Genomic DNA, 230,686 nt, shown 5'->3' with positions numbered 1-230,686 from the left:
GGCATCAACATAAGTTTCAAATATAAACCATTAATAATCAGACTAACTATCAATAATATTTATTATGGATAATAGCTGATAATTCAAATTTTAAACAGATTTCAATATTAATTTAGGCAATTTTTGAGTTAGCAAACTCCAATTATAACGATATCAACGGGGCGGCATATCATCTACAGAATCGAATTATTGCTGTCAATAAGCTACCGAACGAAAAGTATTGAATATTGAACCGTCCATCTCAAAATCGATTAAGTTCCGTCAGAGCTCAATTAAGGTTAAATTATAGATGGATTGCCCATGATTGGCCAGAATATCCACGCTATTCAGAGACTTTTACAGCGAACTGTTTTCAAAACGCCCGGTACAATTGCTCAGAACTATCTTATAAACAATTAGCTCAATATTTACGCCTGCATCAAATTCATTTGCTGTAATACCATGTGATGGATGGCCTGCCGGAGTGTCCACTAAAGGCATAATACGGTGTATAAGCAATTGCATCGTCTGTTCCTGTTCAGATACATCTTTAATTTCTTCAAATTTACCCCAGCCAACTACACATTTCCATCTAAATATTGTGTCTATCTCGTCCACTTCAAAGCAAACCTCAGGATTTTCGCGCATCATTTGGATCTTCTTTCCCGGTGCCGAATGCGCGTAGATAACACCGTTTTTGTACGCATAGTTGATTGGGACAACGTAAGTAAGGCCTCCGGCATGACAGCCTAACCGGCCAACCACCTGCCGGTTCAGTAAAAGATCGATCTCTTTTTGGTTAAGATTCCCTAACATAACGACAGATATTTATCAACTAATATAAGCAATAAAATACTCATAATCAAATGATAACAAACAAGCAAAGTCCTGATTTTTATCACTCCAACCATTAACATCACTCATGCCGCGTATCACCAGCCCGGATGATGACAGTCATTTCCCATCGGCCCCTAATTCCCGATATTACAAGTGTTAAGCCCTTTATTGGGCGCCAATATTTATAACTAAATCATCAGGTACAACATGAAAAAGGTATTGATATTAACAGATTTTAAGCAACACTCCTTGAGCGCTGCCAAAGCAGGCATCAGCCTATGCGGCAAATTACCAGCTAATGCCATATTATTCAACAATCATTTTTACCAGCCCGTGTCGGCACCTTACGCTGGAGGTGCATGGGTGGCTGAAGACTTTGTATTGCTGGAAGAAGACCGCAAGAAAGAAGCTTTCCTGCTCGAACATGAACTTCAATCATACACAATCTCCTGGCCATCAACTTTACGCCGACCGCATATTGAACGTAAATTTGGCGAAGGCGATCTAAGTACGAACATGGAAGACATCCTGCATGGAAAAGATATCGAACTCATGGTGATGGGTGCCCGGTCTGGCAACTCGTTTGAACACTTGTTAACAGGTAGCGAAACCAATGCAGTAATTAACCACGCTTTGCGCCCTGTATTAATTATGCCCGAAAAAGCGACGAGCGAATTTAAAAAAGTAGTATTAGCAACAGACCTGAATACTGAAGATTTGATAGCGGTACGTTACCTTGCCGCCCTGGGCAAATTGCTTGATTTTGAGTTGGACATTGTACATGTAGCCCTATATGGTGAGCACGACGCTGGTGAAGCCAAGATCAAAAAGGAATTTGAGGCTGCAGTAGCCAGGTTTAAACATCCGCAGATCAGCTTCAGTGAGATTAGGGGTAAGGATACGCTCGATCGCCTGACAAGGTATTGCGAAGAAAACAAGAGCGATTTATTGGCACTTGTGCATCAACAACATGGTTTCTTTTCTCGTTTGCTTGCAGAAGGTGTTACTTCCAAAGTTCTGAACCATCAAATTCTCCCTGTACTGGTTATCCCGGCTAACATCGAAGAATAAGTTTTAGTAAAAAGCCGACGGAGACCATCTCTGTCGGCTTTTCAATTCTTCCCGCCACCGGGCAGCAATACGCCTGCTCCATGCAACTTTCCCTGCCTTAAATGTTCTAAACCGTCGTTGGCGTGGTTGAGCCTGAAATATTGCCGATAAGCCAGGCACACAATAAGGGCGGGGCCTGCGGCCCCGGAAAGCGACACCATACTGTAAACAATACGGCACACAATAAAGCCGTCGCAGGCAATGCCTGCTGTCATGTAAGCTGTTGATTATAATCATCGCTAATAGCATGTAGTATATTGTCATTTTGTTCCGTGCCCAGCGTAGTTTGCGCCTTATCGGCTATCACGTACACCAATAAAAATTCTTTTTTTTAACCCCGGAACCACAATTTTTCCGCCAAATTCAGACACCTGTTTGTTAGCAGCATTGATTAATAAAATGACCAAAATCAGTGTAGTTATTGGTGATCATCATTTTAAAGTGTTTACATTCTTCGCAACTTTAATTTCCAATAAAGTATCACGAAGATTCATCAAATACAGATATCATGAAAAAGATCAGCGTCGCGTTTGACGGATTAAAATTCTGCGAGGAATCAATGAATTACGGGATAGAACTGGCATCCAGAAGTAAGGCGTTGCTGACAGGCATATTTTTGGATGACTTTTTATATCATACTTATAACGTATTTGAGAATTCTGGCGGCGAGGGCATTGACGGGAATGAACTTAAAAGGTTAAAAGCCGAAGATGAAAACACGCGAATTAAGTCGATTTCGATATTCTATTCAGCCTGTCGCAAAGCAAAAATCAATTACGCTATTCATCGCGATAAATCTTTTGCTATAAATGAATTGCTTCGTGAAACTATTTACAGCGATCTTTTAGTCATTGGCTTAAACGAAACGTTAAGCCACCTACAGGAAGTGCCCCCCACTCCGTTTGTGCGTAATTTACTGGCGGGTATGCAGTGCCCGGTGTTGGTGGTTCCGCGCGAAAGCAAGCTTCCTGAAAAAATATTCCTGTTGTACGATGGCAAACCCTCATCTGTATTTGCCATTAAAATGTTCAGTTATTTATTACCCGAAGTAAAGGATATTCCCACGGAGGTAATCTCGGTTGCTGATGCAGAAGCCAGTGCCGAACTCCCCAACGACACCTTGATCAGGGAATTTGTGAATTGCTACTATCCGCAGGCAAGCTACACCGTGTTAAGCGGAACTGCCAAAACAGCAATTCCATCATACCTGAAAAAAGCTTCGGCTGCGGATATGGTTGTTTTAGGCGCCTACAACAGAACAGCTGTTTCGCGGTGGTTTAAACCCAGCATGGCCGACATTTTAATGGAAAAATTTGGCTTCCCTTTATTCATTGCGCACAATAAATCCTAAAACCTAAGTGTACCGTACAATTAATAAATTATTGATAAACCTAAATGTGAGAAAAAATTCAAAAATGCTGGGCGAATTGACTGAGCAGCAGATAGAAAGGCTGCTTAAGCAACAAATAACCGGTCGCATTGCCTGTACTGACGGGCATACTCCGTACATCGTGCCTATTAATTATGTTTACGACGGAAAAAACATTCGCTGCCATAGCGTTCCAGGGAAAAAAATCGACATGATGCGTAACAATCCAGTGGTGTGTTTCCAGGTCGACGATATAGCTAACATATTTCACTGGCAAAGTGTGGTTGCCTGGGGACGGTTTGAAGAAATTACGATGATGACTGAGAAAGAACACACCATGCAGGCACTCACCAAACGCATTATGTCATTTTGTGATACCGAAACCGATCATACATCGCACGCCTTAACCGATAACGAAGAAGATATCGGCACCAAAATCGAATTGATTTTCTTTAAGATTGTGCTGATCAAAAAAACAGGCCGGTTTGAGATATGATGTCTTTAACCGGATAGGCCTGTGCTTTCTATACTGAATAAATGGTCACTGTTGTAGGTCGACTTTATCCCCTACTCTTTCCTTGGATTTTGCGATGCGATGTTCTGGGCAGCCTCAAATATTTATTTTTGTGCGAACGAAACCGCTGTTACGCTTTATCATTCAGTTGCGACCGATGTGTCAATTCCTGACTGACATGGACTGTTCATAATTCGCCTACACGTTTGAAATTCACTAATTATGTCTCAACAATTATTAACGACTATCTATATCTCGTCCTAAAAGTCTTTACATGCGTTAACCTGTAGCCAGATGGCTTTCCTGTTCCGTTAACAGCAGTAAACGGTTAGAATCCTTCAATTCCTCCAGCAATGTCCTGTCGTCAGGCTTTTGCTTTTCCGGTTTATAGTAGTTTTCTTGCTTTTCCATGGCTCATCTGGTGTGTAGTTGCTTGTGCATCATCCGTCGATAAAAATATTGCTTAGTACCCTCTGCGCCCAGCATATAGCATAATACCACCGGAGTTATCCAGGCGTAATATGAAAGCGGCAACACCGAAAAGCCAAACCAAACAGCTATCGGTGAAAGTGGGATGATTAACACAGCTACCAAAACCACCACCGTAGCGGCAAGCAGATATCTGCCGGGCAGGCTCTTAAAAAATGGCAGCCGCGTGCGCACCACCAGCACGATAAGCGTTGCCGAAAAAACGGATTCGATGAACCAGCCGGTTTGAAAAGTTTCTTCGCTGGCATGGAGCGCCCATAGCAATACGGCAAAGGTGAGGTAATCAAACAGAGAACTGAGTAAACCAAATATAATCATGAAACGTTGAATAAAGCGGAGATCCCAACGCTGGGGCGATTGCAGGTTTACCTGGTCTACCCGGTCGGTAGCTATCGCCATTTCGGGCAAGTCAGTCAAGATATTGGTAAGCAGGATCTGCTTGGGCAGCAGCGGTAAAAAAGGCAGAAAAAGCGATGCACCAGCCATACTGAACATATTGCCAAAATTGGCGCTGGTAGCCATAAAAATATATTTCATGGTATTGGTGAATGTTTTACGTCCCTCCAGGATACCGTCTGCCAATACTTCCAAATCCTGGCTCAACAAAACAATATCAGCGGCCTCGCGGGCCACATCTACGGCGGTATCTACCGAGATGCCTACTTCAGCTACATGTAACGCAGGTGCATCGTTAATACCATCGCCCATGAAGCCTACTACGTTGCCGCTACGTTTCAGCATCATGATGATACGTTCTTTCTGGTTAGGTTCAAGTTCGGCGAAGATGTCTGTTCTGGATGCTCGCTGCAATAAGGCTGTATTGCTCATTTTACTGATCTGCCCACCTGTTAACGCTTCCGGGTATGCGAAACCGATCCGCGCGGCCAGCGTTTTTGTAACCAGTACATTATCGCCTGTCAGAATTTTAAGGCCTACCCCCAGCCGGTTTAGTTTACCGATGGTTTCTGTGATGTTTGCCTTCGGCGGATCAAGCAACACGATGAAGCCTAAAAATACCATATCTTTTTCATCAGCCCGGGTAAAGTTGCTTTGAGAAGCGAGCTTTTTATAAGCCAGCCCGATGGTGCGTAAACCTTGTTGACTCAGGTTTTTAAAATGCCTATCAATCTCTGCCCTGCACTCATCAAGGGCTACTACCGTGCCATCTTTCCTCTCTGCCCTGCTGCAAATGGCTAAAACTTGTTTTAAGGCTCCTTTAGTAATGGCAAGGCACTCGCTCTCGTTTTCTATCTGTACCGACAGGCATTTCCGAACGAAATCATAAGGAACTTCTGACCGTATCCGGTAATTATCTTTAGGGCCTTGATAGTGCGTACAGATAGCCTCGTCAACCGGGTTATGATAACTACTCTGCAAGGATGCATTGAGCCAGGCATAGCGCAGTACCCTGTCGCTTGGGTTTCCGCTTATGCCCAGCGTATCCTGAATTTGAATTTTGCCCTCGGTGATGGTACCTGTTTTATCAGAACACAGGATATTCATGCTCCCGAGGTTCTCGATGGATGACAATCGCTTCACGATTACCTTTAGGCCAGCCATCCGTTTGGCACTGGTGGCCAGGTTAACGCTGATGATGGCAGGCAGCAACTGTGGTGTAAGCCCAACGGCTAAGGCCAGGGAAAACAGTAAAGAATTGAGTACCGGCTTATGCAATAAAACATTGATGGCAAAGATGATGATAACCAGCAGTAACGTGATCTCCATCAGCATATAGCCAAATTTGCGTATTCCTTTTTCAAAGTCAGTTTCTGGCACCGCCTTTTTCAGGTCTGCAGAAATATGGCCGAACTCAGTATCTGCACCGGTGCGCACAACTACGGCAGTAGCTTTACCGCTGATAACGTGCGACCCCATCCAAAGCGTGTTGGTCCTTTGCGCTAAAGGCGATTCGGCGGAAACAATACCCTGGCGCTTTTCTACCGGGAAGGTCTCGCCGGTAAAGGCAGCTTCGTCTACAAATAAGGCCTCATCCTCCAGTATTAAACAGTCTGCGGGGATAATGTCTCCGGCAGATAAGTTAATCACATCCCCCGGCACCACCTCCTCTGCGTTCGTTTCTTTGATAACCCCGTTACGCCACACCGGCGACCGCAGCTTAACCAACTTCAATAAACCGGCAACGGCTTTGGCGGCATGATACTCTTGCCAAAAGCCCAGCAAACTACTCATCAAAACAATCAGTAAAATGATCAGCGTGTCAGCAAGGTCGCCAAGCGCCGCCGAAAGCAGGCTTGCCACGATCAACAACAGGGTAACAGGGCTCCTGAACTGCAAAAGGAATAAAAAAAATGCAGTGTACTCCGTTTTTGTGCCTGATGATAAGGGTGGGTTGGCAGCCAGCCTGGTTTCTGCTTCCGCGGAATTTAGGCCTGCCGGGCGAGACGACAAGAGGTGTAACGTATCTTCTGCTCCCAGGTTCCAAAAATACCGTAGCGATCCAGGGTCTTTTAACATAGTCAGAGATATTATGGGAAGACAAGCAAGGGAACGGTTAAGTGTGCAGGCAACTCATCTATTGTGGCCCCGTTAAGCGCATCGTCAAAATGTAAGCACCCGTTGGACAGAACGAGCAGATCTGCACTCATCGCCTCAATGAACACTTCCAGGGCACGGCGCACGTTATTCCCGGCAACGGGTGTGAAGTGTAAACGCGGATAGCTCACATGGCGACGAAACCGTTGTTCAAAAAAGCGTTGTGCGTAATGCTCTTCCATTTCGGCTAATCCATTAGCGCACAAATTTGCAACGAATACGTCAGCCAACCAGGGTGCAGCAAGCCGGGCAAGATAATTCACCACCTCCAAACGGCAATTCCGCAGGTCGGCGAGATAGTATATACGCCAGATATTTCTGAGTCGCCACCCGTAGGGCACCAGTAATATCGGGCAATTAACCTTTCTTAATAAACTACCGCTGCTGATATGGCTTTCCCGGCTGCCCGTACCGGGCCCTACGCCACAGATAATCATTTCCACTTCGTGCCCCATTACAAAGCCAGCCAGCGCCGCCTCACTGGATCCGGACAGGTCAATAGGGCTGATCTCTGGCTTAAAGCCTGTTGAGGTATGGCTAAGGCGATACAGTTCGTCTCGAAGGTCATTTTCGTAATGGTGGTAACCCGTATCCTTATTAAAGCTGCCCGCTACAGCTTTTTCAAGCATTTGCCATTCATATGCATGGCAGTTAGCCAACAGCAAATCGGCGTGCAGGCGTTGCGCCATCAGCAGCGCCATTCTGGCTGCATGTTCTGCTTGTGGCGAATGATCGTTAATCACGAGGATAGGTTTCATGGGAGCGCTTGATGTGTCTCCTAAATATACTCACAAACAGCGAGTTAAAAAAATGACAAAGATCACCAGACTGATTGTTTGGCATCAAAAACATAAACATTTATTGGTAAGGCGGCAACACAGTGGCGCCCTTGAACATCACACTGGCTAAATGGTCGTCTTTGTGGTAAACGTCTTCATAAGTTTCCAGCAAACCATCTTTCACTGCGCAGGTAAGGTAGGTAATATAAACCGGCATTGGTTTTTTAAACCGGTAATTGCTGCGTTCCTTTCGGGCAATTACCCGATGAAGTTGCTCAGCGCTGTGAAGGCTATTATCACCCTTCAGCAAAGCATCAGCCAAATTTTCTGCCTGCACTAATTGTATGGTGCCGTTGCTTGTAGCCGGTTGCCTGGGCTTATACAACAAACCACCCGTGCATCCCAACAGGTGAACACCTGCAATGCCATTCATTTTGAAAAGTATCCCGCTGCCCTTGCCTGGCCCAACAGCCGGGGCGCTGATTAATTTATACTTGGCAGGATTTTGCCGCGCCATTTTAATGTTAGCTACTGTCGGGTCGATCCATTTACCGTTGCGGTCATAAACCTGAAAACCATGCTCTTCGACAGAGGATATATTGCTGATTGAGGGTGGCAGCCAGCGCCTGTTATCTGGTACGGGTGGACCTACCACAATACTGGTTAATGCTCCGGATGCCATCAATGCAGGCGTTTCGCGCTTCCCTACCGCTACCCGGTAAGAAATATCCGTATCCCCGCGATGTAGCTTTAGCGTAAGTGAGGGAATATTGATCTGAATATAGGTGCGCCCGTTAACCGGCATCCATCTCAGCCTTTCCATATTAACAGCTACCCGCCTTAACGATGCTTCAGGTATCCCGTAGCAATCGCCCACATATACACCGGCCATTAAATGCATTTGGAGCTGAAGGTCATGATACTGGTCAGACCGGGGTTGTACGGCCTCCATACTTACCGTAAAATTGTCGCCATGAACCGCACGCAGCAGTATATCATCCGCACATAGCCCATCATTCACCCGGCTATCGAGCAGCCTGGATTTATATTTCGGGTTGAGCCTTCCATAATGGAGATTATTAACTAACCGGATCATGGCATCGGTTAAAAAAATATCGAAAGTGGCTTTTTCATCCTCGCTTGCCCGGTTGTAATTGGTAGTGATAAAGTTCAGCTTATCGTACAGCAACTGGTCCGGATGATAATCGGCATGATTGAGACCATATTGCCTTACACAATCCAGCATCAGCATGGCATCATAGGCGTGCGTTTTAACCGTATCCGGAGCCAACCACGCCAACCTGAAATTTGCAGCTGCGTAAAATCTTTTTACCGACAAGGGGTAATACAGTTTGCTTGTTTGCCTGCTTAACTGATAGCGAATAGCAGCGGCCTGATCATGTAACGCAAAAACACAATTGCTGTTAAATAACAGGATAGCAAGCGTTATCCTAATAGTTATACCTGGGTGTGTTAGTTTTTTCATAGCCTCTTTTTTATACATGCTGCTGGCAGCATGTGTGTAAACTCTCACTTTCGCCAGTTAAACCACCTTCCGGTGTTGTTGATCTACCTGAGCTTTTTGGCCAATGTCCATCGATGAGCAATTATGGTCCGTCATCTCATAGGCCGACAGTACTATCGGGAATACAGGGATGAACTTGACCGCGGATGAACTGCTTTTCATAATCAATGTACATTTGAGTTGTTCAACAACCTTATTCAGCTGAATGAAGTACAAGTAAAGGCACCATTGTATTTTTAGCAGTTTTTTTGGTATAGGTGCCTTTAAACAACTCCTGAAAAAAACCGTGCTGGCGGTGCACCATAACCAGCAGGTCGGTATCAGGTCCTGAACAAAGTTGCTCCAGGGCCATCGCCCGATTATCGTTTGTAATCAACCGGGAAAAGACCTTAGGATAATTCGACCTGTGCCCTACATCTTTTAAAAATTGGGTTAGCCAGATCTGGTTTTCATCTTGTCTGTCCGTAGGCTCGATGTGAGTGATAAACAGTTCAGCATCTAACTTTCTGATGAATGGCATCAGCAAAAGAATGAAATGCAGGTCCTGATCGGGATGTTTAAAATCAGATGCGAAAGCGATTTTATGCGGCAACTGAAGTTTAGCTTTAGGGGGCACCAGCAACAAGGGTTTATACAGGTGGTCAATAAGTATTTTACTGTGGTTACCCATAAACATGGCACTAAAGGTATCCTGATGAGTGCCAACAACGATCATATCCGCTTTTTCGGACACGGATGTTTCCTTCACTACCTCAGCTACCAGACCAATTTCGTTGATTAACTTAATGGCAGGTTTAAAATCACCATCCTTCGTCTGCAGGCTATCCCGTAAGCGTTGAAGTTGCTCTTCATTGTCTTTCAGCACATCGCTGTAACTATCCATCGGCCAAACGATGACACCGCCTTGCGGAACCTCTGCAGGAAACATAAAAACGTGACATAAAACAACGTTGACCCTGATATTTTGCGCAAGTTGATAACCATATTTAACAGCATGATTGGCTGCGTTTGAAAAATCTGTAGATAAGAGTAAAGTTTTCATGGATTCTTGGCTTAACGTATTAAATCTCCTGATTATCAGGCTAAAAAAGAATGATATTAGTCACTCAATCAATTGATAGAACACACGCTTAGTGGCGTTTGCTCATCATAGTTCAGGGTGCTCGGTCAAGCCGATTTTATTTGATAACAACATCCAGCGGTTTGGGCAACTGCAACATATTAAGGGCGATTTGGTGAGTTTGTGTTTCAGTTCTTCATTTTTGCCCGGCGTTTGGCATCTAATATAAATATCATACTACCCTGTTTTTCAATCAGTTTTTCATCTCTAAAATCAGACAAGGTACGGCTGACTGTTTCGGTGGCTACGGCGGCCATGGCAGCCAGGTCTTCCCTTGTCATTTCAAAACCCATGTTTTCTGACGCCTGTTGTTTAAACAACTTTAATAAACTTTCAGCCTTCCTTTTCCGTACCGAATGATAGGCGAGATGCATGAGCTGATCTTCTTTTTCCTCTATGTCGTTAGTCAACAATTTGATCATACTCCTGAACAAATCAGGCTGTTTGTTGAAAAGAGGCTCAAGTACATCCTTAGAGATAAAGCATAAAGTAGAATCCTCAAGCGTGGTAGCTGTATCTGCGTAACGACCGTTGGCCAGAAAGGCTTTAACACCGAGATAATCATCGGGCACATACATCCCGGTCATTAATTCCCGGCCGCCTTCGTCAAGTTTGATCGTCTTAATCCTGCCGCTGGTTACCAAGTATAAACCTTGTGCTGTGTCCCCTTCATTAAAAATGATATGTCCTTTTTTAAACTTACGGCTGCTGTGCAGCCGCATCATCCGTTTAAGTTCAGCCAGGCAGTCGCCCTGGTTAGCCAACGCGTGTAAGTCATCCAACAATTTGCCTCGCCCGTTTACTATACACGCCCGTTTTTTAACCTGCTTTCTACCGCGTTCAATAGTTCAAGATTATCAAAAGGCTTTGTTAAATAATCGTCGGCACCCATTTCCATAGCCTTACGCATATCAAAATGTTCGGTTTTACCCGTTAAAAACATAAAGGGTATATTTTGGGTCTTGGGATTTTTGTTCAACAGGTACAAAACGCCGTAGCCATCCAACTCGGGCATTACAATATCACAGATTACCAGGTCCGGCAATGTTCTGAAGGCAAGGTCGCAGCCAATTTTACCATTTTTAGCGCCATCCCCCTCGCAACCCCATAGCCGTCAACTTTAGAAAAAAAAGGGATAAAATTTTTTTAGAGCAAGAATCGGAACTGCAAAATTGCAGTCATTATTCGAGCGAATGAGTTCGGAACTATTTGAACCAACGGTGTTAGATGGCCTGGCCCGTAAAACAGAGGCTATACAACGCAAACGAAAAGTGGGAGGCAAGGAACTATTGGATATGGCGTTATTTGATGGAGATCAATCGTTTAACGGCATGAGTATGCAGTTAATGCGGAGGGATGGGCTTGATATTTCGAAGCAGGCATTGCATCAAAGACATCACAGCAATATGACAAAGTTTGTACAAGCCGTTTTTGAGCAATTAATAGCAGTTGAGTTACCGCAAGAGCAAACACAGGGCTTGGAGATCCGTATCAAAGATTCTACCCGTTTCGCGTTGCCGGAAGTTATTGCAGAGACATTCCCCGGAACAAAAGGAAGTGGGATGAAAGCGGGAGCATCTGTACAATTTGAATTTGAAATCAAAAGTGGTAAAAGCGATATCAAAGTAACTCCGGCCAACGCAAATGACCAGGGTGAGAGTCATCTGGACAAGGCATCAATTCAGCCGGGGGTATTATATATGAGAGATCTGGGTTACACTCACTTGAGTTATATGAACAATATTAACAAAGTCAAAGCTTTCTTTATTAATAAATTATGTCCGAAAACAACGATTTATCTATTAAAGGACGACCAATACCAAAAGTTAGAGTTGTCGAAACTACAAGGCATAACCGGCGTATTTGATCAACAGGTATATATCGGAGCTGATAAGATGCCGGTAAGGATAATAATAGAACCGGTAAGTGAAGAGCTCAAGGCAAGGCGGATAGCCAATACTGAAAAGTACAATAAAAAGAAAGGCAGTACCACCAGTAAGGGATTCAAAGAGCGGGCAGGGTTTAACTTTATTGTTACCAACCTGGTGAGCGAAAAATATAGCGCTGAATTGATCCAAAAGTTATATCACCTGCGATGGCAGATAGAATTGGTTTTTAAAGCATGGAAGTCGTTTTTAAAGATACACACGTTCCCCAAAGGAAGTTCGGATCGTATAACCAGTATATTATACAGTAAGTTGATCTGGGCAGTTTTGAGTTGGAAAATATGCATGGCTATCGGTAAGATAGGTCAAATTAGTGTTTTAAAGGTGCATCGACTAATCGCTTCTACGAAAGAAGAATTGCGAGCGCAGCTTTTAGGGATATGCTCAAAGTGGTTAGCTCTGTTGGAGAAATTAAACTTAAAGCACCTTTCAAAAGAGCACAGAAAACATAGGTTAAAAATAGAAGAAATTGTAATAAGTATTTGATTATTAGATATTTAAATACTATATTTAGATAGTTAAACAAAAATAAGAAAGGCGGGGTCATCTAAACCTCCCCGCCTTAAAAAACGAAAAATATGAGAGTAAAAATACATAGGTTTGCCCATGCGGGCAAACCGCGCCTAAAAATTAAATAACTGAAAATCAATTATGTATGAGTACAGTCGCTTAAATTGACGGCTATGCTCGCAACCCGCCAATGTTAAAATTTCTATCATGTTCTCGAGTATATCGTTGTTGTCCTCAATCACCAATACCTTTTTGTTCATGACTGCCCAATTAAATATTAATTAAAAAAGTTAGGATACAACTTTAAACAAAAGCGGTTAGCGGCAAAAACAGAGAAATCATATTTAGGATATGAGATAGGCTGTAAACAAATATCCTGTATGTCATTAAGCCAAAAAATAAGCAAGATCACGTTAATTGATGATGCATATCATTGTACAGAAAAAGTTTTCTTTTAAAAGCCAGGGAAAGACAAATTTACCATTTGCATGTTTGCTCAAGGCAAGAGCATCCGTATTGCCCGCACGGGCCTCAAACTTGGGATCCCTCCCGGGAAAGTCAAGTTCTGCTAAAAATTTAGCTTAATTATTTTAACAGTATTGCTGCCCCATGTTTGTAACAAGAAGAGGGATCAGTAAACCAATAAAAAGGTATGCCCGATTTTACCGCCGGGTAAGCCTGCGATCAGCTTCCATCTTGTGATTGCCCTGCCTGGTGGATCCCCGCAATATCAGCTCCGGCTGTATAATCACCTTCGTCAGATCTTTTAAACGCACCTTGTTTTCCAGTTTATCTAACAGCAACTTGAAAAGCTGTTTTGCCATTTCGTCTAAAGGTTGAGAAACAGCACTTATGGATGGGTTATAGATATTAAACACGTCATGATCATCAAATGCAATAATCGACATTTGATCGGGAATAGAAAGCCCTAATTCATTAACGGCCTTTATACCACTTAATGCTAAGTAGTTAGTTGCAAATATAACAGAGTCGATATCGGGATTTTCTTTCAGAAACTGGACACAGTAGCCTGTAATAGTTTCGGAATCGCTCTCAAAAGGTATTTTCAGTATAGCCGGCTTATAATGATACTCTTTTAAAGCCGCTAAATAGCCAGCACGCCGTTCGGCCATCTGGGTCTGCTCAGAATTCAGCGTGATCAGTGCAATTTTTTTGGCGTCGTTTTTTGCTAAAAAGGTAACGGCATCGTATGTTCCTTTGAAATTATCAAGTCCAACATAATCGGTAAAAATATCAGGCAGATAACGGTCAAATAAAACGACAGGTAAATTGTCGTTCATCATTGCGATTATCTCCGATTCGATTCCGACAGACGGGGTAATGATATAGCCGTCTACATACCTTGCACGTAATAACGTAATCATCTGCTTGGTTTTTTCCGCATCGTTTTCAGTACTGCAATAAATAATTTTATAGCCATTTTTATATGCCAGCGCCTCCAAATGAAACGCAATGTGCGAAAAGAAATAATCAGATATTTTTTCCACCATCAGGCATATCATTTTTGTTTTACCCGTGCTTAAGCTTTGAGCCAGCTGGTTTGGTTGATATCCTTTTTCTTTTACAAATTCTAAAACCCTGGCAGTCAGCTCATCACTTATTCTTTTTTCTTTGGCTTTACCATTCAAAATAAATGAGACGGTGGATTTTGCAACCTGGAGCTCATTGGCAATATCGTTAATAGAAAGTTTTTTCTTACTCATTTTATATCAAGTGCATAATGATTAATATAATCATTATCAAACAGTTTTTGGACGATAAATTTAACCTAATTCGATAATATCCGCTGCCCGTTAATGGCTTTGTTAATATACATTGACGCATATGCGATTTTCAACACAAGCAGATATCACCAAATTAGTAGTCAACAAAATTAACATTTTATATTTGCAAAACCGATTTTATTAAATTATCATTGCAGGGCAAAGGACAAAAAATATAACCGGCTGATGCCTGCTTTATATTTTTTCATCCCGCAACCAATTAATACAGTAAAAAACCTTTGATCATTATTTACAGGCAATCAATTTGGATGTGTTTATTTATATCCAACTGATGATACTGGCCCGGCATATCAATTACAAAATTGTGATTGATCGTTAAGGCCACGGCTAACGCTGAAAGCTTTGTAAATAAGTGCTCAAAAAAACAGATAAAACAAATAGATGCAAATTAACAACATTCAGTCGCGGTACGTGCTGACCGCCGACATAGGTGGTTCGCATATCACGGCGGGCCTTTATGATCAGAATAGTTCAACCTTGCTCAAACAAAGCATTTGCAGGGTGGAAGTTTACAGCAAAGGTTCGGCTGACGAAATTTTAACCGCGTGGAAAACTGCTTTTGAGCAGGTAGTTGAAAATAACCCAGGATTGCCCATATCTGGTTTAACCATTGCCATGCCCGGTCCGTTTGATTACGAGAATGGCATTTCATACATTAAAAACTTAGATAAATACGAATCTCTTTACGGCAGGAACGTCAAGGAGTATCTTGCTGAGATACTCAAACTCAAGCCCAACCAGGTTAAGTTCAGGAATGATGCCGAAGCAACCATAGCCGGAGAGGTTTACTGCGGTGCGGGCCAATTACATCAGCGTGTGTTAGGCATTACACTGGGAACCGGTTTTGGATCTGCGTACAGCAATAACAAGGTTACCCACGACATCAATCTGGGAGGCACACCTTACAAAAAAACCATAGCCGACGATTATTTTTCAACGCGCTGGTTCTTGAGACGCTATCATCAGGTTACAGGGCTATCCTTAACCAACGGTGTTGAGGAGCTTTTTGAAATGGCGTCCCAAAGTAGTAACGCCCGCGAAATATTTAAGGAGTTTGCCACTAATCTGAATCAATTTCTTGAAAGCCCGATTAAAGAACTCAAGCCGGAACTTTTGATTCTCTGCGGCAACATTTCCAAAGCATCCTCTTTTTTTCTGCCCTATCTCAAGTTAGGTGTGGCTATCAAAATTGCCCAACTTTATGAAGACGCACCGCTCATAGGTGCTGCCTCCATATTTCATGAACCATTGCCTGCAGGGCAAAACACTCTTTAAACCAATTATAGCCATATATGAAACAGCAAGCACCCTTTATAGAAAAGAAGTATCTGGTCAATTTTATTTTTGTAACCTCGTTATTTTTAATGTGGGGACTGTTACACTCCATGAGCGATGTGCTCAATAAATATTTTCAGGGCGCCCTGAATGTCTCAAAAGCTCAATCAGGACTTATCCAGCTTTCTGTTTTTGGTGCCTATTTTGTTATGAGCATACCGGCAGGCTATTTTTTAAAGAAATTTGGCTATAAACCAGGTGTACTACTGGGTTTGATATTGTTCGCCGCAGGCACTTTTTTGTTTGTACCGGCCGCAAACGCCAATTCTTTCGGTTTTTTCAGGATAGCGTTGTTTATTATGGGTTGTGGTATGGCTACACTCGAAACGGTAGCACATCCCTTTGCCGCAGCCCTGGGCGACCAGCGAAGCAGCGACCGCCGTATTAATTTTTCGCAGTCTTTCAATGCCTTAGGTGCTACAGCGGGGCCTTTTATTGCATCGTGGTTTCTATTCAGGATCACGGCCAGCAACTCTGCCGACCTCTCCTCTCTTAAATACCTCTACGTGAGCATCGGCTTAGTACTTACCCTGCTTATAGTGGCTTTTTTATTTTTAAAGGTGCCTGTTTTAAATGATCCGCATGTAGCGGCGGCCGAGGTTGACCCTGAGGTAGTTAATGTGGATATTGCTCCGGCAAAAAAATTATTCTGGCATAAGCACTTTGTCTGGGCCGTTGTAGCCCAATTTTTTAACGTAGCCGCGCAAGCTGGCACATGGGCCTTTTTTATTAATTACGGGCACGAGGTTATGGGTTTCAGTAACCTGTCGTCAGGCCGGTATATGAGTATATTTATGGCGATGATGATGTTGGGCCGCTTTACAGGCACTTACTTAATGAATTTTATAGCGCCCAATAAATTATTAGCTTGCTTTGCCGCCTGCAGTATTTTGATGTGCATCATAGTGGCGCAAAAGCTTGGGTGGACCTCTTACATCGCGCTGATGATGATCAATTTCTTTTTCAGTATTATGTTCCCTACCATTTTTAGTTTAGGGTTAAAAAACCTCGGAAGCCATACCCAACAAGCATCTTCATTTATATCTATGGGGGTTGTAGGCGGCGCTTTCTTTCCGTTGATTATGGGCCAGGTAGCTAATCATGATGTTGCTCAGGCCTATTATTTGCCTATCATCTGCTATGTTGTTATTCTGCTGTTCGGCCTTAAATTCTACAAGGTCCAACATTAGTTGATTTGTTTGGTTGTTATCAAAATAAAATAAACAAAAATAGATTTGCAAAACCGGTTTTATTAAATTATCATTGTGTATAATTACAAAACCGGTTTTGCTTTAAACTGGTTACCAATTGCCTAAATATTACTTTATGAAAAACCGACTACTTAAACTTACAGGAGTTTTAGCCTGTTTATTGATTTTTAATTTTTCAGTTGCACAACCCAGGCATCAAAAATTGCTTCCTGCATGGGCTTTCGGCGGTTTTATACGCCCCCAGAATGTAAATCCTATCATTTCGCCTGATTCCACCAAGAAATTCATGGATCCTATGTCGTCAAAAGCGGTGGGTTGGGAAGCGTACTATACCTTTAATCCGGCAGCTACAATCAAAAACGGTAAGATCGTTGTGCTTTACCGGTCTGAAGATAAAACGGGTGTTGAGATTGGTACGCGCACTTCGCGCATAGGTTATGCAGAAAGTAAGGATGGCCTTCACTTTGCCAGGAACGATAAACCCGTACTCTACCCTGCAAACGACAGCCAGAAAGAATTTGAATGGCCGGGAGGATGCGAAGACCCGCGGGTGGCTGTTACCGCCAATGGGGTTTACGTGATGTTTTATACACAATGGAATCGTAAAGTGCCACGCTTAGGGGTTGCCACTTCAAAAAATTTAACAACATGGGTTAAGCATGGCCCGATATTCAGAAAAGCTTACAACGGCAAATTCTTCAACATGGCGAGTAAATCGGCATCTATTTTAACTAAAATAGCGAACGATCACCAGGTGATAACCAAAATTAACGGGAAATACTGGATGTATTGGGGAGAGGAACATGTATATGCTGCAACTTCGCTTAACCTGGTTGACTGGACGCCCGTTGTAGACAATAAAGGTGAACTGAAGCAATTAATATCACCCCGAAAAAATTACTTTGACAGCGATCTTACCGAATGTGGCCCGCCTGCTATCATGACCAGCAAGGGCATTATTTTGTTTTATAACGGAAAAAATCATCCTAGTGAGGGCGGTGATAAACGATTTAACGGAAACTCCTACTGCGCGGGGCAAGTGTTATTTTCAAATACAAACCCAGCTAAAGCCATTGGCAGGCTAAATGTGCCTTTTTTGCGCCCTATGGAACCTTTTGAAAAAAGTGGACAATACGTTAACGGTACCGTGTTTATTGAAGGCTTAGTTTATTTTAAGAAAAAATGGTTTTTATATTATGGTTGTGCCGATTCAAAGGTGGGTGTAGCGGTATTTGACCCATCTAAGCCTGCCGACCCGGACCCTGTCCCAACACTTTAACCTAACACAATTGACATTGCGCATTTACAGAATCCCTTTCTATCATTGAGGATACAGGGATCTTTTTTGCCTAAATATCAAAAAAATAAACTATTTACTTAGAAAAACATTCAATAAGACACCGGATAAGTAAAATAGAAAGGGAATTATATGGACTAATCTACCTTAAAATAGAGCAGAGATAAACGCAAATCTCTTTAGTGCATCAAAAACTCAGGTGGCTGCCTCGCTGCAAAGCAGGCAAACCTAAGATATCATTAACCTTAATTAACAAAGCATGAAAAAAAGTAACAGTTACTCAAAAATATGTAGATATAAAAGCGGGGTACTTGCAAGCAGTAAACTTTCTGTCGGGATGATGCTGGCATTTACAGCCCTGCTTACAGCCGGTGCAGCAAACGCTAACGCCAATTTCCCGCCTAAAGCGAAAAACAGCTTTACCAGGAATGCCGGGCGATCGCCATCCGCACACATTGCCGCTGTATCAGATATCAGGGTAAAAGGAAAAATCTCAGACCTAAAGGGCGAGAGCCTGATTGGAGCCACCATCGGCATAAAGGGAGGTAAAAACCTTACCGTATCTGACGTTAACGGAAACTTTAGTGTATCGGTACCAGAGAACGCGATTTTGGTAATTTCTTACGTCGGCTTTGAAACTCAAGAAATTGCAATAGCTGGAAAAACTGAAATTAACGTTGTACTGAAAGAACAAGGAGGTAATTTAAATGAAGTAGTAGTAGTTGGATATACTACACAACGGAAGAAAGATTTAACGGGCGCCGTATCGTTAGTGAGCAGCAAAGATATCAACGGCTTACCAGTTGGCGGCGTTGATCAAATATTACAGGGTAAAGCGGCTGGCGTGGCTGTTACTCAAAACACCGGTGCCCCCGGCGATGGCATTAATATCAGGATACGTGGTGTAGGCACCATCAACAATAACGATCCGCTCTATATCGTGGATGGAGTACCAACAAAAGATGGTATCAATGAAATATCGCCAAACGATATAGAAAGTATTAATATTCTTAAAGACGCATCCTCTGCCGCTATTTACGGGGCAAGAGCATCTAATGGCGTTGTTATCGTTACTACAAAAAGAGGAGTATCCGGTAAGGCCAAGCTCAGTGTAAATGCTTATACGGGTGTACAAACGGCTACAAATCTGATCAAAATGGCTAACACGGCCCAGTATGTAAGTGCTTTTAACACCGCTGCCATCAACGATGGCAGGAATACCATATCCGATAGCCTTGCCCGAACATTATCTGACGTGAACTGGCTGAACGAAGTGTTAAGACCTGCACCGGTGAGCAATGCATCGTTATCTGTGAGCGGTGGTAATGAAAACTCGCAATACATTGTATCCGGCAACTATTTTAGCCAGGATGGATTGATCAAAAATTCGTCGTATAACAGATTTAACCTGCGCACCGCCGTAAGCAGCACGCTATCCAAATACCTTAAGATAGGTACCAACGTTAACCTGGCTTATTCCAAAACAAGAAAAGTGGGTACCTCTGGCGATGGTTACACCGGTGCTGCAGCCAGTATTGTACGATATGCATTATTCCGTACGCCTGGTACTCCGGTATACAATGCTAACGGGCAATTTGTCGACCTGCCGAAGCAGGACCCAAGTGTAAATGGCAATTTCCTGGGAGATGGCGTTAATCCGGTTGCAGCGGCAGATGCTTCAAATAACAATACCTATGGCTATACCGTATTAGGTGATGCCTACGTAGAAGTTAGCCCGGTAAAAGGTTTAAAAATTAAGTCGGACATTGGGCTGAACCTGATTTTAACAGATTACAAGCAATTTTTTGAAACATTTGGTATCGACCGCTTTTTTAATTCGCCAAGTTCGCTGGCGCAGTCACACTCCAACGAATTAAATTATAACTGGACCAACACAGCTACTTATGATCTAACTCTCGGAAAGAGCGTGTTTAACTTTTTAGCGGGTTCAGAATTGATTAAGCAGGATATACAGGCTTTATCAGCATCGCGTAATGGCTTTGTTAACCAGACACCAAATTTCCAATACCTTGATAACGGCGCTTCAGCCAGCCAGCAAAATGGAGGCAACGAGTCGCACTTTGCATTATCCTCATTGTTCGGAAGCATACATTACCAATTTAACAACAAGTATCTGGCAAGCGTGAGCTACCGTTATGACGGTTCTTCGCAGTTATCTCCATCATCACGCTACCAGGGTTTCGCATCAGGCTCCCTGGGGTGGCGCATTGACCAGGAAGATTTCATGAAGAATATCAAACCCATTTCTACGCTTAAACTGCGCGCAGGCCTGGGCCAGTTAGGTAACGAGCAAAGCATAGGTAACTACCCGTATGTATCGCTGTTAAGCGGAGGGTTTTACTATCCCTTTGGCGGCACATCTACCCAGGGTTACAGCATTACATCAAAAGGTAACCCCAATGTACGCTGGGAATCAAGCACACAGCAGGATGCGGGGTTAGATATAGGATTATTTGAAAATGCGATATTACTAAGTGCCGATTATTATGTTAAAAAAACATCAAATATGCTGCTGTTTTTACCATTGCCAACCAGCGGTGGTAACGGCGGAAACCCTGCAGTAAACGCAGGTAATGTAACAAACAAGGGTATTGAGCTCGAATTGAGCTATAAAAAAACCATCAATAACAATCTTACCTATAGCTTAACCGGCAATTTGGCTACGGTTAACAACAAGGTAACCGCCCTGGCAAATGGTACACCGATAGCCAATGGGCGTATAGATAATAATTACTATGCCACTTTAACAGCTGTTGGCCACCCTATCGGTTCGTTTTATTTATTGCAGCAAGAGGGTATTTTTCAAAACACGCAGCAAATATTTACACATGCTTACCAGGGGCCAGGTATCAGGCCCGGCGACGTGATGTATAAAGATGTAAACGGCGATGGTGTTATTGATGATAAAGACCGCAGCTTTGTGGGCAGCCCTATCCCCAAGTTTACTTATGGCTTAACAGGTAATGTACAATACAAAAATTTTGACCTGAGCATCTTCTTCCAGGGTGTTTCTGGCAACCAGATCTACAACCAGGTGCTTACAGATATTGAGGGCTTTTACCGCCCTTTCAATATTACAGAGCGCGTAGCAACCCAAAGCTGGAACGGCCCCGGCTCAAGCAATACCTTCCCGCTTTTATCGTGGACGGATGGCAATAACAACAAAATGCCCTCAACCCGTTTTTTAGAGAGCGGTTCGTATTTAAAGCTTAAAAACGTACAATTAGGTTATAAACTGAGCTCTAAAACCTTACAGCAACTTAAAATATCGTCGTTAAGAGTATTTGTGAGCGGGCAAAACCTGGCCACCTTTACCAAGTACACCGGGCTTGATCCTGAACAGTATAACAACAGCAATAACGGCAACAGCGTTACGGCTGTGGGTATAGACTGGGGGACATATCCGTCTGCCCGTACAATAACAGTGGGTGTTAACGCTAATTTTTAACCGAAAATTACAGAAAGATGAAAGCAAAAAATATTTATATCTGCATAACTGCATCGCTGTTGATCATGACTACCGGATGCAAGAAATTTTTAGATCAGCAGGTTTTGGGCCAATATCAGAACGATAATTTCTTCACGAATGATGCCAATGCCATACTTGCTGTAAATGCGGCCTATTCGCCTTTAACTTTTACAGATCCTTCTTCAAACGCCATCTGGGTGCTGGGCGATCTGGCATCTGATGATGCGATAAAGGGCAGTAGTGATGGCGACCAGTCGGATTTTTTGAGCATACAACAGTTTGTGATTAACCCTAACAACGCGGCAGTTGAGGCCGTATGGAAACGGTATTACGATGGAGTTTTTAAATGCAATGTAGTAACCGATGGTTTAACAGCCGGCAATACAGCGGTATCTGCTACCGTAAAAAGCGATGTAATAGGCCAGGCACAGTTTCTGCGGGCTTACTACTACTTTAACTTAACAGTGGCCTATGGCGATATTCCGCTGCATTTAAAGGTAGAAACACCCGAAGAACTGCAAAGCCCCGCCCTGCCACAAGCGCAAATTTACGCGCAGATAGAAAAGGATTGCACAGCAGCGGCAGCCGTTTTACCAACCACCCGGACCGGCGTGGATATTGGCCGCGCCACCAAGGGCGCAGCCCTGGCCTTATTAGCTAAAACATATCTGTTTGAGCAAAAGTGGGCGCTTGCAGCATCAACAGCGCAGGCGGTGGAAGCATTAGGCGTATACAGCCTGTTACCCACCTATGCCGATAATTTTAAAGCAGCAACCAAAAACAATGCAGAGGCAGTTTTTTCCATTTTGCATACATCTGGTTTGGTGCCATTCCAGGGTAATAACCTGAATGCCTGGTTTGCGCCAAGATCGTTAAACGGTTACGGCTTCTTTTTACCTACTCAAAATTTAGTGGCTAATTTTGAAACAGCACCCGGCGGCACCGTTGACCCGCGTTTAGACTATACAGTGGCACGCGCGGGCACCAATTATTTTGAAACCCCGTTTGACCCCAACTGGAGCAGCACGGGTTATGTTAGTAAAAAGCACGCCCAGCCCCTGTCCGAAATACCACTGACGACAAGGGGCGATGGCAATTTAAACTACCAGGCCATCAGGTTTGCCGAGGTGCTATTGATTGAGGCTGAAGCGCTAAACGAATCCGGTAATAGTTCAGCCGCCCTGGTTCCGCTTAACAAAGTAAGAAAAAGGGCCAGAGAAAGCTATTTACATGATAACAGTTTACCTGGCTTCGGCACCATTCCGGCAGGATTGTTACCCGATATAACCGTTACCGATGCAGCCACTTTGCGTGATATCATCCGCAGGGAAAGGCGTTCTGAACTGGCTCTTGAGTTTCACCGATTTTTTGATATTATCCGCTATGGATCGGCCTATGCCTCTAACGCGCTAAAAAACAAGCCGAACTTTAGCTATGCCGCTAACCAGTTTTTCCCGATACCGGCAAGTGAAAGGCAAACTAACTTTAAATTAGGTAAGTAATTAGTCCGTCTTAAAATTCGACAATGAAAAAGATAAAAAATCCGATCGTAGCAATGCTGGTGCTTGCCACCGTGTTGATGTTAACGCAAGCATGCAAAAAAAACAACAACAGCGCTGATTACAATTCAAATAAAACAACACTGAGTAAAGTGATTGATTCGTTAACCACTGTTTACGGCACGGCAACCGAGGGTAAACAGGCGGGCAACTATACTATAGGTTCAAAAGCGGCACTACAGGCAGCCCTGTCATTAGCAGCCAGCGTTAAATCCGGCTCGTTCACCCAACAGGAAGTTAACAATGCCGTTGCAAATTTAAGACGTGCAGGCGTGCAGTTTAGCGTCAACTTAATTCAAGAGATATCGGCCGCTAACCTGATTGCCTCCTGGAAATTCAATGGAGATGCAAAAGACGCATCTGGCAATGCACACGATGGCACATTAAAAACGGGCTGGGTTGGCGTGTACGGAGCACCTGCGGTTGACGGCGGCACCTTACCAGTTTTAGTAGCCGATCGTTTTGGCGTAGCCAACCAAGCCTACGATTTCAATAACGGAGCCTATATTGAGGTACCCTACCAGGCATCGTTACGCCCAAGCAGTTTTACCATTTGTGCATGGATAAAACCGCATGTTGCAAGTAATGGAAATTACATCTTCTCGTTAAACAGATGGCTCGGCTATAAATTTCAGCTACAAAGCGGCAACCTGCCTTTTTTAACCGTAATGACTACCACTGGTGATCATGACCAAGATTCTGGCGGGGCATCGGTACAACTTGATAAATGGAGCCAGGTGGTAGTTAGTTTCACCAATGGTACAGCAAAGTTTTACATTAACGGCAGCCTGGTTAAAACCGCCGCCATTACCGGAGACCCTACCTCGTTGACTTCGCCACCACCGGTTGCCATAGGTAATGAGCTGCCTAAATCAGCCTATAACTTTACAGATCCAAATAGCCCTAATGCTTATTACGGGGGTAACTACTTTATTGGATCAATGGACGACATTCACCTGTACAACAAAGTTTTAAGCGATAGCGAAGTTAAATCATTGTATACAATGGAACAACCTTAATATATTGCTGCCGTAAGTTGACATATAAACCCCTTATTTTGGCACCATGCCGAATTAAATAAAATAAGCCTTCGCGGCCCGTCCTTTAATCTTGATACAGCTGATTAATTGACGGGCCGTTGAAAAAGGCAATCTTTAAAGTGATTGTTTAACTAAGGTTAACCTTACATACAATACTGTTAAGCTCTCCCCCCTTCAGCAAGTCTTTTTCGATCAAGACTAATACAAACCGGCTTGGGTTTGAGATTGTCAGAAGACATTTGATCCTGGAAACCTATGGCTCTCGTTATCTTTGCTCTATGAAATAGCGGGATTTAGTTTAGATGGACAGCTTTTTGTGGAATCAATGGCCCAACCAACTGAAATCATAATTACCGGTTAACTAATTAGTCAATAAATTCAAGTCCTCCCGTCATGGTTTTGAGCCAATTGATCAGTGAATATTTTGATAACTTCCTCATAAGGATCAGGATAGCCCATAGCAATGGAGTCGATGGATATAGTTTGCAGATCCAGGGGATCATAACGCAAAGGTACCTCTGCACCAACATGCGCAATTTTGGCAGCTTTCTCGGCGCTGGATAAAGATATAGTTAGATTGGCCTGATAGGGCGCTGTAACATTTTGGGGCGTAACATTCAATAATAAATTCCACTTACTATATCCTCTATCAGCCAGTATCGGGTTAGCCAATGGTACACTACTGGCAGATAGTACGGTACCCATAGCTTTAGCCCCCACCTGTAACAGTTGCGGCCCAAGCACCAGCGGATCAACACGGTTGGCACCAGCAGCCAACGACTGCCCGCCTGTAAGTGCCGAAGGTGCCAGCGCCCTTATTTCTGGGTTCTGCGGATCATATAAAAAATATAACCTCGTGCCGATAGCCGGCGGATTGCCGTCAACAGGCTGCGTAATGGTTACCCGTTTAAGCGCTTCGCCAATATTGTCAATATCCATCGTGATCTGGCTATTTCGCCCGCCAGCAGGCATTACACTTACAATAGTGGCTACGCCTGGCTTGCCCCGCTCGCGCAATTCTGGAGATAAGGCCATGTACCCTTGCATTATATCGCTGCCCAGATCAACCGTTCCGGCAGTATTTCCAGCATCGTCAACCAATTTAGTTTGCATATTACCGCCAAATGGAGTTGAAGACAGTACAACATTGTCAGGATCTTTTTGATCGATCAGTACATAAACCTTGTCGCCCACACGCGGTATCGAACCAAGATCAATCAGTTGTTTAATTTCAACCTGGCGAGGCTGGCCGCCTATATTTTCTATTTGAAGCAGTAAACGCATTTCGGGCATTTGGTTTACTGTTACACCCGTTTGCGCTATGCTTTTTACATAAGCCACTGCCAGGTCGCCTTCCTTGGCCAAACGTTTTCGGTTTTCATTTTGCTTATATATCCCGCCAAAAATTTTATAAAAAACAAATCCTACTGCCAGGATGATGACAACAGGAATTAAGATTGATGCTTCCATATTTGTTTTAAATTGATAGTAGATGAACAAGTTACGCCCTCTACTGTTTAGTTTATTTGATTTAATCTATTTCATCTGTCATGAATTTCAAACTGCTCTTCCGGTTTTTCATTATTCCTGTAGCTGTGATGGGCGGCATCTATTATATTGCGCATCATTTTTTCCAGGGTTACAGCTACACCAAAGCACAGGCCGACGCCGTATTTTATAAGCACAATGGCCATACAGTAATGGCTACAATTATTAACCATTTTGGGGCTTATTCGGTGGTTAAATCCACAGTTTATGGTACAGACAGCTACTATGCCGAGGCTATGGATATGCACACCGCCAAGAAGCTTTGGAAGATAAAGCTTGACGCTAAGGGCAAAGACGGGAAAACATTTGGTTCGGCGTTGATGCTTGGCCAATCTGATAAATACCTTTTTATGTATTGCAACCAAGTGTATGTGGTTGATAAACTAACAGGAGACATTGTTGCGCAAAACGATTATTTTAAGGACATTGAGGCTATTTTACCCAACGAAGCAATTTTAGACTACACCGATCACTCAAAATACAAGTGGCATGACTCGACTAAAAGCTTGATGATCAACGGACTGGATGGCCAGGTATACAACATCAACAGCTCAACCTTGAAAACCGGCGTATATACAGCCAAACTACCCGATGATTTTTTTAAGTTGACCGACAAAATTGGTAAAGATTATAATGAACAGATCAGCAGTGTTTATGATGATGGCACAAGCTGCATTACATTGCTGGATAATAAGGATACCGCTAATCTGGCCCATAATCCTGACGCTTTTTTATGGCGGCCGACAAATCAATCGGTAAGGAGAGTATTATACACCTGTCCTTCTAATAATCCTTCTGCCCAATGGACGAAACTAAATCCAGGCGTTTTTATCAGTGGTGGCTTTTTAACAGATCCGGCTAAACTATTTGTACAACCCGATGACTCGCTAAAAAACAATAAAGCTTATCGTGACTTGCTTGCCCGTAACAACCAGATCAATAGCCCAATGCTATTGGGTAATAACGGCTACATCATTATGCATAAGCAAACAACTGAACTTTCTGCACCCGTAATACTTACTGCCGTATCCCCAAAGGGAAAAACCTTATGGAAAGTAAATACAACTTACTCGGACCTGTCCATTATGTTTAACGATAAACAGTCGAACGAACTTTACTTATGCGGACCAAAACCAACCGACGGTGATGAGGGCTTACGGGAAATACTCATCATCAATCTGAGTTCTGGTGCCAATAACAGAATAGTGATCGACTGATGATGCTAAACGGGGTGACCAAAAGATTTTTCCAAAAAAATTCTTTTGAAAACCTGAATTCGACAATAAACAAGCATAGTTTAGGCTTGAAAGAGGGCATTGGATGCTGTAAACCTACTACTTTCGTTATCTTTGCCCACAATTCAATATTTCCATACCGTGATCAATGTAAATAACATTTCCGTTTCATTTGGCGGAACCACTTTGTTTAGTGATGTAACTTTCTCGATAAACGAGAACGATAAGATAGCCCTGATGGGCAAAAATGGTGCAGGCAAATCCACCATCCTCAAAATCATTGCTGGCGAAGCCAAGCCAACAACCGGTAACGTGACCGGCCCTAAAGAAGCAGTAATCGCCTATCTGCCACAACATTTACTTACCCAGGATAAGGTTACCGTTTTTGAAGAAACCATGAAAGCTTTTGCAGAAGCGAACAAAATGCAAAAGGAACTTGATGAGGTAAATGAGCAACTGAATATTCGTACCGACTATGAAAGTGACGAGTATATGAAGCTCATCGAAAGGGTATCAGAACTCAGCGAGAAAGTTTACACGGTAGAAGAAACCAATTATGATGCTGAGGTGGAGAAGGTACTCAAAGGCCTTGGGTTTGAGCGTAAGGACTTCGGCCGCCAAACTTCTGAGTTTTCCGGTGGCTGGCGCATGCGTATCGAGCTTGCCAAAATTTTATTAAAGAAGCCAGACCTCATTTTATTGGATGAGCCCACCAACCACATGGATATTGAAAGTATACAGTGGCTGGAAGATTTCCTGATCAATTCGGCAAAGGCGGTAATGGTGATCTCGCACGATCGTGCTTTTGTAGATAACATTACCAACCGCACCATCGAAGTTACCATGGGCCGGATCTATGATTATAAAGCAAAATACAGTCATTATTTGCAATTACGTGCCGACCGCCGTGTGCACCAACTGAAAGCTTATGAAGAGCAACAGCGTTTCATTGCAGATAACCAGGAATTTATAGACCGTTTCAGGGGAACTTACTCCAAAACATTGCAGGTGCAATCTCGTGTAAAAATGCTGGAAAAGCTTGAAGTTATTGAAATTGACGAAGTAGATACTTCGGCATTACGGTTGAAATTCCCGCCTTCACCACGTTCCGGTCAATATCCGGTTATCGTTGAAGACCTGACCAAAACCTACGGCGATCACGTTGTTTTCAAGAATGCGTCTATGGTAATCGAGCGGGGAGAAAAGATAGCTTTTGTGGGTAAGAACGGTGAAGGTAAGTCTACCATGATTAAAGCCATCATGAACGAGATCGATTTTGAAGGAAGCCTAAAGGTAGGCCATAATGCTAAGATTGGCTACTTTGCCCAAAATCAGGCCGCATTACTTGACGAAAACTTAACGGTATTTGAAACCATTGATCAGATTCCATTAAGCGATGGCACAATTAAAATTAAAGATCTTTTAGGCGCATTCATGTTCAGCGGTGATGATACTACCAAAAAAGTAAAGGTACTTTCCGGAGGAGAAAAAACCCGCTTAGCCATGATCAAGTTGCTGTTAGAACCCGTAAATTTATTAATATTGGATGAGCCTACCAACCATTTGGATATGAAAACCAAAGACATTATCAAAGATGCTCTCCGGAATTTTGATGGCACTTTGATTCTCGTATCCCACGATCGTGATTTTTTGGATGGCCTGGCACAAAAAGTATTCGAGTTTGGTAATAAACGTGTACGCGAGCATTTTGAGGATATCAAAGGATTTTTAGCCTACAAAAAAATGGATAGCTTAAAAGAGATCGAACAAAGCTAAAAGCTGTTTTCGGATGCCACGTGCATAATAAAATCATCAAAAATTTCACGAAAAGGCCAGGCTGGTTTATAAAACGATACTTGATCAATCCAAATAATGGTTTCTATGTGCAGCTGCATAGAGGCTGGGACGCCGTATGCATTATAAAAACATGTAAGGTAACTTACGCTTGTACGACTAACCAGTGAAGTACAGTTATGACAACTTAGCTGGTTTGTAGTAGCCTGCTGATAATTGCACAACTAACATGATAAAAAAACAGTATTATCCTGTAAACTTACTACCTTGTATATTCTGATGAACAAATACAGGGTGTTATCATTTTCAAAAAAGCTTGGCTGATTTACCGTCTGTTCATTTTCCAGCCTTGCCGCAGGTTTAGCAAACACAATGATGTGATTGATAACCAAGCTCTTGAAATAAGTCAGAAATGTGAAGCAAAGCTCATTTAATGCCACTAATGTATAAACCATTGTCAGTGCCTTTAAAATAAGGCTCTTCAATAATTCCTGCTTTAGCCCATACAGATTAGTTTTTAAGACATTTACAAAATGGATAAATTGCTCGCCGAAATAAGGAGTTGCACCGTTTGCAGATCGTTCCTGCCCAATGTACCCAGACCCATCGTGCAGGCAAGCAGGACATCAAAAATAGTAATTGTTGGTCAGGCACCGGGGCAAAAAGTACAAAACAGCGGTATACCGTGGGACGATCTGAGCGGTAACGAACTCAGGCGCTGGTTAGGGGTAAGTAAAGAACAGTTTTACGATCCGGAATTATTCGCACTCTTGCCAATGGGATTTTGCTATCCCGGAAAGGGCACAACAGGTGATTTGCCGCCCCGGCCGGAGTGCGCCCCGCTTTGGCATAAACTTGTTTTTGACCAAACGACTGAGATAAGGTTAGTGATCTTAATAGGTCAGTATGCACATAATTATTATCTAAAAGATTCTCGAAAGGCCACGTTAACAGATACCGTAAAAAGTTTTAAAGACTATTTGCCACATTATTTGCCACTGGTACATCCTTCTCCCAGAAACAAAATATGGCAAATAAAAAACCCTTGGTTTGAAAGTGAGGTAGTGAAGGTTATCAGAGAAACAGTCCAAAAAAACCAGGTTTAACATCGCATGCAACAAGTTACGCCCGTTGTAAATTAAAGAGGTGGAGGTATTCAGATACCGTATTGTCCGCATAATATCCGGTTATTAATTATCGGTAATAAACCATCTGATCAATCCAATGATGTGCAATTCACACTAATCCCAAAAGCGATATTTGACGGAGGCTAACGGTTCTTCGGCTGGCGGTAATGATTCGCTCTAATGTTTTGCGCGGCAAGTTTTGCTGTTTCCTGTACCCTCTTCTGCCGGGTGTCAGGCTGCTTGGCATTATGGAGCCACTCTAATATATTTTTTTTCGACGAACGCGGGAATGCTGTAAAATGTTTCATGGCTTCTGGTACCGATGAAAGTGCATGCTTTAGGTCATCCGGTATCATCATTTCCTCAACGTCATTCAGTGCATCCCAGCTTCCGCTGGCTTTAGCCACCGATACAGTTTGTAACCCGGCTGCTTCCATCCTACCGTCGGCCAATAGCCGTTCTACACGCTGCTTGTTGATCTTACTCCAATTGCTTTTAGGGTTACGTGGAGCAAAAAACTGGATCGAACGATTCTCATCGAGGCTATTGGGCTTGCTGTCTATCCAGCCGAAACATATTGCCTCGTCTACTGCGTCGTCGTAGCTCACCCTGGTTTTACCAGAGCCCGGTTTATAATAGACCAGCCATACAGATTTAGCTTTATGGTGATTTTCTTTCAGCCATTGATGCCACTGTTCCCTGTTTTCAACCGGACAAAGAGCTACGCCATCTTTATAGGTTTCCATCGTTATTCATCTTAAATAACATAAAGTTAGTATAGCATAAATGAAATTGAAAACTACCGGATAGAAAATTCTCTTTCCGGTGAGTTGAATAAAAAAGCCTGTCAAAACAATACGTTATTATTAAAATACCGATCGCTAAAAAAAGCAAACAAATAATTGTCACTTGTACCATACTATAAAAAAGGGGGGCTTTCGCCCCCCTTTATATCATCAAATATTAATTCTGCTATGAAAATTTGCTTTATTATCCGATTTAAGGTTTATACTGCCAGATCACATTGGCGTTCCCTCTGTAAAAATAATTCAGGCCATCGGTTGATCCAAATCCACCGCCACCGCCTCCGGGAGACGCAAATGTCGCAGATTCATTGGTGGCATCATACATGAGCACTGGTATACTAAGTCCTGTAGACCAGGTACTGGCATTAAGATCGTAGATATAGGGGATATACTCACCAATGATACCGTTATTAGTTCCGGTTAAATAGTAGTTACCACTGCCAATATAAGTCTTATTGCCATAAACAAAAGCAATTGCACCAGCGCGGTATAGCGGCGTAGGCGCTGGCGTACTCACAGTCCAGGTTGCCGAAATAGGATTAAAGGTATAAAAGTCCGGAAGGCCCACATTGATTAACGGGGTTGTTGCCGTCGGCCAAGGCCTACATAAGCTATATTTTTATAAACATAAGTAGCGGTTAACCGCCTTGCCGTACCCGGGTAATTGGCAAGCTTGAGCCAGGTATTGGCAACTGGGTCGAAACTATAAAAGTCCTGGTAGCAGGTAAATAATGTACCAAAGATAGTTTGACTTGAGGCGCCTAAACCTACGTATCCCTTGTTGTTTATAGAAAAAGCTGTAGCATCAATTCTGCCCGTTCCCGGAAAATCTGCTACCTTTCGCCAGGAATTCGTTCCCGGCGTGTATTCGTAAAAGTCCTTATACTCTGTTCTGGAGGTGATAGAACCAGTAGCTCCGTAACCTATAGTTACGCCTGTACCAACATAGGCTTTACCATTTAAAGTAAAAGATGCCATATGGCTGCGCGCCGTGCCCAAAAAATCTGCCATTTGCGACCATGACCGGGCAACGGTATCATAGGCGTACATACTTTTATAATAGATGGCGCTCGACCCGGAAAACGGCGGAACGCTTTCTCCACCACCGAAATATACTTTAGTACCTAACGTAAAAGAAAAACCATAAGCTGTTACATCGCCCGGCTGCCTTGTTACTTGTTTCCATTGACTGTAGGCATAATTGGCGCTTACCGCCGACTGCTGATTAACAGTGACAGTGATTCGGCCTCCCTTGGTAATGGCAGGAACAACAACCTGTAGCTGTAAATTATTACCGGCAATAACAGTTCCCGGTGTTTTTGAAGTGGAATCACCAAAGGTAACCGCGTTGTCGCTCAGTGTTTTGCTAAAGTTGACGCCCTGGATGTTCACGGTGTCACCGGCTTGAAATGCAGCGGGGAAGAAGTTATTGATAACCGGCCCCACCGGGGAGTTATCGGTACTTGAATTGTCCATTTGATCCTTTTTGCAAGCGGCAAATAAAACAGTGATCGCCAACAATAAATGGAAACAAAAGATATTTTTTTTCATGTCTTAATGTTTAAATGATTTTAGAAACTATACCTTAAACCGAGTTGCCCCTGTACCCTGGAAGAAAAGTAATCTATGGAATACGGTGTTCCTGGATTGGTAAAAGTGTAAACCGGGTAACCGTTCTGGGTTTGGATCTTGTTCTGCCCGTTCAGGCTCGGCAACAGGCCGATACTGGCTGTGGAGTTGAACGTGTTAGGCGAAAAGTACTGTACTCCCCAGTTTTTGTTCAGCGCGTTGGTAAAGTTCAGGATGTCGGCCGTAAGGGTGACTACCTGTGTTTTGCCATGTACTTTGATGTTAAAGTTCTGGATAAAGCGCAAGTCGGCCTGGTAGTTCCAGGGCGTGCGGCCTCCGTTACGCTCGGTAAAGTTACCCCTCCTGCTACTCAGGTAGCTATCTCCGTCAATGTACTGATTAAATGCCTGCGCCTGCTGGGTTGCGGTGTGCACCGCTCCGCCGTTATCGGTGTAGTCCTTAAAAAAGTAAACCGCTTCGTTTACATTAGGGATATAGGCTAAACTCACCTGCTGCCCGGTGTTCTGTATAGAAGTGTTCACAAAACCGTAAGTAAACGGCGAGCCGCTTTGTATCGATACAAATACCGACACTGCCGTTGATCCTGATTTATAGCTTTTGGCATAACCCAGGTTACTGATGATGCGGTGCCGGATATCAAAGTTGCTGTAGGCCAGATCGGGATTGTTTGGGTTAAGCGCCTGGTTCAACTGCCAGTTACTTTCCAAACTGTTACGGATTCCGTTGCTCACATCCTTGGCTTGCCCGTAAGTATAGGCTGCACTCCAGTTAAAGCCTATATCATAAGTCTTGCTGGCCTGGAAGGTGAGGTTATATTTATAACCCTTACTGGTATTACTCAATAAATAAATGTTGGTAAACCTTGGGTCAGTAGCCGCACCGCTAAAAATTGGTTGCTTGCGCGACACCGTATCGTAAGTGTAATAGCCTACCGCGTCCTTTTGGTTGATCTGCTGGAAAAGCACGTCTTTGATCACCTTGGTATACATTCCTTCAACCGTAAACTTATAACCGTTTTGGGTTTTGTAATCTACGGCCAGGCTTGTCCTGAGTGATTTAGGCATTTTAAAATGATTATCGATCAGGTCGACCTGGGTCTGGCCCGACTGTGGGTTGTTCACCAGTTGCCCGTTACCTGCCGCAAAACTGGCTATACCCTGGTTACCCGCAGTAAGCGGACTGTAATTTGGGTTGAAGGCGGTGTTCTGCGCTTTGGCATCATAAGCACCGAAGGTATCGCCGTTGTTATAGAAAGCGTATCCCAGCCATGCGAATGGGATACGGGACACAAACATACCAATGCCGCCGCGCATCACCAGGCTGCGGTCGCCTTTAACGTCCCAGTTAATACCTAAGCGTGGCGATAGCTGAGGGGTACCGAAGTAATTGTTGGTAATTTTTGCTGCCGGGGTATAGCCGTAATCTGAGTATTGACTATATAGCGCGTTATCCGTAACGGCGTTTTGCGTTTTTAACGACAGGTTTTGCTTTTGCGGTACATCGGCCATATCGGCACGCAGGCCGGGGGTCAGTTTCAGCCGGTCGTTGATCTGGATCTCGTCCTGGATATACAAAGAATACAAGTTAATGCGGAACTGCGCCGAGGGGTTATTGAGCAGGTAATCCCGCGAGTTATCGTTATAATTATAATTGCCCCTCACACGTGTGGGCTGCGAGTTTAAAAAAGCATCGATGCCGCTGAAGGTAGTTCCGTTTACGCCCGACTGGTAATCTACCCGGCCATTGGGCGAATTGACAAAGTTATAGTCGATATTGTACAACTCATTATGGGTACCGATGGTTACCGTATGCTTCCCTTTGTACCAGGTGAGGTTATCGGTAAACTCCCAGGTTTTTTGGGTGAGGTTGAACAGGCTGGCCTCACGGTCTGTTCCCAGAAAAATGGTGGTACCCGGGGTCAGGCCCTGGATCTGTACCTGCGGGAACTCTGGGTTACTGGAGGGCGTACGGTAATCATGGTTATACGTAAAACCCGCTATCAGGCTGTTGTTCCATTTGCTACTGAAATGGCTCTTCAATTCCGCTACGGTAGATGACTGGTTATTATTCTCCCGGTAGCTGATGCCGCCAAACTTAAAGTCAAACTGATCACGTTCCAGGTTGGTTGCTTCCGAGGTGATCGTATTGTTACGTAACGACAACTGGTGCTTATCGCTGATATTCCAATCGGCACGGGAAAACACTTTGGTGCTTTTGGCATAAATGCTGGTATTGTCATAAGTACCAGGGTCAAAAGCAGCCCGGCTGGGGTTATCACCCGGCTGGCTACCCGGATGTTGCAGAAAGTAGGTGATCTTTTGAGCGTCCTGCAGGCTAAGTATCCCATTCGAGGCTGCTGTTCCGGCTGCATTCTGGATTGGATCAACCCGGTTGGCGTATTCGCCATTAAGAAAAAAGAACAGTTTATCTTTAACGATCGGGAAACCCAAACGTCCGCCGATCTGGTAATCATGGAAGCTGTTGGGTAGTTTGCCGTTGCCGCCCAGTTTATCATTACCGGTAATGGTGCTGTTGCGGCCAAAGGTATAAACCGAGCCTTCTACCTGATTGGTACCCGAACGGGTTACTGCGTTAACAGAACCGCCGGAAAAGTTACCCAGCTTCACATCATATGGTGCCACATAAACCTGCACATCCTGGATCGCGTCAAGCGAGATGACGTTGGCACGGGTGGATGAGCCGGGTGTACCCGAGGTACCGGTGATACCACCAGCAGATGGAGAAAAGCCGATCGCGTCGTTATTCACTGCCCCGTCTATGGTGATGTTGTTATAACGAAAGTTGGTTCCCGCAAAGGAATTGTCTTTTGTAGAAAGCGGAGAAAGCTTGGTCAGGTCCTGTAAAGAACGGCTGATACTGGGCTGCACCCTGATCTGCTCACGCGAGATATTGGTGCCCGCGCCATAATTGTTTGCCCTGGCGGCACCCGGCGCGGCTTTAATAACCACTTCGCTCAATTGCTTACTGTTGGAGTTTAACACCACATCCAGCGGGTCGCCTGCACCTAACCGTACGTTCAGGTCGTCGATGATGCGAGTGGTATAGCCTATGCTGCTAATTGTTAAACGATATGGTCCACCAGCCCGTAAACCCGGCAGTACAAACCTGCCATTCACATCGCTGGCCGTAGAATATTTGGTACCCGATGGCACATGCACCGCCTGTAAAGTAGCGCCTATCACCGTCTCCTTTTTTTCATCTCTTATTGTACCCCGCAACTCTCCCGAGGTCTCCTGCGCCTTAACGCTTCCCGTGGTAGCTATCAGCATCAGGGCAAGCATTAGTTTATATAAATGTTTTTTATATCGTTTCATGTGAATTTTCGGCTTTATTGGATTTGTTCCTGGATGAGGCTTATTTTAATATTACTTCCAGACTTTCCTAAAATAGACTGAAAGGTGTTCCAGGTTAAATAATTAGTGTTAAGGTCTATGGTGTTGAGCACCGGCTTACTGTAATATTTATTATTTCCATTAAAAATGGGCATCTGCAGTTGTAAACCTAAAAGGTTAGCGTTTCCTGCAGGTAAGACGTTGGTACCCGGAACATCGTTATTGGGGTTTCCGGTCAGCACCGGGCCCTGTCCTACCGGGTAAAAATAAAGTTCATGCCTTGAGTACCCGGATATCGGAGCCGGTATTTCTGAGCTAACAAGTCGCGTTGGCCCCATAAACGTACCGTCAGGATACAAAAGCGAATCTGTTGGAATAGCAGTTATTGCCGCATAAGGCGCCAGTGCCGCGTCGTTCAGGAAACGTCCGGACACCGTGGCCACCTTTTCAAACTGCGAAAAACGTTTGGGTGTATAATTGGTTTTAGCAACCCATGCCCCCGTTAACGGATTATACACAACATCGTTTTTGGTAAACCACGCTACCCGGTGATACACATCGAACTGGTCGGGTAATATCTGTGCATCGTTAGTATTGTTAAAGAAACGCACATATAATTTCCCGGACGAAAGATTTTGCTGTTCGAAGTTTTCTTTCCTGACCAGAAGGTTATAATTTGACGGAGCTGTAGAACCTGTTGCTGATCCCAAACCCGTACCGAACTGAACCAGATTGAATTTGTTTTTGTTTACAATTTTCACGGTGTAGACGGCGTGGGCATCCAGGTTAACCGTGGTATCCATTGCTACAGTAGTTTTTAAATAGGTACCCTTAATGGATGCGGCCTTTTGAGCCTGCGTTAAATTATAATAGGTTACCCGGGCAGTAGGGTCAAGCTGGCCGGTATTGGTATATACCAAATTATCGGTGTTATACAAAGTTCTGTAAATAATAAGAAAACGATGTTTTCCTGATTTTATCCTTGCCCAACGGGAGAGATCAACTCCCCCGACAACCGGGGCGCGTTCAACACCTTGCACACCCGGAAAATCTCCTTGTATGGTACTCACTGGGTCGCCTACGGCATCCGGTTGCGGTGTATAGTACGTTTTTTGCGTCCCTATAAAATCGGCAGTTACATCAGCAGAAACCGGCAGCCCCTGATCGTCCAGTTGAGGATCCACAAAGAACGACACCAACGGTGCTGGTTGACGGTACTGTATTGGTGCAGGGTTGTTACCCGATATGGGGCCATCATTATAAAAATTAGCAACAGTGTTAATGCTGGTTACATTCGGCGGTAAATAACGGGCAGCGGCGTCGTCATTATCCGCTGAATTGTAACGGTAGTATGTGATACCATTAAAAAAGCGCACATAGGCGGCATCCTGTAGCAATACAGCAGCATCTTTTTTGCAGGAAGTTAACACTCCTCCAAAAAAGCCTATTAATAATAGCGCTTTAAGAAGATAATTTGCTTTATATATATTTTTCATTTCGATCTCTATTTAATGTGTTTGATCACTAAAAACCTGAGTTGTTGTGTGGATGGTGCAGCTGGGTTACTGCGGCCAATCAACGCTACCGTGTATACGCCATGTTCAATATAACTTTGCCCTACAGGTAGGTAATTCATAGCGGCTGGATAGGATGCAAAATATTTGTTATCGGCAGTACTTGCCAAAAAAGGCGTAGATATTGCCGATCCCGTAGTGGCAGGCAGGTTTCCCTTATAATTTAATGGCACCGCAAATGCGTTAATAAAATAATAGTTTGATGCAGCGCTGCTGGCAACCGGGGTGTAGGTGATATTGCTCCCCAGATATTGACCCTGCGCAAAATAGTGATTGTTGTTATTTACATCCGGGGTTACCGTATTAAGCCATATTGAATTGGTATTTGTAGTTGTGGCAGAACGGTTGAAACTAACGGTTGGCACATCGGCTGTGAGGTTTAAGAACACCACATGAGTAGCATAAAAATCCTGGAAGCTACCTGATTGGCGCAGTTGTGTAGCTGCGGCAGTGCTTGCATTGATATACACACTAAACGCGAGGTCGTTGTTAACGAACAAAGTTGAGGGAACGCCGGAAGCATTCTCATAGAGGTATATCGTATAATTATTTTCGCCTTGCAACGCAAAATCTTGGTTAATGACCGTGTTGCTTCCGTCGCGAACGGTTAGCGTATGGCTGCCTTGCTGGAATACCATATAACTATCAGCGCCTGGGTCGGCCCCATAGTTTAACGAAGGAAAGTTTACGCCATCTATAGAAGCCTGCACGGTAGCACGACCGGGCAAAGCGTTAACAATCTGAACTTTGCCGTAACCGTAATTAGCAGGGGGAGTTACATCCTGAACCAGCTCGAAACCATTATAATAATATGGGTTTACTACCGGGAAGGTACCTGTGCCAGGCGTAAATTGCCTTGGCGATATCACAATACTATATATGCCACCAGGCTGGTATGTTTTGATGCGAGAAAAAGGCATATTGGTTGTCAATAACCCTTTTACAGTGGTGCTCATCTGTAAAAAATTAGTGCCTCCATAGGTATATGTAAAGTAATTGGAAATAGGCTGTACACCTAATTCGCCGGTAACTGCTCCGGCCGCAGTGGTTGGAGCGATATAATATTTCTCAGGCAGTAATAACCCCTGTGCATTTTTTAGCCTGAAGTAATACGTGCCGTAAGGAACTTCGACATAGCCACCGGTTGTTCCGGGTATCACACCAGTCGTATTACCGCCCACTGGTGTTCCGTCGCCATAACATAAAGTTACACCGCCATTCCCGGTAAGGTTTGTACCGGCCGCGGTTGAACCCAGGTTAATTACCCTGATTTTGAAATTTTGAGGGTTGGATGGCGGTACAATGTCGCGCGGAAAGGTGGCCACCTGTACTCCAAAAGGCTTAACATCCGTACTTGCACTGTAAGTTGCAGTAAAGCCTTTGCTGAAGCCCGAATAATAGCTTGCATCGGTTTTCCCCAGGTAGTAATATACATCCTGGGGTACCGTAGATGGTGTGTTGATGACAGTGGTTAAACTATCCAGGGTATTCTTACCTGAAAGGATGTATCTTACATATCTTATTTTTACCGTGGCCGTTCCATTGCTAATTACAGAATCCGGCAATGCTATTGGGTTACCGCCAGGAAGCTGGCCGAAAGTACCCGGACTGTGCCTCCAAAGGCCACCGGAAGGGAAAGCAACTGTTGAAGGTAAGCCCAGTGCCGAATTAACATCCAGATAAGTACTTGCAATGTTATTTGTAAGCAGCCGGTTATTGATAATTAAATCGGCATCATAACCAAAATTTAAAATCCTGGTAAGCGATCCGGAGGTAGCTGCCAGCGGCGCCGGTTGGATGGGTGGTGGCAAAATACCGTCTTTTTTACAAGCTCCTAACACCAGGAACATGATGGACAGGTAAGCCGAATACCTGTTTATCTTATAATTTCTCAATTTCATGTGAATACTTTTTAGTGATTAAAATATGCTGTAACTCACGCCAAGCATAAAATCAGCGCCACGATAGTAGCTGCGCCTGATGTATTCCTGGCCAAAGTATTTGCCGCCGTTACCGTAATTGGTGTATACTTCTTTGTATGCCGGATTTAGAACATTTTTAGCGTAACCCTTAATAACCCAGCGTTTAAATAATTTTTGCGCTAACACAAAATCAAGCACAGGTGCGGGACGGTCGTAAATATCGGGCTCGCCGGTGAGTACCACCTGAACCAGCCGTTCTCCGATTATGTTAAAATTGGAAGTTATGCTTGTACCTGTTTTAGGGTTATCATAATCCAGACTGACATTCAGTGAATAAGGCGGCTGCCCTTCCAGCGGACTTTTGCCGGGAGACGAATTGTCAATGGTTCTGGAGGCAGCTAACCTCTCCGCGTTTTTCTGGATATAGCTGTTTGCCAGCAAAATATTGGCGCCGATAAAGAAATTTTTCAAATAAGGAGTCAGCGTTCCCAAATCTTTCCTGGCCTCCAGTTCAATACCCATTACATGCCCGGTTTCGGTGTCGTTATAGTATTTTACCTGGGGGAAGTTATAACCTGTGGTTTGTGTTCCTGTGGAGTCATTGCTGAATGCTTTGGTTAGTTGGTTATGAATCGTTTTATCATAAACCGAGATAGAAATCACTTCGCCTTTACCGCTAAACCATTCGGTACGCAAGTCGAAACTATTGGTTCGCTGGTTCTGCAGGTTCGGGTTACCTGTAACAATGGCAAATTGAAATGGGTCATACTGTGTAACAGGTATAAGCTCCCGTAATTCTGGCCTGGCCAGCGTACTGGAATACGCAAAGCGTATATTGATATTCTCCTTAGGAGAATAGATCATGTTTGCGGAATAATACGGAACCCAGCTGGTTTTGTAGTTGATGTTTGGGTTAAAGTCAGGGCGATATGGGGTCGGGGTCAGTGTCGAACTGTATATCCCCGAGGTTGTAACAACAGTACCTGCCGTATCGATCAAAGCATGGATGTCCGTTTTTTCGAAGCGGACACCACCTACCAACCTCAGCTTTGGTGTGATATGCAGATCAAGCATGCCGTAAGCAGCCTTGGCCACAGAACTTCCTGAATAATTGTTGGTTGATTTAGCCAGTTGATAGACAAAGCCGGCTGGATTTCCGCCCCCTTCATAATTGGTACTGGTGCCATTTTCCAAGCCAATCTGATCTGCCGAAATCATCTTGTTCAAATCGCCGCCTGCATTAAAAAGCGCTGCCGACGATGGTAGCGTTTGTATATTTTCGTGGTAATCCCTTTGTTTATTCAAATAGTAAAAACCTGTTTTAAACAATTGTTTTTGCTTTAATGCTTTAAAAGGTTGTGACAGGTCTACCTGGTAATTCTGATTCCTTTCGTTCAAAGTACGATAGGCGCGGTTATTCGGATCATAAACCTGGCCGCCAGCCACAATCGCAGCCCTGGTACCGGTAAGAAATGCGTAAAAATTTTGCTTAGGCGCCCGTTTTACGTAATCATAGTAGTTGCTATCAATTACCACACTCGTAAAACGGTAGTCCGGGTCGTTCTGTAATCCTTTACTTATACTCGCGTTCCAGTCAATTTGTGTAGCATAAGGCCCACTTCCCAGTTTATGCGCACCTCTTGCCTGGTAGGTGTTGAGTGTTCTTTCCTCTTGCCTTAAACTGTTAACCTGGTTAAGTACGGGTCGTATTGTTCCCGAACTTGGAAATTCACCAAATAAATTGGAACCCTGTGCTTCGGCGGCTTTATTACCTATGTAGTTCAAGGTAATTTCCTGCCCCTCCATCGGCCTGTAACCGATGCTGAACAGGCCACCGTAATTAAGTGTCTCCAGTCCCGTGTTTTCGGTTTGCGTTAGTTGTGGCTCCAATTCCACATGATTTGCTGTGTTTGTTGCCGGAATAGAGAACGGATACCTAAAACCTACTCCCTGGTAGATGCTGTAATTATTAAGCTGCGTATTACGCTTTTCTTCTGTACGGTAAAAATAGTTTAGCCCCGCTACTATACCTATGGTTTGTTTACCAAACTTATAGCTGTTGCCAAACGCTAAATTGTAGGTTTGATTAGGCTGTGCTGTTTTATAGGATGTTGTTAATACCGGATCGAAGCTTTTTTGAATTTTATCGATATGTAAAGCTTCCTGATAGGAGGATACGTTTGCACCACTGGTATAGAGAAACCTGCGGATTGCTTCGCCAGAGCTGTAACCGTTAGCGCCTGCAAGGCCGGGAAATTCGTTAGCGAGGTTAATAAAGTCTTGAGAAAGATTTTTTTTCTGAACGTTTTGACCAAGAAAGCCCAGATCGGAATTGTAAAAAGAATTGATCTGTCCGCCGTAACCTACCGTTGAATTAGACCCATTTTGAGCCGATACAACTAACGTTAAAGTATCCGGGAACGATTTTGTTCTCAACTCCACAATACCGGCTGCTGCATCAGCCGGCTTATCAGGCGTAAGTGTTTTAAAAACGGCTATATTATCGAGCAAGCCAGCAGGAATTAGATCCAGAGGCACGCTGTTATTATCCGCGTTGGCGTTTGTAATTCTGGCACCGTTGATTGTACCAATAACATTCCGGTCTCCCAAACCGCGAATGGAAACGTATTTATCATTGGTAACCGTTACACCAGATACCCGTTGCAACGCCTGCGTAGTAGTTATTGAGGCGGTTTTTTCGATGTTCCTGGTTGAGATCAAATCTTCGACCGTAGCCGACTTCTTGCGCTCGTTTAACACAGCGGCTTCCGAGATCAGCCGCCTTCTGGCTTGTATGACCACCTCAGACAGCGCGTTTGATGAGGCCTCTAAAGTAAGATTTAGCAATGTTACCTGCTTACCTTTAATTTGAATACCTTTAATATGTTTGGTTACATAGCCGATATATTTAACGTCCAGGTCATAATTCCCTTCATTAACGGATAATTTAAAATGCCCGTTAATATCGGTTTGTGTACCGTTAGTGGTGCCTGAAACAGAAATCGTTGCGCCTATTAATGTTTCTTTGGTTTTGGCGTCAATAACTACCCCTTCGATAAAACCTATTACCGGTGGCGGTATTTTATTAACGGTTAACGTCCAATTGACCTGTGTAAATTGAAGCTTTTGATTCTGAGAAAGCAATTTCAAAACTTCTCTCATGGATGCTTCTTTTACATCGATTGTTACGGGAACAGTAAGTAATTTAGGGGCATAGGTAAAGGTAAAGCCCGATTGCTGCTCAATGCTGCTCAATACTTTATCAAGGCCAGCTTCATTAAAATGAAGCGAAACTTTAACGTTATCCAAATTTTGCGACTTTACAGTTGATGCTAAAAGCATCCCGGTAAGAGTCAGGCTGACGACGAGTACCAGAAATGTGAATCTGGCCATAATAAATAATAGTTTAATTACACTTCTTTTTGTAGAATTGTGCATAGCTTTTTTTAATGATTATTGGGTGAACTCCGATGGATCATGAAGCTTACTGAAGCGGAGGAGGTGAGATTCTTCCGCTTCTTACTTATGACCCTTTATAAAAAGGTTAGTACTTGATTAATTCATATATCTCCTGTTTGATTAATTGTTGATTATTTAAAATATCAGCATGGATTCTACCACACAATTACTTCCTTATTTTCAACCCGATAGTGAAATTCGCCCGCTATAGAAAGTGTTTTCATGATGTTTTGAAGCGTGTCGTATTTTTGCTTAAGGCTCAACCGGATCTTCCTGGCTTCAGGATTCTTAAAAATCACCTTTACACCGTACCACCTTTCAATTTGTGGCATTATAGTCTCAAGCGTTTCATTTTTTGCGATAATCATACCCGTTTGCCAGGCGAATATATTTGCTATGGGAATGACCGAGTTAGTCATTTTTTGCGTTACACTATTGAACGTAAGCTGTTCGCCAGGTGTAAGAAAATGCGTTGGATAACCATGAGTTAATACGCCAACTTTTCCGGTAGCGACCGCCACGGATACGTATTTATCACTAAAATACGACCTGATGTTAAAAGAGGTTCCTAATACCTGTACATTAAAATGCGTAGCGTGAACTATAAACGGATGTTTTGCATCATGTACAACTTCAAAAAATCCTTCCCCATCTAAAAATACTTCTCTTGCCTTAGCATTAAATGCAGTGGGGTATTTAAGCCGGCTGGAAGCGTTTAAGATGATTACGCTGCCATCAGTTAATGTTATTTTTGTAATCTGACCGTTTTTTGTGCTTACTACCTCGTACGCCGGGCTGATGGTTGGTTTTTTAGCCTTAATTTTACTAATCAAGATAGCGCCCGCGCTGAGCACCATCACGGCCCACACTGCGGCGTATTTTAGAAAATTGTATTTCCTGATCGGACGGACCTGAACCGGTTCGTCGGTTTCCTGTAAGCGGATGTTGAATTTAGCCTTCCATTCCGACATTTGTTCAGGGGTTGACTCCTCTCCTCTTAAACTGTCTTCATTAAAAACCTCATCAAATAACTTCCGGGAATCGGGATCCTTCAAAAAGTCTTGTACAAACTCCCCTTCGGCCGGTGTACATTGTCCCTTAAGATATCTTGAAATTAATTCCTTATCGACTTCCTGATCGTTCATGATGTGCGTATTCAATATACAAAGCACATATTTGAGGCGATACCCTTAATGCAAATTGAAACAAACTTACAATTTACTGAAAATCAGTTGATTATTTTATCAATTTAATAACAAGGAGTACTACACCCAAATCTGCATAGTGGGCCAGGTTCTTACGTATTGAACGCAGGGATGAACTAATATGGTTTTCTACCGTTTTAACGGAGAGATTTAATTGTTTGGCTATTTGAGGATAGGTCAGGTTCTCTTCCCTGCTTAAATTAAAAACGAGCCTTCGCTGAGGTGAAAGACGCTCTATTTGAAGATGATATTGTTCCCTTAATTCTTTAACTGCTAACGTTTGATCGGCCGCAGTATCAACAAAACGACGATCATTATCATGGAGTTCAATAGAAACTGATTTAATTGCTTTTTTCCTCACATGATTAAATAGGGCATTTTTGATGGCTTTAAAAAGATAGGATGACATATCTCCGGTTACATCGATGGTTTCCCGTTTAGTCCATAACCACAACATCAGATCCATAACTAATTCTTCAGAGAGTTCTGAATTTTGAGTTTGTCGGAAAGCATACTGATAAAGCTGATTAAAGTAGCGTTCAAAGAGTACATTAAAGGCGGTTATGTTACCATTTCGGTATTCATAAACCAATTTATCATCGTCTAACGCCTTAAAGTTCTCTGCCATTTTAATATGCGACAAAATTAACTTTATCCAATACGATGTATATTAATCAAAGGTTAAGAAATTATAAATTAACTCTTAGTTGAATTATAATCGAGAAATACGCCTATTTGCCGATACAGAAATCTTCAGAAGATTTACTATTATCCATTAAAAAAAGAGGCTGTCTCAAAATACTGAGATGGCCTTTTTTATGTTTTTTTGGATTTTATATTATCCTTTGACTGTACCGTCTTAATTTGCTGTTCTAAACCGATTATTTTCAAAAGAGGCACAAAAACAGCTTTTTTAAGCTGCTTTTTTCCTGATGTTTTGTGCAATTGCCAATAACCCCCATTCGATTGCCACTTTTTCCTTGCCGCGGAGCATAAAGCGGCGGAACCCGTGGTTCTGTTTGATATTTCCGAAAACTGGTTCAACATCATAACATCGCTGCTTTCGTTTTTCGATGCCCTTTTCACTATTGAGCAGTCCGTACGCTATTGCTTTATGTCGCTTTAGATTTTCGTTAACCTCTATAATTCTATTCCCCTGAGATTTATGGCAGGCCCCATTTAATGGACAGCCAGAACAATTCTTTGCCTGATACCTTTTGCTGGTCTGCTCAAAGCCGGTACTTGTTTTTCGCTTTCCATCACCGATATAGTGCATTCTTTGTCCCATCGGGCAGATGTAGCAATCCTGGGCCGGATCATAGAACAGTTTGTCGGCACTAAATGGCTGCTTGGTATTGTAATGTTCGCTCTGCTGTTTATCGAACATCCCATATTTAACATAGGCTTCAATATTCCGGGCTTCTAACAGGTCATAATTTTCTTCACTTCCGTAACCGGCATCTGCAGTAATAGTTTCCAGGGTTTTACCATAACTGGCCTTGTGTTGCTCTAAATGCGCTTGTAATGTCGTGGTGTCGGTGGGGTTCGGGTGGATGGTGTAATTGACGATGAACTGGTTGGATGTGGAGATCTGAACGTTGTAGCCTGCTTTAAGCTGTCCGTTCTGCATGTGGTCTTCCTTCATCCGCATGAAGGTTGCATCGGTATCGGTCTTGCTGAAGCTGTTTCGATTGCCCAGAATGGCCTCTTTGCGTTCATATTCGGCTATTTTCTTGGGGTATTCCCTGCTTACATATTTCAGCTTTGCCTTCATCTTTTTACTGGTATGGGGCTTCTCGGCCAGTACCGCGTTGAGCGTATCCACCGTATCCTGTACCCTTTTTGGGCTGATATCCGTAAAATCCGGTGGTTCAGGGAGGTTATCTTCGGCTTTGGCTATACTTTGAGCATATTCCCAGATTTCACCCAGCGCTTTTTTCATCTTTTCCTTATTGGTCTGGATCGCCTTTTTCCATACAAAAGTGTATCTGTTGGCATTGGCCTCTATCTTGGTGCCATCGGTATAGACTTCTTCAATGCTTAACAGGCCTTCTTCGGCTAACAGTTTTACTACTTCCTCGAAAACGCTGCGCAGGGCGTCCTTAAGGCGAACACCACGAAAACGGTTAATGGTATTGTGGTCTGGATAGCTCATTCCGCTCAGCCACATCAAGTTGATGTTCTCTTTACAGGCCGTTTCCAGCTTTCTGCTGCTGTAAACGTTGCTGACATAGCCATAAACCAAAACTTTTAGCAACATCTGTGGGTGGTAGCTTGAGGTGCCCTTAATATGATAAGCGTCCAAAAGACCCTGTATATTGATCCTGTTAACAATATCATTTACAATACGAACAGGATGACCTTTTGCTACAAGTTCATCTAAGGTAGGCGGAATGGCCATGACCTGGGATTGGTAGTAGGGCTTGAAAGTTGGTTTTCCGGATGCCATAAATCATAACTATTTATACTTAAATATCTGAAATTCAAATGAATATACAAAATTTTTAATTGAAAACATCCGTTTTTTTTTAACAAGAGGCTGCCTTTTTGTGAAGTGAACCCCAAAAGTTAGACAAAAACTTTTGGGGTTTATTATTTATGTCAAAGCACACATTTGAAGAGAAACTTGATGTAGTTTCTCAAGTAAGAAAGGGAAAGCCGATTCTACGGATATCCCGCGAACGCCATATCCGTGAAGGCATGATATTGGAATGGGTTCGGAAATATGATCTTTATGGCGAAAGTGGGCTGCTCAAACAACCTAACGTCAAGCCCACGCCTGATTTCAAAGAAGAAGTTGTAAGGCTTGTCATAGAAAAAAAAGTACCTTTAAATCAGGTTGTTCTGGAATATAGATTAAGCAAGACTGCTTTAGAGCGCTGGGTAAGATCAGTACGGGTTGAGGGATATGCAGTACTATACCAGCAAAAGAATCCTGGACGACCACCTAAATGCATGGGAAGATCAAAGAAGCTTGAACCTGAAACAGAAGTAGAGAAGCTCCAGGCGGAAAATAGCCGTTTGCGGGCGGAGAACGCACTATTAAAAAAAGTCACGGCCTTAGTCAAGGAAAAAGAAGCCCGCGAACGCATGAGTGGGCAAAAGCCATCGAAGAACTAAGGCCCGAACATGATGTTTCAATTCTATTGGATTGCAAACAGATGGCTCGTTCTGTATTTTATTATCATCGCAAGCGCCTAAATGATGATAAATACAAGCATGAAAAAGAAGAGATCGCAAGTATATACCACTTGCATAAAGGCAGATATGGTTATCGGCGGGTCACCGCCGAAATGAAGAACCGGGGTTATAGCATAAATCACAAGACTGTCCAAAAATTGATGGGAACATTAGGCCTAAAATGCAATATCAGGAAAGTAAGTTATCGCTCATACAAAGGTGAGGTTGGTAAAATTGCCCCTAATGTACTTGAAAGGGATTTTGAGGCAAATCTGCCTAATCAGAAATGGGCTACGGATGTCACTCAGATGAACATTAAAGGGGAGAAGATCTATTTATCTCCTATAATTGACATGTTCAACGGGGAAGTCATTTCTTATAGTATTTCAAAATCTCCAAATATGCAGATGATAGATGAAATGTTATATGAGGCTTTTGATAAAGTGAAAGATATAAGGGGACTTATTTTTCACTCTGACCAAGGGTGGCAATATCAACATTATGGATATAGAAAGGCTTTGGAAAAACATGGAATTATTCAAAGCATGTCCAGAAAGGGAAACTGCTTGGATAATGCCTTGGCCGAAAGCTTCTTTGGGATCTTAAAGACAGAATTACTGTACAAACAGAGCTTTGAAACTGCGGAAGAATTTATAACTTCGTTAAAAGAATACATTCATTACTATAACAATGAAAGAATAAAAAACAGGTTAAATGGAAAGAGCCCGGTGGAATACCGAGCTCTCGTACAAAAAACTTAATTTTGTAAACTGTCCAACTTTTTGGGGTCACACCATTGAGACAGCCTCTTTTTTTTGACCTTAAATTTCAACTATGTCCTTCAACAGAAGAACACGCCAACTACCGATACTACTTAAAGCTTCCCGGTCTGCTACTTTTTCTCCCACCATCAGTAGCTGTTGAATATTCTAACGAGTACTGACCATTATTCAAGCCGTTATAATATAAGGCTACATTTCCGTCATTTTGAACCCACATATATGCCCGGCGCGCGTTCTCAGTCCCGCCAGTTCCAACAGGGGCTTCTGTGTAAGATGCCCAAATGTCGGCTTCAGCACCTGTACTTGATACTTTTCTTAGTATAATGTTGCCATCAAGTGCGTAATATAATCTATATGTCCAACCGGATGAGCTTCTATTGGTTCTGCTGTCCCACAAGCCTACGTTAGCGGAATTGTACAAAACCAAGTTTCCGTCACCTTGTAAAACGAATCTATAAGCACGGTTTTGTGAATATATTGTGTTTATTCCGTCTGATGATAGTATGGGCTGATCGCTCGTGTGTATAGCATCAGCGGGCATTACGCCAGACAAAAATATAGACCTTGAAGCCCAATATGTGGGAATGCCGCTACCTTGCGCAATTTGTGTAATTATTGTTGGCTGCTTACTTTGAATATATTGTTCAACCGCAGCCTTAACTTGGGCCTTTTTATTCGGGTCAGCAATAAAATCGTAAATATACACAGCTTTTACTACACCAATTAATGCAGCATTGTAAGGAGTAATGCTTTGTTGCCAGGCACCAAGGTTTATAGCTTGACTAGGATTGCCATCCTTATCAATTGATATAGTTGTGCCTGCGTTTGAGCCTCCATAAAAGTTTACCTTGTATTCTCTATCAGCAGTTGAATTTGTTATTTGAGTTATCTCACTTGAATTCCTGTTATAGTTAAGATTAACACCGATGATGTTAAGTACACTAACCCCTAATCCTACCTTTATATCTGATGTTTTTTTAGAGTAATCAGTTGTATTGTAATCAGAACCGCTGTAATCAAACTTAAGAATCCCACCTATATCAATGCCTAACAATACATGTGTCCTGTATTTGGCAATTAGGTCATCAGCCCCCATGTTAGCTATATCAGTTTGAAATTGCGGCGTTAGATATGACATTAGCAAAGATTGAGAAATATCACTGGTAAACTGCAACCTTCTAATTCTTTGTATAGATTCGTATGTTGCATACGAATATCTGCTTGAGTAGCCATTTTTATTTTCGTCGGATGTGTTTTTACTTACGCTTCCGGTAAAGGATACTGGATTTTTATTATCCGAGGTGGCTGTAGTAGCCCCAAAGCTACCGCTAATGCCATATCCCTGATTAGTAGAAATATCTTGCAAATATTCCAGTACTGTAGCACCGGCAAAGCTAACGTCTGTACCTGCAGTAGTGTTGTTTTTGTCAATTCCGTTGGGATAATCATTGACGAATCGAGCCATGTCAATGATGGGAACATTAGATTGACTGTTAATATCTTGTAAGTTGCCAGTGACATCCAATCCGTAACCCAGGACATCATTTACACCATCTGCACCAGGAAAGGATTTAGTCAGGTCGTTATTGGTTTTAAAAGTGTCAGAAGGTACAACGTCTGTTGAACGTTTACATGACCAAAGCATAGTCGTTACGACCATTAAGAATAGTAATTTTTTCATATTGAAGTTTGGTAAATATTACTATCAAATATAAAATATAATTATATAATTACATTTTTAATATAAAATATTTTTTTCAAGATATCATAATTCTTAAACTCGTGTTCGTATGTTCACCATCTTGTATAAGTGCTAATATCGTTCAGGGGAGATAACCGGAGATTTTACTACTGATATTTTTTCTTCGAACATCAGTCGTAATTCTCCCACATTTAAGGTGATTTAAGCTTATATAAGGAGCAATAAGGGTTTATAAGCAACTTAATTTCTCCTCAAATTTCCGATCTCAAAAAGAGATATTTTTGAGTAACAACTTAGGTAACCAAAACAAGAAAGCATTGCTAATTATCCAAGAATTTGGACAAGATAATAATACAACTTATTAATAATCATATATTTATATACATGAATTATCGATATTTTGTGTTGTTTGGTCGGCGTATTTGCCGATACAGTACTTAGAATATGATTATCAGAAAGTTACAGGCTTTGAGGTACGAATTTTAAGATAAGCATAAATAATTGAAAATCAAAATTTTATTTATACTCTTTTTTATAAAATTTTTCTTTCTGATTACAGCATATTACACCTAACACAGGTACAGTTTTTGATAAAAAACTGTCATTTTTAAAAGAAAAACTAAAGAAGTGATAATTAGCGTTTGAGGACGTGTAAGGCTTGATATTCCGCGAGGCTTGACCAGGCCATTCGTGCGCTTTGGACCACCGGGTATCGTAGGCAATAAGGGAAACCGCAATCAGCAATAAATAAATTAATATGATCAAAGTTTTACGGAATCAACTGTTTGCTATTCCGTAACGGGGTGGTCAATTGCCTCCGGAATGTCCAGTAGGGATTGAAATTGGTTTTTAGGAGCTATAAATTTCAATTATTGTATTGAAAAATACCCGCTTCTAACAAAAAAAGGCACAGCCTTTTTGAGAAAACCTCTTTTTTATCCGGGATTTCAAGTTTACGGCTTTCGTAAGCCATTGCTTTTCATCTTGCTTAAGAATTCAGGTGTAACGCCTATATAACCGGCGATGTACTTTTGTGGCAACTTCATCATCAGGTCAGGATATTTGTTATAGAAATTCCAATAGCGCTCTTCTGCACTAAGGCTGAGGATTTCCATCGTGCGGGCCTGAAAACGAATTAATGAACGTTCGGTCAAAATCCGGAAGTATTTTTCGAAAACTGCACCTGACAACAACAACTTTTCTTTGGTCTCCTTTGTAAAGAATAAGATCTCCGTGTCAACGATGGCCTGGATGTTCAGTTCGCTTGGTTTGTCATCATAGAAGTTCTGCAAACTTCCTGTCCACCAGCCAGGTGTTGCAAATCCAAGAATGTGCTCTATCCCTTTATTGTCTAATAAGTAAGTCCTAAGGCACCCGCTCAATACATAGCAACTGATGGCTGCTATTCCACCCTCATGAATGAGGTATTGATTCTTTTTTACCTTTTTGTACTGAGCCAGGGAATTTAGCGCCAAGACTTCATCCTCGCTTAAACTCACATAGGTTTTAACATGGTTTTCGAGCGAGGCGGTGTCAAATTTTGGATCAGTCATTAGGGTAAGTCTAGTTATTTCTTAATCTATGTTAAGCCAATTCAATAAGGTACATTATTTCAGTGACGCATGCGAAGGTCTAATTTTGTGCCAGTAAATAACTATAACTTTTAAAAATAAATTTATGAAAAAATTATTCAAATCATCAGTTCTAAAAGCGCTATCGATCCTATTCGTTTTAAGCGCGAGTTTTACAGTAACTAACGCACAGCAGAAAAAAACTACGCTGATCAATCCGGATGACGCTGTTTTCTTATTTGTAGACCATCAAAGTGGTTTAGTTCAAACCGTCCACAGCATGCCGGTTGGAGAATTAAGGCAAAATCTTGTTGCTCTTGCAAAAGCATCCGAACTCTTGCACATCCCCGCCATTTATACTGCATCAGTTCCGACAGGACCAAACGGTCCTACACTTCCTGAGATAAAAGACAATGCACCGAATGCAAAGTATGTTATCCGACAGGGAGAAATCAATGCCTGGGATAGCAAAGAATTCGTTAATGCAGTTAAAGCTACAGGTAAGAAGACTATCATCATCTCCGGTATGTGGACCAGTGTATGTGTAGTGTATCCTGCCTTGTCTGCACTTGGAGAAGGCTATACTGTTTATGCAGTTGCTGATGCCAGTGGAGATATCACGCCTGAAGCCCATAACCTGGCTATGCTCCGCTTAACCCAGGCAGGCGCTATCCCGGTAACCTGTGGTGCCGTGCTTCCAGAATTGATGAAAGACTGGAGAAGGAAAGAAGCCGGAGATTTTGCTAAAATACTGGCACAAATGGTACCTAATTTCCAGGCTGTTATCGAACAATACTATAAAGCACAGGAAGTTGCAAAATCAGAAAAATAATACGTGGCCCTGTATCCTAATGATACATTAAATACTAAGCCAATAAGAAATGGTTGCTCCTGAAAAAGCAACCATTTTTTTAAACGGCTTTTGTCATTATATAATACGGCTTAAGTCCATTACCAATTTCTGTAGGTTACAACATTAAAAAAGGAGAGAAAAATGTTACAATTATTAAAAAAAGAAGACCAGTTTAATAGAACAATATTCAATGGTAATTTTATTGCAAACAAACCAGTAGCTACCGGAGCACAAGCTCAAGTTAAACCTTATTCCTGTTTATTTTATTGGAGTCATGCACGGGCAATTGACCAATGTGAGTTTGGATTGCATCCGCACGAAGGGTTTGAAATAATGACTTTTATTTTAGAAGGAAGTGTAGCACATTACGACACGGCGACAAAAGTTTGGACACCATTAGAAGCAGGAGATTTCCAGGTTATTCAATCGAATAGTGGACTTCAGCACCAGGAGAGAATTACTAAGGGAACAAGAAACTTCCAAATTTGGTTTGATCCTAATTTTTATGAGACCGTAAAAAAAGCGCCGTCATATACTGATTATCAGAGCAAAGATTTTAAACCGATAATTGAAAATGGAGTTAAAACAATCATTTATGTCGGAAAAGGAAGTATTGCCGATGTGCTTACGCCAGGGTTATCGATCAAACGCCTTTTTTTCGATCAGAAAAGTAAGTATAATTTACAACTAAATAAAAGCAGTAGTTATACGTTTTATGTCTTAAAAGGCGATACCCTCATCAATGGTAACGCTTTAACAACAGATGATGCGGTTCGAATTTCAAATCTTGAAAACCTGGAAGTGGAGTTCGAGATAGATGGTGAACTGTTTTACATTGAAACGCCGTCAGTTCCAAATTATAAAACGGTTTGGAGCTAACTGAGAATTTTATGTCTTTATTGATCAGGAGTCTTTTAGTTAGGTACTCGCCAATAAGAAATGGTTGCTCCTAAAACAGCAGCCAATTTTTTAAAACCGCTATTGTAATATATAATTTTACCATCATGGAAATAGGAATAGACAGTTTTGCTTCGGCAATGTATGGTACCCATAACACCTTAAGCAGTGTGGATGCTATGGAGCAATTGCTCGATAGGATCGAACTGGCCGATCAGGTCGGGCTTGATGTTTTTGGTATCGGTGAACACCACAAAAAAGAGTTTTTAGATTCTGCCACGGCTATTATCCTGAGTGCAGCCTCTGCAAGAACCAAACGCATCCACTTAACAAGTGCGGTAACCGTTTTAAGCGCTGCTGTCCGGGTTTATCAAAATTTCGCAACGCTTGATTTAATATCTAAAGGAAGGGCAGAGATTGTCGTTGGCCGTGGTTCGTCCATTGAAGCTTATCCGCTATTCAGATTTGAACTTAAGGATTATGACCAATTGTTCAAGGAAAAATTGGGCTTATTGCTGAAAATACGGGATAATGAATTTGTCACCTGGTCCGGCAGGTACAGGCCTGCTTTGAATAACCTCCCGGTTTATCCGAGGACCGTCGTCACCAATAATGTAGGTCCTTAGCGCACCTTTCACTACGTAATTGCGGTACCTGGAAACAAAACCGGGCTGGTCAAGAAACTGCTTCCGCCTAACTTTCTTCGCTCTTAACAGCGAAGCCAAAAAATCTTCTTCCGCTTTGGTGAGCGGCATTTGTTTGGTCACATAATTCACTAAAGGCGAAACATCGTCCATCAGGACAAAAGTAAAAAATTCTGCGCTGGATTTAAGGATGCGGCGTTTGTAGTAAATATTTGTAGTGTCAGTATAGATTTCGAGGATTTTTGCTTTATCAATTAAAAAAAGCAACTATTACATTAGCCAAAAGCAACACAGTACCTGGATACAGCATATTAGTTTTAGAGCTGTATCAAGTATACCGACCATCTCTGTAATTGTGTTAGATACCTTTATTGGATTAAAATTGAACGTTTAGCGGATACTTTTTGAACGTTGGCCTATCGGCTCACTTGGATCAAGGGTTTACCTTTGACCTATAATCAAATATGAAAACAATGACAACAACATTCAGTAAAAACGAGCGAAGAATTGCAGGGGCTTTATTTCTCGGCTATCTCCTGAATAACTTTAACCCTGTGCTGGCTTCCCCAGGAAGCCATTTCATCAATAATAGGTTTAAGTGTACTTCCATAGGCAGTAAGCTCATACTTAACGGTAACAGGTTTGGTGTCCATAACAGTCCTCTTGATTAATCCGTTTATTTCGAGTTCTTGTAATTCTTTTGACAGCATTTTAGTTCCTATACCATCAATGATCCGCTGTAGTTCGGTATAGCGCTTTTCTCCAAATACGGACAGGCTTGCGATGATCATGATTTTCCATTTTCCGCTCAAGATATCTTTCACATCATTTATCGCCTTAAACCGTTGTAAACAGGCATTTGAGATCATTTCCATTATTATTCTTATTAGTAAGTTCCTTTTGGGAAGCGACTTCCCTTTGGGACAGCCATTCCTTTTGTAAAGTTACATGGATTAACTTTGCGATACAAGAAATTAATAAAAGAATTAAAATGAATACAAAAAAATCAAGCGCGGTAGTGCTTATTGAACAGGCCGGATCACCGGATGTTTTGAGCTATCAAACCGTAACGCTGCCGGAGCCGGGTGAAGCAGAAGTTTTAATTGCCCAAAAAAGCATTGGGGTAAATTTCGTAGATGTTTTTTTCAGAAACGGAACGTTTCCGATGGATGCCTACCCCGCACCCGTAGGTTCGGAGGCGGCTGGTATTATTGAAGCTGTAGGACCTGGCGTAAAGGATTTTGCCATTGGCGACCGTGTGGCTTATCCTTTTGCTATTGGGGCTTATGCAGAAAGCAGGATTATTCCTGCAACTGGTCTATTTAAACTTCCTGATGACATCACTTTTGATCAGGCTGCTGCCGTTTTAGTTAAGGGGCTCACTGCCCACATGCTCCTCAAACAAGCTTACATTTTAGGGGCGGGCGATATGGTCTTGATACATGCAATGACAGGTGGGGTCGGGACTTTATTGAGCAATTGGGCAAGGGCCTTGGGTGCGATAGTTATCGGGACAGTAGGAAGTGCCGCTAAAAAAGAGCTTGCCTTAAAGCGTGGTTTTGAGCATGTCGTCGACTTGCAATCCGAAGATTTTGCTGATGTAGTCAATAACATCACTCAAGGCAAAGGCCTGGATGCGGTATATGATGGTACCGGTGAGGCCACTTTTCAAAAATCTGTTGACTTGATCAAAGCCGGGGGCAGTGCGGTATTGTACGGCTGGCCTTCTGGCATGCCTGCTATAAACGCAGAAGCAATGGAGCAAAGGAACATTCAATATGCAAATCCGGCCCTTTATCAATACCTGGAAGATCGGGAAAGGATAACTTTAGCGGTCACTGAAATATTTAATTTGTTGAGAGCAGGCATATTGAATGTTCAAAACACAAGCATATACGCGTTAGCCGATGCAGGGAAAGCACATGCCGATCTTGAATCACGCAAAACCACAGGCAGTATCATCCTCCGTCCGTAATTATTATTCATTCAAAAACAAAAATCATGAAAATTCAAAAAATCGTGTATTGGATCTCTACCGGCCTTCTTGTGCTGGGGATGTGCGCCACATTTATCAATTATTTTTTTAACCCGGCCTTCAAAGCCATTTTTGCCCACCTCGGGTTTCATGACTGGTTCCGTGTAGAACTTGGAGTGGCCAAGTTGCTGGGCGCATTCGCTGTAGCTATTCCTTCAATACCCGCGCGGATGAAAGAATGGGCCTACTTTGGGTTTTTCATAAGTTTTACATCTGCGGTAATTGCCCATTATAACGCTGGCGACCCGGTTTTTAATATGGTAGCACCCTTAATTATGCTGGTGATCTTGTTGGTATCTTATGTTACCTACCATAGGATTGCACTGGCAAAAACTAATTAAAGTGTAATTAAAAAAAACGGCTGTTCACATCGAACAGCCGTTTTTCACCGCTTCGTCAAGTTCACTCTGCCTGCGGCATGAATACATAGCAACTTGCTCAATGAAGATTCTCTAAAAAGCGGGTCGAATTCTATCCGGTATTCAGCGGACGGAGTTGCAAACATTTTTCCCGAAAATGTTAATGTATCTTTGATCATGGTTTATTCTCCCTTCGATAGCCCTGAGCAATGGCTTGCAGTTCTCGCTGTTCGAATTGGCGCTACCATCGAAAACGGCAGCTTGTTGTTAGATGGTTCAGCCGACCAGGGGACGATCAGGCTATTTCCGTTGGAAAATGGCCTGATCATGATTTTGACCGAGGTGAAATCAAATGTTAGTATCCCGAAATTACAGGATCATCTACCGCCGGATTACCTGTTTATGAAATTATACCTGCCCGAATATAGTTTGGATACGGCTGTTAAATCTGGCTTTGAATATTACCAAATAACAACTCCTGGAGTTTTGCTATGTAATTCACGCCTGCAATTACGATCAATATTTAAGATCCAGCAACAATTTAAGATTCTATCTTTTGCTATGCATGCCGACTGGCTCAGGCAGACATTTCCTTCCAACTCCATATTTTCAGAAAAACGATTATTCGATTCGCCTTTTTTCAGATTTGAAAATGTCACGCCTGCGATATTACAGTCCGCATTAAATCTGTTTACTTTTAAAATAGCTTCCGGCGCATTTCATTTGCGTATGAAAGCCATTGCTTATGATATGCTTAGCGATCTTTTTTTAGCTTTTGATTTAGAGGCGGGGGCAAATTTTTCTACTTTTAAATATCAAAGTGATATTGAAGCCATTTTCAGGATCAGGGAACAATTGCTGAGCTATAAAGAAATCAACTATCCAACCATTGAAGTTCTGGCAAAACAAGCTGCGATGAGTCCTTCCAAGCTAAAAAAGCTGTTCAGTTCAGTTTTCGGTATGCCGGTTTTTGAATTTTATCAACATCACCGGTTAGCTTATGCGAGGAAGTTGATTGAAGGACGAAAGCATACCATTGGTGAAGTGGGTTTGAAAATAGGCTATAATAACCTGAGTAAGTTTTCGCAGGCTTATAAAAAGCAGTTTGGCTATCTGCCGAATCAAACATTGCTACCCGATCGGGCTATTAGTTAACCTGTACGGGCTATTCATAGCCACAAATGCCGCTTACCTTTGGCTCCATGAGGAAAATAATTGTAATTACCGGGGGAACCGGGGGCATTGGCTATGCTGTTGCCTCAGCACTTGCTCAACAAGGCAATAATATCATCTTCCAGGGCCGCGACTCCGCTAAAGGTAAGAAAATTGCGATGGAGCTTTCGAGCACAAATGGTTCCACTGCAAGATTTATCGCCGCTGATGTTTCCTCTGTAGACGGAATTAAAGACCTCGCTACGGCAATAAAAAAATTAACCAATAAAATAGATATCTTCATCCAGGCTACCGGGGTACTAAATTCTGAAAGATGCGAAACGAAAGAAGGGTTGTATGGGAGCTTTGCTGTAAACTATCTATGTAAATTCATGTTGGATCATCTTTTATTAGATGAATTAAAACACGGACAAGGCAAAATAATTATTGTAGGGGGGCCACTTAGGAAAGGTGCCACTATAAACTTTAATGACTTACATCTGAAAACCAATTATTCCCTGTTTAAAAGTATAGGGCAAAATCAGCTTGCCATTCACATGCATGCCCAGGAATTCAGTAAACGATATGGCAGCACGATACCGATTAATGTCGTCAATGCCGGAATGGTGAAAACCGGTATTGATAGAAATGTTAAAGGCTTTATGAAACTTGTGTTTCTGGTTCTGGGACCAATATTGGCTAATAGTATTGAAAAGGCCATTATAAACGTTATTGCACTGGCTGAGACAGGTGGCAAAGATTCAGGCTATTTTTATCCAAAGGTTGCAAAGCCGGCAATTAAAGAAAAAATAAATTTAGATGTAGCTGTTGCAGTTAAGCTATGGGATGAAAGCCTGAAGATTGGCAAATTAAACGCATAGAAAAGATCATGTCGAAAAGAATTTTAATATTGGGCGCTACCGGGAGAACCGGCAAACATGCCATACCGTTCGCATTGGCAAAAGGTTACCAAGTAGTTGCATTAGTTAGAGATCCGGCTAAGATCGGTGTTACATCAGATGACTTAACCATTGTTACAGGCCTTCCGACAAACGCTGATGATATCCGCGGGGCCATGAAAGGCTGCGATGCCGTTCTCAGTTTGTTAAGCCCTTTAACCAGGGGAGAAGCCATTTCTTTCAGAAAAATAAATGCTCCGCGTGTTCTGGAAAGAAGCATGATCAATGTATTACAGGTAATGAACGAATATGGAGTTAAACGTATTTTAATCTTATCATCTGTCGGGGTCGGAGATTCCTGGAAATATGCGCCATGGTATGTGAAGCTATTGGTGAAGCTGACCAATTTCAAAGTTATATTTGCTGACCATAACGCGCAGGAACGTTTAGTTCAGGCGTCCGGGACAGACTGGACAATTGCCAGGCCGGTCGGGTTGAATGAAAACGTAACTGCAGGAAAAATAGCAGTTACCTATGACCATACGCCGAAGCCGTTCCAGATGAGCCGGAAACTGCTGGCTAAATTCTTTATTGATAATTTATACAGTGAAACTTATATTCACAAAGCTCCTATGTTGTCAGAAATATAGCTGTCAAAAACATCCCACTTTCTGGTTGTACAAACATTCTCGCCATTTGATCTGCAGAAACCGAACAAATTGAAGAATTTGCAAAAAAAGATTTAATTGCCAAATTTACTTTAGTTTTCCGTAAAGCCATTTTGGAAACTCTGCCTGAAGGCCACGGGTGATTGCCTTGTTTTTTGCTTAAATAATTTACTAAAGGACGGCACATGTTCGAAACCGAGGCTATAGGCAATCTCGCTCACCGTCAGATCGGTATTTGAAAGTTTCAGTTTCGCAGCTGCGATGAGTTTTTCATGGATATGCTGCTGGGTATTTAAGCCGGTCAGCGCTTTCAGCAGGCCGCTGAGGTAATTAGGTGATGTATGGAGCGTTTCGGCTACAAACCGAACCGTGGGGATACTATGGAGCAGCTGCTCTTCGCTGCCGAAATATTGGTCCAGCAAGGTTTCCAGGCGGCCCAGCACCTGGTGGCTACCGCTTTGCCGGGTGATAAACTGGCGATGATAGAAACGGTCCGCGTAGCCCAACAGCGCTTCGAGTTCCGCTACGATGATCTGCTGGGAAAACCGGTCGGTATAAGCCTCACATTCCTGCCGGATGTGATTGATCAATCCATTCAGGATCTGTTCTTCCCGCTCGGACAAGAAAAGCGCCTCATTGGCCGAATAGCCGAAATAACCGTAATACCCGATGTTTTTCGATAGGGCCGTATTAGCCAGAAAATCAGGATGCAGCAACAGCAACCAACCCGAGGGTTCATTGTTGGCATATTCATTGAGCTCAACCCGCAGCACCTGTCCGGGCGCCAGAAAAAACAGGATGCCCTCGTCAAAGTCATAGGATTGCTGCCCGTAGATCATTTTATAGTTCAGCCCCCGCTTGACCGAGATCGAATAAAAATCGAATACTACGCTTAACCCGCTTCGTTCCTGCGGATGGCGGATCATGGCATAGTCCACCAGGCTGATGAGCGGATGCAGCGGCCCGGGCAGGCTGTTCAGCCGGTGAAATTCGGTAATGGTTTTTACCCTGTATGGTGCAACACTGCTCATATTACGAATGTAAGTTTTTCGACCGTGCTTTTTGTAAGGTCTTATCCAGAAAATTAAGGAAGAATTCCGGCATCAGCCTGCTCATGAGTTTGAGCACTTTGGAAAGTCCTGGTTTGATCTCCAACTGATCGTTTAGTATTCCTTTGATAGCGATAACAATCATTTTGTTTGCAGCCATATTCTGGTTGCTATCCACTAAGCCAGTAAACTCTTTTTGCAATGGGGTTTCCGTACTTGGCGGGGCGAGTTCGAAAACCTTGATCTTAGTGGCTTTTAGTTGCAGGCGTAGCACACGGGTATAGGCGCGCAGTCCCGCCTTTGCGGCGCTGTAAACCGGCGAGATTGGGAAAGGAACAAATGCCAGCCCCGATGAGACGTTGATAATCGCAGCCGCTGGCTGGGTGAGCAGGTGCGGCAGGAATTGCTGCACCATCAAAATGGGGCCGGAAAGGTCGATGGCTATTTCGGCTGTGATGTCCCGCTGACCCGTATCCAACAGGTTGATGTTACGCATGATCCCTGCATTATTGATGATGATGTTCAATGCCGGGAATTGCGCCGTAACCGTTTCCGCTAATTGCTTAATGGCTTCGGGGTCGCTGACATCGCTCTGGAAAATATGTATCTGCGGGTATTGCTGCCTGACTTGCTCCAGGCGGGACATGTCCCTGCCGGTGATCAGGATAGCTGCGGGCCCCTGTGCTATCAATTGCTTTACGAATTCGAGCCCGATGCCGCTGCTGCCGCCGGTGATTAGTATGGTGCTGTTTTTTAATTCCATTGTTGTATAATTTAATGATACAAAATTGCCTGATTGGTAGGAATGATGTTTAACCGATTCCACTATTGCGTTAGCCAAAAGCAACGAAAAGTGCAGGCAAGTAAAGCATCGGTTTTAATTTTAATTTTATTTTTAAAATAGTCAATAATGGCGCTGGCGACCAATTAGGGGCTGCCGCCTTTATCTTTATTCCAGGGGCCTGAATGGTCAATCCCTTTAAATGTTTTCCGGGTAGCACGATGGTAATTAATACCAATTTTCAAAATAGTAGTCTGTAAAGCTACCAGTTATGTTACCGCAGATGATCTGAACATTCTGTAAAATAAGGCATTCAGCTCATTATAACCATAGATGATATTTCCGGCTGAAGACAGATCGGTTACAGCATTTGAGAATAAGAGCATGTTTGATTATTCGGTTACTAACTCAAGCTTGCCATTAAATGAAATAAATAAACTGGCGCAATTAATTTAAACGCCTGTAAATACTTACCTTATATTATTTTTATCACACTGAAAATCAATGCGAAAAAATAATTGTGTATATTCGTTTTGCAAATACAGCGATGAGGGACTATTTGACATTATCGGACAACGAATTATCAGCATTGTTAATAAGCGGTGATCACCGGGCTTATGAGCAATTGTACCATCGCTACTCTCGTCTGCTTTTCAGCTACGCGATGAAAAAGTTGCGCGACGAAGAACAAGCCAAAGACATCACCCAGGAATTCTTTACCGAGCTTTGGGATAAGCGTGAAACCACGGTTTTCAGCACCAATATTTCAGGATATTTTTTTTCTGCCATCAATAACCGGATCGTCAATTATTTCTTGCGTGAGAACGTGAAATCGAAATTTGTCAGCTATGTAGCCGACAATTTGCCGGGCATAGTAGCGAATACCGATCATTTGATCCGTGAAAATCAATTAATGGCCTTAATTGAAAAAGAAATTCAGCCCTTACCACCCAAAATGCGGGTCGTATTTGAAATGAGTCGCAAACAACATTTGAGCTATAGAGAAATCGCCGAAAAACTGGACATCTCCGAACGTACTGTAGAAAACCAGGTTTCTAATGCTTTATTCCGATTGCGCACCAAGCTCGGTTTGGTATTTTTCCTGCTCTATCTGGCCAATAAATAAATTTTACTTTTTTTTATTTTCTTTCTATGGGTATACCCATCGTTCCTTGTCATAGCTTTTAATTAATGTTAACATTCACTTAACAGCTATGTCATACGAAAAAGCGAAAGAACTCCTTACGAGGTATAAAGATGGCACCGCGACCGACGAAGAAAAAGCAACCGTCGAGAAATTGCTGTTTAGCTACAATGACGATCCGCTTGATCTTTCAGAAGAACGCTACGATAAGATCATCGAAGAAGTTTGGGATGAACTTCCCAAGCCGGCAACAACCTTCCACCGTTTTCCAGCCTGGACAAAAGTAGCCGCTGCGGCAAGCGTCATTATAGGCTTATCAGCGGCATTGTATTTCATTAAATTAAAGCCAACTCAACAGATGGCACAAAACCAAGTACATGATATTGGTCCGGGCAGTAATAAATTAATCCTGACCCTCGGAAACGGCAAAAAGATCGACTTAACGGCCGCCAAAAACGGACAAATTGCAAAACAGGGACAAGCCGCTATTCGTAAAGTTTCAAACGGTAAAGTTATTTATGCTGCTTTAGCCACAGGCAACGAAGAAATACAGTTTAATACGGTTTCGGCCCCGACGGGGGGCACGGGCGCAATCACGCTCTCCGACGGAACAGAAGTATGGCTCAATGCGGCATCTTCCATTACCTTCCCAACTGTTTTCAAAGGCAACTGCCGTTCAGTTTCAACCACGGGTGATGTTATTATAAAACCGCGCCGAAACGCCAAAATGCCATTCTATACAACTTCCCGCGGTCAGACAACAGAAGACTTTGGGACTGAATTTGAAATCAACGCTTATGATAATGAGCCTGTTGTGAAAACCACCTTAATTGAAGGAAGTGTAAGTATTGCTGCCAATGGCAAAAAAGTAATGTTAAAGCCCGGTCAGCAATCTATTTTGAGTGGTAACCAATTAAAAGTGGAGCCGGGTAATATCCGGAATGCCACAGCCTGGCGCGATGGTGAATTGCGTTGCGATGGTGAAAACATCCAAACCATCATGAGGATGATTGAGCGTTGGTATGATGTTGACGTTGTTTACGAAGGCAAAATTTCGACCGATGGCTATTACGGCACAATTTCAAGATACAAAAATATAAGCCAGGCATTACGCATGCTGAGCTATTCCAATCAGGTACATTTTAAAGTGGAAGGAAGGAGGATAACGGTAACGAAGTAAAAAGCCTACTTTATTTGGAATGCTCCAAAGATAAGCCACCCCGGCGGTAACCGGAATGGCTATAAGATTTGGATTTCTTAATTAAAACTATTCATTAACCGCGTTTTACCTGCCCCATCTTCGACAATGAAAAGGTGCCACGCTAAACCCAATCAAACAAATGTACAAATTTTACCCTAAAATTTTTGTGCAGCCGCATGGCTGCATCTCTAAATTACTGTTAGTGATGAAGTTAACAACTTTACTAATTGCAATCGCCATTTTACAGGTAAGCGCTGCTACTTACGGACAAAAAGTTACCATCTCTGTTAAAAACGCTTCGCTGTTAACTGTGTTTGATGACATCAAGGCGCAGACGGGTTATGATTTTATGATTTCTACGACGATTTTAAAATCTGCAAATAAGGTTTCTATAACGGTTAAAAATGCAGAGCTTGAAGATGTATTAAAACAGTTATTTCATGATCAGCCATTGACATACGAGGTGGATAATAAAAGTATATTAGTAAAACAAAAAGAAACCTCGTTATTAACAAATCTTAAAGACAAGGCAAGCAAAGTTTTTAATCTTCCTGCAGATATTCTTGTTAAAGTCACCGATAGCCTTGGCCAGCCATTAGTTGGCGCATCAGTAAGCTTAAAAGGAACCAGGTACAATGCCTTAACGGATAATAAAGGCGATTTTTATTTGCCTGCTGTACCACAAGGTAAATATACCCTGATAGTGAGCTATATTGGCTATGCCAAATCGGAAAGTAATATAGTTATAGATGGTAAAACATTAAATTTAACTGTTGTTTTGCATACGAGTACATCTGCGCTCGATCAAGTCCAAATAATAGCTTATGGTTCGGAATCTAAACGCTTTAGTGTTGGCGCTGTTACTACGGTTAGTGCCGATGTAATAGAAAAGCAGCCGGTAACCAATCCTTTAACGGCGTTGCAAGGGCAGGTTCCGGGGCTGGCTATTAACTCAACCACTGGAACGCCCGGGTCACAGGTATTAGTGCAGATAAGGGGACAGAATACGCTGAATCCTAACACCTCTCTTAACAAAGGTTATGATCAACCCTTATTTATCATTGACGGCGTACCATTTGCTCCGCAAAACAATGTCGTAAGTCAGCTGTACAGCGTTGCCAATGTGCTACCTTCCAGTGGCGGTATTAGCCAAACTGGCGGCATAAGCCCTTTTAACAATATCAACCCTAATGATATAGAAAGTATCAGTATCCTCAGGGACGCAGATGCTACTTCCATTTACGGCACGCAAGGTTCCAATGGCGTTATCATTATCACCACAAAAAAAGGAAAATCCGGTAAAACAACCTTTGACCTTAACGTTAATTCCAGCTTCAATTCGGCTGCCCGTCCCGTACAATTATTGAACACCCAACAATACCTTCAATACAGGAAGGACCAGTACACTGCCGACGGTGCTACACCCTCCAGCGATCCTAATAATTTCCTGGCTTACGCACCTGATCTGACCATTTATGATCAAAACAAGTACACGAACTGGCAAAAACTCATTTATGGTAAAACGACTAATAATACGGACATTCACGCCAGCCTCTCCGGGGGGAATGCAAATACCACGTTCATAATTTCTCCCGGCTATACCCGGTCTGATTATAATTTCCCCGGTAATTTTGCCGACCAAAGGATGACTTTGCATAGTGCTTTACATAGTAACTCGGTTGATAAACGCTTTACAATTGACCTCGTTACCGACTACGGCTACGATCAGAATAATGCTCCGGCTTCTTTCGGGGGGCAGGATATTTTATTAGCCCCCAATTTACCTAACTTGCTGGATCCGGCAGGCAACTTAGTCTGGAACTATAAAGGGGTTGACTTAAGCAGCTACCAATTCTACAGTGCATTAAAGCAGCCCACCGAGCTTCAAAATTACAATTTAAATCTGTCGTTAAACCTGTCTTATAAAATACTGGAAGGTTTAACTATTGGCGCTAATTTGGGTTATAGCCGAAACACCTCATCAGAAAACTCCCAGGATCCTGCCTCAGCGCAAAACCCAGCGTATGCTGATGCTAATGCGAGCTTTGCCACCAACAACTACCAGACCATCAATATTGAGCCGCAACTGAATTATACAAAAGCAATTGGGAGGGGAGTGCTAACCGCTTTGTTGGGCTCAACTTATAAAAAGAACACCAATAATTCAACTAACAATTCCGGTTATGGTTATACTAACGACAATTTACTGGGATCAATTCTTGGAGCGGCTACGGTATATGATTCGGACAATTCATCCATTTACAGGTACAGTGCTGCATTTGCTCGACTTAGATACATTTATGATCAAAAATATATCATTCAAGCAACAGGTAACAGGGATGGTTCAAGTAATTTTGGCCCAGGGCTTCAATTCGGTAATTTCGGTTCTATAGGAGCAGGCTGGATATTTTCCGGAGAAAAGGCAGTCAAAGATGCCCTTCCTTTTTTAAGTTATGGCAAACTGTCCGGCAGCTATGGCACAACCGGCTCCGACGGTATTCAGGCTTATCAATACCAGGCATTGTATCAGCCTTTTTCCTCTTCTCCTGCATTCCAGGGCACAAAACAAAGCTACCCTTATAATCTTTATAATCCGGATTATAGCTGGGCAACAAAAAAATCATTGAACGTTGCATTAGATTTTGGTTTTTTTAATAATCGCTTGTTATTAAACGCAACTTATTACAGAGACCGCGAAGGGAACCAGTTAGTAGGCTATCAATTGCCTGTACAAACCGGGTTTACCACCGTATTGGGAAACCTGAATGCAACTGTCCAAAACAAGGGATTTGAATTTTCGGCGACTTCATCCAATATAAAAGCCAGGGACTTTACCTGGACAACCAATTTCAATTTAACTTTTAACCGGAATAAGCTGCTTGCATTCCCGAACCTGGCATCCTCTTCTTATGCCCAGCAATACGTAATAGGCCAACCTACCTCTATTATATTCGGTTACCGGTATAAAGACGTAAATCCTACCACCGGGCTGTTTGAGTTTTATGATAAAAATGGGAATGTTACTTCTAATCCCACCTCCGGAACCGCCGCGCAGGGTGGCGATGAAGTGCCAATTGCAAACAGGGAGGTTGATTTTATGGGAGGATTTGGCAATAACTTCAGCTATAAACGTTTCAGCCTCTATATCTTCTGCCAGTTCTCGAGGCAAAATGCCCCAAATTATCTCTCCGAAGCGTATACTTTCAATTCTTTAGCGTTGACGGCGAATAAACCTACAGCAGTGCTGAATAACTACTGGAAAAACCCTGGCGATAACGTGCCGCTTCAGCGATTGGCGAGCAGCTTCTTCTCACCGGCATTCACATCTGGCTTGGATTTCGATCAATCCAGCGGAGTGTATAGCACTGATACTTATCTGCGGATGAAAACAGTAGCGTTATCTTATGCTTTGCCCGATGCTTTATTGACGAAAGTTCATATTCGTGGTGCCAGTGTTTATTTAAATGCACAGAACTTGCTCACGCTCACTAACTATAAGGTAGGTGATCCTGAAGAACCCGGTAATTATACCTTAGTCCCTATACAGCGCATTATCGCCTTTGGTTTAAACCTCCATTTTTAAGTAATCATCATCATGAAAATATTATCTTTTAATACAAATATAAAACTGGCAGGTAGTTTGTTAATTGCAGCCCTCACTTTGGTTTCCTGCAAAAAGTTAATTGAAATACCAGCAAATCCGCCTTCTGCAATTACGCAGGCCGAGCAGTTTGCAGACAGCGCCACCACCATGTCTGCCGTAGCGGGAGTTTATACTTATAACAGTCAGGGACCAGGTTTTGGTTATAGTGATGCAAACCTCACGTTAACTACAGGACTATCTTCCGACGAGCTGTCTTATACCGGTAACACAGATCAGCAGCAATTTTACAGTTATACCTTGGCCCCGGTAAACGTTGAGGTCGCCTCGTTATGGGCATCACCTTATAAAGGATTATACCAGGCCAATGATGTACTGAACGGGATAAGCGGCAATAAGAATTTATCTGCTTCATTCATTAAACAAATTTCCGCGGAAATGAAGGTTGTTCGGGCACTTTATTATTTCAACATGGTCAATTTATTTGGTGGTGTGCCTTTGGTTACCTCAACTGATTATAATACAACAGCATATTTACCCAGGGCTGCCGCTTCCGCAATCTATAGCCAGGTCATCGCCGACCTAAACTATGCCACTAAGAATTTACCGGCAAGTTACCCTTCGGCAGGCAGGGCACGTCCTAACTTATATACCGCTCAAACGCTTTTAGCCAAGGTTAATCTATACCAGGGTAACTGGCAGGCGGCCTATAATGAAGCCGATTCCGTAATTAACTCCGGTATCTACGTGTTAACGAATAATTTAAATAACGTATTTTTAGACGGCAGTACCGAGGCAATTTGGCAAATTCCGGCTGTGCAATCCTTCTTTGCTACAACGGAAGGGCACCTTTTTGTGCCGGGTAGCGGCGTTACACCAACTTATTTGGTAACCCCATTGATGTTAAATGCTTTCGACCCGGGAGATCAACGGCTTCAGGACTGGGTAGGAACAACAGTAATCAACAAACAAAACTTATATTATCCTTTCAAATATAAAAATGTACTGGCAAGCAGCACAACAGTAGAGGGTTATATGGTATTCAGGTTAGCCGAAGTATACCTGATCCATGCCGAAGCAGCTGCACACCTCGGTAATTTGAGTGTGGCTTTAGCGGATATTAATAGGATACGAAAAAGGGCCGGATTACCGAACAGCACAACTGGCGCAACATCGCAAACTGCTGTAATGGCCGCCGTTATGCATGAAAGGCAAACCGAAATGTGTTTTGAATGGGGAAGCCGATGGTTTGATTTAAAAAGAACCGGAAACGCGGGAACTGTACTTACTGCCGAAAAAAGTGGCTGGCAGCCTAATGCAGCCCTATATCCAATACCTCAAGGACAACGTCAATTAAATAGCCTGCTTACACAAAACCCGGGTTATAATTAATAATCATGGTTAGGAATCAAGGAAGGATGTTTGTGATATCCTTCCTTGATCTTTTAATATTCTCCTCTATAATTTCCTTAAAATAAAACAACCTACAAATGAAAAGAATAATATTATGGGCTTTAGCGTTTATCCCGGTAACGGTGTTGGCTCAAAACAACGGTTTTTCCTTAAATATAAATGTTACTAAATATAATACACCTGCCAGGGCTTATTTTTCTTATCCTTTGGATGGCAAACTCATAGTCGATTCAGCAATAATTAACAACGGGATTGTGAAATTTCAAGGGACAGTCGCGGAGCCTACAATGGCGTCATTGGTTATAGATCCTCATGGCGTTGGGCACCATAAATTAAACCCGGCCAATACAGATAATTTTAACTTTTTTATTGAAAGAGGAAACATCAGTGTTATCGCAAAAGATTCTGTCAAATACGCAACTGTAACCGGATCAAAAGTTACGGATGAATATTCCGATTATAAAAAGCTTGTGGCGACCGAATGGAAAATACAGAATGATATAGTGTTAACTTTCAGCAATGCATCACCTGAAAAAAGAAGGGATACTACATTCATGAATGATTTGAAATCTAAATATGAAAGAGTAACTATAAGCGTTGAAGCCGCCGATGAAAAATTCATCAAAGCTAACCCTAACTCCTATGTAAGTGTATACCTAATGAACGCCGTAATTGGTGGCATAGTGGATTTAAATAAAGTGGAACCATTATTTAAAGGGTTATCGCCTGCTATGCAAAATACATTGGCAGGGAAGAAAATTGCTAATATGATTGAATCTTCACACATAACAGCCATAGGTGCCATGGCACCCGTATTTACTCAAAATGATACAGCCGGCAAACCTGTTAGTTTAACTGATTTTAGAGGAAAATATGTATTGGTTGACTTTTGGGCCAGTTGGTGCGCTCCATGCCGTGCGGAAAATCCTAATTATGTAAAAGCATATCAGCACTTCAAGGATAAGGGTTTCACGATGTTAGGCATTTCATTAGATCGCGCGGGTGCAAAGGATGCCTGGCTGGCGGCCATAAAAAAGGATGGATTAGAATGGACACAGCTATCAGACCTGCAATTTTGGAATAATGATGTAGCTAAATTATATGGCGTAAAAGCTATCCCTCAAAATTTCCTGATTGACCCTCGTGGTAAAATAATAGCCACAAACCTAAGGGGAGATGACCTGGACAAAAAATTAGAAGAAATATTTTCTAAATAACTGCCAATCATTTGTTTTCTGTTGTTGAGTAAATACTCACATAGGCAAAGTATCGATATCAAAAGCGCCTTACCGATTTCGGTAAGACGCTTCACTTTAACTTACTTAAATGAATGTTTAAATTCGAGTATTATACCTCCCTGCGGCGTTCCTTCCTCTGTCGGAAATAGTTCATTTTTGAAGATGAACCCACATTGCAGCCACTTTTTCAGCATGGTTTTATCCATTGGGATATTCTCCAATAGCCATTCGTGGCTGATGTGATCAAAACAACCTTTAATATCTCCTTCCATAACCCATTTTGGAGAGCGAATGCCCTTGCCAAGGAGTGTGGCATTGTGTAATAGCATCCATTTTGCAGCGTTCTCTTCTGAAATCATAAGAGTGCTTATCTGCCTTTTGTTTCCGCTATTCTTTGGCACCGTTTTCGCAATAACACTCTTTGAGGTAGGTAATATCTTTCTGGCTTTGGCTGATATTGACCAGGAAAAACTTGGCGTCCACCTTACTTAGTTTGGCGACGTTATTGTCAATGGCGGGTCTTACTTCATCGGAAAGAATATATTAGTACGTTCGTGGTAAACCAGTATTCCGGTTGTTTATTGAGGTCAGTACGGTTCTCGTTGTCCAGAAAATGCACCAGGCCGCTGCTGCCGCCCTTATTATTCAAACTCGCACACGCAATGCTGGCAAATCCCGTTTATCCTTGATATTGGAACTCATAATCTCTCCATTATATTCGATATAAGTTTACCTAAGTGCATTTAAGTGTAAATAAGCGCAATAATTTCGCCCCACTTTTTAGCATAAGGTACAAACCCCTCTTTGAGGTACAATTCAGGTACAAAAATAGGCAAAATGGCACAAAAAAACCAAATATATTAGCAAATATAAATTTGCTTAATTTGTTGATTTTTAGCATTTTAAGTGAAAAAAGTTTGTGAAAATTTGGCTAATTATTTACCGATACAGAACTTCGAAAATATATTATCCAACAAATCGTCCGTCGTCACGCTGCCGGTAATCTCACCCAGGTAATGCAGGGCCTGCTTAATATCCATCGCCAAAAAATCGGAGGTGATGGGGTTATCTATTCCGTTGAGCACTCTTACCAAAGCTTGTTCGGTTTTTTGCAGGGCCTCCAGGTGGCGTATGTTGGTTACCAGGGTTTCGTTGCCGGTCAGTTTACCTTGTACGGCACTGTTATAGATCACTTGCTTCAGTTGGTCGATGTGTTGTTTTTCGCGGGCCGATACCGTAATGAGTTCCACTTCGGCAGGTAAATTAAAACCGGCAGCAAGTTTGCCATCGCTTAGCAGATCTATTTTGTTGGCTACGGCTACTACCGGGACACCGGGATGAAGCAGGTTTTCCAAATCCAGCGCTACATCGGCGCCGGTCATGGCTTCGGCATCAAAAACGTACAGCAACAGGGCCGACTGGCTTATCTTTTCAAGTGTTTTTTGTACGCCTATGGCTTCAATGGTATCGGTGGCTTCGCGCAGGCCTGCCGTATCAACCAGCCGGAAATTAATGCCATTAATGTTGAGTATTTCTTCTATGGTATCGCGCGTGGTACCGGCAATATGGCTTACAATGGCTCGGTCTTCATTAAGCAAGGCATTGAGCAGGGTTGATTTACCGGCATTTGGCCTGCCCGCTATAACCGTGTTTACGCCGTGTTTAATGGCATTACCCAGCTCGAACGACTGGATAAGCTGGTTTATCATTTTACTGATATCAACTACCAGTTGTTTTAACTGACCGCGATTGGCAAACTCAACATCTTCTTCCGAAAAATCGAGTTCGAGTTCTATCAGCGATGCGAAGGTAACCAATTGATCACGCAGCTGCTTCAACTGATTGCTGTAACCGCCACGTAATTGCTGCATAGCCACCTGCTGCGATGCTTTGGAGTTGGAAGCGATCAGGTCGGCTACGGCTTCGGCCTGGCTCAGGTCAAGCTGTCCGTTTATAAAAGCCCTCAGTGTAAATTCGCCGGGTTTAGCACCGCGCGCGCCTTGCCTTATAAACAACTTGATAATAGACTCGATGATATATGCCGAACCGTGGCACGAGATCTCGACCACGTTTTCGCGGGTGTACGATTTTGGGGCGATAAAAACAGACGCCAGCACTTCGTCCAACACCACTTCGCCATCCACTATGTTACCAAAGTGTATGGTGTGTGATGCCTGTTGGGTTAAATCCTTACCTTTAAAAACACTGTTGGCTATCGCGATAGCGTCGGGCCCCGACAGGCGAATAATGCCGATTGCCCCCGTTCCGTTTGGAGTAGCAAGGGCTACAATGGTTTCTTCTTTTGTTGAGGCAGGTTTATTAAGATCTGGAATTTGTGACATTGGCACAAATCTCGCAATTTTGAAGGGATGTTCCTATAGTAAGCGCGGGGCCTTCGGTCAGCAGTCTGTAGAATTACACTCATGTACGAAGCTTTGTTCGATAGTCCCGCAAGGTTTGAGGTGTAGCTGCAATTACAATACGTAGTAGAGTTTACCCCATATCCATCATTAATTTATCGACATTTACCGGAGAATCAGTTAATTCAGACTGGTGATCGTAATTGATCAGCGGCCTTAGTTTGGCTTCGCCAGTAAGTGGGTACGCATATTCTGTTGGTGCGGCGGCCCGCGCTTTGGGCATATCACCCGTTTGGGCAAAACTGTAACCCAATCTTTTGTTTTCTTCCTCTATAAAGGCAAACAGATCGCCCAGTGATGAATAGACAGACTGTAGAAACTTGTAATTGGTAGAGGTAAGGCATTTACCCACATCGGCCGGACCTTTGTCGGGCTCACTAAAATTCAGTTTGGTAATTACCCCGTTAACAAGCTCAACCTCAAACTTCCCTTCGCCATGCCAGCTCAGGTTATTTTTTATCTCTCTAAAATGATCCATATTTTTACTATTAAATTTCAGCACATCTGTAAAACACACATTACTAACACAATAACTACTTTTACTTACGCTACTTATACTTTGCAAGACGTATGCCAAAGCGCCCGGTTGTTGATAAACTTAGTAGGTTTTATTAAAAAGCTATAATAAAGTATTCAAAATTCATTAAACGCATTTTGGAGGTATAAGCAATTGCCAAATATGCATGATACAGTGTAGTTTAACTGAGTAAAAAAGCAGTCACTCGTTTTTAAAAAGGTCCAGCTGTCCACCGTTACCCTGGCCAATATCCCATTGCGCCTGGCTATCCTGCTAATGCCTCTCCCCCAAAAAAAGAATATTACTTGTATTATTTAAAAATATGACAGTTGTCATTTGCAGGCTTATGAATAGTTGCATTATTTGCTTTATTAAAAGCAAGCATGGTGCTTGTTTCAAATTTGATTTGATGATAATGAAAAACGATATTTTACTACCTCAACTGATGCATCCACGCAACCAGATAGCCTTGGTAATGGGGCGCATTTACCGCAGGGGTTTAACCACTACTTCTGGTGGTAATATTTCCATAATGGATGATAATGGAGATATCTGGATCTCCCCTTCGGCAGTTGATAAGGGAAAGCTGCAACCATCAGATATCGTTTGCATTAAAAAAGACGGTACCATTATAGGATGCCACAAACCATCATCCGAATTCCCGTTCCATAAAGCCATTTACGAGATCCGCCCGGATATACGCGCCATCATACACGCCCATCCCCCTGCATTGGTATCGTTCAGCATTGTAAGGGCCACGCCTAACACCAAAATTATTACCCAGGCCAGCCGGGTTTGCGGACCTGTAGGCTATGCCGAATATGAGTTGCCGGGCAGCGAGGCTTTGGGCGCTAAAATAGCGCAGGAGTTTACCAAAGGCTATAAAGCCGTAATTATGGAAAACCATGGCACAGTGGTTGGCGGCTGTAACCTGGCTGATACTTTTGAACGTTTTGAAACACTGGAATTTTGTGCGCGCACCCTGCTTTACGGCAAAACCATAGGTACACCGCAATACCTAACCGATAAACAAATTAACGCTTTTGAAGCACAAATACCTGCGCCGCTGCCAGAAATGAAAACAGTTAGCCATCCATCCGACGAAAGGGAGAAACGATTGGAAATTTGCGACATTGTTCAGCGTGCTTGTACACAAGGTTTAATGATCAGTTCGTACGGTACAGTATCTACCCGCTGGAGAGGCAATGATTTTTTAATTACCCCTACTGATGTACCGCGCTGGGATTTAACCGTTGATGATATCGTACAGATTAAAGATAACCAACGCGAGCCGGGTAAATTCCCCAGCCGTACTACTTACCTGCACCAGCAGATTTATAACAAACACCCCGAAATCAATTCCATCATCCTTACCCAATCGCCTTATCTGATGGCTTATGCAGTTACCGGCGAAACTTTTAATGTACGTACCATACCCGAAAGCTGGATTTTTTTACAAGATGTTAGCACACTCGACTTTGGTTTGCACTTTAAAGACCAGGATAAGATCGCTGGCATCATTCATAAACATAATCCCGCAGTTATTATTAAAAACTCGTGTGTGTTGGTTGCCGGTGATAAGCTGCTACAAACATTTGATTACCTCGAAGTTGCAGAGTTTAGCGCAAAATCATTAGTGCTGTGCGCTTCTATAGGTACCCTGGTTCCAATCAATAACGAACAGGTGGAAGAGCTACGCCACGCATTTGTGAAGGAGTAATTAATATATTGGTTTATGTTGGATTGAGGTTGGATCGGGCACGGTTCAGCCTCTTTTTTTGGCTCTATAACGTTTTGTATGGGTAAATAAAAAATGGCACCATGACGAATAGTGCGGGTAAAAATAGTTTTGGTTTGTCCGCTGGAATTCCGAGCCGTAATTTGTAATAAAAGCCCATTTGCTTTGTTGCTTTTCTGATTAAAAACAAACCAGCAAACTACAGGTTATAATGTCGTCTTGGTAAATTGGCAATTATCAAGGCGTCTATTATTGCATTAATAATCAGTATTCTTAATTTATAGCATCGGCACGCTCAATCGCCGCGTGAAGGGCTCCGTTCTTTTTGTCTTGACACAAAAAGAACCAAAAACCGACCGGAGGGAGCTCATGAACACCTTAAAAAAACAAACAAAAGGTGAATAACGTCAAGACTGCCCGATCCTTCCACCCGCAAGGCCAGCTCCCGGCCCGGCGTACAGTCGGGCTTTTGCGCACTTTGCCCGTACTCCGGAAAGATCACGGTGGTTCAAAACGTCGTTGTTATTTTTTTCGGCTGGCCGAACCTGTTACTCATAAAGACATAAAACAATGACAATCAATAGGATCTTTTTAATAAAATCTTAACAGTAGTGAAATTTCACGAAAAATATCATTAGCAAAATCTTGGTTTAGCATATCGCTTACAAAGCGAATTTTTAGTACCCATACAAAACGTCGTAGAGCCCAATTATTCGATTTTTGTTATTTTCCGGCAACGCGGTATCTAAAACTTTTCTTCTATGCCCAAGCCAAACAGCGCGAAATCGTACTTTACCGGGTCAACAGGGTCAAATTCACGAAGTTTCTGAGTCAATTCAACAGCGGTTTGCCAGTCGGTTTGCTTGCGGGTAATTAATTGGAGTTTTCGGGCTACCCTATCCACATGTAAATCGCAGGGCATAATCAGGTCGGCAGGTTTGATGTGGTTCCAGATGCCGAAATCAACGCCGCAATCGTCTTTACGAACCATCCAACGCAAAAACATGTTCAAGCGCTTGCAGGTTGACTTTTGCTCGGGCGAGGAAACGTGTTTTTTTGTACGATGCGGATAATCTGGAAGCGAAAAAAAGTAACGGCGAAAATGATTGAGCGAAGAGGCCCCCCGGCCCCCTAAAGGGGGAGTAAGTATACCAGGCAATACGTCCTTCGTCCCCTTCCTTATTTGCTCTCCCTTCAGGGGGCTGGGGGGCATAAATGCCGTTTCCAATGAAGCAGACCGCTCATAATGATACCGGAAGAAACTAATAAAATATAATGTATCGATATCATTAAAGGTGCGATGCTTAAAATGAAGGAGCTTTTTAAGGTCGGGCTCCCGGTGGTTCATGATGAAATCATAAGGAGCGCCGTCCATCAGGCTGATGAGTTCTTTACATTTATTGATGATGGTTACCCGCTGCCCCCAAGCCAGTGTAGCCGCCCAAAAACCCATGATTTCGATATCCTGCTTTTTGGTAAACAAATGCGGGATGGACACCGGATCGTTAGCGATAAACTCCGGGCGGTTATATTGGGCAACTTTACTGTCAAGAAAAACTTTAATACCTTCAATCATAATTATGGCCTTACAGTTAATAAAGCAGTTCTGAATCAGAATTGATCAGGCCTATGGCTTCCTTAAACGTGGTTGTCACAAAATCGTTTTCCCCATTCTGAAATGATAAATAGCTTCTATAAACTCCTGACTTGTCTTTTTTAAAACCCAGACAGAATACACAAATGCTATAATCGCAAAAACTTATAAATCCATCGCCATTTAAACCATCAAACTCTTTAACGATCCTATCTAAAGACCATATAGAAAAAAGGTTGCTACGCCACTCATAGTCAACAAATCCATTTATAGTTAAATATAACTGTTTAAAATCATCGGGGAATTTATACTTAATATGATTCTCTGCTTTTTCAATATCAATTATAGAGGCACCTGGATTCAAATCAAGGTGTTCCTCTTTCCATTGTACAACCGCATTCTGAATCCAGGCTTCCACCCTATCCCAATGCTTGTTTCAAATCATCCAAAAGGTCTTCAACATCCTCCACACCTACACTTAAGCGCAACAAGCTATCTACCACACCCGCTTTTTCGCGCAATTCCTTTGGGATTGAGCCGTGCGTCATGCTTACAGGGTGGTTGATCAGCGATTCTACACCGCCCAATGATTCGGCCAGTGTGAATACCTTGAACGATCCGGCCAGTTTATAGGTATCTTCCAGCGTGGCTCCTTTAATGGTGAAAGAGATCATCCCGCCAAAATCGCGCATTTGTTTTTTGGCGATATCATGATTGGGGTGATCTTCAAAACCGGGCCAGTAAATTTTATCCACTTTGGGGTGCGATTTAAGGTAAGCCGCTATCTGCCTGCCATTTTCGCAATGCGCTTTCATGCGCAAATGCAGGGTTTTAATACCGCGCAATACCAAAAAACTATCCTGCGGGCCGGGAGTTGCGCCGGTAGCGTTATAGATAAACCAGAGCCTTTTATAAAGCTCATCGTCGTTCATCATCAAAGCGCCCATCACCACATCCGAGTGCCCGCCCAAATATTTGGTTGCCGAGTGCATCACAATATCCGCGCCCAGGTCAATCGGATTTTGCAGGTAGGGCGAAGCAAAAGTATTATCAACACAAAGCAATACATTTTTTGCTTTCGCGATTTTGGCTACCTCGGCAATATCAATGATCTTCATCGTGGGGTTGGTAGGCGTCTCGATCCAGATCAGTTTGGTTTTATCGTTTAGATAAGGCAGAATATTTTCTGGTTTGGACAGATCCAGAAAATGGAACTTGATACCGAAGTTGGCAAATATTTTGGTGAACATGCGGTATGATCCGCCGTACAAATCATCGCCAGTTATCACTTCGTCGCCCGGTAAAAGCAATTTCATCACCGCATCGGTAGCGCCTAAACCACTCGAAAATGCCAGCCCGTGCTTGGCGTTTTCCAATGCTGCCAGGCAATCTTCCAAAGCTTTACGGGTGGGGTTTGTACCACGCGAATACTCATAACCCTTATTATCGCCCGGCGATTTTTGCCAGTAGGTTGATGTTTGATATATCGGCGTCATAACGGCACCGGTTGTTGGATCGGGCTCCTGCCCTGCATGTATAGCTTTTGTTCCGAATTTCATAGCATTTCATTAAAATGAAGTCCATGGTCGATAGTCCATAGACCATGGTACAATACGTAATTAACAATATCAAAACTTGTCAATAGTGATAGACTATTGACAAGACAGGTTAACATTCCATGGGCTATCGACTCATCAATGACCATGACCTATCAACTATGGACTATGGACCATCGACCATGGACTAAACCTAATACGCCCTTGCAAACAACACCCTTTGTATGGATGGCTTGCCTGTTAATATACACGTACCATCTTCCAGTTTATTGTCTAAAGGTATACAGCGGATGGTAGCCTTTGTTTCTTCTTTGATGCGTTGCTCTGTTTCGGGCGTACCGTCCCAATGGGCGGATATAAAGCCGGGGGTTTCATCAAGCATCTGTTTAAACTCGTCGTAGGTGTTGGCCTCGCGGGTATTTTCAGCGCGAAACTTTAGTGCCTTTTGGAAAATATTGTCTTGTATTTCAACCAGCAATTGCTCTATCTGCTCGGCTAAACCTTGCTGCTGTACGGTTTCTTTGGTTTTGGTATCACGGCGGGCCAGTTCAACGGTGCCATTAGCCAGGTCGCGTCCGCCGATAGCCACACGCAAAGGGATGCCTTTCAGCTCGTACTCGGCAAATTTAAAGCCGGGGCGCTGGGTATCACGATTATCATATTTAACACGGATGTTTTTGGCTTTCAACGCTTTGGATAAAGCATCCGCTACTTCGCTTATCTGCGCAAGCTCCTCCTCACTCCTGAAGATAGGTACGATAACTACCTGTATAGGTGCCAGCTTAGGCGGCAAAACCAAACCCGAATCGTCAGAATGCGCCATTACGAGCGCCCCCATCAAACGGGTGGATACGCCCCATGATGTTGCCCAAACAAACTCTTGCTTACCCTCTTTACTGGTAAACTTCACATCAAAAGCCTTAGCAAAATTCTGACCTAAAAAGTGCGATGTACCTGCCTGTAGTGCCTTACCGTCCTGCATTAAAGCTTCGATACAATAGGTATCTAAAGCGCCGGCAAAACGTTCGTTGGCAGTTTTACGGCCACGTACCACGGGCAGCGCCAACCAATTTTCGGCAAAATCGGCATATACGTGCAGCATCTGCTCGGTTTCGGCAATAGCTTCCTCTGCGGTAGCGTGGGCAGTGTGACCTTCCTGCCATAAAAATTCGGTGGTACGTAAAAATAAACGGGTACGCATTTCCCAGCGTACAACGTTAGCCCATTGATTAATTAACAGCGGCAAATCGCGATAGGATTGGATCCATCCCCTGTAGGTGTTCCAGATAATGGTTTCGGAAGTTGGCCTTACAATTAATTCTTCTTCTAACTTGGCGGTTTCATCTACAATAATATTGCCCTCACCATCGTTCTTTAAACGGTAATGTGTTACTACCGCGCACTCCTTGGCAAAGCCTTCAACGTGGCTCGCCTCCTTTGAAAAGAATGATTTGGGGATGAATAGCGGAAAATACGCGTTACTGTGCCCTGTATCTTTAAACATTTGATCGAGTACGGACTGCATTTTTTCCCAGATGGAGTATCCATACGGTTTAATGACCATACAACCTTTAACTGCCGAATGCTCGGCCAGATCAGCCTTTACAACTAAATCATTAAACCATTGCGAATAATCTTCGTCTTTACTAATGATTCCCTTGCTCATATTTTGGTATAAAATTTGACTATTGAATTATGTTATTATTAGCGCCAAATTTATAAATTTATACTTTATTTAAACTTTTACTTTTAACCAATTATAAAAATGAAAAGGAACATACTAAAAGGAATGATATTAATTGGCGCGATAGCGCTGGGTTCCTGTTCTACTCAAAATAAAATAGCGTCCACCCAAGCCGATGCAAACGACGATGTTTACGGCACCAAAGCTGTGGCAGGCGAGCAGCCGGTATACGCTGTTAGACAGAATACCTATCAGCAAGATAACGGGAATAATGATTATTACAACGATAACGATTATTACTACTACGATAGTTACTCGGCGCGCTTAAATCGTTTTTACAACTACTCGCCGTTTTTATCATCTTATTATAACGACTTGTATTACGGTTCATATAGCCCTTATTACTCAGGCTTTGGGCTGGGTATTGGTTTAGGCTACGGCTATTATGGCGGCGGCTATTTTGGATACAACCCTTTTAGCTACTATGGCTATGATCCTTATTGGGGCTACAGCAACTACGGATATTACGGTTCAACCATAGGCTACGGCTATTCACCTTACTGGGGCGCGGTATCCTATTATAATGTAGGGCGCACCTATAATGCGCGCCCTTATCGTGGTACGGGTTTTCCGGGCAACAGTACCAGGACTACCAACGTAGGTTATGCAAATAATAATGGCAGAACGCAAAGTTACAACCCGGCCGGTCGTCCTGTCAATCTTTCAACAGGTAATAACGGCAGAGGCAATACATCTTATTCAGGCAGGCCAGCAAGGCCAGGCTATAACAACGCGCAGCCTCAGCAACAGCAGGTTCAACAATCAAGGCCGCAGCCACAATCACAACCAACATACAGTCCGCCGCCTTCAAATTCGGGTTCGTCGGGTGGTAGCAGCGGCGGTGGTGGAGAAAGAAGCAATGGTAGTTCAAGACCAGTAAGACCGTAATAATACATAACACCTATGAGAACTAAATATATACTAACGGTGGCAGCTATAGTAGCTGTCACAAAAAGCGGTTTTGCCCAATATTCTGCCGATGCACTCAAATTTTCGCAGTTTCAAACAGGTTCAACTTCACGGATAAAAGCAATTGGAAATGCAGGAACAGCTATAGGAGGAGATTTAAGCAATATTAGCGGTAATCCCGCAGGCTTAGGTTTTTTTACAAAATCTGAACTGAGCATCACACCAGAGTTTAATAATTTGCAGGCAAAATCAAACTATTTTGCAGGTACAACCACCGCCAACCAGGCAACATCTAACAATGTAAACTTTAATAATGCCTCCGTTGTATTTTATAACAGGCTGAACAAGCCGCGTGGCGCCAGTAAAACCGAGGGCTGGTTAAGTTTAAACTTTGGCATATCGTACAACCGCACCAATAATTTTTACGCGAATACTGCTTTTGGCGGTAATAACACCAACAACTCGATAGCCGATTATTTTAAAGAACTGGCAGATGCTGACCCTTCAACCACGTATGACAACAGTATCCAAAACTGGGGTTATAACCAATACCTTATTGATAGTGTAGGTTATAATAAACGCCCGGTTTACAGGTCAAACGTAGCCGCTTCGGCCAGCTCTCCAACCAACCAACTTACCAATACAACTACAGTTGGCGGCCAAACGTCGTTCAACTTTTCCATGGGTGCCAATTATAGTAATCAATTGTACCTCGGTATTGGTATAGCTGTAACTAATTTACGCTATAACACCAGCAATACATTTACCGAAACCGGTTACCAGTTTGCAGATGGTTTAAACTACACTACCCAGTACCAGGTAGATCAAATTACTAAAGGAAATGGTGCCAGTATTACATTAGGCGCCATTTATAAACCAGTGGACGCTTTAAGGCTCGGTTTTAGCTTTACCACCCCAACCTGGTATACCATTGATGACGATTACAGCGAAAGCCTGACAACCCAATACAAAGGCAGTAACAAATATTCTGACGGCCCTGCAGATTATCCATTATCATACAGTTTACGCACGCCACTAAAAGTAAGCGGCGGTGCGGCAGTGTTTTTTCAAAAATTTGGTTTTTTAAGTGCCGATATTGAATACCTGGATTACTCGTCTATTCATGTAAGCAACAGCAGTACCACATCTGACGGTTACGACAATAGCAATTCGGGTTATAATCCGAGCCAGGACAATAGCGACATTAAAAAGCTGTACCGCTCAACCGTTAATGCACATCTTGGTGGCGAAGCACGGCTTAGCAGCGCATTCGCACTGAGAGCCGGTTATAGCATTCAAGGTAGCCCTTATGTAAATACAGCCCTACAAAGCAATATAACAACCGTTAGCGGCGGTATTGGCTTCCGTACCGGAAGTTATTATGTAGATGCCACCTACGCCAATGTAACCGGTTCACAAAATATTTATCCTTATGTGGTTAGTGCAACAGATAGTCCTTATGCCCATGTTGACAAAACCTATAACAACGTATTTTTAACGCTGGGAATGAGATTTTAATTTAAAAAGTATTAAACAAAAAAGCTTACTCTTTTCGGAGTAAGCTTTTTTGTTTAAGCTAAAATTTAATCTTCGTTAACAAACGAGCGCAGCATCCAGGTATTTTTTTCCTTATACTGCATAAACCTGTTAATCATATCGTTGGTTCCGTCATCGCCTGCATTGCTGGTGATCTCTAAAATTTCGCGTTCCATTTCAATCAGGGTAGCCATATCTTCAATTAAAGCTTTCACCATATCGGTATCTTTCATGCCGATGGTATTTACCTCTTTAATTTTTGATGTTGCTATATAATCGGCAAAAGTACTGTAAGGTGCCTTGCCTAAGGTTAATATACGCTCAGCAAGCTCATCAATAGTGGTTAATGCTTCGGTATATAACTCTTCGAATTTAACGTGCAAAGTAAAAAAACTGCTGCCTTTTACATTCCAGTGGCATCCCCTGGTTTTTTGGTAATGCAGGTGATAATTGGCTAACAGATCGTTCAGGTGATCTACTACAGGCTTTACACTTTTTTCTTCAAGACTGATTTCTTTTGCGTCCATGGGTTGGTTTTTATATATTGTGTTTTAACAGTTGACTAATTATAATGTTCTCCCAAATCTCTGAATTTAGCGGCATATTTGCGGTGCAAATTTAAAACATGACATTTTTGAAACCCCATATACATATTGATTTTGCGGCCCAGATTTGGAAAATGCTTATTGATCCGCTGCAAGGCCTGTTATTTATAGAAACCAGGGATACGGAAAAACGGCAAACCCTTTTCTCGGCCTTTTATCTGAGTAACGGCCACACCAACTTCATCAATTTGCTCTGCGATGAACGCTGGCTTACCGGGATAGAGGCTTGTTATAATGGTGTGCTGTTTTTGCATGGATACGAATCGGCATTGAGCCCGGCTCATAAAGGTTTAATCGCTATTGATGGCGTAACCGGTATTACGCTCTGGAGCAATTACGTAGATGCCTTGCACCACGTCAGCATCACTGGCCCGGTAACCTATCACACACAGATACAACCGCAAAAATTATTTTTAACCGACGCCTTAACGGGTGCAACGCTCTGGGCCTATAACCCGTCAATTGATCTGGATCTGGATCCGCAGATCAGGGTGCCGCACGTTAGCGAAACTATAGATTCCGGTTTTAAACCTTATATCAAAGGGCCGCTTACCGGTAATATTCATTATTTGGAGTACAATGATTTTAGAATTGTATCTTTGCACACTTTAATTGAAGCTCAGTTAAGCCAGGTATTGCTGATTATACAAGGCAACAATTTGGTTTATGAGGATTTATTAATTGATAAGATACAAAAACTGCAACCTGAAGCGTTTATTATGCATCAAAACCGGTTGATCTATATCAAAAATAAAGTTGAACTAAAGGTTTTAAATTTATAACTGCTGTTTAAAAACAATGATGAAATTTAAATTTTTATTACTAACCGTTTTATTATCATCGCTTTCCATATCACTTTTTGCTACCAATTTAATTGACTCTACAGGGGTAGAAAATCAAAATGGGAAAAAAGTAATTCTCCATAAGGTAGAACCAAAAGAAACCTTTTACTCCATTGGCAGGCGATACAACATTTCACCCAAAATAATTATAGCTTACAATAATAACAGTACTGTATTAAGCATAGGCCAAATTATTAAAGTGCCAACCGAGCAGGCATTTGCAGAAACAGTTGCCGTAAGCAAACCCGCAACTCAAAAATCGGTTGCTGCCAATAACAATTTCAGTGTAAGAAGTTCGCCGGCTTCAGAACCGCAGACATCCGCAACGCAGTATAAGGTATCTGCAGGCGAAACGCTATATGCTATAGCAAAACGTTTTGATACATCGGTTGCCGATATCATCAGCCTGAATAATTTAAAATCAAACAATCTGGTTCCGGGACAAGTTTTGCTTGTTAAGTCGGCACCTCAGGCACCTCAACAACAAGTAGTTAAGCAATCAACTACAACGCCGCCGCCAACTTCGCCACCACCATCACAACAACAGCCCCCTGTGCCTGTCGCCAAACGCGATACTACCCTGGTTGTATCGCAGGATAGTATGGATGCCAATCACCATGCAGCATCAAGCCGGTATGGTTTGTATGAAAAAAACGAAAAAGGTGTTGCTATCTGGATGGATAACGATAGCCTGGATCCTAATAAAAAACTGGTACTGCACCGTACAGCGCCAGTGGGTACAGTTATTAAAATAACCAACCCCATGACAAACCGTACCACCTTTGCCAAAGTGGTTGGCCGGTTTACCGAAACCGAAGGTACTAAAGATGCCCTGATGGTAATGACCAAGAGCGTAGCTGAATCTCTTGGTGCGATAGATAAACGTTTTCACGTGATTATTAGCTACGGAACGCCAAATGAATAAACCTTTTATTATTGGTATTGCCGGGGGTAGCGGATCTGGCAAAACCTTTTTTTTAAAATGCTTTTTACAACATTTTAAAGAGGAAGAAGTGTGCCTGGTATCGCAGGACGATTACTACATACCTGTGGCCCACAACATGACGCCCGAAGAAAACAAGCACTACAATTTTGATTTACCCCGTACAATTGATCACGAACACTTTCAAAAAGATATTAGTGATTTGCTGAACGGCAAAACGATTTATAAAAAGGAATATACTTTTAATAACCCTAATGCGGTACCCAAGATATTGGAAATTAAACCCGCACCCATTATCATCGTTGAAGGTTTGTTTATTCTGCATTTCAGGGACATTGCCGAATTGCTGAACCTTAAAATATTTATTAACGCTGATGAAGAAATAGCGCTGAAACGCCGCCTTAACCGCGACTTGGTTGAACGCGGATACTCTAACGATGATGTAATGTATAAGTGGCTGCACCACGTGGTGCCTGCTTATAAAGAGTACTTATTGCCTTTTAAAGACGAGTGCCAAAAAGTGATTACCAACAACACCCACGTTATTGACGACATAGTTGCTATAACCGAAGAAATAAGTAAAGAATTAAAGGATTTGCTGAAGGGGAATTAGTTGTTAGTTACTTGTTAATGGGTTATTAGGTTAGCGGATAGTTATTGATTGCTGGTTGTTCGGTCACTATTTTACTAATTGGCTACCGGCCATTGTTATTAGCATACTAAGCTATTTTAACATGTAAAGATATCGCTTCAATCAATTGTCTTGCGATCAATAATTCGTAACTTTAACACACTCAATAACTCAATAACCAAACATCAAATCACCATCTCCGGCACATCGCCCTCAATAATCAACTTACCTGCGGTGGCATCTTTAATTTGCTGAATGCTTACCCCCGGGGCTCGTTCTATGAGTTTAAAACCACCTCCGGGCAAAATATCAAGCACGGCTAATTCGGTTACAATTTTTTTGACGCAACCCACACCTGTTAAGGGCAAGGTACATTGGGGTAACAATTTAGATTCGCCCGCTTTGTTTACGTGTTGCATAGCCACAATGATATTTTCGGCAGAAGCCACCAAATCCATGGCGCCGCCCATTCCTTTCACCATTTTTCCGGGTATCTTCCAATTAGCAATATCGCCGTTCTCGGATACTTCCATCGCACCCAGGATAGTGAGGTTCACTTTTTTAGCCCTGATCATGCCGAAGCTCATGGCCGAATCAAAAATAACAGATCCCGGCAGCATAGTAATGGTTTGCTTGCCTGCATTAATGGTATCGGCATCCTCCTCCCCCGCTATCGGGAAAGGCCCCATGCCCAACAAACCGTTTTCCGACTGTAATACCACATCAATATCCCGCGGAATATAATTGGCAACCAAAGTGGGGATACCGATACCCAGGTTTACATAAAAACCATCTTTAATTTCGCGGGCAATACGTTTGGCAATACTCTCTTTATCAAGCATAATAATAATCAATTAAGCATCAGCTGGTAATCAAATAACAGGTTAACACCCGGATCAAATGTAAGTACATCTTGCGCTAATGCAAACGGTAATTCTATATCCGTTATTCTTTGTTTAATGGCATAAGTATGTACAGCGGGCTTAGCCCGGGTAGCTATTTCGAGCGAAAATTCAAACAGTCGCTCTTGAGTTTGCTCGATATGCAACACTGTACTTTTGCGATCAACATCATATCTGCTGGTAATTTTTAAATGCGGATGCCCGGCCGTATAAAGCCACTGTTTAAAATAAGCTTTCAGGCTTATACCTGATGCATCTTCAAACTCCCGGCGCAAATCGTCGGTATTGGCGTTAGCACCCTTGTAGTGTTTATAATAATTGCTAATCGCTTTCATAAAAACAGCATCACCCAATTGGTGGCGCAGCATATGTAATATCCAGCTACCCTTTTCGTAACTATTGGCGTTAAGCAGTTGCATATAATTATCATTTACTGCCGTATCCACAACGGGTGTAAAACGTTTTGCCTCAAAAGCTATCACTTTTCGCCGGGCATCATCCAGCCGTTTTTTCAACGTATCCGCACCGTACTTATTTTCCAGGTATAAATCTGTCATGTAAGTAGCAAAGCCCTCACTTAGCCAAATGTGTTGCCATTTTTTTTCGGTTACGGCATCGCCAAACCATTGGTGGGCAATCTCGTGTGCCATTAGGGCTTCAATATCCGGACTGCCAACCGATTTTTCAAAATAAAAAATGGCGCTGGCATTCTCCATGCCGCCAAACCTTGTTTTTGATTGTACGTTGGCCAATTTTTGATAGGCATAAGGGCCAATCTTTTTGATATAGAATGGCAATATTGCTTTTGCTGCGGCATAATCCCTAAAACCAGGAGTTTTATTTTCTGGATATACATAGCTCTCAACAGGTATTCCGGCCACAAGGCCAACATGATCGATAGCAAAATCGGCAACGCCAATCACCATTACTTTAGTGGGCAGGCTATTTACTTCCTTCCAATGCGTTAGTTTTAAAGCACCTGGTAAGATTATATCACTGACTTTCAGTCCATTGGCAATCACCTGGTAATGGCTGGGAGCAGTAACATAAAAATCAACAGAAGCCTTATCCGCGGGAAGATCCACACAAGGCAACCAATTATGCGCGCGATTGGGCCAGTTATCACCAAAAAAGGTACGGTGCCCAAAAATATTGGTGCTTATAACCAAGCCATCCGCTGGTATGCCAGAATATTTAATAACATAGCAATGCCTCTGATTTGCTTTTGCGGCGCGATAGATGGTAACCTTATCGCCATCTTGAAAAAAATGAAGTTTTTTTCCATTTTCTTTAATCCACTCTACCAGCATCCCCTTGCCGGTTTTGTCCTGCTTTATAAGGTCCAGCTGAGTTGATGAAGTATTTTGAAGGTATTTTAAGCTGATAGCCGCTTCGCCCTTCATAACATCATTTAAATCATTCAGCTGAATATCAAAGCGATAGTGTTCTACATCTATTGGGGCGCCGGGCAGCTGGCCTTTGGCCTCAGGGCGATAAATAGCGGCCCCCAAAATAAGGCAGATTAAAAAACGTTTGAGGTTAAACATCTGTTAAAGATATTAAAACCAATAATTTAATGAGCAATAATTTTGACAATAGACTTATGTTACATACCTTTGTAATATTGCAATCGCAATAAAATCATATCAGGTTTACGCCGAAGTATCTCAGCCTTCCCATTCAGGGAATTAAATACTAAGTAAACCCAAACAATCTTTAAATATTTACATGATACAACAAACTTTTGATTATAATTCAACAAGAAGCAAACTGCTTTTGAGTGAATATGGCCGTAATGTGCAAAACATGGTCAAATATATTGTGGAGCTCCCTACCAAGGAAGAGCGGAACAGGTATGCCGCAGTGGTAATAGACCTGATGGGTTTTTTAAACCCACACCTGCGCGACGTTGCCGATTTTAAGCATAAGCTCTGGGATCACCTGCACATTATTTCGAACTTCAAGATCGATGTGGATTCTCCTTATCCGCTTCCCGATCCGGAAAAGATCCATCTGAAACCCGAACCTTTAAAATACCCGCACCAGCGCATCAAATACAAGCACTATGGCAAAACCATTGAGCTCATGATCAGCAAAGCCAAAAGCATTGAAGAGCCTGATCGCCGTAACCATATGGTACAGGCCATTGCTAACTTTATGAAAATGGCCTATGTGCAATGGAACAAAGATTCGGTTGCTGATGAAACTATCCTGGCGCATTTATACGAACTATCCGGCGGAGAATTGAAGCTTGACGAAAATATTAATCTTGCTAAAGTTGAGTACCGCGCAGTGCCGCAGGTTAAAGAGAACCGCGGCACAGGCGGCCGTACCAACAATGGCCAAAACCGTGGTAGCGGCGGTGGAGGTGCCCGTACCAACAACACACAAAACAGAAATAACCAAAATAACCGTGGCCGCAGCAATAACGGCGGCAGCAGTAGCAGCAGGAAATATTAGAAGAAGTTTTGGGTCGATGGTCAATAGTCAATGGTTGGAGCATTAGTGCATCATACTGAAAACATGGCTCTGAACCATCATCCAAAAACCACAAACCATAATCGATATTCCATGAACTATCGGCCATTGACCATGGACTAAAAACCAAAACATACTAACCAAAATAAAAAACATGGGTGCATTTGAAATACGGGGTGGTAAGCCATTAAAGGGCGAAATCATTCCGCAAGGCGCAAAAAACGAGGCATTACAGGTGATATCTGCCGTTTTGCTTACTGCCGAAAAAATAACCATCAGCAATATTCCAGACATTGTTGATGTAAATAAACTAATAGAGCTATTACGCGATATGGGGGTTACCATTGACAAGATAGCGGCTGATACTTATACTTTTGAAGCTAAAAATATCGACCTGGAATTTTTCCATTCGGCGGCTTTCAAATCCAAAGGCGGTAGCTTACGCGGATCGATCATGATTGTGGGGCCTTTGCTTGCCCGCTTCGGCAAGGCCGCCATACCTAAACCCGGGGGGGATAAAATTGGCCGCCGCAGGTTAGATACACACTTTTTAGGTTTCGAAAAATTAGGCGCCCGCTTTGATTATAACCCCGAGAACGGCTTTTTTAATGTAGATGCATCAAACCTGCAAGGTACTTACATTTTACTGGATGAAGCATCCGTTACCGGGACAGCCAACGTTGTAATGGCGGCGGTACTGGCTAAAGGCACTACCACGATTTACAATGCCGCCTGCGAACCTTATTTACAGCAGCTTTGCAAAATGCTGATCCGCATGGGCGCCAAAATTACCGGCGTTGGCAGCAACCTGCTTACCATAGAAGGCGTAACCGAACTGGGTGGCACTACTCACCGTTTGTTGCCCGACATGATCGAGATCGGCTCGTTTATCGGCCTGGCTGCCATGACAGCATCTGAGATTACAATCAAAGATGTGCATTATGACGAGCTTGGCATGATACCCGACGTTTTTAAACGCCTGGGAATTAAACTGGAGCGCCGCGGCGACGATATTTTTGTACCTGCGCAAAAGCATTACGAGATTGAGACTTTTATTGATGGCTCTATCATGACCATTGCAGATGCACCATGGCCAGGTTTTACACCCGATTTACTGAGCATTGTACTGGTAGTTGCCACACAAGCCAAAGGCTCGGTACTGATCCATCAAAAAATGTTTGAGAGCCGCTTATTTTTTGTGGATAAACTGATTGATATGGGCGCGCAGATCATCCTGTGCGACCCTCACCGCGCCACGGTGATAGGCCTGGACAAACAGATGTCGTTAAGGGGCATCCAGATGACTTCTCCTGACATTCGTGCCGGGGTATCCTTACTCATCGCTGCTTTATCGGCACAAGGCACATCTACCATTTACAACATTGAACAAATAGAGCGCGGCTACCAGCATATTGATCAACGCTTGATAGCGCTCGGAGCTGATATCAAAAGGCTCTGATCCATATAAAACAAAAGAGCGGCCTTGGCCGCTCTTTTGTTTTATATTATTTGTTTTCTTCTATACGGTTTGATCAAAACTATCAGGAAAGTTAGCCTCTTTCTCAATATCGTTGATAGATTTTTCTTTCTTAAAAATTGCGGCTCCTACAAGGCTAATTACTGCACCACCAATACCGTACCATATCGCTATTCCAAATCCAAAAAACAAAGGGCCATATTTCCTCGTCATTCCCATGGCTTTATCAATTTCTGCACTTGTCATCCCTTTTGCTTCCAGGGCACTTTCCGAAACGGCCAAGGTCTTACTCAAAATTTCCGGGCTTAGAATGGAATAATACAGGTAAATAAAAACTGCCAAAAGCAGTCCTGAAAATATAGCATATCTAAAACCGGCTGAAAAAGCTTGGCTAAAGGTCATAAAACCACCGAGTTGCTCATCACGAAATTCCTTTTGCGCCAAAAACAAACATCCAATCATCGGAACATAAGATATGTATTTTAGCGGGCTATTAATATCCATGTTTAAAAGCTGGAAAGCATAAGTTATAATAATTTGGGCAACCAAATTAATAAAAGCCCACTTGGTAGCAATTTTAGTTGGATTTAATGATTGTGATTCCATTGGTAATTTAATTTTGATTGAAGTTTTCAAGAATGCTAAACACAGCCATATCAAAATCTTTTGCTACCGAATTTCTTTCCACTTCGGCTCTGATCTCTTCGGATGGCTCTACATCATAAAAAAAGCACATGATGGGATAAAATAGATCTTTCAATTCTGATTCATCGTCCACATTTGCAGCGGCACTTGCTATTTCGCCAATGGAAGTTTCCATCAGGATCTGGTTAGCAATAATATCCTCGTAGATGCGGTGTTCATCCTGAAACTCATCTTCATCAACCAGCAAAAATTCCTTTAAAAAATCTTCCAGTTCAGGTTCGATATCTTCGTCTTTACACTCGTTTAAATACAGCAACACATTTAAAAGCTCTGTACCACGATCAAGGGTATCCTCTTCAATCTGCTCCCATTCGGGCGAATCCAGGTAATCGTCTTCCAACTTGATCACATCCGCGCTGAAAAAATTCATCAGCAACAAATCAAAAAACACTTCGCGCAGGGCTTCCATTTGCGGATAGTCATCAAACACGGCATCTAAAAGATCTACTTTTGATAAAAAATCCTCATCGCTCGAGAATACTTTGATCAGATCATCCTGAATAGCTTTAGTGTTAAGCTCATTCTTTTCTGCGAAAATTTCTATTGAGCTTTTTATAGCTTCCTGAATTTTTGGGTCAATCATAATATTAGGATTTAAATGCCTGATTATTGTTACAAGTTAATAAAACTTTCCCAGTCAATTGCTTGCCAATAAAAGGGGAATTATAGGATTTGGATTGGTTATTCTGCTTAGTATATGCCCACTCCTGCTGGCTGTCAAAAACAACAAGATTGGCTTGCTGGCCCTCGCCTATGGCTGGCACTTCTAAATTAAGAATTTTACGCGGGTTAATCGCTAATTTTTCCACCAGTAATTCTACCGGCAGTCCCGCTTGCAAAGCCAATGATAAAGTGGTTTGTAAGCCAATAATCCCAAATTCGGCCACTTCAAATTCAACATCCTTAAACTCAATCTCGTGTGGGGTATGTTGCGAAACAATGGCGTCAATAGTTCCGTCTTTTAACCCTTCAATTAAGGCATCAACATCTTCCGAAGTACGCAGCGGGGGTTTAACCTTATACAAAGAGTCAAAGCCCAGCAGATCGCGATGCGTTAAAACCAAATGGTGTACGGCAACATCGCAGGTAACTTTTAATCCCTTCGACTTAGCCTGCCTGATCAAATCGACAGACCGCGCCGTTGATACCGTGGTAAAATGAATATTTGACCCGGTGTATTCGGCCAGGTACAGGTCCCGGGCTATCATCAGCTCTTCGGCCAGGGAAGGAATCCCTTTCATCCCCAATAAAGTACTGATCTCCCCTTCGTGCACTTTGGCTTTTCCGGCGATAGCCTTATCCTCCGGATACGAAAAAACAAGCCCGTTGAAACCTTGCGCATACAATAAAGCGCGTTCCATTAAACCGGCATCCTGTACGGGGTATTTGCCATCGGTAAAAGCTTTGGCGCCGCTTTGGTACATATCATACATCTCGGCCATATCCTTACCTTCGCATTTGTGCGATATGGTGCCTAAGGGAAAAATATCAACCAGATTACCCTTTGCTTTATTAACGATAAACTCCACTTCCGACTTTGAATGTACGGGCGGCAGTGTATTGGGCATCAGCGCCAAGCCAGTAAACCCACCTGCGGCAGCGGCCTTACTACCGCTTTGCAAATCCTCTTTGGTTTCTAAACCGAGCTCGCCTATATTACAATTTAAATCAAAAAAACCGGGTGAAACACTTTTGCCCAAGGCATCAAATACTTCGGCGTCCGACTGGATATCCTTGGCAATTTTTACAATAATGCCATCTTCAATTAAAATATCGGCAGTTTGTTGGTTAAAAGGTGAATTTGGATCGGTAATAGTTCCAGATTTGATAAGCAAATTCATTGAGCGGTGCTTTATGCTTGAGTAAATTAGATTAAGCCTGCGCTTTAACTACTTGCTTTTCAGGTTTATAAAACCTAATTAGCAGTATTTCGCCAGCCAGACAGATCAGCGATAAAATTATACAAAGTTTCCATAATTCTAAGCCAATATTTGCTTTAGCCACGGTATCTTTTAATGAGGCGCCCCCAGCTTGTATAATAGCGGTTTGTTTTTGAGAAAATTGCGCCTTTAAACCCTCATCGTCAAGGTAACTCATGTCCGACTCACTCCGGCTGTTATTGAAAGCCAGTATAGCCATCACACTATCCTGCCTGGTTAAGCTGTAATTGCCGGGCTCACTCACCTGGTCCGAAAGATAGAGCATCGTACTTCCCTCCTGCTGCCTTACATCCGGAATAATGGTTCGTTGGCCATTGGTCAGTTTCAAAACTTGCTTATCCGATGATTGAACCGGCAAAGTTTCTACCAACTCATCCTCACCTATGGTATAGAACAAAGCCGGGTCATGCCCGCTTAATAAGGTAATTCTGATCATCAGAGGTACAAACAGCGCATGGCGGGTTAAATTACTGTAACTATCATCAAGCGCTACGGCAGATACATATACTTTCCCTTTTTGATAAGGATAAGCACCAAAAAAAGTTTGTTTGCCTGGTAACTCCAGCAGGCTTTCTCGTCCGGAGCGAGATAAGTTACTTAACTGATAATATTTATTGACAAGCGGCAGATCCGGATTTTGCGGTGCCTGTTCAAAAATATTTTTGAATACGGTGCTTTGTAAATTAATCCCGGAAACTTTGTTCTTCCCGGTCAGTAATTTTTCAGGATAATCGGCTTGCAAGGGCTGAAGTAACAATCTGTAACTTTCCAGGTCGGCTCCATCAGCCGGAAAAACCACTAAGTTTCCGCCCTTGCCGATATATGTTTTAAGCTGCTGCGCCAATCCGGTCGATAAAGTTTTAACATCGCTTAATACCACTAAAGGATAAGTGCCCAAAGCGGCGTAATCCACATTGCCATCATGTACCTGTTTTACATTAAAAAAAGCATCGGTATTAAAAACAGCCTGCAAATATCGATTAGGTGTACCGCCGTCTACCAGTAAAACCGGCATTTGCCGCTGCACCTTAAAAGTGAAATAAAACTGGTTATCAAAATTTACCGGGTTATCCTGCAATTGTATTTCGGCTTGCTGCCATCCGGCCTGCAAACCCGAAAAGGCGAGGGTATCATTTTGTATTTCACGGGCCTTCAGCGTAAAACTGCCTAATGCTTTCTGCGCGCCATTAATCAATAATTTAAGCGGAACTTTTTCAGCTTTTTCATCGGCATAGTTATGTAATTGCACAACAAGCTTTTCACCCTCGCCCACCCGGTGCACCGCGCTGAGCAGCCAAACGGAGTCAACCGTTATATTTGGCAACGCCATAGCTTTTAGCCTGATTAAACTAATTTGAACCGAACTATCGGTTTTGATTACCCTGCTCGAAAATAGATTCTTTTGAAAATCGGACAAAATATAGATCGATTTATCGCTGCTAACAGAAGTATTGAGCAAACTTTGCTGCCGGCTGATAATTTGCTGCAGCATGCGGCTTTGTGGGCTGATCTTGATTTTGTCTACCTCATCATCAAATTCATCGCGGTTAAGCAAACGCTGATGTTGACCCTCAAAATCCTGCGTAAGCAACTGAAACCTATCGTTGATACCGTATCCGGAAGCGATCTCTTTGGCTCGGCGGCGGGCCTCATCCAGTAATGAACCTTCGCGGTTAACCGTTTGCATGGAGTAAGAGTTATCGATAAATATACTCAGTACATGCAGCTTACCTGTTACAGATGCAGCACGCCTTGCCGGTATAAATGGTTTTGCAAATGCCAATACTAAAAAGGCCAGGGCAAGCATCCGCACAACGAGGATGATACGTTTTTTTAAATTACGACGCGATGATTGCTGCTGCTGGATATTTTTAAGAAACTGTACATTAGAAAAATATACCTTTTTGTACTGCCTGAAATGAAACAGGTGTATGATGATGGGAATAGCCAGTGACAGCAGCCCCAATAAAAATGCAGGATATACAAATAGCATAGGCTATCCAAATATACAAGTTTATATTGATGTGGGAAATGTGAGAATGTGCCGATGTGAGAATGTGCGGATGTGACGTGGGAAATGTGCCGATGTGAGAATTTGCGGATGTGCAAATTTGCGGATGTGCAAATGTGGGGATGTGAGAATGTGCGGATATGCAAATTTGAGAATGTGCAAATGTGGGGATGTGGAAATGTACGGATATGCAAATGTGAATCTCAAGAAGATATTAAACCCTTACATACCGAGCGGCTTCATCTTCATTCCAAAAACATCCTTCAACACCCTTTTGGCGGAATAATAACCACACATGCCATGCACCCCACCGCCGGGTGGCGTTGATGATGAGCAAATGTAGATACCCTTGGCCGAAGTTTTATAGGGCGACCAGCGTAACGCGGGCCGGGTAAACAGCTGGCTTAGATCAATAACCCCGCCGTTAATATCCCCGCCTATATAATTGGGGTTATACTCTTCCATCTCTTGCGTATTCATAGTATGCCGCGCCAGTATGGTATCCCTAAAACCCGGAGCAAAACGTTGAACTTGCTTTTCGATGGCGTTTGTCATATCTACTTTCGAGCCGTTGGGTACATGGCAATAAGCCCAGCCGGTGTGCTTTCCGTTTGGAGCACGTGATGGATCAAATTTACTTTGCTGGGCCAGCAACACAAATGGTTTATCGGGCTGAAATCCTCTATTGGTTTGTTGTTCTGCAGATGCTATTTCATCTATCGTACCACCAATATGGATTGTTCCGGCCTGCAAACACTCCGGTGCGGTAAATGGTATAGCACCATCTAAAGCCCAATCTATTTTAAAAACACCCATACCGTAACGATAGCGCTCCAACTGCCATTTATAAATGGCCGAAAATTTATGCCCGGCTATTTGCAATAGCTGTTGTGGTGTAACATCAAATAACACCGCATGCGATGATGGCAGTTGAGTTAACGACTTGACGTAAAAACCTGTCTCGATTTTTCCACCTATGGCTAAAAAGTAGTCAGCTAACGCGTCGGCGATAGTTTGCGAGCCTCCTTTGGGGATGGGCCAGCCCTGCAAGTGCCCCGTTGCCATTAAAACCAGGCCAATTGCCGATGTAGCCAGGTTAGATAATGGCTGTATGGAATGAGCAGCCATACCTGCAAATAAGCTTTTAGCCTGAACCGTATTAAACCTTTTTGTTAAACTTAAAGCCGAAGTTAGGGCGGGCAAACCAAACCGAGCTAAGGCAAGCGGGTGCCGGGGATAGTGCAGCGGCCCTAAAACATCGGCAGCTATCAGGGGCCAGGCCTTTACTACGGGCTCCATCATATCCAGGTAAGCATGCTGATCAGCACCCAATGAAGCAGCCGTTTGAGTAACCGAATGATATAACACTGCGGCTCGGCCATCATCAAGCGGATGCGCTGCAGGATGGGCGGGCACAATGTATTGAAGCCCATACCGGTCGAGTGGTAAGGTTTTAAAAAATGGAGAGCCAGCAGCCAGGGGATGAACGGCAGAGCAAATATCATGGATAAATCCAGGCAAAGTTAACTCGGCAGAGCGCAAGCCACCGCCAATGCTATGTTTACCCTCCAACAGTAAAACCGATAAACCCGACTGCTGCATAGCTATTGCTGCCGAGAGGCCATTGGGCCCTGAGCCAACCACTATTGCATCATATTCCCGCTTATCCATTTTCATACCGGCCGCAAGTTGAGGATTTATCCTTAATATAAGAACACAAAAAAAGCCATTGCGAAGTGCAATAGCTTTTTTTGTGTTTAAGAAATGAAAATTACATTTTCTTGGTAGTGTCTTTTTTAGTAGTGTCAACAGCAGTTTTTACTGTAGTGTCTTTCTTAGTAGTGTCGGCAGTCATTTTGGTTGAATCAGTTTTTGTTGAATCAGTAGTTGTGGTAGTTTTTTTACCTGAACAAGCTGCAAATGATACAGATACCGCTAAGGCTAATACGCCTAATTTGAATGCATTTTTCATCGTTTAATTTTTTTAAGTGATTAATAGTTTAGCCTTAATACTTAAAATAAAAAAAGGTAACCCAATTATTTAAAATAATTGGATTACCTTTTTTAGATATAATTTTCTAAACAAAAATTACATTTTTTTAGTAGTATCTGTTTTAACTGTAGTTGTAGTAGTTGAAGCAGCAGTAGTATCTTTCTTTGTTGTATCAACCTTTACAGTTGTATCAACTTTAGTAGTAGTAGATGAAGAATCAGAAGTGCTGGTTGATTTGTTTCCACCGCAAGCAACAACTGACAAAGATAATACTAATGCTAAAGCGCCTAATTTGAATGAATTTTTCATATTGATTTATATAATAATTTTAAAGTTAATACAGCGAAATAAAAAAGGTAACCCTGTTAATTCTAAAAAAATTAAATAGGGTTACCTTTCAATGAATTACATTTTTTTAGTTTCGGTTTTTTCAGTTTTAGTAGTAACTACTGTATCTTTCTTAACCGGCTCAGTAACTGAAGTATCTTTCTTAGTTGTATCAACTACAGTAGTAGTAGTACCAGTTGAAGTTGTATCAGAACCTGTTGAAGTTTTTTTGCTACCGCAAGCTGCAACTGACAAAGATAATACTAATGCTAAAGCGCCTAATTTGAATGAATTTTTCATTATAGATTTTTTTTAATGGTGAATTTGTATTGATTAATACCCGATAGTTAAAAAGGTAACCCTTAAATTTTAATTAATTTTTTTAATAAATAAAAAACAGCCCGACGTTAATTTTACTAATGATTAAAAAAATCGACTCACAACATCTTGTTGTGCTTGATCAATTCACCCGGATAATCATTTGAGCAAGCTGTTTTATTTATTTTCGCATACTTTTGGCTTTTTAAACAGGATGAATTATTCGATAAAAATAATTTGCCTGTTTGGTGGGTTACAATTTGGAAATAAACGTATTAAATAGTGAATAAGAATTTAAACAGTACGGTACCCACAGATAATGAAGCTATATTAGGCATTCTGAATAATTCGGAAGTGATGTTAAAAAAAATTTACATAGCCTATTTTCCGATGGTGCTACAATTGGTTATAAATAATAGTGGCAACGAGGATGATGCAAAAGATATTTACCAGGAAGCCATTATCGTTCTTTATAATAAGGTAAGGGCCGGTAATTTTGAATTAAGCAGTAAGCTTAAAACGTTTATTTACTCGGTATCGCGCAGGTTGTGGCTTAAAAGATTAACCCAACTGAGCAGATACGGAGGGGATATTCAGGATTTTCAAGAGTATTTGCCCGTTGAAGAAGAACTGGTTACTCACCAGGAAAAGGATATACAGTTTGATAAAATGGCAGGCGCCCTCGGTTTACTGGGCGAACCTTGCAAAACCATTATTGAAGACTTTTACATAAAAAACAGGTCGATGCAGGAGATTTGCGAGAAGTTTGGCTATACCAACGCTGATAACGCCAAAACACAAAAATACAAGTGCCTGCAACGGTTAAAAAAATTATTTTTCGAACAAAAATAGAGGAGATAAGCGATGAGTGATATTGAATTGATAGCGATAGTGGAACGATACCTCAACGGCGAGATGAGTGCAGATGAGCGCTTACGCTTTGAGGTACTGCGCCGCGAGAATACTGAAGTTGATAGTACGGTTAAAGAACACCAGGAATTTACCAACCGCCTGAAACAATACGGTGAGCGTTTAGAGTTTGAAAGCCTGCTTAATGCTATCCATGATGAAATTGATGTACAAACTTTAAAAGACGAATTTGTTCATCACCCATCAATTATCGTACGCCTGTGGCGCAACCATCACTCCAAAATTTCGATGGCCGCATCCATCGCTATTTTCGCGGTATTGGGTACGTTGTTTTTTACAGGGTATTTAAAAACACAGGATCAGCAATCAGAACTGGTTGCCATGCGTCGCAGAGTAGATAGAGAAGTACGCTCGAACGAGAATTTCCGTAGAACAACTACGGCTATGATAAAAGATATCCGGGATGCTAAAAAAAGCATTGATCATAATAAATATGCAGGTAGTGGTTTTGCCGTATCAGCAGATGGATATATTGTAACCAATAATCACGTAATTAGTGGTGCTGACTCAGTTTATATTCAAAACTCAGCCGGGGACGAATATCGGGTAAAAACAGTTTATACTGATCCAAAATATGATATTGCTATTTTAAAAATAGTAGATCGATCATTTACCAGACTATCCTCATTACCTTACGGTTTTAAAAGAACTAAATCGGATTTGGGAGAAGACGTTTATACTGTGGGCTATCCCGGTGACGACTTTACCTATGTACCTGGGAATTTAAGTGCGGCCACCGGTTTTAATGGAGACACAATTAACTACCGTATCTCTATACCCGTTAATCCTGGAAATAGTGGGGGGCCGGTATTAGATAGTAAAGGAAATGTGATTGGCATCATCAGCGCAAGGGCATCACAAGCTGAAGGAGCGGCGTTTGCAATCAAATCCAAATATTTGCAAAAAGCAATTAATGCAATACCTTCCGACTCTTTGAAAAGCAAGATCAATTTAAACACCCGCAATAGTATAGCCAGCATGACTCGCGTACAGCAAATTAAAAAGATCCAGAATTATATTTTCATGGTTAAGGTATACAACTAAGCGGTAGGTTGTAAAAAACGCTAAATAAAAAAGGGATGATGCTGTTGTATCGTCCCTTTTTTATTAGTACTGTAATTCTAAAAATCCAATCAATCCAATCAATCAATCAATCAATCAATCAATCAATCAATCAATCAATCAATCAATCAATCAATCAATCCTAATTCTTCCAGCTTCCAAACTTACCTGCGCGGTAATCAGCATAAGCCTGATGTATCTCTTCTTCGGTATTCATCACAAAGGGCCCTTGCGAAACCACCGGCTCATTTAAGGGCTGAGCATGGCCAAATAACAAAACGCTGTCTTCATCGGCAAAAATTTCAAGCCCTTCCCCATCCTGGTTAAACTCAGCTAAAGTCAGCTTAGGTACATCCGTGCCGTTAACATTCAGCCTGCCGCTGATCACGTAAAAAAAGATGTGATGGCTCTGCGGAACAGGGATCTCAAGTTTACCGCCTTGCGTAAATTCAATAGTATTTAGTTGCACGCCAATACCTGATTGGAACGCTGCCTGATGACCATCCCAATCGCCTGATATCAGGTTTACAGTTACCTTTCCCTCATCAAATTTCAAACTGGGAATTTCTTCTTTTTGCAATCCTTTATAAAAAGGTTCGGTCATTTTGGCCCGGGCCGGTAAATTGATCCATAACTGCAATATTTCGAGCGGGCCGCCAGTCCTCATAAATTCGTCTGATGATACTTCAGCATGAATCAGTCCGCGACCTGCTGTCATCCATTGCACGCCTCCGGCAACCATAACGCTATTGTGTCCGCCGCTATCCTTATGGGCAATATCCCCGCTTAAAACAAATGTTACGGTCTCCATCCCCCGGTGCGGGTGCGGGCCAAATGGCAAACCGCCATTATGAGGAGGATACACCTGCGGGCCATGGTGATTAAGAAATAAAAAGGGATCGAGGTATTCGATAGATCGTGTCGGCAACACCCTGTAGGTAATTAAGTCGGCTATGGGTGCGTATTCTGGGATGTGTAGTTTTTTGATAGTGCGCATGCTGGTAGAATAATTTAGCAGGTGTTTTTGTTTGCTTAAACCGCTGATGCAAATTTAGTTATTTATGTATTTCTCAGATCTTTTTTATAGCCAACAGCTTAATAAGCATTTCAAATCAACTCATTTATAATATGTTAAAGAATGTTAAGACAATTAATCTTCATCCTAATTTCATTTAATGCGGGTAGTTTCGTATCAACAAAAAAGCAGAAATCATGAAAAAATTATCCAGACTAAACTACCTCATTATCAGAATCGGATGTCCGTTGTTAGGCCTGTCAAATAAGGCATCCTGATACTAAGTCAAGAGTACTTGGCTCGGAGACTGGAGTCAAATTCGGTATTCCCGACCGATTATTAATGGATTCCAAGCCTGGCCTAACCTACACCTTATCATTGATATGACACTAAATCACAATAAATTAAGTACAGGCTGAATCTATCAGGAGAAAGTGATCGTCAAAGCCTATAGTTAGTTTCATCAAAAACATCAACAACAACATCTATGAAAAACACATTGCTAACCTGTCTGTCGTTATTTTTACTGATCATACTATGGGTTTGGATATTTATCGGCACCACCATTATCCATACTATCCCCAACAATAAAGAGGTTTAATAGTAAGCGGTTAATATAAATCACGTTCTTTAAACCATACCTCATCGGGCGTGGCTGTAAAGCGGCTCATCAGGTCAACCAATTCAACCGGGTTGGCAGATGTAAGCACCAGTTGGCGGTTGGCTGGTTTTAAAAAGCGCTGTTCAACCATTACATCCATTTGCTTGAGCAAAAAATCGTAAAAGCCGTTTACATTTAACACGCCGATTGGCTTTGTATGCAGACCGAGCTGCAGCCAGGTTAATACTTCAAAAAACTCTTCCAGTGTGCCAAAACCGCCTGGAAGGGTAATTATGCCATCGCAAAGATCATTCATTAACTGCTTGCGCTGGTGCATATTTTCAACCACATGCATTTGAGTTAATCCCGGGTGCCCAACTTCCTTATCCATTAAAAAACCTGGGATTACGCCAATCGCACTTCCGCCGCGCTGTAGTATAGCATCGGCCATTAAGCCCATCACTCCTACCTTACCACCGCCAAAAATAAGGCCTATATTCTGGCTTACCATTACCTCGGCCAATAAATCAATGGCTTGTTTCAGGTTAGGGTCGCCATTAAAATTAGCACCGCAAAATATGCAGATATTTTTCATTGTTGGTTAGTAGTTATTGGTTATTGGGTTATTTGTTATTGAGTTATTGGTTATTGGGCTACTGGGTTATTTAGTTATTTGGTTATGCAAAGCTTAGTGCTTTAGCTTATTTAAAACTTTCGCGGGTCAACATCATTGACAGCGCTATCAAACTGACAAGGCCAATGAACTAATGCCCGATGAACTAATGAACAATCAATTCAAAGCCGGATTTTCCGGAAAATTAGCAATATGGGCATAACGGTGGCCCAGGCTAATTACAACTTCCTTCCATAACGATTCCTCATTATGGTTGAAAAAGATATCCGGGTTAAACTTGTTGGCTACTATCCAGGTATCATCCATTAATTCGGCATCCAGTTGGCCTTCGCTCCAGCCGGAGTAACCAATAAAAAAACGAATTTCGGTATCATTTAACTGGTAGGTATTAGCCAGTTCCTTCACCATTTCAAAATCACCTCCCCAATATACGCCGTCCCAAATTTCAATACCGCCTTCAATTTTTTCCGGGCACCGGTGTATAAAGTGCAGGGTATTGGCGCCAACAGGTCCGCCTTTAAATAAGGGTAGTTCAGAATAAGCTATTTCAGGAATAATATCGCCCAACAGCATATCGCTCGCATGGTTTAACACAAAACCCATGGCGCCGGCGTCGGAATATTCAGTAATCAGTATAACAGACCTTTTAAAATTTGGATCCATCATAAAGGGTTCCGATATCAACAATCGCCCAGTCGCCGGTGAAATTGAACTTAGCATATGATTATATTTTTAATTAACAGACCGTGTACAAATTAATGGGTTTAATGTATATAAGTAAAATTACAATATACGGTTTTTACTTTTTTGTAAATATAAAATAAGACGCCAGCTATTTGTAAGTTTGCAGCAAATGAAACGCGAAATAATACAAAACCTTAGGGAAGACTACACAGCAGCCTCGCTGTCTGAGCATGATGTAGTTAAAAACCCGATAAACCAATTTGAACGTTGGTTTAAAGAAGCGCTTGACGCTAAAGTAACCGAGCCTAACGCCATGACGCTTGCTACGGCGACGACGGCAGGCAGGCCATCGGCGCGCATTGTTTTGCTGAAAGATTTTAATTCGGATGGCTTTGTTTTTTATACCAATTATTTAAGCCGCAAGGGTAAGGAGCTGGCTAAAAACCCTTTTGCCAGTTTATTATTTTTTTGGCCCGAACTACAGCGCCAGGTAAATATTGAAGGTACGGTTGAAAAAGTGAGCCGCGAAGAATCGGAAAAATATTTTCATAGCAGGCCGAAAGGCAGCCAGGTTGGGGCCATTGTATCGCCACAAAGCCAGGAAATTGCCAGCCGCGATGTGCTCGAAAAAAAATGGATAGAACTTGAGGCTGCATATGCCGATAAAACAGTACCCAAACCAGCGCATTGGGGTGGTTATATTTTAAAACCCAATGTAGTGGAATTTTGGCAGGGCGGCCCAAGCCGCTTACACGACCGTATTGTGTTTAAAAGAGCCGACAAAAACAGCTGGAAGATTGTCCGTTTGGCGCCATGATTTTTGATGATATAAAAAATATACTAACGGCTAAGTTTGGCGATGGGGTAATTGTGGGCGAAGAAACTACCGGGTTGCAGCCAGCCTTGCTGATTGCACCCGAGATGATTGCCCAGGTTTGCCTTGAGCTGAGGGATAACCCGGAAACTTATTTCGATTTTCTGTCGTGCCTGTCGGGTGTGGACTACGGCACTGCCGAAAATCGATTTGGTGTGGTGTATCACTTATCATCCATCCCTTACAACTTCCGGCTTACGCTGAAAATCAGTAAGCTTAGCAGCAGGTTGCTTAATGAGTTGCCGTCTTTCCCGAGTATATCATCGGTTTATAAAGCTGCCGATTGGCACGAGCGCGAAGCTTATGACATGACAGGTATTTTTTTTGAAAATCACCCAGACCTAAGGCGCATATTACTGCCCGATGATTGGGAAGGTTTCCCACTGAGGAAAGATTATGTGGAAGCGGAAGAGTATAAGGGGATTAAGATAAAGTAGTTTTTGGTGAGGATTTTCGAACTCACACCACGGTGTTGGGGGAGTACAATGAGGCAAAGGCACTTCTGCCATCGCTATACCAGCGGCGGTTGGTGAACGGTAAAATGGCAAGGGAATGCCGCTTGCAGAGGCCAGCACACCGTGCTTCGACAGGCTCAGCATGACACCCTTTTTTGTGCACGAAAGCTGTCATCCTACGCCTGTCGAAGGGCATCCTGAGTAGGGATATAGTCGGCCGAAAAAAATAGGGATGAAGTTTGAACCTGGTAGATATATTCGGTGCAGAAGCAAGGCGGACAAGCCCCCTCTAAATCTCCCCCGGTAGGGGAGACTTTTTAAGCGCTCCCTACCGGGGAGGGTTGGGTGGGGCTTCTTCACGCGGCTATTGAGCGTGCCGACGTTATAAATTAAGAATGCTGATTATCGAAGCAAAAACAGATGCACTGATAATCAGCAACTTAAGTAGACATCATTATAAGGAGTGAAGCAATCCCTATCGGCCTTGCAAAGTGGCTCTGCTAATGTAGAGATTGCTTCGTTCCTCGCAATGACGATGGGGTGAGAATGGCGTAGGGATAAGATGAGCCCTGTATAGTTTGCGATTGCCTTGTACCACAATGACACTTTGTAGCCCACCGCTGTCATTATAAGAAACGGACCCGGCCAACCGGGAAAAAATAGGGATGACGTTTGAACCTCGTGAATCTATTCGGTGCAAGGGGTAAAAGCGCGCAAAGGCCTGACTGCACGCCGGGCCGGGAGTTGGCCTCGCGGGCGGAAGGTTCGGGCAGTCTTGATTTTTTTGGTTACTTTTTGTATCAAGACAAAAAGTAACAAGCCCCTTCCCGCGGCGATTGAGCGGGACGATGCCGTCAGTTAAGAATACTGGTTATTAATGCACAAAAAAAACGCATTAATAATCAATAACTTACATAAACGTCATTATAAGAAACTAACCAATCTCCATGCTATACAGGGCTACCTTGCAAAGTGGCTCTGCTAATTTAGAGATTGCTTCGTTCCTCGCAATGACGAAGGGGGAGAATGGCGTGGGATAAGACGAGCCCTGCATAGTTTGCGATTGCTTGTGCATGGCTTGCGATTGCTTCAACCTTCGCAATGATACTTTGATATCGAACAACAAAACAGTAACATTAACAAAAATGAATTACGCAGAAGGATTAGAAAACTACCGCAAAAAAATAGCCAGTGTTAACGCGGATGAAATGGTGCTCAATATGGGGCCTCAGCATCCGTCGACACATGGGGTTTTACGGCTGGAATTAATTACCGACGGCGAAATTGTTCGCGAGGTAATACCACACATGGGTTACCTGCATCGTTGCTTTGAGAAACATGCCGAAAGGTTAACCTACCAGCAAACCATCCCCTTTACCGACAGGATGGATTATCTGGCATCCATGAATAACAGCCACGCCTTTGTAATGGGCGTTGAGCGGATGATGGGCATTGATACCGAGATTCCGAAAAGGGTTGAATACATCCGCGTACTGGTTTGCGAGATGAACCGCATCGCATCGCACCTCATCGCCATCGGCACCTATGGCATAGATATAGGCGCCTTTACGCCGTTCCTGTGGTGTTTCCGCGACAGGGAGCATATCATGGGCATGCTGGAATGGGCATCGGGCTCGCGCATGTTATATAATTACATTTGGGTGGGCGGCTTATTTTACGATTTACCGGTTGGCTTTGAAGAGCGCTGCCTGGAGTTTATCAGGTACTTTAAACCCAAAATGGTTGAGCTGAACCAACTGCTTACCGATAACCAGATTTTTATTAAGCGTACGGCCAATGTAGGTATTTTACCGCTTGATGTTGCCATTAATTACGGCTGCTCAGGCCCAATGCTGAGAGGCTCGGGCCTGAAGTATGATCTGCGGCGTATTGATGGTTATTCTGCTTATCCCGAACTGGACTTTGATGTGCCCGTTGGAACCGGGTTGATGGGTGCCGTTGGCGATTGCTGGGACAGGTACAAGGTTAGGGTTGATGAGATTGAAGAGTCGCTCAAAATAATGGAGCAATGTGTGGCCCGCCTGCAAAAAGAACTTAAACGCACGCCCGATTTTGACCCACGCGCCAAGTTACCGCGCAAAATAACGCCTAAGCCACAGGATTTTTATATGCGTGCTGAAAATCCGAGAGGAGAATTAGGGTTTTATTTCATAGCCGATGGCAAAACCGAAATCCCCTTCAGGGTAAAATCGCGTGCGCCCAGCTTCTGTAACTTATCCGTTCTATCAGAAATTTCAAAAGGCGTATTGATAGCCGACCTTGTGGCCATCGTTGGTTCTATCGATTTTATGCTCGGCGAGGTTGACCGCTAAGCCCAGCCTTTTATATATTACAACAACAAGCCGGCCTGGGTAAACACAATTCCACCGGCATGTTCCACCTGTACCGATTCAGCATAGCTGTTATCGTCAATAAATAACTTTTCGTTATCAATGCTGATGTGTAAATCACCTATCCTAAAGTGCCCGTTCAAACGGATCACCACAACATAGTCTTCTTTTTCCAGTTCGGCAGTAATATGATGAGAGAGGCCAGCAGCGGCTTCGTCGCTGAGTTCGTGAATATCGATGATCAGTGAATCGTCAGACTTCAAAATGCGTACCCTGTCGTTAGTTTGCTCTACATGAAAGCCCGGCGTTCCTATCACGTTATCGCTCAGCTTTACCGCGGTTCCGCGGGCATCGCAAACATCAACATTCACACCCAGTGGAGTTGCAGTAGCACCTGGCTTGTGCTTTACAGTGTGGTTGATCCTTAAAAACTCCCTGGTATCTCCGTTAGCGGCGTAGCTTATCACATTGTGGGAAGTAAAAAAGGCATTCGATCCCATGATAAATGCGTATTTCATGATGCTGTTATTTAGTTTGTATACTTAATAGCATCAGGGGCCAAAATGTTTTAGCTGCTTACGTTATTTTCATTCAGCAGGCGACAAATCTTCTGCAAGCGCATCTGCGTTCTCTTCATAAGTAATATTGTAATCCGGATAGGGCACTATAAACGTTTCCTTAACCCGTGTTGACATCCTGAAATACGGAACCCAAATGGCAGCAGCCAATACCGCTTTCAAAATATCACTCATTACCAAATTGTCCTCACCATAAAAACTGTAAGCAAAAACAGCATCAATAACAATGAACGCCAGGTTAAAAATATACAAGCCAGTAATGTAGCGCGGCAAAATATCACGCTTTTTTAAAATTAAAATAAGGCAAAAAATGGCATAGCAAATAGTTAAAACATTGCCGCCGGTTTCAAAAAAAAGCAAAGCTTTAAACAAGATACTTTTAGTGCCAGTTTGATAGGTGTTCCATAAGCTAAGTTTTAAATAATAGCCGCTAACCAGGCTCACAGATATCTTGATGGCTGCCACACTTAAACCCAATACAATTAAATATAGCCATCCCCCTATTGGCCTGCCATAACTGTAGCCGGAAACACGAATAGATGTTGTTTGCCTTTGATAGAGTTTAACACCCAAAAACACGCATACAAAAAGAACAACGATGGCGAAAATTACCATCCAGTAGTTAATACCCGCTACTTCACGGCTTTGCGTGGGGGAAGTATAATTGAAGCCGAACGAAAGATGGCTATCCGAAATATCCTTAACATCTTGCCTGAACTGGGATATCTTATCGGCCGGCACAAAATCTTTAACATAAGCAAAGCGGTAATGCAATACCAGGGTATCACCGTTAACAAATCGGTTAAAATTAAAACGGTAACTATCCCGCTGCACAGACCATTCCTTAGTTTCCATATCCCATGGCGAGGGGAAGATGAGGTTAACCCGGTAATCCATATCAAACGGATAATTAACCGATACCGGCGTTTTGGTTTGGCCGTTAATTTTAGGCAACTGCTCATCAATAGCGTTAGCATAAAAACTACCGTGGTATTTGCCATCGGCGCTATCCAGCTTCATGTATTTGCCTATGCTATATCTTTCAATGGTGATTAGCTCGTTCTTCTGCTCATCATCAATTACGGTTAAGGTATCCTTTGCTTCTACAGAAGGATAAATTTTAGAATAGTAATCCAGGTAAGATTTTTCGGTTTCGCTGGTACTTGATGACGCCAGCCTGCCGCGAATTACATCCGCCTGGTTTAACGTATATTTTGTTTTAACAAGTAAACTCACCGAATCCTTTTCGTTATTTACGGTATAGCTTTCGGTACAAGTAATTTTCCCGGTGGGGCATAATGGTATAGCCGACAGCGCATTATTGCCCGCTTTGAGAACGAGCGCCCTGCTGTACGCCGGGAAATAAATTTGCGTACCCGTACCTCCCTGGCGTGCCATAGTAGCATCAACCCAAACCTGTTGATGGTTTACCGTGGCTACCACTACGGCATGGTTAAATAGCGCCGATGATGGTAAAAAATTATCGATTTTATCAGCCAAACCGGTGTTAACCAGTGCCATGGCGGCATCAATACCACCCGCCTTAAGTATAGATGCCAGTAGTAGCGCCTTATCCTTACAATCGCCGTAGCGTTGCTTAAATACCTTTGCCGGATCATTGGCGCGGTGCGAATATTCGCCCGTTTCAATCCCCATATACCTTACTTCGTTTTGCACCAGTTTAACGGCTTCCCTAAAATATTTTTCTTTATCAGGGCCAGCCTGTGCCTTTAACTTGGCTACCGCTACAGCCAGGTCGCCTTTAAAAATGCTAACAAGCGGATTGATCTGCATAGCCCAGTTAACAACCTCGGCCCAACTGGCATAGTCGCTCACCTGAACCCGCTGGAATGCGTTGTACCAATCGGGTTGATTATTGTTTGAAGATCTGACGGGTGGTACTTGGAAACTTTCCCATTCGTATCGTTTTAAGCCCCCGCTTACATTTGTTTGCGTCATTTTGGGGATTCCGTTAAACGCCTTGATATTAAGTTTGCGATTAGCCGAAAATAAAATCGACGAGTATTGATGCGCTATGACGCTATATCCCTGAAAATAAATGCTCCGGCAAAACTTGCCGCTAAAAATGGGATTGCTGCCCGTAATGGTGTACGAATATTCTATCCTGTCGCCTTTGCGGATATCTGCCAAAATATATTTAGCCGCATAAGTACCGTTATAAATAAAACGATCGAACTCGCTCTCGTCAGCCAAAACTTTAAAAGCGCTGATGTTTAACCTATTTTGGGGTTTATTATCGCGCCAAACTACAATCTCATGAAAATCGAGCCGCTCGTATGCCGGGTTAAAACTTACCGAAATTTCGGAATTGCTCTGCACGCCAGATTCTGAAATAATCTGTGTAATAAAATGATTGTAAATGGAGTGCTGCTCAACATTGATCTGCTCTTCAACCAGCTCATTATAAGCACCGTTTTCAATATTCCGAGCAGATGGTTTCTGATTATAAGGCTTATAACCACCTATCCATGTCGGCTTTGCCGAGACATGCACAGCGGGCACCGCAGCACAGACGGCTGTGTGACTCCAAATAAAAATGCTGATTAACAGAAGTAGATGTTTTTGCATACGGCTATGAAAATAAAAAAAAGACAATGAATTTTTTATTAAAAGATTGGATATTTGGCTGGGATGGCAAATTTTATATTGATAGCAGTTTGTATCATAGCCGGAATGCTGTTCAGGCATTCCAAAACCTTACCTGCCGATACGCACCGCGGTATTAATGCCTGGATAATTTACATAGCGCTACCGGCGGTATCATTTAAGTATTTACCTCACATTGTTTGGAGCACCAATTTGCTGGCACCGGTTTTAGCGCCGGTAATAGTTTGGCTTGGCGGCTGGTGTTTTGTTAAGCTATACAAAAAAAACAGGCCCATTGATGGTTATACCGAAGGTGGTTTAAGGCTGAGCAGCGGATTGGGCAATACATCGTTTGTGGGTTTCCCGCTCATAGCAGCCTACTTTGGCGAGCAGTATTTAAGTACGGCCATCATTTGCGACCAGGTTACCTTCTTACTGCTCTCAACCATCGGGGTTATAACAGCCATCAACGCATCGAAAAAACAAGCCCTATCAGCCGGCCTTATCCTTAAAAAGGTTTTACGCTTTCCGCCATTTCTGGGCTGCGTGGCGGCGCTAAGCATTCCGCATTTTGTGAGCCTGGCGCCGCTCGATTCTTTTTTTGATAAGCTGGCGGGCACTGTTGCACCGCTGGCCCTGTTTTCCATCGGGCTGCAATTAAGGTTTAACGGCTGGCGCAATGAGGTTAAGCCGATTTCCCTCGCCCTGCTTTATAAATTAATTGTAGCGCCTGTGCTGGTCATGCTGGTATTTTTTGCGCTGTCGTTTAAAGGTATCGTATCCCAGATCAGCATCTTCGAGGCCGCTATGCCTACCCTGCTTACATCCAGCGTTGTGGCCGATGAGTATGGGCTTAACCCTAAGCTATCCTACTTAATTATCGGCATCGGTATTATCCTGTCCTTATTAACAACCGGAATTTGGTATTTGGTGTTAAGGGGGATGGCTTGAATGAATGATTGATTGATTGATTGATGGATGGATGGGAGGAACCTTCTGCTCGCGCCTGGTGTACGCCTGTTTTTGAGTGTGCGGCAAAATACTACACGGCGCAGAAACCCCTACCTGCACCTTCCCGTGGGGAAGGAATCGCAAAGGCCGCCGCTTTGGGGAGTGAGTGAATTTTTAAGCCTCTTCTCCTCCGCACCGACCATAAAAAACGACCTTTCCGGTTTCCCGGAAAGGTCGTTTTTTTGCTATTTAATTTCCGTTGCCAGTCTAATCCGGCTACGGCGATTAAAATTTAATGAGCCGGTTCCACGTCAAAACCTTCATCAATTGTTTTAACATCCTTACCGCCTATTTTACGGGCCAACCAGTTTTTCATGTGTACACGGATGATGTACATACATGGCACCAGTATTAAGGTAATGATGGTAGCAAAGCCTAAACCGAAAATCATTGTCCATGCTAATGGGCCCCAGAAAGCCACGTTATCGCCACCTAAATAAATATGTGGTTTAAAGTGGGTAAATAGCCCGGCAAAGTCGATGTTGAAACCGATAGCCAGCGGTATTAAACCGCAGATAGCGGCAAATGCAGTTAACAATACAGGCGTCATCCGCGTGCGGGCAGCCTCAACTACGGCATCGTGCAGGTTAGCACCCTGCTCTATTAACATATCGGTAAACTCAACAAGCAGGATACCGTTACGTACAACCACACCGGCAAGAGCAATAATACCCACACCCGACATAACGATAGAGAACGTCATGTGGAAGATGCTTAACCCTAAGAAAACTCCGATGATGCTGAAGAAGATCTCGCTCAAAATAATAAGCGTTTTACCTATCGAGTTAAACAGCGCTACCAGGATGATCAATATCAACCCGAACGATATCATCAGGGCGTTACCCAGGAAGGTTGCCGTTTCTATCTGATCGTCTTGCGCTCCACCCATACGTACGGTTACATTGGGCGGAAGCTTGAATGTTTTTAGCGCTTGCAAAATACGTGCGTTAATTTCCGTGCCATTATAAGGTTTAATAACGTTTGAACCCAATGTTAATACACGGCGTTGTTGCTTGTGTTTGATATTGGCGTAAGTATTGGTATAACGGATATCTGTAAAGGCCGAAATTGGCACCTGGCGTATCGCACCACCCATGGCCAGGTCGCGATAAGTGATCCTGTAATTGCGCAATACGTCAATATCATAACGCTGATCTTCGTTGGCACGCACATTAATCTCATAGTTATCTTCGGTAGTGTTCCTGAAATCTGCTGCTTTCGAGCCGTAAACCGATGTAAACAGAGCTTTGGTAACAGTAGCTGTATTTATACCCTCGCGGTTTGCCCTTTCACGATTGACATCGAACACAATCTCCGGCTTGTCAGCCTTTACATCGGGCACCAGGCCTTCAATACCATTAATACCTTGGGTGCCAATAAACTTTTTAAGCCTGTCGGCGGTTTTAACCAGTGTATCGATATTATCGCCAGCCATTTCAAGACTGATCTCTTTTTGAGTTGGCGGGCCGCTGGCCTCCTGAGCAACTGCTATAGTTGCGCCGGGTACACCCTGAACCTGCTTACGAATGTTGGCTAAGATGGCTTTAGTATCTTTACCCTTACGCTTACCATATTCAACAAAGGCAACTGTTATTTTTCCCTTATTATAGTACGTACCCTGATCTTCGTCGGATGGGTCGGTAACACTAACAGATACGTTAGATATAATAGAAGATACAATATCTTTATCGGGCTCAACAACTTTAGCTACGCGTTTTTCTAACTGTTGCACAATACCATTGGTATAACCCTGATCGGTACCGGTAGGCATGGTAACATATACGTAAACAAAGTTAGGGTCGCCGGACGGGAATTGCTCAACCGGCAAATTACTCACCACTGAAAAACCAATGGTAAAGAAAAACAGTACAACTGTACCGCCCAATACCCACCATGGGCTACGAACAGCCTTTTCAAGCACCCTTGCGTACCACGACTGAAAACGCGGCCACACATTTTTTTGGAACCTATCAATAATATTGATTAAAAGGAAGTGGTTAAACAGGTACAGGATAATAATTAATACGACGAAATTACCTACGCCAAAGTTCATCAAATAGCCCAGCAAGGCCAATACACCTAAAATTATAGTTGCGCGCTGCACTTTTTTATCAAATTTAGGATGATCATGTTCGCCCTCAATATGCGGTTTCATGAAATCAACTGCAAATACAGGGTTCATGATATAGGCAACCACTAAAGATGCCAACAAAGTGATAATTAAAGTGATAGGCAAAAAGAACATAAAGTGGCCGATCAAGCTATTCCAGAAAGCCAAAGGTACAAATGGAGCAAGGGTTGTCATGGTGCCCGAAAATACTGGCATAAATACTTCGCCCGCCGCTATTTTAGCCGCTTTGACTATCGGCACTTTACCGTTTTCAAAAATACGGTGCGTATTCTCTATAACCACAATAGCATCATCCACAACAATACCTAAGGCCAGCAAAAACGAGAACAACACGATCATGTTGAGCGTAAAGCCGATGGCCGGCATCAATATAAACGCGATAAGGCACGATAACGGAACCGAAAGCGCCACAAATATGGCGTTAGTGGTACCCATAAAAAACATCAGGATAACGGTAACCAATATAAATCCGATGATGATGGTATTGATCAGATCGTTCAAGGTTGAACGGGTTTTATCCGATTGATCGCCGGTAACGGTTATATCTAAACCCTTAGGGAAAATAGTTGCGTTTTTTTGTTTAATCAGGGCGTAAATTTCATCGGATGCTTCGATCAGGTTTTCGCCTGAACGTTTACTAACGTTAAGCGTAATTACATTTTTAAAGTTAGGATTTTCAGGAGTTTTTAAACGCGCGTAGCTTTCCTGATCCTGGAAGCCATCTTTTATCGCAGCAATATCGCGCAGATAAACACCTTTACCTTGTGGGTTACGGATAAGCATGGCACCCACCTCGTCTGCACTCTTAAAATCCTGTTTAATATCAATAGCACGTTGTACACCATCAACTACTAAATTACCCGCAGATGAGATGATATTCTCGTAGCCAATGGCATTGGTAATATCATCATATCCAATTTGTGCGGCGGCCATTTTGTTTATATCCACATTGATCTGGATATTAGGCTTCAAAGCACCAACCTCTTTAACCTGCGATATCTGCTTCATTCCCTCGATATCATCTTTCAGGTTATCGGCATATTCCTTAAGCTTTTTAAGATCGTAGTTCCCCGATAAATTCACATTCAATATGGGCTGATCTGCCACGTTGATATCGGATACATCAGATTGCTTTAAGTTGACATCGCCCTGAGGCAAATCAGGCCGGGCCTTATCAACAGCATCCTTAACATCCTGCTTAGCCTGTTTAATATCGACATTCGCCTGAAACTCCGCCGTTATTACCGATACATTTTGCAATGTATTTGATGTTACCTTCTTTAAACCTTTCAACGATTTAAGTTGCTTTTCGAGCTGCCTGGTCACCAATGTTTCAATATTTTGTGGCGATTGGCCCAGGTATTGAGTTGTTATAAAAATTTTGGATATGGTAATATCAGGGAAGTTTTCTTTCGGCAGTTTAGAGTAACTCATGTACCCTATCAGCGTAATCAAAAATATCAATACATAAACAGCCTGCTTATTATCTATGGCCCAACTTGAGGGGCCGAATTCTTTTTCCTGGTCTTTCATTTCAAATTAGTTTATGCAATTAATTACCAGCTAAAACTTTCACTTTATCGCCATCTTCAACATCGGATGCGCCCATTACGATGAGTTGATCGCCTTGTTTTAAGCCCGATAATATTTCAACCTGGTTATTATATAAAATACCTTGTTTTACAACACTGCGTTTAGCTACGCCATTTTCGTTCACAAAAACATAGTCACCATCTTCCGACTTCTGGATAGCTTTTAAAGGCACAGTAATTACACTTGCTTTGTTATAGTCGGCAATCTTTAAAGTCGCTGTCATGTTAGGGCGAAGATTACGGTTGGTAGGCAATTTAATTTCGATACCGAAACTGCGTGATCCTGGGTCGATAACTTTAGAAGCAAACGTAACCTTGGCTATTAACGAGTCCTTAGCATCAGGGAATAGCACTTTTACAGTTTGCCCCTGGCTTACCCTTGTAGCGTATGATTCAGGAACATCGGCCTTCACTTTTAATATATCGGCGTTAACTATGCGAATACCTGTAGTGCCCGGGGACGCAACCTGACCAAGTTTCAGATCCATTTGGTCAACCGTGCCATTAATAGGTGATATGATACGGGCCAGATCGGCCTGCTGGCGCAATGAAGCCACTTGTTTTTGAGTAGCCTCCATATTGGTTTTGGCCTGTAAAAATTGAACCTCTGTTCCAATTTTTTGGTCCCAAAGGTTTTTTTGGCGCTGATAAACGGTGCTGGCCAACTCGGCCTGTGCCTGGGCTTGTAAAATATTTTGTTTTAATACGCTGTTATCCAATTGCACAAGCACTTCGCCTTTGTGTACATGATCGCCAACTTTAACGTTGATGGCAATTATAGTACCTGCCGTTTGAGGATAAGCTGTTACGTTATCCTGCGCATCAATGTGACCCTGTATTTGTACATAATTGGTAAAGCTACCGGCTTTAACGGTAACGACACTAACATCAGTTGATTTGGTTGAATCCTGCATGCCTGGCTTGGCTTCAAGAGCCGCAATTTTTGAGCTGATATCAGCTTGTTGCTTTTTAAGGTCGGCTAACTCAGCCTTCGGATCCTTAGGTTTATTGTTGCAAGCGGCAAGTATCACTATAACGCTTAATAAGTATATTCTTTTCATTTGTTATGTTGTTGATAGTTTGATTTATAATTAGTTAATGCGTCCGTAAGCCTGATCAAGGTTAACCTTGTTTACCAGAGCATCATACAAGGCCTGTATATATTGGTTGTCGGCGGTTTCTAAAGCAGTTTGGGCTTGTGTAACCTCAATGCTCGAACCTACACCCTGCTGATATTTAATTTTTGATACGCGTAAAACTTCCTGGGCCAGCTCGCGGCTGCGTTTTTGGTTGTTTAACGATTGGATACCGTTCATGTAATTGATACGCGAAGCCTCGGCCTGTAAGCTCAAGCCGTTTTTTAAATTGGCTAAATCATTCTGAGATTTAAGCACGCTGATCTCAGATTGTTTAACCTGATATTTACGTTGAAAGCCATTGAATATTGGCACGCTTAGCTTAAGGCCTACATAAGTTGATGGGTAATTTATATTATAAAGATTACCAAAAGAATTATCCTGAAATTGTAAACCTGTATTGCCGAAAGCAACCAGTGATGGTAAATACTGCGATTTTTTTCGTTTCAGGTCTAATTCGTTTAATTGTTTTGAAGTTTCAAGTAAACTAAATTCAATTCGTTTATGGTAAAAAGCGGTATCAACAACACTTTCAGCAACACTCTGGTCAAGTTGTACATTTTCCAGTTGATCTGTCAAAGTAAGCTGATTTTGTATTGGCATACCCATCTGAAATTTCAACATCTCGTAATTCAAAACCAACGAACGAACTATATTTTCGCGGTTAGTTACCAAGTTATTGTATTGAACCTCTAAACGTTGAACGTCAATTTTCTCAACAAAACCTTGTTTGTTTTGCGCTGTGGTCTCGTCAAGCTGTTGTTTTAGCTGATTGATGTTGGCAGCTAACAATTTGATTTGCTCATTACTTACCAACACCTGGTAATAAGCCTTAGTAACGGAAACATTAGTTTGAATTTTACTACGTACGACAGCTTTTTGCGAAAGTTCCTTATAAGTTTTGGATGCTTTCAAACCTACAAGGTAGCTGCCATCAAATATGATCTGATTCACATCTAATCCTAACGTGTTAGAATATTTTTGGGTGAAACTAACGGATTGTGTAGCACCACTTGCCTTTGGTACAACAATCGTTTGGTTACTCCCATTCTTTACCCCCTCATTAGCTAAAACTCCATAAACTGCTGGCGATATAAAATCAGGAAATAATATCTGAGGCGTTTTCAAATAATCTTGAAAAGAAACTGTACCGCTAATCTGCGGCAATCCAATCCCAATAGTTTCTTTTACTTTATACTCCGCGCTCTTGGCATCCAATATGGCATTTTGTACCGAATCCTGATGCTCATAAGCATACTTGATACAATCAGCCAAACTAAAGTTATAAGGCTGTGCCGGTGCCTGCTGCGCCCTGCCAGTTGCGGCAAAAAAGGTGAGGCCTACGGCTATTAAAAACAAATTTTTCATATCTATTAAATTCTAAGGTTTGTTTTAGTTGTGTTCCAATATGTTTTTATACTGATTTAAAATTTCGTGTCCTTTAGCGGTGCATATCCCATAAATAAAATGTTCTAAAAACTGCAACTGTACCTTCCAACTGTTAAACTCGTTATGCGGGAACACGCTGTTATCAAAACCCAGCTCAATTTGCCATACCCGCATACGTGCCATCGCTTTGGTATCTATATCCTCGCGTACATAACCCTGTACAATACCACGGTCTAAAATATCCTGCATACTGTCAATTACCACATCTGCCTTAAACCGTTGAAAAAACTGCCAGGCTTCGGGATAGTATTTTTGCAGATCGTGGATCACGATCGGGTTAACGCGCGAAAAAAAATCCTCGGAGTGTTTCATCATCGTAATCATCTCTTCCATCACATTCGACGATTTAATACCTATCCCGCACATCTCCTCCTTGTCTTCTTCAAGCTTTTTCTGCACCAGCGCACTTACAATATCATCTTTATCGCGATAATACTGGTAAATGGTTTTTTTCGACATGCCCAGGTGCCGCGCTATCTCGTCCATGGTTACACTACGGATACCGGCTTTAAAAAAAAGCTCTTCCGCTCCCTCTAATATTCTATCTTTTTGAACATTTGACATAATCAGTCAAAACTATGGAAACATTTTTTGATTTCAAAGTTTCCATAGGCTTTTTTTAAGCGAAGATTTATTTTGATTTTTGATGCCAGGTTCCATTTCTGATTTACGGCCTCAACCATCAAATCAGTCCTCATTAGCCAACCCAATAACTAAATAACCCGGTAACTCAATAACCAATAACAACCACCATAAACTGATTTTCCTATCTTTGCGCAAAATCATAATTATCATGCTTTCGCCTCTTTCAGCAGTATCACCGGTAGATGGCCGGTACCATAACACTACGCAACAACTATCGGCCTATTTCTCAGAAGCAGCGCTAATCAAATACCGCGTTTTTGTTGAGATAGAATATTTTATAGCCTTATGCGAAATGCCGTTGCCGCAACTGCAACATTTTGACGCTACCTTGTTTGAAAAGTTACGCGATATTTATCGTTTATTTAACGAAAACGATGCCGAGGCTATCAAATCCATTGAGAAGATAACCAACCACGATGTTAAGGCGGTTGAGTACTTTATCAAACAAAAGTTTGATGCTCTCGGCCTGCAGGAGCAAAAAGAATTTATCCATTTTGGCCTAACATCCCAGGATATTAATAATACCGCCATCCCCTACTCGTTTAAGCTGGCCATGAACGAGGTTTACCTACCCGCAGTTAATGAGGTAATTGATCAGCTAAAAGCTTATGCCGAAGAATGGAAAACCATACCGATGCTGGCCCATACGCACGGGCAGCCTGCTTCGCCCACCCGTTTGGGCAAAGAGCTGATGGTATACGTAGAACGGCTGGAAGCCCAGTTAGAACTATTTGCCACTATACCTTACTCGGCCAAATTTGGTGGCGCAACAGGTAACTTTAACGCCCATTTTGTGGGTTACCCGGCTACCGATTGGAAAGCCTTTGGCAACAACTTTGTAAATAATGTGCTGGGGCTAAAACGCTCGCAATACACTACGCAGATTGAGCATTACGATAATTTTGCCGCGCATTGTGATAATTTAAAACGGATCAACAATATACTGATTGATTTGGACAGGGATATGTGGACCTACATATCTATGAATTATTTTAAACAAAAAATCAAGGCGGGCGAGATAGGCTCATCGGCCATGCCGCATAAAGTTAACCCCATTGATTTTGAAAACTCGGAGGGTAACCTGGGCATTGCCAACGCTTTATTTGAGCACTTAGCCGGTAAACTGCCTATATCACGCCTGCAGCGCGATCTGACGGATTCAACTGTATTACGCAATATTGGCGTACCTGTAGCACATACTTTAATAGCGCTAAAATCGACCATGAAAGGCTTAGGTAAATTATTGCTGAATCAGCCTGCATTAAGCGCGCACCTGGAGGCTAACTGGGCTGTTGTTGCCGAAGCTATACAAACTATTTTACGCCGCGAGGGTTATCCTAATCCGTACGAAGCTTTGAAGGACCTTACGCGTACTAATGCCGAAATTAATGCCGCCACCATTGCACAATTTGTTGAAACCTTACAAATCGGCGATGATATCAAGCAGGAAATCAGACTGATAAGCCCTTCAACGTATACCGGGACATAAACATTTTATTAATGGCCGTGTTATCGTATAAAGACACTGATGATAAGTGATACTCGATACTAAATTGGCATAAGTCATTTACAGGTCATACTATCGGGCGGGTACTTGAAAAGGCAAAAAGCTCATTAATTTTGTAATCATTATAAATAAGAAAAGAAGGTCATGAATATTAACGTATATACCGAATCGACACCCAACCCGGCTACCATGAAGTTCATTGTGAACAAGTTGCTGATTAATGGCAGTGTGGATTATGCTACGCGCGAAAGTGCCGAAAAATCGCCTTTTGCTAAGGAGCTTTTTAAGTTTTCATTTGTGAATGGCGTTTTCTTTGCCAGCAATTTTGTAACGGTTACCAAAACTGAAGGCAGCGACTGGAACGACCTTGAACCGATATTAAAAGAGTTTGTTAAAGGCGCGGTTGAATCGGAACTGCTGGTGCAGATAAAAGAGCAGGAAGAAGTTGCTTTTGAAGGTACTGATGCGGAGATAAAAATTCAACAAATATTACAAGACTACGTTCGCCCGGCCGTTGAGCAGGATGGCGGCGCTATAACCTACAAATCGTTTAACGAAGGTGTGGTTACGGTTGAGCTTCGAGGTTCGTGCAGTGGTTGCCCATCATCAACAATTACGCTAAAATCGGGTATCGAAAACCTTTTGAAACGTATGGTTCCTGAAGTTACCGAAGTTGTATCGGAAGCACTGTAATTTTTTTGGATTTCACTGATTGGTATCGGTAAAATCATCAAACATCTGTGAAATCAATACAATAAAGTTTAATTGTTTTACTATAATTTGAATGAACACCGGTTTGCTATTTGCAGGCTGGTGTTTTTTTTGACCACTGATTTTAAATGATTTATTTGATTACGCTGATTCTTTGCCCCCTGATTTGAAGGATGATTGATTGAATTGATTGCACTGATTTCTTGTTTGATTGCTGTTGATAATAGTGTTTTATCGGGAGGCGACAAATGAATGCCTTACTTTCAATGAGTCAAATCATAATCCCCCGGCGAAATCAAAAAACAAAATCAAAAATCAGTGTAATCAAATAAATCATTTAAAATCAGTGGTCAAAATCAGCGGTCAAATAACGTTTAACTATCCTGAGCTTATGCGTATACTTTTTCTGTTCAGCCGAATAAATTCCCTGATCATCAATCTGGTCAATTTTTACCCTGCCTGAGGCGTGTATGATGCTGTGGTTATCCAGCATAATACCTACGTGGGTTATCCTGCCCTCGGCGTTATCAAAAAAAGCAAGGTCGCCCAGGCGGGCTTCCAGTAAAAAGTCTACCGCTGTTCCCTGCCCTGCCTGCAGGTAGGCATCGCGTTGTAAGGTGGTACCCCGGGTACGCAATACGGCTTGTGTATAGCCAGAGCAATCGATACCGAAGTGGGTACGCCCTCCCCAAAGGTATGGAGTGTTTAAAAAAGAATAAGCTGTTTCTAAAAACGCGGTTAAATCGTCGGCGGAGCGCACATTGTAATTAATACCTGCAAGTCGGCAGTCGGCGCCATCATAAAAAGGGAGTGAGCATCCAAAAGGTAATGATAATACCGAATTATCACTCTCTTTAAGCACAGGAGTTACCACAGAACGGGTTGTAACGATGTTTTCCAATGACAGGCTCAATATTTCACCGGCAGTAACGGGTTGATACTGCAAATTAGTTATCCATCCCTCATAGCCATCAAATGTAGTTACTATACGTGACCAATCATCCGTGCGTTCTACAATTTCAAACGTTTCGCCAAACAACAACTGCGATGTCATTTCGCTCCGGTGAGTGGCCTCAGCCCTGAGCGGGGCAATCGCTAAGTTACAGATACCGTATTCCATAGGGCAAATTTATTATTCGGCAGGCATTGTTTTCATTAAATAATTATATATTTTTGGTAAGTACTTACGTAAATACTTTTAAAATGAAAAGAAACATCATCGATAAACTTGAAGAGTTGGCGATAGGTGCCCGTATGCGCCGCTTATATGATATTTTCGCCAAGGATGTAGCTTTGATTTACAAAGATCAACAGCTTGATTTTGAGCCCAAGTATTTTACGCTTTACTATTTAATCAGCGAACGCCAGGAAGTATCGGTTACAGAAATTGCCGAGGAGTTAAATCTCACACATCCCGGTGTTATTCATTTAGCTGGCGAGTTAGAGCAGCTTGGATTTATTGAATCATTTAAACTTTCGGGCGATAGCAGAAAAAGAATGCTCCGGTTATCAGCCCAAGGCCGCCAGTCGTTACCTAAATTTACAGACGTATGGAATAAAATAGCGGGCCTAAACCAATCGTTGTTTAACAGCCAGCAGTATAATTTATTATCGGCTGTAAAAGAAACCGAAGCCATGCTTGAGGAAAAAACTTACTATCAGCGTTTCCAAGCTATGTTTTCGCCGGTAGCAGACGACCAGATCAGGATATTGGATTACGAACCATCGTTGGCAAAATATTTCAAGGGCTTAAACATCGAATGGATCAACACCCATTTTACCGTTGAGGAACACGACCTGGAACAATTAAACCACCCTGAAGAACATATTATTAATGATGGCGGTAAAATACTTTTTATAAGCCTTGCAGATGAAATTGTTGGCACATGCGCCCTGATTAAAACAGGCGAAGCCGAATACGAATTGGCCAAAATGGCTGTAAGCCCACGCTTCCAGGGGCGGCAATTGGGCAAAAAACTGATGGACGCAGCCATCAAAAAAGCGGTTGAACTAAAAGCAAAAAGAGTTTGGCTGGGTTCAAACACTAAACTAACGGCGGCTATTAACCTGTACAAAAAAACAGGCTTTAAAGAAATCCCCATCGGCTCAACACCTTATGCGCGGGCCAACATCAAAATGGAGCTATACCTCTAACAAATTAAAAGGGAACACATCAAAATGTATTCCCTTTTAATTTTGTTTAAATATTTTTAATTATTCGCCCATGTGCAGCCATTCTTTCTTGGCTAACAGTTCTTCTTTGGTTTCGCGTACATCTTCATCGTCCACGCAGCAATCAACCGGGCAAACGGCGGCACACTGCGGCTCATCATGAAAACCAACACATTCAGTACACTTATCGGGCACTATATAATAAACTTCGTCGTTTAATGCAGCCTGTGTTTCTTCGGCATTCAAAGTATTACCGTCACCAAAATCAATAATTCCCTTTAAACCAGTACCATCCGAAAAGCGCCATGCGGCACCCGCATCATAAATAGCATTGTTTGGGCATTCCGGCTCACAAGCTCCGCAATTGATGCATTCGTCAGTGATTTTAATCGCCATTGTTTTATAAAAAAATATATATGCTAAAAAATTAACTTTGCCTCGCGGCTTTAGTCTGCAAATATAACAAAAAATCCGTTTTGGAGTTTTACCCAATGCCATTAATATGTCACAAGCAAATACTTTATATTTAATAGATACTTTTTCGGAGTTAGGCCGCCAGCTTGCAAACCCCGACGAAAGCCTGCAACAAGTGATAACCAACGAGCATCATTATAATGCCTGGTTTACCCCGCCCAATACGTTGAACGCCGTAAAAGCCATCGGCAGGATGCTCAACAGGGAAGATTTAGAGAAGTGGCTGGAGGGAGGCGTAAAAGTCCATAGTCGATGGACCATAGACCATGGTAAAGATGTAAAAGTCCATAGTCCATGGACCATAGACCATGGTAAAGATGTAGAAGTTGATAGTTCATTGACCGCAGATCGTGGTAAAGACAGGGAAACTAATTTGTTGGATACAACTGAAAAAGCTACGGAACATCGACCACCGACCATCAACTCTTCCCCAACCATGGACCATGGACTATCGACTATCGACCCTTCCACAACCGTGGACCATCGACCACCGGCCATAGACGCTTCCCAAACCATGGACCATGGACCATCGACTATCGACCCTTCCACAACTATCGACTACTCCGCTAAAGTCGGTTTAATCCTGGCGGGCAATATCCCTTTGGTTGGCTTTCATGATGTTTTATGCGTATTGGCTTCGGGCAACAGGGCGCTTATTAAGGCATCATCAAACGACGCGCGGCTTATTAAGTATATTTTAAATTTACTGGTTGAGATAGCCCCCGAGTTTGAAACCCGGTTTAGCTTTGTGGAACGCCTGGCTAATTTTGATGCCGTAATAGCTACTGGCAGCAACAATACATCGCGCTATTTTGAATATTATTTTGGCAAGGTGCCTAACATTATCCGCAAAAACCGCAATAGTGTGGCCCTGTTAACCGGCAACGAAACTAAGGAGCAGTTATTTATGCTGGGGCATGATATCTTTGACTTTTTTGGCCTGGGTTGCCGCAATGTTTCTAAATTGTTAGTACCTGCCGGATATGATTTTGTTCCGTTTTTTGAGGCTATTGAACCGCACCAGCCCATAATCAACCATCATAAATACAATAACAATTACGATTATAACAAATCGATCTACCTGGTAAACGGTGATAAACATCTGGATAACGGCTTTTTGTTGGTGAAAGAAGACGAGCGCTTAGCCTCGCCCCTGGCGGTACTTTATTTTGAGTATTATGATAATCTGCCAGCTGCTGTAAATCGGCTGGCGGATTTGTCAGAATCTATACAGTGCATTGTTACCCATGAGGCCGTAGCTGTAAGTAACCAGGTGGTTGATTTTGGCAAGAGCCAGCAACCTCAATTATGGGACTATGCTGATGGTGTTGATACGATGGCGTTTTTGACCACTGATTTTTGACCACTGATTTATAGAATGATTAATGTGATTACACTGATTTTTGAACGCTAATTTTATAGATGATTGATTTGATTACACTGATTTTTGAATGCTGATTTTGTAGATGATTAATGTGATTCCGCTGATTTTTTGAGCTGTCACTACCGTAGACCGTTTACAATTGCGTTTTTTTTCGCATTACGCAATACGCCTATCGCTATACTAAATAAAAATCCGCTGCCAAAATTATCAAGCTATTGTTACCTTTACGGCTATGTATATCATCAAAGTTAAAGGCGTTGCCAAAATACCCGATTATGTACAGCTTCGCGACGAAAAATTTACCTTGCTGGCTTATTTCAGGGTGGACAGGCCCGATAAATCGTTAGATAAGATAGGCCTGGCCGATAAAGCGGAGTACATTATGAATATTGTAAAGGATTTGCCGTTTGGGCAGATATTAAAATTGGAGATCTGAATAAAATGATAGGTAATTCTGTTATAAAACTGGATGGCATTGATATTTTTCAGCAGAAGCACCTGGTGCTGTCTGATGTAAATTTGCATATAGATAAAGGCGACTTTGTATGGCTGATTGGGCAAACCGGATCGGGCAAGAGCAGCTTATTGAAGGTTATTTATGGCGACTTACCGGTTAAAACCGGCGAAGGGCATGCCTGCGGATACGACTTGACAAAGCTGCCAGATCGCGAAATTCCGTTTCTGCGCCGCAAGCTGGGTATTGTTTTCCAGGATTTTCAGCTATTAACCGACCGTACCGTTGCTCAGAACCTGCAATTTGTAATGAAGGCAACAGGGTGGGTGGATAAGAAATTGATTGACGAACGCACCCGGGATGTTTTGGAAAAAGTGGGCCTTCGATCAAAAATAAACAAAATGCCGCACGAGCTTTCGGGTGGTGAACAACAGCGGGTAGTTATAGCCCGTGCCTTGTTAAACGACCCGGAGATTATTTTGGCTGATGAACCCACCGGTAACCTTGACCCCGAAACATCAGAAGATTTGATTATGCTGCTTAAACAGATTAGCCAGAGCGGTACAGCAGTGTTGGTTGCTACTCACGATTACCACATTATCCGCCAGTTCCCTTCACGTATTATTAAATGCGAGAATGGCAAAGTTCTGGAGGATGTACACATAGGGTAGTCCAGCTGACACTTCAGGCCCATTTTTATTGGCGACAGCTGAGCAGAACTTATTTTGCGCTGGTGCTTAAGGATGATTATAACAGCGCACTGATGGAAGGCGAGAAAGTGATTTAAATCATTTCTGCCATAATTAACAATGCGTATTGCCATACTTTCATAAACTGTAAAAATATTCTGACAGCCTGTCTTATATATCTCAATGGCAAGATACTTGATTAGCACTATTTATTATGAATTTTAACGACATGTTAAAGAAGAAAAAGAAAGAAGACGAGCAAACTTCTGTGGATACAAATGAGCAATTATCGGATGATTCACAAACGGTGAGTGATGCGATTTTGGAAGAAAAAGAACAACAGATACAGGAAGAGATATCAGCTGAAGAAAGATTGAAGGCTGAATTAGCACAGGCTAACGACAAATATCTGCGCCTTTATGCCGAGTTTGACAACTTCCGCAGGCGTACCAGTAAAGAGCGTATTGAATTACTGCAAACTGCCGGTAAAGAAGTGATAACCTCTTTATTACCTGTTCTGGATGATTTTGAACGTGCCTTAAAAGCCATGGAAACAGCCACCGACGTAGTACCAGTTAAAGAGGGTGTGGCATTGGTGCAAAATAAACTAAACCACATTTTAAGCAGCAAAGGTTTAAAGCCAATGGAAGCTAAAGGACAGGTTTTTGATGCCGATCTTCACGAGGGTATTACCAGCATACCCGCCGGCGACGACCTTAAAGGTAAGGTAGTTGACGAGCTGGAAAAAGGTTATTATCTTAACGACAAGGTTGTACGCTTTGCAAAGGTGGTAGTAGGCAACTAATGATTGATGGACTGAATGATTGAGTGATTGATTTTTTAATTAATTCTCTCAGTCACTAAAATCAATCCTTCAATCACTCAATAATTCAATCATTACAATAAATGGCAAAAAGAGATTATTACGATATACTGGGCGTAGCTAAAGGGGCAAGTGCTGAAGAGATTAAGAAAGGCTACCGCAAAATGGCTATTAAATATCATCCGGACAAAAACCCGGGGGATAAGGAGTCTGAGGAGCATTTTAAGGAAGCGGCAGAAGCTTACGAAGTATTGAGCAGCCCAGAGAAGCGCCAGCGTTATGATCAGTTTGGCCATGCGGCCAATGCGCACTCTGCCAGTGGTGGCGGTTATGGCGGTGGCAACATGAATATGGAAGACATATTCAGCCAGTTTGGCGATATCTTTGGCGGCGGCAGTCCGTTTGAAGGTTTTTTTGGCGGTGGAGGCCAGAGCCGTAATGGCGGAAGGCGCGTTACCAAAGGAACCAACTTGCGCATTAAGGTACGTTTAACGCTGGAAGAAATTGCTAACGGTGCCGAAAAGAAAATTAAAGTTAACAAACAAGTACTTTGCAATACATGCGATGGTACGGGTGCCAAGGATAAATCATCTTTCCAAACCTGTAAAACCTGCGGCGGTGCCGGGGCTGTTCGCCGGGTAACCAATACCATATTGGGCCAGATGCAAACTACCAGCACCTGCCCTACCTGCAACGGGGAAGGCAGCATAATTACATCTAAATGTAGTGTTTGCCATGGCGACGGTGTGGTACGCGGCGAAGAAACCATTACCATTAACATACCTGCCGGTGTAAGCGAAGGCATGCAACTGAGCATGAGCGGCAAAGGTAATGCAGCCCCACGCGGCGGTATACCTGGCGATTTAATTATCCTGGTAGAAGAGATTGAACACGAGACTTTAAAGCGCGATGGCAATAATGTAATTTACGACTTGCACATCAGCTTTATTGATGCTGCCTTAGGCACCAGTGTAGAAATACCTACAATTGATGGCAAAGCGAAAATCAAGATTGACCCAGGCACCCAGGGCGGACGTATTTTACGCCTTAAAAACAAAGGTGTACCAGAAGTAAACTCTTACCAGCGTGGTGATCAGTTGGTGCACATCAACGTTTGGACACCAAAAGCATTGAGCCGCGAAGAACGCGACCTGTTAGAAAAACTGCAAAACTCACCTAACTTTAAACCTAATCCGGGTAAAAACGAAAAGAACTTTTTTGAACGGATGAAGGAATATTTTGAATAGTTAGGATAGTGATAGAAATTTAAAGGGCTCAAAACTGTGATGGTTTTGAGCCTTTTTTTTGATAACTCCCCTACTATGAATATAGGGCAGTTACTCCGGTGGTAACAATTACTGCCAAAAAGCGTCTAATCATTATGGGTGCAAATGTATCAACTATGGAGCAAAGGAAAGCTATCGTTGTTGGAGCCAGTTCTGGCATAGGGAAAGAGTTAGCTATTTTACTGGCCGCTCAAGGTTACACCGTTGGCATTACTGGCCGACGCCAGGAGTTGCTAAACGATTTGCAACAAAAGTATCCGGGTAACTTTACAGTCAGTTGCTTTGATGTGAGCGATACGGTTGCAACCACAGAACGGCTCGGGCAACTCACGCAACAATTAAACGGCCTGGATCTGATTGTGATCTGCGCTGGATACGGGGATAATAATCCAGATCTGGACCATCGTATTGAACAGGCAACCATTAATACCAACATAACCGGTTTTACGGCTGTGGCCGATTGGGCCTACCAATATTTTAAGCAACAGAGTAAAGGGCATATTGTTAATATATCGTCTATAGCAGGCCTGCGGGGTAGTGGCGGAGCACCATCATACAGCGCCACCAAAGCTTACCAGATTAATTACCTGGAAGCTTTGCAACAAAAGGCAAATAAAGGAAAAGATAACATTAAAATAACTGATGTAAGGCCAGGTTTTGTAGATACAGCTATGGCCAAAGCCGAACAAAAATTCTGGGTATCTTCGCCCCAAAAAGCGGCTGCGGATATTGTTGATGCGATTAAAAAACAAAAACAAGTTATATACGTTACCAAACGCTGGAGGTTGATTGCAGTATTGTTAAAATTACTTCCCCGATTGTGGTACACCAAATTATAAAATTATAAATGAGCAATTGCATTGCCGTTATGGACCTCGGCACCAACACTTTCCATTTACTGATAGCCGATGTTACTGACGGCACTTTCAATGAACTTGCCCGCGACCACGAAGCGGTAAAACTTGGTGAGGGAGGCATTAATAAAGGCCATATCCAGCAAAACGCTTTCGACCGTGGAATAGCTGCCATGGAACGTTTTAGTAGCCAGATAGGCCAATATAATGTTAAGCGGGTAAAGGCAATTGCTACCTCGGCTTTACGCAGCGCATCAAACGGAACGGATTTTATCAATACCGTAAAAGAGCACACCGGGATTGAGATTGAAATTATCGACGGAATTAAGGAAGCCACTTATATTTATCATGGCGTAAAGGCAGCAGGAGCGTTATCTGCCAGTACTTCGCTCATTATGGATATAGGTGGTGGCAGTGTGGAGTTTATTATTTGTACCCAGGATGAGATGTTGTGGAAACAAAGCTTTGAAATTGGAGCAGCCCGCTTAATTGAACGTTTTCACCAGGTTGACCCTATCCCAGCTGAAGCCATACAGCAATTACATGCTTATTTGGATGAGATACTGAAAGATTTGTTTACAGCCGCAAAGGATATTGGGGTTGATAAATTAATTGGCTCGGCTGGCGCATTTGAAACCTTTGCCGAAGTGCTTGAGCTGGAAAAACAAGACGATTTTGATGTGAAGCATATTAAAACTTATGACTTCGATTTAGATAGCTTTATCAGGATAACCGATATCTTGATTGCCTCCTCCAGTCAGCAGCGCAAAGCCATGAAGGGGATCATATCCCTCAGGGTAGATATGATTGTGGTAGCCTCCATTATTACCCGTTATGTAATGGATAAGCTGAATATAAAACGGGTGAGCATGTCTACCTATTCGTTAAAAGAAGGCGTGATGGTAGTGCAAGCCCTAAGCCTGGAGTCGTGAGTACTGAGTACTGAGTCTTTGAGTGTAATAGTCAGTGAGGGATTTTGCGCACGCTTAAATATACCGTATGAGCTGCGTTACTTGTAGCAAATCTTTATCTTGCATCGCGTCGATAACGGTTTCTTTTCGAAGTACTCTTAAGACTCAGAACTCCGGGCTTATAATAACGTATTGCTAAGTTATTGATTATCAATACCGAATCGTCATTGCGAGGAACGAAGCAATCTCTACATAGGCAGAGCGGCTCTGCAGGTTCTCCCTGTATATTATAAAGACGTCTACTTAAGTTTTTGATTATCAGTGCGTCTGTTTTTGCTACGATAATCAGAGTTCTTAATTTACAACATCGACACGCTCAGTCGCCGCGTGAAGGGCTGTTACTTTTGTCTTGACACAAAAGTAACCAAAAAGTCAAGACTGCCCGATCCTTCCACCCGCGAGGCCAGCTCCCGGCCCGGCGTGCAGTCGGGGCCTTTGCGCACGTTTGTATCTGCATCAGACAAATTCATCTGCTTTCAAATGTCATCCCTGTTTTTTCCGGGGTGAGGCCCGGTGGGTTACTCAAGACTACAGACTCCCCCTTAAATTTGCCCCATATTGCCCACTGCCAGATAACAGGTAGAAAGCCCGATAATTAAGATCAATACAGCACTTAAAACCCAGGGCATTGCATTTTTACGATATTCGGGCATAATAGCGCTTATGATACCTACCAGAAAGCAGACGGCCACGTGTCCAATCATGACCAACCACATCACAATGATGCCATTGGATCCCGGGATATTGCAAAGCGCTGCATAAAACAGCATGCCCAACAGGTTAATGCCAACAATCCACATGTTGGGCTTGGTGGACTTTTCTTTCACTTCGTTCATAAAGCCATCTCCTTTCTTAACTGTTGCAGGTAATCAATTTTATCGTCGCGGTAAAATAAGTTCATGGTTTCGAAGGGGATAATCTTCATGTCCTTGTTTACAATATGTACACAGGATTTTTTGATAGCCCGTACATCAAAATTATGGGCGTCAATAAACTGCATAATAATGATCCGGAAAAGGTTATCGTAACTCAACTGTGGTGCGTCAATTTCGGGCAGGCAGCACATGATGGATTTGAGGTCTTCCCTTACACTATCAACCGAATTACCGGTACTGAACATATTGAGCAGGTGGGCTTTGATCCTGTCGTCCTGTTCGTAAACAATCGTATTTTTTGAATTATCCAGCAAGTCGTCGGGGTTAATCATCCGCGTAAGCGGGAAAACTTCCCCGCCCAATTTCAAAGCGTAGCCCATAACCAGGGCATCCGGATTGCAGGGTACCGGCAGCAAATCATGCTTATTGAAAATGTCGGTTTGCTCCAATATGGCCGTTCGTACTTCCGTAAGCGTATAACGGTCGGTTTGTGAATTATAGTTCTGTAGGCGGCCCGCTTCTTGTGTTGGTTGGAAAGTTACACCGCGTACACAGGGCTGCTTTAAGGCATAACGGATAATATCGCCAATCTCATCAGTATTCAGGCCCTTTTGCAGGGTAACAACCAGCGTTGTTGAGAGGTTATATTTGTTCAGGTTCTCAATGGCTTTCCTCCTCACCTCGCGCAAATCCTCGCCGCGCAATTGTTCCAAAGCCTCCTTTTTAAACGAATCAAATTGCAGGTAAACTTCAAAGTCGGGGGCGTAAGTAGCCAGGCGTTCCACAAAGCCTTCATCTTTTGCTATACGGATGCCATTGGTATTGAGCATCAAATGCTTAATGGGTTTACGTTTAGCAATATCCATAATCTCGAAAAACTGTGGGTGAACCGTTGGCTCCCCACCGCTTATCTGCACCACATCCGGCTTACCCTCGTTGGCTACAATGGTATCCAACATCTGCTCAATTTCGTGCAGGGTACGATGCCTGCCATAACTTGGCGAAGACATGGCGTAGCAGGTTGGGCAGCTCAGATTGCAGCGGTCGGTTACCTCGATCACCGTGAGGCAGGAGTGTTGTTCGTGATCCTGGCATAAACCGCAATCATAAGGGCAACCGTAATGTGTGGGCGTATTAAATTTGAGCGGCATCTCGCTGCGCTTGGCATAATTGCGGCAGTTTTTATAGTACTCGATATCGGTAGCTATCAATACCTTTTCGCGGCCATGCTGCGGACAGCTTTTGAGCATGAACACTTTGTCATCCTCGAAAATTATTTTAGCATCAACACGCTTTAAGCAAGTAGCGCAAATGCTGATGGTAAAATCATAATAAATATACGGGCGCTCAGGCATAATTTTCAATCAGTTTTTCAGGATGTAGAAATAGTTTATAATAATACAAAATCCCGCCCAAACAAACTAACTGTATTACGCCCAAGCCAAAGCTAAAAAAGTAATCGGGTTTAATAAACTCGATCATGAACCTGAACAATAGGTAAGCCACCATTAATATTTTAAACCGGGCACCGTTGGCCAGCGTAAAACGTTTCTCGGTAATGTATAGACCTATCCAAAGCGCTATCCAAAATAGAATTTCGTATAAATTAGTGGGATGCCTGCGGATACCATCGCCAAAATCAATAGCCCAGGGCAGGTTGGAAGCGATTCCGAAAGTACCATCTTCCAATCCGGCCCAAAAACAGCCAATACGGCCGATGATCATGGCTAATATTAATGGATAAACCATCATATCGCCAGAAGACACTGTGACGCCTATTTTCTTTTTGGTAAGCTCCACTCCTATTAAGCCACCCAAAAAGCCGCCAACGATAGTTTTATTCCCCATAAAATAAACTAAACTAAAATGCGGTAATTGGCTGGGATTCTCTAAGACTCCAACCAAATGCGAGCCCAAAAATGCGCCTACCGCCGCGCCGATAAAAATGATCAAACGATTTTCGGTATTGATCAAATCGGTAGTGTGCTTACGCAGATAAGCGTAATAGCGGTAGCCTAAAAAGTAAGCCATAGTTTCGCAAACCAGGTGTACCGGGATACTGAACGAGCCGATGTGGATATTGATGGGGAAGTGCAAAGCTGGGTTTTATTTTATTGTAAACTAAATAAATAACCGGGCCAATCAAAGTAACATCAAAAACAGGCAACCAGATGCTAAAGGCAAATCCTTCCCTTATCATCCCGAAGGATGTTTATAAATTTTTCCCTTGATTATTTCAACTTTACCAAAGCCTGGTATAACTTTTCGGTAGGCAAGCCAACCACGTTGGTATAAGAGCCATCAATTTTAACGATGCCGGTTAAGCCAATCCATTCCTGTATGCCATAGGCACCTGCTTTATCCATGGGCTGATATCGGTCTACATAAAAATTGATTTCCTCGTCGCTCATCACCCGGAAAAGCACATCAGATACATCATAAAACAAGTTATACTGCTGCTTGTACAGTATACACACGCCGGTAATTACCTGGTGTTTGCGGCCAGACAAGGTTTGCAACATGGCTACCGCATGTTCGGGGGTTTCAGGTTTCCCTAATATCTGGTTATCAATACTCACAATGGTGTCGGCAGTAACTACAACCTCATCTTCAATCAACTCATCAAAGGCCCTGCACTTTTTTTCGGCGATGTATAAGGCAATTTCCTGAGGCGTAAGCCCTTCGGGATATGATTCATCCACATCCTTAAGCACTACCCTGAAGTTGATATTCATCAAAGTTAAAAGCTCCTGCCTGCGCGGAGATTTAGATGCCAGTATAACGGAAGGAATAGTGCTGTTCATGATGGTTATTTGTTATTGGGTTATTGAGTTACTGGTTATTGAGTCACTGGTTATTGGGTTAGTGGTTATTAGGTTACTGGGTTATTGATTATTGGGCTACAGGCCTTACAGAGTTATGTCTGTCACTCGTATTGAGCTATTGATTTACAGGCATTGGGTTTATAAGAAGTATAACTTAATAACCAGTCACAAAGATGTAGCGTTCTCGCTCATCCACTTGCCTTGTATCTTTAAAACCTTTTCAATCACATCACGTACGCAGCCGCGACCACCCAACGCGGGCGATATATATTTTGCAACTGCTTTTACCTCTTCGGCCGCATCTGCCGGGCAGGTAGGCAAACCGATGGCCTTCATGATGTCAATATCCGGAATATCGTCACCCATGTATAAAACATTAGTCGGGTCGATATAATTTTGGGCGATGTAATCTTTGTAGAGATCAAGTTTGATATGTGCCCCTAAAAAAACATCATAGATACCCAAACCGTTTAAGCGGTGCCTCACCCCTTCGGATTTGCCCCCGCTAATCACGCAAACACGGTACATACATTTAACTGCCAGTTGCAAAGCATAACCATCTTTGGTATTAAAAGTACGGCATTGCTCACCAGCCTCAGTAACAAAAACCGATCCGTCGGTTAATACGCCGTCAACGTCGAAAATAAATGTGGTAATGTCTTTGAGTTTATCAAGCATACTTTTGCTGATTACACCGATTTTTTTTGATTACACCGCTGATTAGCGCAGGCCTGAAGGATAAATTTCACAGCCAATACGCCATAGTCAGACCACAAACCTAAAACCGAAATTACTTATTGATTATCTCTCCACTCGTAAACCCAGGCCGACTGTATTTGCTCCAGGTGTCCTTCGGTACTTTCCTCGCGGGTGCCAACAAAGTTGGGTAAGGTAAGTATCCATTCTAACAGGTCGGTAAAACGGATCCTGTATATTTTTGATTCGTCAAAATCATCGCCGAATTTCTCGTAAAGCCCCATGGCAATATCTTCGTGGTCACTCCAATGTATAGGCAGCTCAAATTTATTATCGTTCATGTATTTTTAAATGGTTTGGTTTAGTGACCCATAAACTGGGATTGATCGGGTATGGTAACTTCAATATCACCATCAATCATGATACATTGACAGCCAAGCCTTGAAGTAATGCGTGGGTTTACCGCACGATCAATAAAATCCTCTTCTTTATCTGATATTTCCTGGATGTTATCCATTCCGCGGTTTATATAGATATGGCATGTACTGCAACCACATACCCCACCGCAGTTATGCTGCAATTCTATTCCGTTTTCAAGGCAAACATCTAATACCGATTCTCCTTCGGCAATAGGTAGTTCAAGGGTTTCGTGATCCTTTTCCTCGAAGTTTATTTTTATATTAAAAACGTTCATTAAGTGCAAAAGTAATAAAATAACTTATCGGACTAACCACCATTCCCCATTTTGATAATACTTTGACTTAATACCTCGTAAAGTTGTTGTAAAGGTGGGTGCCGATCTAACAATCCGAGGTGTGCCTTCATTGTTTTTTTATCGTTACGAATAGCCGGCCCTGTTTGTACTTTAACCGGGCTACTCTCCATCACTTTTTGCGCGGTTTCTAAAATCAGGGGTTTTAGCAGGTTAAAATCGAGGCCATTTTCCACCAATAGCACCTGTGCTATGGCATACAGATGATTGGAGAAGTTACAGGCGAAAACGGCTGCAAGATGTAATATTTTTCGCTCGGATGAGTTTACCCTCGAAACATGTTTGCTGATGGTATGCGCCAATTGCTCCAACCGGATGGTTATATCCTCGGTACTGCCCTCTATACAAAGCGGCACTTGCTTAAAATCAAGCTCCCTGGTTTTGCTGAAAGTTTGCAAAGGGTATAAAATGCCAGCCTGTAGATTATACTTTAAAATAACGTCCATAGCCGTTGCTCCGGATGTATGTACAATCAATTTTTGATAAGAGGCCAATTGTTTGGCTATACTTTCAATAGCATCGTCTTTTGCGGCTATGATAAACATATCGGTATCGGCATTAATTTGGGCTATGTGGCTTATGGCTTCGGCTTTTACATGGTAAGCCAGCAAACCCGCATTTTGCTGATTAAGACTATAAACCTGAATAATGTGATGACCGGCGTTTTTCAATGCCGCGGAAAGGTGGGTAGCTACATTGCCCGACCCGATTATAGAAACACGCATATCTTAATATATAGAAGCCTGCTGTACCCCAACATATCAACCGGGTATTTTAAGCCAAACTAAGCGAAGGTACATCTTTTAAAAATCAGATAAGCATCATCTGTACCTTATCAAAATCCAGGATATACATCGCCTACCTTTAAAGATGGAATCTTAGGCACCTCAACGGTAAAGTATTTGTTTTCAGCATCAACAAGTGTCAACACTATAGATTTAGAACTATAGCTTCCAATTCCAAATATTTTAACCGGCTGAGCATGTGATTTAATGGCCTGATTGCTGCTATCAAGAGTACTTTTAGTTGCGGTGCATGCCGATAGAGACAATAGTAAAAAAGGTAAGGCATTTTTCATTCTTTTAAATTAAATTAGGGTGCTATAAATATACGAGAACTTAATTTTTTTTACACATTACGCAAAAATTTAAGTCCACTAAATTTATAGACGAACGCCCAACGAACAACCAGATTATCAAGACTTTGTTTGCCTAAAACCTGCTGATTTTTCAATAAAAATAAAACTATAAAAACAGGCGCTAACCCAATTAAATAAATTAACTATAGCAACATTATTTAATTATAACCTGAAACTATCTTTAGATAAGAACAGCACATTACCCCATTATTATCATTTCCAGTTCCGTAAATGCTTGTTGCTGGCTGGCTTTATCTTCAAACATAAATACATACTTATCAGTACCTGCACTGATAATCAACTCCGGCAACGACTCATCAGAAATATTGCCGAAGTTATTGGCCTTAACTATGTGCCTGGTTTTTACCGAATCTATTTTAGATATCCGGATTAAGGTATCCTGTATCTTTACAAATTGATTTTTTTGTTCTGCATGCATCATCCTACACTTAATAAAACTGAAATTTATTTCGCTGATAACAATTGAGTATTTTTTTATATATTTAAACTCGAGTATCAGTTATTGTAACAAATTAAAAATCTTTTGACTTTTTAATCAATTATAATAATTAATATTTAGCAAAGCCCTATTAATTAGTAACTCTTATCAAGTTTGTTAAATGACATGTAATTTAATGTGACTGGTAACCGATAAAACAACAATGAAAAAAAAACTTGTACTAATTTTATTTCTGTTATTAACAAACACCTTTTATTTATTAGCACATTGCCTCACAACAAAATCCAATACCTTGTACGCAGCACCTTCAAAAAATGTTGTCTATGATGCTAAAATTGATACCACTATTACTCCTAAAACTTCCGAAAAGCCAGAAGATAAAAAATCTGTCGCAAAAGCACTGAAGCTTGCGGCAAAGAAACATAAAGCAGATAGTATTGCGGCTGTAAAAGCGTCATCAAAATCTCGTCCAAAAGCCCGAACGGGCGCTGACTTAGCATCTGGAAATCAAGCAGGCGCTGATACATCTAAAACGGCTTTAAAAAATGATACAACCGTATTATCCCCAAAAGCAAAACTAAAAAGAGAAAAGGAAGCTCAAAAAGAAGCGGCAAAGCTTGAAAAATTGAAGAAGAAAGAAGCTAAAAAAAACGATATATTTAAAATGTCGGAAAAGGACTTAGCCAGATTTATCAGCAATAAAATACATATCGATACTACGATAAAAGATTCTATGGCTGTATCAAAACACAGGGCAATTTCTTACGCTAAAGCAAAACCATTCCCTTTGGTTGACCCCGCTCACCTGAGTATCAAATTTTTCCATCGTTACTGGCGCGACATCGATTTACAGGATCCTAAAAACAAGTCTTTCGCATCACATCATACCGAATTAATTAACGCATTATTGGCGGCAATTAAAAAAAGGGAAATTAAGGCTTACAGTCCCGCTGTTGTAACCACAGTCAATCCAACTGGTGACGCGTTTACAATTCCGCTTTCTTATGATGAGATGATGGTAGGCTTATCCGACACGGCCTTAGTAGATGAATTTGATAAAGATGGTAATAAAATAGGCAGTAAGCAGGTGGCCAACCCCTTTACGCCCGAAAAAATTTGTGGATACCGCATCAAAGAAGATGTATATTATGACAAAACCAGATCCAGAACAATCACCCGCATCATCGGCGTAGCGCCTTTAGTAAAACTTACCTTAAGTAGTGGCGAAGTGCTGAGCGTGCAGCCACTTTGCTGGCTTAAATTTAAGGATTTACGCAACCTGTTGGTTACTATTGATATCGACCCGACTAAAAAAATAGGTGATACCATGGATGATGTTTTTTTACAGCGCCGTTTTTACAGCACCATAGTGAAGGAATCAAACCCTGAAGGCTTAAGAATAAAAGATTACAAGACTGAGGTGGCCGATCAGCAAAATGAGGCTAACAGGATAGAGAAAAAAATTAATAAATTTAAAAAGGGATCGTGGGATTATACCATGCTACAGCAAAGCCTCGTTTCAGAAACAGACAGCAAGTCCACCAAAACCAAAACAACAAAAAAGGTAGAGGTTAAACCGGCTCCTGGCAATTAGGGGTTAACAGCATTTTATCTATTGATACTTCCCGCTGGTATATGAGCCCTAAAATGAAAGGCTCATTTTAATTTAACGCAGTATTAAACAATAGCCTGACTATATAAAAAACACTTTGGCCAAAATCGGTTTTAATAAAAACTCAATGAAGAATAATCAAGCCGGTTTTTTGTTGAACAACGGCTGCCATTGGCAATAATAACAGAGCTCAAGTATTATTCCACACTGTATTAAACCTGACCTTATCACCTGGAGGGCCTCTCTTCTGCCCTGGTTTAACCAGGTGCAATTTAAAAAGTTTGCGGATACAAAACGAGGCCACAATAATCATAATTGTGGCCTCGTTTTGTTGGATCTACCACCGGTTATATTTGCCAGTGTGGTACCTGTTGCGCTATACTGTTTTTAATTCCTTGTTCCTTCTGAATATGGATAGCAGAAAACCAATAACCATGATGATAGTACCGCTCCAAAAGAAGTTGATATATGGAAATTCAATAGCTTTCATTACAATATACGCCTTTTTGCTTTCGGGCTGCTGGTAAACGGTAATCTCAACCTTGTTAATTTTAGGCAATATTTTACTTAGGCGGAGTTTCAACCCCGCATCATCCACCTTTCGGGCAAAGTCAAAACCGCTGCCACCTTTAATCATATATACAGGTTCGCTCTTGTAAGTTTTGCCGTGGGTTGTTACTTCAAGGCTTGCTCCTACCGATACATCATTTTTACCTAAAGGAATATTTTGTACTTGCGCGCCTGCATTAAGTTGCTTCAAAACAATGATACCATCACGGTACCGAATAGTGTCGCCTATGGCAACTTCGTTAATTATAGGCGGGTCATAATTTTTATCGTCGTTGGTTTCGTCGTGCGCGGCGCCTCCTGCCGATTGGTGCAAATCATCTTTAATAGGCGCGGCTGTTACGTGCGTATATAAATCATGAAATAAGTAATGCTTGGTATCGGGTGTAGCCACGAGGCCCATTTTTTCGTTGGCCTGGGCGTTAGGTTTTAAAATAAAATCCTCAGTTACCTTACCGCTGGCATCAAATTGTTTATAATTTACCTTGAAATAGTGGTTTGGCATAGCTATAGAATCGCCTACATAGGTTACTGTATATTTACCCATGGTAACCGGCTCATTTTTATAGAGCATGATATTTTCCCTAACATCTGCAACCTTATCAAACCCAGCCACCTCAACCATGCCACTTTTATTGATGGACACCACCTTACTTGTACCGGCGGCAATAACTGCCCCGATGATTAACAAGCCGAAACCGATATGCGCCACTGCCGAACCGGCCAGTTTAATTTTTCCCTTAAATACCTCTGCCAGTATTTTAGCATTAGCCATTACCGAGTAAACGGCACCCAGGGTAACCAGCATAAATATCCAGTTAGTATGGTAAATACCGGTTACATACACAATAAGCGCCGTAATCAGTATTGCAAAAACAAAATAGGTAATGCTGGTGATAAAAAAGCGAGTAGTATCGGTTTTTTTATATTTTAAAAACTGGCTGAAACCTGCCAGCAAAGTAATTACAAATGCAAAACCGGCCTGGAAAACGTTATAAAACCTGATAGGCTCTATGGGTGGGGCAAGCTTGGTACCAAACATGGCGTTCCATACCGGTATAGACGTTACTACTACCAAGTGGAAGCACGAAAGGCCCAAAAATACCGATCCAACAAACATCCAGAATTCGCGGGAGTAGGTTTCTTCATCCTTTTTACTGATAGGCAGTTCTTTCCAACGCATAGCAACCAACGTAGCGGCCAATGCTAAAAATATCAGCACGTCTACCACTAAATGCCAAAACATCCCCAAATCGGTAAAAGCGTGTACAGATGTTTCGCCTAAAATACCGCTGCGCGTTAAAAAAGAAGCATAGAGCACCAAAACAAAACTAATGAGTACTAAAAAGAGCGACGTAAAATAGGCCTGGCCCGTGTTTTTATAAACAATCAGCACGTGTACTGCCCCTATCAAGGTAAGCCATGGGATAACGGAGGCATTTTCTACAGGATCCCAGGCCCAGAAACCGTTAAAATTAAGCGATTCGTAAGCCCAGAAAGAACCCATGATGATCCCGGTACCTAATACCATTACCGAGAAAAGTGAATAGGTTATAGCTGGTTGTACCCACTCTTTATAGCGTTTGGTCCATAATCCTGCAATAGCATAAGCAAAAGGAATGATCATAGATGCAAAGCCCAAAAACAAAGTAGGTGGGTGAATTACCATCCAATAGTTTTGGAGCAAGGGGTTTAGGCCGTTACCATCTTTAATGTACCCTAAATAATCTGGCCGGCTAAAAATGGGTGCTTGAATGGCTTCGCGAAGCAATATAAAAGGAGAGCTGCCTACACGGGTACCAAACAGCTCCACGCCGATTAGCATAGACGACAGTAGGGTTTGCGATAAGCCAACCACCGTCATCACTGGGTTTTCCCAGGATTTAGCTTTCCATAAAAGCACATTACCTAACACAGCCTGCCAAAAACCCCATAACCAGAAACTTCCCTCCTGCCCTTCCCAATAACTCGATATGATATAATATACGGGTAACGTGCGTGAGGAATGCGCCCAGGCATAATGGTACTCAAAAAAATTATTGTAGATAATGTAAAACAAGCAAGCCCCAATGCCCACTACCGAAACGGAATTGGCTATAAAACCAATACGCCCCATGTTATGCCAGCGCCTGTCGAGCTGGTTTTGGTTTACGGTAGCAAAATAATAGCTGATGGTTGAAAACAGCGCAGAGCCGAACGCAAGTATGATAAAAAACTGACCCAGATGGCCGGGTGCAAGGTGTTCACCTTTAAAAGCTATATCCATTAATATTAAATAGCGGCTTGTTTAGCCTTAAATTCCGTAACCTCAACCTTATCCTGCGTGTATTTGGATGGGCATTTCATTAAAATTTTTGATGCATGAAACTCATCACCGTTCATTTGTCCGGTTAGTACGATTTGCTCCGAACGTTCAAAATCCTGTGGCTTAGTACCGGTAAATACCACCTTGCACTCCTGCCCTTTACTATCCTTCATATAAAACGAAAAATAGTTGGCATCCTTTACCGGATCATAAAATAATGCTTTTTGCTTATCAAGATGCCCAACCACGTGCAACTCGCTTTTAGTATCGGCAGCCTCTTTAAATGTACCATAAGTACTTGAACTTGAATAAGTACCTATAATAACAGCTATTGCAACTGCTATTACAACCATTCCAAATATTGAACCTTTTTTCATCAGCTTAATTTATCATTTACTGGTAACTAACCTGTTAAGCGCCTGCCGTAATTAAACTTCAGGCAGTAACTCATCAAGGTTTCGTTAAATTATTCCTGTTATTGAACTTCGGACTGCAAAAATACAAAACATCAAGGGAATAACGTTTTTTGCAAAGTTTATATTCTATTTAGAAATATTCTAAATAACCACCATCGGCCAGTCAACGATAAATAGACATAAACGAGCAGGCCATACGGTATTCATCTGCGGTGCAGATGGTGTTACAATAGCCACTGTCCATTATTCGCGCAATAAAATTTACCGAAAACACAACGACCTAATACAAGCAAAAAGAGCCATTGCAATGCACGCAATGGCTCTTCAATATCCATTAAAATTTTGAAATAAAATACCGGCGTCCGAAATTCAATTTACGGCCAAACACCCAGATTTTGGTACGATACCGCAATTTTATTAATAGCGCCCACAAAAGCGGCTATCCGTTGCGTTTCTATTTTAGGATTACCTTTAAATGTTTCGCGGATCTCGTGGTATGATCGGATCATGGTATCTTCCAGCCCCGAATTGACCAATTCCAGCTCGGATGCTCCCTTAATAATGCTTGACCGTTGCAACGGAGACAACGCTATACCGGTTATTCCTTCTACCATGTTAACCAGGTTTAAATTCGAATTTTCTTCAAACCGGCGGTTCATTCTGCCAAACGCCACATGCGATAGGTTTTTTAACCATTCGAAGTATGATACCGTTACACCGCCTGCATTGGCGTACATATCCGGGATAATGATGCCGCCGTTTTGATAAAACATCGTTTCTGCGCCAGGGGTAGTTGGCCCGTTAGCGCCTTCGGCTATAATTTTAGCCTTGATATTTTTAACGTTCTCTCCCGTGATCTGGTTTTCTAAAGCTGCCGGAACCAGGATATCGCAAGGTTGCTCCAGGCCCTCCAGCGAATTTCTGAATTCCTTTTTGGCTCCCGGGTAGCCTAAAATTGATCCTGTTTCTTTACGGTGTAAAAATACGGCTTCAATATCCAGCCCGGCTTCGTTGTAAATGGCTCCTTCGTATTCGCACAGGCCAACTATAATAGCACCAAACTCAGATAAAAATTTAGCCGAATGATAACCAACGTTACCAAGCCCCTGTACAATAACACGCTTACCTGATATACCGGTGGTTAAACCCAATTTCTGCATATCCTCGGCAACACTAACACACTCGCGGATAGCAATGGCTACACCGCGGCCTGTAGCTTCGCGGCGGCCGGCAATGCCATGCAGCGCAATAGGCTTACCTGTAACGGCACCCAGCGCATCCAACTGCCCCGGGTTCATCGTGGCATAGGTATCGGCTATCCAACTCATCTCGCGCTCTCCCGAACCGTAGTCGGGCGCGGGCACATCAATACTGGGGCCAATAAAATTCTTTTTAATTAACTCCACTGTATAGCGGCGGGTGATATTTTCAAGTTCGCCAACAGTGTAATTTTTCGGATTGATTTTGATACCGCCCTTAGCACCGCCAAAAGGGACGTTAACAATAGCGCATTTGTAAGTCATGAGGGCGGCCAAAGCCATTACCTCATCTTCGTTAACCATTTCGCTGTAGCGGATACCACCTTTGGTAGGTGATTGGTGATGTGAGTGCTCTACGCGCCATGCATCAATTACTTCAAAGCCATTACCTTTACGGATTGGAAAGCGAAAACGATAAACGCTGTTACATGATTTAATCTGATCAAGCAAGCCGGCATCGTGTTTGGTGAATTGCGCTGCGTGATCAAAATTTTCGCATACATCGCCAAAAAAATGATCGGCCTGATTAGCAACTATCTTACTATTAGACATAAATTAGAGGGTTGAATAAATAACTGGTTCCTTTAAAAAGTTGACAAAGGTGCAGCAATTTATATGAATTGTGCAAATGAAAACTTAGTTAGTGTAACCACTACACGCTTAACACAGCAAACAAATCAATGTTTAAACAACATAGGAATATTTTTTGAACCGATCCCGAAGAGTGTCTTATTTTTCGGCAATGCTAAAAAAGACAATCAAATTACCCGAGATCGTTCTTTTCGATCTTTTTCAACCTTCTGTCGATTGAAAAAAGGTAAACTGCCAGCCCTATAAATATAATGCAGATAACAGAAATTACGACATATATTTTACCGGAACTACGCATAGCATCAGCCATTTCCACACCTTTGTTATCCTGGGCGAAAACAGTGGCTGTAGTTAATAACGATAGTATTAAAAATAAAAACTTCTTCATCAATCTATAGGTTCTTTTTATATTCAATTAAACGGATACGATAGCGTATGGTTGCTATCCACAGAGCCAAAAAACTCCAGCCTAACAATGCAGGATAAAAGGCGATTTTCATGCCGTTATCAAGGTCGTATTTCCCAAATGCGGGGTTACCGCCGCTTCCCGGATGCAACGAATCTGTCATTCTCGGTAGTATGAAAATCAAAACGATCATGATCGGGAAAGCAAAAATGTTATATACTGCGGATATCTTGGCCCGCTTTTGCTCCTCATCAATAGAATTACGCAGAACCAGGTACGCACAATACAATAAAAACGCAATAGCCGCGCTGTTCTGCTTGGGGTCTCCGCTCCAAAATTCGCCCCAGGTATATTTGGCCCATAACATGCCCGTTAGTAAGCCCAAAGTGTAAAATAACAAACCGGTGTTTACACATTCAACACTGGCCAGGTCATACTCTTCCTTTCCGGATGCTAAATATTTTACGCTGTAAAAAACAGATATGCTAAAAACCGTGAGCATCCCCATCCACATCGGTACGTGGAAGTATAAATTCCTTATTGTTTCATGAATTATCGGCAGCCTTGGCACATTAAACAGTAAACCGGTAACAAATGTAGACAGCACTAAAATAACGGCTATCACCTTCCACCACGTTTGATAAATAAATTTCATGATTTTGATATAATGGGCAAAGGTAGCACAATCGTACAAAATGGAGCAGGGGAAAATGATATTTGATGGAACATAAGCCCAGGGTAATATTGAAGATGAATTATAAAGCCGGCCACCTTTAATCCAAAATGCATACATAGAAAAAAAACGAAGAGCTGTATGTTGCCTTGTCTGACAGATCTTAATCTAATTCATCCTACGGTCCGGGAACGTAATCAACGGGCAATTGCTCAGCCACCCTATCTTTAGACCAGGTACCTTCGTAGAGGGTGGCGTGTGGAGAGATCACTACACCATTAAGATCAAATAATGCATAAGGTTTATACAGCGTGATAACACTGGTAGCAAAGTTTTCCATTTCGAGCGGGCGGTATACATCGTTAAAATGGTCCTCGTCGCGTTTTTTGGTATACACAACATACAGATAATCAGGGAAGGTAATGGCAAATATACCAGGCTGCTCGGTGCGCCTCAAAATATCTTCGATCTTCATCGGTTGGCGTATCAGTGTTTCATTATATCTGCGCAAATGCGATAATGCCTGCCAATGCTCAACCGAGTCGCGATTTTGCTGAGCGTAAAATTTATCCAGCTTTTGCTGAATCACAATTTGGGGCGGCCGTTCGGGGTTGGGCTTACGCACAAGTTGCCTGATCACAAAGCCCTGCTGATCCATATCGCCATGAATTAACGACCGCATAAAGTGCATACTTGAGCCATAATACACTTCCTCACGTTTTTTGCGCCAGCGGGCTAACTGCGCCTTACTGCCTTTCAATTCTTCATAAAGCACTTTACCCTCATACGATATCATATAATTCACCTCGTCGCTTTTAAATTCGTTGATGAGGTATCTCACGCGGTATCCCAGGGCCTTGTTATCAATAATTAAAAAGTCATCGGAGTGCCCCTCCAATACCTTTTCAAATTTATGGTATACCAAATCTATCCCTTTGGGGTTAATTACCTTACACAGTTTGGCGTTTGGCGATTCGCCTACAAAAGCTTTACAAAACTTGTCGAAATTTTCTTTAGAGAATTTATGCGATACGATAGACACCTCCTCCATCGCATTATTTTTAAGATGCATCTCGATGTTCAACTGCAAGGTGGTTCCGGTAACCATAATGGTTTGGTAATAGGTATCGTAACCAACATAGGTAACCACCAACTCATACTGGCCCGGTTTAACATTTTGAAGCTTGAACGTACCATCGGCAGCGGTGGCTGTGCCAAAAGTTGCGTTACTTAAAAAAACACTGGCATTGCCTAACGGAATCTGTATATCGGCGCTGCTAACCTTACCTATGATTGTTCCGTTCTGGCCCATAACTGCGGCCGGGAATATCATTCCTATAAGCAAATAAAGTAAAAATCGCATTTATAAAATTAACAGTAAAAATCAATTAGAGATAATTGCATCTGTAACAAATTAAATAGCATTTTATTGTATCAATCGCGCCACAAAAAAGGAAATAATAACAACGATGCTGCAATTACAATAATGTTGATAGCTAACAGTACCCCCATGTCCTGGTAGCTTAAACTGCGGTCTAAGCCATCCATGGCTCGCTTGCTCGTCCGGATGAGCAACAAAATAACGGGTATAATTACCGGAAAGCTTAATATGGCCATTAAGGTACCGTTATTTCCGGCTTTTGAGGCTATGGCTGATATCATGGTGAATACCGTTGAAAAACTAATGCTGCCCAGCAGTACCATCAAAAAATAATATACATTATCGGTTGCAGGGTTTTTAAAAAACACACTGTATATTATTAAAGCCAATGTACTTAATAAAGCCATCAATAATATATTGTAAATTATTTTGGACAGGATGATTGCCTGCGGCCCTGCTATAGTATAATAGTATAATAAACGGCCTTTGCTCTCTTGCAAAAAACTCTTTGCGATAGCATTTACCGAGGCAAACAGAATAATGATCCAGAATAAAATATTCCATACCAATGAATAACCTTGGGATCCACTAAAACCAGGATTGAGGTTAAAAGCCATATAACACACAAATACGGTTGAAATAACGTACAACAGCACACCATTGAAAGCGTATTTTGAGCGCCACTCCAATAAAATTTCTTTTTTTAAAAGTTCTTGTGTTTGTTTAATTAAATCCATCCGGGGGCAAATATACGATATACCATGTTGAGCCCATGATGCCGATTTGTAATATATTAAAAATCAAAGCCGCATTAATTTAACAATGGTATAATTGTTGTTTAACCATCTACATAAAACCATTAAGCTATGAAAGCCACTGATCATGTAGCAAGTTATTGCTTTAACAGAGATTGCTCTAATTCTATTTATAGATATCAAACTACGGCTATAACTTATTTAACACTTGAAAAAACATTGATTGAAGAAATCAGGTGCTCTAAATGTGGTTCTATCCTAAAGTCTAAAATAGATCTCGAAATTGAAGAACAGCTACGCGAACTATTGCCTAACGCTTCATAAAACACGCTAAAATATTTTCTCCTACTACTATTCGACTTCCAGATAAAAAACGCGAAACTGACTTTTCAACAAGCTGTTTGGGTTCGGCTCAAACATATAGGTTGCGGCAAACCATTAGCTATACGCAATTATTGTAGCAGATGAAAAACAGCTGGCTATTAATGTGGTTGCCTTAGCGAACTAAAAAAACAGCTTATGGATTGCGGCAGTATGATGCCAGCACGTTATTGGCATTAATGGTATTTAAAGGGCTATGACAGCTTGTAGGCAAATCATAGTACCTGAACACGAGGCAAAAACGGCGACCCCATACACAAACCAGGCTTCTTTGTTAACTCCGCTCTACCAGCTCAACCTTTAGTAATTTTTGAATTTTCTGATGCAATTCCTTCGCCTGGAAGGGCTTCGCTAACACATCGTTCATGCCTGCGGATATTGCCTGCTGCTGTTCATGATCAAATGAAGCAGCCGACAATGAAATAATAGGCACGCTACGTTTCGGCTCATCAAAATCCATGCGGATTGTTTTGGCTGTTTCGTAACCATTCATTTCTGGCATATGAGTATCCATTAGTATCAGGCTAAAATCCATTTCCTTAAAAATCTCTATGGCTTTCCTTCCGTTATCTACAACTTCAATGGCAATTTTCCAGTCCTTCAACATCTTGGATAACAGATATTGATTGACCACATTATCTTCAACTACTAATACCCGTAAATCAACAAACGAAGGCAAATCGTTAAGTTTGGGCTTCTCGGGTACTTTCTCCGCCACTTCTTCTGTGGCTAACGCAAACCAATTGGTAAAATTAAATATACTTCCTTTACCAATTTGGCTGCTAACCGTTAACTCGCCCCCTTTTAACTCCACCAGTTTTTTTACAATAGCTAATCCTAAACCGGTACCTCCATATTTATTGCTGGTATCATCCTCTGCCTGTTCAAACGAATCGAATATTTTATTTAAATTTTCGGATGATATACCAATGCCGGTATCCTCCACACTAAATTTAAGCTTTACTCTGTCGACATCCTGCTGTACCACACTTACGGTTAATTTAACATATCCCCTATCTGTAAATTTAATGGCGTTGCTTAAAAGGTTCATCATGATCTGGTTAATCCTGAGAGAATCGACCATAACATTTGAGGGCACGTTCGGGGCAATATCGAGCAACAACTCTACATCCTTTTCGTCGGTTTTAAATTTCAGCAAATCGTAAACTGATCTTACAATATGGTGGATATTGCCTTGCTTGCGTATAATATTAAATTTTCCGGCTTCAATTTTTGAAATATCCAGTACATCGTTAATCACACCCAATAATGATTGTGAAGATGAACCGAGCAAATCGATCATATTCTTTTGCTGGCTATCAAGCTGCGTATTTTTAAGTAAAGCGGTTATGCCCAAAATGCCATTAACCGGAGTGCGCAACTCATGGCTCATATTAGCCAAAAACGTTTCCTTTACTTTTTTGCCATATTCTGCTAATTCCTTCGATTTAATGAGCTCTTCCATATAGCTTTTAATCGGCGAAATATCGCTGATGTTTAAGAATATGATTTTGTTGCGGTACGACGCCCGGCACTCTACCCATGTTTGGCGTTTATCAAAGGTTTCAAACCGACATTCAAAAACAGAAAAAAACAGGTTTTCCTTAATTATTTCGTCAATTTTCCTTTTAAAGTTGAGTTGCTCATCCTCAAAGGCAAGGCTCAGGATACTTTTGCCTTTTAATTCATCAGGCCGGTGATTTAAAATTTTCTCAACCGCCGGATTTATAGTTAATATCCTTAAATTCTGCGCATCCACACTACAAATAATATCGGCCGAGTTTCTAATCACCAGTGCGTAGTTTTCAAGCTCTTCGTTTTTCTTTTTGATCTCCATCTGGCTACGCGACAACTGGATAAAAGAATCAACCTTGGCTGATGTGATATAAGGATCAAGTGGTTTATACAAGTAATCAACCGCACCGGCTGTAAACCCCTTAACGGCGTACTTTGATTCTTTGGATATAGCGGTAACAAAAATAATCAGGATATCCTTGGTACGCGGATTAGACTTCAGCATACTGGCAAACTCAAAACCATCCATTTCTGGCATTTGCACATCCACAAGAGCAATGGATATCTGATTTTCCCATGCAATTTTAAGTGCCTCATTTGGCGAAGTTGTAGATAGCAGCCTGATATCACTGCGCTCTATTAAAGCCTCCAGAGCAATGATATTTTCTTCTTTATCGTCAACAATAAGTATATTGATTGGCGCCATATTTTAAGAATTTTGAGTTGTTATAGCGTAACTGTCTCTCATGGATTGTAGTATCTGATTAAATGTTAAAACAAACTCGCCTGCATTAATATCTATCGCCGCCTTTGGCATAATAGCCATTTCGGCGTCATCAGGGCGCTGTACAATTGTAAGAGCCCCTTTTTTGCGTAATTTTAATAACCCCCTGGCCCCGTCCTGGTTAGCCCCCGAAAATAATATTGCCGCACATCTGTTTCCAAAAACATCAGCGGCACTTTCAAAAGTAACATCAATTGAGGGTTTTGAATACCACACATGTTCTGATACATCCAAGGCAAAAGCCTCATCCTTTTCAAACAGTGTATGATAGTTTGCAGGAGCTATATAAACCTGGCCACCCGCTATTTTATCCTTATCCGAAATTTCACTCACCAATATACGGCAATTATCGCCAAATAGATTTTCGATATCACTAAAATTATTTTTCCCCCGGTGTATAACTACAATCACCGCCTTGGCATAAGTTTCGGGAAGCGATTTAACAATACGGAAAATTGGATCGAACGCGCCTGCCGAACCACTTAACAGAACTATATCTGCTGTATGCAGGCGATTCGCCACAAGCTTTAAGACATTGTTATCCAACTTTTTGGTAAATATTTTCGCGCGAATTTACAACCTTTAACCGTTTTCTGTAGTACTCCGACCGAATAGTTTCTTTTGAACCCAGGCATAAAAAGCCCAGGTTACAAAGGCTATTGTAAAATATCTCCAAAATTTTATCCTGTAGTGCTGAATCAAAGTAAATAAAAACATTCCGGCAGCAAATCATCTGGAACTCGTTAAATACATGATCAGATATCAGGTTATGTACCGAAAACAAAGTGTTCTTTTTCAGTTCGCTGTGAATGGTGGCGGCATCATACATAATGGTAAAATGATCTGTTAAAGTGCCTGGCATAGCCGCCTGCTTGTAATTTTCGGCATAACTTTTAATGCTCCGTAAACTATAAATACCTTTTTTTGCCTGGCTTAGCATCTCGGCATTGATATCGGTACCGTATATAAAACATTTCTCTTTTAAGCCGGCCTCCTTCATTAATATGGCAAGGGAATACGCCTCTTCGCCGGATGAGCAACCCGCGCTCCATACTTTAATATGCTGAAAAGTGGCCAGGTAAGGTAAAACCTGGTTATTTAGCGCTTTGTAAAAAGTTGGATCGCGAAACATCTCGGTAACGTTAACCGTGATCTCGTCCAAAAACTCCTGGAAAAACGAAGGCGTATTAACCAACATGTTTTTAAGCTCCCAAAAAGGAATTTTTTTAAGCTGGATTATACGCAGCACCCTGCGCTTTAAAGAGGCCTTGGTATAATGCGTAAAATCAAACCCATGAACCTGCTTTATCAAATGGATCAATTCATCCAATTCGGATAAAGAAATATCATCTTGTATATTCATCCCTTATTGCTCCAGCCAAATCTGCATCAATGCCAGCAACCTGTCCACATCAACAGGCTTGGTAATATAATCATTCGCTCCTGCTTCAATGCATTTGTCCCTATCCTCTTTCATTGCTTTTGCAGTTAACGCAATAATAGGTAGTTTGGCCCATTTTTGTTGTTTACGTATATGGCGCATAGCATCGTAACCATCCATTTTAGGCATCATAATATCCATCAATACCATATCGATACCTGCTGTCTCTTCCAGCTTGGTTAACGATTCTTCGCCATCGTTGGCAATTTCAACCTGCATATCATAAGTCTGCAAGGCGCTGCTCAAGGCAAAAATATTACGCATGTCATCGTCAACAATCAATATCTTCTTATTTTTCAATGCATTTTTATCGCCCGAGTACGATTTCGCCTTCGTCGGCTCCGCATTTGCAGGATAAGCTTTACCAGCCATGCTGTTAATTTTGTTTAAAAACAAATTCACCTCGTCAATCAACCTTTCAGAGGATTTGTTATTCTTAACCACCATAGCATTGGCGTACTGCATTAACCTGCTTACAGATGTTTTGTCGAGCTCCATAGCCGTATTTACAATAACAGGCAACTCGGCAAAACGCTCCACTTCTTTAATTTTATCAAGCAGATCCAAACCAGATATATCCGGCAGGTTGATATCCAGTATCACGCATTGGTATTCGCTCTCGGTCAGCATCCGGAAGGCACTTTCACCATCAAAAGCCTGGTCAACGGTTATGCCTTGTTTCTCCATCAACTCACGCAGGGCGTGGCTCTGCATTTTATGGTCTTCAATCAGCAAAATCTGCTTAAAGGTATTGCCGGTTTTAGCAGCCATATCCTTAAACAATTTATCCAGCACTTCGGTATTGATAGGTTTTTTTAGGAAACTAATGGCCCCTTCTTTGCGAACACGGTTAACGGCGGCATCGCCGGCCGACATCAGGTGGACCGGTATACCAGCTGTTTCCGGGTCATTTTTAAGTTCTTTTAATATCTGCCAGCCATCCTTGCCCGGCAACATAATATCTAATATAACGGCATCGGGATGATTGTTTTGAACAGTTTCTACCGCTTGGTCTCCATCGTGTACTAAAATGGATTGATAACCATGTTCTTTGGCGTAATCCTGTAATATGGCGGCAAAGTTTTTATCATCTTCCACAATTACCACCAACGGTTCGGTGCGTCCCTTTCTCAAGGTATCCAGCTTTAGCGGCTGTTCCAGTTTAAACGGCGAGGCATTACCGTCTTCGGCTATCCATGATTTTAAGGTAGGCACATTGTCGGCATCGTCAATCGGGGTGGCCAGTACACCTTCCAGCGGCAACAGCAAAGTAAACTCGCTGCCTTCGCCGGGCTTGCTTTTTAGTTTAATAGCACCACCTAACAAATGAGTTAGCTCGCGGCTGATGGATAAGCCCAATCCGGTGCCACCATACTTACGGCTGGTAGAGCCATCTGCCTGCTGGAAAGCCTCAAATATCAATTTCTGTTTGTCGTAAGGAATACCTATTCCAGAATCTTTAATGGAGAGAGCCAGATTTTTACCGGTTTCATCAAGATTCGCTATCACAGATACGCTTCCGTTCTCGGATGTAAACTTAAAAGCATTTGATAACAGGTTTTTAATTACCTGTTGCGAGCGTACCATGTCTGTCAATATATACTCGGGTACGTTATTATTTTGCTGCGTTGTAAACGTTATATTTTTATTTTTAGCTACTTCGGCAAAAAGTGATTCTACATCTTTCAGTATTTCACTTACTTTAACCTTTTCGTTCAATATCTCCAATTTGCCCGATTCAATTTTAGACAAATCAAGGATATCATTGATCAGCGTAAGTAAATCATTTCCGGCGTTAAATATCACGGTAGAATATTTAATCTGATCTTCGGTAAGGGTCTGGGCCTTGTTATCTTTCAGTATGCGTGCCAGTACCAAAATACTGTTTAATGGCGTGCGCAACTCATGGCTCATATTAGCCAAAAATTCCGATTTATATTTACCTGTAGTTTCCAGTTCACGCATCTTTTGACTGATAGATCTGCGTGCTTCCTCAATAGCCTGGTTTTTTTCTTCCAGTAAACTGGCTTTTTCTTCAAGTTCGGCATTCGTAGTGCGTAACTCTTCCTGCTGTACACGCAATTCTTCTTCTGATGCCTGCAACATTTCTGTTTTTTTCATCAGCTCCTCGTTGGTTACACGCATTTCCTCTTGCTGCGCTTCCAGTTCTTCGGCCTGTTGTTGCACCTCCTCAAACAGATCGTGCATAATGGTACGAGACTGAGCTGTATTGATAGATACCCCTACTATATCCGCTATGGCTTTTAAATAACCCTCATTACGCGAAGACAAGCCATTTTGAAAGGCTATTTCGAAAACACCTTTTAATTTTTTATCAAAAAAGAAAGGAACTATAAAAGTTTCGGTAATTTCCTGTTCAAGCAATGATGATTGCAACTCAAGCTTAAGATTTACCCTACCCTTAATGAGCTGTGTTTTACCATCTGTTACTGCCTGCCCTACCCAGCCTTCGTTTAACTTGATTTGTTTTTTTATGGCGTTAAAATCGTGGAAAGCATAGGCGGCCTTAAACTCCAGCCAATTATCAGCTTCATTAAATAAGTAAAACGTACCTGCCTGCGCCCCAGTATATTCGCAGGCAGCCTTAATCACTTTTTCGGCCAGTTGCTGTTCACTTTGCTCGCCCTGCACTATATCGCTCAATGCGCCGGTACCGGTTAATAACCAATTTTTATTTTCGTTCTCTTCTAAAACATTCTCCAGTTGGTCATTGGTTTTTAAAATATCGGCCTCTATCTTCTTTTGCTTGGCAAACGTTTTTTGGATATAAAAGAAAAGCACCAATATAATAATGAGGAAAATTAACGAGCCGGAGGCAATGATGAAGATGGCCGCGGTAGACTGAGCTTCCGAGCTTGCTTTGCGCACTACAAGTAAACGCCCCTCCTCGCCATTGATCCGGTCCTTTAAATAACGGATGCTGTCCATGTTACTTTTACCGCGCAAAAACATGCTGTTCTGAACCATATAGTCCAAACCTTTGCTTTCTCGGGTAAGTATATTTTCCTTCAGGATATTTAACTGCGTACTAACCAATTTATTCAACGAATCTATCCTGCCTACCTGGGTTGGGTTATCAACTGTTAAATTTTTAAGTGAGTCAAGCTTATCGGTTATTTTAGGAATAGCAGCATTATAAGGGTCTAAAAAACGCTTATCGCCAGTTGCACCAAAACCCCGCATACCCGTTTCGGCATCAACCAAATACTGAAGCAAATTGGTTGAATTTTTAATAACCTTTTGTGTATGGTCAACCCATTTGGTATCGTCTTCTAATTGCCTGATGCTGTTGTACGATAAAATGGCGACTACAAAAACGAGCACAATGGACACAACAAACCCGGCTAATACTTGCTGACGGAAAGAAAATTTTAACATTTAAGATAATTTATGCTGATAAAAATAGCCTTAAAAAAACAATTTACGAAGAAGGTACGAAAAAAACCGGGATGCAGTTGGGCAGAAAACAATTATAGCCCTTGTACCATCAGTAAGGGGAGTTTATTGAAAATATAAATAAAGAGGTTAGCCTGCAGCGATAGCTTTTTGTTTTGGCGATAAGTAATTATTCGGCCATCAACCTGCCATATCCAATTTATAGGTAAGGCAGACTCATCACCATCAATGGTATAATACCAATACTTGCTTATGAGGTGCAAATAATGCACCTCATAGTTTTATAAGCCCAATGGGTTTGACTGCGAAAACCTTACTAAACGTTAATCTGCGGTGTAACCACAACTGGCGGCCTATTGCTTAGTACACCTGCCAGAGCAGTTATAGCACCTGCAAACAAAACCAACCATCCCCATTTAAACTTAATGAGATGTGTTAAACCTGCAGAAATACCTTTAAAGGGGATAAAGCTAAAGCTTGTATTTACCTTACAAACGGCGGCAACATACAACAATACCACCAATACCAGCGATACATAAGCCGTAACCTTAGTAACCGGGTGTTGCTGCAAAAGCGTACCCAGTATACCTATAATGGCTACTATTAAAATAACGATGCCGTAAGGTTTATTTAGAGCGTAAACATCCCAGCTGAATAAGCCGAACGGACGCAATAAAGGGCTAAACGTACCTGCAATAAGTAATATAAAGCCCAAAAAAGAAACAAACGAACTGATGCGCATATGTTTAATTTATTTAGTGATCTCCATTTTATCAGCAAAGTGGGCGCAATAATCGCGCAGGTCTTCCACAATATTTTTCTCGCCGGTGGCGCGCAAAAAGCTGTCGCCCATGGTTTGCAGGGTTTCGTAAAAAAAACGTTTCATCTCATCCACGGGCATGTCTTTAGTCCACAAGTCGATACGCAGCGTGTTTTTGTAGTTATGATCCCATAAAGCCAGCATAATTGATTTTACGGGCAGTGCTTCCTTATTTTGGGAGTCGGTTGATTCCCATAAGATATTTTCGGGAACATTGTTGTCGTCAAGCTCGATAGTAAATTTAATTTCAGCCTTTTTCATTTATTTAATTAGCGTATTATTTAACAAGTAGATAGATTACCGCGGTAAGCACAATAAAGCAGCATTCAATGATCCATAGTTTTTTTGTATCCGGAAAAAAGTTGCGCAGCATCATATCGATCACAAACACCACAAAGGCAAACAATACAAATACCGCGCAAATAGTACCGCTAAAATTGAGGGTTTTGCTGTTGTTTATTTTGATACCGTAAATACCAATGTATACCGCCAGAAATAAAAGGAATGCCGTAGCGATATTAAGGGGCGTAATTTTAACCTTCATTGATTGAATTAGTGTTTCCGTTGCTTGTTTGACCGTTGCGCGGCCGCTTTTTTACCGGGCCTGTTGTTATGTGCTGTTTTACCTTTGGCGGCATCAAACTTTTTCCGCTGGTTAACCGTTTTCTTTTCGTGGAAGGCTCCCTTAAAATCAGGATCATCCTTACGCTTTTGCAAATCTATTTCTTTATTCTGATCCTGGCGCTCCTCATAAGGCGTTTCATCCACAAAAACATCCGGCGGCAAAAGTACAACAGGAATTTGTTGCCTGATCAATTTTTCAATCTTCCTAATGTAATATTCTTCGGCAGGATTGCAAAAAGTAATGGCTTCGCCCGATTGAAAGGCACGGCCGGTACGGCCTATCCGGTGAACGTAGTCTTCATACACTACAGGCACATCAAAGTTAATTACATGGCTCACATCGCTCACATCAATACCGCGCGATGCCACATCAGTAGCCACCAATATTTTAACTTCGTCGTTTTTAAAGGCATTAATGGCGTTGATGCGGGTGTTTTGGCCCTTGTTGGCATGTAGTACCCTTACCTCCTTCTCGCCGAATTTACGGAGCAAAAACTTATAAACATCCTCGGCGGCAACACGTGTTTTGCAAAATATAATGAGTTTTTTGATATCATCGGGCGCATCGAGCAGCTTCTTCAGCAGGTTGATCTTGGTTTTCATGTTAGGTACATGATACAACACCTGGTTTACTGTTTGCGCGGGTGTAGCCTGGGGCGTAACCTCAACTACGGTTGGAAACTCGAGGAAGTTAGACGAAAGCTCCTGAATTTTATCAGACATAGTTGCCGAGAACAGCAGGTTTTGCCGTTTCCGCGGAACAACTTCAAGTATGCGGTTAATCTGGGGCATAAAGCCCATATCCATCATTTTATCAGCCTCATCCAAAACCAGTACTTCCAGCTTTTTGGTTACCATGTGCCCGGTAAGGTAAACATCCATAAAGCGGCCCGGGGTGGCAACAATAATATCCACCCCTTTATCCATCAGTTCTTTTTGAGTTTTGGGGCCAAGGCCACCGTAAAGCGATACGATACGCAGATCGGTATATTTGGCAAACTCTTTGGCATTCTCTTCAATCTGCAGGGCCAGCTCCCGTGTTGGCGCTATCACAATGGCACGGGCATCGCTACCCTGGGCGTATTTAAGCCTCATAATAATGGGCAGCATGTAAGCGGCAGTTTTACCCGTACCTGTTTGAGCTATGCCCATCACATCCTGACCGTTCATGATAGGGGGAATGGCTTTTTGCTGCACGGGCGTAGCTTCGGTATAACCGGCATCGGCAATGGCATTCAATATTTGCCGGTTAAAGTTAAAATCTTCGAAAGTTACGGACATGCGGCAAAGGTAAGGTTTTTGATGTGAATGGCTGAGGGTTTTAAAAGTACTTGATTAATACGCTTCAATTGCTTAGCTTTAATGTGTTGTATATTGCGATATGGAATTAAAGGTAGAAATAGAATTTGATCAGCTTTTAGATGCTATCCGGCAATTACCTGCTGATAAAAAGTCGCTATTACAAGCCGAACTCTCCTCTCCTTCAACCGATAATGAATCTAAACCCGTAGATAGTTTTCGTGAGTTTTTGTTACGGGGCCCGGTAATGAGGGATGATCAATATAAACTTTTCAAAGAGAACAGAAACCATTTTAATAAATGGAGAACAAAACAGGTTTACCCTGCCTAATTTAAGCGTGGTTACTATATTTGTCTCAAATCTCATATCTCAATACTCACATCTACACTTATGACCATCCTCATTAAACAAGCCACCATAGTTAACGAAGGCAGCCAATATGTAGCCGATATATTGATTAAGGACGGTTTGATAGATCAAATTGCACCGTCTATCAGCGCTCAGGCGGATACCGAGATCAACGCCGAAGGCTTACACTTGTTACCGGGTTGTATTGACGACCAGGTACATTTCCGTGAGCCGGGACTAACTTATAAAGGGAACATTTATTCCGAATCACGGGCAGCTGTGGCGGGGGGCATTACTTCTTTTATGGAGATGCCCAATACTGTGCCGAATACCTTGACCCAGGAGTTACTCACCGATAAATATAACATAGCCGCGCAAACCTCACTGGCCAACTATTCGTTTTTTATGGGGGCATCCAATGATAACCTCGACGAGGTTTTGCGCACCGACGCAGCCAATGTTTGCGGCATTAAGGTATTTATGGGTTCGTCTACAGGAAATATGCTGGTTGATAACCCACAAACACTCGAAAAACTATTCGCACAATCGCCCATGCTGATTGCCACCCATTGCGAGGACGAGGCTACCATTAAGAGCAACCTAAATCATTTTAAGCAATTATTGGGAGAAAACATTCCGGTAAGGCTGCATCCCAAGATCAGAAGTGCCGAAGCATGCTACCTGTCATCATCTATGGCTGTAGCACTGGCTAAACAGCATAACACCCGCTTGCATATCCTGCATATCTCTACCGAAAAAGAAACTCACTTATTTGATAACACCATCCCCCTAAAAGATAAAAAGATAACAGCCGAAGCCTGCGTACATCACCTATGGTTTAGCGATGCTGATTACGAAACCAAAGGTAACCTGATTAAGTGGAACCCCGCCGTTAAAACTGCTGCCGACAGGGATGGTATTTTAGCAGCCCTATTGGATGGCCGTATTGACATTATAGCAACCGACCATGCCCCACATACGATAGAAGAAAAGGCAAAACCCTACCTGGAAGCGCCATCAGGCGGCCCCTTAGTACAACATGCCTTACCGGCAGTGCTTGAAATGCACCACCAAGGCAAACTAAGTTTAGAGCAGGTAGTTGAAAAAATGGCGCACAACCCGGCCATCTGCTTTAATGTTGAGAAACGCGGCTTTATCCGCGAAGGTTACTGGGCAGACCTGGTATTGGTTAATTTAAACTCGCCATGGACTGTAAGCAAACAAAACATCTTATACAAATGCGGCTGGAGTCCGTTTGAAGGACAGGTTTTCCGCTCAGCGGTGACACATACTTTTGTATCGGGTAATTTGGTTTGGGCTAATGGAAAGTTGAACGATGAGCTTATGGGGAAGAGGTTGACGTTTGAGTTGTAGTCCCTGATATATTAAATTATTTTGTAAATTTGGTTATGCAGACACTTGATTTCAATACTAAACTGATTGATGGATATATGGAGCTATTGAGAAATTTAAGCTCTGATAATAAACTCGACCTCATAACTAAATTGTCAGAATCTCTAAAATCAACTTCTCACGAAGATGAGCCATCGTTAAAAAACCTTTTCGGCGCTTATCAATCTGACCAATCGGCGGAAGAATTGATTGCCGAAATTCGTCAATCACGATTATTCAATCGCAACATTGAAAATTTGTGAAAAGGTATCTTTTAGATAGCAACATTTGCATTTTCTTTCTTAAAGGCCGGTTCGATATTCAAAACAAGATAGTTGAGGCCGGTGAGGAAAATTGTTTTATTTCGGAGATTACCGTTGCTGAATTAAAATATGGAGTTGAAAACAGCAGCGATGATAGACGGGAGCAAAACAGGGAAATCGTTACCGCGTTGATAAAGAAATTCAACATCCTACCTATATACAATTGCCTCGATATTTATGCTAAGGAAAAAGCGCGGTTGAAAAAAGAAGGTAAGCCTATAGACGATTTCGATTTATTAATAGGCACAACTGCCATATTTAACGATATGATTATGGTTACTAATAACTTAAATCATTTTAACAGAATCGCCAATATCACTTTAGAAGATTGGACGATATAAACGTCCAATTAATTATGCTTAAACTCAATAGGAAGTTGGCCCAATAGTCAGACCAACTTTCTGTTAATATGTAATTTCCTATCAAACGCCCTTTTTCCATTTAATGGAACATCCAATGGCCTTGGTGCTGTTAGTGGCAATGGTTTTGCCTTCAAGCAGAGCGTTTACAGCATTCTCAACGTACTTAACGCGGGCCGGGTTTGTACCTTCAGTATCGTTATCAATAGCGCCTATGTACTGTACTACATTGCCCTTGGCTGTTTTTTGTAGCACGTAAACATGTGGGGTAGCTTTGGCACCGTAAGTGCGGGTAACATTCTGTGTTTCGTCAATGGTGTACGGAAAGCTGTAGCCTTTTTCTGTGGCAAGTTTTTTCATGTTATCAAACGAATCGGCAGGCTCGCTCACCGGGTCATTCGGACTAATAGCGATCACCGGGTAACCCTTAGATGCATACATTTTATCCAGATCCATAATGCGGCTTTCGTAAGCTTTGGCATAAGGGCAATGGTTACAGGTAAATACCACAATGTAACCTTTGGCCTGCTTATAATTAGCCAGTGATACCATTTTGCCATCTACATTTTTCAATTTAAAATCGGCAGCAACGTCGCCTACTTTGTAGCCGGTAACATCACCTGTCCAGGCTACCAGGCCGGTAACCGCGAGGACCAATACTGCAAGAAACTTTTTCATAGTGTTTAATTTAGTTATTTATGAATTTGATATAATTTATTTAACTCGGCATAAGTAAATTCCCGCTCGTAAAACTGATGAATATGTTTTTTTGCGTTCACTACCAAAGTACCAGGCAAGGCACCGCTCCAGTTTTTATCTATCCCATCAATAAACTCCTGGTCGCTGGTTTTATCGGCTAAAAATACTTCACTTACTATCTTGTGGGTTTTGGTAAAAGCCTTCACATCGGCCAGTTTCGATTTAAAATCCATGCTCACCAACAACACCTTTACGGGTTTGTTTTTGTAAGCTTTTTGCAACTGATCAAAGTTTGGCAATTCCTTCACACAGGGGCCGCACCAGGTTGCCCAAAAATTAACAATGTAAACTGTATCGGGATGAGCCACCCGTTTTTCCAGTTGTTGTATAGTTAATAATTTTACAGGCTTAGTTTGAGCCGATGCTGCCAAACCGGCTGTAGCTAATAACATGAAAATAAATATCTTAAGCTTCATTGTTTATTTAACGTTACTATTTGGCAATTGTTGGTCAAAAGGCTTACAAAATATCAATCAACAAGCCTTGTCACTCCAATATTACAATTCTGCATCTACTTTCATTAGCTCGTCCACTAACTCCGGCACGCCGATACTGGCTTTTGCCTCAATTTTGGTCAAGTTATCTACATTATAAACCGTTGGTATTTTAGGGTCGACGATGTATTTTGGCACCTCATCCGGAACATAATTGATCAGCCCCGATGCCGGGTAAACCGCGAGCGAAGTGCCCACCAGGATAAACAGATCGGCTGTGCTGCAAATTTGGGCAGCGGTTTCAATCATGGGAACCATCTCGCCAAACCATACCACATGAGGCCTCAATGGTGACCCTAATTCGCATACCTCATCCATACGCAGTTCCCAACCCTTAATAGGATAAGTAAGCCTGGCGTTGCGGCTGGACTGCGACCGCGTAATAATGCCGTGCAGGTGTACCACGTTTGTTGATCCGGCACGCTCGTGCAGATCGTCTATATTCTGAGTAATGATGGTTACCTTATATTTTTCCTCCAAACGCGCCAGGGCGTAATGCGCCACATTGGGCTGGGCCTCCAATACCGATTTACGGCGCTGGTTATAAAAATCCTGTACCAGTGCCGGGTTGCGCTGCCAGGCTTCGGGTGTGGCCACATCCTCAATATTATAGCCTTCCCATAAGCCGTCGCTATCCCTGAAGGTTTTTAAACCGCTTTCGGCGCTAATGCCCGCTCCGGTCAATACCACTATCTCTCCTGTATGTTGATGTTGATTTGCAAGCTTTGTTTTCATAAGTTGATGTTATCATCAAAATTAAAAATTTAAGGCATAAAAAAAGCGATGATTTCTCACCGCTTTTTTATATTTTGTTTGCTATTAGCCGTAAAATTTATGCTGCCAGTTGGGTATTAGTACGCAACACAGTGTATTTGCTTTTTGCCAGCTCAAAGCCGCCAAAAAGAATGGCGCAGAAAACCATATCGCCCAGAACCATGTTACGCTCAAAAGGGATAGCCGCTAATAAGGATTGCCCATAACCGGCTAATGTATAAGGATAAAGCGTACCAGCATATACCCAAGGCAGATCGGTGATCAGCCAATGTACACAAACAGCCGCCAGTGATGCCAGTGCTACATTTACAAAACTTGCTTTTTTAATGAGGCTGCCAATGTATACCATAACGGCAAAAGACAGGTAAACCCATAAATAGCTGCTGTACCAAAGCTGAAAGTCGGAAGTACGCATCATGGTCAACAGCATATCGCTTATAAATAAAGCAACCAATACAATCAGATATGCTTTCCATTTATCAGTAAAATAAGCTCCACCGAATAAGGCTATTGCCCCTACCGGACTAAAGTTACTCAATACCGGAAACTTAAAGCTGAGCAAACGTATGGCCAGCGCGGCCAGTATCATCAGCGTAATAATAATTGTGCGGGCGTTTATTTTCTGTAACGACATAAGTTTTATTCTTGCCTCAAAAATACTCAATTCTAAATTACAAATGAAATAGATAAACAATGCTTAATCAAGCAAATACTTTATCCCGCCGTAAGCATTAAATCCGCGGGTATTGTAACCTATCCAATCGGTATACCTTTTATCAAACAAGTTTTTCAGATCCACATACAAGCTGAGTTTCTTTGTAGCGTTGGCCTGGATATGCAAATCGAACAGGTTATACGCCGCCAAACCTTCCACACGTGAGTATGGGTAAACATCTAAATAATGGGTATCGCTTCTTTCACCGGTATATTTATAATTTACCCCTACCGATAAGTTTTTGATAAACTGGTAAGATACGTTGGCTCCGTAAGTGTTCCGCGGACGGCGCAACAGGTTATGCGTATCAACGCCATTTTCGTCAGTTTGGGTACCCGTTACATAAGCCGCATAGGTAGATGCTGTAAAATTATCGACCTTTAATTTCAACTCACTTTCAAATCCTTGATCATCCTGCTTATTTCCATTTTTATAAAAGGAATTAAATGACGCGTCTGTATAAAAATAGATCACGTCTTTGGTCTTACGTTTGAAAAAAACGGTATTAAATGATAGCGCGTTACGGATAATTTGCCAATCGAAACCAGCTTCATACGAGGTGGTTACTTCTGGCTTTAAGCCTATATTTCCGTACTGTGAATATAGTTGGTACAGCGTTGGTGTTTTGTAGGCGGATGCCAAGGTAGCAAAAACCTTAAACTGATCGGCTAATAATACCGAAGGGTTAAGGGTATAGGTAAAATTATTGCCATACTGACTGTGATGGTTATACCTGCCGCCCAACTCCATGTGGAAAATGCCTGATTTTAAAAACAGCGAAGTGTATAAACTGGTAATGTTATTATTGGCCAATTTTGAGTCGATTGAGCCGTAACTGTTGTTCTGGCTGGTATTACTATATTTATAATTGGCCCCGCTGGTGATGTCTAAAAAACTGGCGAGATTATCGGTGAAAACAATTTCGCTGTTGGTGATGCGGCCTATATTGTTTGAAAAGTAAGGTGTGTTATAATTGGCTGCAGAAGGTTCGTCCAAATAGTTATTCCATACCGTATTTTGCGACACGTTCAATAATAATGAGCCTTTAGGTAATAGTAATTTGGCACCTAAGCCTCCAAATAAAAGCGTATTGCTATAAGTGTAATTTTTATCATCCTTAAAAGCCCCCGCCGGTAAATCGCCCGTGTTATAATTGGCTGCAGAAGGTTCGTCCAAATAGTTATTCCATACCGTATTTTGCGACACGTTCAATAATAATGAGCCTTTAGGTAATAGTAATTTGGCACCTAAGCCTCCAAATAAAAGCGTATTGCTATAAGTGTAATTTTTATCATCCTTAAAAGCCCCCGCCGGTAAATCGCCCGTGTTATAAGTGGTTTGAAAATTGCCGTTCAAACTAAATTTAGATGATACCGCCTGCGTTAAATTCAAACTCACCGTTTGCTGATGAAAAGCATCGTTTTTAAACCCTTGTTTACCGGTTGTATCGGTAGCTGCCGGAAAACCTTTTGAATCGGTATTAGAAACATTGAGCGCTATACCTGTTTTATTGAGTGTGCCGATAAGGCCAACACTACCTTTAAAAGTATGATAGCTCCCGGCACTTAATTGCACATCGCCGGTTAACTCCTGGCCTTTAGCATGCTTGGTGATGATGTTGATCACGGCGGCTACGGCATCAGATCCATAGAGAGTAGATCCGCTTCCTTTTAAAATTTCGATATGATCTATCTGTTCCAGTGAAAAGGCATTCAGATCGTAACTTCCGTCAATCCCCGAAGCATTGTTTACCGGAAAACCGTCTATCAGGATTAAAGTATTGCCGGTTGATGAACCACGAACAAATAAAGATGAACTGATGCCCATGTTGTTCTGCGCACCCGAAAAGGTAATACCAGCAACGTTATTCAATAACTCAGGCACCGTTTTACCCTGTGACCTGGCGATCTCCTCACGGCTAATCACGCTAACTACGCGCCCAATCTCTGATTGTTTTTTTGGCGAACGCGTGGCCGTAACTACTACCTCGTTTAAATTTTTAACGGTGTCTTGTTTTTTTGAAGCGCTTTGCGCCAGGCCTGCTGTTGTGTGCAGTACCAGTTGTGCAAGCCCCAGGCTTACAGCAACTACATAATTTTTTTTCATGTTGATGTGAGTTTTATCCCACAGCATACAGAAATGAAGAGTTAGGAATGGAAATACACTGCAAAAAAGGGCATTCACACTCAAGCTTCTATCCCCGAAAGCTATGAATAATATAATGCTTATGGCAGGTATTCTGGCTCATCCTTTCGTTGAGGTCTTCCCATCTTTTTACAGACAGTGACGGTGGTTCAACTAAGCCCTAAAAAAATAGAACCCGGACTTACAGCTGCGGGACAGCTCCGGATTTACACCGGATTCCCTTTTAATTTTTTCCGTTAAGCCGGAAAAAAACCGAAAGCGCCGCAAAAGTAAGATAAGATTTGATGAATTGAAAAGAGTAATAAATATATTTACACTTATGAAATTTTACTTCACTGCGTTGTTATTGATGTTAGCTTTAGGTGGCTCTGCCCAACAGCAACCGGACACCCTGCTGCTTAAAAGCCTGTTAGAAAACCATCCCGAGTTGTTTGCAGGCATATTGAAGCACCCCACTCAAAACGAAGTACAGATACTATACACCCAGATTAACCGCGACAGCCACAACATACCGCATTTTAAACAATACAGTTACCGCCTTAACGCGCAACGATACTTTTATCCCGCCAGTACGGTTAAGCTCCCAACCTTAATTTTCGCGCTCGAAAAACTGAATGAATTGCACGTACCCGGTTTAACTAAAGAGAGCGCAATGATAACCGACAGCGCCTTTAAAGGCCAAACCAAAGTATTAAAAGATACATCGGCCCAAAACAACTTACCCAGCATTGCCCAATACATTAAAAAAATTTTGCTGGTAAGCGATAACGATGCTTATAACCGCCTTTTTGAATTTGTGGGCCGCGAAGAAATTAACACCAAACTAAAAAAATACGGTTTAACCGAAACCCGCATAGTAAGCAGGCTTGCCGTTGGCGACAAAGGCGAAACCGCCAAAAACACCAACCCCATCAGTTTTTATAATGGCGATAAGCTGATCTATCAAAAACCTGCCCAGTACGATGCCAACGAATACCCGATGGAACTAAGTAATATGCTACAAGGCAACGGCTACATGGATGCTCAAAATAAGCTGATGAAAGGGCCTTTTGATTTCGGGAAGATGAATGTATACACCGTAAGCAACCAGCAAATGGTTTTAAGTCGATTGATGTTCCCTGAAAGCTTCCAGAAGGACCAGCGTTTTAATTTGACCGACGACGATTACAAGTTGCTGTACCGGTACATGAGCACCTTCCCTAACGAAAGCAAAAAACCAACCTATAGCAAGCCAGAGTATTTCCCGGCCTATTGTAAGTTTTTATTTTATGGTGCGGATTCTGCGGCCGTAATCAATCCGGATATCCGCATTTTTAATAAAGTTGGCGACTCGTATGGGTATGATATCGACAATGCCTATATCATCGATACCAAAAACAAGGTTGAGTTTATGCTTACTGCAGTGGTACAATCAAACGAGGATGGTATTTTTAACGATAACAAATATGAGTACACCACCGTTTGCCTTCCGTTTTTGAAAAATTTAGGCCAAATCATTTACCAGCAAGAACTTAAAAGACCTAAAAAGCATCTACCCGACCTCTCCAAATTCATCTTCAAGTATCAATAGCATGCCAACTGTGGCATATCAGTTGTTTAATACCACGACAAATATTTTCATTTAAGGAAAACCCAAAGCTTATTCCGGGGTTATTCTAATAATCATCTGTCATTAAAAACATTATCGTCATGGAATTAAAATCGTTGATACTCTCCGATAAAACAAATACTCCTGTCAACTTAGAGTTACCTGAACGTTTGGTATCTGTTGCTATAGGCACCAAATTAACATTTTCGGGCTTATTTGGCATATTTAAACACCCACTGCGTAGCACAGTTAAGCTATTTGCAGGTGGTTACTTGTTACAACGAGGAGTTACCGGCTATTGCTCGCTTTACTCTAAGTTGGGTAAAACGTCTACCGATCCTGTTAATATCAACATCCGCTATACATTCACTGTAAACAGAACCCGCCAGGATGTTTACGATTTTTGGCGCAGATTAGAGAACCTCCCTTTGTTTATGAGCCATCTGGACAATATCCAGGCTATTGACGACCAACGTTCACATTGGGAAGCCAAGATACCCGGCAACTTAGGCACCATCAGCTGGGAAGCCGAAATAGTAAAAGATGAGCCGGGAAGAATGATAGGCTGGCAATCGTTACCCGGATCAACCATTCAAAATGCTGGCAAAGTGGTATTTGAAGATGCTCCCGGAGGCGAAGGCACCATTGTTAAAATCGTGATTAGCTATTTACCCCCAGCAGGCGGATTGGGCACAGGTATAGCCAAATTGCTAAACCCGCTATTTGAAAAAGTGGTACGCGAAGATGTGCTGAAATTTAAAGATTATATCGAAACCATATACGTGCCTAATGATATATCAGATGGACCGGATATTACGATTATTACGGTAGAAACGACAGATAAAGAGTAGGTTGAGTAGGTTTACCGATCATCCATCCCCTTTCGCCAACAGTAATTGCTTGGTACCCACCAACCGTCATTGCGAGGCACGAAGCAATATCTACATAGGCAGAGCGGCCTTACAAGTTCGCACTGTATAGTATAGAGATTGCTTCGTCGTTCCTCCTCGCAATGACGTTTTTTTTAAGTCATTGTCTATCAAAAAAAAACAATCTTCTCCACCCGTCATTGCGAGGTACGAAGCAATCTCTACATAAGCAGAGCTGCTCTGCAAGCTCGCCCTTGTAAAGCATAGAGATTGCTTCGTCGTTCCTCCTCGCATTGGCGTTTTTCTTATATTATTCCTGCTTTTTTCAAGGCGATTATATCGCTGCCCAATTACATTTTTAAATAACTGTCTATAAAAAACTTGACAAAAAACTCATCTACAAAGCCTTCAACACCTTTACCGTAACCAGCAATTGCCCATAATGCCTTTGCGTATGCTCGGCGGCATGTATCAACAAACCCAATACCGTTGACGGTATTTGCGCACGCCCAACGCCACGCACTTCTGTTAAAGTAGTTTCGTCGGTATTACGTAATTCTAATAGCGCGGCATCTACCTGTAGGTTAAAAGCTGTAACCAATTCCGTTACGATGTTTGTCACCTGGTAATACTTGCCTTCGCTGGCAAGATAATCCAATTGCTGCTGGTTTAAGGCCTCGCCCCTGGCATAAGTAAGCAACCTATCTAACACGCCTGTTAAGTGCTGCAAATGGAAGGCAGGCGATGCCAACCCGGCTGGGCGCTCCCATAATAAATCTTCGGGAAAATCGGCCATCAGGTCATTGAGTTCTTCCCGGGCTTGTAAAAGCGCGTGCGCTACAGGCTGCAACAGCGGCGGCATATCGGGTAGTGGGCCACGCAGCCAAACTTCGGCTTTTGATTGGGGCATTTGGTTTTATTTCTTTAAAGATGATAAACAAATGTAACATGCAATTGTAATATCTGTTCAATTAAAAATTTATACTATGGCCTTTGATCAATACCACGAGCCCGCACACGAATTATCAGATGAAACCCGCACCTTCGCACGGATGATCGTTTCGTTAACCGAAGAAGCCGAAGCCATCAACTGGTACGAGCAACGCATATCTGTAGAAAAAGACCCCGATGCGAAAGCCATTATGCAAAATGCCCAGCACGAAGAGTTTAAACACTTTGGTATGGATCTGGAATTTTTGCTCCGCAAAAAACCGATATGGCGCAAAACCCTACAAGCAATCCTTTTCCAACCTGGAGATATTGTAAAACTGGGCGAAAAAGGCGAAGAAGCATCGGAATAAAAGATGCAAGATGTTAGAGGTAAGATGCAAGAGTTTAGCGCTATTGATAAGAAAAAGCTTCTTCAAATAAGTTTATAACTTCATGCCTCGCCTCCTGCATCTGGCTTCTTGCTTCTAACTCCCTTCTTTAATATTCGCGTTTTATTGCTTAATTTGGGTTTCATCGCTCAAAGATCAAACTCACTAAAATGGAAAAACTGGAAAAAGCTTTTGCGCTATTTGATGCTTATAATAAGCAAGATCCTAAAACTTTGGTTTGGGATGGCGTTACTTATCCCGAAGAGTACTTTTATGCCATTGAGCTTTACAATTGGGTGTTAAAGCTGGAACCTAAGGCAAGCGAACCAGTATTATTGGCCTCCCGCAGTCAGCACATTGGCCGGTGGACCATTCCGCGCGACTCGTATCCCGATGGCAAGGCTGGCTACTTAAACTGGCGAAGCAACCTGGCTAAATTCCATGCCACAAAAGCCGGGGAATTGATGGAAGAAGCCGGTTATGATACCGACTTTATCGAGGGAGTACAAAAAATCATCCTGAAACAAAAAATCAAACTCGACCCTGAAGTGCAGCTGATAGAAAATGCGCTTTGCCTGGTATTTCTGCAATTTCAGTTTGAGAGTTTCATCCAAAAACATGCTGAAGATAAACTTATCAATATCGTAAGGAAAACCTGGAAAAAAATGAGCCAGGCAGGTCATGATGCAGCCTTAAAGTTAACTTATAGCGAGAGGGCTAAAGATTTGATTGGTAAAGCGCTGGGGTGATAACCAACCGTTATTAAGGTACAAAGCAATCTCTACTTAGGCAGAGCGGCTCTGCCTATTCGCTCTGTATAGCATAGAGATTGCTTCGTCGTACCTCCTTGCAATGACGACGGGGTAAGGGTTGATTATTAGAAAACTTGCACTCTCCACCCGTCATTGCCTTTAGCCGATCTGGCCAGCCGGAAAAAGGCAGGGATGGCGTTTTAACCGGTAATTATTGCTGCACAGGGAAAAGTGTGCAAAGGCCCGACTGCACGCCGGGCCGGGAGCTGGCCTCGCGGGCGGAAGGATCGGGCAGTCTTGATTTTTTTGGTTACTTTTTGTATCAAGACAAAAAGTAACAAGCCCTTCACGCGGCGATTGAGCGTGCCGATGATCTAAATTAAGAATACTGATGATCAGAGCAAAAATAGACAAACTGATAATCAACAACTTAAGTGAGTGTCATTACAAGCCACGAAGCAATCTCTACTTAGGCAGAGCGGCCATGCATGTTCACCCTGTATAGTTTAGAGATTGCTTCGTCGTACCTCCTCGCAATGAGGGCGGGGTAAGAAGCTGATTATGAGAAAATTAAACCATCTCCGAGCGCATTGAGGCACGAAGCAATCTCTACTTAAGCAGAGCCGCACCGCATTTCGCCCTGTATGGGTTTTAGGATTGCTTCGTCGCCCCGCGGCACAACGCACTACCCATCACCGCTACTGTATAAACCCTACTCCGTTTTAGGCTTCTCTGTCTTCTCCCTTGGACCGCGCTTGTAAATAATCAATCCGTTTAAAAAATTCCGCAGGATCTGATCGCCGCAAGGCTTAAAATTAGGATGATCTTCATTTCTGAATATCGCACCGAGCTCGGTTTTGGTGATCCTGAAATCAACCAGTTCCAATATACCTACAATATCGGTATCGTTTAACTTTAGCGCTACGCGCAACTTTTTCATTATATCGTTATTGCTCATCGTATATCCGTATATAGTCAAACACCATGATCGTTACAAACAGGTATTTGATCGTACAAACTTAATACCTAAATTCGACAATCAATTATAATTTTATGAAGGTAAGTTTGAGAGCGGTATTTTCAATATGCTTTTTAATGCTGATAGTGGGCTATGGGCATGCTCAGATCACCCTTCCCAAAGTATTGGGGAGTAATATGGTTTTGCAACGCAACCAGGCCGTACCCATCTGGGGATGGGCAAAACCGGGCAAACAGGTTACCGTTAAATTTGCCGGTCAGCAAAAAAGTACTGCCGTAGGTGCTAACGGTTATTGGAAGGTGCAACTATCGCCCTTAACCACTTCTGCCGAACCTCAAGATATGGTGATCACGTCCGATACTTCTACCCTTAAACTTTCCAATATCCTGGTGGGCGAGGTATGGCTTTGTTCCGGCCAATCCAATATGGAATACCTGATGAAGCTTGCACACGCCAAGCCGGTTAAAACCATTGACAGCGCCGCGCTCGAGCTTTCAAGCCATAACCCGCAGATCCGTTTATTTAAAGTAGATAAAGTTTTAAGTAGCCCGGATGTAACAACCACGGGCTGGCACGAATCGGAGGGCGTAGCCTTAGCGCAGTTTTCGGCACCGGGATATTATTTCGCTAAAAATTTATATAAGGCGCTGCATATCCCTATCGGGATGATTTCCTCTTCCTGGGGTGGCAGCCGTATTGAGCCCTGGACACCACCCGGCGCCTACGAAGCTTTGCCCGCCTTTAAAGCGGCAGTTGCAGCAAACCCCCTGATGATTGACAGCCTTGCACCAGGTAAAAATTATAAGAGCATGATACAACCTCTGGCGCCTTTCGCCTTGCACGGCTTTTTATGGTATCAGGGCGAATCCAACTGTATTATAAACGACAGCATAGGCTACGCCGATAAAATGCAGGCGCTGATTGATAGCTGGAGAAAGGAATGGGGAAATGATAAGCTGCCTTTTTATTCGGTACTGATAGCGCCTTACCATTATACCAAACGAAAGGACCATGTACCACATACACCCGAAACTTTACCCCAATTTTGGGAGGCGCAAATTGCATCGCTCCGCATCCCTCATACCGAACTCATTACCGTGAGCGACCTGGTTGATAACTTAAACGATATCCACCCATCTTACAAATGGAAAGTTGGCCGGCGCCTGGCCCTGGTGGCATTAGCTAAAGATTACGGCTATAAAAAAACGATTTACAGTGGGCCGCGATATCAACACATGCAGATAAAAGGAGATAAAGCTATTTTATATTTTGATTACGCCTACGGGTTAAAAATCAACGATGGCAAACCGGTTGATAACTTTACCATCGCCGGTGCCGATGGGAAATTTGTACCGGCCACGGCCGAGATAAAAGGCAGCCAGGTAATTGTTTACAGCCCGGCGGTAAGTAAACCGGTAAACGTGCGTTTAGGCTGGGACGAAAGTGCGGAACCAAACCTGGTGAATAGTGCTGGTATACCCACCTTACCTTTTAGAACAGATGCGAATAAATGGACGTATTTTAGGTAAGGTGATTGGTTTGATTTCGGATCTTTGAGGATTTCTATATAAGAAAATTTTATTGCTTAAATCCGATATCTCCGCAAGCCGATTTTAGATGACCCAAAATACCTGAACATTCCATTTGCCGATTGAAACTGATTTGAACTATCTAACCCTTTTTTAATTGATCATAGAATTTTTATGGATTATATGTATCTTTATGCTTATTATAATGGCATGGCTACAATGAGACTTAATGTTCCTGAGGCGCTTGAAAAAGAGCATGATGAAACGGTTCGGCTAATTGCCGCTAAGTTGTATGAAGCTGGTAAATTATCTTTGGGACAGGCTGCGGAAATGTGCGGAATGAAAAAATGGGATTTCCCTGCAGTGCTGGCCAAATTTAACATTAGCTATTTTCAATATTCTGGCGACGATCTGTTAAATGAGTTTAAATAAAACAACAGAGAGCACTGTAGTTATTACCGATACCAGTTGCCTGATCATCCTTGAAAAGATCGCTTTGTTACCCGTTCTGCATCAACTTTTCGATGTGGTACTAACTACACCCGAAATTGCTGCTGAATATGGCTCCCCCATTACCTGAATGGATCGTCACTATATCGGTAAAGGATAAATCCCTTCAGCAGAAGTTAGCATCAATGGTTGATAAAGGTGAAGCAAGTGCCATCGCTTTGGCTCATGAAATCGAAAACAAATACCTGATTACCGACGATTTGGAGGCCCGCAAGCTTTCTATCAGGCTTGGCCTTTCTATTATTGGCACATTAGGAGTCATATTACGTGCCAAACAGGAAGGTCACATCGACTTTGTTAACCCATTTCTGGAACTGATGAAACAAACTGATTTCAGAGTTTCAGATGATTTGCACCAACCAATACTTCGCAAAGCAAACGAAGTATAATTTCATCCAATGGTTGACTATTTAAGCAAGGTTGCCTCTTAGATGACAACCTCGCTTAAATAGTCAAAATCCCTAAACATCGTTCCTCAGCACTTCCAAAGGCGATTTATTCAACACCCCACGGCTGTTCAGCAAACCTATTGCTACGGTAAGCAGGCAAATTAAAACAAAGATGGCCAGCACCGATAATACATGTGGATTAAAGGTGCTATCAAAAGTATATTTTGCCAGCGCCCAACTACCCGCCAGCGATAACAGAATACCTGTTGCAGCGGCCAAGGCACCTAAAAAGAAATATTCTAACGAGGTAATAGCCAGTATTTGTTTGCGGCTGGCACCCAGGGTACGTAACAGAACGCTCTCCTGGATACGCTGATATTTACTGATCCGTACCGAAGCAATCAGCACAATGATGCCGGTGATGATGCTGAATCCGGCCATAAAGCGGATAACGAAACCTATTTTGCCGAGCAACTCGTCGATAACGGAAAGTATCAGGGCCAGATCGATCACCGAAACATTCGGAAAACTCCTCACCACCTGCTGCTGGAAACGTGCCGAGGCCTTACTATCAGGCACGCGGGTAATCTCCACATAAAACTGCGGTGCTTGTTCCAATATCCCCGCAGGGAAAACCACTAAAAAATTGGTTTGCACCCGTGTATAATTTACCGACCGTAAGCTTTTAATCTGCGTTAGCATCGGCATCCCCTGTACATTAAACAGCAGTTTATCACCCATGTTCAAATGGCTGCGGTGGGCATAACCCTCTTCCACCGAAATCGGGATAGTTTCGTTTGGCGATGATTCGCCAATCCACTTACCTTCAGTTATTTTTTCGGTCTCGGTGAGCGTATCACGATACGTTACCCGGTATTCGCGGGTTAAAACCTGGTGCGGTATAGCGTTTTTACCACTGTCTTTTTTCAGTTGCAAAGCAGTTTTGCCGTTCACTTCCATCAGTGTCATGGTAACAATGGGCACCTGCGATGTTACCGGCAAACCCTGACTTTTGGTTAAAGCTGCTACGGCTTGTTTTTGAGTGGATTGGATATCGAACAGGATAAGATTAGGTTGCTTGCCACTCGACGATAGGGTAACCCTATCAATTAAAATACCTTGTATAAAAAACAGCGTGCAGATAAAGGCCGTACCTAAACCAATGGAGATGATCAGGATGACCGATTGGTTATTGGGCCGGTATAAATTAGAAAAACCTTGTCGCCATAAATAACTCCATGAAAACGGGAAGAAACGTTTGACCAGCCACATTAACAATCGGGCCATGCCTGCCAGTATTAAAAAAGCTACCAAAATGCAAACGACAAATACCACCGTTTGCGGGAAGCTTTTGAGTTGCAGATAAGTAAAGCCCGAGATAAACAGCAGAATGAGCAGGTAGACCAGCCATTTTAAAGGATCACGTGTTAAACTGGTTTCTTCAAAGCTCAGCCGCAGGGTATTAAGCGGCGAAATATTGCGGACTGATACCAATGGCAGCAGGGCAAATAAAACAGAAATAATAACACCCAGGATAATACCCTGCCCTATGGCCCACCATGATAGGGTTACATCGATGGTAAAAGGTATAAAGTCCTTTAAAACAACCGGTAGCAGCTGTTGAATCAAGGTACCCAGCAACGAGCCGATAACCGAGCCTACAAACCCCACACCGACAATCTGGATGAGGTAAATTAAAAAGGCCTGTGATGCTTTAACACCTAAACAGCGCAATATGGCAATGGTACCGATTTTTTCGCGCACATAAATGTGGATGGCGCTGGCTACGCCGATACAACCCAGCAGCAAAGCGATAAAGCCTACCAGGGCCAAAAAGCGGGTAAGGTCGGCAAACGATTTTCCGGTTTGCTCCTTCTGGGTGGCTATGGTATCGTAGTTCATCCCTTCCTTTTCAATACGCGGCTCAATCTTTTTCACCAGTTTATCCATATCAATCTGGTGCCTGTACTTAAAGTAATACTTATAATTGATGCGGCTTCCCTTTTGCATTAAACCAGTTTGGGCCATGTATTTTAGCGGAATGTACACAACAGGTGCAACGCTTGATGATACACCGCTCTGGCCAGGTGCCTTATTCAATACCCCGGCAATTTTAAAAGTAACCGCCCCTACCCGGATGGAATCACCCACGCGGGAGTTAAACTGAAGGATCAGGGTTTTATCAACCAAAGCCTCCTGCGCGTTCCTGAAGGTTTTACCGGCCACCTCGGGCGTAGTCTCCAGGTCGCCGTAATAGGGAAAGTCGCCTTCCAGGGCTTTTACCTGTACCAGGCGCGTGCCCTTATCTTTGGTAAACTGGATCATGGAAGCGAAGTCGAGTTCGCGCGACCTGTCGTCGCCCAACGAATCAACCAATTTCTGGATCGCCGGTGTTACTGCTTTGTTAGAGGAGATCACCAGGTCGGCGCCGATCAGCGTGGCTGCCTGGTCATCAATATTTTGCCTTAAGTTATCGCCAAAAGAATAGATAGCCACCAGGGCCGCAATCCCCAATACGATAGACGAGATAAATAAAAACAAACGCGACCGGTTACGCCGACTATCGCGCCAAGCCATTTTGAATAACCAGGGGAAATTTATATTTGAGGATTGATTCATTTTGTAATTTTTAGTCCATGTTTTTTTTAGTCCATGGTCGATGGTCCATAGTCCATGGTCAATAGTCCATGGATGAAGATAAGGGTTGAGGATTCATTTTTAAATACACAAAAAAAGTTTAGCTATGGTCTATCAACTATGGACTTTACAGGTTTTAACCATGGACCATCGACTATCGACCATCAACCATGGCCCCCAAACGCACATCCTCCACCAGGTGCCCGCCCTTAATACGGATAATGCGTTGGGTTTTTGATGCCAGTTCCAGATCGTGCGTAACCAGGATGAGTGTGGTGCCGGCTTCGCGGTTCAGGTCAAAAAGCAGTTTCACTACCTTCTCGCTGGTTTCGGCATCAAGGTTGCCGGTAGGTTCGTCGGCAAATAATATTTTAGGCTGATTGGAAAACGCCCTGGCCAGGGATACCCTTTGCTGCTCTCCGCCTGAAAGCTGGGCTGGGTAATGGTGCCCGCGCGATGCCAGGCCAACCTTATCCAACAACTCCAGGGCGCGTGGCCTGATATTTTTTTCGCCGCGCAGCTCCAACGGTACCATCACGTTTTCTAACGCGGTTAAGGTTGGCAGCAGCTGGAAGTTTTGGAATATAAAGCCCACGTATTGGTTACGCACCTGCGCGCGCTCGTCTTCAGTTAGTTTATCTAACTGGATATTGTTCAGTTCTACTATGCCGCTGGTAGAACGGTCGAGCCCGGCGCATAGGCCCAGCAGCGTTGTTTTACCGCTCCCGGATGGCCCTACAATGGCGGCGGTTGAACCGGCTTCGATAGAAAAATTAATATTATGTAGTACGGTGAGGGGCTGTCCGCCGCTTTGATATGTTTTACTCAGATCTTTAATGTTCAGGATGGTTTCCACAAATGTTTTTGGAATGTGGGTCAGGTTTGCTTTAATTTGCCCGACCCGGTTAGTCAATATTTAATGTTTCTAAAATAGCTTTATAGCTAAACTTAAATGTCACCGGGATGTTTAAAAATCATTACTAATTACTTAGAAAACAATTTTATGCATAAGTTACACTATTGCTCATTAATAATCATCATCCTGTTTAGCTGCGCCTGCGGTAATTCCAAATCAACGCCAGGCCACAGTGATACTGCCGCTACACAAACATCCACTACACCCCAACCAGCAAATACCAAAACCATTTTATTTTTTGGCGACAGCCTCACCGCCGGTTACGGGCTGGACGACCCGCAATCCGAAGCATTCCCGGCCCTTGTTCAGGCCAAGATTGATTCGGCTAAATTATCGTACAAAGTAATTAACGGCGGCCTGAGCGGCGAAACATCCGCAGGCGGCAAGGGCCGGATAGACTGGCTGCTGAAACAAAAGGTTGACATTTTTATCTTAGAACTTGGCGCGAACGATGGGCTACGCGGCATCCCCACTACCGAAACCGCCCAAAACCTGCAAACCATTATAGATAAAGTTAAAGCAAAATATCCCGATGCTAAACTCATCCTCACCGGCATGATGGTACCGCCCAACATGGGAGCCGATTATGCCACTGCTTTCAAAAAAATATTCCCGGCGCTGGCTCAAAAGAATAAGATGGCCTTTGTGCCCTTTCTGCTGCAAAACGTAGCCGGTATTAAAGAATTAAACCAGGCTGATGGCATACATCCTACTGCTAAAGGGGCCAAAATTGTGGCTAATAATGTTTGGGCCGTTTTGAAGGGGGAGATTTGATGGAGGTGGTAAAGTCGGTGGGGACACCGACTTTGAGGTAATAGTAGCTATCACGCCCTGAAATATCGCCTTATCACTTTTTAAATATTAGATTTTTTTCGGGTAAGCCTACAAACATAATCTTGGGTGGGAGTGCGAATTATTACAGAAATATTTACCTATCCCAGTAATAATACGAAGCTATTATTTACTTTTATATTTTAATTAAACGTATTATGTTGTTTGTAAATAGGCTCTCACTATTTTATATAGCTACAGTAGCTTGCTTTGTTATGGCGTGCAAGCCTAGCGAACAAGATATCAATGCTTTACCTGTTGCTGTAGCGGGCGGTGAGCCCGGTCTATATGTTATAGGAGGCTCGTTTTCAACTGCTGCAGATACTTTTGCAACACCGGCACTCTGGCATGGCGGTGGAGTTCTTAATTTATCTACAAAAAAAGCCACCTCGCCAAGAATAACCGCACAGGGAAGAGATGTTTATATAGCAGGCAATAATGGAAATGAATGTGTATATTGGAAAAATGGAAGCGTCATTGGTACTTTATACACCCCGGCAAATACCAGCTCCCAAGTTACCGGTATTGCGTTAATGGGCGCCGATGTATATGTATCGGGTACCATGTTAACAGCAGGGTATTATCCTTTAATACCTGTGTATTGGAAAAATGGCGTGCTAAATTATTTACCGCACCCAACAGTAAAAGGGGGCAATGACGACTTATTCTGGCACACAACGGGAATAGCTATATCCGGTTCGGACATCTATATTTCAGGTGATAATTATGGTGAGGGTGTTTATTGGAAAAACGGAAATATCATAAAACTACCGAACAGTGAATATGCCAATGGTATAATAGTATCTGGAACAGATGTTTATGTGGTCGGCGATATGTATGGTAATCCTGTCACAACTACCACTTATGCCGGATATTGGAAAAACGGTGTCGCGGTATATATGCCTAATCCAAGTAAAATTTCTCAAAAAGCATTGGCCATTGCCGTGAAAGGAAATGATATTTATGTCGCCGGAGATATTTCCACTGGCGGAGGGAACACTAATGCTGTTTATTGGAAAAATGGCGTACTTACCACCTTAAGTAAAACAACTGGCGTAGGTGTGAGGGCAACTGGCGTATGTATTGACCCTAACAACAACTTATACATATCCGGCACTGATGCTGGACCGGGACAATATACAACATTAGCTACATATTGGTTAAACGGGTCGGAAACAGTACTATCGACTAAATCCTCCACAGCAACTGGTTTGGTATTCGTACAGTAAAAAACAATCAATATCTAAGATTATAAGAATTCCCTCCCCGTAGTCGGTGTCCCCACCGACTTCAATACGGAATGTAAATCCTCGCAATTATCCCAGCCGCATTCTATCGTCCGAAATCCCCCAAATAAAAAAAACATCAATTCCCTGTAACCATTTTATTTTACCGAAGTTTCCAGTGATATAACAAACACCCAAAACTGATTGAACACGCTGACCGATAACACGATCATGCTCAAGGTGAAAGCCGGAGACCTGGACAAAATGAGCCTGCTTTTTGAGCGGTATCACCGTCCCTTGTATGGCTTTCTGTATCACATGACCTACCGCCGGGAGGCGAGCGAAGATATGGTGCAGACTGTTTTTTACAAAATGCTGAAGTACCGCTACACGTTTACCGGCGAGGGTGAATTTGTACACTGGATGTACTCGATAGCGCGAAATGTATTGAAAGACAGCGCCCGTAAAAGCAAGCTACCTATGCAACAGGAGAGCGTGGACGATATGGCCGACAGAATTGGCGGCGGGACACCGGCAGACGGCCAATTGGAAAAAAAGCAGGCCCACAGGGAACTTCACAATGCCATGGCCCGCTTAAACGAGGACCAACGGGAGGTGCTTACCCTGAGCCGTTTCCAGGAACTGAAGCACCAGGAGATAGCCAAAATACTGAACATTACCGAAGGTGCCGTAAAAGTGAGGGTGCATAGGGCGATGCAGGAGCTTAAAGAGATTTATGTAAAAATGGAACGTTAAACAGGATATCAAAATGAAATGTGAGCAATACCGGGATCTGTTTACCAACCGGATCAATAACGAATTAACACCGGCCGAAAACGAAAATTTAGAACAGCACTTAGCCGGATGCGCAGATTGCGCGGAAGAATTACAAACCATGCAACAAATGTGGCAACTGATGGGTGAGTTGGAAACACCTGAGCCATCTGCACATTTAAAGGTAAAGTTCCAGGCCATGCTGGATACGTATAAAGAATCGGTTGCTGAGGATCAAGGCTGGTGGCATAATCTACAGGAGCAATTGAAGCAATTGTGGCAATGGCAGCCGCGCTGGCCAATGGCTTATAACCTGGCGATAGTGCTGGTTACCTTAGGATGCGGATACCTGGTTTTCCATGATCGAAAAAGCAACCAGGAGCAGCAACTACAGGCCCTAACCTCGCAGGTGCATGAGCTGAGGCAAACCATGATGCTGGCCCTGCTTGAAAACCCATCGGCATCCGAGCGCATCAGGGGGGTGAGCTATACCACCGAGATCAAACATGCCGACAAACAGGTGATAGACGCTCTGCTGGCTACGTTGAACAACGACCCTAATGTGAATGTGCGCCTGAGCACCCTGGACGCGTTGACTCAACTGGCAGGCCACCCGGAGGTGCGGGAAGGATTGATCCAATCCATTACCGAACAGGACTCGCCGTTGATGCAATCGGCCATTGCGGATGTAATGCTTAAACTACAGGAGAAGCGGTCGATAGGGTCATTCAGAAAACTGTTGAAACAAAAGAACCTTGACCAAGGTGTACGGGATAAGATTAGTGAAACCATTAAAGTTTTAATTTAAACCCCAATGAATATGAAAACAAGAAATTTAATTCCGCTTTTAGCGGGATGCGGCCTTTGCCTTGTCCAGATTACAGGATACGCGCAACCGTTTAAAGATCATATCAGCAAACAATTCAGCCTCCAGAAGCCCGCGGCCAGCACGGTTGTAGCCATATACAATTTATTGGGCTCTGTTAAAGTGGAGGGCTATGCAGGCAAACAAGTGATTGTTGAAGTAGACGAAGTTATTACCGCCCCAAACAGGGCCGATGTGGAAACCGGCAAAAAGGAGTTTAAATTAGGATTTGAGCAAAATGCTGATACCATTATGGCCTACATTGACCAACCCTATCATACCAAACCGCATAACGGCAGTTGGAGCAGCCATACCAATGACCGTGAAACACCCTACATGGTTCGATTGGAATTTACCGTTAAGGTACCCAATGAGGTTAATCTGCGAATTTCGACGGTGAACAATGGCGAGATTGATGTGAAAGATGTATATGGCGCCCTTAAACTAAACAACGTAAATGGCGGAATAAGTATAGCCAACGCCAAGGGTGTTACAGATGCGCATACTATCAATGGTAATTTAACAGCCGGTTATCTTTCAGTTCCGCCACAAGCATCATCCTATTATACCCTGAACGGAAAACTGCAGGTAACTTACCCGGCAAACTTTGCAGCCAACCTGCAATTGAAGAGTATGAATGGTAAGTTTTTTACCGACTTTACGGATACAGAAATACTACCTGCCCAAGTAGTAAAAACACAGGACAAAAAAGCCAACGGCACCACTTTTAAATTAAATAAAACTACGCAGGTGCGCATTGGTAAGGGTGGCAACCTTTTTTAATTTGAAACTTTAAATGGCAACGTTTATATTAAAAAACAATCCTAATTAATTAAACATGAAAACAATAAAATTTGCAGGAATACTGCTGACAATCCTATCCTTATCGTTCAAGCTGATGGCCCAGCAAGCAGAACAGCTGGTGGTACCGCTGAACGACCCGGGCAAGCCATATACTTTGGTTGTCGACCTGGTATTTGGCTCCGTTAAAGTAAACAGCTATGATGGAAAAGACATTATTATCGAAGTTCAGTCGGGCGGAGGCCGACGAGAAGAAAACGACCGCAAAACTGGCATGAAGCGAATTTCGGGCAGCGGCAGGATGGATATTATGGCCCAGGAAAAAAACAACCGTGTGAACGTGAGTTCGGGTATGCCACAAAAACAAGCAAACCTGATGATCAGGATCCCGGTGGGTATTGCAAACTTAAAAGTCTCTACGGTAAACAACGGCGATATCTGGGTAAGCAATATCAATGGTGATATGGAGATTGTTAATGTAAACGGAAATATCAAGCTTGATGAGGTTTCGGGCGCGGTAGTGGCTAATACCATAAACGGCAATGTGGCAGTTACCTTTAAAAATATCGACCCCAAGGCCGCTATGGCATTTACTACCTTGAATGGCAATATCAACGTAACCTTTCCACCGGCTTTAAAAGCCAATGTTAAATTAAAGTCGGACCGCGGCGATATTTTCAGTGATTTTGATATCGTATCCGAAAAATCACAAACCAAGATCAATAAAAGCAAAAAGGACGGTGTGTATCAACTCACCATTGACGAAACGGTGTACGGAAAAATTGGTGGTGGCGGCCCCGAAATCCTGATGAAAAACATGAACGGCAATATCTATCTGCACAAAGCGAAATAAAAGCGCGCGCCGCAGGAGTATTCAAGGGCATGGGGATGTGTTAAATTAATTGCGGATACATACCCCAACCCAGAATGCACCATAAGGTGATTATCAAATTCTGAGTAAAGCTGATACTTCCTCACGGCCTGTAAGTAGGCCCTTGGGTTCTGCGCGACTAAGTTTCATTAACCAAGCCCCTACACAAGTTTTTATGAAAATATTGACCCTGGTTTTATTAACCATATGGACATGCTTTGCCCCTGCTTTTGCATTTGCCCAACAGCCCGGAGCAAAAATAACAGGTTTAATTTTAGACGAACAACATAAACCTATCGACGGCGCTACCGTGATACTGTTAAACGTAAAAGATTCCGTAACGGTTAAAACCCTGTTGACCAACGCAGATGGCAGCTTTTATTTTGATAGGATAATGGATGGTAATTATCGCGTGATGGTTTCTATGCTGGGCTATCGCAGCTACCGCGGTGGACCAATCAGCATCAGCAAGGGGCAAAGTGTTCAATTGCCTGCCTTTTTGCTTACCCCCGTCAACACATCGTTAAAACAGGTGGATATTACCACGCAAAAAGCCTTTGTAGAGCAAAAAATTGACCGCACGGTTGTGAATGTAAACGCGCTGATCAGCAATACCGGTTCAAACGCGCTGGAAGCTTTAGAGCAGTCACCGGGAGTAATTGTGGATGCCAGCGGCAATATCACGTTTAAAGGTAAAACAGGGGTAATGGTGTTGATTGATGATAAGCCTACCTACCTTTCGGGAGAAAACCTCGTTAATTATCTTAAATCTATCCCGGCCTCTCAATTGGACCAGATCGAGTTGATGCCCAACCCACCGGCTAAGTACGACGCTTCCGGAAACGCGGGTGTGATTAACATCAAAACCAAAAAATCTAAAGAGAAGGGATTTAATGGATCGATATCTGCCAGCGTTGGTAAAGCTGCCTACTGGCGCACCCTCGAAAGTGTGAACCTCAATTACCACACCGAAAAAATCAATCTGCTTGCCAATATCGGGTATGGCATACAGCAAGGCTATCGCCAATTAGATTTAACAAGAAACTATTTTGACGGGGCTGGCAATTTAACTTCGAGGTACACCGAGCAGGCCTTTTTTCATCCGGTAACGTATAACCCCAACCTGAAGTTTGGGATGGACTATTACTTGTCTCCCAAAAATACTATCGGATTTGTATTGACGGGCATGTACTCAACCGGGCATAACTTCACTCCGGTTAACAGTATTTTATCCGACAATACTGGCAGAACTGATTCGGTAATAGCGGCCAGCAACAGTACCAAAAGCAAATTTAATAACATAGGGATTAACCTGAATTACAGCCACGATTTTGCCTCCAAAGGAGAGCAACTCAACTTTAATCTCGATTATCTCAATTATAATTCGGGCAGGCAGCAAGCGTTTTTCAACACATCATACAACAGCGCAGGCATTATTGGCAACACGCAAAACATTACAGCCGACCTGCCAGCCAATATCAACATCTATTCGGCTAAAGCAGATTATGCCAACCCACTAAAGGGAAAGGCAAAGCTTGAAACCGGCCTAAAATCAAGCTATGTCAATACCGATAATTCGGCTGATTACTTTAACGTGGTCAATAACGTCAGCACCATAGATAACAATAACACCAACCATTTTATCTATCAAGAAAACATTAACGCTGCCTATCTTAACCTGAGTAAAGAAAGCAAACGATTTTCGGCGCAGATTGGCCTTCGGTTAGAGAACACCAATGTAGCGGGCCACCAGTTGGGCAATGCCCGCAGTGCAGATTCATCTTTCAGTCAGCATTATACTAACCTGTTCCCAACTGCCTATGCGCAATATAAACTGGATACAGCCGGGTCGCATTCGCTGAATTTTTCGTACGGCAAGCGTATCGACCGGCCCTATTACCAGGACTTGAACCCTTTTGTGACTATTATTGATAAGTATAGCCAGTTTGAGGGGAATCCATTTTTAAAGCCGCAGTTCGCATCCGAATACGAACTGAAATACAGTTACAAAAGCGTGTTCTCGATAGGTATAGATTATAACCAGGTGAGGGATTACCAGGTGGAATATGATATGCAACGCGGAGACATTTTTTTAGCCACCTCCATGAACCTGGGAAAACGCATCCATTATGCCCTGGAGGTTTACCTGGCTTTAAGTCCGGCTAAATGGTGGAGCTTCAGTTTAAATACGGAACTTGATCAAAACTATTTTCAGGGCCAGCTTGTATCCTCACAAATTGATAGCCGTACCACCTATTTTTATTTAAACGATGTCAATCAATTCAACCTATCGCATGGCTGGAATGCCGAACTCAATATCTTCTATTTATCACCATCAAAAGATGCACAGTTTACACATATCCACCGCCAGCAGGTTAATCCCGGAATCTCAAAAAAAATACTGCATAACAAGGGTACCATTAAGTTAAGCGCGCGCGATGTGTTGCGTGGCAACTTTTCGGCAGGCAATATCACCAATATCCCTAATGTAACAGCAACTTACCATAACGATAATGCCAACCGGTCGTTAACGCTGGGTTTCACTTATAATTTCGGCACAACTGGTAAAACCGGCAAAAAAAGAGAGATAGGCAGCGCCGACAGCGAGCAGAACAGGGTAAGAAATTGATTTTTTGCTATTGAGTTATTTGGTGTATTGGCTATTAGGTTATTAATTAAATATTTATGGTTAATGACTTCGGAGGTATTCCATCTGTATTTTGCCTTCTCAAGACTCAGAACTACCAGCTCCCGACTTAGAATTCCCCTACCAATCAAACGAATAGATCCGTCCCTCGTTCTTGAGCCACAAGTTAAAAACGTCAAGATCCTTTTCTCTACCCGACACATCAAATCGAAAGCAGGTTTGACTATCCTGGCGTGTTTCTTTAAAGTTGCGGGCTTTGAGCTTGAGCTCGTTGAGTTTATTGATTAAGGCAGCATTATCAAATGCGCCATTATAAGTGACGGTATAATCACGGCGCTGAAACCGCGAATCAATATAATTCTGGATGTACTGTAACGCATATAAAATAATGAGCGAAATAACCAGCGACAATACCGACAAAGCGTATTCGCCGATACCGATCAGCATGCCCAGCGCGGCAGCTATCCAGATAGTTGCCGCCGTTGTAATACCCGAAACCGAAAACCCATTCCTGAAAATAACACCCGCACCTAAAAAGCCAACTCCGGTAATTACGTTGGCGGCAATACGGTCGTCATTGGCCGGGAAACCCATTTTATAGGAGCAGATAGTAAAGACGGTAGAACCAACCGATATCAGAGCCAGCGTACGGAAACCGGCAGGCTTACGCCTAACTTCGCGCTCCAAACCCACCAGGCAGCCCACCAGTGCCGATAAGGATATTTTTAATATTTCTTCACCATATATAATGTTGGCCATGTTAACGTAAGTTTAATAAAACGTAAAGTATTACAAGTATAGCTAATTTAGGGATATGATAAATGACAGCTGTGTTTAACCACAAAAAGGCAATAATTTATTATGTTTGGGTAAGGAAAGATTTTTCATGAAAAACCATCAAAATATATCTATCAGCGCAGCCCTTACGGCTATTTTATTGGCCGGTAATCTACCTGGCAAGGCACAATCAAACCCTGCTAACGACCCTGTATTTCAAAACATCGATCAATCGGTTAAGCCGGGTACCGATTTTTTTCATTATGCAAACGGCAAATGGCTAAAAGATAACCCCATCCCACCCGCTTATTCTTCGTGGGGAATTGGCAACGTAGTTACTGAAGACATCCGCATCCGTCTCAAAAAAATTAACGAGAACGCCGTTCAAGCCAGGGCAGCCAAAGGTACAAGTACGCAAAAGATAGGTGATTTTTATTACAGCGGGATGGATAGCTTAAATATTGATAAGCAAGGCGTTACCGCTATCAACGAACCGCTGAACAAAATAGAACAGATTAAGGACATCAAAGGCCTATTGGATGTTACCGCCTACTTAAGTACAATAGGCGCGCGGGCCTTTGTTGGCACCTACGTTGGCCAGGACGATAAAAACTCATCGAAAATGATGCTGCAATTAGGCCAAACCGGCCTGGGTTTACCTAACCGCGAATATTATTTTAAAACCGATGCACGTACCAGTAAAATACGTACCGATTATGCTGGCCAATACATGCCAAAAATGTTTAAGCTTTCGGGCTTGAGTGATGAACAGGCCCAGGCCGCGGCCAAAAGTGTTTTTGCCATTGAAAAAGATTTGGCTGATAGCAGCCGCAAACTGGAAGACCTGCGCGACCCATACCACAACTACAATAAAATGCCGGTATCGGAACTGAATAAACTGACACCGAATATTAACTGGAACACTTATTTTGCCAATGCCGGTATTGCCAAAGTGGACACGGTTATTGTTGGCCAACCCGAGTTTTATGTGGCTGTAAACAAGTACCTGAAAACCTTTACCATAGCCGACTGGAAGGCCTACCTGCGCTGGAAATTGTTAACCGCCTACGCGCCGTTTTTAAGTAAAGATTTTGATCAGGAAAATTTCCGTTTTACAGGAATGGTTCTATCAGGCCGCAAAGTACAGCTACCTCGATGGAAACGGGTACTGGATACCGAGAACGGCATTATGGGCGAGCTGTTAGGACAACTTTTTGTAAAAGAGTATTTCCCGATGAAAGCCAAACTGCGTTATACCAACCTGGTGGAAGCTATCAAACAATCATACCGCGAGCATATTGCCCAATTAGACTGGATGAGCCCCGAAACCAAGCAAAAAGCTTTGTATAAACTGAATACCATCAACGCCAAAGTGGGTTACCCGGATAAATGGAAAGATTTTTCGAACCTTAACATTGATCGGGGATCGTATGCTGTAAATGTGATGCACGCGCGGCATTGGGCATACCTCAACAACATTAACAAACTGGGCAAACCGGTTGACCATACTGAGTGGAACATGACGCCGCAAACCTACAATGCCAATTACGAGCCATCTAACAACGAGATCACGCTGCCTGCCGCGCAATTTATCATTCCGGGTATTAAGGATGAGGATATTGACGATGCGGTGGTGTATGGCTACTCGGCAGCATCAACCATTGGCCACGAGATAACCCACGGTTTTGACGACGAAGGCCGCCAGTACGATGCCAAAGGAAACTTAAAAGCTTGGTGGACTCCGTCCGACTCGGTGAAATTCACCCAGCGTGCCCAGGTTTTGGTAAACCAGTTTAACAGCTATGTGGTATTGGATAGCCTGCATGTAAATGGCAAAGCTTGTTTAGGCGAAAACATTGCCGACCTTGGCGGTATAGTTTTAGGTGTGGATGCCTTTAAAAAGACAGCCCAATACAAAGAAGGTAAAACCATTAACGGACTTACCCCTATGCAGCGTTTCTTTTTAGGTTACGCCATAGGCTGGCTCGGCCAACAGCGCGACGAAGAATTGGCCCAGCGGATATTAACCGACGTACACGCCCCCGGCTTTTTACGTGTTAATGGTCCCTTCTCGGACGTTCCGGAGTTTTACGAAGCTTTCGGTGTGAAAAAGGGTGATGCCATGTGGATAGACCCGGATAAAAGGGTGAAGATTTGGTAAGATCCCCCGCCCCCCTGAAGGCATAGCCGTCAATTTAAGTAGCTGTACTCATATATTGTTGATTTTCAGTTATTTAATTTTTAGGCGCGGTTTGCCCGCATGGGCAAACCTATGTATTTTTACTCTCATATTTTTCGTTTTTTAAGGCGGGGAGGTTTAGATGACCCCGCCTTTCTTATTTTTGTTTAACTATCTAAATATAGTATTTAAATATCTAATAATCAAATACTTATTACAATTTCTTCTATTTTTAACCTATGTTTTCTGTGCTCTTTTGAAAGGTGCTTTAAGTTTAATTTCTCCAACAGAGCTAACCACTTTGAGCATATCCCTAAAAGCTGCGCTCGCAATTCTTCTTTCGTAGAAGCGATTAGTCGATGCACCTTTAAAACACTAATTTGACCTATCTTACCGATAGCCATGCATATTTTCCAACTCAAAACTGCCCAGATCAACTTACTGTATAATATACTGGTTATACGATCCGAACTTCCTTTGGGGAACGTGTGTATCTTTAAAAACGACTTCCATGCTTTAAAAACCAATTCTATCTGCCATCGCAGGTGATATAACTTTTGGATCAATTCAGCGCTATATTTTTCGCTCACCAGGTTGGTAACAATAAAGTTAAACCCTGCCCGCTCTTTGAATCCCTTACTGGTGGTACTGCCTTTCTTTTTATTGTACTTTTCAGTATTGGCTATCCGCCTTGCCTTGAGCTCTTCACTTACCGGTTCTATTATTATCCTTACCGGCATCTTATCAGCTCCGATATATACCTGTTGATCAAATACGCCGGTTATGCCTTGTAGTTTCGACAACTCTAACTTTTGGTATTGGTCGTCCTTTAATAGATAAATCGTTGTTTTCGGACATAATTTATTAATAAAGAAAGCTTTGACTTTGTTAATATTGTTCATATAACTCAAGTGAGTGTAACCCAGATCTCTCATATATAATACCCCCGGCTGAATTGATGCCTTGTCCAGATGACTCTCACCCTGGTCATTTGCGTTGGCCGGAGTTACTTTGATATCGCTTTTACCACTTTTGATTTCAAATTCAAATTGTACAGATGCTCCCGCTTTCATCCCACTTCCTTTTGTTCCGGGGAATGTCTCTGCAATAACTTCCGGCAACGCGAAACGGGTAGAATCTTTGATACGGATCTCCAAGCCCTGTGTTTGCTCTTGCGGTAACTCAACTGCTATTAATTGCTCAAAAACGGCTTGTACAAACTTTGTCATATTGCTGTGATGTCTTTGATGCAATGCCTGCTTCGAAATATCAAGCCCATCCCTCCGCATTAACTGCATACTCATGCCGTTAAACGATTGATCTCCATCAAATAACGCCATATCCAATAGTTCCTTGCCTCCCACTTTTCGTTTGCGTTGTATAGCCTCTGTTTTACGGGCCAGGCCATCTAACACCGTTGGTTCAAATAGTTCCGAACTCATTCGCTCGAATAATGACTGCAATTTTGCAGTTCCGATTCTTGCTCTAAAAAAATTTTATCCCTTTTTTTTCTAAAGTTGACGGCTATGCCCCCTGAAGGGGGAGGAAGTATGCGAGGCGCAATTCGTTAAAACAAAAAAACCGGCGATTGCCGGTTTTTTTGTTTATTAAACTCTGAATTATTTTTCCCCACTGAGGGGGTCGGGGCCTAATATAGGGCAGTTAACGATGTCTTCAATTCTTTAACAGCCGATGAAGATGTTCTGTCATCATTGGCAAACAGTGTTCTGGCAGTATAGCTTTGGCCGTAAAAAGCCTTGTCTGCTTTTTCATCAACAGAAAGGGCAGCACCGTTCAGGCTTATACCTGCGAACAAGCCCCTGCTTCGAGAGTATGAATAAACTTCGGCCTCAAGCTTGTAGTCTGTATTAGCAGATGAGCTTCTGCCCACAGGGCCTGCCGCTGCTGAAATATCCCCGCCAAGGGTAAAACTTCCTGTACCGATACGATGCAGTGTTTTACTGTTTTTAAATACCAGTACCAGATCAACCGATTGTACCCCAGCCTGTAAACCAAAACTACCGCCGGTAAGGGTTACAAATACAGGGTTACTCCATTTTCCGTCGGCATTCTTTACCATAGCTACGCCTTTGCCGCGCTTGCCACCAATTACTAAACCAGCGTTAATTAATTTAGGGATAATGATAATGCCGTTTGTATTAGCCAGCAATTCGCGCGGGATGCTCTCTTTCATTTTGCCAAAGTCGCGCAAAACACCCGAGGCATCTTCTATTTTATCTTGCTCCTTCTCTTGTATCGTTGCCGACATCAGCATCAGGCTAATGCCGAACAAAGCCATCACAGGTACTTTTAAAAATTTTAAGGTTTTCATACACAATCTTTATTTAATAGATTTTATAGAAACAACAAAAAAACAAGCTTAGTGTTTGTGTTAGTTTTATCATAATGCTGTTTGAATAAACAAAATGTTGTTTACAAACCATCAAAAAAATCAATGATCGATCCAAAGTATGCCCCATCCCATCCATCAACAATGTCCTGATAATCGTCATCCGGGATATTGGTATGCCTTAATTCCACCGATGTGCCATGCTTATCCGGGTGCAAAATGATGGTCACTATGGATTCTTCGGTCTGATCGCCAAAATACCATTGCTGTATCACTTTCTTGTTATCGATAAACCCGATATTTTTACCCACAATACTATCTCCCCACAACGAAAACTCGGAGCCTGGCTCGGTACTCATTTGCGCTTCTTCGCCGGTCCATATCTCAATGCTGATGGGGTTAGTGAGAGCCTGGTAAACCTCTTCAGGAGAGGCACTAACAGTATAATATTTTTTAAAATCCTTCATATCTTCGTTTTAAGCTTCAAGGTATAATTAATAGTTTGCGTTGGCTTGTATGCGCGCTAAAATACCCCAAGGCGTTGTTGTCAAAATTAGAGGGCGGGTTAGCCGGGGCTGAAGCGTTAACCAGGGTACTGGCGCTTTGATTGTTCAGGCTGGTCCAGTAGTTGTAAATCCCTTCGTCTATACACTGCATCTCTACTTCCACTTTATCGCCCTTCATCAGTTCTATTTCGCGCTGGTAAAGTGTTGACGATACCACCCGCCCGTCCGTAAGGTTGTCATTTTCCACAAATATACGTTTTACCTGCACTCCGTTTACATACATTACATAACGGTATTGATTGGGGATATTCACAGGGTCGCGGTAGTTTACCGAAACCGTTTTAACCTGGGTGGTGCCAAATACCTGGTAGCTTAACGAAAGCGAATCCAGGTTGACTGCCATTGGCATAACAGAGGCAGCAGTATATGTTTGATCGGCAAGCTTAATCGTTAAAGTATACAAATTTGCAGTTTTACCTTTAAAAGAATTAATACCATAAGTACCCGCCTTGGCAGTTTCAGGCAGCTTATAAATATTTCCGGATGCGTCCGTAATGGTTACCCTGGCACCCGATACCGTAGGGTACACATTGCTGCTGCTATACGCTACCACGCGCGAAATACTTACCGTTTGAGCACCGGTTTTATCGGTTAAATTACCCTCAATAACCAACGGTTGTGCGTCGGCAACCGCAATATCAACATCAATTACCCTTTGGCAAGCCATAAAGCCCAAACACATAACGCATACCGCCAGCAATTTAAAGTGATACATAGCAGCTTATTTAAATTGAAAGTTCCAGGTAATTGAGGGGATTATGCCAAATAAACTGGTTTCTACAGCTTCGGTATGCGGCGGCTTATCATCGCTATCCCTAAATGCTACACTGTATGGGTTTTTACGGTTATAGGCATTGTAAACGCCAAATGTCCAGCTGGAGTGGTAGCTTTTATGTTGCCTGCCATCAAGGGTAGCTGCCACATCAAGCCGGCTGTTAGCCGGCAGGCGCGAACCATTACGCTGCCCATAGTAATAGGTTGTTATGCCGCCAAGCAAATATTTACCGGCCGGGTAAGTTACCGCATTGCCTGTTCCGTAAACAAATACTGCTGATAAACCCCAACGCTTATTGAGTTTGTATAAGTTAACCAAGGAGATATCGTGTGTACGATCTTGCCGGGCCGGGAAATAACGTCCGTTGTTAATGGCATCAAATTTCCTTTCGGTTTTTGACAGGGTATACCCTATCCATCCCTTATAGCTGCCGTATTTTTTTTTCAGAAAAAACTCCAAACCGTAAGCCCTTCCGCTGCCGTATACCAACTCCGACTCTATATTGGTATTGGCGACCAAAGTGGCGTTATCCTTGTAGTCGATTTCATTACTTAACCACTTATAATACGACTCTGCCGAAAACTCATACCCGTTATCATCAAAATTATGGTAATACCCTAAGGCCACCTGGTTGGCTATCCCCGGTTTAATGTTGTTACTACTCAACACGTACAGATCAGTAGGTAAGCTCGATGTTGAGTTAGATAGCAAGTGAATGTTTTGAGTGTTTAAGTTGTACGATGCTTTAACGGAATTTTGACTATTAATAGTATAACTTGCCGAAAAACGGGGCTCAATATTGATATAATTAACCACGTTTGCACCAGATGCATATTTAGTGGCTAAAGCAATACTGCCATTAGCATTATAAGTGCTAAACGTACCAGGGCCATATAAGGCAAAGGCATTAAGCCTGATGCCATACAAAAAGCTAAGCTGCCCTGTTGGCTGCCAGTTATCGGATACATAAGCAGCTCCCTCGAAAGCATAACGGTTTTCGATAATTTTTGAGGTATAATTTGATTTGAGCGAGGTTGATATATCGCCAGGCACAACGGTATGATGTACAATGTTGGCACCAAACCGAAGGGTATTATCGTTATTGATAAAATAATCAAAATCCTGTTTCAGATTGATATCCTCTATTTTAGATACCACCTTAAAATTATCGGTTGATGTATAATTAATAATGGTATAATTATACTTACTATAAATTAGCGAAGTATTGGAAAACAACTTGGTATTGTACAGGTGATTCCACCTGAAGGTTCCCATTGTATTACCCCAATCGGTAGAAAAAGCACTTTTTAAACCTACATCGTCCCTGCCTAAATACCCCGATAGATAGATGGTATTTTTATCATTAAGCTGATAGTTTGCTTTAGCGTTCACATCATAAAAATACAAACTTGTTGTATTAACGGCAGTATCAGAGGAGAGCCTTAAAAAAGCATCAGCATATGTGCGGCGGGCGCTGATCATGAATGAGCTTTTATTTTTCACGATAGGCCCTTCTACCTTAATGCGCGACGAAATAAGGCCAATCCCGCCTTCAATACCAAACCTTTTATTGTTGCCGTCGTCCATCTTGATATCCAGCACAGATGATAGCCTGCCACCATATTCGGCAGACATGCCGCCCTTGTATAAGCTAACTTCCTTAATGGCATCAGAGTTAAATGTGGAAAAGAACCCAAACAAATGCGAAGCATTGTAAACGGTGGCGCCATCAAGCAATACCAGGTTCTGGTCGGCTCCACCTCCACGTACGTAAAAGCCGGTATTAGCATCGCCGGTTGATTTTACACCAGGTAACAACTCAATGGTTTTGATAATATCCCTTTCGCCCAATAAAACCGGTATATTGCTGATATCGCTGATGTTGAGTTTATCGACACCCATTTGCGGGCGCGATACATTGTCCCTTGCGGCAGATCGATCACTGATCATCACCTCGTTCAGCACTGCCGAAGCATTCATTTCAACATTCAGGCGCGTATCTTTTAAAAGGTTTACTGCTACGGCCTTGGTTTGATAGCCTATATAACTTATATAAATGGTATGCTGGCCCGGGCTTAATGTGATGGAATAAAAGCCGTAACTATTGGTTATCACCCCAGCCGGATGTGCAGGTTCTGCTTTAAGGGTAGCGCCAATTAGTGCCTCACCGGTTAAAGTATCCTTAACGGTGCCGCTAACGGTAAACTTACCCTGGCCATATAAGGCTGTTATTGATACACCAAGGCAATTTATAAGGCAAAATATATACTTAATAAGCTTAAAAAGTTTACAATTGATATTTTTTAACTGATGAAATACCATGTATATAAAACCAAAAATAATTAGGCTTGAGGGCTTAAATATGATGTTTATTTTTTTAACATAAAGCACTTTTTTATATAACTTAGGTAAAGGATGTTACTTTCGTTTAAAATATTTGAAAATCAAGATATTGACGTTACAATATTAAAACACATTGATATTTATTTATTAACTTTCGTGAACTTTATCACAACCTAATTTGTGCTAAAAAGCATTTTATGGAAGTTCGAACCACTGGATTAACTAAATTTTACAACTCTGTAATTAAATCAGGTTCATTTAAAATAGTACTTATTTATATTACTATAAGTCTTTTATGGATATTTTCGAGCGATTATACCCTATATATATTTAGGAACACGTTTAACGCTGCAACTTATGCAATTATTAACTCGGGTAAGGGCGTAGTTTTTGTAATAGGCACCGGGACAATCTTGTTTTTTTTAATAAGACATAGCAACAGGAGAATTGTGAATAGGGAGAACGAGTATCGCGACCTATATCTTAGTAACCCAAACCCGATGTGGATATACGATCCTGTATCTTTAAAATTTATTTCTGTTAACGATGCCGCAGTAACCACATACGGTTATACCAAACGCGAGTTTTTAAATCTTACGATTAAAGCGATAAGAAATGGAGATAACGATGCTGGCAACGTGGTTAACGCCATTAAAGATGAAGGAAAATTTCAGAAATCGGGAATCTGGACACATGTAAAAAAAGATGGATCGTTAATTTTTGTTGATATATCATCCCAACGGATCAAGTTTTTAAAAAAAGACGCAGTAATGATTTTAGCACACGACTGTACCGAAAAGATAATGAACGATGACAAACTGAAACAGCTCAACCTGACATTGGCTAACGAAAAGAAAAGACTAAGCGACATACAAGAACTATCAAAAATTGCCGGATGGGATTATTATATTGTTGATAACAAGCTCGTACTTTCTGATGAGATGTTCAACATATTTAACCTGGATAAAAGCAAGGTGGAAGTGAGCTATGTCCGTTTTTTAAAAACTGTTTACAAGGACGACCGCGAACTTTTTTTAAAGGCAGCAAAAATAACGATAGACGAAGGCCGCGATCTGGATGTTGTACACCGCTTTTATTTGGGTAAAAACGATATCAGGTACATCCGCGAGTTAGGCAAACTGGAGTACATTAACGGAATACCGTTTAAAGTACGCGGAACTATGCAGGATATAACCGAGCTGAAACGTATAGAGCATGAAAAAGACCTGATTAACAACGAGAATAAAAAATTAGGTAATATCATCACCAAAATAAACAATATGGTGCTCATCCAAGATACCGAGAACCGCATCACCTGGGTAAACAAAGCATTTGAGGATTTTACCGGCTATGCCCTGGAAGAAGTACAGGGCTTAAATCCGGCCTCGTTTTTAATTGCGACAGAAAATGCGCCGGAAGTTACCATCATTAAACAGGCTATTGAAAAGCGGGAAGCATTCTCGGCAGAAATCATCAACTACAGTAAAACTAAACAACCGTATTGGGTAAACATAGAATTTACTCCCTTATTTGATGACGGACAGTTTACCGGATATATATCCGTACATAACAACGTAACCGCCCGCAAAGAAAAAGAAGGGGAAATAACCAAGCAAAATATTATTTTAAGGGATATTGCCTGGCTAAGCTCGCACGAATTAAGGCGACCGGCGGCTTCCATCATGGGCCTGATGGGTCTCATTAAAGATACAGATGATGTAGCCGAAAAAGATGAGTACTTATCTCTGCTGGACGAATGCACAACACAATTGGACCATATTATCCACAAAATACATGATACCATTAACGAGAAACTGCCCGGCGTAAAATAACAATTTTACTTTTTATCCGAGTGCCCCAAACTTTTACCTGGCGCAACAACGTCACGTACCAGCTGCTTTAATTCTTTAACTTCCGGGAAACGCCCGGCATCACTTCGGTCAAACAATACAACATCGTTTACACTGATCTGGTAGGTGCCGCTCAGTTCGCTCGGCTGTAAAAGCACCCCATATACATCATCGCTAAACGTAGTGAGCAACTCCTGCGCCATGTATGCAGCCCGCAACATCCATCCACATTTGGGGCAGTACTCTATTTTAATGGTGGGTTTCATTGGTGGTTACTTTACTTAACAGTGCATGTATGAACGACAAACTAAACAATTAAACGCTTCTTGACCAATAGTTCAGTACAAGACACTTTTTATTTGATCGTTTCTCACTTCTCTTGCTTCTTGATTACTGCTTCCTACTTCCAGCTTCTCACTTCTTTCCTAACTCATCAATGGCAGCTACAATTACCACCCCACTGCCGCGAGCCATCGCTAAAATACTCGCATTTCCAAATGGTGGCTTCGTGTTTAATCCTATCTATAATATACTGGTTGGCGGCATAAGCCTCGCCACGATGTGCAGACGCTGTAATTACGATAACAGCCGTTTCGCCTACGCTAACCTTGCCTGTACGGTGTTGAGCAACGGCTATATTGAGCGGCCATTGCTGGCGGGCATCGGTCAGAATATCGGCTATCATTTTCGTTGCCATGCTCTCATGTGCCTCGTATTCAAGGTAATCAACATCCATACCGTTGTTATGGTTGCGCACCTCGCCGCTGAATAATACTACTGCACCGGCACGCGGGTGGTGTGCCCGGGCTAACAGATCAACAACGTCCAGCGGAGTTGCCGATAAGGCTGGTAGCTCAACCTCCGCTACTGGGTGGGAATATGCATATTGTATCATCGTTTCTCAGGGTATAATTTTGGTCAACAAATTCATCGTGAACGGCAAACCGGCAAATTTTCAAAATGCCAGCCGCCCCGGTATTTAAAACCGACAGGTGTTGCTGTAACGATACTATGTCGGAAACGTCGGTATCCAACTCAAACTCCTTGTCGAAGTAATCTTTTAAAATAGCAAAAACCTGTATTTTCATTTTATATTTAATTGTTATAGGCGTCTGGAACTTTGTAGCTGCGACGTGCGAAGTAATCTCTACACATGCAAATCCGCTCTGCACGTTCGCCCTGTATAGCATATATATTGCTTCGTCGTTCCTCCTACCTCTCCAAGCGTCATTGCGAGGTACGAAGCAATCTCTACATAGGCAGAGCCGCTCTGCAGGTTCGCCCTGTATAGCATAAAGATTGCTTCGTCGTTCCTCCTTATAATTACGTATTGTTAAGTCTTTGATTATCAGTGCGTCTATTTTTGCTCCGATCATCAGTATTCATAAATTAGAACATCGGCACGCTCAATCGCCGCGTGAAGGGCTGTTACTTTTGTCTTGACACAAAAGTAACCAAAAAGTCAAGACTGCCCGATCCTTCCGCCCGCGAAGCCAACTCCTGGCCCGGCGTGCAGTCGGGCCTCTGCCCGCTTTTAAATCTGCACCAAAAAATCTACGAGGTTCAAACGTCATCCATGTTTTTTCCGGCTGGCTGGTGAGTTACTCGCAATGACGATAATTTAAGTAAAACAATTATCCTCGCAACTACCTCAGCCCCCAATATGCATCATACTCAACTCGCTCCCCACAAAATGCAGGCTCTGTTTCTGGTGCATGGCTTGTTGTAATTTCTCATTTAGTTCCCCGCTGCTTTCGCTACCGTTTAGGGCAATGGGGTTGTTACTGCTCAGGCAGCCGTAAATATTGCCTTCGGCATCCAAACGCAGCCGGTTGCAATCCTGGCAAAAAGGCGCGCTCTCGTTACCTATAATTCCAAATACGTCGCCTTGCGCGGTTTGCCAGTAATTGGCCGTTGCCGATGGCTTTCGTGGCAGGCGCGTAAAGCTATAGCGGGTGGCAATGGTATCCAGCATATTTTGCTGCGTAAATAAATATTGCCCGGCCTTACCAAATAAATGCCCCATCGACATCACCTCTAAAAAGCGTATTGGTACCTTGTGCTCAAAAGCATATTCCAGCAAGGGCAATACCTCATCATGGTTTTTACCCCGCATAATAACCGAGTTAATCTTTACTTCCAACCCGGCGTCAATAGCTGCTTCAATGCCTTGCAGTGTACGCGGTAGCTGCTTGCGCCGTGTCATGGCAAAAAAGGTATTGGCATCCATCGCGTCCAGCGAAACATTAACGGACCTCAACCCTGCCTGCTGCAATTTTTCTGCACTGCGTTCCAGTAAAAAAGCATTCGAGGTCATCCTGATATCCGTAATCCCAAGTGCTTTTATACCACTTATCACTGCCTCCAACTCCCGGTAAAGCAAAGGCTCGCCCCCTGTTAAGCGGATCGTTTTTAAGCCTGTATGCGCATGCACAGCAGCAATTAATTCAATAAACCGGGCAGCCGGGGTTTGCGGGCGATGATCATACGCTATCTCATCTTCGCTGCCCATCGTGCAGTAAATACAGCCCAGGTTACAGGTGCTCAAAAGGCTCACCCGTAAAGTTTTAAAACCGCGACCATATATATCCTGCAATTCACCCATTATACAAATTTATTTATTATATCCGGAAATTGGATAAACATCAATATTTTGACAATGTTTTGAGCTTCTTTCCCCTATCGTTCAGGGCAGGTAATAACCATGGGCGTTGCCTTCGGCCCGGGCTATCCGTTCCAAGTCCTCATTCCGCTCCGCTGCATTGCGGGCTTTCCGCTGCTATCCCTAACGCTGAAAAAGCTGCTAAAAATCAAATAAAGCGCTTGTTCTCACGCCGAAATGAGTGGCATTGGGGTGATCAAGATAGTTAAACCGCTCCACCAGGTCCAGCCTTAACACTTTAAATATGTTACCAATGCCTACACTACCCTCGGTATAAGGTGTTTTACCCAAGGTATAAGTTTCGGGGATGTGCTGAGCATTTACCGGGTATTGCAATAAGTTAGGATGGATGTCTGGGTTATTCTCATCACGTACGCCGCCATATAGGGTTTTAAAGGTAATGTACTCGCGCCACTTCAACTTCTTAACCAGCGGTATCTTGTTGAAGAAAAAGCCGTTGAAACAATGTTCAACATTTAGCCCGGCGTAATGATCACTTACAAACTCCAAAAAATTCATCAGGTTATACGAATCAGGCTCGTAAGCAAATGTTTGATTTGCCCTGTGGATGGTTAACAAGGGGAAAGGCACCTGGCCAAACAGGTACGCGCCCTCAAACGAAACATCCGTATAGCCCAATTGCGATAGGTAAAAGCGTTTATCCACCCTTAAATGTAAATTCTGGTAATTGTATTCGCCATTAAAAAGGCCTTTTACACCCTGTTTATAATCAAGGCTGATCACCGGATATTTACTCGGTATCGGGATGCGGTAAAGCTTTCCCTGAATCAGCCTTTCGTGCGGAGCATAACGGAAACCTACTGCCAGCTCAGTAGTGGTAACGCTGCTGAGGTAGTTAGGCAGACCGTTAACCTGGTTAACAAAATACAGCGAACCCGCGGGCTCCTGCCGCCAGTTTTTAAACTGAAGATTGTACGAAAAATGATTTTCAAACTCGCTCACATAATCCAGCTTATAGTAGTTGTTGTACAGGTACTTGTTGTCTTCGCCGCGTTTAAACGACAAAAACAAATTATCCTGCTGCGAGAAAGCCACTTCGGCACCCGGAATTTTAATTTCGCGCTGCACACTGGCCCTGAGATAATGCTGCGGAAAAGTGTAAATAGACTTGTTATTAAAAGCGTAGCTGCCGGCAAAAAGGTATTTAAATTGCTTATCCCTAAAACCATAAGCGCCATAGCTTTCAAAATAGTAACGGGTGCTAAAGCCGGTGGTAGTGCGGCCTCCCAAACGGGTTCTAAACCCTTCAACTGCGTTAAAGCTGGCAAAGGTATTAATAGGGCCTACCTCAAATTTATCAAATGTTTTAAAGCCCACGGTTAACAAATCAATCACATCCATGGTACGCCGGTAAGCAGGCATTTTTTGCAGGCTGTCGATATTTTTATACGTATGTGCCTCGGCCCTGGTCAAAGTATCTTTACCGCGGCTGGCGGCCCAAAACTGCGGGTCATGCTGCTGGGCTACTGCTGGCATCTCAATTTCCGGACCGGTATAAACATTTTCAGGTTCGGTTTTATTAAACACGTAGTTTTTAAAGGTAAGTGTCCGTTCGCCAAAAATGCCGCCCAGGCCTTTTTTGGTAATGCCAAAATCGGCAGCCATATAACTCCGGCTCAGGTGGTATCGTCCATCGGCGCTGCTTTCATAACTCAGGTCAACCTTCATCCCCCTAACCCAGTTCAGGTTGATATTTTTGTTAATAGATAGCCGTGCCTTTTCAACCGCGTAATTGCCATCCAGCGTAACATAAATTTCGCCCTCAAAAAGCATGTCGTTACCGTTGCGCGGGGTAAAGCTTAAGCCAACCAGCTTAGTGTTATTCACCACAAGGGTATCGGTAATAAAAAACTTATAAAATGTTGGGGCAGCATCGGCAATTGGGCTTAAAAACTGGTTGGTCATCAAAAATATATTGTTCGAGTAAATATCAACCTGCGCGTACATCCTGTTCAGGTAGGTGTTGATACCCTCGTTATCCACAAAATTGATGATGTTTTGTATCTTACTGCCCTCAACAACCGTTTTATGAATTTCCGGACTTTTGCGGTAATAATTCCGGCTCAACTTCTCGCTCAAAAACACCGGTAATAACGATTTTCCGGGTAAGGTTGTAGTATCGCGGTTATCAAACAAGAACTTGTATTGATGAAGCAGTTTTTTATTGGAGATATCCGGCGATAAGTTGATGATGGAGAATTGCAATTTCTCATATTGCTTGTACTCAATATAATCATAGCTCTCGGGCCGGTTATGGTCTTTGTTCTGGATCACCTTGCGAATAAGTTCTACAGCCGGGTTATCCTTATTTTTGTACTTTTCTTTTTTTGCAGAAAGTACTGAAACCTCGTTCATGGTTTTGCCTTCGGCAGATAGTTTGATATTGATCACCTGATCTTTTCCGGCTGCTATTTTACGCAGCAGGCTTTTATAGCCTATAGATGTAACACTTAACTGCTGGGTAGGTTTGTTGGGTACCGCTAACTGATATCTGCCGTTTTCGTCGGTATTAACGCCGTTACTGCTCCCCAAAACCGACACGCTCACATTGGATAACGGCTGATTAGATGTGGCATCGCTAACCGTACCTTTGATAATAAAACTTTGCGCGTTTGCCGATAATAAAAACGACACGAAACAAATGGATAGAATATATTTCATTAAAAATTAAAAGAGAACGTTTGAGTACCTGGCTAAATTACCTAAACATAACGTGCCTGCGGCATATTTACACAGTTAAGTTGGGCTAAAAGATTACAATTAATCAACAATTAACAATAGCTTAAAACCTGAACGTAAAATATTAACTTTAAGCATAGCCGGTACGATATTTGTTTTTAAACAGAGCTTAATAATTTTTGCATCTTTGCACCAAGAGAGAAAGCGCACCATGAGCCAGGATTTATATATTAAAAACAAAAAGGCCTACTTTGAATACCATATTCTGGATAAGTACGAAGCGGGTATTAAACTATTGGGTACCGAAATCAAATCTATACGCGAGGGTAAGGCTAACCTGAACGATTCCTTTTGTACTTTTATCGGTACTGAACTGTATGTACGCAACCTGCATATTGCCGAATATTCGCACGGCTCGTTCTATAACCACGAGCAAAAACGCGACCGTGTTTTGTTGCTCCACAAAAAAGAATTACGAAAACTACAAACCCGGTCTGAAGAAAAGGGATTGACCATAGTGCCCCTGGCCATGTTTGTAAACGCCCGCGGCTTTGCCAAACTTGAAATTGGCCTGGCCCAGGGTAAAAAGACCTTCGACAAGCGCGAAACCATGAAAGAGCGCGATAGTAAAATTGAAATGGACCGGGCATTGAAAAGGTAAATTCGTCAAGCCAATTAGAATAATTATTCATTGAATTTTGACTGGACAGTATGATGTACTGAAGTACTTCCATTGTCTGCCGACATCCCATGCCTGCTTAGTTTGTTTTGAGCCATTGTTGCTGTTGTCAATCCGTTATTCAAGCATTGCTTTCAGCAAATATTGATTACAGGTGTATTGCCGACACAACAAAGCAAACCAAACCAGCAAAAAAAGTAAAGTACCTATAGTCTATTTTCAGTTGATAAAAATAGGTATGGTCTACCTCATAAAAATAGAATCATGTAACATTACGGTTTAAGCAAAACAAAAGTCGGCGGTTTAATCTTTTATTGTAAACTATTTGTATGCCCGGCTGGTTAAAAATTGTATTGAAGGTATTTGCATCACTTGTAGTGGTGATCTTGATATTGGTTATAGCGGCAATGCTTTATATCAACAGTAACAAAAAAAAGGTATTGACACTGGTTACTACCGAGCTCAATAAAAACCTGGATGGTAAATTAACCATAGGCACCATGGAATCTTCATTTTTTAAAAGCTTCCCGGGTGTCTCGCTCTCTCTGCATAACGTATTGCTGCGCGATAACAGGTGGCCAGAGCATCACCATACCTTGCTTGATGCCAAAAACTTTGATGTATCGGTAAATACCGCGGCTTTGTTGCGAGGCACCATCAGCATCAATCATATCGACATTAGCAATGCGGCTATCGATTTGTATACAGACAGTTCCGGATACAGCAACACATCCGTTTTTAAAAAGAACAAGCAGCCAAAAAAAGCTAACGACGGCGATGCTAACAGTTCGGCTGAGTTACATCAATTTAATTTAAAAGATGTGGGTTTCGCTGTAAATGATCAAAAGGCCAATAAACTTTTTCAATTTACCATTCATCAGCTCAACGGCAAAATGACCTACCCCGACTCTGGTTGGCATGCCGCAGTACATCTTGATGTATTGGCTAACAGCATGGCCTTTAATAAAGCCAACGGTAGCTTCATTAAAAATAAAACTGTTGAAGGCGACTTGGTAGCCGGTTACAACGAGGATAGCGGCAAAATCAATGTCTCGTCGGACAGGTTTAACATAGGTGGTAACCTGTTTAAATTAAAAGCTTTATTTGTAACAGGTAAACGCCCTGCACAATTCTCTATTAAATTAGCAGCCAATCAAATCACCTGGCGCGGTGCCTCGGCTCTATTGTCAGCAAACATCAGCAAAACGCTTAACATGTTTAACCTGGGTAAACCATTTGATGTAAAGGCTACCATAGCAGGCGATTTTGAAGGCGGCGGCAGCCCTTACCTTAATGTAACCGCTACTGTGCGCAATAACACACTCACCATGCCCGGTGGAAATATTGAAGCCTGTAACTTTGATGGCCTTTATACCAACAACAATGTACCAAGCCAGGGCTTTACCGACGAGAACTCGGTGATCAGGCTGCTTCACTTAACCGGCGTGTACAACAACTTGCCGTTTAAGGTTGATACCTGCAATATTATTAACCTGGCTAAACCTATAGCCACCGGTAACTTTACCTCCAATTTCCCCCTAACCAACCTTAATGAACTTTTGGGTAGTAAGGTGGCCAAATTTACCAGGGGGAGCGCCAACATGAACCTGCGTTACAAGGCCGATATTGTTGATTACCGTTTAAACAAGCCGATGATTACCGGCGTTATCGATCTCAAGGATGCGGATATTAGTTATATACCCCGCAACCTCAATTTAAAAAACACATCTATTTCGCTCCATTTCACCGGTGACAACCTCATCCTGAATAACATCAGGGTACAAAGCGGTAAAAGCATTGTACTGATGGAAGGCCGGGTAAATAATTTTTTAAACCTGTATTACAGCGCACCCGAAAAAATATTACTTACCTGGCAAATTACCAGTCCGCAATTGTATTTAGGCGAGTTTTTAGGCTTTTTAAACAGCCGTAAACATGCGCCGGTAAAAAACCAGGCAAACAGCGGTAACATTATCGATCAGCTGAGCAATGTTTTAGATAAGGGAAAGGCTGATATGCATATGCGTATAGCCAAACTTTATTACAAAAACTTTTTAGCAACCGATGCCACTGCCGATCTGTTATTATCCGAGGATGGTGTTGCGTTAAATAATGTAAGTGTTAAACATGCTGGCGGTACGCTTAAGTTAAACGGACAAATTATACAGGACGAAAAGGCTAACCGTTTTTTACTGAGCACAGTAGTAAGCAATGTAAATATTCACGAGTTTTTTTACGCCTTTGATAACTTTGGCCTTACGGATATTACATACAATAATTTAAAGGGGTTTTTATCCGCTAAAGCGATGGTGAACGGTGGCTTGAGCAATACTGGCTCCGTTGTGCCCCGCTCTATCAGTGGTAATGTAAGTATCAACCTGCGAAACGGCGCCCTGATCAACTACAACCCCTTAAAAACGGTAGGCAAGTTTGCCTTCCCTTTCCGTAACCTCAATGATATTGAAATACCGAAGCTGGATGCGAAGTTTGATATCCGTGGCGATAAGATCATTATCAGCCCCATGCAAATTACATCCAGTGTGCTAAATGCTGATATAGCGGGCACTTACGGACTAACAAACGGCACTAATATTGCGCTCGATATCCCTTTACGCAACCCTAAAAATGATACCGCTATAACTGATAAAGCTGAGTTACTTAAAAAACGTTATAAGGGTATTGTACTGCATATTTTAGCCAAAGATGATGACAAAGGCAAGATAAAAATTGGATGGAACAAGGATCATAAATAAGTGCGTAAAGTAAGTTGGCGTAGCAGGCACGCGCAGACGAATTTACAACGTATATTTAGAGCGATGTTCATTGTCAACTATGGCTATGACGTTTTGTTTGGGTACTAAAAATTCCATTTGTAAGTGATCGGCTAAGCCAATATTTTACTAATGATATTTTTCGTAAAATTCCACTACTGTTTTAAGATCTTATTCTTAATTTAACGATTAGTTATCAATGCTCTATATCTTCATAAGTAACAAACCTGGCCAGCCACAAAAAAGCGATGATGTTTTGAACCTTAGTGATCTTCTCTTGTACACAGGCAAAGTGCGCAAAGGCCAGACTGCACGCCGGGCCGGGTGTTGGCCCGTGGGCGGAAGGATCGGGCAGTCTTGACTTTTTGGTTACTTTTGTGTCAAGACAAAAGTAACAGCCCTTCACGCGGCGATTGAGCGTGCCGATGTCATAAGTTAAGAATGCTGATTATCGAAGCAAAAATAGACGCACTGATAATCAACAACATAAGAAGACGTCATTATAAACTACAATTTACCGGTTTGTTTTTCATCAGAGAAGCAGCAAAGCAAATGGCCTTTTATTTTATTAAAAATTAAGGCTTGGAGTTCCAGCGGACAAACTAAAACTATTCGCGCCATAGTGCCATTTTTTATTTACCCATACTATTCGTCATAGAGCCTCAACTATTCGCGTTTTATCACCTGTCATCTGGTAATTTATTTTTGCTGCAAAACAACAAATCAATTAACGATTATATAAAATAGTTAACTTACGCAATTTATCAGCCAGTTTTTTTGTTAACTGATCCGGCTTTAACCGCCATGTCCAGTTACCCTCTGTTGATGATGGCAAATTCATCCGGTGTTTTTCGTCCAGGCCTAAAATATCCTGCATGGGGATAATGGCAACTTTGGCTACCGACGAATAGCACGCCTTCAAAAATACCTGGTGCACATCACCGGACGACAACGATTTCCCCAGGTAAGCTCCTACCCTTTTCCGCTCCGCTTTAGTAATTTGTTTGTACCATCCTACCGTAGTGTTATTATCATGCGTGCCGGTATAAGCAAAGCTGTTCTCGGTATAATGATGAGGAATATGCATAGAGTGTGGCATCTGTTCGTCAAAGGCAAATTGTAAAACCCGCATACCCGGTAATTTAAAATCATCGCGCAGTTTATAAACGTCGTCGTTAACTTCGCCGAGGTCTTCGGCTACAAATGGTAACTTACCCAGCTCAGCTTCAATCTTTTGAAAAAAATCACCTCCGGGGCCTAATTTCCATGTGCCGTTAATGGCGGTAGCTTCTCCGCCCGGAACTTCCCAATAATCGGCAAAAGCTCTGAAGTGGTCCAGGCGGATCAGATCAAAATAGTCCAGGTTCCTTTTAACCCGGTTTATCCACCACTGGTAACCTGTGTTTTTAAGCTCATCCCAGTTGTAAACCGGCATTCCCCATAGCTGTCCGGTAATAGAAAAATAGTCTGGGGGTACACCAGCCATTCCGGCCATCGCGCCGTCATCATCAAGGTTAAACAATTCAGGATTTGCCCATACATCTGCAGAATCATAACTTACGTAAAACGGCATATCGCCTAACAAATCAATTCCCTTGTTATTACAATATAACTTCAAATCGCGCCATTGATTGGAGAATATATATTGCAGCCATTTTATTTTTTCGATTTGCTGATGTTCCCCGGAAATCAATTTTTTAAGCGCCTCGGCATTTCGCTTTTTATATTCATTGGGCCATTGATACCAGGGTGCATTATGATGATTATTTTTAATCACCTGGTATAAAGCATAGTCGTTTAACCAATAAGCTTCACGGGTTTTAAAAGTTTCAAAATCCTGCTGCTGCGATATATTATCGTGCTGTAAAAAACGCTGGAAACCGATATCAAATAGTGCTTCTCTTATTTCAGCAGCCTTTTCATAATCGGTAGGCTCGCCAGCGCTCAATCTATGCGGCTTTAGCTCATCATCCTGTAAAAAGCCATCCCGAACTAACAGTTCCGGGCTGATCAATAAAGGATTACCGGCCACGCTGGATGTGGCGCTGTAGGGCGAATGCCCGGACTGGGGGTCGGTAGGGTTAACGGGCAGCATCTGCCAGTATTTTTGCCTGCCCCGGCTCAAAAAATCAACGAACGAATATGCTTCGGGCCCCATATCCCCTGTAGCAAAGGCAGATGGCAACGATGTAATATGCATCAGCACCCCGGCACTGCGGTTTTTATCCGTTTGTTTTAACTTCAAAAAGGCCAGGGGGATACCTTTGAAGATGTGGGCTATTTTAATAAATTCATCGCAATAACCGTCCGTATCTAATAACAAATGTTTCCAGGCAGCAGGAGCATCTTCGGGCATTACTATCCTGGTATCATCCCAATTAAAGCTCGTCATATCATGATTATCGATATTTAGCGCAGCAATGTTCAAAGGAATAGCCACCACATACCATTCATGTTGATAACGGCGTGCAAAGGCTAACACGTTATCCTTATATTTTCCTTTTACTTTTAAGGGCAGGTACTCTCCCTGGCTAAATACTTCGCTATTTGCATTACACTCGTTAAGCAACGTATTAATGAGCACCAGTTTAATTTGCGCGCTGTAACGGGTTTCCCATAAATGTTGCCACAATTCTTTCTTTGGTTTATGGTTGTCCTTTAAATGGTTCACCAGAGCTGATCGGCGGTCGTAATCAACCGGCCTGCGGTTATCAGGGTCAACCAGGCTCAGGTCCCAAAGTTCACAGCCTTGATAAAGATCGGGCATGCCGGGGCTGGTATATTTAAGTAAGGCCTGCACTAACGAATTGATGATACCATAGTCGCAGATCTTTTGATGAAATGCCGCGAAACTTATCCAAAACTCACTATCAGGCTTTAAGATACTCACCACAAACTTTTTAGCGGCTGCCTCGTATTCTTCATCGGGCTCCGCCCAATTTGTTTTTCGTTTGGCTTCCCTAAACGCTTTAACCAAATACTCCTGCATCCTGCCGGTAAAGTCATCTTCGTCCTCTCCCGGCATGGGGCAAGCCCCAGTTATAGTTTGATAGATGAAATACTCGTCGTTATCATCAGGCGCTTTATTTGTTTTGAGGCCAGCGTTTACCTTACGCCAATGCCTTACCACTGCTATCCATTCATCAGCTATATCTGTCAATACATTCAGCCTCGCCCTTACGTCCTCACCCCTTTTGGTATCATGAGTTGAAGTAGCATTCATGGTATGTGGCCAATTCAGTTGGCGATGAGTCATCATTTGATGGAAATCATTGATAGTAATGCCAAACGAATCCGGACTATCGCCAACCTCATTATGATTGATAAAACGGTTGTAGGTGTACATCAGCGTATCCTCTACTCCCTTGGCCATCAGCGGGCCGCTAAACTGCATTAAACGCTGATAAAAACACAATGCACGATCATTATATTCAATATCATTACCCTGCGTATTTTTAAGTAATACTTTTTCAATCAGGTTGATAGCGGGTATTTGATCATGGTTATCTTTCCGGATGTTTTGAAAAAGCGTATGTAAGTCTTCCGTTTCTTCAACATTTAATGGTAAGTGGTTACCATAGAAGCGGTAAACCGGAAACCAAATCAATATAGATGCGATAGCTGACTTAATTTGTTGCTCAGAAACATCACTCAGATCCGTTTTTGTAACCAGGTCCAACGATAAAAAAAGCTGTGTTAAATTCTCTAATTCGCCACCCATGTACTCGTTTAAGATCAGGGATTTCTTATCGCGGATACTCTCCGCTACGTTTTCCTTTTTATCGATGATGTCGCGGTAAAATTTAGAGAAGGCTTTTTTACTATCCACGTTAGTGAACAAATTATTAACGATAGATAGAAAATCGTAGCCGGTATTACCCTGAACGGGCCAGTTTCCCGGGAAGGCCTCTCCCGATTCCAGAATCTTTTCGACAATAATATAGGTTTCTTCGCCAGCTAATCTTCTTAATTTTTCGAGATAGCCCTGTGGATCGTACAAACCGTCAATATGGTCAACACGCAGGCCCTGTAAAATCCCGTCGGTTAAAAGTGTTTTGATCAATTGATGATAATGGTCAAACACCTGCGGATGATGGATATTTAAACAAATGAGGCCATTCACCGTAAAAAAACGACGGTAATTAATCTGCTCGTTGGTATCCTGCCAAAAGCACAGCTGATATTCCTGCTCCTCGGCAATGCGGCCGAGCTGGACGGGATCATTATTAATGCTTTGCAGGCAGGCTTGTACGTGAGCCTTGTTTTGGGATATTATTGCCGCCAATTTATTTTTTATGCCTTCATATCGCGCAGCATAGGCATCTTCTGCAATTGACTTGAGGTCGTCTATTTCTGTAAGAAACGGGATGAAAGCTTCCGGAAGCTCGCCCACTGCTTTGATAACTGCGCCGTAACTTTTCAGGTTTACGGGGTAATTTTGCCCTCCGTAGCACAAGGCCAGGCCTTCATCTTGTAGCGTTACCTTTAATTCTTTCTGATTAATGGCGTCGTCTAATGATGACCCTAAAAATGGTACCATTGTTTTGCCGGCATAAGCGGGATTGTCCCATAAAATATCAAAGTAATCCGCGAAGCTTGACCTGCGGCCTTTCTCCAGCACATCCATCAGCCATTGATTTTTCTGATCGAAGGCCATATGGTTTGGAACGATGTCCTGCAACCAGCTGATGTTAAGTCCGGCTAAAGTTTTATGGATGCTGTATAATTGATCCAGGGTACCTATCTCCGGATTTATCCTTAACGGATTTACTACATCATAACCGTGCGTACTGCCCGGAGTTGCCTCAAATATAGGCGACGCGTAAATGGTTTTGATGCCCAATTGGTGAATATATGGGATAATTTGCTCAAAATGGCTGAAGGTAAAATCCTTATGAAACTGGAACCTGTAAGTAGAAACCGGGTTATGCATAGGTATATTGGTAAATTAAAATAGATTGTGGTTGAAGGAGAACAGAAGAACCCGCCTCAACAAATTCGGCGGATGCAGACGGGCCGCGCCACTGAGGGTCGGCCGAATCGAATATTTTTTGCCAGGTATCTTTTTGGAACGGTAATTCAGCTGACTGCTGCTGGCCTGAAAAATTCAATAATGAGATAAGGTAGCTACCATCGTGCCACCGGTGCAGCATTAAGGTATTAGCAGCCTCATCATAAAACACCTTGATATTTTTCCTGTTCAGCGAGCTTAAAACTTTATTCTGCTTTCTTAGCCGGATTAACGCCTTATAATACTGTAACATGGACTGGTGGGGCTCCCGTTCAAACAGTTCCCATTCAAACTTCGATCTTTCAAATGTATCCACCGCTTGCGGATCAGGAGCTTCGCCTTCGGCATGAAAGTCTGCAAATTCTGCTTTACGGCCTTTTCTAACAGCTTCAATTAACGTATCGTCCCCGTGGCTTACAAAGTATAAAAAGGGATTGGGTTGGCTTAGCTCTTCGCCCATAAACAGCATGGGCAAATACGGGCTAACCATTACAGCGGCGGCCAAAAGCTTCTGCATTTCAAAACTATGCAGCGTACTGGTGCGTTCGCCGAGCATGCGGTTACCCACCTGATCGTGATTTTGAGAGAATACCACAAATTGCTGTCCGCCATTTTCGTTGGCTTCAGTACCAAAGGTTTTAAATCGTTGCGCCGAGTATTGCCCGGTGTACACGTAGGCATTTTTATAAGCTGTGGCCAGGTCGGCAATACCCTTAAAATCAGAATAATACCCATCCTTTTCCTGGCCCGCTGTTACACGCAGCGCATGGTGAAACTCATCTGTCCACTGGGCATCTATCCCATAACCGCCTTCGTCTAAAGGGTTAATGTAACGAACATCATTCAGGTCGCACTCTATAACCAGGTGATGCGTACGACCGGTTACTTCCATCAACTGATAAACACTCTCCTTCATTTGTGCCAGGACATGTTTAGGACTCATATCTTTAATAGCGTGTACGGCATCCATCCGCAAAGCATCGATATGAAAATCGCGAAACCACATCAATACATTTTCAACGTAGTATTGCCGTACGGCATCGCACCAGGCGTCATCAAAGTTGATGGCATCACCCCAGGGCGTTTTATATTTATCGGTGAAATAAGGGCCAAATTCGCCCAGGTAATTTCCTTCGGGCCCAATATGGTTGTAAACCACATCCAATACAACCGCTAAACCTTTTTGATGGCAAGCGTTAACCAGTTTTTGCAAGCCCGCGGGCCCGCCGTACGAATTTTGTACCGCAAACGGAAAAACGCCGTCGTATCCCCAGTTGCGCGAGCCGGGAAACTGGGCCACCGGCATAATTTCTATCGCGGTAATACCCAGCTCCTTCAGGTAATCCAGTTTTTTTTCAATCCCTTCAAAAGTACCTTCGGGAGTAAATGTGCCGGTATGTAATTCATAAAATATGTACTTGTTTAAAGGCAGGTTGTTCCAATGGGAATCCGTCCAGGCGAAATCATTAACGTTGAACGTTTGCGATAGGCCATGCACCCCATCCGGTTGGAATAGCGAAGCGGGATCAGCCAATTTTTGATCGCCATCTAAAATAAACTGATAAATTACATCCGGCTTAACCTGATTAGTGATAAGATGCCAGTAGCCTGCATCCTGCTTTTGCAGAGGCAGAGTTACATTATCGCCGGGCAAAAACAATTCAACCTTATCTTTAGCCAATGGCACCCACACCAGTATATGGGCGTTGCCGTTATCATCATAAGTTACCCCTACCGATCTACCTTCAACTGCTATCTTATTCATGATTAAAAAACGAATGTGTTAATAATTAAATAATACCATACCCCGCTTTGCAAATACATTGTTGCTAAAAAATCAGATTAAATGCGCGCCAATCAACCCAGCACTCCGGAATGCAACCGGTTAAACTTGTAACGCAATCATTCATCTGAGCATTAATTTGGTTTAACCTTGTTCTCATTTTTATTTGATCTATAACGTTTGGCTTTGCCAACACAAATCGGATGCCCATATTTCGCTGCAGACAACATTTTTTATAAAAACCTAATTCTTAATCGTATAATAATGTAAACCATGCTTAGCTTATACTGTTATATGCGTATAATAGCCAACAGGTTTGTTTATGTGTAGTTCTAAATACAATCATGATTACATACTGTATTAAATAAAAAGGGGGGTGATAGCCTCATCGCTACACTATATTGTTAGCTAATAAAAATCCCACCAGGTAATGAAGCTTTTAGAAAAAAATAAATACATCGGATATCAGATGCAGGATCAATTAACGGAATTGTCTAACCGTTTCCCTTACTGGGTATGGAACTTAATTGTGGTTTTTGGAGCCCTTATTATGGGCTTTATTCTAAAGCTTATCATCACAACGCTACTGCGGCATTATAAAAATGTATCCGACTATTCCTTATTTAAATCGATATTAACCCATTTAGGTAAACCTTTAAATCACTTTGTACCGCTGTTTATATTAACCATTACGGCGCCAATGATGAACATGAGCGACCAATATCTTATACCAATAACAAGGATAATTGGAATGCTGCTCGTGATATCATTTGCAAACCTGCTCATTAGTTCCATTAAAATTTTAGAGGATTTTGTTTATAACCATTACGATCTGAAAAAAGACGATAACTTGAGGGAGCGTAAAATAAGAACCCAATTACAATTTATCAGGAAGATAGCAATTGCGCTGATCATCCTGATCGCCCTTTCAATTATCTTGTTAAGTTTTGATAGCGTGCGCAAGATAGGTGCGGGCTTGCTCACCGGGGTAGGTATCAGCGGAATAATTATCGGCTTTGCCGCTCAAAAATCCTTAGGTAACTTACTTGCCGGTTTCCAGATAGCCTTTACACAACCCATCAGGATTGACGATGTATTGGTGGTTGAGGGCGAATGGGGGCGGGTTGAAGAAATCACTTTAACTTACGTTGTTTTAAATATTTGGGACCAGCGCAGGTTGATATTGCCCATTAATTACTTCATCGAAAAGCCTTTCCAGAACTGGACGCGAAGTACATCAGAAATATTAGGAACCGCATTTTTTTATGTAGATTATACTTTCCCGGTAGAAGAGCTTAGAAGCGAACTTACCCGATTGCTCAACGAATCAAACCTGTGGGATAAACGTGTTAACGTATTACAGGTTACGGATGTCAAAGAATCAACGATGGAGATACGGGCACTGATGAGTGCAAAAAACTCGTCGCAGGCATTCGATCTCCGTTGTTATGTGCGCGAAAACCTGATTAAATTCATGAGGGATAAGCACCCGGAAAGCTTGCCCCAAAACCGTCATTTGCTGGCTGAGCACTTCAATGCAAAACCGAATTTTATTGAGCAGACAGCACCAGGTGCCGAAAAAGAGATTTAATTAGAAGTACAGATCATCTCTATCAATTAGCATGTCAATAACGCTTTATAATTATGGGTTGGGTTACCCGGAAAACAAGCTATTAATGCGTACGTAACTGCTTTAAACTAAATTTTCACATCGAAACCGATGCTGACCAAATTACGCGGCATTGCGTTGAGATCATACCGAATCAGCTTAAAAATCAGGTGGATAATTGCACACAACATTACCTGCAACTTATGCTCATTTTTAAGAAAGGCATGTCTAACCAAATAAAAACAGCTTTATTTGGCACAAAATGTACATATATTGGCTTAAACATGTATTTTAGCGTCCTTTAATAAAAATATCTAAAACAATTTATTCAATTTTTAATTAAGCTATTATGGAAAAATTCAAAGCATTGCAGGAACTAATCGCCTCTGCAGAAAAAGAAGCAACCGCTTTTTATGAAAAAGGTAATAAGGCTGCAGGCACACGTTTAAGAAATGCTATGCAGGAATTAAAAGTTGCCGCAACTGACATCCGTAAGGAAGTTACCGAAAAGAAAAATGCATAGTTATAAATAGTTAAACATAACTGTTTATACATTAAAGTCCGGTTGATGAAAATTGACCGGACTTTTTCATTAAACCTATTGCTTTGTTAAAATGTACCCAACAAATCAAGCAATTGCTCCTTTGATAACGAGTTTATAAAGGATGAGTCGGTAGTGATCAGATCATTTACCAGTTCGCGTTTTGAGGATTGTACCTTCATCATCTTTTCTTCAACCGTACCCGGACAGATAAGCCTCACCGCTACAATATTTTTGTTTTGACCTATTCTGTGCGACCTGTCAATAGCCTGATTTTCTACCGCCGGGTTCCACCAGGGATCAACCAGGTACACATAGTCTGCCTCGGTTAAATTGAGGCCTGTTCCACCTGCTTTTAAACTGATCAGAAAAACCCGTGTTGCCGAATTATTCTGAAAATCTTCAACAACCTTTTGCCTGTTGCGCGTACTACCTGTAAGATAAGCAAAGCTGATGTTGCGTTGATGAAGTTCCTTTTTAATCAGATCGAGCATCGAGACAAATTGCGAGAAAACAAGGATCTTGTGATTCGCCATTTTCCCGGTAATCTCTTCCATCAGGGTGGCTATTTTTGCCGACTCATCACCCGGAAGCTTTTCGCCGGAAAGCAACATGGGCGAGTCGCAGATCTGCCGGAGCTTGGTTAATCCCCTTAGCACATTTATCGGGCTTTTAGCCAACTCTTTATTGCTTGTGGCACAAATGTATTCTCTAAACTCCTTTTCATAGGCATCGTATATCGCACGCTGTTGCGATTGCATTTCGCAGTAAAGCACCATTTCGGTTTTGTCGGGCAGTTCGGTAGCCACCTCCTGCTTTGTTCGCCTTAAAATAAAGGGTTTAATTTTGTTTTGCAGTTCGCGGGCGCGTTTGCTGTTTTTAAACTGATCTATGGGCGATGAGTATATCTCTTTAAAATACTGTTTACTACCCAGCAAGCCCGGACAGGCAAAGGATAGCTGTCCGTACAAATCGAAAGTATTGTTCTCGATAGGCGTACCGGTAATGACGATTTTGTTACGAGATTTTAATACCCTAACCGCCTTATAGCGTTGCGACTCCGGATTTTTAATTTGCTGCGACTCATCCAGGAAAATGTAATTGAATGAATACTCCTTCAGGAAGTTGATATCCGCCAGCAATGTGCCGTATGAAGTTAATATCAGCTCATACTTTCCAAAATCCGAAGTATGTTTAATCCGGTCAGATCCGTAAATGGTATGTATCTTGATGGAAGGTGCAAATTTAGCAACCTCGGCCTGCCAGTTAAAAATTAACGATGTAGGCACCACCAATAAGTTTACATTATGCGATACCTTAGCCCTTTGCAAAAGTATAAAAGCAATGATCTGGAGGGTTTTCCCCAGGCCCATATCATCGGCAAGGCAACCGCCAAAATTAAAATCATCCAGAAAGTTGAGCCAGTTTAAACCTTGTACTTGGTAGCTGCGTAAGGTACCGTTTAGTTCCGCTGGTACTGCTACCTCTTTAATATTTTCAAAGCTGCTTAGCTTTTGCTTATAAAGTTTTAACTCGTTTGTTACTTCATTATCCAGCAATTCTTGTTCGTAATATTGCTCAATAGCCTGAAAATTAGTTTTTGATGTACGAATGGTATCCGCATCAGCTATCTCGCCCGAATTAAAATAACCGGTAAATTTTTCTATCCAATTTTCAGGTAAAATCCCCAAGGTGCCATCATCCAGCTGTACATATTTGCTTTTATTTTGTATCGCTTTTTGCACCAGCTTCAGGGGAGCTTTTTTGTTGCCGAAACTTACATTCACCAGCGTGTTAAACCAATTGATGCCACTTAACACCTTAATGGTAATTTTAACTTTGTTTGGGTTGAGTTTATTTCCCTCAATCTCGTTAAAGCCCAATATGGTAATGCCCTGCTGCCGCCACTCCTCAAATGTGTTCAAAAACCAGTCTTCTTCCAGGAAGCGTTTTTTGTGAAGATAAAAATATTGAAGATCGTTATCCAACTGCTCATCAAAGTAGGGATGCTGTTTGATCAATAGAGCAATGAAAGCATCTTCAGCTGCGTTGTCGCGGCTAACCTTAAACTCTTCCCCTTTTGTATCCATTCCGTGAATCTGCCTCTTGGTACGGATGGGCACTTCGGCCTCCCCATACCTTATCACCGGGATAATCATCACATGGGCACCGAAATCCGAAAGATAAATTATCCTTTCTACCTGCTCATTAAAACCTTGTTGCTCTAATTGCGCAGGCGTAGCCGGTTTGATGTTGGCATAATTAATATCTACCCTATCCTCTAATTTGGCTAAAACCTGTGTTTTAAATTCAGGATATTTGGATTGATGGATGAGCAGGTTATCAGGCTTATTTTTTAAAATATCTAACACACCTAATATTTGCAGATTATCTGCCAGGTAAAGTGTGCCCCCCGCTAATACAAAATAGGTAAACTTAACGCTCAGATCTTTTGCCTCGTAATTGTCGCCCTCAATTTGCAGGTTTCCGGCCAGTTCAACAAACTGATCTTTAGTATTGATAGTCAAACTGAGATCGCGCGGAAGCATAGCTACCTTTACCGGTACAATAGAAGCGGCCACAACATTCTCCGATACGTCACTATTGTGATAGTAAAAATTATAACCGAGAGGATTTTTCACTAACGACCTTAAGGCCAGCAAATCCGACTCGTTCCGTTGCTGATTGGAGTGACTTTGAAATTTATGGATTCCGGTAAAAAATTTCACTTCCTGCGGATCCTCGGTATCCCAGATTTGATCCAGTGGCGGTACTATAGTTAACGGATTTTTAATGCGCCCATCTTTAGTTGCTGTTGCCCGGTACAGCTCAATAATAAGGTAATTATAAAATTTATGCTGCCTGAGCACAATACAATAAGTCTGGCTATCCATATCGGCGCCAGTACTTATAGGCTCCACATCCGGAAGAACAGTAGCTTTAATTTGATTTAAACTTTCTTTGGTGATGGGCGTAAGCGCCGAAGAGATGGTACTGATTGTGGTTTTTTTATTGTAATAGCTTAACTTAAAATACTGATCAAGACCAGACTCATGCTCCATTCCATAATCAACTGCAAATTTTTTCAGCTTTTCTTCTCTCAGCGTATCATCAAAAAAAATGCGGAACTCTTCCCTTTTTATAATTGCAGTTAATGCTTCAGCCTGGTGCTCACATAATTTAGCGGATTGGGCTTTACAGGTGCATGAAACCAGCAACTCACTGTTGCCCTGGCTGATACTAACCAAAGGAGAATCTGCCGACTGGTATTGGTTAATAAAGGTTGCCTCGTTTAAAGCGATATATTGGGGTACTATAAACCGGTAGGAGTATTGATCAAAATAAAGACCCGGGGAAATATTCTGTGCTACACGCTGTTCGGTGAGCTTAGAGATCGACATATCGGGCCAAATTAGGGTATTACCCTTGGCTCCTCTCCCCTGCACACTAATTAACTTATCCACCCGAATGACTTCCTTGTTATTGATTGTGTTAAATATCCGAACAATATAGCGGAGCTACAAGTGTTCCACCGTAAAAGCAGCGGCATCGCTGAAATGCGATATCTTTAACACTGATAACCAGCGCCAGGTAGCGTCAAGTTAACAAACCGGCCTGACAATAAAAAAGGACGAGGTTTGAAAAAGCTCTCAAACCTTATCGACCAGCCCAAGCTATAATGAACGCAGCAAACATCATCCTGTCTGCCGCGCTCCGCTTCAATATAGTTATATGCTGCATGTATGATCATTACTACCTGATCTCAAAGGGATCATGAGTTTGGCCTAACCAGTTTTTAAGCGAAGGCAGCATTTGATTAATAATGCTATCATTACCGGTATAGATATTTTTGAGCTCGAAGGGATCGTTCTTCAGGTCGAACAAATACGGCTCAACGGTTCCCTTCTTTTTTACATAAGCCAGTTTATACCTGAGTGTCCTCCATCCCCTGAAGCCTGAATTAGCGTTAGGCGGATTGATTGCGCCAAGGATAAATTGGCCGGTTGCCCCGTTACCTTGCCCGTTGAGCAAATACTGGGCCTGGCTTTTGCCATCAATATCGCCAGGTATTTTGGTTTTTAATCCTGCCAGCTCAAGCAGCGTGGGGTAAACATCGGGCATGCTCATTAACAAGGCATTATCCATCCGGGATTTAATATGCCCCTTCCATTTGATGATGAAGGGGATCCGTAACGATTCTTCGTAGATATTGTTCTTGCTGATCTCATCGTGTTTGCCCAGGCAATTGCCATGATCGGCCATAAACACCACGATGGTATGATCATCAAGCCCGCTTTGTTTAAGGCAGGTTAATATGCGGCCCACCTGCGCATCAACCCCGGCTATGCAGGTATAGTAATACTTGATATTATTGCGATACTCCTCTCCCATGGGCGTACCAGCCGGCGGAATGTCGGGATCTTTAAGTAACGATTCCAGAGGCACATTTTTATACAGGTTGACATACTGTTGCGGTACATTTTTATAATCGGAATGCGGCGGATTCATAGATACCACCAGGGCAAAGGGTTTACTTTGATCACGGTAAGTATTTCCCGGATTAGTTATAAACTCAATGGCCTTATCAGCCTCGTGCTGCGGCCCCCACTCGTTTACGTAATGGAAACTATCCCTTACGGCCCTGGTATCCCAGTACATGGGATGCAGGTGACGATCATAAGTGCCATAAGCGTACCAGTAGTCAAAGCCATGCCTGCGGCCGGGTTCGGTCCACTCATTCCAGGCAGTTTTGCCCTCGTTGTTATAGGTTGGAATGTAAGGTTTCTGCGGCGAGTCCAGGTGCCATTTGCCAATATATCCGTTGGAGTAGCCATTGGCCTCTAATATATCCGACCAGCAAACCATATCGGCAGGTAACTCCACACCAAAAGGTGCGGTATCAGAATTGACATTGCCATAAACTTTATTTTTGAGCGGATATTTGCCCGACATCAGCATGGCCCGCGAGGGCGAGCAAACCGGGTAGTTAGCAACCATTTGCGTGGATACAAAACCGCTTTTGCCCAGAGCGTCCAGATTGGGGGTTATAACCGGCTCTGTGCCTTGCAGGCCGAGCGCCTGGCCACGGTACTGATCAACCAAAACGATCAATATATTGGGATGAACCGCGGGGGCATTTTTACCGGGCTTGGGGCCGGGATGCGTAAACGCTACCGCCAATACCGTAGCCAAAAAGAAGAGTATAATGGCTGTTGTTCTGCGTTTCATAAAGCTACTGCAACCTCGTTCAAAGCCTTGTTTTCGTTAACCGACTGCAGGATGATATAATAAAGCTCATCATAACGCTCTTCCAGCTTTTCAACCAACCGAAACTGTGCCCGCGCACGCTGAAGGTTATGTTTAGGAAACTTGATTTTGAAATAAGTATCGCCGTTCAGATAGTCGGTTAAAAAGCGAACGCCGATCATGTAAGGGAGCAATAATACGCCCTTCACCAGCGATCTGATTTCGTTGGCGGTCATGTAATGCACGGTTTGGCTTACAAAGCCTTCGGCAAAGGCTTTAAAGAGCGGCATATTAAGGGTTATCTTTTCCAGATCGGGTTCGTCCTCGGGCGCCGAGTTGATGATGGTTCGCACGGCGTCGCCAAAGTCAAAAGCGGTATAACCTGGCATAACGGTATCCAGGTCAATTACGCATTGTGCAAAATCATTGCTATCCAATAAAACGTTGTTAAACTTGGTATCGTTATGGGTAACCCTTACCGGCAATTTACCTGTTTTACCCAGGCGGTCAATCTCGCTCATATTATAGGCACGCGCATTAACAAAATCGAGCTCCATTTTAACATGCAGGGCCCGGTCTGCCGGGTTATTCTTCAGCGCTTCGGCCATCTGTTCGAGCCTGAAAAGGATATGATGAAAATTGGGGATCACCTCTGTCAACTGACTCACATCTACATCGGCCAGCATATTTTGAAAATTACCAAATGCCTTGCCCCCTTCGTAAGCCTGCTGAGTTGTAGCTACCACATCATAGCTTTTGGTATCCCTTAAAAACAAGTATAAGCGCCAGTATTGGCCTTCATCGTCCTGGTAATAATATAAACCATTTTTAGCCTGTATCAGCGTTAAAACCTCTTTATCCAGGTTTGCCCCCGGTATATTTTTAAGTTGCGATTTGACATGCCCGGTTACAACCGCAATATTGTTGATCAGTCCCGGAACATCCTTAAAAATATGGTGATTCACGCGCTGTAATAAATAATCTGGCTGATTCGGCACACTATTGAAAACCCTGTAAGTATCGTTAATATGTCCCGAACCAAACGGCTTAATATCCGCTACTTCTCCGCCTATTAAAAAGTTAGACACAATTTGGTGTGCCTTTTTTGTTTTATCGCTGTTATTTTCCATGATAATTAATTTTTAATCTGAGTTTGTTGCAGGCTATCAATATTTAATTAATAATTGGCTGGCGGTTAAGGGCTCGGGGGTTTGAGATGGATGAAAAGGATTATAATGGTAGATGGCATCCTGCTGATACAGCCTGATCTGCCCCTCAACCCTTTTGCGAAACTTCGGCAAATCTTTCTGCCCGTCAAACGTCCAGCCTACCTCTGCCAATGCGGTTATACGCGGAAAGAGCATATATTCAAGCTTTGCTTTGCTGGCAATATATTCGGTCCACAATGCGGCTTGCACCCCCAGTATTTGTTTTTGTTGCTCTTTAGCTACCGGCAAATAGTTTGTAGTAAAACTGTACAACTTATCGAGCGTAGTAAAATCACCCTGCCACCGGCGGCCCAAAAGCTGCGATGTATCCTGCACAAAGTCAAAATAAAACGGCAGGCGGGGGCATAAAACTACAGGGTAACCTTTATCCAGCGCTTTTTTGAGTTGCGCGGGTTTATCATGCCGCCACCAGAAAATAATGGTTTTGTCTTTCGGCAGGTTGCTGTCGGCCGCCTCGTCCCACAATAAAACCTTGTTATTTAGTTTAAACAAGGTATCGGCCATTCTGGTGGTAAAATAATGCTCAACGGCAGGCAAATCGGCTAAGCCGTTCTTTTGCATCAATTGTTTAACAGCCAAATCGGTTTTCCATTTCTCGTTGCCAAAGCTCACTTCGTCGCCACCCAGGTGGATCATCTGCGACGGAAAAAGTGCATCGGTTTCTTTCAATATCCTGCTCAGGTAAGTGTAAGTAGTATCTAAGCCGGGGTTAAAAGTAAAATCAGGATATTTAGCCGAGCCGCCGCCGCTAAATACCGGATAAGCACGATTTGCAGCCGCGGCATGGCCGGGCATATCCACTTCGGGTATCACATCAATAAAACGTTCGGCTGCATAAGCTATAATTTCTTTGATGTGCTCCTGGGTATAATATTGGACCGGTGAAAATCGGTCGGATAACGTACCCACGCCACCAACCAGGGCTAATAAGGGATAAGCTTTGATTTGCAAACGCCAGCCAGGCTCGTCGGTTAAGTGCCAGTGAAACTTGTTCAGCTTATAAAAAGCCATCCAGTCCAAAATCTCCTTAACAGTTTCCATACCAAAAAAGTGGCGCGATTCATCCAGCAAAATTCCACGCCAGGTATAACGCGGCTCATCCTGAATATTCCAACAAGGTATAGTAACCAGCTGATTATTTACCCCGGCCAGCCTGACTAATTGCAGTAATGTTGTGGTAGCATAAAATATTCCCCGCTCTGTAGCCGCCGTAATTTTTATTTCCTTTGGATTGATGTTAAGCGTATAAGCTTCCGGGTTAGTTGTTTTGAGCTTAGGGTCGATATTAACACTAATGACTGGCGCATCGGCATATTGCCGGATACTTAGCGTTAAGCCGGCAACTTTAAGTAATTGCTGTTGCAGATAACCGGCTTGTTTCGACAGTACCGGCTGGCTGCAAACAATGGGGGTGCCATTGCTCAGTAAAAAGCTCCCCGTACTTGCCTCTACGTGGTTAGGCAAGGGAATTACGGGGCACTGCTGCGCCCCGGCGTAACAGCTAAAAAGCAGGAATAGGTACAGAAGCAAATTTTTCATAACTGATTAAAACCCGTAACCATCAGGGTTGTAAGGCATTGTTTTTTAGTTTAAGCATTTCGGTTCCGGCCAGTAAAAAGGCACCAACACCATACACTTCGGTATCGTCGGCGGTTACCTTTTCGGGAGCGGCCCCTTGGGGTTGCACATAGCCCAATTTACCATCGGCGTGAACTGCCGATGTAAGCGCGCTCCAGGCTTTGGCAACTACGGGGTAAAACTCGTTATATAATAATATTTTTTGATTGATGCCCCAGGCAAAAGCATAACAGAAAAAGCCGGTGCCGCTGGTTTCTTTGGTTGGATAGCTGTCCGGGTCGAGCAGGCTGGCATGCCAGGTGCCGTCGGGCTGTTGCAGCCGGGCAATACTGGCGGCCATTTGCTTAAACTGCCTGATAAACTTAGCCCTGTCGGGATGGTTGGCCGGCATTACCGATAGCAGATTAACCATACCCCCCATCACCCAGCCATTTCCGCGGCTCCAGAAAACGTTTTTGCCGTTTTTTTCCTTTTGGGTAAAATACCTGCTATCCCTGAAAAACAAATGCTGATCGTTACTATATAAATAACCGCTTGATTTCCACCACAGCTTACAGGCTTTATCCAGATACCTGGCGTCGCCGGTGGCCTGGCTTAGATAAGCTAAAGCAGGTGGCCCCATAAACAGGGCATCGCACCAGGCCCACTCACGCAGGTGGATATTGTTAACCCAGAGCAGGGGCTCGGTGTGTGGGAGCACCACCAACGTATCGGCCATGCTTTTAAAATCGGCAATGTATCTTGGGTTTTTATATTTTTTATACAGTTGAGCATACATTTGCCCTATGCAATAATCATCGGCAAAGTGGCGATGGTTGCCAATTTTCCATTGGTTATCATCACCCACCTTAACCAGTTTTTGATAATAGCTATCATCATGAGCTATATTTGCCCAGGCCAGCATCCCGGTATACATGGCACCGTTGGTCCAATCTTTCTGATTGTTTTTCCAGCCGTTTGTTTCCAGGTCGCGCCATTGCCAATCGGCAACTTTTTTCATGTATTGGTAAATGCTGTCTGATGGATTTACGCCCGGTTTATGATACCGCTTTTTTGCCGATGCTGCGATATTGGCGAGCAGCAGCATGATCAATATTGTATGGAATGATACTGAAAGATGTTTTTTCATGGGTATTAATTTGGATTATGAATGCCTGGCAATAAAGTCTTTCACGGCTTTAAGCCAGCCTTCGTTTTCGTCGATGTATATTTTATTGCCTTTGTTGTCGCGGGTGCCGCTACTTGTCCAGATCAGGCAGCCATCGGCCCCCAGATCGTACAAGGTTTGCAGCCTGAACATCATCTCGCTGTAAGTCAGCAAACTGGTAGTTTTATTGATGCTGATCTCGGGTGTAAGGTAAGGCAGTATTTTTTTTGCCGGATAATTATACTTTTTACAGGCCCCGATACTGTAAACGGCAGATTTTTTCCAGAGCAAGCTATCTGTTGTTTTATAGTTATAAAGCGATGGGCTAAAATAATCTACCGCTGCGGCAACCTGACTATAGGCTTTATTCACCTTATCGTACCTGCTAATTTTGTCATCATAGCCATAGGTATTTTGCGGAACGGTAGCGTATAAGCCCACTAAGGAAGCTTTATTGTTTTTTTTGAAAGCGCCAATGGCTTCAAGCATCCGCTGCGGAGTTTTTAACGTATCGAAACGTTTCCAGCCTTCCAGATCGAGCGAAACCGGGATATCCGGCTCGCGGGCGGCCCTTGCAGACAACGAGTCCATTTTATGATAATTGACTGAACCGTTTTCTTTATTTCCGGCAGGGTAGTCAAGCATTTTATTTTCGTAGATCAGATCGTATTTAGCAATGCCCAAATGCGCCAGGTAAATTTGCAGATCCTCATAGTTGGCATTAACACGTTCGCCATTTTTGATATACCCGCCATATACAATAAAGCCATATACCTTAAACGGCCTGCGGGTTGAATTTCTGCTTTGCGCATAGCCATTACAGGCCGCAATCAGCAATGGGATGAGCATTAGCAAGGATAGGTAGCGCTTCATAACTTTTTGTTTGTAAGTGGTTTAAAAGTCACGGTAACAGACCCGGCGACTGCCGGGTTTAAAACAATACCGATCCTGGTAAACGCGGGGGCATTTTCTTCTATCGTTTCAGACTTGATTGCAAATGTGCCTCCCGTAGTTTTGATGGTGGCTATCATTTTTTCCTTTTGCCCGTCAAACTCGATCTGATCGGGCGCAATTTGTTTCCACCTGGCCCGTGTTATCAGGGCTATTTCAAAAGGTTTGCTTTCTGTAAACCTAAAATCATCGGTTACAGATAATGAGGCTGCCCCTTCCCTACTGTAAGTAAAGGCCCGGGTAAGCTTGCTTAAAGCCGGTACCGGGTAGGCCGACGAAATATCCATAACAAACTCATCCTGCTTATCCGAAAAATTGGCACTCAGTATTTTGGCCTGCGCGGCAGCCCCTGGCTGCTGTTGTATACCGGCTACCAGTGGAACGGGGTGCCCATAAGAAGCTAACAACTTGTACTGGTACCGGTTGGGCCCAAATGATTTAGCCGTATAAAAATTGGGGCCACCGGCATCGCCCATCAGCAATTCATTACCTACCACTATGGTATAGGAGCCAACATCATTATGGTTATGGCTTTCGTTATTGTTGCCGCCTTTTAATGCCGCTCCCATCCCGCCCTTCCCGGTTATGTCCGGGCGTTCTATCAGCACCCCGGCATCCTTAAAATAAGAGCGGATACCAGGGGCCAGCGCCGAAGCCTGAGGACTTACCTGAGCGCGGGAAGCTGAATTAGGAAAGGCATACATCATATCCTCAACCAGGTTTACGGTACTGCCCCCCGGGGTTAAATTGTCGTACTTTTTAAGACCCAGACCCAGGTTACGGCTGCAATACCATAATATAGCGGCGGGGGCCTTGGTACCTACATGGCAATCGGCAATATTGGGATACACATCATTAATAATTTGCAAATTGGGCGCGTAAGTAGCAATGCGCTTAATTTTAGCATCTGCAAACAGATCAATTGCCCCCTTAGTAGCTTGCAGAACATTTTCGCGCAGCAAAATATAATGGCCAAAGCCGTAAGCATAATAACCCAAGCCCTCGGTACAATAACCATCGTCGGTAAAACCGGCTATGCTGTTTCTGGAATATCGCTCGGCAATGGCCACAAATTGGGCACGTTGCTGTTTATCCGGAATAATGGCCAAAGCTGCCCCGGTAACACCTGCCAAACATACCGAGTTCCAGTTGTTGGTTACCGTTAACCAGTAATGATCGTTATTATGCGCTGCGATGGATCGTAAAACCGGGCTGAATACATGGGTATCCATCTGCTTTAAAACTTCAGCGCGCAGTTGCGGATTTAACTTATCGTTTAATAAATATACAGCCTGCGCAATGTTATGGGCAAGCCCGGCGGCACCCAAATCAACCGTGTAATTGCGGCCCTCAAAATTTTGTTTCTTTTTATCATGCGCAGGCAACGACCACGATTTTTGATGAATCAGCTCGTTTAAAACCATCTCGATAGCGGGCACAAAACGGCCTTTATCTTCCAGGCATTCGGCCCAAACCAAGGGTGCCAGCCAGGCTAACCTGCTACCCATCATATTTTCCCCTTCGGGGCGCGTGCCTTTGGTAAAATAGAGCAGGTATTGCTCATCATTCCATGCCGGGAAGGGCTTATTTAAAAAGCCTTCTGCTATTTTTATCGTTTTTTGATACTTCAGGTTGTGATATAAACTGTCCCAAACCTTGCGATTCTGATAGCCTTCGCCAAAGCCTTTTGGCAAAGCAGGCAGCATAGCCGCTATCTGGCCTATCCTTTGCCTATCTAAAGGAACAAGCGGCGCAACGGGCCGGGTAATATCGGCAGTGTCTGGTCCAGCAAGATTTGATGCGACGGCCTTAACCGCGTTAATTAAAAACAAGCAACCCAGGCCTATCGCTATAAACTTCCTATTCATCAACTGTGGTTTGTGGTATCGTTATTCAGGGCGTAACGGTTATCGTATTTTTTTTAACAATACTGTTTGACGCATCGGGCGTGGTATTAGAAGCTACAAATACGGCATTGTAAGTTCCGGCGGCAGCGTAGTTATATTGGTAGGATGATAACCGGGCCGAAATAGCCTTTATGCTTAAGCCTACATCGGGCGTAACCCTGGTTAAATCAACAGGCCCCATCACTGCCCATACCTCCGCTCCGGCTGTGGCGGCCGCGGCAGTAGTTGCCCCGGTTATCACCAGCGAAGTTTTATCGGTATAAACCCAGGCATATTTGTTAGCATTTTTTGCCAGATCGTACGATACGGCCCAACCCGGCCCGTAAGTATTACTACCATAATTGGTTATAGCCGTAGTTGGTCCATTTAAACTGGCTATGGTATAGGTAGTGCCATCGGCCAGCACATTATTTACCGACAATGCGCTGATGGTCCACTTGTTTTGAATGGTTCCCGCGGTGGCTGTATATTTAAAGGCGATATAAACCGGCTTGCCCTTTGAAAAATCAGAAAGATCGATCAGGCCGGAGGATACTGCCGTAGTTGCCCCGGTTGATAGCGTTGCCCTGCTGGTAATGTCGGTCCAGGTAGCCGCGGCAATATTGGCATTGGTAGCGGCGGTATCGCGGATTAAAGAGCCATACACCGTATTGGCAACAACGCCTTTAAAATCTGTCGAGACCAATAACGACAGCGAACCGGCCTGCGCTCCGTTTGCCCTTACGGTGCTGAACTGCAATTGAGGCATACCTGCGGCTGAGGTGCGACCGGCATATTCATACCGCTTGCCAACCTCGCCCGAAAAAAAGGTGATCATATCCGGGTTACCGGTAAACTTAAACAAAACGGTATCGGTAAGCGTGAATGTGGTGCTTGCCGCTCCCTTTAACTTGTTGCTGCTTACATCAAACGTAACAGGTTTTACGTCTATCTTTTTGCTGCAAGCCGAGCAAGCAAATAAAAACGCGATCAGGATAAGCGATCTGACTGGTATGATATTTTTATTTTGTGACATATCTTTTTGTTGATTTAATTACCATCCGGGATTTTGAGTAGCTGCGCTGTTTACCGAAATTTCCGATGCCGGAATAGGATAGAAAATATTTCTGGTAGTAATATTTGAACCTGCTAATGCGCCGTAGGCATAGGTAGTCCCCGCATTTGCTTTCATATCGGCGGCGAGCGCGTTCATGGTGGATACCCAGATACCCCAGCGGATCAGATCTGGCCTGCGTAACGACTCGTAACAAAGTTCCCTTGCCCTTTCATCCTGAATGGCCAGTAAAAATGTTGACGTGCTTAGGCCTGAAAGATCAACAGCCGAGGTTGCAATAGTAGCCGTGGCTGTAGCCCTGGCCCCTGCGTAGGTAAATACGGCCCCGGTGGTAGCTGCCGCGGATGCGCCGGATGTTTGCGTGGGTGCCGTGGTTGTAGATGTTCCGGCGGTGGTTACAGTATATAAATTATTGGCATTATATACCTGGGTACCTGTGGTATAAACCGTGTTAGCTGCCCATGCCGTGCCGATATTAACCGTAGGTGCCGAGGTATAACCACTGCCCGGGTTAAGGATAGCGATGGATGTTACCTTACCTGTTGATGTAGATACCGTGGCCATACCCGTAGCACCGGTGCCACCGCCCCCGGTAAAGGTGATTGGGATGTTGGGTACCGATGTGAGGTAACCGGTATTACCCGCTGTGGCCAGGGTAAGGTTATTGAGCACACTTATCGAAACCACCGGAGTATTAGGGTTTAGGCCGAAACCGCGCCTTCTTACCTGGTTGATCGCATCATAAGCGATGCTGGTAGGGCCATTGATATGATTTTCCGCCTCGGCCAGCATCAATAATACATCCGAGTATCTCAGGATAGGGAAATTGATGGGCGTAATATTTTTACTTTTCAGGGCAGATATTTCATACTCCCTGCGGAACTTGCCCGCGTTGCGGTTATAGATCTGGGCTGATGTAAAGTAGGTGTAAGAAACCGGCGTGGTAGCGCTATTGTAGCTAAACTGCGCAATCGACCAATCGCGCCTGATATCGCCCGGCGCATATAAATTAAATAACTTAGCTGTGGTATTAACAAAACCGTAGCTGTAGCCAATGGCATCGTAATTAACAGACAGCGCAATACCGTTAGTATTGCCTAAACGGTTTACGTTCCCCAAGCCATCGGCACCCGTACCTTTGTTTTCAACCTCCCACATACTTTCCCTAACATCGTAAAGATCCTGGTGCAGGTTAATAAATACCTGGCGATAGCTTGAATTAAGGCTATGCTCGCCGGAGGCCTGAACCTTTTTTGCCCACATTAAAGCATCGGCATATTTGGATTCGTCATTAAGCGGAGCGCCAGCCATAGTTAAACAAACCCTCGCCAAAATCCCTTCGATGGCAGTTTTTGAAACGTGGCCACCATAACCTAAGGCTGTAGCGGTGCTTACCTTACCCTCGGCGGCCTGCATATCGGCCAATACCTGGGCATAAACCTGCTTAGTCGGCGTACGCGGGATATTTACATTGGTTACCGACGAGGTAGGCGCTGTTTTTAGCGGCACATCGCCAAAATTACTCACCAGCAAAAAATGATAGTAGCCGCGTAAAAAAAGCGCCTCTCCTAATATTACCTGCCTTTTGGTTTCGTCCATCGGAGCGAGGTTGATATTTTGGATAAGCAGATTAGCCCTTTCAATACCCTGGTATAGTTGCGTCCAAAAATTGTTCAGGTCGCTGTTGCCATAGTCAAAATTATAAACCATGATACCCGTTGTTTGGGCCGACCGCGCGTAAAAGCCTTCATCTGTGCTGGCGCCCATTTGATCGAACATGTTATCGCCATATATTCCGGCAGTACCCAATGGCTGATAAACCCCGGCCAAAGCGCTGTTTAATTTTGATTCGGTAGTATAATAATCTGTAGTTACCAGTGAATCAGTTGGAACCGTATTCAGGAATTTCTTGCAGGAAACCACACTTAAACTCAATATGGTTAACAGAATGAATAATATACGTTTCATTTTTTCGCTTTTTTTAAATTAAAAAGTAATATTCGCTCCAAAAGCAATAGTCCGCGATCTTGGATAAGCGCTATAATCAAATCCACCGGTAAGTGCCGAATTATAGGTACTCACTTCGGGGTCCAGGCCGGTATATTTCGTCCAGGTATATAAATTCTGGCCGGATACGTAAACCCTGAATGAAGATACATTGATCTTTTTCAATAGTTTTTTTGGAATATTGTATCCCAGTGAAGCCGTTTTCAAGCGTAAATAAGAGCCATCCTCCACAGTCCTGGTTGAGTAGCCGCCGCCATAATAGCCGCCCGAACGGTAATTTGACGAGCCCGTATTAGTTGGTGTCCAATGATCGCTATAGCTGCTAAACTGCTCTAAATAAGGTTTATTTAACGCGTTACCCTCAAATACCAAACGGCTGGTGTTCTGGATTTGGTTACCATACGACCATTGGAAGAATATGTTGAGATCGAAATTTTTATAGGTGAAATTGTTACTGAAGCCGCCGGTATGTATAGGCTGTGAACGGCCTATTACCGTATAATCCGACGAGTTTACTACGCCGTCGCCATTCAGGTCTTTGTATTTGATATCGCCGGGTTGAATGCTGGTACGCGTATTGCCGTTAGTTGGCACATTATCTTTTAATATATATGTACCTGTGGCAGTTTTATTAAAATCGCTGTATTGGTAAACACCATCCCATATATAGCCATACATCAACCCGAGCGGCTGCCCTACCTTGGCAATATAACCGGGTATTGACGACCAATTATTATCCCAGGCCACCGAGGTTAACAATGCTTCCTGATTATTGGCCAGGGCCAGCACCTTGTTCTGGTTAAATGAGATATTAAAGCTGCTGCTCCATTTAAAATCCTTACTGACTACGTTGACCGTATTTAAGGTAAGCTCCAGGCCTTGGTTTTGTACGCTGCCAATGTTCTCGTAGGCGGTGGAATAACCTGTTGATGTAGGCAACGTAGCGTTCAACAGCAGATCTTTAGTGGTTTTTCTGTACACATCGGCTGTTAAATTGATCCGGCTATTTAAAAAAGACAGATCGAAGCCTGCATCGTACTGACCGGTAGTTTCCCACTTTAAATCAGGGTTGCCTATGGTTAAGGGGACAATGCTGGATACATAAGTATTGTTAAATGAATAGCTCATATTGGTAGGGATACCGGTGCTTGACAGGTATGAAAAATCGCCCACCCGGTTGTTACCCGTTTTACCATAGCTCAATCTTAGTTTACCATCGGATATGATCTTATTGTTTTTCAGGAAATCTTCTTCGGTGAATCTCCAGGCAACAGCCGCAGACGGGAAGTAGCCCCAATGATTCTGAGGTGCAAATTTTGACGACCCATCGGCGCGGTAAGAAAATGTGGCGTAATACTTTGAATTATAATTATAGGCTATCCTGCTCAAAAACGAAGCGGCATTCCATAACGAGCTGACATCTTTTGTAGCAGATGGGTTTAATGTACCCTCGTCGAGGCCACTGATTCCAAGGGATTCGTTAGGCACAAAGTTGGCACCAAAGCCCCGTGTACTTGATGTATTGCCTTGCTCTGTAAAACCCACCAGCACGTTAAGGTTATGGGCTTTATTGAAGATATTGGTATAAGTTAAAGTGTTCTCGTTGGCCCAGTTATTCACCTTAGCGGTAGAAACAGAACCGTTTACACCGTTGGATTTGCCCGCATTGGTTAAAGGGCTGCCATAATAGGTATTTGAGTTGTTGAAATTTTCGTTATCAACAATGCTGTTATTTAAAACACCGGTAACCTTTAAAACCAGTTTTGGCGTAATGGAATAGGTTAAATAGGTATTTACATTGAGGTTATCGGTTTTAACGTTGCGTACCAGGTTGGCCTGATTTAAAATCGGGTTGAATTTATAATCGTTGGCAGAGCTGGTGGTAGCGTCCAGGGCATCCACGTCTGAGTAGCTTGATAATGGATTATAGCCCCATACACTATAAAGTATATTGGTAGTACCGCTGTTGGTGGATGCCGATGCGCTGTTGCCATATTGCAGCATGTGCGCGTAATTGGCATTGATGCCAACCTTTAATTTATCATTAACCGTTTGATCTAAGGTAACCCGGCCCTGGTAACGGTCATACCCAGTGCTGATTATTGTTCCGTCCTGGTTATCGATCGAACCTGAAACGGAGTACAAGGTTTGTTTTGTTCCGCCCCTTATCGCCAGCGAATAATTTCTGAGGCTGCCGGTTTTAAAGAATGGCGATTGCCAGTCGGTAGCAGGATAATTTTGATAATCGGCCAGGGTTTTGCCGGGCTGGGTTAAATAAGTATAGGTTGGCGAAGGGCTGGCGCTCGAGCCGATGGTTAGGTCGCGCTCCAGGTTATAGGCTAAAAAATCATAAGCGTTCATCAACTGCATGGTTTTAATATTCTTACTAAAACTCTGCATTGTTGTAAAGGTAATTTGTGCATCGCCCGCACTTCCTTTTTTTGTGGTGATGATTACGACACCGTTTGCTCCCCTGGCGCCGTAAATGGCGGTGGAAGAGGCATCCTTTAATACCTCGATAGATTCGATATCCTGCGGGTTAAAGGTATTTAAGTTGAAGCCTTCTATCGGGAAGCCATCAACTACATATAAGGGCGAATTATCCTGAGTGATAGAATTTGCCCCACGAATCACGATGTTGACAGCGGAACCGGGTTGCCCATCGGATGAGTTGACCTGAACGCCTGCGATACGACCGGCTAATGCCTCATCTATAGAACGTACCGGCGCTTTATTGAGATCGGTCATAGCCACCTGGGCGACTGACCCGGTCAAATCTTTTTTCTTTGAAGTTCCGTAGCCTATTACGACCACCTCGTTAAGGCCCGTTGACTGGCCCTCCAATGTAACGTTAATTATGCTCCGGCTGCCTACCATCTGCTGCTGGCTTACAAAGCCCAGGTAACTAAAAATCAATACGGCCTGGTTACCGGTAACCGTAATGGTATATTTCCCTTGCGCATCGGTACTGGTGCTGGCTTGCCCATCTTTTACCTTAACGGTTACGCCAATAAGGCTCTCGTTATTGGCATCTTTTACTGTACCTGATATTTTTTTTGCCTGGGCAAAAGAGCCTAATGAAATAAAACTAAGTAATAACAGGATAAACACTTTTTTAAAGTTTTGGCGTGCCTTAAAGGGGTTACAATAAAAACAAAGTATACATTTTTTCATTTTCCGTTGTTTTACTGGGTTATTCCTTATTTAAAAATCCGGCTTTTGCTTTTTAGGGCAGTATAACATCTGTAGCTACCGTCGTACAATAGCAAGCGTGCATCTGGTTGAATGCGGGGAAGTTTAGGTACGTTTTTGTTCATCGTTTTTTAATTAATGCTGGGTTAAACGAATTTGAAGTTTTAGTTAATAAAATAGGGGTGATTTTTTAGTTTAATTAGGGTAATTAATTCGCCAATGGTGCTTTTAAACCTACATAGCGCATTTTTTGTATTTATTTTATCTCGAAAGTTCCTGTTAATTTAATGTTATCTGACGATGCTCCCACCATTACCTTAAACTCACCAGGCTCAACAACATACTTCATTTGGCGGTTATATAATTTCAAATCATCGGGAACGATGGTAAACATCACTTCTTTGGTTTCGCCGGGTTTTAAGCTGAGGCGATCAAAGCCACGTAAAACTTTTTCGTAAGTGGTAACGGTACTTAATACATCACGGAGGTATAACTGAACAACCTCGTCGCCGGCCACTTTGCCTGTGTTGGTTACCTTACAGCTAACGGTAACGTTACCCTGATCACTCTGAATAGCGGGGCTGATCTTCAAATCACTGTAAGCAAAAGTGGTATAGCTCAACCCGAAACCAAACGGATAAAGCAGTCCCTTAATTTTGGCGAGCTCGCCCTCGTCTGTTTCTGAATTTGGCTTTGTGGGGAAATTAAACGGCAATTGCCCAACCGATTTCGGAAACGTTAAAGTGAGCTTACCACCGGGATTATAATCGCCAAACAACACATCGGCAACAGCGGTGCCACCCTGCGTGCCGGGATAACCTGCGTAAATAATGCCATCAATATGCTGATCTATCCAATTGATCGTCATCGGCTGCGATCCTATCAAAACTACCACCACCGGCTTACCGGTAGCCTTAACCGCTTTAACCAACCTCAGCTGGTAACCGGGAAGATCAAGGCTGGTGCGACTTTTATTTTCGCCGGCAGTTTGGGTATTGCCCCCCAGTACAACAACAGCCACATCGGCATGCCGCGCTATGGTAACCGCGCTGTCTATTTTGGCTTGCTCTGCCTGATCAGGGTCTTGCGGCAGTATCTCACTTTCGGGCCAATGCTTGTCTACCAAATTACAGCCCAGGGCATACAGCACTTTACCTGCGCCAACCTTAGCCTGAATCCCCTCTAATATATTGATACTTTTTGATGCCAGCGGGCCGTAGTGCGTATGTGCATAATCGTCGTTAAGGGCGTTGGGGCCTATTACCGCTAAAGTTTGTTGTTTGGATAAAGGCAAAATGGCACCCTTGTTTTTCAACAGTACAATACTTTCTTTAGATGCCTGCAAGGCTACCGCCTGGTTAGCGGCGCAGTTAACTAATTTAGCGCTGGCTTCGGCATCCTGTACATAAGGGTGATCAAACAAACCTAATTTAAACTTAACCCTCAGCACATCGCGTACCCGGCTGTTAATGGTATCTATAGGCAGTTTACCCTCTTTAACCAATTGCCGGGCATAAATAATAATGCTATCGGGGGTTCTGAAAGTGGTGCGCACATTCATCCCCGCCATAAAGGCCTGGTAAACGGCATCTTTCAGGTCGGCGGCAACATGGTGTTTATTGTACAGGTATTCCAGCGCATCGCTATCGCTTACTACATAGCCTTTAAAGCCAAATTCCTGCCTTAGGCGTTGTATCAGCCAATAACTGCTGCCCGAAATCGGGATACCGTCATAATCGTTATAAGAGCTCATCACCCCCATCAGGCCGGCTTCCTTAATTACCTTTTTAAACGGATACAGCAATATATTTTCCACCTCGCGCGGCGCTACCTGCGGGTCGGTACGGGCCAAACCCTCACGGCCGCCTTTATTGGCGCTATAAACGGCAAAGTGTTTGGCGGTAGCGGCTATCTGGTTATTTTGCTGCATCCCTTTAGCCATCTCCACACCCAGGCGGGCAACCAGGTAAGGGTCCTCGCCATAAACCTCTTCCAGCCTGCCCCAACGCTGGTCGCGGGCTACGTCTAATATCGGTGCATAAACATTGGTATAGCCAAGTGCCCGGGCTTCCATGCCGGTAATATTACCCATTTGATTAACCAGGGGTTTATCCCAGGTCATGCCCATATTAAGCTGCGTGGGGAAGGCCGTGGCCTGATAAGCCTCTACGCCCCGGATACCCTCGTTAGTAAAATCAACAGGGATACCCAAACGGGTTTGCTCAATAAAAAAGCGCTGAGTTTGGTTCATGGCCCAAACGTGCTTTTTAACATCGGTTACCAGTGGCAAATCTGATGTTTTACCCCAGGTGATAAAGCCGTTTAAATGTTCGTCGATATTGGCTATACCGTCTTTCCAGATCTCATTTTTCCATTCGGGTGTTGGTACAGAATCTTTCAGGATCCGTTTGTAACCATATAAGGTAGCCAGTTGACA

197 protein-coding genes and 1 riboswitch (1 of these 198 running past the window's edge) are annotated in these 230,686 nt (G+C 42.7%); of the genes, 79 read left to right on the top strand and 118 right to left on the bottom strand.

The window, feature by feature from the left end:
• Positions 1-336: 336 nt before the first annotated feature.
• Positions 337-795 (bottom strand): pyridoxamine 5'-phosphate oxidase family protein, encoded by a 459-nt coding sequence (locus tag MUCPA_RS26995; RefSeq protein WP_008510777.1) that lies wholly within the window; start codon positions 793-795, stop codon positions 337-339.
• A gap of 228 nt (positions 796-1,023) precedes the next feature.
• Here MUCPA_RS26995 and MUCPA_RS26990 point away from each other — a divergent pair, with 228 nt between their 5' ends.
• A complete protein-coding gene (locus MUCPA_RS26990; protein ID WP_008510776.1) occupies positions 1,024-1,887 on the top strand; it encodes a universal stress protein in 864 nt (287 codons plus the stop codon).
• Positions 1,888-1,928: 41 nt separating this feature from the next.
• On the opposite strand, the gene MUCPA_RS26985 is transcribed toward MUCPA_RS26990, so the two are convergent.
• Positions 1,929-2,141 (bottom strand): hypothetical protein, encoded by a 213-nt coding sequence (locus MUCPA_RS26985; RefSeq protein WP_008510775.1) that lies wholly within the window; start codon positions 2,139-2,141, stop codon positions 1,929-1,931.
• 293 nt (positions 2,142-2,434) lie between these two features.
• Between MUCPA_RS26985 and MUCPA_RS26980 the strand changes: the two genes are divergently transcribed.
• Entirely contained in the window at positions 2,435-3,277 is an 843-nt protein-coding gene (locus MUCPA_RS26980; protein ID WP_008510774.1) for a universal stress protein, read from the top strand.
• A gap of 46 nt (positions 3,278-3,323) precedes the next feature.
• Complete coding sequence (locus tag MUCPA_RS26975) at positions 3,324-3,791, top strand: pyridoxamine 5'-phosphate oxidase family protein (RefSeq protein WP_233276801.1); 468 nt, start codon at positions 3,324-3,326, stop codon at positions 3,789-3,791.
• A gap of 297 nt (positions 3,792-4,088) precedes the next feature.
• Here MUCPA_RS26975 and MUCPA_RS39330 read toward each other — a convergent pair whose 3' ends face one another.
• From MUCPA_RS39330 to MUCPA_RS38985, 8 genes are all read right to left on the bottom strand, one after another.
• Positions 4,089-4,220: a hypothetical protein gene (locus MUCPA_RS39330; protein ID WP_008510770.1), complete on the bottom strand. Its 132-nt coding sequence runs from the start codon at positions 4,218-4,220 to the stop codon at positions 4,089-4,091.
• Between the two features lie 3 nt (positions 4,221-4,223).
• Positions 4,224-6,773, bottom strand: coding sequence for a magnesium-translocating P-type ATPase (gene mgtA, locus MUCPA_RS26970; RefSeq protein ID WP_008510769.1), 2,550 nt, complete (start codon positions 6,771-6,773; stop codon positions 4,224-4,226).
• 11 nt (positions 6,774-6,784) lie between these two features.
• Positions 6,785-7,609, bottom strand: coding sequence for a universal stress protein (locus MUCPA_RS26965; RefSeq protein ID WP_008510767.1), 825 nt, complete (start codon positions 7,607-7,609; stop codon positions 6,785-6,787).
• A 100-nt stretch (positions 7,610-7,709) separates the two neighbouring features.
• Positions 7,710-9,116, bottom strand: a complete 1,407-nt coding sequence (locus tag MUCPA_RS26960; protein WP_008510764.1) for a L,D-transpeptidase scaffold domain-containing protein — start codon at positions 9,114-9,116, stop codon at positions 7,710-7,712.
• 57 nt (positions 9,117-9,173) lie between these two features.
• A complete protein-coding gene (locus MUCPA_RS37920) occupies positions 9,174-9,317 on the bottom strand; it encodes a hypothetical protein (protein WP_008510763.1) in 144 nt (47 codons plus the stop codon).
• Between the two features lie 31 nt (positions 9,318-9,348).
• Positions 9,349-10,197 carry a universal stress protein gene (locus MUCPA_RS26955; RefSeq protein ID WP_008510760.1) on the bottom strand — a complete coding sequence of 283 codons (849 nt, stop codon included), beginning with the start codon at positions 10,195-10,197 and terminating at the stop codon, positions 9,349-9,351.
• Between the two features lie 206 nt (positions 10,198-10,403).
• Entirely contained in the window at positions 10,404-11,060 is a 657-nt protein-coding gene (locus MUCPA_RS26950; RefSeq protein ID WP_233276800.1) for a Crp/Fnr family transcriptional regulator, read from the bottom strand.
• Between the two features lie 17 nt (positions 11,061-11,077).
• Positions 11,078-11,320, bottom strand: coding sequence for a response regulator (locus MUCPA_RS38985; RefSeq protein WP_233276799.1), 243 nt, complete (start codon positions 11,318-11,320; stop codon positions 11,078-11,080).
• A 148-nt stretch (positions 11,321-11,468) separates the two neighbouring features.
• On the opposite strand from MUCPA_RS38985, the gene MUCPA_RS26945 reads away from it, so the two are divergent.
• Complete coding sequence (locus MUCPA_RS26945) at positions 11,469-12,707, top strand: IS4 family transposase (RefSeq protein ID WP_008503844.1); 1,239 nt, start codon at positions 11,469-11,471, stop codon at positions 12,705-12,707.
• A 137-nt stretch (positions 12,708-12,844) separates the two neighbouring features.
• On the opposite strand, the gene MUCPA_RS38705 is transcribed toward MUCPA_RS26945, so the two are convergent.
• On the bottom strand, positions 12,845-12,991 hold the full coding sequence (locus MUCPA_RS38705; protein ID WP_008510756.1) for a DNA-binding transcriptional response regulator: 147 nt from the start codon (positions 12,989-12,991) through the stop codon (positions 12,845-12,847).
• A 402-nt stretch (positions 12,992-13,393) separates the two neighbouring features.
• Positions 13,394-14,455, bottom strand: coding sequence for a LacI family DNA-binding transcriptional regulator (locus MUCPA_RS26940; RefSeq protein ID WP_008510754.1), 1,062 nt, complete (start codon positions 14,453-14,455; stop codon positions 13,394-13,396).
• 462 nt (positions 14,456-14,917) lie between these two features.
• Between MUCPA_RS26940 and MUCPA_RS26935 the strand changes: the two genes are divergently transcribed.
• From MUCPA_RS26935 to MUCPA_RS26910, 6 genes are all read left to right on the top strand, one after another.
• The gene (locus MUCPA_RS26935) at positions 14,918-15,811 is read left to right on the top strand and encodes an ROK family protein (RefSeq protein ID WP_008510753.1); all 894 of its coding nucleotides are present in this window, start codon (positions 14,918-14,920) and stop codon (positions 15,809-15,811) included.
• Between the two features lie 17 nt (positions 15,812-15,828).
• Entirely contained in the window at positions 15,829-17,061 is a 1,233-nt protein-coding gene (gene fucP / locus MUCPA_RS26930; RefSeq protein WP_008510751.1) for an L-fucose:H+ symporter permease, read from the top strand.
• A gap of 136 nt (positions 17,062-17,197) precedes the next feature.
• Positions 17,198-18,361 carry a glycoside hydrolase family 130 protein gene (locus tag MUCPA_RS26925; RefSeq protein WP_008510749.1) on the top strand — a complete coding sequence of 388 codons (1,164 nt, stop codon included), beginning with the start codon at positions 17,198-17,200 and terminating at the stop codon, positions 18,359-18,361.
• Positions 18,362-18,638: 277 nt separating this feature from the next.
• Positions 18,639-21,848: a SusC/RagA family TonB-linked outer membrane protein gene (locus tag MUCPA_RS26920; RefSeq protein WP_008510746.1), complete on the top strand. Its 3,210-nt coding sequence runs from the start codon at positions 18,639-18,641 to the stop codon at positions 21,846-21,848.
• A 17-nt stretch (positions 21,849-21,865) separates the two neighbouring features.
• Positions 21,866-23,371, top strand: coding sequence for a RagB/SusD family nutrient uptake outer membrane protein (locus tag MUCPA_RS26915; protein ID WP_008510744.1), 1,506 nt, complete (start codon positions 21,866-21,868; stop codon positions 23,369-23,371).
• A 23-nt stretch (positions 23,372-23,394) separates the two neighbouring features.
• Positions 23,395-24,447: a LamG domain-containing protein gene (locus MUCPA_RS26910; protein WP_008510743.1), complete on the top strand. Its 1,053-nt coding sequence runs from the start codon at positions 23,395-23,397 to the stop codon at positions 24,445-24,447.
• 399 nt (positions 24,448-24,846) lie between these two features.
• Here the strand turns inward: MUCPA_RS26910 and MUCPA_RS38555 are convergent, their stop codons facing one another.
• Complete coding sequence (locus MUCPA_RS38555; RefSeq protein ID WP_008510741.1) at positions 24,847-25,938, bottom strand: hypothetical protein; 1,092 nt, start codon at positions 25,936-25,938, stop codon at positions 24,847-24,849.
• A gap of 80 nt (positions 25,939-26,018) precedes the next feature.
• Here MUCPA_RS38555 and MUCPA_RS26900 point away from each other — a divergent pair, with 80 nt between their 5' ends.
• From MUCPA_RS26900 to MUCPA_RS26885, 3 genes are all read left to right on the top strand, one after another.
• Complete coding sequence (locus tag MUCPA_RS26900) at positions 26,019-27,233, top strand: PA2928 family protein (protein ID WP_008510739.1); 1,215 nt, start codon at positions 26,019-26,021, stop codon at positions 27,231-27,233.
• 159 nt (positions 27,234-27,392) lie between these two features.
• Positions 27,393-29,027 (top strand): ABC-F family ATP-binding cassette domain-containing protein, encoded by a 1,635-nt coding sequence (locus MUCPA_RS26895; protein WP_040626497.1) that lies wholly within the window; start codon positions 27,393-27,395, stop codon positions 29,025-29,027.
• A 551-nt stretch (positions 29,028-29,578) separates the two neighbouring features.
• On the top strand, positions 29,579-30,151 hold the full coding sequence (locus tag MUCPA_RS26885; protein ID WP_008510734.1) for a uracil-DNA glycosylase family protein: 573 nt from the start codon (positions 29,579-29,581) through the stop codon (positions 30,149-30,151).
• 164 nt (positions 30,152-30,315) lie between these two features.
• Here MUCPA_RS26885 and MUCPA_RS26880 read toward each other — a convergent pair whose 3' ends face one another.
• From MUCPA_RS26880 to MUCPA_RS26835, 10 genes are all read right to left on the bottom strand, one after another.
• Complete coding sequence (locus MUCPA_RS26880; RefSeq protein ID WP_008510732.1) at positions 30,316-30,918, bottom strand: YdeI/OmpD-associated family protein; 603 nt, start codon at positions 30,916-30,918, stop codon at positions 30,316-30,318.
• Positions 30,919-31,171: 253 nt separating this feature from the next.
• Positions 31,172-31,546 (bottom strand): Kelch repeat-containing protein, encoded by a 375-nt coding sequence (locus tag MUCPA_RS26875; protein WP_008510730.1) that lies wholly within the window; start codon positions 31,544-31,546, stop codon positions 31,172-31,174.
• A gap of 5 nt (positions 31,547-31,551) precedes the next feature.
• Positions 31,552-32,529 carry an IPT/TIG domain-containing protein gene (locus MUCPA_RS36435; protein WP_008510729.1) on the bottom strand — a complete coding sequence of 326 codons (978 nt, stop codon included), beginning with the start codon at positions 32,527-32,529 and terminating at the stop codon, positions 31,552-31,554.
• Between the two features lie 20 nt (positions 32,530-32,549).
• Positions 32,550-35,903 carry a TonB-dependent receptor gene (locus MUCPA_RS26865; protein WP_008510728.1) on the bottom strand — a complete coding sequence of 1,118 codons (3,354 nt, stop codon included), beginning with the start codon at positions 35,901-35,903 and terminating at the stop codon, positions 32,550-32,552.
• 14 nt (positions 35,904-35,917) lie between these two features.
• Entirely contained in the window at positions 35,918-37,417 is a 1,500-nt protein-coding gene (locus MUCPA_RS26860) for a hypothetical protein (RefSeq protein WP_008510725.1), read from the bottom strand.
• An 8-nt stretch (positions 37,418-37,425) separates the two neighbouring features.
• Positions 37,426-39,396 carry a DUF4397 domain-containing protein gene (locus MUCPA_RS26855; protein WP_008510723.1) on the bottom strand — a complete coding sequence of 657 codons (1,971 nt, stop codon included), beginning with the start codon at positions 39,394-39,396 and terminating at the stop codon, positions 37,426-37,428.
• An 18-nt stretch (positions 39,397-39,414) separates the two neighbouring features.
• Positions 39,415-42,810 (bottom strand): TonB-dependent receptor, encoded by a 3,396-nt coding sequence (locus tag MUCPA_RS26850; RefSeq protein WP_169316208.1) that lies wholly within the window; start codon positions 42,808-42,810, stop codon positions 39,415-39,417.
• Positions 42,811-43,031: 221 nt separating this feature from the next.
• Positions 43,032-44,021 (bottom strand): FecR family protein, encoded by a 990-nt coding sequence (locus tag MUCPA_RS26845; RefSeq protein ID WP_008510720.1) that lies wholly within the window; start codon positions 44,019-44,021, stop codon positions 43,032-43,034.
• A 91-nt stretch (positions 44,022-44,112) separates the two neighbouring features.
• Positions 44,113-44,709, bottom strand: a complete 597-nt coding sequence (locus MUCPA_RS26840; RefSeq protein ID WP_008510719.1) for an RNA polymerase sigma-70 factor — start codon at positions 44,707-44,709, stop codon at positions 44,113-44,115.
• A gap of 285 nt (positions 44,710-44,994) precedes the next feature.
• On the bottom strand, positions 44,995-46,530 hold the full coding sequence (locus MUCPA_RS26835; RefSeq protein WP_008507703.1) for an IS1182 family transposase: 1,536 nt from the start codon (positions 46,528-46,530) through the stop codon (positions 44,995-44,997).
• Positions 46,531-46,679: 149 nt separating this feature from the next.
• On the opposite strand from MUCPA_RS26835, the gene MUCPA_RS26830 reads away from it, so the two are divergent.
• Together MUCPA_RS26830 and MUCPA_RS26825 are read left to right on the top strand one after the other, a co-directional pair.
• Positions 46,680-47,201 carry a helix-turn-helix domain-containing protein gene (locus MUCPA_RS26830; RefSeq protein WP_008503751.1) on the top strand — a complete coding sequence of 174 codons (522 nt, stop codon included), beginning with the start codon at positions 46,680-46,682 and terminating at the stop codon, positions 47,199-47,201.
• Positions 47,123-48,022, top strand: coding sequence for an IS3 family transposase (locus tag MUCPA_RS26825; protein ID WP_157544057.1), 900 nt, complete (start codon positions 47,123-47,125; stop codon positions 48,020-48,022). Before MUCPA_RS26830 ends, MUCPA_RS26825 begins: the two co-directional genes overlap by 79 nt.
• Positions 48,023-48,131: 109 nt before the next feature.
• Here the strand turns inward: MUCPA_RS26825 and MUCPA_RS26820 are convergent, their stop codons facing one another.
• Together MUCPA_RS26820 and MUCPA_RS26810 are read right to left on the bottom strand one after the other, a co-directional pair.
• On the bottom strand, positions 48,132-49,724 hold the full coding sequence (locus MUCPA_RS26820; protein WP_008510716.1) for an MAC/perforin domain-containing protein: 1,593 nt from the start codon (positions 49,722-49,724) through the stop codon (positions 48,132-48,134).
• A 974-nt stretch (positions 49,725-50,698) separates the two neighbouring features.
• Entirely contained in the window at positions 50,699-51,298 is a 600-nt protein-coding gene (locus tag MUCPA_RS26810) for a Crp/Fnr family transcriptional regulator (RefSeq protein ID WP_008510712.1), read from the bottom strand.
• 124 nt (positions 51,299-51,422) lie between these two features.
• Between MUCPA_RS26810 and MUCPA_RS26805 the strand changes: the two genes are divergently transcribed.
• The 3 genes from MUCPA_RS26805 (at position 51,423) to MUCPA_RS26795 (ending at position 53,692) form a co-directional block, all read left to right on the top strand.
• Positions 51,423-52,148, top strand: coding sequence for a hydrolase (locus MUCPA_RS26805; RefSeq protein ID WP_008510710.1), 726 nt, complete (start codon positions 51,423-51,425; stop codon positions 52,146-52,148).
• A 162-nt stretch (positions 52,149-52,310) separates the two neighbouring features.
• A complete protein-coding gene (locus MUCPA_RS36430) occupies positions 52,311-53,048 on the top strand; it encodes a pirin family protein (protein ID WP_008510708.1) in 738 nt (245 codons plus the stop codon).
• A 125-nt stretch (positions 53,049-53,173) separates the two neighbouring features.
• Positions 53,174-53,692: an LLM class flavin-dependent oxidoreductase gene (locus MUCPA_RS26795; RefSeq protein WP_008510706.1), complete on the top strand. Its 519-nt coding sequence runs from the start codon at positions 53,174-53,176 to the stop codon at positions 53,690-53,692.
• A 536-nt stretch (positions 53,693-54,228) separates the two neighbouring features.
• On the opposite strand, the gene MUCPA_RS26790 is transcribed toward MUCPA_RS26795, so the two are convergent.
• Positions 54,229-54,585: a winged helix-turn-helix transcriptional regulator gene (locus MUCPA_RS26790; protein WP_008510701.1), complete on the bottom strand. Its 357-nt coding sequence runs from the start codon at positions 54,583-54,585 to the stop codon at positions 54,229-54,231.
• A gap of 116 nt (positions 54,586-54,701) precedes the next feature.
• On the opposite strand from MUCPA_RS26790, the gene MUCPA_RS26785 reads away from it, so the two are divergent.
• The 5 genes from MUCPA_RS26785 (at position 54,702) to MUCPA_RS26765 (ending at position 58,805) form a co-directional block, all read left to right on the top strand.
• Complete coding sequence (locus MUCPA_RS26785; protein ID WP_008510699.1) at positions 54,702-55,685, top strand: quinone oxidoreductase family protein; 984 nt, start codon at positions 54,702-54,704, stop codon at positions 55,683-55,685.
• Between the two features lie 26 nt (positions 55,686-55,711).
• Positions 55,712-56,086, top strand: coding sequence for a DoxX family protein (locus tag MUCPA_RS26780; protein WP_008510698.1), 375 nt, complete (start codon positions 55,712-55,714; stop codon positions 56,084-56,086).
• Between the two features lie 195 nt (positions 56,087-56,281).
• Positions 56,282-57,259: a helix-turn-helix transcriptional regulator gene (locus tag MUCPA_RS26775; protein WP_008510696.1), complete on the top strand. Its 978-nt coding sequence runs from the start codon at positions 56,282-56,284 to the stop codon at positions 57,257-57,259.
• A 47-nt stretch (positions 57,260-57,306) separates the two neighbouring features.
• Positions 57,307-58,137, top strand: coding sequence for an SDR family NAD(P)-dependent oxidoreductase (locus MUCPA_RS26770; RefSeq protein ID WP_157543991.1), 831 nt, complete (start codon positions 57,307-57,309; stop codon positions 58,135-58,137).
• A gap of 8 nt (positions 58,138-58,145) precedes the next feature.
• Entirely contained in the window at positions 58,146-58,805 is a 660-nt protein-coding gene (locus MUCPA_RS26765) for an NAD(P)-dependent oxidoreductase (RefSeq protein ID WP_008510693.1), read from the top strand.
• A 110-nt stretch (positions 58,806-58,915) separates the two neighbouring features.
• Here the strand turns inward: MUCPA_RS26765 and MUCPA_RS26760 are convergent, their stop codons facing one another.
• The 3 genes from MUCPA_RS26760 to MUCPA_RS38385 all read right to left on the bottom strand — a co-directional run bounded on the left by MUCPA_RS26760 (position 58,916) and on the right by MUCPA_RS38385 (position 60,891).
• A complete protein-coding gene (locus tag MUCPA_RS26760) occupies positions 58,916-59,854 on the bottom strand; it encodes a helix-turn-helix domain-containing protein (protein WP_008510691.1) in 939 nt (312 codons plus the stop codon).
• A 1-nt stretch (position 59,855) separates the two neighbouring features.
• Positions 59,856-60,635: an SDR family oxidoreductase gene (locus MUCPA_RS26755; protein ID WP_008510689.1), complete on the bottom strand. Its 780-nt coding sequence runs from the start codon at positions 60,633-60,635 to the stop codon at positions 59,856-59,858.
• 70 nt (positions 60,636-60,705) lie between these two features.
• The gene (locus tag MUCPA_RS38385; RefSeq protein ID WP_040626489.1) at positions 60,706-60,891 is read right to left on the bottom strand and encodes a hypothetical protein; all 186 of its coding nucleotides are present in this window, start codon (positions 60,889-60,891) and stop codon (positions 60,706-60,708) included.
• Between the two features lie 309 nt (positions 60,892-61,200).
• Between MUCPA_RS38385 and MUCPA_RS26745 the strand changes: the two genes are divergently transcribed.
• The 5 genes from MUCPA_RS26745 (at position 61,201) to MUCPA_RS26725 (ending at position 69,229) form a co-directional block, all read left to right on the top strand.
• Positions 61,201-61,779, top strand: a complete 579-nt coding sequence (locus MUCPA_RS26745; RefSeq protein ID WP_008510686.1) for an RNA polymerase sigma-70 factor — start codon at positions 61,201-61,203, stop codon at positions 61,777-61,779.
• An 88-nt stretch (positions 61,780-61,867) separates the two neighbouring features.
• Entirely contained in the window at positions 61,868-62,977 is a 1,110-nt protein-coding gene (locus tag MUCPA_RS26740) for a FecR family protein (RefSeq protein WP_008510685.1), read from the top strand.
• A gap of 160 nt (positions 62,978-63,137) precedes the next feature.
• Entirely contained in the window at positions 63,138-66,581 is a 3,444-nt protein-coding gene (locus MUCPA_RS26735) for a SusC/RagA family TonB-linked outer membrane protein (RefSeq protein ID WP_008510684.1), read from the top strand.
• Positions 66,582-66,593: 12 nt separating this feature from the next.
• Positions 66,594-67,991 (top strand): RagB/SusD family nutrient uptake outer membrane protein, encoded by a 1,398-nt coding sequence (locus MUCPA_RS26730; RefSeq protein ID WP_008510683.1) that lies wholly within the window; start codon positions 66,594-66,596, stop codon positions 67,989-67,991.
• A 143-nt stretch (positions 67,992-68,134) separates the two neighbouring features.
• Positions 68,135-69,229: a TlpA disulfide reductase family protein gene (locus MUCPA_RS26725; protein WP_233276901.1), complete on the top strand. Its 1,095-nt coding sequence runs from the start codon at positions 68,135-68,137 to the stop codon at positions 69,227-69,229.
• A gap of 101 nt (positions 69,230-69,330) precedes the next feature.
• On the opposite strand, the gene MUCPA_RS26720 is transcribed toward MUCPA_RS26725, so the two are convergent.
• The 4 genes from MUCPA_RS26720 to MUCPA_RS26705 form a co-directional block, all read right to left on the bottom strand.
• Positions 69,331-69,609 (bottom strand): reverse transcriptase domain-containing protein, encoded by a 279-nt coding sequence (locus MUCPA_RS26720; protein WP_233276798.1) that lies wholly within the window; start codon positions 69,607-69,609, stop codon positions 69,331-69,333.
• A 28-nt stretch (positions 69,610-69,637) separates the two neighbouring features.
• Positions 69,638-69,733, bottom strand: a complete 96-nt coding sequence (locus tag MUCPA_RS39610) for a hypothetical protein (protein ID WP_394330547.1) — start codon at positions 69,731-69,733, stop codon at positions 69,638-69,640.
• 452 nt (positions 69,734-70,185) lie between these two features.
• On the bottom strand, positions 70,186-71,592 hold the full coding sequence (gene mnmE / locus MUCPA_RS26710) for a tRNA uridine-5-carboxymethylaminomethyl(34) synthesis GTPase MnmE (protein ID WP_008510681.1): 1,407 nt from the start codon (positions 71,590-71,592) through the stop codon (positions 70,186-70,188).
• Between the two features lie 151 nt (positions 71,593-71,743).
• On the bottom strand, positions 71,744-72,148 hold the full coding sequence (locus MUCPA_RS26705; protein ID WP_008510680.1) for a hypothetical protein: 405 nt from the start codon (positions 72,146-72,148) through the stop codon (positions 71,744-71,746).
• Between the two features lie 454 nt (positions 72,149-72,602).
• On the opposite strand from MUCPA_RS26705, the gene MUCPA_RS26700 reads away from it, so the two are divergent.
• Positions 72,603-73,907, top strand: a complete 1,305-nt coding sequence (locus MUCPA_RS26700; RefSeq protein ID WP_040628125.1) for a class II aldolase/adducin family protein — start codon at positions 72,603-72,605, stop codon at positions 73,905-73,907.
• A 763-nt stretch (positions 73,908-74,670) separates the two neighbouring features.
• On the opposite strand, the gene MUCPA_RS26695 is transcribed toward MUCPA_RS26700, so the two are convergent.
• The 4 genes from MUCPA_RS26695 to proS all read right to left on the bottom strand — a co-directional run bounded on the left by MUCPA_RS26695 (position 74,671) and on the right by proS (position 78,741).
• A complete protein-coding gene (locus tag MUCPA_RS26695) occupies positions 74,671-75,501 on the bottom strand; it encodes a TIGR02757 family protein (protein WP_008510678.1) in 831 nt (276 codons plus the stop codon).
• 16 nt (positions 75,502-75,517) lie between these two features.
• Entirely contained in the window at positions 75,518-75,937 is a 420-nt protein-coding gene (locus MUCPA_RS26690) for an SMI1/KNR4 family protein (RefSeq protein WP_008510676.1), read from the bottom strand.
• Between the two features lies 1 nt (position 75,938).
• On the bottom strand, positions 75,939-77,078 hold the full coding sequence (locus MUCPA_RS26685; RefSeq protein ID WP_008510674.1) for a cystathionine gamma-synthase: 1,140 nt from the start codon (positions 77,076-77,078) through the stop codon (positions 75,939-75,941).
• Positions 77,079-77,268: 190 nt separating this feature from the next.
• Entirely contained in the window at positions 77,269-78,741 is a 1,473-nt protein-coding gene (gene proS, locus MUCPA_RS26680) for a proline--tRNA ligase (protein WP_008510671.1), read from the bottom strand.
• Positions 78,742-78,840: 99 nt separating this feature from the next.
• Between proS and MUCPA_RS26675 the strand changes: the two genes are divergently transcribed.
• Both MUCPA_RS26675 and MUCPA_RS26670 read left to right on the top strand, forming a co-directional pair.
• Positions 78,841-79,707 (top strand): hypothetical protein, encoded by an 867-nt coding sequence (locus MUCPA_RS26675; RefSeq protein ID WP_008510670.1) that lies wholly within the window; start codon positions 78,841-78,843, stop codon positions 79,705-79,707.
• A 15-nt stretch (positions 79,708-79,722) separates the two neighbouring features.
• Complete coding sequence (locus MUCPA_RS26670; RefSeq protein ID WP_008510668.1) at positions 79,723-81,246, top strand: OmpP1/FadL family transporter; 1,524 nt, start codon at positions 79,723-79,725, stop codon at positions 81,244-81,246.
• Between the two features lie 65 nt (positions 81,247-81,311).
• Here the strand turns inward: MUCPA_RS26670 and MUCPA_RS26665 are convergent, their stop codons facing one another.
• Entirely contained in the window at positions 81,312-81,791 is a 480-nt protein-coding gene (locus tag MUCPA_RS26665; RefSeq protein WP_008510667.1) for a Dps family protein, read from the bottom strand.
• Positions 81,792-81,898: 107 nt separating this feature from the next.
• Between MUCPA_RS26665 and MUCPA_RS26660 the strand changes: the two genes are divergently transcribed.
• Genes MUCPA_RS26660 through MUCPA_RS26650 form a run of 3 tightly spaced genes read left to right on the top strand, consistent with a single transcriptional unit; the run spans position 81,899 to position 84,267 of the window.
• On the top strand, positions 81,899-82,651 hold the full coding sequence (locus MUCPA_RS26660; protein WP_157543990.1) for a DUF4905 domain-containing protein: 753 nt from the start codon (positions 81,899-81,901) through the stop codon (positions 82,649-82,651).
• Positions 82,652-82,667: 16 nt separating this feature from the next.
• Complete coding sequence (locus tag MUCPA_RS26655; protein ID WP_083839388.1) at positions 82,668-83,636, top strand: DPBB and LysM peptidoglycan-binding domain-containing protein; 969 nt, start codon at positions 82,668-82,670, stop codon at positions 83,634-83,636.
• A complete protein-coding gene (locus tag MUCPA_RS26650; protein WP_008510662.1) occupies positions 83,629-84,267 on the top strand; it encodes a uridine kinase family protein in 639 nt (212 codons plus the stop codon). Before MUCPA_RS26655 ends, MUCPA_RS26650 begins: the two co-directional genes overlap by 8 nt.
• A gap of 203 nt (positions 84,268-84,470) precedes the next feature.
• On the opposite strand, the gene MUCPA_RS26645 is transcribed toward MUCPA_RS26650, so the two are convergent.
• On the bottom strand, positions 84,471-85,127 hold the full coding sequence (locus tag MUCPA_RS26645) for a 3-oxoacid CoA-transferase subunit B (RefSeq protein WP_008510660.1): 657 nt from the start codon (positions 85,125-85,127) through the stop codon (positions 84,471-84,473).
• 8 nt (positions 85,128-85,135) lie between these two features.
• Positions 85,136-86,734 carry a M1 family metallopeptidase gene (locus MUCPA_RS26640; RefSeq protein WP_008510659.1) on the bottom strand — a complete coding sequence of 533 codons (1,599 nt, stop codon included), beginning with the start codon at positions 86,732-86,734 and terminating at the stop codon, positions 85,136-85,138.
• Positions 86,735-86,915: 181 nt separating this feature from the next.
• On the opposite strand from MUCPA_RS26640, the gene MUCPA_RS26635 reads away from it, so the two are divergent.
• Positions 86,916-87,647 carry a DUF4290 domain-containing protein gene (locus MUCPA_RS26635; RefSeq protein ID WP_008510657.1) on the top strand — a complete coding sequence of 244 codons (732 nt, stop codon included), beginning with the start codon at positions 86,916-86,918 and terminating at the stop codon, positions 87,645-87,647.
• Positions 87,648-87,819: 172 nt separating this feature from the next.
• A complete protein-coding gene (gene murA, locus MUCPA_RS26630; RefSeq protein WP_008510656.1) occupies positions 87,820-89,124 on the top strand; it encodes a UDP-N-acetylglucosamine 1-carboxyvinyltransferase in 1,305 nt (434 codons plus the stop codon).
• Between the two features lie 60 nt (positions 89,125-89,184).
• Here murA and MUCPA_RS26625 read toward each other — a convergent pair whose 3' ends face one another.
• The 8 genes from MUCPA_RS26625 to MUCPA_RS26590 form a co-directional block, all read right to left on the bottom strand.
• Entirely contained in the window at positions 89,185-89,748 is a 564-nt protein-coding gene (locus MUCPA_RS26625; protein WP_008510655.1) for a DUF4199 domain-containing protein, read from the bottom strand.
• A gap of 7 nt (positions 89,749-89,755) precedes the next feature.
• The gene (locus MUCPA_RS26620) at positions 89,756-90,430 is read right to left on the bottom strand and encodes a hypothetical protein (RefSeq protein WP_008510653.1); all 675 of its coding nucleotides are present in this window, start codon (positions 90,428-90,430) and stop codon (positions 89,756-89,758) included.
• 4 nt (positions 90,431-90,434) lie between these two features.
• Positions 90,435-91,688: a dihydroorotase gene (locus MUCPA_RS26615; protein ID WP_008510652.1), complete on the bottom strand. Its 1,254-nt coding sequence runs from the start codon at positions 91,686-91,688 to the stop codon at positions 90,435-90,437.
• A gap of 31 nt (positions 91,689-91,719) precedes the next feature.
• Positions 91,720-93,780: a BatA domain-containing protein gene (locus MUCPA_RS26610; protein ID WP_008510651.1), complete on the bottom strand. Its 2,061-nt coding sequence runs from the start codon at positions 93,778-93,780 to the stop codon at positions 91,720-91,722.
• A gap of 240 nt (positions 93,781-94,020) precedes the next feature.
• Positions 94,021-95,469, bottom strand: a complete 1,449-nt coding sequence (locus MUCPA_RS26605) for a phytoene desaturase family protein (RefSeq protein ID WP_157544194.1) — start codon at positions 95,467-95,469, stop codon at positions 94,021-94,023.
• A gap of 100 nt (positions 95,470-95,569) precedes the next feature.
• A complete protein-coding gene (locus tag MUCPA_RS26600; protein WP_008510648.1) occupies positions 95,570-95,770 on the bottom strand; it encodes a hypothetical protein in 201 nt (66 codons plus the stop codon).
• 117 nt (positions 95,771-95,887) lie between these two features.
• Entirely contained in the window at positions 95,888-96,100 is a 213-nt protein-coding gene (locus tag MUCPA_RS26595) for a hypothetical protein (protein WP_008510647.1), read from the bottom strand.
• 96 nt (positions 96,101-96,196) lie between these two features.
• On the bottom strand, positions 96,197-96,418 hold the full coding sequence (locus tag MUCPA_RS26590) for a hypothetical protein (protein ID WP_040626477.1): 222 nt from the start codon (positions 96,416-96,418) through the stop codon (positions 96,197-96,199).
• A gap of 300 nt (positions 96,419-96,718) precedes the next feature.
• Between MUCPA_RS26590 and MUCPA_RS26585 the strand changes: the two genes are divergently transcribed.
• Together MUCPA_RS26585 and MUCPA_RS26580 are read left to right on the top strand one after the other, a co-directional pair.
• The gene (locus tag MUCPA_RS26585; RefSeq protein WP_008510644.1) at positions 96,719-97,288 is read left to right on the top strand and encodes an RNA polymerase sigma factor; all 570 of its coding nucleotides are present in this window, start codon (positions 96,719-96,721) and stop codon (positions 97,286-97,288) included.
• 12 nt (positions 97,289-97,300) lie between these two features.
• A complete protein-coding gene (locus tag MUCPA_RS26580; RefSeq protein ID WP_008510642.1) occupies positions 97,301-98,410 on the top strand; it encodes a S1C family serine protease in 1,110 nt (369 codons plus the stop codon).
• A gap of 160 nt (positions 98,411-98,570) precedes the next feature.
• Here the strand turns inward: MUCPA_RS26580 and MUCPA_RS26575 are convergent, their stop codons facing one another.
• From MUCPA_RS26575 to MUCPA_RS26565, 3 genes are all read right to left on the bottom strand, one after another.
• Positions 98,571-99,425 (bottom strand): pirin family protein, encoded by an 855-nt coding sequence (locus MUCPA_RS26575; RefSeq protein WP_008510640.1) that lies wholly within the window; start codon positions 99,423-99,425, stop codon positions 98,571-98,573.
• A gap of 629 nt (positions 99,426-100,054) precedes the next feature.
• Positions 100,055-100,639, bottom strand: coding sequence for an LOG family protein (locus MUCPA_RS26570; RefSeq protein WP_008510639.1), 585 nt, complete (start codon positions 100,637-100,639; stop codon positions 100,055-100,057).
• A gap of 195 nt (positions 100,640-100,834) precedes the next feature.
• Positions 100,835-101,344: a YqgE/AlgH family protein gene (locus tag MUCPA_RS26565; protein ID WP_316928908.1), complete on the bottom strand. Its 510-nt coding sequence runs from the start codon at positions 101,342-101,344 to the stop codon at positions 100,835-100,837.
• Positions 101,345-101,531: 187 nt separating this feature from the next.
• Here MUCPA_RS26565 and pdxH point away from each other — a divergent pair, with 187 nt between their 5' ends.
• The 3 genes from pdxH to MUCPA_RS26550 all read left to right on the top strand — a co-directional run bounded on the left by pdxH (position 101,532) and on the right by MUCPA_RS26550 (position 105,024).
• Positions 101,532-102,179, top strand: a complete 648-nt coding sequence (gene pdxH / locus MUCPA_RS26560; RefSeq protein WP_008510635.1) for a pyridoxamine 5'-phosphate oxidase — start codon at positions 101,532-101,534, stop codon at positions 102,177-102,179.
• A complete protein-coding gene (locus MUCPA_RS26555) occupies positions 102,176-102,673 on the top strand; it encodes an NADH-quinone oxidoreductase subunit C (RefSeq protein ID WP_008510633.1) in 498 nt (165 codons plus the stop codon). Before pdxH ends, MUCPA_RS26555 begins: the two co-directional genes overlap by 4 nt.
• A gap of 1,163 nt (positions 102,674-103,836) precedes the next feature.
• On the top strand, positions 103,837-105,024 hold the full coding sequence (locus MUCPA_RS26550; RefSeq protein ID WP_008510632.1) for an NADH-quinone oxidoreductase subunit D: 1,188 nt from the start codon (positions 103,837-103,839) through the stop codon (positions 105,022-105,024).
• Positions 105,025-105,041: 17 nt separating this feature from the next.
• On the opposite strand, the gene MUCPA_RS26545 is transcribed toward MUCPA_RS26550, so the two are convergent.
• Complete coding sequence (locus MUCPA_RS26545) at positions 105,042-105,560, bottom strand: hypothetical protein (RefSeq protein ID WP_008510631.1); 519 nt, start codon at positions 105,558-105,560, stop codon at positions 105,042-105,044.
• Positions 105,561-105,629: 69 nt separating this feature from the next.
• Entirely contained in the window at positions 105,630-108,209 is a 2,580-nt protein-coding gene (locus MUCPA_RS26540; RefSeq protein WP_008510630.1) for a DUF3857 domain-containing protein, read from the bottom strand.
• A gap of 63 nt (positions 108,210-108,272) precedes the next feature.
• On the opposite strand from MUCPA_RS26540, the gene MUCPA_RS26535 reads away from it, so the two are divergent.
• Entirely contained in the window at positions 108,273-109,178 is a 906-nt protein-coding gene (locus tag MUCPA_RS26535) for an AEC family transporter (RefSeq protein ID WP_008510629.1), read from the top strand.
• Between the two features lie 292 nt (positions 109,179-109,470).
• Here MUCPA_RS26535 and MUCPA_RS26530 read toward each other — a convergent pair whose 3' ends face one another.
• Genes MUCPA_RS26530 through MUCPA_RS26515 form a run of 4 tightly spaced genes read right to left on the bottom strand, consistent with a single transcriptional unit; the run spans position 109,471 to position 116,110 of the window.
• Entirely contained in the window at positions 109,471-112,902 is a 3,432-nt protein-coding gene (locus MUCPA_RS26530) for an efflux RND transporter permease subunit (protein ID WP_008510628.1), read from the bottom strand.
• Positions 112,903-112,921: 19 nt separating this feature from the next.
• Positions 112,922-114,022 (bottom strand): efflux RND transporter periplasmic adaptor subunit, encoded by a 1,101-nt coding sequence (locus tag MUCPA_RS26525; RefSeq protein ID WP_008510627.1) that lies wholly within the window; start codon positions 114,020-114,022, stop codon positions 112,922-112,924.
• A gap of 30 nt (positions 114,023-114,052) precedes the next feature.
• Positions 114,053-115,465, bottom strand: a complete 1,413-nt coding sequence (locus MUCPA_RS26520) for a TolC family protein (protein WP_008510625.1) — start codon at positions 115,463-115,465, stop codon at positions 114,053-114,055.
• Between the two features lie 24 nt (positions 115,466-115,489).
• Positions 115,490-116,110 (bottom strand): TetR/AcrR family transcriptional regulator, encoded by a 621-nt coding sequence (locus tag MUCPA_RS26515; RefSeq protein WP_008510624.1) that lies wholly within the window; start codon positions 116,108-116,110, stop codon positions 115,490-115,492.
• A 226-nt stretch (positions 116,111-116,336) separates the two neighbouring features.
• Between MUCPA_RS26515 and purB the strand changes: the two genes are divergently transcribed.
• Positions 116,337-117,680, top strand: a complete 1,344-nt coding sequence (purB, locus tag MUCPA_RS26510) for an adenylosuccinate lyase (RefSeq protein ID WP_040628122.1) — start codon at positions 116,337-116,339, stop codon at positions 117,678-117,680.
• Positions 117,681-117,842: 162 nt separating this feature from the next.
• The gene (locus tag MUCPA_RS26505; protein WP_008510620.1) at positions 117,843-118,391 is read left to right on the top strand and encodes a NifU family protein; all 549 of its coding nucleotides are present in this window, start codon (positions 117,843-117,845) and stop codon (positions 118,389-118,391) included.
• A 361-nt stretch (positions 118,392-118,752) separates the two neighbouring features.
• Here MUCPA_RS26505 and MUCPA_RS26495 read toward each other — a convergent pair whose 3' ends face one another.
• Positions 118,753-119,529, bottom strand: coding sequence for a C40 family peptidase (locus tag MUCPA_RS26495; RefSeq protein WP_008510618.1), 777 nt, complete (start codon positions 119,527-119,529; stop codon positions 118,753-118,755).
• A gap of 83 nt (positions 119,530-119,612) precedes the next feature.
• On the opposite strand from MUCPA_RS26495, the gene MUCPA_RS26490 reads away from it, so the two are divergent.
• The gene (locus tag MUCPA_RS26490) at positions 119,613-120,563 is read left to right on the top strand and encodes a bifunctional helix-turn-helix transcriptional regulator/GNAT family N-acetyltransferase (RefSeq protein WP_008510616.1); all 951 of its coding nucleotides are present in this window, start codon (positions 119,613-119,615) and stop codon (positions 120,561-120,563) included.
• Between the two features lie 60 nt (positions 120,564-120,623).
• Here MUCPA_RS26490 and MUCPA_RS26485 read toward each other — a convergent pair whose 3' ends face one another.
• Positions 120,624-120,977, bottom strand: a complete 354-nt coding sequence (locus MUCPA_RS26485; RefSeq protein ID WP_008510615.1) for a 4Fe-4S dicluster domain-containing protein — start codon at positions 120,975-120,977, stop codon at positions 120,624-120,626.
• A 106-nt stretch (positions 120,978-121,083) separates the two neighbouring features.
• On the opposite strand from MUCPA_RS26485, the gene MUCPA_RS39440 reads away from it, so the two are divergent.
• The 7 genes from MUCPA_RS39440 to MUCPA_RS26450 all read left to right on the top strand — a co-directional run bounded on the left by MUCPA_RS39440 (position 121,084) and on the right by MUCPA_RS26450 (position 127,477).
• The gene (locus MUCPA_RS39440) at positions 121,084-122,418 is read left to right on the top strand and encodes a hypothetical protein (protein WP_008510613.1); all 1,335 of its coding nucleotides are present in this window, start codon (positions 121,084-121,086) and stop codon (positions 122,416-122,418) included.
• A 253-nt stretch (positions 122,419-122,671) separates the two neighbouring features.
• Positions 122,672-122,875, top strand: a complete 204-nt coding sequence (locus tag MUCPA_RS26475; RefSeq protein WP_008510611.1) for a hypothetical protein — start codon at positions 122,672-122,674, stop codon at positions 122,873-122,875.
• 5 nt (positions 122,876-122,880) lie between these two features.
• Entirely contained in the window at positions 122,881-123,564 is a 684-nt protein-coding gene (locus MUCPA_RS26470) for a cell division ATP-binding protein FtsE (protein WP_008510609.1), read from the top strand.
• 232 nt (positions 123,565-123,796) lie between these two features.
• Complete coding sequence (locus MUCPA_RS26465) at positions 123,797-124,387, top strand: nucleotide exchange factor GrpE (RefSeq protein WP_233276797.1); 591 nt, start codon at positions 123,797-123,799, stop codon at positions 124,385-124,387.
• A gap of 101 nt (positions 124,388-124,488) precedes the next feature.
• Positions 124,489-125,652 carry a molecular chaperone DnaJ gene (gene dnaJ / locus MUCPA_RS26460; RefSeq protein WP_008510605.1) on the top strand — a complete coding sequence of 388 codons (1,164 nt, stop codon included), beginning with the start codon at positions 124,489-124,491 and terminating at the stop codon, positions 125,650-125,652.
• 155 nt (positions 125,653-125,807) lie between these two features.
• Positions 125,808-126,530, top strand: coding sequence for an SDR family NAD(P)-dependent oxidoreductase (locus tag MUCPA_RS26455; protein WP_040628117.1), 723 nt, complete (start codon positions 125,808-125,810; stop codon positions 126,528-126,530).
• A gap of 8 nt (positions 126,531-126,538) precedes the next feature.
• The gene (locus tag MUCPA_RS26450; RefSeq protein WP_008510603.1) at positions 126,539-127,477 is read left to right on the top strand and encodes a Ppx/GppA phosphatase family protein; all 939 of its coding nucleotides are present in this window, start codon (positions 126,539-126,541) and stop codon (positions 127,475-127,477) included.
• A gap of 377 nt (positions 127,478-127,854) precedes the next feature.
• On the opposite strand, the gene MUCPA_RS39325 is transcribed toward MUCPA_RS26450, so the two are convergent.
• From MUCPA_RS39325 to MUCPA_RS26400, 11 genes are all read right to left on the bottom strand, one after another.
• On the bottom strand, positions 127,855-127,986 hold the full coding sequence (locus MUCPA_RS39325; protein WP_262492967.1) for a hypothetical protein: 132 nt from the start codon (positions 127,984-127,986) through the stop codon (positions 127,855-127,857).
• 72 nt (positions 127,987-128,058) lie between these two features.
• Entirely contained in the window at positions 128,059-128,352 is a 294-nt protein-coding gene (locus MUCPA_RS26445; protein ID WP_008510601.1) for a hypothetical protein, read from the bottom strand.
• Positions 128,349-129,746 (bottom strand): radical SAM protein, encoded by a 1,398-nt coding sequence (locus MUCPA_RS26440; RefSeq protein WP_008510600.1) that lies wholly within the window; start codon positions 129,744-129,746, stop codon positions 128,349-128,351. The genes MUCPA_RS26445 and MUCPA_RS26440 overlap by 4 nt, the downstream gene beginning before the upstream one ends.
• Positions 129,739-130,488 carry a prolipoprotein diacylglyceryl transferase gene (locus tag MUCPA_RS26435; protein WP_008510599.1) on the bottom strand — a complete coding sequence of 250 codons (750 nt, stop codon included), beginning with the start codon at positions 130,486-130,488 and terminating at the stop codon, positions 129,739-129,741. The genes MUCPA_RS26440 and MUCPA_RS26435 overlap by 8 nt, the downstream gene beginning before the upstream one ends.
• Before the next feature lie 134 nt (positions 130,489-130,622).
• Positions 130,623-131,195 carry a Maf family protein gene (locus tag MUCPA_RS26430; protein ID WP_008510598.1) on the bottom strand — a complete coding sequence of 191 codons (573 nt, stop codon included), beginning with the start codon at positions 131,193-131,195 and terminating at the stop codon, positions 130,623-130,625.
• 186 nt (positions 131,196-131,381) lie between these two features.
• The gene (locus tag MUCPA_RS26425; RefSeq protein ID WP_008510597.1) at positions 131,382-131,894 is read right to left on the bottom strand and encodes a KdsC family phosphatase; all 513 of its coding nucleotides are present in this window, start codon (positions 131,892-131,894) and stop codon (positions 131,382-131,384) included.
• 116 nt (positions 131,895-132,010) lie between these two features.
• Positions 132,011-132,253 (bottom strand): Fe-S cluster assembly protein IscX, encoded by a 243-nt coding sequence (gene iscX, locus MUCPA_RS26420; protein WP_008510595.1) that lies wholly within the window; start codon positions 132,251-132,253, stop codon positions 132,011-132,013.
• A 20-nt stretch (positions 132,254-132,273) separates the two neighbouring features.
• Positions 132,274-132,606: a 2Fe-2S iron-sulfur cluster-binding protein gene (locus MUCPA_RS26415; protein WP_008510592.1), complete on the bottom strand. Its 333-nt coding sequence runs from the start codon at positions 132,604-132,606 to the stop codon at positions 132,274-132,276.
• Between the two features lie 32 nt (positions 132,607-132,638).
• Complete coding sequence (locus MUCPA_RS26410) at positions 132,639-133,409, bottom strand: Rossmann-like and DUF2520 domain-containing protein (RefSeq protein ID WP_008510590.1); 771 nt, start codon at positions 133,407-133,409, stop codon at positions 132,639-132,641.
• 110 nt (positions 133,410-133,519) lie between these two features.
• On the bottom strand, positions 133,520-133,762 hold the full coding sequence (locus MUCPA_RS26405; protein WP_008510589.1) for a hypothetical protein: 243 nt from the start codon (positions 133,760-133,762) through the stop codon (positions 133,520-133,522).
• Positions 133,763-134,021: 259 nt separating this feature from the next.
• A complete protein-coding gene (locus MUCPA_RS26400; RefSeq protein WP_008510587.1) occupies positions 134,022-134,264 on the bottom strand; it encodes a hypothetical protein in 243 nt (80 codons plus the stop codon).
• A gap of 220 nt (positions 134,265-134,484) precedes the next feature.
• Here MUCPA_RS26400 and porN point away from each other — a divergent pair, with 220 nt between their 5' ends.
• Complete coding sequence (gene porN / locus MUCPA_RS36425; protein WP_008510586.1) at positions 134,485-135,876, top strand: type IX secretion system ring subunit PorN/GldN; 1,392 nt, start codon at positions 134,485-134,487, stop codon at positions 135,874-135,876.
• Positions 135,877-136,270: 394 nt separating this feature from the next.
• Here the strand turns inward: porN and ccsA (MUCPA_RS26390) are convergent, their stop codons facing one another.
• From ccsA (MUCPA_RS26390) to MUCPA_RS26360, 7 genes are all read right to left on the bottom strand, one after another.
• Positions 136,271-138,727, bottom strand: a complete 2,457-nt coding sequence (gene ccsA, locus MUCPA_RS26390; RefSeq protein ID WP_008510584.1) for a cytochrome c biogenesis protein CcsA — start codon at positions 138,725-138,727, stop codon at positions 136,271-136,273.
• A gap of 5 nt (positions 138,728-138,732) precedes the next feature.
• Positions 138,733-139,143, bottom strand: a complete 411-nt coding sequence (locus MUCPA_RS26385) for a cytochrome c maturation protein CcmE domain-containing protein (protein ID WP_008510582.1) — start codon at positions 139,141-139,143, stop codon at positions 138,733-138,735.
• 413 nt (positions 139,144-139,556) lie between these two features.
• Positions 139,557-140,993, bottom strand: coding sequence for a Glu/Leu/Phe/Val family dehydrogenase (locus MUCPA_RS26380; protein WP_008510581.1), 1,437 nt, complete (start codon positions 140,991-140,993; stop codon positions 139,557-139,559).
• A gap of 211 nt (positions 140,994-141,204) precedes the next feature.
• The gene (locus tag MUCPA_RS26375; protein ID WP_008510580.1) at positions 141,205-141,420 is read right to left on the bottom strand and encodes a CcmD family protein; all 216 of its coding nucleotides are present in this window, start codon (positions 141,418-141,420) and stop codon (positions 141,205-141,207) included.
• A 4-nt stretch (positions 141,421-141,424) separates the two neighbouring features.
• Positions 141,425-142,093, bottom strand: coding sequence for a cytochrome c biogenesis protein CcsA (gene ccsA / locus MUCPA_RS26370; RefSeq protein ID WP_008510578.1), 669 nt, complete (start codon positions 142,091-142,093; stop codon positions 141,425-141,427).
• Positions 142,094-142,289: 196 nt separating this feature from the next.
• Positions 142,290-143,474, bottom strand: a complete 1,185-nt coding sequence (locus tag MUCPA_RS26365; RefSeq protein WP_008510576.1) for a carboxypeptidase-like regulatory domain-containing protein — start codon at positions 143,472-143,474, stop codon at positions 142,290-142,292.
• Between the two features lie 71 nt (positions 143,475-143,545).
• Entirely contained in the window at positions 143,546-144,229 is a 684-nt protein-coding gene (locus tag MUCPA_RS26360; RefSeq protein WP_008510575.1) for a heme exporter protein CcmB, read from the bottom strand.
• Positions 144,230-144,358: 129 nt separating this feature from the next.
• Between MUCPA_RS26360 and MUCPA_RS38380 the strand changes: the two genes are divergently transcribed.
• Entirely contained in the window at positions 144,359-144,571 is a 213-nt protein-coding gene (locus MUCPA_RS38380; RefSeq protein WP_008510574.1) for a hypothetical protein, read from the top strand.
• A gap of 331 nt (positions 144,572-144,902) precedes the next feature.
• Here the strand turns inward: MUCPA_RS38380 and MUCPA_RS26355 are convergent, their stop codons facing one another.
• The 8 genes from MUCPA_RS26355 to MUCPA_RS26315 all read right to left on the bottom strand — a co-directional run bounded on the left by MUCPA_RS26355 (position 144,903) and on the right by MUCPA_RS26315 (position 154,510).
• Positions 144,903-146,849, bottom strand: a complete 1,947-nt coding sequence (locus tag MUCPA_RS26355) for a hybrid sensor histidine kinase/response regulator (protein ID WP_008510573.1) — start codon at positions 146,847-146,849, stop codon at positions 144,903-144,905.
• 3 nt (positions 146,850-146,852) lie between these two features.
• Entirely contained in the window at positions 146,853-147,473 is a 621-nt protein-coding gene (locus MUCPA_RS26350) for a chemotaxis protein CheB (protein ID WP_050982162.1), read from the bottom strand.
• Entirely contained in the window at positions 147,466-148,290 is an 825-nt protein-coding gene (locus MUCPA_RS26345) for a CheR family methyltransferase (RefSeq protein ID WP_008510569.1), read from the bottom strand. Before MUCPA_RS26345 ends, MUCPA_RS26350 begins: the two co-directional genes overlap by 8 nt.
• A gap of 3 nt (positions 148,291-148,293) precedes the next feature.
• On the bottom strand, positions 148,294-151,767 hold the full coding sequence (locus tag MUCPA_RS26340; RefSeq protein WP_008510568.1) for a response regulator: 3,474 nt from the start codon (positions 151,765-151,767) through the stop codon (positions 148,294-148,296).
• A gap of 334 nt (positions 151,768-152,101) precedes the next feature.
• Positions 152,102-152,527: a hypothetical protein gene (locus tag MUCPA_RS26330; protein WP_008510567.1), complete on the bottom strand. Its 426-nt coding sequence runs from the start codon at positions 152,525-152,527 to the stop codon at positions 152,102-152,104.
• Positions 152,528-152,536: 9 nt separating this feature from the next.
• Positions 152,537-152,866, bottom strand: coding sequence for a gliding motility protein GldC (gene gldC, locus MUCPA_RS26325; protein ID WP_008510565.1), 330 nt, complete (start codon positions 152,864-152,866; stop codon positions 152,537-152,539).
• Between the two features lie 16 nt (positions 152,867-152,882).
• Positions 152,883-153,149 (bottom strand): hypothetical protein, encoded by a 267-nt coding sequence (locus tag MUCPA_RS26320; protein ID WP_008510564.1) that lies wholly within the window; start codon positions 153,147-153,149, stop codon positions 152,883-152,885.
• 8 nt (positions 153,150-153,157) lie between these two features.
• The gene (locus MUCPA_RS26315) at positions 153,158-154,510 is read right to left on the bottom strand and encodes a DEAD/DEAH box helicase (protein ID WP_008510562.1); all 1,353 of its coding nucleotides are present in this window, start codon (positions 154,508-154,510) and stop codon (positions 153,158-153,160) included.
• 100 nt (positions 154,511-154,610) lie between these two features.
• On the opposite strand from MUCPA_RS26315, the gene MUCPA_RS26310 reads away from it, so the two are divergent.
• From MUCPA_RS26310 to MUCPA_RS26295, 4 genes are read left to right on the top strand one after another with little or no spacing between them, the layout of a single operon-like run.
• Positions 154,611-154,859, top strand: coding sequence for a hypothetical protein (locus MUCPA_RS26310; RefSeq protein ID WP_008510560.1), 249 nt, complete (start codon positions 154,611-154,613; stop codon positions 154,857-154,859).
• A 60-nt stretch (positions 154,860-154,919) separates the two neighbouring features.
• Entirely contained in the window at positions 154,920-156,251 is a 1,332-nt protein-coding gene (locus tag MUCPA_RS26305; RefSeq protein WP_008510558.1) for a dihydroorotase, read from the top strand.
• A gap of 35 nt (positions 156,252-156,286) precedes the next feature.
• Positions 156,287-156,532: a hypothetical protein gene (locus MUCPA_RS26300; RefSeq protein WP_008510556.1), complete on the top strand. Its 246-nt coding sequence runs from the start codon at positions 156,287-156,289 to the stop codon at positions 156,530-156,532.
• Entirely contained in the window at positions 156,529-156,933 is a 405-nt protein-coding gene (locus tag MUCPA_RS26295) for a type II toxin-antitoxin system VapC family toxin (protein ID WP_008510555.1), read from the top strand. Before MUCPA_RS26300 ends, MUCPA_RS26295 begins: the two co-directional genes overlap by 4 nt.
• Before the next feature lie 81 nt (positions 156,934-157,014).
• On the opposite strand, the gene MUCPA_RS26290 is transcribed toward MUCPA_RS26295, so the two are convergent.
• The 5 genes from MUCPA_RS26290 to MUCPA_RS36420 all read right to left on the bottom strand — a co-directional run bounded on the left by MUCPA_RS26290 (position 157,015) and on the right by MUCPA_RS36420 (position 161,799).
• Complete coding sequence (locus tag MUCPA_RS26290) at positions 157,015-157,629, bottom strand: thioredoxin family protein (RefSeq protein ID WP_008510554.1); 615 nt, start codon at positions 157,627-157,629, stop codon at positions 157,015-157,017.
• Between the two features lie 14 nt (positions 157,630-157,643).
• On the bottom strand, positions 157,644-158,126 hold the full coding sequence (locus MUCPA_RS26285; RefSeq protein ID WP_008510553.1) for a TlpA disulfide reductase family protein: 483 nt from the start codon (positions 158,124-158,126) through the stop codon (positions 157,644-157,646).
• Positions 158,127-158,207: 81 nt separating this feature from the next.
• Entirely contained in the window at positions 158,208-158,939 is a 732-nt protein-coding gene (locus MUCPA_RS26280) for an SIR2 family NAD-dependent protein deacylase (protein WP_008510551.1), read from the bottom strand.
• 97 nt (positions 158,940-159,036) lie between these two features.
• On the bottom strand, positions 159,037-159,612 hold the full coding sequence (locus MUCPA_RS26275) for a DUF6580 family putative transport protein (RefSeq protein ID WP_008510549.1): 576 nt from the start codon (positions 159,610-159,612) through the stop codon (positions 159,037-159,039).
• Between the two features lie 63 nt (positions 159,613-159,675).
• The gene (locus MUCPA_RS36420) at positions 159,676-161,799 is read right to left on the bottom strand and encodes a TonB-dependent receptor plug domain-containing protein (RefSeq protein ID WP_169316207.1); all 2,124 of its coding nucleotides are present in this window, start codon (positions 161,797-161,799) and stop codon (positions 159,676-159,678) included.
• Between the two features lie 106 nt (positions 161,800-161,905).
• Positions 161,906-162,110: riboswitch (cobalamin riboswitch) on the bottom strand.
• 47 nt (positions 162,111-162,157) lie between these two features.
• Between MUCPA_RS36420 and MUCPA_RS26265 the strand changes: the two genes are divergently transcribed.
• A complete protein-coding gene (locus MUCPA_RS26265) occupies positions 162,158-163,408 on the top strand; it encodes a serine hydrolase (protein WP_008510546.1) in 1,251 nt (416 codons plus the stop codon).
• Between the two features lie 119 nt (positions 163,409-163,527).
• Positions 163,528-164,277 (top strand): SRPBCC family protein, encoded by a 750-nt coding sequence (locus MUCPA_RS26260; RefSeq protein WP_008510544.1) that lies wholly within the window; start codon positions 163,528-163,530, stop codon positions 164,275-164,277.
• A 415-nt stretch (positions 164,278-164,692) separates the two neighbouring features.
• Here MUCPA_RS26260 and MUCPA_RS26255 read toward each other — a convergent pair whose 3' ends face one another.
• Positions 164,693-165,205, bottom strand: a complete 513-nt coding sequence (locus MUCPA_RS26255) for a DinB family protein (protein WP_008510541.1) — start codon at positions 165,203-165,205, stop codon at positions 164,693-164,695.
• 76 nt (positions 165,206-165,281) lie between these two features.
• On the opposite strand from MUCPA_RS26255, the gene MUCPA_RS26250 reads away from it, so the two are divergent.
• Positions 165,282-165,596, top strand: coding sequence for a ferritin family protein (locus tag MUCPA_RS26250; protein WP_008510539.1), 315 nt, complete (start codon positions 165,282-165,284; stop codon positions 165,594-165,596).
• A gap of 188 nt (positions 165,597-165,784) precedes the next feature.
• The gene (locus tag MUCPA_RS26245) at positions 165,785-166,363 is read left to right on the top strand and encodes a DUF4202 domain-containing protein (protein ID WP_008510537.1); all 579 of its coding nucleotides are present in this window, start codon (positions 165,785-165,787) and stop codon (positions 166,361-166,363) included.
• A gap of 715 nt (positions 166,364-167,078) precedes the next feature.
• Here MUCPA_RS26245 and MUCPA_RS26235 read toward each other — a convergent pair.
• On the bottom strand, positions 167,079-167,306 hold the full coding sequence (locus MUCPA_RS26235) for a DUF1456 family protein (protein ID WP_233276796.1): 228 nt from the start codon (positions 167,304-167,306) through the stop codon (positions 167,079-167,081).
• A 113-nt stretch (positions 167,307-167,419) separates the two neighbouring features.
• On the opposite strand from MUCPA_RS26235, the gene MUCPA_RS26230 reads away from it, so the two are divergent.
• From MUCPA_RS26230 to MUCPA_RS26220, 4 genes are all read left to right on the top strand, one after another.
• On the top strand, positions 167,420-168,874 hold the full coding sequence (locus MUCPA_RS26230) for a sialate O-acetylesterase (RefSeq protein WP_008510532.1): 1,455 nt from the start codon (positions 167,420-167,422) through the stop codon (positions 168,872-168,874).
• A gap of 174 nt (positions 168,875-169,048) precedes the next feature.
• Positions 169,049-169,306: a UPF0175 family protein gene (locus MUCPA_RS26225; protein ID WP_233276795.1), complete on the top strand. Its 258-nt coding sequence runs from the start codon at positions 169,049-169,051 to the stop codon at positions 169,304-169,306.
• Positions 169,293-169,454 carry a hypothetical protein gene (locus MUCPA_RS37915; protein WP_157543989.1) on the top strand — a complete coding sequence of 54 codons (162 nt, stop codon included), beginning with the start codon at positions 169,293-169,295 and terminating at the stop codon, positions 169,452-169,454. Before MUCPA_RS26225 ends, MUCPA_RS37915 begins: the two co-directional genes overlap by 14 nt.
• Positions 169,435-169,773, top strand: coding sequence for a DUF3368 domain-containing protein (locus MUCPA_RS26220; protein ID WP_050982160.1), 339 nt, complete (start codon positions 169,435-169,437; stop codon positions 169,771-169,773). Before MUCPA_RS37915 ends, MUCPA_RS26220 begins: the two co-directional genes overlap by 20 nt.
• Before the next feature lie 72 nt (positions 169,774-169,845).
• Here the strand turns inward: MUCPA_RS26220 and MUCPA_RS26215 are convergent, their stop codons facing one another.
• Together MUCPA_RS26215 and MUCPA_RS26210 are read right to left on the bottom strand one after the other, a co-directional pair.
• The gene (locus MUCPA_RS26215; RefSeq protein ID WP_008510527.1) at positions 169,846-172,392 is read right to left on the bottom strand and encodes an ABC transporter permease; all 2,547 of its coding nucleotides are present in this window, start codon (positions 172,390-172,392) and stop codon (positions 169,846-169,848) included.
• Between the two features lie 172 nt (positions 172,393-172,564).
• A complete protein-coding gene (locus tag MUCPA_RS26210) occupies positions 172,565-173,323 on the bottom strand; it encodes an ABC transporter ATP-binding protein (protein ID WP_233276794.1) in 759 nt (252 codons plus the stop codon).
• Positions 173,324-173,413: 90 nt separating this feature from the next.
• On the opposite strand from MUCPA_RS26210, the gene MUCPA_RS26205 reads away from it, so the two are divergent.
• The 7 genes from MUCPA_RS26205 to MUCPA_RS26175 all read left to right on the top strand — a co-directional run bounded on the left by MUCPA_RS26205 (position 173,414) and on the right by MUCPA_RS26175 (position 181,323).
• Positions 173,414-174,100 (top strand): arylesterase, encoded by a 687-nt coding sequence (locus MUCPA_RS26205; protein ID WP_040628100.1) that lies wholly within the window; start codon positions 173,414-173,416, stop codon positions 174,098-174,100.
• Between the two features lie 215 nt (positions 174,101-174,315).
• A complete protein-coding gene (locus MUCPA_RS26200) occupies positions 174,316-175,386 on the top strand; it encodes a hypothetical protein (RefSeq protein WP_008510522.1) in 1,071 nt (356 codons plus the stop codon).
• Between the two features lie 228 nt (positions 175,387-175,614).
• The gene (locus MUCPA_RS26195) at positions 175,615-176,139 is read left to right on the top strand and encodes an RNA polymerase sigma factor (protein ID WP_040626463.1); all 525 of its coding nucleotides are present in this window, start codon (positions 175,615-175,617) and stop codon (positions 176,137-176,139) included.
• A gap of 13 nt (positions 176,140-176,152) precedes the next feature.
• Positions 176,153-176,965, top strand: coding sequence for a zf-HC2 domain-containing protein (locus MUCPA_RS26190; protein WP_008510519.1), 813 nt, complete (start codon positions 176,153-176,155; stop codon positions 176,963-176,965).
• Between the two features lie 12 nt (positions 176,966-176,977).
• The gene (locus MUCPA_RS26185; RefSeq protein ID WP_008510516.1) at positions 176,978-177,805 is read left to right on the top strand and encodes a DUF4097 family beta strand repeat-containing protein; all 828 of its coding nucleotides are present in this window, start codon (positions 176,978-176,980) and stop codon (positions 177,803-177,805) included.
• A 55-nt stretch (positions 177,806-177,860) separates the two neighbouring features.
• Entirely contained in the window at positions 177,861-178,676 is an 816-nt protein-coding gene (locus MUCPA_RS26180) for a DUF4097 family beta strand repeat-containing protein (protein ID WP_008510514.1), read from the top strand.
• 193 nt (positions 178,677-178,869) lie between these two features.
• Positions 178,870-181,323: a TonB-dependent receptor gene (locus MUCPA_RS26175; protein WP_008510512.1), complete on the top strand. Its 2,454-nt coding sequence runs from the start codon at positions 178,870-178,872 to the stop codon at positions 181,321-181,323.
• 138 nt (positions 181,324-181,461) lie between these two features.
• Here MUCPA_RS26175 and MUCPA_RS26170 read toward each other — a convergent pair whose 3' ends face one another.
• A complete protein-coding gene (locus MUCPA_RS26170) occupies positions 181,462-182,100 on the bottom strand; it encodes an MgtC/SapB family protein (protein WP_008510511.1) in 639 nt (212 codons plus the stop codon).
• A 127-nt stretch (positions 182,101-182,227) separates the two neighbouring features.
• On the opposite strand from MUCPA_RS26170, the gene MUCPA_RS26165 reads away from it, so the two are divergent.
• Complete coding sequence (locus MUCPA_RS26165) at positions 182,228-184,279, top strand: M13 family metallopeptidase (RefSeq protein ID WP_008510510.1); 2,052 nt, start codon at positions 182,228-182,230, stop codon at positions 184,277-184,279.
• Positions 184,280-184,500: 221 nt separating this feature from the next.
• Here MUCPA_RS26165 and MUCPA_RS26160 read toward each other — a convergent pair whose 3' ends face one another.
• From MUCPA_RS26160 to MUCPA_RS26140, 5 genes are all read right to left on the bottom strand, one after another.
• Entirely contained in the window at positions 184,501-185,739 is a 1,239-nt protein-coding gene (locus tag MUCPA_RS26160) for an IS4 family transposase (protein ID WP_008503844.1), read from the bottom strand.
• A 206-nt stretch (positions 185,740-185,945) separates the two neighbouring features.
• Positions 185,946-186,629 (bottom strand): lipid-binding SYLF domain-containing protein, encoded by a 684-nt coding sequence (locus MUCPA_RS26155; protein ID WP_008510509.1) that lies wholly within the window; start codon positions 186,627-186,629, stop codon positions 185,946-185,948.
• Positions 186,630-186,730: 101 nt separating this feature from the next.
• Positions 186,731-187,114, bottom strand: coding sequence for an SRPBCC domain-containing protein (locus MUCPA_RS26150; RefSeq protein WP_008510508.1), 384 nt, complete (start codon positions 187,112-187,114; stop codon positions 186,731-186,733).
• A 16-nt stretch (positions 187,115-187,130) separates the two neighbouring features.
• Positions 187,131-187,928, bottom strand: a complete 798-nt coding sequence (locus tag MUCPA_RS26145; RefSeq protein ID WP_008510506.1) for a DUF4249 domain-containing protein — start codon at positions 187,926-187,928, stop codon at positions 187,131-187,133.
• A gap of 6 nt (positions 187,929-187,934) precedes the next feature.
• Positions 187,935-190,310 (bottom strand): TonB-dependent receptor, encoded by a 2,376-nt coding sequence (locus MUCPA_RS26140; protein WP_050982230.1) that lies wholly within the window; start codon positions 190,308-190,310, stop codon positions 187,935-187,937.
• Positions 190,311-190,528: 218 nt separating this feature from the next.
• Between MUCPA_RS26140 and MUCPA_RS26135 the strand changes: the two genes are divergently transcribed.
• Positions 190,529-192,163: a PAS domain-containing protein gene (locus MUCPA_RS26135; protein ID WP_008510503.1), complete on the top strand. Its 1,635-nt coding sequence runs from the start codon at positions 190,529-190,531 to the stop codon at positions 192,161-192,163.
• A gap of 5 nt (positions 192,164-192,168) precedes the next feature.
• On the opposite strand, the gene MUCPA_RS26130 is transcribed toward MUCPA_RS26135, so the two are convergent.
• The 5 genes from MUCPA_RS26130 to MUCPA_RS26110 form a co-directional block, all read right to left on the bottom strand.
• A complete protein-coding gene (locus MUCPA_RS26130) occupies positions 192,169-192,447 on the bottom strand; it encodes a SelT/SelW/SelH family protein (RefSeq protein WP_008510501.1) in 279 nt (92 codons plus the stop codon).
• A 167-nt stretch (positions 192,448-192,614) separates the two neighbouring features.
• The gene (locus MUCPA_RS26125; protein ID WP_008510500.1) at positions 192,615-193,076 is read right to left on the bottom strand and encodes a molybdenum cofactor biosynthesis protein MoaE; all 462 of its coding nucleotides are present in this window, start codon (positions 193,074-193,076) and stop codon (positions 192,615-192,617) included.
• A complete protein-coding gene (locus MUCPA_RS37910; protein ID WP_157543988.1) occupies positions 193,036-193,269 on the bottom strand; it encodes a MoaD/ThiS family protein in 234 nt (77 codons plus the stop codon). The genes MUCPA_RS26125 and MUCPA_RS37910 overlap by 41 nt, the downstream gene beginning before the upstream one ends.
• 563 nt (positions 193,270-193,832) lie before the next feature.
• Positions 193,833-194,786, bottom strand: coding sequence for a GTP 3',8-cyclase MoaA (locus MUCPA_RS26115; protein ID WP_008510495.1), 954 nt, complete (start codon positions 194,784-194,786; stop codon positions 193,833-193,835).
• Between the two features lie 198 nt (positions 194,787-194,984).
• Complete coding sequence (locus MUCPA_RS26110; protein ID WP_008510494.1) at positions 194,985-197,525, bottom strand: DUF5686 and carboxypeptidase-like regulatory domain-containing protein; 2,541 nt, start codon at positions 197,523-197,525, stop codon at positions 194,985-194,987.
• Between the two features lie 229 nt (positions 197,526-197,754).
• Here MUCPA_RS26110 and smpB point away from each other — a divergent pair, with 229 nt between their 5' ends.
• Both smpB and MUCPA_RS26100 read left to right on the top strand, forming a co-directional pair.
• Entirely contained in the window at positions 197,755-198,204 is a 450-nt protein-coding gene (gene smpB / locus MUCPA_RS26105; protein WP_040626458.1) for an SsrA-binding protein SmpB, read from the top strand.
• Between the two features lie 347 nt (positions 198,205-198,551).
• Positions 198,552-200,975 (top strand): AsmA family protein, encoded by a 2,424-nt coding sequence (locus tag MUCPA_RS26100; RefSeq protein ID WP_008510491.1) that lies wholly within the window; start codon positions 198,552-198,554, stop codon positions 200,973-200,975.
• Positions 200,976-201,720: 745 nt separating this feature from the next.
• On the opposite strand, the gene treY is transcribed toward MUCPA_RS26100, so the two are convergent.
• Positions 201,721-205,926: a malto-oligosyltrehalose synthase gene (gene treY / locus MUCPA_RS26095; protein WP_008510489.1), complete on the bottom strand. Its 4,206-nt coding sequence runs from the start codon at positions 205,924-205,926 to the stop codon at positions 201,721-201,723.
• On the bottom strand, positions 205,919-207,769 hold the full coding sequence (gene treZ, locus MUCPA_RS26090; protein ID WP_008510487.1) for a malto-oligosyltrehalose trehalohydrolase: 1,851 nt from the start codon (positions 207,767-207,769) through the stop codon (positions 205,919-205,921). Before treZ ends, treY begins: the two co-directional genes overlap by 8 nt.
• 448 nt (positions 207,770-208,217) lie before the next feature.
• Here treZ and MUCPA_RS26085 point away from each other — a divergent pair, with 448 nt between their 5' ends.
• Together MUCPA_RS26085 and MUCPA_RS26080 are read left to right on the top strand one after the other, a co-directional pair.
• Positions 208,218-209,378 carry a mechanosensitive ion channel family protein gene (locus MUCPA_RS26085; protein ID WP_008510485.1) on the top strand — a complete coding sequence of 387 codons (1,161 nt, stop codon included), beginning with the start codon at positions 208,218-208,220 and terminating at the stop codon, positions 209,376-209,378.
• A 367-nt stretch (positions 209,379-209,745) separates the two neighbouring features.
• The gene (locus MUCPA_RS26080) at positions 209,746-209,919 is read left to right on the top strand and encodes a hypothetical protein (protein WP_008510483.1); all 174 of its coding nucleotides are present in this window, start codon (positions 209,746-209,748) and stop codon (positions 209,917-209,919) included.
• Positions 209,920-210,005: 86 nt separating this feature from the next.
• On the opposite strand, the gene MUCPA_RS26075 is transcribed toward MUCPA_RS26080, so the two are convergent.
• From MUCPA_RS26075 to MUCPA_RS26025, 11 genes are all read right to left on the bottom strand, one after another.
• Positions 210,006-213,401: a DEAD/DEAH box helicase gene (locus MUCPA_RS26075; protein ID WP_233276793.1), complete on the bottom strand. Its 3,396-nt coding sequence runs from the start codon at positions 213,399-213,401 to the stop codon at positions 210,006-210,008.
• Between the two features lie 289 nt (positions 213,402-213,690).
• A complete protein-coding gene (locus MUCPA_RS26070) occupies positions 213,691-215,166 on the bottom strand; it encodes a sulfatase family protein (RefSeq protein WP_008510481.1) in 1,476 nt (491 codons plus the stop codon).
• A complete protein-coding gene (locus MUCPA_RS26065) occupies positions 215,163-216,314 on the bottom strand; it encodes a phosphotransferase enzyme family protein (protein WP_008510479.1) in 1,152 nt (383 codons plus the stop codon). The genes MUCPA_RS26070 and MUCPA_RS26065 overlap by 4 nt, the downstream gene beginning before the upstream one ends.
• Positions 216,315-216,350: 36 nt before the next feature.
• A complete protein-coding gene (locus MUCPA_RS26060; protein ID WP_008510477.1) occupies positions 216,351-217,952 on the bottom strand; it encodes a beta-N-acetylhexosaminidase in 1,602 nt (533 codons plus the stop codon).
• 22 nt (positions 217,953-217,974) lie between these two features.
• Positions 217,975-219,120 (bottom strand): glycoside hydrolase family 88/105 protein, encoded by a 1,146-nt coding sequence (locus MUCPA_RS26055; RefSeq protein ID WP_008510475.1) that lies wholly within the window; start codon positions 219,118-219,120, stop codon positions 217,975-217,977.
• Positions 219,121-219,135: 15 nt separating this feature from the next.
• Positions 219,136-220,011, bottom strand: a complete 876-nt coding sequence (locus tag MUCPA_RS26050) for a hypothetical protein (RefSeq protein WP_008510472.1) — start codon at positions 220,009-220,011, stop codon at positions 219,136-219,138.
• Complete coding sequence (locus MUCPA_RS26045; RefSeq protein WP_008510471.1) at positions 220,008-221,957, bottom strand: hypothetical protein; 1,950 nt, start codon at positions 221,955-221,957, stop codon at positions 220,008-220,010. The genes MUCPA_RS26050 and MUCPA_RS26045 overlap by 4 nt, the downstream gene beginning before the upstream one ends.
• Positions 221,958-221,982: 25 nt before the next feature.
• The gene (locus MUCPA_RS26040) at positions 221,983-223,011 is read right to left on the bottom strand and encodes a DUF5017 domain-containing protein (RefSeq protein ID WP_008510470.1); all 1,029 of its coding nucleotides are present in this window, start codon (positions 223,009-223,011) and stop codon (positions 221,983-221,985) included.
• 18 nt (positions 223,012-223,029) lie between these two features.
• Positions 223,030-225,018: a RagB/SusD family nutrient uptake outer membrane protein gene (locus MUCPA_RS26035; RefSeq protein WP_008510468.1), complete on the bottom strand. Its 1,989-nt coding sequence runs from the start codon at positions 225,016-225,018 to the stop codon at positions 223,030-223,032.
• Between the two features lie 18 nt (positions 225,019-225,036).
• Positions 225,037-228,231, bottom strand: a complete 3,195-nt coding sequence (locus MUCPA_RS26030) for a SusC/RagA family TonB-linked outer membrane protein (RefSeq protein WP_008510465.1) — start codon at positions 228,229-228,231, stop codon at positions 225,037-225,039.
• Between the two features lie 274 nt (positions 228,232-228,505).
• A protein-coding gene (locus MUCPA_RS26025) for a glycoside hydrolase family 3 N-terminal domain-containing protein (protein ID WP_157543987.1) crosses the window boundary here: on the bottom strand, positions 228,506-230,686 show its 3' portion. Its footprint extends 219 nt past the window's final position; 2,181 of the gene's 2,400 nt are visible here — the last part of the coding sequence; its start codon lies beyond the right edge, outside the window — the gene reads right to left on this strand; it ends in the stop codon at positions 228,506-228,508.

This window comes from Mucilaginibacter paludis DSM 18603, assembly GCF_000166195.2.
Taxonomy (GTDB): Bacteria; Bacteroidota; Bacteroidia; order Sphingobacteriales; family Sphingobacteriaceae; genus Mucilaginibacter; species Mucilaginibacter paludis.
This window is presented reverse-complemented; position numbering and strand designations above follow the sequence as displayed.

What these genes read in the sequence shown, in the direction of transcription:
- MUCPA_RS26540 (WP_008510630.1), bottom strand. Translation starts at nt 108,209, where the DNA reads ATGCAAAAACATCTACTTCTGTTAATCAGCATTTTTATTTGGAGTCAC.
- MUCPA_RS26860 (WP_008510725.1), bottom strand. Translation starts at nt 37,417, where the DNA reads ATGAAAAATATATATAAAGCAAATTATCTTCTTAAAGCGCTATTATTA.
- MUCPA_RS26425 (WP_008510597.1), bottom strand. Translation starts at nt 131,894, where the DNA reads ATGCTTGATAAACTCAAAGACATTACCACATTTATTTTCGACGTTGAC.
- MUCPA_RS26255 (WP_008510541.1), bottom strand. Translation starts at nt 165,205, where the DNA reads ATGCCCCAATCAAAAGCCGAAGTTTGGCTGCGTGGCCCACTACCCGAT.
- MUCPA_RS26485 (WP_008510615.1), bottom strand. Translation starts at nt 120,977, where the DNA reads ATGGCGATTAAAATCACTGACGAATGCATCAATTGCGGAGCTTGTGAG.
- MUCPA_RS26125 (WP_008510500.1), bottom strand. Translation starts at nt 193,076, where the DNA reads ATGATACAATATGCATATTCCCACCCAGTAGCGGAGGTTGAGCTACCA.
- MUCPA_RS26760 (WP_008510691.1), bottom strand. Translation starts at nt 59,854, where the DNA reads ATGAGCAGTGTTGCACCATACAGGGTAAAAACCATTACCGAATTTCAC.
- MUCPA_RS26845 (WP_008510720.1), bottom strand. Translation starts at nt 44,021, where the DNA reads ATGAACGATCAGGAAGTCGATAAGGAATTAATTTCAAGATATCTTAAG.
- MUCPA_RS26685 (WP_008510674.1), bottom strand. Translation starts at nt 77,078, where the DNA reads ATGAAATTCGGAACAAAAGCTATACATGCAGGGCAGGAGCCCGATCCA.
- MUCPA_RS26305 (WP_008510558.1), top strand. Translation starts at nt 154,920, where the DNA reads ATGACCATCCTCATTAAACAAGCCACCATAGTTAACGAAGGCAGCCAA.
- MUCPA_RS37915 (WP_157543989.1), top strand. Translation starts at nt 169,293, where the DNA reads ATGAGTTTAAATAAAACAACAGAGAGCACTGTAGTTATTACCGATACC.
- MUCPA_RS26465 (WP_233276797.1), top strand. Translation starts at nt 123,797, where the DNA reads ATGAATTTTAACGACATGTTAAAGAAGAAAAAGAAAGAAGACGAGCAA.
- iscX (WP_008510595.1), bottom strand. Translation starts at nt 132,253, where the DNA reads ATGAACGATAATAAATTTGAGCTGCCTATACATTGGAGTGACCACGAA.
- MUCPA_RS26940 (WP_008510754.1), bottom strand. Translation starts at nt 14,455, where the DNA reads ATGAGTAAGAAAAAACTTTCTATTAACGATATTGCCAATGAGCTCCAG.
- MUCPA_RS26230 (WP_008510532.1), top strand. Translation starts at nt 167,420, where the DNA reads ATGAAGGTAAGTTTGAGAGCGGTATTTTCAATATGCTTTTTAATGCTG.
- MUCPA_RS39440 (WP_008510613.1), top strand. Translation starts at nt 121,084, where the DNA reads ATGTCACAAGCAAATACTTTATATTTAATAGATACTTTTTCGGAGTTA.
- MUCPA_RS26960 (WP_008510764.1), bottom strand. Translation starts at nt 9,116, where the DNA reads ATGAAAAAACTAACACACCCAGGTATAACTATTAGGATAACGCTTGCT.
- MUCPA_RS26150 (WP_008510508.1), bottom strand. Translation starts at nt 187,114, where the DNA reads ATGAAGGATTTTAAAAAATATTATACTGTTAGTGCCTCTCCTGAAGAG.
- MUCPA_RS39330 (WP_008510770.1), bottom strand. Translation starts at nt 4,220, where the DNA reads ATGGAAAAGCAAGAAAACTACTATAAACCGGAAAAGCAAAAGCCTGAC.
- MUCPA_RS26330 (WP_008510567.1), bottom strand. Translation starts at nt 152,527, where the DNA reads ATGCGCATCAGTTCGTTTGTTTCTTTTTTGGGCTTTATATTACTTATT.
- MUCPA_RS26695 (WP_008510678.1), bottom strand. Translation starts at nt 75,501, where the DNA reads ATGATTGAAGGTATTAAAGTTTTTCTTGACAGTAAAGTTGCCCAATAT.
- treY (WP_008510489.1), bottom strand. Translation starts at nt 205,926, where the DNA reads ATGCATAACCCGGTTTCTACTTACAGGTTCCAGTTTCATAAGGATTTT.
- MUCPA_RS26290 (WP_008510554.1), bottom strand. Translation starts at nt 157,629, where the DNA reads ATGAAAAAGTTTCTTGCAGTATTGGTCCTCGCGGTTACCGGCCTGGTA.
- MUCPA_RS26110 (WP_008510494.1), bottom strand. Translation starts at nt 197,525, where the DNA reads ATGAAATATATTCTATCCATTTGTTTCGTGTCGTTTTTATTATCGGCA.
- MUCPA_RS26775 (WP_008510696.1), top strand. Translation starts at nt 56,282, where the DNA reads ATGGTTTATTCTCCCTTCGATAGCCCTGAGCAATGGCTTGCAGTTCTC.
- MUCPA_RS26805 (WP_008510710.1), top strand. Translation starts at nt 51,423, where the DNA reads ATGAAAAAATTATTCAAATCATCAGTTCTAAAAGCGCTATCGATCCTA.
- MUCPA_RS26910 (WP_008510743.1), top strand. Translation starts at nt 23,395, where the DNA reads ATGAAAAAGATAAAAAATCCGATCGTAGCAATGCTGGTGCTTGCCACC.
- MUCPA_RS26200 (WP_008510522.1), top strand. Translation starts at nt 174,316, where the DNA reads ATGTTGTTTGTAAATAGGCTCTCACTATTTTATATAGCTACAGTAGCT.
- MUCPA_RS26440 (WP_008510600.1), bottom strand. Translation starts at nt 129,746, where the DNA reads ATGCCTGAGCGCCCGTATATTTATTATGATTTTACCATCAGCATTTGC.
- MUCPA_RS26140 (WP_050982230.1), bottom strand. Translation starts at nt 190,310, where the DNA reads ATGGTATTTCATCAGTTAAAAAATATCAATTGTAAACTTTTTAAGCTT.
- MUCPA_RS26765 (WP_008510693.1), top strand. Translation starts at nt 58,146, where the DNA reads ATGTCGAAAAGAATTTTAATATTGGGCGCTACCGGGAGAACCGGCAAA.
- MUCPA_RS26045 (WP_008510471.1), bottom strand. Translation starts at nt 221,957, where the DNA reads ATGAATAGGAAGTTTATAGCGATAGGCCTGGGTTGCTTGTTTTTAATT.
- MUCPA_RS26595 (WP_008510647.1), bottom strand. Translation starts at nt 96,100, where the DNA reads ATGAAAAATTCATTCAAATTAGGCGCTTTAGCATTAGTATTATCTTTG.
- MUCPA_RS26085 (WP_008510485.1), top strand. Translation starts at nt 208,218, where the DNA reads ATGAAGCTTTTAGAAAAAAATAAATACATCGGATATCAGATGCAGGAT.
- MUCPA_RS26260 (WP_008510544.1), top strand. Translation starts at nt 163,528, where the DNA reads ATGGAATTAAAATCGTTGATACTCTCCGATAAAACAAATACTCCTGTC.
- MUCPA_RS26555 (WP_008510633.1), top strand. Translation starts at nt 102,176, where the DNA reads ATGATTTTTGATGATATAAAAAATATACTAACGGCTAAGTTTGGCGAT.
- MUCPA_RS26965 (WP_008510767.1), bottom strand. Translation starts at nt 7,609, where the DNA reads ATGAAACCTATCCTCGTGATTAACGATCATTCGCCACAAGCAGAACAT.
- murA (WP_008510656.1), top strand. Translation starts at nt 87,820, where the DNA reads ATGGGTGCATTTGAAATACGGGGTGGTAAGCCATTAAAGGGCGAAATC.
- MUCPA_RS26600 (WP_008510648.1), bottom strand. Translation starts at nt 95,770, where the DNA reads ATGAAAAATGCATTCAAATTAGGCGTATTAGCCTTAGCGGTATCTGTA.
- MUCPA_RS26610 (WP_008510651.1), bottom strand. Translation starts at nt 93,780, where the DNA reads ATGCTATTTGTATATCCTGCATTTTTATTGGGGCTGCTGTCACTGGCT.
- MUCPA_RS26450 (WP_008510603.1), top strand. Translation starts at nt 126,539, where the DNA reads ATGAGCAATTGCATTGCCGTTATGGACCTCGGCACCAACACTTTCCAT.
- MUCPA_RS26360 (WP_008510575.1), bottom strand. Translation starts at nt 144,229, where the DNA reads ATGGATTTAATTAAACAAACACAAGAACTTTTAAAAAAAGAAATTTTA.
- MUCPA_RS26405 (WP_008510589.1), bottom strand. Translation starts at nt 133,762, where the DNA reads ATGAAAAATGCCTTACCTTTTTTACTATTGTCTCTATCGGCATGCACC.
- MUCPA_RS26880 (WP_008510732.1), bottom strand. Translation starts at nt 30,918, where the DNA reads ATGGAAACCTATAAAGATGGCGTAGCTCTTTGTCCGGTTGAAAACAGG.
- MUCPA_RS26490 (WP_008510616.1), top strand. Translation starts at nt 119,613, where the DNA reads ATGAAAAGAAACATCATCGATAAACTTGAAGAGTTGGCGATAGGTGCC.
- MUCPA_RS26375 (WP_008510580.1), bottom strand. Translation starts at nt 141,420, where the DNA reads ATGAAGAAGTTTTTATTTTTAATACTATCGTTATTAACTACAGCCACT.
- MUCPA_RS26315 (WP_008510562.1), bottom strand. Translation starts at nt 154,510, where the DNA reads ATGTCCGTAACTTTCGAAGATTTTAACTTTAACCGGCAAATATTGAAT.
- MUCPA_RS26865 (WP_008510728.1), bottom strand. Translation starts at nt 35,903, where the DNA reads ATGAAACGATATAAAAAACATTTATATAAACTAATGCTTGCCCTGATG.
- MUCPA_RS26265 (WP_008510546.1), top strand. Translation starts at nt 162,158, where the DNA reads ATGAAATTTTACTTCACTGCGTTGTTATTGATGTTAGCTTTAGGTGGC.
- MUCPA_RS26635 (WP_008510657.1), top strand. Translation starts at nt 86,916, where the DNA reads ATGATACAACAAACTTTTGATTATAATTCAACAAGAAGCAAACTGCTT.
- MUCPA_RS26115 (WP_008510495.1), bottom strand. Translation starts at nt 194,786, where the DNA reads ATGGGTGAATTGCAGGATATATATGGTCGCGGTTTTAAAACTTTACGG.
- MUCPA_RS26675 (WP_008510670.1), top strand. Translation starts at nt 78,841, where the DNA reads ATGAAAAGGAACATACTAAAAGGAATGATATTAATTGGCGCGATAGCG.
- MUCPA_RS26190 (WP_008510519.1), top strand. Translation starts at nt 176,153, where the DNA reads ATGAAATGTGAGCAATACCGGGATCTGTTTACCAACCGGATCAATAAC.
- MUCPA_RS26520 (WP_008510625.1), bottom strand. Translation starts at nt 115,465, where the DNA reads ATGAAAAATTTGTTTTTAATAGCCGTAGGCCTCACCTTTTTTGCCGCA.
- MUCPA_RS26345 (WP_008510569.1), bottom strand. Translation starts at nt 148,290, where the DNA reads ATGAATATACAAGATGATATTTCTTTATCCGAATTGGATGAATTGATC.
- MUCPA_RS36430 (WP_008510708.1), top strand. Translation starts at nt 52,311, where the DNA reads ATGTTACAATTATTAAAAAAAGAAGACCAGTTTAATAGAACAATATTC.
- MUCPA_RS26580 (WP_008510642.1), top strand. Translation starts at nt 97,301, where the DNA reads ATGAGTGATATTGAATTGATAGCGATAGTGGAACGATACCTCAACGGC.
- mgtA (WP_008510769.1), bottom strand. Translation starts at nt 6,773, where the DNA reads ATGTTAAAAGACCCTGGATCGCTACGGTATTTTTGGAACCTGGGAGCA.
- MUCPA_RS26035 (WP_008510468.1), bottom strand. Translation starts at nt 225,018, where the DNA reads ATGAAACGTATATTATTCATTCTGTTAACCATATTGAGTTTAAGTGTG.
- MUCPA_RS26050 (WP_008510472.1), bottom strand. Translation starts at nt 220,011, where the DNA reads ATGAAGCGCTACCTATCCTTGCTAATGCTCATCCCATTGCTGATTGCG.
- MUCPA_RS26355 (WP_008510573.1), bottom strand. Translation starts at nt 146,849, where the DNA reads ATGGCGCCAATCAATATACTTATTGTTGACGATAAAGAAGAAAATATC.
- MUCPA_RS26175 (WP_008510512.1), top strand. Translation starts at nt 178,870, where the DNA reads ATGAAAATATTGACCCTGGTTTTATTAACCATATGGACATGCTTTGCC.
- MUCPA_RS26810 (WP_008510712.1), bottom strand. Translation starts at nt 51,298, where the DNA reads ATGACTGATCCAAAATTTGACACCGCCTCGCTCGAAAACCATGTTAAA.
- fucP (WP_008510751.1), top strand. Translation starts at nt 15,829, where the DNA reads ATGAAACAGCAAGCACCCTTTATAGAAAAGAAGTATCTGGTCAATTTT.
- MUCPA_RS26065 (WP_008510479.1), bottom strand. Translation starts at nt 216,314, where the DNA reads ATGGAAAATAACAGCGATAAAACAAAAAAGGCACACCAAATTGTGTCT.
- MUCPA_RS26735 (WP_008510684.1), top strand. Translation starts at nt 63,138, where the DNA reads ATGTACAAATTTTACCCTAAAATTTTTGTGCAGCCGCATGGCTGCATC.
- MUCPA_RS26855 (WP_008510723.1), bottom strand. Translation starts at nt 39,396, where the DNA reads ATGAAATTGAGAAATTATAAGATAAACAGGTATTCGGCTTACCTGTCC.
- MUCPA_RS26285 (WP_008510553.1), bottom strand. Translation starts at nt 158,126, where the DNA reads ATGAAGCTTAAGATATTTATTTTCATGTTATTAGCTACAGCCGGTTTG.
- MUCPA_RS26525 (WP_008510627.1), bottom strand. Translation starts at nt 114,022, where the DNA reads ATGAAAAGAATATACTTATTAAGCGTTATAGTGATACTTGCCGCTTGC.
- MUCPA_RS26835 (WP_008507703.1), bottom strand. Translation starts at nt 46,530, where the DNA reads ATGGCATCCGGAAAACCAACTTTCAAGCCCTACTACCAATCCCAGGTC.
- ccsA (WP_008510584.1), bottom strand. Translation starts at nt 138,727, where the DNA reads ATGGATATAGCTTTTAAAGGTGAACACCTTGCACCCGGCCATCTGGGT.
- MUCPA_RS26445 (WP_008510601.1), bottom strand. Translation starts at nt 128,352, where the DNA reads ATGAACGAAGTGAAAGAAAAGTCCACCAAGCCCAACATGTGGATTGTT.
- MUCPA_RS26745 (WP_008510686.1), top strand. Translation starts at nt 61,201, where the DNA reads ATGAGGGACTATTTGACATTATCGGACAACGAATTATCAGCATTGTTA.
- mnmE (WP_008510681.1), bottom strand. Translation starts at nt 71,592, where the DNA reads ATGTCACAAATTCCAGATCTTAATAAACCTGCCTCAACAAAAGAAGAA.
- MUCPA_RS26955 (WP_008510760.1), bottom strand. Translation starts at nt 10,197, where the DNA reads ATGAAAACTTTACTCTTATCTACAGATTTTTCAAACGCAGCCAATCAT.
- MUCPA_RS26990 (WP_008510776.1), top strand. Translation starts at nt 1,024, where the DNA reads ATGAAAAAGGTATTGATATTAACAGATTTTAAGCAACACTCCTTGAGC.
- MUCPA_RS26195 (WP_040626463.1), top strand. Translation starts at nt 175,615, where the DNA reads ATGCTCAAGGTGAAAGCCGGAGACCTGGACAAAATGAGCCTGCTTTTT.
- MUCPA_RS26785 (WP_008510699.1), top strand. Translation starts at nt 54,702, where the DNA reads ATGAATACAAAAAAATCAAGCGCGGTAGTGCTTATTGAACAGGCCGGA.
- MUCPA_RS26985 (WP_008510775.1), bottom strand. Translation starts at nt 2,141, where the DNA reads ATGACAGCAGGCATTGCCTGCGACGGCTTTATTGTGTGCCGTATTGTT.
- MUCPA_RS26650 (WP_008510662.1), top strand. Translation starts at nt 83,629, where the DNA reads ATGAATAAACCTTTTATTATTGGTATTGCCGGGGGTAGCGGATCTGGC.
- MUCPA_RS26470 (WP_008510609.1), top strand. Translation starts at nt 122,881, where the DNA reads ATGATAGGTAATTCTGTTATAAAACTGGATGGCATTGATATTTTTCAG.
- MUCPA_RS26820 (WP_008510716.1), bottom strand. Translation starts at nt 49,724, where the DNA reads ATGAAAAAATTACTATTCTTAATGGTCGTAACGACTATGCTTTGGTCA.
- MUCPA_RS26565 (WP_316928908.1), bottom strand. Translation starts at nt 101,344, where the DNA reads ATGATGGATCCAAATTTTAAAAGGTCTGTTATACTGATTACTGAATAT.
- MUCPA_RS26410 (WP_008510590.1), bottom strand. Translation starts at nt 133,409, where the DNA reads ATGCGTGTTTCTATAATCGGGTCGGGCAATGTAGCTACCCACCTTTCC.
- MUCPA_RS26220 (WP_050982160.1), top strand. Translation starts at nt 169,435, where the DNA reads ATGGCTCCCCCATTACCTGAATGGATCGTCACTATATCGGTAAAGGAT.
- MUCPA_RS26705 (WP_008510680.1), bottom strand. Translation starts at nt 72,148, where the DNA reads ATGGATCATTTTAGAGAGATAAAAAATAACCTGAGCTGGCATGGCGAA.
- MUCPA_RS26385 (WP_008510582.1), bottom strand. Translation starts at nt 139,143, where the DNA reads ATGAAAAAAGGTTCAATATTTGGAATGGTTGTAATAGCAGTTGCAATA.
- MUCPA_RS38380 (WP_008510574.1), top strand. Translation starts at nt 144,359, where the DNA reads ATGAAAGCCACTGATCATGTAGCAAGTTATTGCTTTAACAGAGATTGC.
- MUCPA_RS26180 (WP_008510514.1), top strand. Translation starts at nt 177,861, where the DNA reads ATGAAAACAATAAAATTTGCAGGAATACTGCTGACAATCCTATCCTTA.
- MUCPA_RS26550 (WP_008510632.1), top strand. Translation starts at nt 103,837, where the DNA reads ATGAATTACGCAGAAGGATTAGAAAACTACCGCAAAAAAATAGCCAGT.
- MUCPA_RS26055 (WP_008510475.1), bottom strand. Translation starts at nt 219,120, where the DNA reads ATGAAAAAACATCTTTCAGTATCATTCCATACAATATTGATCATGCTG.
- MUCPA_RS26605 (WP_157544194.1), bottom strand. Translation starts at nt 95,469, where the DNA reads ATGGATAAGCGGGAATATGATGCAATAGTGGTTGGCTCAGGGCCCAAT.
- MUCPA_RS26455 (WP_040628117.1), top strand. Translation starts at nt 125,808, where the DNA reads ATGGAGCAAAGGAAAGCTATCGTTGTTGGAGCCAGTTCTGGCATAGGG.
- MUCPA_RS26340 (WP_008510568.1), bottom strand. Translation starts at nt 151,767, where the DNA reads ATGTTAAAATTTTCTTTCCGTCAGCAAGTATTAGCCGGGTTTGTTGTG.
- MUCPA_RS37920 (WP_008510763.1), bottom strand. Translation starts at nt 9,317, where the DNA reads ATGAAAAGCAGTTCATCCGCGGTCAAGTTCATCCCTGTATTCCCGATA.
- MUCPA_RS26135 (WP_008510503.1), top strand. Translation starts at nt 190,529, where the DNA reads ATGGAAGTTCGAACCACTGGATTAACTAAATTTTACAACTCTGTAATT.
- MUCPA_RS26225 (WP_233276795.1), top strand. Translation starts at nt 169,049, where the DNA reads ATGGATTATATGTATCTTTATGCTTATTATAATGGCATGGCTACAATG.
- dnaJ (WP_008510605.1), top strand. Translation starts at nt 124,489, where the DNA reads ATGGCAAAAAGAGATTATTACGATATACTGGGCGTAGCTAAAGGGGCA.
- MUCPA_RS26430 (WP_008510598.1), bottom strand. Translation starts at nt 131,195, where the DNA reads ATGAACAGCACTATTCCTTCCGTTATACTGGCATCTAAATCTCCGCGC.
- MUCPA_RS26215 (WP_008510527.1), bottom strand. Translation starts at nt 172,392, where the DNA reads ATGAATCAATCCTCAAATATAAATTTCCCCTGGTTATTCAAAATGGCT.
- MUCPA_RS26885 (WP_008510734.1), top strand. Translation starts at nt 29,579, where the DNA reads ATGGATAAATTGCTCGCCGAAATAAGGAGTTGCACCGTTTGCAGATCG.
- MUCPA_RS26535 (WP_008510629.1), top strand. Translation starts at nt 108,273, where the DNA reads ATGGCAAATTTTATATTGATAGCAGTTTGTATCATAGCCGGAATGCTG.
- MUCPA_RS38555 (WP_008510741.1), bottom strand. Translation starts at nt 25,938, where the DNA reads ATGGAAGCATCAATCTTAATTCCTGTTGTCATCATCCTGGCAGTAGGA.
- MUCPA_RS26925 (WP_008510749.1), top strand. Translation starts at nt 17,198, where the DNA reads ATGAAAAACCGACTACTTAAACTTACAGGAGTTTTAGCCTGTTTATTG.
- MUCPA_RS26570 (WP_008510639.1), bottom strand. Translation starts at nt 100,639, where the DNA reads ATGAAAAATATCTGCATATTTTGCGGTGCTAATTTTAATGGCGACCCT.
- MUCPA_RS26145 (WP_008510506.1), bottom strand. Translation starts at nt 187,928, where the DNA reads ATGTATCACTTTAAATTGCTGGCGGTATGCGTTATGTGTTTGGGCTTT.
- MUCPA_RS26400 (WP_008510587.1), bottom strand. Translation starts at nt 134,264, where the DNA reads ATGATGCATGCAGAACAAAAAAATCAATTTGTAAAGATACAGGATACC.
- MUCPA_RS26160 (WP_008503844.1), bottom strand. Translation starts at nt 185,739, where the DNA reads ATGAGTTCGGAACTATTTGAACCAACGGTGTTAGATGGCCTGGCCCGT.
- MUCPA_RS26590 (WP_040626477.1), bottom strand. Translation starts at nt 96,418, where the DNA reads ATGAAAAATTCATTCAAATTAGGCGCTTTAGCATTAGTATTATCTTTG.
- MUCPA_RS26040 (WP_008510470.1), bottom strand. Translation starts at nt 223,011, where the DNA reads ATGTCACAAAATAAAAATATCATACCAGTCAGATCGCTTATCCTGATC.
- MUCPA_RS26740 (WP_008510685.1), top strand. Translation starts at nt 61,868, where the DNA reads ATGTCATACGAAAAAGCGAAAGAACTCCTTACGAGGTATAAAGATGGC.
- MUCPA_RS36420 (WP_169316207.1), bottom strand. Translation starts at nt 161,799, where the DNA reads ATGAAAAAAAATTATGTAGTTGCTGTAAGCCTGGGGCTTGCACAACTG.
- MUCPA_RS26415 (WP_008510592.1), bottom strand. Translation starts at nt 132,606, where the DNA reads ATGAACGTTTTTAATATAAAAATAAACTTCGAGGAAAAGGATCACGAA.
- MUCPA_RS26900 (WP_008510739.1), top strand. Translation starts at nt 26,019, where the DNA reads ATGAATTTCAAACTGCTCTTCCGGTTTTTCATTATTCCTGTAGCTGTG.
- MUCPA_RS26165 (WP_008510510.1), top strand. Translation starts at nt 182,228, where the DNA reads ATGAAAAACCATCAAAATATATCTATCAGCGCAGCCCTTACGGCTATT.
- MUCPA_RS26280 (WP_008510551.1), bottom strand. Translation starts at nt 158,939, where the DNA reads ATGAAAACAAAGCTTGCAAATCAACATCAACATACAGGAGAGATAGTG.
- MUCPA_RS26640 (WP_008510659.1), bottom strand. Translation starts at nt 86,734, where the DNA reads ATGTTTAACCTCAAACGTTTTTTAATCTGCCTTATTTTGGGGGCCGCT.
- pdxH (WP_008510635.1), top strand. Translation starts at nt 101,532, where the DNA reads ATGAAACGCGAAATAATACAAAACCTTAGGGAAGACTACACAGCAGCC.
- smpB (WP_040626458.1), top strand. Translation starts at nt 197,755, where the DNA reads ATGAGCCAGGATTTATATATTAAAAACAAAAAGGCCTACTTTGAATAC.
- MUCPA_RS26245 (WP_008510537.1), top strand. Translation starts at nt 165,785, where the DNA reads ATGGAAAAACTGGAAAAAGCTTTTGCGCTATTTGATGCTTATAATAAG.
- MUCPA_RS26530 (WP_008510628.1), bottom strand. Translation starts at nt 112,902, where the DNA reads ATGAAAGACCAGGAAAAAGAATTCGGCCCCTCAAGTTGGGCCATAGAT.
- MUCPA_RS26130 (WP_008510501.1), bottom strand. Translation starts at nt 192,447, where the DNA reads ATGAAACCCACCATTAAAATAGAGTACTGCCCCAAATGTGGATGGATG.
- gldC (WP_008510565.1), bottom strand. Translation starts at nt 152,866, where the DNA reads ATGAAAAAGGCTGAAATTAAATTTACTATCGAGCTTGACGACAACAAT.
- porN (WP_008510586.1), top strand. Translation starts at nt 134,485, where the DNA reads ATGAAAAAAAAACTTGTACTAATTTTATTTCTGTTATTAACAAACACC.
- MUCPA_RS26935 (WP_008510753.1), top strand. Translation starts at nt 14,918, where the DNA reads ATGCAAATTAACAACATTCAGTCGCGGTACGTGCTGACCGCCGACATA.
- MUCPA_RS26235 (WP_233276796.1), bottom strand. Translation starts at nt 167,306, where the DNA reads ATGAAAAAGTTGCGCGTAGCGCTAAAGTTAAACGATACCGATATTGTA.
- MUCPA_RS26980 (WP_008510774.1), top strand. Translation starts at nt 2,435, where the DNA reads ATGAAAAAGATCAGCGTCGCGTTTGACGGATTAAAATTCTGCGAGGAA.
- MUCPA_RS36435 (WP_008510729.1), bottom strand. Translation starts at nt 32,529, where the DNA reads ATGAAAAAAAATATCTTTTGTTTCCATTTATTGTTGGCGATCACTGTT.
- MUCPA_RS26665 (WP_008510667.1), bottom strand. Translation starts at nt 81,791, where the DNA reads ATGGACGCAAAAGAAATCAGTCTTGAAGAAAAAAGTGTAAAGCCTGTA.
- ccsA (WP_008510578.1), bottom strand. Translation starts at nt 142,093, where the DNA reads ATGAAATTTATTTATCAAACGTGGTGGAAGGTGATAGCCGTTATTTTA.
- MUCPA_RS26700 (WP_040628125.1), top strand. Translation starts at nt 72,603, where the DNA reads ATGAAAAACGATATTTTACTACCTCAACTGATGCATCCACGCAACCAG.
- MUCPA_RS26575 (WP_008510640.1), bottom strand. Translation starts at nt 99,425, where the DNA reads ATGCGCACTATCAAAAAACTACACATCCCAGAATACGCACCCATAGCC.
- MUCPA_RS26310 (WP_008510560.1), top strand. Translation starts at nt 154,611, where the DNA reads ATGGAATTAAAGGTAGAAATAGAATTTGATCAGCTTTTAGATGCTATC.
- MUCPA_RS26380 (WP_008510581.1), bottom strand. Translation starts at nt 140,993, where the DNA reads ATGTCTAATAGTAAGATAGTTGCTAATCAGGCCGATCATTTTTTTGGC.
- MUCPA_RS26995 (WP_008510777.1), bottom strand. Translation starts at nt 795, where the DNA reads ATGTTAGGGAATCTTAACCAAAAAGAGATCGATCTTTTACTGAACCGG.
- MUCPA_RS26755 (WP_008510689.1), bottom strand. Translation starts at nt 60,635, where the DNA reads ATGGAATTAAAAAACAGCACCATACTAATCACCGGCGGCAGCAGCGGC.
- MUCPA_RS26920 (WP_008510746.1), top strand. Translation starts at nt 18,639, where the DNA reads ATGAAAAAAAGTAACAGTTACTCAAAAATATGTAGATATAAAAGCGGG.
- treZ (WP_008510487.1), bottom strand. Translation starts at nt 207,769, where the DNA reads ATGAATAAGATAGCAGTTGAAGGTAGATCGGTAGGGGTAACTTATGAT.
- MUCPA_RS26080 (WP_008510483.1), top strand. Translation starts at nt 209,746, where the DNA reads ATGGAAAAATTCAAAGCATTGCAGGAACTAATCGCCTCTGCAGAAAAA.
- MUCPA_RS26070 (WP_008510481.1), bottom strand. Translation starts at nt 215,166, where the DNA reads ATGAAACGCAGAACAACAGCCATTATACTCTTCTTTTTGGCTACGGTA.
- MUCPA_RS26720 (WP_233276798.1), bottom strand. Translation starts at nt 69,609, where the DNA reads ATGATTTCAGAAGAGAACGCTGCAAAATGGATGCTATTACACAATGCC.
- MUCPA_RS26060 (WP_008510477.1), bottom strand. Translation starts at nt 217,952, where the DNA reads ATGAAAAATTTGCTTCTGTACCTATTCCTGCTTTTTAGCTGTTACGCC.
- MUCPA_RS26850 (WP_169316208.1), bottom strand. Translation starts at nt 42,810, where the DNA reads ATGGCCAGATTCACATTTCTGGTACTCGTCGTCAGCCTGACTCTTACC.
- MUCPA_RS26625 (WP_008510655.1), bottom strand. Translation starts at nt 89,748, where the DNA reads ATGGAATCACAATCATTAAATCCAACTAAAATTGCTACCAAGTGGGCT.
- MUCPA_RS26030 (WP_008510465.1), bottom strand. Translation starts at nt 228,231, where the DNA reads ATGAAAAAATGTATACTTTGTTTTTATTGTAACCCCTTTAAGGCACGC.
- MUCPA_RS26515 (WP_008510624.1), bottom strand. Translation starts at nt 116,110, where the DNA reads ATGTCAAATGTTCAAAAAGATAGAATATTAGAGGGAGCGGAAGAGCTT.
- MUCPA_RS38705 (WP_008510756.1), bottom strand. Translation starts at nt 12,991, where the DNA reads ATGAACAAAAAGGTATTGGTGATTGAGGACAACAACGATATACTCGAG.
- MUCPA_RS26645 (WP_008510660.1), bottom strand. Translation starts at nt 85,127, where the DNA reads ATGCTTGATAAAGAGAGTATTGCCAAACGTATTGCCCGCGAAATTAAA.
- MUCPA_RS26790 (WP_008510701.1), bottom strand. Translation starts at nt 54,585, where the DNA reads ATGGAAATGATCTCAAATGCCTGTTTACAACGGTTTAAGGCGATAAAT.
- MUCPA_RS26205 (WP_040628100.1), top strand. Translation starts at nt 173,414, where the DNA reads ATGCATAAGTTACACTATTGCTCATTAATAATCATCATCCTGTTTAGC.
- MUCPA_RS26545 (WP_008510631.1), bottom strand. Translation starts at nt 105,560, where the DNA reads ATGAAATACGCATTTATCATGGGATCGAATGCCTTTTTTACTTCCCAC.
- MUCPA_RS26945 (WP_008503844.1), top strand. Translation starts at nt 11,469, where the DNA reads ATGAGTTCGGAACTATTTGAACCAACGGTGTTAGATGGCCTGGCCCGT.
- MUCPA_RS26655 (WP_083839388.1), top strand. Translation starts at nt 82,668, where the DNA reads ATGATGAAATTTAAATTTTTATTACTAACCGTTTTATTATCATCGCTT.
- MUCPA_RS26250 (WP_008510539.1), top strand. Translation starts at nt 165,282, where the DNA reads ATGGCCTTTGATCAATACCACGAGCCCGCACACGAATTATCAGATGAA.
- MUCPA_RS26620 (WP_008510653.1), bottom strand. Translation starts at nt 90,430, where the DNA reads ATGATTGACCCAAAAATTCAGGAAGCTATAAAAAGCTCAATAGAAATT.
- MUCPA_RS26615 (WP_008510652.1), bottom strand. Translation starts at nt 91,688, where the DNA reads ATGAATTTGCTTATCAAATCTGGAACTATTACCGATCCAAATTCACCT.
- MUCPA_RS26100 (WP_008510491.1), top strand. Translation starts at nt 198,552, where the DNA reads ATGCCCGGCTGGTTAAAAATTGTATTGAAGGTATTTGCATCACTTGTA.
- MUCPA_RS26670 (WP_008510668.1), top strand. Translation starts at nt 79,723, where the DNA reads ATGAGAACTAAATATATACTAACGGTGGCAGCTATAGTAGCTGTCACA.
- MUCPA_RS26185 (WP_008510516.1), top strand. Translation starts at nt 176,978, where the DNA reads ATGAAAACAAGAAATTTAATTCCGCTTTTAGCGGGATGCGGCCTTTGC.
- MUCPA_RS26780 (WP_008510698.1), top strand. Translation starts at nt 55,712, where the DNA reads ATGAAAATTCAAAAAATCGTGTATTGGATCTCTACCGGCCTTCTTGTG.
- MUCPA_RS26840 (WP_008510719.1), bottom strand. Translation starts at nt 44,709, where the DNA reads ATGGCAGAGAACTTTAAGGCGTTAGACGATGATAAATTGGTTTATGAA.
- MUCPA_RS26365 (WP_008510576.1), bottom strand. Translation starts at nt 143,474, where the DNA reads ATGCGATTTTTACTTTATTTGCTTATAGGAATGATATTCCCGGCCGCA.
- MUCPA_RS26320 (WP_008510564.1), bottom strand. Translation starts at nt 153,149, where the DNA reads ATGAAGGTTAAAATTACGCCCCTTAATATCGCTACGGCATTCCTTTTA.
- MUCPA_RS26730 (WP_008510683.1), top strand. Translation starts at nt 66,594, where the DNA reads ATGAAAATATTATCTTTTAATACAAATATAAAACTGGCAGGTAGTTTG.
- MUCPA_RS26155 (WP_008510509.1), bottom strand. Translation starts at nt 186,629, where the DNA reads ATGAAAACCTTAAAATTTTTAAAAGTACCTGTGATGGCTTTGTTCGGC.
- MUCPA_RS26505 (WP_008510620.1), top strand. Translation starts at nt 117,843, where the DNA reads ATGAATATTAACGTATATACCGAATCGACACCCAACCCGGCTACCATG.
- MUCPA_RS39325 (WP_262492967.1), bottom strand. Translation starts at nt 127,986, where the DNA reads ATGAATTTGTCTGATGCAGATACAAACGTGCGCAAAGGCCCCGACTGC.
- proS (WP_008510671.1), bottom strand. Translation starts at nt 78,741, where the DNA reads ATGAGCAAGGGAATCATTAGTAAAGACGAAGATTATTCGCAATGGTTT.
- MUCPA_RS26475 (WP_008510611.1), top strand. Translation starts at nt 122,672, where the DNA reads ATGTATATCATCAAAGTTAAAGGCGTTGCCAAAATACCCGATTATGTA.
- MUCPA_RS26830 (WP_008503751.1), top strand. Translation starts at nt 46,680, where the DNA reads ATGTCAAAGCACACATTTGAAGAGAAACTTGATGTAGTTTCTCAAGTA.
- MUCPA_RS26275 (WP_008510549.1), bottom strand. Translation starts at nt 159,612, where the DNA reads ATGTCGTTACAGAAAATAAACGCCCGCACAATTATTATTACGCTGATG.
- MUCPA_RS26495 (WP_008510618.1), bottom strand. Translation starts at nt 119,529, where the DNA reads ATGGAATACGGTATCTGTAACTTAGCGATTGCCCCGCTCAGGGCTGAG.
- MUCPA_RS37910 (WP_157543988.1), bottom strand. Translation starts at nt 193,269, where the DNA reads ATGAAAATACAGGTTTTTGCTATTTTAAAAGATTACTTCGACAAGGAG.
- MUCPA_RS26795 (WP_008510706.1), top strand. Translation starts at nt 53,174, where the DNA reads ATGGAAATAGGAATAGACAGTTTTGCTTCGGCAATGTATGGTACCCAT.
- MUCPA_RS26300 (WP_008510556.1), top strand. Translation starts at nt 156,287, where the DNA reads ATGCAGACACTTGATTTCAATACTAAACTGATTGATGGATATATGGAG.
- MUCPA_RS26915 (WP_008510744.1), top strand. Translation starts at nt 21,866, where the DNA reads ATGAAAGCAAAAAATATTTATATCTGCATAACTGCATCGCTGTTGATC.
- MUCPA_RS26770 (WP_157543991.1), top strand. Translation starts at nt 57,307, where the DNA reads ATGAGGAAAATAATTGTAATTACCGGGGGAACCGGGGGCATTGGCTAT.
- MUCPA_RS26170 (WP_008510511.1), bottom strand. Translation starts at nt 182,100, where the DNA reads ATGGCCAACATTATATATGGTGAAGAAATATTAAAAATATCCTTATCG.